Raw genomic sequence first — 201,881 nt, 5'->3', positions numbered from 1 at the left:
AGAAAGAGCGCGTGGAACAGCAACAATTAGCGTTGGACTAAACAAAGGCCCCCTTTTAGGGGGCTCACACAAAGCCACCTTCTTTAGAAGGTGGTAATTTACTTAATAGACCTTTATTTATTAAGTTCATTGCAGCGTAAGATATATAAAAATATCCTCTTGATGCACAATTAAAATGATCATCGTAAAAGATCAAAAATGATCATCTAAATCGCCGAGATGTAAAGAAAATTTTTAACGAAAAAATGATAATTCAGTTCAATTTTTCTGTTTAGTGATTGCACACTGTGTATATTTTGTTATCATTTTCATAATTAGATGAATAAATAGTTGTTTTGGATAAAAGCTAGGCTCTTAGGGAAAAGCGGTTATGTTAAATATATCTCAACTCAAGACGGATTTTTATGCGCAGATTAATGCGATTCAAGCTTATGCTCTCCCTCAAACAAAGCCTACGCTTTCACTGCTAACAGAAGAGGAGCTTCAGGAGTTAGAAACACTCTGGGTTGAACATTCTGTATGGAAGCAACAGCAAGGCTAAGCCTCAAAACCGATACATGATAAACCTCACGACTTGGTCGCTGAGGTTTTTTATTGTCTTGTGCTTGAAATGTTATAATATAACAAAAGTAAACCAATCATTGAAATATGGCGTAACAGTCCCCATAGTTAAAACCAGACCGAGGCATCTAAATGAATGCAGCGAAAGAAATAGAAAAATCAGAGATTCGAGTGAGTAAAGATATGGCGGAAGTAAGAGCCAGAGTTGAATTCAAAGTAGGTGCTAAAAGCAACATTGATGCTGAACTTCTATCCTTCCACGGATTGAAAACGGACAAAGAGCATGTCGCTGTTATCTTTAAGCAGGCAGACAAAACCCAAGAAGCACCGCTTGTTCGCATGCATTCCGAATGTTTAACCGGCGATGTATTCCACTCTTCTCGTTGCGATTGTGGTGAGCAGCTTGAAGAGACGATTAATCGCATGGCTGAAGTTGGCGGCATCATTTTATACCTGCGCCAAGAGGGCCGAGGTATTGGTTTGTACAACAAGATTGATGCGTACAAACTCCAAAGCGAAGGCATGAACACTTACGAAGCAAACAATCATCTAGGTTTTGGTGATGATTTGAGAGACTTCACTGAAGCTGCTCAGATGCTTGAAGCATTAGGAACAAAGAGTGTTCGCCTAGTGACAAACAACCCTAAAAAGATAAATGATCTTAAAGGGTATGGAATACAGATTGATGAAGTTGTCAATACTTCCGCACACATCAAAGATGGCAACGAGTCATACCTTCAAGCGAAAGCCTCTCACGGTAAACACAATCTAGACGTTTAAGTCCTTGATACATCTATGTTGATAAAAGCCTCACTTTTGTGAGGCTTTTTCGTTTTCGGCTTGCAAAAAAATTGTAAGTTTGTATTATTCGCACCTACCTATGCAAATGATAATAATTTGCATCAGCAAAGAAGAATAATTATTAAGCTCAACAAGGATGCTTTTCAAATGAATGTAAAATCTCTATTAGCTCAATCAATCGCAGCTTCAATGCTTATCGCAAGTGGTTCTGCTTTCGCAGCAACTGTGACTAAAGATCAAGTCGTTGAGCATTATGCTGACGTTGCTCATGCTGTGTTCGCTGACTCTCTGAAAACAGCAAAAACGCTTAATGCTTCGATCGATACTTTCCTTGCTAACCCAACAGCGGCTAAGTTTGAGCAAGTAAAACAGGTTTGGCTTGATTCGCGTGTACCGTACCAGCAGTCTGAAGTTTTTCGTTTTGGTAACGCGATCGTTGATGATTGGGAAGGCCAACTTAACGCATGGCCGCTAGATGAAGGTCTAATCGATTACGTTTCTGCAGATTACCAGTATGAACTAGGTAACGAAGGCGCAAGCGCAAACATCGTAGCAAACTCTAAATTGGCGATTGGTGCATCAACACTAGATGTGTCAAAAATTACTCCTGAGCTTATTGCTGATCTAAATGAAGTAGGCGGCTCAGAAGCTAACGTAGCATCAGGCTACCACGCGATTGAATTCCTACTTTGGGGCCAAGATCTGAACGGCACTAACGCAGGTGCTGGTCAACGAGCTTACACTGATTTCGTTGTTGGCGCAGAGTGTACAAATGGCAACTGTGACCGCCGTGGTGAGTTCCTTAAAGCCGCAGCTGAGCTTCTAGTTCAAGACCTTGAGTGGATGGAAAACCAATGGTCTGCAGACGCAAAAGGTAATTACCGTGAAGAGCTACTAAACGACTCAGCTGACAATGGTCTTCGTAAGATGCTATTTGGTATGGGTTCACTATCATTAGGTGAACTGGCTGGTGAGCGTATGAAGGTTGCTCTAGAAGCGAACTCTACTGAAGATGAGCACGATTGTTTCTCTGATAACACTCACAACTCACACTACTACAACGAGCAGGGTATCTACAACGTATACACTGGCCTTTACAAGCGTGAAGACGGCACACTTCTATCTGGCCCAAGCATCCATGATCTTGTTGCTCAAGAAGACAAAGCGGCAGCACAAGAGATTCAGAAGCAGTTTGACGTGACTCGTTCTCAAGTAGGGCAATTGGTGACTTCTGCTGAGAAAAACGGCCAGTTCTTCGACCAACTAATTGCATCAGGCAATGCTCAAGGTAACGCTTTGGTGAATGACACTATTATGTCACTTGTTGCTCAAACTGCTCAAATCGAGCGTGCAGCTAAGATTGTTGGTATCACAAGCCTAAACCCAGACACAGCTGACCACGAATTTTAATTCTAAGCTGAATAGAAAATAAAGGGCTCATCTGAGCCCTTTTGCTGTTTTATATCGACTCGCTTTTTGAGAATTATTCCCATTTATAAAGTGTGGTCATTATTTGTTTGAGAGCCCCTAATGAAGTTGTACACCAAATCTGTTCTCGCCAGTCTACTTTTACTGAGCACGACCTCCCAGGTCTTTGCTTATGATGTTAAATCAGGCGGTGACACGTCTGTGAAGAAAGATGGCGCAAATGCTTTCTCTTTGCCTGCTGGTAACCTACCAATGTCTAAGCGCCTTGACTTCAGCGTTGGTAATAGTTTTTTCCGTAATCCTTGGGTCCAAGCACCAGCATCAACGGATGCACGTGATGGTTTAGGTCCACTGTTTAACACCAATGGCTGCCAAAATTGTCATATTAAAGATGGCCGCGGACATCCGCCGGAAGAGAACGATCTGCATGCAGTATCGATGTTGGTTCGTTTAAGTATTCCAGCAATGACAGCGGAGCAGAAGAAAGCGTATATCAAAGATGGAGTAATTCCTGAGCCAACGTATGGTGGGCAGCTTCAAGACTTTGCGCAGCAAGATCAAAAACCAGAAGGTACGATCAATATTCGTTACGAAGATGTGCCAGTTAGATTTTCTGATGGCACGACGGTGACACTACGAAAACCCATTCTAACTATTACAGACCTTGGTTACGGCGACATGCACCCTGATACACAAATGTCGGCTCGAGTTGCACCGCCAATGATTGGGTTGGGGCTACTAGAGAGTATCCCTGATGAAACGTTACTGAAATGGTCAGACGAACATGACAAAGATGGCGACGGCATATCAGGCAAAACCAACTTAGTTTGGGATGTACAAGCGAATGACTTTGCTATTGGTCGATTTGGTTGGAAAGCAGGCCAACCGAACCTAATGCAGCAGAATGCGGCTGCTTTCAACGGAGACGTGGGTTTAACCAGTAACTTGTTCCCTAACGAGAATTGTACAGCCAACCAAACTATCTGTGATGACTTGCCAAATGGTGGCTCACCAGAAGTGAGTGATAACATCCTAGACTTTGTAGAGTTCTATTCACAACATTTGGCCGTTCCGATTCGTCGAAATGTAAAAGACCCACAAGTGAAACTTGGACAAGAGCTTTTTGCCAAAACGGGCTGTGATAGTTGCCATAAAACAGATGTGAAAACAGGTGTACGTGAAGGTTTGCCAGCACTGTCTAACCAAACCATTCACCCATACACTGATATGTTATTGCATGATATGGGGCCAGGCCTAGCTGACAACCGACCTGAATATCTAGCAAACGGACAAGAATGGCGTACAGCTCCGCTGTGGGGTATCGGCTACACCAAAGAAGTGAACGACCACACCTATTTCTTACATGATGGCCGAGCAAGAAACCTTATGGAAGCCGTTCTTTGGCATGGTGGAGAAGCAGAAATGGCGAAGCAAAACGTGCTGAAGTTAAGTAAACAAGAAAGAGATGCGTTGATCGCATTCCTTAACTCTTTATAGGATTAAGTGATGACATTTAAACTGACAACGCTGAGTGTTGCAGCTGCACTAGCTTTGGTAGGTTGCCAGTCAACCACATCGGGTGATTCTGCTCAACCAGAGAAAACAAATCATCTAAGCCAAAGTGTGTATGAAGTTGAGTTTTCATCTGCACAGACGTTCAAATCGCAATCTCAGCTACTCGCAGAGAGCATGCGAAACTACTGTGAATCGTCTGAAAGCATCGAAGCTCTGAAAGGTCAGTGGCATCAAACTATGGTGTCATGGATGGCTTTGCAAGGGCAGGAACGAGGCCCAGAGGCGGCACTTGCCGAGAGCTGGAATATTCAGTTTTGGCCGGACAAGAAGAACACGACTGGTAGAAAAATGAGCCAGTTAACTCAGCAGGCGAATGTTTGGACTGAACAAAATATCGCTTCTCAGAGCGTGACGGTCCAAGGTTTAGGTTCGATTGAGTGGTTACTGTATGACACAGCATCAGACCTAACGACAAACAGCAATACCTGCGTAACAGCGCAAGCCATCACTCAAAATATTGAGTCAAATGCTGGCAAAATTGCTCAAGCTTGGTCAAACAACCCATGGGTTGAACTCGATGAAAAGCAGTGGAATTCAGAATACATTGCACTGCTATCGAATCAACTAGAATACAGCATGAAGAAGATGAGCCGCCCTCTGGCAAACTTCGGTAAGCCTCGCCCTTATTTTGCAGAGTCATGGCGTTCTGAAACTTCGATGCTGAATTTAAAAGCAAATGTAGAGGCTCTTCAAGAGCTGTATTTCGCAAAGGGTCAAGGCTTAGATGCCACACTTCGTGAAAGAGGAAAAGCGTCACTCGCAGACAGTATTTCGAATCAATTCGCGATGACAATCGAGACATGGCCAACAGAGCAAAGTTTATTTGATTTGTTGCAAACGAAATCAGGCTACCAGAACGCTTATTCTCAGTTTAATAAACTTGAACAGCTGCGATACCTGATTCATGAGGAAGTCGCTATCGAGCTAGGTGTAATTATAGGGTTTAATGCAACTGATGGTGACTGATACAACTCGACGCTCACTGTTAAAAGCCGCTCTTTTCGGAGCGGTTTCTCCATTGGTTGGTTGTGCTGCAACGTCGAAGCACTTAAATGCAGAGCCAAGGTTAATTGGGTGTTCTATTTCTGGGCGTGATCAGTTCAATGCTGTGGTTACCGATGTACAGGGTAATCCCATTCGACAGATTCCATTGCCAGAACGTGGACATGGTGTTGCCTCGAATGCGGCGTTAAAACACGCCGTTGCTTTTGCACGTCGTCCGGGAGTCTACTTCCAAGTGTTTGACTTCACGACAGGAGAGCAAATAAAGCTGCGAGTCGCGGACAAAAACCGACACTATTATGGTCACGGTGTCTATTCGAACGACGGACAGTGGTTATACGCTACTGAAGGAGAACGCGGGACTAGCCGAGGCATCATTGGCGTATATGACGTGTTAGCAGGTTACGAAAAAGTGGCTGAGTTCACGGGGTTTGGTATAGGCCCTCACGAAGTTATCGTCATGCCTGATGACTCACTCGCCATTGGTGTCGGAGGCGTGCATACCGATGGCCGTAACCCTCTTAATCTCGATACAATGACGCCGAGTTTAAGCTATTTGAACCGAAATGGTGAAGTCATCGAACAAGTTGGTCTGAGTGATAACAAGCTTAGCATTCGACATTTGGCACATGATGGATCTAAGACCGTACTGTGTGGTCAACAATATCGTGGAGAGCCAGATGAATATCCATCGCTTCTGGCTATGCATACTTCAGGAGGGGAACTGCAACCATTGAAGGCCGAGCCTGAGCAGTGGGCACGTTTCAACCACTATATCGCCAGCATCGCTGCGACCCATGATTGGATTTTGGCGACATCACCTCGTGGCAATTGTTATGGGATCTGGTCTAAACATACACAAGAACTGGTTGAGCTTTCTCCGTTACCTGATGCATCAGGAGTAGTTGCAGAAGGGGGAGTGTTTAAAGTTAGCTCTGGAACAGGAGCGGTAGTGAGCCAGTCAGAACCCGGTGATAAATCCGTATTTAATTCGGAAATTCAATGGGATAACCACTGGTCTTTCATAAAGTAGATGCCTGATAAATAAACTTGATCTGGTTATGATTCTCATAAACTAGTCACTCTGTCTTCATTTATCTCTGCCATACTTTAAGTTCGGTAGTAAGGGAGACGAAGATGAGAAAATGGACTATTTGGCTGCTGTTGGTATTTTTGTTTCCATCGGCAGGCTACGCTTCTCAGTATTTTACCAAAATAGGTTGGCTAGAATCTGATAGCCAGCTTCATAGACTGCTGCAGTTCCCTCAAGAAGTGACAACGATTTATCAAGACAATGATGATCAAATGCTCTGGTTCGATCTTCAACAAAGCAGCAAACTAGAATTCCAGCTCGAAATTATTCATCGTGCTGGTTTTAGCTCTTTGTTTTCTCGACAACTCAACTACCTTCAGTTCTATCGCAAGAGCAATCGCTGGCAAGAGTATGACTTGCTTGCCACGGACACATTGCTGCTCTACCTAAGTTATGCTCAAACCGCCAAACGTGAGGGCCAATTCTGGTTTTTTGATCAGCCTTTGTCAGGCACTTTACCAACACCGCCGAAAAGCACGTTGATAGCGGTCAAGCGTGGTGTCAGTCAACAGCAGTTGGGTGAACTTATTGAAGCGTACACGCCTGACTCTCCAAGTTATCAGTATCTGGTCGATACCTACCTACACTTAATGCGATTCCAAAAACTTGATATTCCGCTTTACCGACAGTCGGGGCTCACCAAAATAGGGGCTAATATCGAGAATAGGGACGTTTTGTTACAGCGTCTGGCCATCGTTGACATTGATTTGATTGACGTTAGAAAAGATATTGAATGGTTTGATCAGTCTCTGCAAACAGCGGTGAAGCAGTTTCAATCTTTACACGGCCTAAAACCTGATGGCGTGATAGGACCAGATACGCTGAAATGGATTAATATGCCGATCAACAGCCGACTCGCGACATTGGCCATAAATGCGGAACGTGTTCGCTATTGGCCTGAGCAGCGAAATACCATCATTGTCGTTAACGTACCAAGTTTTGAAATGACCTATTGGTCTTCGGGAGAGGAGATATTTGAGTCAAAAGTGGTCGTAGGAAAAACGGAAAGGCCAACACCATTGATGATTACCAAGTTAGATTCGCTGATCTTGAACCCATCATGGAACGTACCATGGAAAATCATGGTCGAGGATATTATTCCTAAGATTCAAGAGGATAGAGAGTATCTAACGAGGCAGAATATTAAGATATTGCCTAAATGGGGATCGAAGGAAGAGATCGACCCAGAAAGTATCGATTGGGACAACCTCACGCCAAGTGCTTTTCCATATCGAATGACCCAACTTTCAGGTGATAGAAATGCGCTGGGTTTGTACAAATTTAACACACCAAATAGACGGGCTATCTATTTACACGACACACCAAGTAAAGGGCTTTTCTCTAAGCAGGCGAGGGCTTTCAGTTCGGGTTGTATTCGAGTTGAACATGCGGATATATTTGCCGATCGCCTTATTGAGTCGCAAGGTCTCACGTTTGATGACTCAAAAAATGAAGAACTCACATCAAATCAATCGATTCCGTTAAAAAGTCGCATTCCTGTACACATCATTTATCAAACGGCATGGTATGAGGAAGGCAATGTCCATTACAGGGAAGATATTTACCGGTTAGACCGGCATAGTCTTTCGAAAGGATGAAATTGACATATAATTTACAATTTTATCAGATCCTAAATTTTATTAGTCTGTTCAATAATTAAGCGATAAAGCGTGTTCAAAAGTCTATTTTGAGCACGCTTTATGCATTTGCACTTCATGAAAGAGTTATGTAGTGTCGCCTCTCGACACAGTTCTACAACTAATTTATGAAGGTAAATCATAGTGGCAGTATCCCGACGAGATTTTCTTAAACTGGCCGGAAGTGGCTTGGTAGTGGCGACATGTACACCGAGCATCGCATTTGCATCCTACCCTGATCAACCGCGTACTTTAGCGTTGTCTAATCTCCATACTAGAGAAGCATTAGAAACCTGCTATTTTGATGGTAGTAACTATGTTGAGCGTGAACTCAATCGTTTGAACCATTTATGTCGTGATTTTAGACGTAACGAAGTTCATCCAATGGACAAACGCTTGTTTGACCATATTACTAAAATCCAGAGAACGCTTGGCGTAGACGCTGAGGTGCAAATCATCTCTGGTTATCGCTCTCCTGCGACCAATGAAGCTTTACGTGGCAAATCGAGTGGTGTGGCGAAAAAGAGTTATCACATGCTTGGACAAGCCATCGATTTTCGTCTTGATGGGGTCGACTTAAAGCTTGTCCGTGATGCAGCTAGAGAGCTACAAGCAGGTGGAGTTGGTTACTATCCGGGTAGCAACTTCATCCATATCGATACCGGTCCGGTTCGCTACTGGGCGTAAACACCCTTACTTTCGGTGTTGTCAAAGTGCTTGGCAAGTGTCATAGTTCTGCCAGTTTAGATTGTTACCAAGGTTTAGATATGTCACTTAAATATCAAGTTGTTCCAGTTACTTCGTTTTCTCAAAACTGCTCTATTGTTTGGTGTGATGAAACAATGGAAGGTATCGTGGTTGATCCAGGCGGTGACGTGAAGCAACTTGCTATGTTGATCAAAGAGCTTGGCGTAAAGGTGGTTAATCTTGTATTAACTCATGGCCATTTGGATCATGTGGGTGGAACAGAGCCGCTAGCGCGTGAGCTTGATAGCGTGAAAATCATAGGCCCACATAAAGACGATAACTTTTGGCTTCAAGGTCTTGAAGGACAAAGCCAAATGTTTGGTTTTCCATTAACGGAAGCATTCGAGCCTGATCAGTGGTTAAACGAAGGCGATAAAATTAAGTTTGGTCATCAAGAGATGGATGTGATCCATACTCCGGGACATACGCCGGGTCACGTGGTGTTATTTAGTGATGAAGCGAAACTCGCGTTCGTAGGTGATGTTCTTTTTAATGGCTCTGTTGGTCGAACAGATTTTCCGAAAGGCGACTTTGATACACTGATCAACTCTATTAAGAGCAAACTTTGGCCTCTTGGTAACGAAGTGCGTTTTGTACCAGGCCATGGACCAGAGTCTACGTTTGGCCGTGAACGTGCGTCTAACCCGTTTGTCGCGGACGAAATGCCGCTTTACTAGTCAAATACAGATTCCGAACAAGGCTACTATTCAAAGTGGCCTTTTTTATGGGCTCTTCCCCCAACTGGAGTGATTATCATGGCGTTTCACTCAATTACTTTCCGTCTCTTTTTCTGCTGCCGCAAGATATTTACGAATCAAACCAACAAATTCATCTGCTGGACGATCAAGGTCATGCGCTGAAATGAAAATATCATAATCAAAATAGTCTCTTTGATAGATCATCCGATTGGCCAGCATCGCTTGAAGACCGTAGTAGACTTCGCCCACTGAACTACGGTACATCTTAGAATCAAGCACCTGATCTTCGAACTTTTCTCCTTGTTTATTTTGTCTCGCTCCTAAGTAGAGTAGGGCGCGTTGGCTTAACAGTATTTCTGTGGCAATTCTCGGACAGATGCTATCAAGGTATGGTGAGTAGTGATGCAGTTTGATTCCAATCCAAGGTAAAGGTTGGTGCCAACCGTCATTTTCATAAGTACAAATCCCGATGCGCTGTACATTATTCCATTTTATTACCCATCCACCTTTGAATAGATGCTGTTGGAAGTGACTCGCTGTAATCGTGTAGCGAACGGTCCCTTTCAACACCATGAGATAACCAAACCCAATAAGAGCACTGATGGCCACAATTGTGAGAAATCCCTGTTCTATGCCGGGTGCGTAGAGCAACAGAATTAGGCAGCCGATGGCAAAGATTCCTCCTAACCATTTAATCGTTATTGAAGAGAACACAAAAGGTTGATTGGTAAGGTGTACGGTTTCCATACAAGGTTACTCTAAACAACAAAACACATCTGTTTATATAATCAGTGGTTCTGGATTCGATCACTAATACTATTGATTAAATTGTAGTCTCATGTCCGAATATCGCGTATTTTTGTGCCATAAAGCCACCCTTGCCCTGTAAATAGCAGCAAATTTTTGGTATAAATCGCGCTTCAAATTTTCACCACTGCTCCGTATGCAGTGAACTGGAGAAATACTCGATGAGACTTGCTCATAAGCGTAAAGTGCAGCTTAAACTGCAAAAGCGCATTAAGGCGACAGTTGCGAATGTTGAAGCGACACAGACAGTGAAGCCTGTAGTTGAGAAGAAAGTAGCTGCAAAACCAGCAGCGGAGAAAGTTGTAGCTGCGGCTAAAACAACTGATGTTGCGCTTACTCCAAAGCAGCAACAAGTTCTAGATATCGTTGCGAAAAACGCAGAAGGTATCAACCCTAAAGGTATTGGCCTAGTTGCTGGTCAAGAAGATGCTAAAGCGGCTTCTTGGGCAACAGGCGCTCTGAAAAAACTGCTAGAAGAGAACCTAGTCGTGAAAGAGCAACTAGCTGGCAACAAAGTTATCTACAAAGCAGTTTAATTGCCGCTAGTAAATCCAACGTTATGGATTTCACACCTTGAAAGCCTCGATTATTTCGAGGCTTTTTCATTTTCCTAGCTTATATTTAATAACTTCGTCACAGTTCAGACCAATTTATCGAAAATCCCTCGGGAACTAATTACTACGTAGTTTTTCGTTGAATCCATTCCTCTTGCTTCATCTAAATATCTGAAAATAAATAAACAATAGATACCTGCCTTATTTGGACTACGTAGATATACGTACTTCTTTGGTCTAAATACGCATTGGGTTGTTAAATTTAGTCCGTGTTCACGCTTATTTCTAAATCGTTATTGATGAACGAATCTGTAAGGGAAATAGAACATGCCTCAAAAGGTATGACCCGTAAACAAAGGACGTGAACATGAGTCTTATCAAACAATCGCTAAAACGAGTATTTAAAGGCACTGTAATGGTGGCAGCATTAGCAATGGCTGCGACTTCTGTCAGTGCTGCTGAAAAGGTTTATCGCTTAAAGCTGGCTGAAACGTGGGGACCTAACTTCCCAATATTCGGTGATGCGACTAAGAATATGGCTAAGATGGCGGAAGAAATGTCGAATGGACGTTTACAGATCCGTATCGACTCTGCCAATAAACACAAAGCGCCTCTGGGTGTCTTTGATATGGTTAAATCTGGTCAGTACGACATGGGGCACTCTGCGTCATACTACTGGAAGGGTAAAGTACCAAACACGCTCTACTTCACTTCTATGCCTTTCGGTATGCTGCCAACTGAGCAATATGCTTGGTTCTACTATGGTGGTGGTATGGAGTTGATGGAGAAAGTTTACTCTCCTCATAACCTTCTTTCTTTCCCTGGTGGTAACACAGATACTCAGATGGGTGGTTGGTTCCAAAAAGAGATTAACTCTGTTGATGACCTTCAAGGCCTGAAAATGCGTATCCCTGGCTTCGCTGGAGAAATCCTAGCAGAGCTTGGTGCGAAGCCAACGAACATCGCACCGGGTGAGCTATACACGTCTCTAGAACGCCGCACTATCGATGCTCTAGAGTGGGTTGGCCCTTCTCTTGACCTTCGTATGGGTTTCCACAAAATCGCACCTTACTACTACACAGGTTGGCATGAGCCAGGTACAGAGCTTCAGTTCCTAGTGAACAAACGCACGTGGGAACGTCTACCTGATGACTTGAAAGCGATTCTTCAAGTAGCGATGAAGACAGCTGCTTACGATATGTACACTCAGTCTAAGCATGAAAGTGGTAAAAACTGGGCGTCAATCAAGTCTGAGTACCCTAACGTAGAAGTAAAAGACTTCCCAGAGTCAGTAATGAGCGCATTGCGTGAAGCAAACGACCGTCTACTGAAAGAACACGCAGACAAAGACGCAACGGCGAAAGAGATTCAGCAATCACAGGCTGATTACATCAATCAGGTTCGTCCATGGTCTAACATTTCACACCGTGCTTACCTAAACAGCCAAGCGCAATAACTCATAAATAAAAACACAGATTAAGTGACGTTGTCACTTAATCTGTGAAGCCCAAGAAAATTTATCTATACAAAGCGCCACCTAAACGAGTGGCGCCTTTTCAAAATTCCATGGAGTAGGGAATGAGAAGCCTAATCTATATCGAGCGAGCATTTAATCGTTTTGGTGACTTCTTAGGATGGTTATCAAGCATATTGTTTATTTTGCTTCTCGCTAACGTTGTGTATGACGTAGTAATGCGTTACGTGTTTAACGATGTGTCAATTGCATTTCAAGAGATGGAGTGGCACCTTTTCTCTGCTGTATTTCTGCTAGGCGTTCCTTACGCAATCAAATCAGGCGGCCATGTGCGAGTTGACCTGTTTTATGAACGCCTTTCAAACAAAGCTCAAGCAATTATCGACTTACTTGGTACGCTCTTTTTTTTATTTCCTTTTTGTTTGTTGGTGGCCTATTACGGTATCGACTTTGCGAAAGAAAGTTACGCGCTCGGAGAAACGTCAGGCGACCCAGGCGGCTTGCCTTATCGCTGGATCATCAAAGCCATGATTCCTCTTTCATTCCTGTTTATGGCGATCAGCGGTGTCGGACTGCTTCTTCATTCATTAAACAAAATCGTCAACCCGCATCTAATGTACGCGCAAGATAAGAAATAAGGAGACAGGAAAATGGTCGGTATTGTAATGTTTTTTGTTGCCTTGTTTGCTCTGCTACTTGGCTTCCCGGTTGCGTTTACCTTTGGCGGTATTGCACTTATCTTTGGCGTATGGGCAGAAGGCATGGATATGTTCGCCTTTATGCCATATCGAATTCAGTCGATTATGGAAAACACCGTACTTATGGCGGTTCCATTATTCGTATTCATGGGGTTAGTTCTACAAAAAACTCGCCTTGCAGAGCAGTTACTTGAGTCTATGGGTAAGCTGTTCGGTGGCGTGCGCGGCGGTATTGCGATTTCCACCGTATTGGTTGGTGCGCTACTTGCGGCGTCTACGGGTGTGGTTGGTGCGTCCGTGGTTGCGATGGGGCTTATCTCTCTTCCAGTTATGCTCAAGTACAACTACGACAAAGGATTAGCGTGTGGCACCATTTGTGCGTCAGGTACTTTAGGACAAATTATCCCACCTTCAATCGTGCTTATTCTTTTAGGTGACGTGCTTGGTGTACCAGTAGGCGACTTGTTCCAAGCGGCGGTTTGGCCTGGTTTGGTTTTAGTTGGTGCTTATGTCATCTATATTCTGATTTACGCCAAACTCAACCCTGAAGCGGCACAACCTATCCCAAGTGACGGCACAATGGATCGTCGCCAAGAGGTGATTGCAGCGCTTAAAGCGGTTATTCCGCCACTCGCTCTGATTGTGGTCGTGCTTGGTTCCATCTTTGCCGGTGTTGCAACGCCAACAGAATCAGCTGCTCTGGGTGGAGCTGGGGCAATTGTGCTTGCTGTGTTGTACCGTCAATTCAGTTGGTCCATGGTATACGAAGCATCAAAAGAGACCGTAAAAGTCACTGCAATGGTCTTTGCGATTTTGCTTGGTGCAACCGCATTCTCGATGGCGTTTACCTACACTGGTGGTGATTACTTAGTTGAAGAGTGGATGCTGCAAATTCCAGGTGAGAAATGGGGCTTCTTGATCATCACTATGTTGGTCATATTGATCCTTGGTTTCTTCATCGACTTCGTAGAGATCTGTTTTATTATCGTACCAATCATTGCGCCAGTCGCTGAGCTCATGGGCATCAACATGACATGGTTTGCGATTTTGATTGCAATGAACCTTCAGACCTCGTTCTTAACACCACCGTTCGGCTTTAGCTTGTTCTACCTCAAAGGCGTAGCACCGAATGGGGTGACGACACGCGATATATACCGAGGTGTTATGCCATTTATCGCGATTCAGATTTTGGTTCTCGCTTCGCTGCTGGTGTTCCCTGAATTCTACGGAATGTGATCACTTAGTTACGATTCGTTTAAAACTCCTGATAAAGTTAGGCTGCTTACATCGATGTGAGCAGCCTTTGTAGTTCTTTGGGGGAAGGGAATGCCTCTACAAGCAAAATTAATCTTATTGAGCCTATTACCGTTACTTCTTGTTACGGCACTCACCAGTTGGATTTCGATTCATCAAGCGAAAACATTGGGTGAAAAAGAGATCCAAATCTTTGAAGACGGCTTAATTCGTTCTAAAGAGACGGCACTCAAAGATCATGTTGATCTTGCGTTCGATGCTATCTCTCATATCTACAATGATGACTCTTTGCCAGAAGCCGTCGCGAAAAAGCAAGTCAAAGAGGTGCTGTCAAAGTTACGCTATGGCAAAGACAAAGATGGTTACTTCTTTGCTTACTCTCAGGATGGCACAAATCTGGTTCACCCGATCATGCCGGAATTGGTGGGAGAGAATCTACTGCATATTCAAGATGAGAACGGGGACCATCTTATCGAAGCCTTGCTATCTCAAGCTCAGCAGGGGGGCGGTTTTCATCGCTATCTTTGGCAAAAGCCATCGACCGGAGAAAATGTGCCCAAGCTTAGTTACGCTGCTTGGTTAAGTAAGTGGGACTGGATGGTCGGCACGGGCCTGTATATCGAAGACATCACTTACGAGGTCGCCAATCTCAAGTCTGAGGTAAACAAGAATATCGAAACGACGTTTTTTTCGATGATTGTGATTGTAGTCGTGACCGTCGGTGTGATTGTTGTAATTACGCTAGCGGTGAATTTGCATGAACATCGTTTAGCTGACAGAAGCCTCAAAGAGCTGGCACATAAAACCGTTATGTTCCAAGAAGATGAGAAAAAACACCTCGCTAGAGAGTTACATGATGGGATAAATCAGTTGCTTGTTTCTAGTAAGTGCCACCTTGAATTACTCGCCAGTAAGATTGATGATGCGCCACTTAAATCGCACTTGGACAAATCTCAACAGTCCATTACCACAGCGATCAATGAGGTGAGGCATATATCCCATAATCTTCGACCAAGTGCATTAGATGATATCGGGCTAGAAGCCGCATTGAATACTTTGCTGCTAGACTTTAAATCACATTCGGGTATTGATGCCGAAGCTTCTCTGACGCAAACCTCACGTAAGTTGAAGTCGGAAGTGGCGACGACACTCTATCGAGTTGCACAAGAGTCGTTGACCAACATTGAGAAGCACTCTGGTGCTAAAAAGGTGACGGTTATTCTTCAGCAGATGGGTAATATGCTGCAACTCATCGTAAGAGATAATGGGGTGGGTTTTGATGTAAATAGCACGCTGAGGAAAAGTGGTATTGGCTTACGTAACATGCGAGAACGTGTTGAGTTTATCGGTGGTGACTTTGAGATTGAAAGTGAGCCAGGTTTTGGCACAGAGATAACCGTATTACTGGAATTGGATGGATTAGTTTATGGATAAACCTATTAGAGTGGTGATCGTTGATGATCATCAAGTGGTTTTGGATGGATTTATCGCTCGTCTTCAAACCGAAAAGGACATCCAGGTTGTTGGCTCGGCCAGTAATGGTTTGGAAGCGATTGATGTTATTAAAGAGTTGGTTCCAGACGTAGTACTGATGGATGTGAGTATGCCTCTTATGAATGGGATTGATGCCACACACATGATCAAACAATCTATGCCAGAGGTTAAGGTGCTGATGTTAACCATGCATGACAACCGAGAATACATTATGAAAGTGATGCAGGCTGGTGCGGTTGGATACATGCTTAAAGAGATTTGTGCGACGAGAATGGTTCAAGCCATCAAAACGGTCTATCAAGGCTCAACTTATTTCTGTGAGTCAGTGACTCAAACACTGTTTTCACAAGAGGTAGTGCCTGTCGCTCTGAAGCCAAATCCACTCAGTCGCAGAGAAGAGTCGATTCTTAAGCTGGTGGCTGAAGGAAATAGCAGTAAGAAAATCGCCTCTTTGCTAAGTATTAGCTATCGCACGGTTGAAACTCATCGTCAGAACATAAAGCATAAGCTGGATTTGCACAGTACCGCTGAACTGGCGAAATACGCTGTGGAGCAGGGCATTGCGTAGTTTTTAGAATACTTCTATCGCGCTGGGTTCAACCAGCCAATACTGATCGGTTACGCTCTGGGGCTAGAGTGAACTCTCGGGCTCTTTTTGTAATGAATGTAAGTCACAGCGAGTCGCCAAAAAAGAAATGGTATGATAGGCGCATAAAATCATAACAATGAAGTCACTATGTCCTTCCCTAAGAATATTCACCAAGATTACCACGCTCATATCTACTTCAATCAAAACACAAGTGCATCGGCAAAAGCGTTACGTGAAAACGTACAAGAGACCTTTTCTCTACCAGTTGGCAACTTTAATGAGAAGCCTGTTGGGCCACATACAATGTGGAGTTTCTCTATCACGTTTACGGCAAATGATTTTGATGCTCTGATTGCCTGGCTTGAAGAAAATCGCGGATCTTTTTCCGTATTGGTTCATGCGTTAACGGGCGATGACCATAAAGATCACACCGATTACGCATACTGGTTGGGTGAATCTGTCGAACTGGACCTATCTCGCTTTTAACCTCAAAAGGAAAGTTGTCGAGACGATAAACAACTCGATTTGTTAACTCGTTGGTGAGTTCTGTATAAGGCGTCCTCTGATTTAATCACTGGACAACAACGACGAATGAACCAACTTATTGATGCGTTAACCACTCAAGGCTACTACGTTTGGGATGACTTTCTAACTGAGAACGAAGTTGCTCAATTAAGAGATAGTATCCCTGAAGATTGGAAAAAAGCACGTATTGGAAGAAACGATGAAGTGGTGCGTGAAAGTGCAATTCGAAGCGATAAGATTCAGTGGTTATCACCAGCTATGGGGCAACCAGTTGAAGCTTTTCTTACGAAAATGGAGCAGATTCGCCTTGAGGCCAACCGCCATTTTTTCCTAGGCTTATTCGAGTACGAAGCGCACTTTGCCAAGTATGAGAAAGGTGATTTTTACCAGAAACATTTAGACTGTTTTAAGGGCAATGAAAACCGTCGTTTAACAACGGTTTTTTACATGAATGAATCTTGGTCTGAAGAGGATGCGGGTGAGTTGGTGGTGTATGACCTCAATGACAAGAAGATCGCGACGATTCCACCAAAAGCAGGGCGTCTATTCGTCTTCTTCTCTGAACAGTTTCCTCATGAAGTGCTACCAACCAATAGTGAACGTTTTAGTATTGCTGGTTGGTTCCGAGTGAATGGTGTTAAAGATAACCAACTCGATATTGCACATTAAAGACAAAAGTGACAGTTTTCCTCTGTTAATCCATAAACACCTTGTCGGCTGGCAAGGTGTTTTTCCCCTTCGCTAACGCCCATTTCATACCCTTCTTTAAGAGTCTTCAAATCCATTGTCAAACGCTTAACGTTGAAGTGCTCTGGTGGGGCGATTACGCGAATCGTCACATCTTTTGGTGGATTACGGATGAACTCTAACGATTGGTTGTACCGATCTGTTCTTTCTTTCATCGCTTTCCCTATCATCGGGTATCGTTTTAGCAATCTTTGGATTAACCAAGAGCTTCTGCTTTTTGGCATTTCATAGCTTAACGGATGTGACAGAACGACGGTGATCTCTTTTGCACCTTGTCGATAAGCCTCAATTACAGGAATTGAGTCAGCGACACCACCGTCTGTATAACATCCCCCTGAGAAGCAAGGCGTCTGCTTATAAGCAATAGGCAGGGCGCTGGTGGCTTCAAGAATATTAAACAGGTTATGAGGTAGCACTTGGTAATAGTCAGCTAGGCCCGTCTCAATATTGGTGGCTGTTGCAAGCATAGGGATATTATCGAACAAGGCCTTTTGGTCGAGAGGGTAACGTTTGTCGGACTCTGAAACGAGCCATTTCACGTCGACCAGATGTCCACCTTGAATAAACCTTTTAGGATTAAAAAAGCGTTTATCAGTCGCTAACTCGGTGATCACCTTGTAGCTTCGTCCTTTTTGCTTTGAGAGGTAACCGACAAGGTTTGATGCACCTGCCGACACACCGAGAGCAAGATCATAGGGAAAAAACTGCTCTTCAATAAACGTATCGAGTACCCCTGATGCGAAAACCCCTCGCATCGCACCGCCTTCAACAACAATTGCCTTCATTATTCATACTTTCAACTTCTGATGGATGGGAGAAGTTTATAAAGAGTGGTTGTGGGATGAAAATGGGAACTCTAGATTCCTGCGATAGGGTAAATCTATTAATAGGAATTACCGATTGAATTCATGGATAGCAAAGTTTATGTCGATGATATCTTGTGTAATATGCTAATAACCTCAGATGTTTATCTTTTTTCATGTTTTTATATACAGTATTTTTCTTGACGTTACAGGGATAACTTCTATACTGGATATAGATACAGGTAATTGGGAGGTGTATTATGTTGCTAGATACAATTGAACGTGTGAACCGCCTACGCCAGAAAGCAATGGCTGATCCTCAGTTTGTTCAATCAGCAAAAGCGCATGAGAAAGCGCTTAACGATCAAGATTATCACTACGTCGCTAAGAACAAACGATCCAAAGCTCGTAAAGATAGAAGCTTGGCGGATATTTACGAACAGGCAGAATTCGGGCAAAGGCTCGAAAGCTCGAAACATTAATGAATCCAAGAGAAAGCAGCCAGTAGGCTGCTTTTTTGATCTTTGAAGCAAAAAAATGGCCGCATAAGCGACCGTACAAACAGGAAGTAATGGATACCATGGTAGCGCGAGGTTCACTCTCAAACCTTCGCCTTATTAGATTGTAGTCTAAGCCGAGCAATGTGCGAGCGGTTAGGAATAAAAGTTATCCACGAGCGCATAAATAGTCATAATTTGTGTGGTTGTTTGGTGTCTTATATATCTTATTTATTTATTATTTTGGGTTTAGATACCAATTAAATTTAAAATTCTGGTTTAAGTATCTATTTATTTAATTCTTAATGGAGTTTTGTCGCTATAATGCAAGGCGTTAATTGATCAGTGACAATGAAAGTTTCGATTTGAACCAGATGTGTGCGATTTCGATCACAGTCACTCTGCCTATTTGGGCTAATTCGGCGTAAAATTGCGCCCTCTAAAAGAACGGTAACACCGGAAATAATAATGGATAATAAACTCGGCTTGAGTTCGCTGACGGCGATCGTGATTGGCTCCATGATCGGCGCAGGTGTATTTAGTTTGCCACAGAATATGGCTTCAGTAGCAAGCCCTGCAGCGGTGATGATCGGCTGGACCATTACTGGCATCGGCATGATTTTTCTTGCGCTCTCTTTCCAGAAGCTAGCAGCCAAAAGACCGCACGTTGACAGTGGCGTGTTCGGCTACGCGAAAGACGGCTTTGGCGATTTTGTTGGCTTTTGCTCGGCATGGGGGTACTGGTTAAGTGCGATGCTCGCCAATGTCTCTTATCTGGTCATCGTCTTCAGTACACTAGGAATGCTGTTCGACACGCCTGATAATGTGATTTTCGGGCAGGGGAACACCATAGTTTCGATTGTTGGTGCTTCATGTCTCTTGTGGATGGTGCACGCCCTAGTTCTGAGGGGAGTAGAGACTGCTGCGTTAATTAATATGGTGACGACATACGCCAAATTAGTACCGTTGATTATCTTTATTCTGTGCGCATTTGCCGCTTTTAGTTGGAATACGTTCACACTCGACTTTTCAGGCCTACATTTCGGCGAAGAACACGATCTGATGGCCCAAGTTAAAAGCACCATGTTGGTTACTGTTTGGGTGTTCATTGGTATTGAAGGCGCTGTAGTGGTGTCGAGTCGCGCACGTGATCGAAAAGATATTGGCCGAGCAACTATTCTTGGTCTTTTAACGGCGCTGGCGATCTATGTATTTGTTACGCTACTTTCGATGGGTGTTGTGAAGCCAGTTGAGTTGGCTACGTACCAAAACCCATCGATGGCTAAAGTGCTCACTACAATCATCGGTCCTTGGGGGCAGTACATTATCAGTATTGGCCTCTTGATCTCGGTATGTGGTGCTTTTTTGAGTTGGACTGTTCTCGCCTCTGAAGCGCCTTACTTGTGTGCTAAAGAGAAAATGTTCCCTAGCAAATATGCTCAGGTTAACAAGACAGGAAGTCCCGTCCGCCCTCTAACACTTACCAACGTATGGATCCAAATTTCACTCGTTTTTGTTATGTTTGCAGGCAGCACTTATGACACATTGTTGATCATCGCTTCAGAGATGATCCTCGTTCCGTATTTCTTAATTGGTGCCTTTGTTCTTAAAATTGCCATCCAAGAGAGAAATAAAGGGAGCTTACTGTTTATTGGGCTAGGCGCGACAGTTTATGGACTTTGGCTGCTTTATGCGTCTGGTCTTAACTACTTATTGTTGTCTGCACTGTTATACATCCCAGGTCTTTATTTTTACGTTCAAGCGAAAAAAGAACAGGGGATCAACCCTTTTAAAGGACGAGAAAAATTAGGCGCTAGCCTGCTCGGTACTGTTGCAATTATTGCAGTAGGTATGATGTGGAACGGTAGCTTAAGTATTGCATTCTAAAATAAAACCCCAGCTTGAGAGAGCTGGGTTTTTTATTATTGATATTTGGCGCTATATTTCCCACGAAGGCTTTCGAAAATAGTGAAAAGCAGCCCTGCCCAGATAAAACTAAAGCTGACTAGTTTGACTTCGTCGAACACTTCTCCAAACAGGTATATCGCCAAAAAGAACTGGATCGTTGGTTCGATATACTGCATCAAACCGATTGTTGACATGGTAGTTAATCGAATCGCGATAGAGTAAAACACCAGAGGCAAAAGCGTCGCAGGTGCAGCGCCAACGTACAGCATAAATGTTGATAAACCAGAGTTAAGAGACTCTGCGCCGACGGTAACCTCTTTATACCCCATATACGCCAATGCGATGGGTAACAGCACTAGCGCTTCGACAAACAGCCCTGTACTCCAGTTGTAATTGATCTTCTTTTTGCACCACCCATAGAACGCGAAGAAGAGCGCCATTGTTAAAGCGACGTAGGGAATTTCACCATAGTGAATGACCTGATAACTTAAACCGATACAAGCCAATAGCAGGGCGACTTTCTTACCTAAAGATAGGCTCTCTTTTAACAAGAAAACACCAAGTCCGATCATCGCGATAGGGCTAATGAAAAAACCAAGACTGGCATCAATCACTCGATCATTGGTCAGTGCCCAGGTGAAGGCTGACCACGAAATCGACATCATAATAGTCGCGATTGCTGAATAGAGCAGCGAGCGTTTATCTGCCCAAATTTCAGAAAAACTAGGTAGCTTTTTCGTAATAAAAAGAACGATCAAGGCGCCAAACGGTACAGATGCGATCAATCTTACAGCCAGTAATTCATCAGTGGCTGCGTTAGGTAAGAACTGGTAATAGAGAGGAAGTAGGCCCCAAAGCAAAAAGGAAAAGGCGGCCATCCCATTGCCTAAACGTTGCTCAGACATAGCGGTTTCTCATCGATAATGTTGCGCGAAATTTATGCCCAATCTTGGTAAAAGTAAAGTGAATAATTCAGCTTTGTCTCAGGTATTTATTCGCTATATAACATATTGTTTTAATATGAATTTCTCTGATGGTTGAGTTCAAGCAGAGTGGGCTTTGGAACATCGAGCAATCTACATTCCTTCTGAGCAATAATTTGCCAGTATTGGTAGTTATCAGCTTAAAAGTTACGTTTGGTTAAACTAAAGCTAATAGATTCAGTGCCTTAATCTTGGCTTGAAGTTTGCATTAAATCTGCTTTCAAACGTATCTCAAGAAGGAATGAGCATGGCAACCCTAAGGTTCAATATTCACGTTGATGGACTGGAAGAGGATACTTTTCGTGTTGTTGAATTCTCAGGAGATGAATCATTGTCGCAGTCGAGCCTGGATGAAAGTCGATCTTGTAATGGCTTTCGTTATCAATTCAGGCTTGCCAGTCGGCGTTCAGACATAGATCCAAATGAATTGCTCGATCAACCGGCTAACTTTGAATTGGTGCAAGATGGGGAGATCGTTCAACGTTTAAACGGTGTAATAAGCCGTTTCGGCAAAGGTGACATAGGCTACAACCACACATTTTATCATTTGACTCTCGTTCCGGCACTTGAGCGTTTAGCTCTTCGTAGAAACTCGCGCATTTTTCAGTTTAAAACGGTACCTGAAATTATTTCGATTTTACTTCAAGAGATGGGAGTCAACGATTACGCGTTCGTTTTGAAGTCTGAGCATTTACAGCGAGAGTTTTGCACTCAGTATCGTGAATCTGATTTAGATTTTGTTCACCGCTTATCCGCAGAAGAAGGAATAGTGTATTGCGTTGTGCAAGATAAGGGTAAACATACTTTACTGTTTACAGATGATAGTGGCGCGTTTTTGAAACTCGAACAGCCAATTCCGTATAACAATCTAAGTGGAGGAGTTGTCGAAGCGCCTTACATTCGTGCGTTTTCTATGCGTAACAAAACTCAAGTAAGCCATACCCAACTACAAGACTATAGCTTTAAGAAGCCAGCTTACACGTTTCAGCAGAGTGCGAATGCCCTAGTTGCTGACTATCAAAGAACAGACGCCTACGAGCACTTTGAACACCCCGGTAGGTTTAAAGATGATGCGTCGGGTAAGTTGTTCAATCAGACTCGGTTAGGCTATTTGCGTAGAGACGCCAAAACTGCATCGGGAGAAAGTAATCACCCCAGTCTTGTGGCTGGCACAAAGTTTTTATTACAAGACCACACGGACTCGTCTGCAAGTAGAGAATGGCTTGTTGTTTCTGCTCAACATAACGGATCGCAGCCCCAGTCACTTGAAGAAGACGGCGGGGAAGGTGAGACTACATACAACAATCACTTCAAAGTGATTCCTAACAATCAAGAATGGCAAGCCAAGCCAACGGTAAAACCTCTAGTCGATGGGCCAATGATGGCTACCGTCGTGGGACCAGAGGGCGAAGATATTTACTGTGATGAGTATGGCCGAGTAAAAATTCATTTTCATTGGGACCGTTATTCTAACACCGACCAACACAGCTCCTGTTGGGTGAGAGTATCGCAAGGATGGGCTGGAAGTCAGTATGGGATGGTTGCGATTCCGCGAGTCGGTCATGAGGTTATCGTGTCTTTTCTTAATGGCGACCCAGATCAGCCCATAATTACAGGTCGAACTTACCACGCCATAAACAATCCGCCTTATTCTTTGCCTGAACACAAAACGAAAACGGTGTTCAGAACAGAAACCTATCAAGGTCAGGGTTTTAACGAGCTTAGCTTTGAAGACCAAGCGGACAAAGAACGCATCTATTTCCATGCTCAGAAAGACTTAGATGTTGAAGTTAAAAACGACCAATTGTCAGAGGTTAAGCATGATAAACATTTAACCGTCGAAAATGATCAATTTGAATTGACCCAAAACAATTGGCATTCGACCGTCCAAGGTGAGCGCAGAGAACGAGTCATGGCTGACAAAACGGTGAATATTGACGGTGCGCTACAACACAAAGTCAAAACTAAAACAGCCATAGATGCAGGTGACGAAGTACACCTAAAAGCGGGCAACAAAATCGTTTTAGATGCGGGCAGTGCGATCACTATTAAAGCTGGCGGAAGCTTTGTTAAGGTAGATTCTGGCGGTGTACATGTTGTGGGCTCTGCTATCAACCTGAACTCTGGCGGCAGCGCAGGAAGCGGCAGTGGCTACAGTGGGTTAGCACCTGTTTTACCTTTGGGGCTAGAGGCGCCGGTTGCGCCGGAAGAGATTTTGTTATCACAGTTAACGTCAACACAAAAATCGATGAGCCCACTGTTAAAAAGTAGGCAAATAGAAGCACTAAAAGGATCAGAACCTGTATGTGAAGTGTGTGAAGAGCTCAATAATGATGGATAGTCTTAACAAAGCATTTTTGGAGGCGGGGCTAACTTTTAATTTAGCACGAGGTGAAAAGTTGTATCTCGTCGTTGATGGAAGCCAAATTGAAGATCTAGCTTTAAAACTCTATTCGCTAGAAGTGGAGCTTAATTTAGAGCCCATCTACATGAAAGCACCTCACGATCAGCTTATCGAAGTAGCACCGTATGTTGTACATGCATCAAAGAACGTTAGAGATTGGTTCTTTGCGCAGAATAATCCTATGGCTGGCTATTTTATTGCTTCTAGTCATTCTCTGGAGCGTATCGGCGAAAACTATAGAAAACTGATCATCGCAGAGTCACCATATGGTAGTAGGGTGTACGTAAAAATGGCGCATTCGGAGTGCGCTTGGGTCTTCTACTCAACTCGAACCCCTCAATTCTGGAACGATATATCCAAGGTATGGATACCGACTCGTAAAGAGTGGAAAGCTGAGCGAACTCCAAATATCGATTTTAATGATAGGAGTCTGAAGATTACTGACGAGCAATGGGCTCTACTTGGAAAAATATCTTGGAACACCACAATTGAGAAGCTCAGCCAGCATGTTTTTAAGTGGTTTCCAACATTACTTGAGAATTGTACTGATAGCTTATTATGGGTAGAACGCCATGCAGCAACTGCCTATGGCAAAGGTTTTACATCTGAATGTGACCTTCTAATGTACATGAATGTAATCGGTTTCTTGGGCGAGGATAAGTTCCTTGACCAAAAAGTTTATCCAGATATTTACCAACTCATTGAAATACCATCTCATAAAACGCCTTCTCAAAGAATAGAAGCTGCATCCGAACTAGCCCAAGCATACTCACATCAGAATATTACTCAGGAGAAACAAGTATGAGCACCCCAAACGACGACGCTAAATTGGGTCAGACGAAAGATGCTCAAGACCCAGCGGGTGCTTGTCCTCTTAAGAAAAACAAAATTCAGCTAGTTCCTCTTAGATATGGATTGGTCGAAACGTTATCAGCTAAAGAACACACAAAAATACCTTTCGAGACCCAATCTAAGCCTTTAGGTATAAGGTTGCTGCGTGATGGGTGGATTTATGTGGTAGCGAAAACTGACAGTAACTGGGTACTTCACGAATATAGAGCCGAAGCAGGGAAAATCACGAAACTACTTTGGCAAGATTCTGAAGTAAATAGTGATGAACGTACAACGTCAATCGGAGAAGCAAACTTAATTTTTGAAAGGTGTGATGTTATTTACTGTTCCTATTCTGAACTGCAATGGACTGCCAAGAAGTGTTCTCAAGTAATAGGGTCAGATAAAGACAGATTACGTTTTATGCAAAAGGTAAACCTATCTGGCTTTGATGCGATTAATGGTGGAACAGATCTGTTAACACCAAAACAAGCATCAGTGCTCATTGCTGAATGTTCAGAGCAGCCGGAAACTAATACGAGTGACCTAGATTACCAGCCATATGAATGGGAGCATAAGTCGCTATTTAGGCAAATAGATTTCACAACTATCAGCAGTTCGGTTCTCGCTGAGTATCGAGAAGATCATCTTTATTTAGTGTTCAATGATGATATAGGAGTGTTAAGAGACTTAGCAAGCTATCAGGGATTGGTCGCAAAATCGTTGGAGGATTGGCAGTCTGACGAAAAACAATATCAAAAATATCTCGAAGGTTCGTATATCGAAACTCAGTTGCAGGTATCACCAGAGAAAGTTGACGCTCTTGCTGCATTGCTGGGGAATAAAGAGTTTACGGATGAACTTTCAGAATACCAGAAGGAGAGCGTTGTAAATTGGATACAAGAGTACGACGATAAACGTAGTGATTATATGCGTCCTTCTGTTGGTGAAAAGTATCGCGCAATGGAGAAAGTCCTCGGCGATGAAGTTATGGATAAATATCGCGATATAATCTACGACATCCAAGAGCAATTTGACAATGACCTCAATGGAGTTAGCTCATGGAAAATCTGGAACGCGTCACATGGTAAGAAAGGAATTCGAGAACTAATACATCAAGATGAAATGGAGAAATTTTTAGAAAAAGAAAGAAAGAAACTAGCATTTTGGGATGAAAGGCTGAGTTCAATATCCAAAGATCGCATAGATTTGTTTGAGCGCTTTTACTTTGCAGCTTGGTACTTTGACTCAAGTACTAACAAACAGTTAGAAGAGTTACTAGCTGCCGAATATAGTTGTATTCAGGATCTGTGTTGGAATGATGCCGCTAGCCAGTTGGTTTCTGAAAAACTAGAAGAAATGCCTTGGGTCGCTAGCTATCGAGCATTATTTACGCTTTCCGTTGATGAATACGACAAACTGACAGAAGCCATTAGTAAAAAAATAACGGAAGCGAAGCTCATCGCTACTTTTAAGAAAGATCTCACTGAACTTAACCATATCGGTACAGAACTGAATACCATCTTCAATGAGCAGTTCAGACCTCATGAAGTTATTCAAACGAACGACGGTTTAAATAGTTTTTCGCAACTTATTGATTCAACATACGTTCCGGCTAATACGATTGGCTTAACAAACACTATTGAAACTTTTTTTCAAAAAGTAAGTAGTGTTCAGGACTTCAATCCCTCAGAAGTCTTGCGTAGTCACACGGGTGCTGCATGGCTTGGCGTATTGCAAGCCTATAGAAATACGGACATAACTCTTGGTTTTGCAAGTGAGAAGGAAATGAGTAAATTCAATACTCTTACTGAACAAGCAACCAAGATCCGAAAAGACAATACCTCCTTGAAAAATACAATACGTCAAGTGTGGGCAGAACATAGAAAAAAAGGTCGTTCGGGTAAGCCTGATGTAGATGCCCTTAACGAAAGTCACAAGGCTAATCAAGTCAAACTTTCCGAGCTTGAAACAAAAATCTATGAATCAATTTCTCCATTTGGAGAAGGATCTGAAAAGGCGGGATTTTATATAAAAGGCCTAAGCGAAGCTCAAAAACTTGATGTTAAACTGATGGCTTCAGATTATCGTTCGATTAGTAAAGTCAGATCTTGGAATTATCTTAGTGGTTGGGATGGGTTATCAGCAGTTATCACCTTTTTTGCAGTATATAATGCCATTAATAGTTACTCCAATTTAACAAGCTCTAACAAGAACGTTAGTATAGTATCTTTAATAAGGGACACAACTTCAGCATTGAGTGCCACTTTCGGCTTTGCGCAAGGTTTGAGATCTAATTATGATAAAGCAGCGCTCAATAGTGTTAACCATATCAATTCAAAGCTAGCTTACAGTGCTAATTTAGGTCGCTGGACTGCCGCTCTTGGTGGAAGTGCATATCTGTTTGGTATGGTTTCATCAACAATGAAAGCATATGAATCAGGTAGTCAATTGGTGGAAGCACTATCAAAAGGAAAAACAACGTCAGTAGTTAAACATAGTACAGATCTTTTTGCCGAATCTAGTATGACGGTGGTAAATGGCTTGGGACTATATCGAAGTGCTCAAGTAGGATGGGCTGTAATGCAAACAGAAAGTGCTGCAAGGGCCGCTCTCTGGGCAAGCAGTAGTAGCCGACTTCTCTCGATTGGCATAAGAGTTAATATGATTGGCTTGGTTGTGTCTGCAATTCAACTTGGGGTTACGGCAGGGTATAACTACTTTAGTTTGTCGGACTATATGCAATGGTTTAGAGATAGTTTATGGGGTAATGCGCCAAAAAATAATTCACTTCAATTAAGCAACGAGCAACTGGCTAGAATCAGTTCTAAACCAAGCATGTCAATTCAACAACTTCCTGCAGGAAATGCTTTATCATTGTTAATGCCTGGCATTACTGTCAATGAACTTGATAACGCTGGAATCGAAATAGCGGTCTATTGGCTTTTAGATCAGCAAAGAAACAAATGGCAGCCTTGGACTGAAGCAGCAGGACAGCAATGGGTCTGTTTGAGTTCATCAAATGAGCCACTTGAGATCGGACTTCCAGTTTTCCCTCGCGAAGCGAATGCACATCATGGTATCGGCGTAGAATTACATTATTTTCCAACACTGGATTCGTCAGAAAAAACAGTTGTGCGTTACCAAACTACAAGTTTAAACCGACTCGGACTTTTAAGTGAAGTAAGTATGCTAAAGGCAAAAAACATTGTACGTGATAACTTATTACCGCTTACGACAAGTCAACTGAAATTACAAGGCGTATAACGTGACTAAAGACCAAAGCGTAGAACAGGATTTTAACTTAAACGATCAACGCCCGCTTGCTGGAGAAGTTCGCACCTATCCTTTAGGTGAGGCTCTTTTCTTTTCACCGAAGCCATTACCTTCGGCGAGAGTTTCACCCAATAGTTTAGGTGAATCAAACCAAATATTAGAAATCAACGATTCGTATATGGATATCGGTCAGTCAAACCAAGGAAAAGCATTTCAAGCGCAATTAGTAATATTTTGGGTCATGCTTGCAACGTTCGTAGTGTTGTCCGTGTTTATGTTTAGTGCAAATATAATGAAAGATACACATGAAGGATTTTTTCAAGCACTATTCGTAACAATTCAAGAGGACTGGGGCGCTTTGATTTTAGCTATCATGCTACCTTCAACTTTTGGTTGGAGTGCGGTGATCAATTCTTCTCTAAAAAAAGCACGTCAGAAGCCAATTCGATTTAATCGACAGCGTAGAGAAGTCTGTTATTTCGAAGAGGGAAGTAAAACGCCTACAATTGTCCCTTGGGAGGAAGCTGTCTCATGGGTATCCATGTACAAAGGCTTTACAGGTAGTGCAATTGTCTCAAATGTCACATTCGGAATCGCATTGCCGGATTCGTCGCGTAAAGATTATTGGATGTTTAAAAGACCAGTAGGGATCATGGAAGAAGGGCAACGCTCGTGGGAAATTATTCGTTGCTACATGGAAGAAGAACCTGAATATTGGGCTACAAAAGCCCAAAATGAAGACAGAAAGTCCTTTGATGCGAGTCGAAATAAGCTAAGAAAAAAATTTAGAGAAAGCCATCGTCCTTTATTTGCTCTGAGTATGTCAGATCCTACCGCCTCATACTTTAATATGTTCGGTTATTATGCTTTTAATATCTTATGTTTCTGGAAGCTGCCTTATATTGTTTCGGAGTGGGATAATCGAATCTCTATGGCAAATTTCCCTCCAGAAGTAAATGAGTGGTCAAAGCCGCTACCGAGAGAAGAGTGGGCAAAACCAAGTGAGGATTTAAAGAAGCAGAAAGATGCTGCGATTAAGCACTATAATTCTGGTGGCACTCTAGCTAATCTGAAGTTACTTAAAGCCTAGACGAAACAAATATTAAACCGCTCAAATGATCGGTTTAGCCATCAGTGAATTGAGCAAACCATTTTCCACATGCCTTTTGACATCCCTAAACCTCCACAGCGTACCAATCTATAAAATAAACTGTGATGTTGATCGTTCTGCTCTTAACCTTTTGTTTCGTTAAAAGCTTATACTTAAAGATTATATCAAGTTATCAAAGGTACGGAGCAGGATAATGAGTGGCTTTGAACAGAAACGGAAATTCTACCGACTTAAGTACCCTAAGCGAGCTCGCCCGTTCGTTAATCTGGGTGATGAGACCTTCCAAGTTACGGAGGTTTCGGAAGGTGGTATTCGTATGGTTGCCAACAATTTTACCTCTATGTACCGAGGCTTATCTGTGAAAGGTGTTCTCAATTTACTTGATGAAGACTCTGTCAGTATCGAAGGTGCGGTCTTGAGATTTGAAGGTGATGAGGTAATTATTCAACTCAAGAAGGGCCCGACATTCAAAATTATGGTTGATCAACAACGCCATATAAAAAATAAATACCCCGTGTTTTTTGCTCGCCTGCGCGAAGAGGCAGCATAGTTTCTCTCAAACATATCTATCTCAATCGACATTAAATGCACCTCGGTAGTATCCATATGCCAAGGTGTATTTTTTAATAAGGAATCGAACATTGGATAAAGCTCTAGTTCTTCATCAGCTGTTCTTAAGAGAAAACGACGAGCCTCAGCTAGTAGATGTAAATCAAACAAGCTTGGAAGTTTCTGACAATCAGAAATACCAAAGCTGGTTACAAGGCAAGCGAGCTCTTGAGCTTCAAGATGTTGCTGACTCACGTTGGATAAAAACGTGTACTGGTGGCTATATAACGGAAGTGATTTTTAACGCAAACGGAACACTCGAAGAGTATCGTTTGTTTGATCGTTTTAGAACGTCAGGCTCTTGGATTTTAAGGGATGGGATCTTATCTGTTGAGATCCGAAAAGGAGAAAACCGTTATACGCTCAATGTAGTAGGCAATAAGATTGTCAATATTCACTCGGCAGTTGAATATAAGAATGATCAGTTACATTCATACCTCAAGCTTGCACCAATAAAACCTTAAGAATAGAAGTAATAGGATCATTTTGTTGCATATTTCTGTGGATTTTCAGTATTCTGAACTGAGATCAATCTATTTAGCCTAGGTTGCTAAATCCATTCATTTAAATATTTATTACCACGTGATGCTTGCCGCATAACTGTATGACTTGTTTTTATTTTCCAGATAAAAATATAAAGAGTTGCTAACTTAATTTTTAACGATTATTTATTCGACGAAGAAACGGCGGGTAAAGAATTGGTGTGTAAATTAAACAAAAGGAACTGTTATGTTTAGGATAAGCAAGGTGGCGGCTTCACTAGCTTGTATTGTGTTGAGTGGTAATTTGTACGCTGCTGAACCTTACGATGCATCGAAAGCATACTCTGGTGGAACTCAAGTCACGGTTGATGGCAATACCTATGAGGCTAAGTGGTGGGTCAACGCAGGCCAAAGCCCGACAGACAGCTACGCGAATGAATGGGATTCACCATGGAAATTGGTATCAGGCACGACGCCAACACCAGATCCCGATCCTACTCCCGACCCTGATCCAACGCCAGATCCGGACCCTACACCAAACCCAACTCCGGACCCAGATCCTACACCGACTCCTGATCCTACACCAGGCGTGGGAGTATGTGCTGAATTCAATGTTTATCCAAACTGGACCCAAGGTGACCATGCAAATGGTGGCGACATAATGGTCAATGAAAATGTAGCTTACAAAGCTAATTGGTGGACATCTTCAGCACCAGGCAGCGACAGCAGTTGGGGTCACCATCTAGATTGTGATAATGCCTCTTCTGGTGGTGGTGGTACAACAGCACTTTCATTGCCTAATCCGCTAGATCCAGTACGCTTGGAAGTTGCTGGTTGGCCGAGTCATTTTGTCGCCGCTAGTCCTGCAACGTTGGATGCTCCTTCTACTCAAACCGTTAATGTTGCAAACAGTCAGGATCTTGCTGATGTTGCGAAACTAACGGATGCATTTGTTGCCTTGATTCAAACGGCTGACTTGGCGGGTTCAACATCAATCATCTTAAGCAGTGATGTACTTGATGTTGCAACGACTGATAAAGGTGCAGCTTTAGGTGTGGTTTCTGTCAAACAAGCGCTTACAGCAGCAGTAGATGCAACGGGAACACATAGTCAGCTTGACGCGAATGCGATAAATGCGCTGACTGATGATGTAAAAGGTTGGGCGCAAGCACACAACCTAGTGATTTCGACTCTAGCTCCGCAAGCAACGTTCGGTTGGACGTTAAGTATCGGGGACTTTGCGTACAATACTCATTCAGGTAAACGCGCAGTATGGAACGCAGCATCGGGCGCATCTGCAGACCTGTTGTCATCGTTTGAACTGTACAAAGCTGATTCACTCAACAAAGGTGATTTTGTAGCCTTTACTAAGTCAGCTTCGACAGCCGTGCTGACTGAAGAGCAGTGGCATTATGCGTTAGAGTACGTTAAACAGGTTTCTGACCATGTTAAAACACCTGCACTACTTGATTCGATTCCAACGTCTCAGGCAGCGACGTACTTCTTAGGTAGTACATCGGGTGAACGTCATATACGTAAAGCGGCTCACAGCAACGTCTTTGCGATTTTGTTTGACACAGGTAGCGCTGATCTCGATGCTAAAATCGCACGTTATCAAGCTGAGACTGTTCCGTTGTATTACGTTGGTGAAAGTGTTCAAAATGGCCCTCTCACTCGTATTGCTTCATTGAATGCCGAGTTAGCTTCAGCAGAAAACGCAATGAATAATCAAGCGTTCTTGTATGAGGTTTCTCAAGCGAATTGGGCTCCTTCAACAGTTTACAAGTGGGCTGACTTCCTTGCAGGGCTTAACTCAATGCATAACGTGGGTGTTGCTGGTAACACATTCTGGCTACTCGACGAAACAGCAGATGATGCGACCAATGCGATGTATGCAAAAGTTGCCATTGCTGCATTCCTATCACAAAGTATGCAAGAGACCATTCGTTACAACGCCTGTGATGAGAACAACTGGTCAGAAGTAAGATACGGTGCTCCTGTTAACTACCCAATGACAGCAAGTTGTGGTCAGTTAGGTCAGAAGTACGCTGATTACGGTATGGATCCTAACACTGGTATTGACCACCCATACTCTTGTCCGCGCGATCCTAAAATGGAAGTGACGGCACTAACTAATGCGAAATGGTATGGTGCACCAGCTCCTGTTTTCGCAGCTCCTGACTCTGTTCTTGCAGAAAAAGGCTTGTTAGTAAATGGCAACGTTGGTCGCTGGACGAACGATGGTCACTGTATGGAAGTGCCAACCAGTGTTGATACTTCTAAGCAAGTTTGGGAACGTGGCGAATGTAAAGTATACGAAGGCCAGAAAGCCGGTAAGTTCATTTGGGATGGTAGCGATACTAACGGTACTGTCGAAGGTTGTGGCTGGTGGGGACGTGGTGTTATCCAAACAACAGGTCGTCAGAACTTTGGTACTTTAAACCACTTTATGGGACGCTCTCATGTTAACCCTGAAACTGTTGGTACAACGGTTAACGGTGTTGTCGTCGAAGCCGCTCCTGCAAATCCGCTTTATGCTGACCTCGATTTCTGTTCAAACCCAGGGTTAATTTGTAGCTCTGAAGAGAACCGCGAGATCAAATGGATCGCTGGTCTGTTCTATTGGGTATCTTCAGTGCAGACTTATAACGATGTTGGTGGCCCTTACGCAAGCTGGAACTACCACAATGAGCTAAAAGCCTATGTAGACGGTGGTCTAAAAGGAACTGCATTTATCGATGCTGTATCAGGTATCGTGAACCGTGGCTGTCCTGATTCGACTTGTCCTATCAGTGGTGAAGTGCACGCAGTTAAAGAGCGCCAAGACAACTTTAAGTTGGTGCTACAAACTCTTGGACTCAATCCACAGTAATAGAGCTCTGTTTACTTGCAGAAAGACAAAAGGCTTCCGAATATCGGAAGCCTTTTTTAGTACGATTTGACGCTATGAGCGTTATTCTGAAAGTTCTTTGCGAATGATTTCAGCACCAGCACTTAATGCGTTGAGCTTAGCGTTGGCAACCGAACGGGGAAGGGGAGCCATACCACAGTTGGTGCAAGGGTAGAGCTTGTCTGCATCGACATACTTAAGCGCTTTACGTAGCGTCTCTGCAACTTCCTCTGGCGTCTCAATCGTGTTTGTCGCCACATCGATTGCACCGACCATGACTTTTTTGCCACGAACAAGCTCTAGGAGTTCGATAGGAACGCGAGAGTTGTGACACTCAAGCGAAATGATGTCGATGTTTGATTGTTGAAGTTTAGGAAACACTTCTTCATATTGACGCCATTCAGAACCCAACGTCTTCTTCCAATCTGTATTGGCCTTGATGCCGTAGCCATAGCAGATATGCACTGCAGTTTCGCATTTTAGCCCTTCAATGGCGCGCTCTAAACAAGCGATACCCCATTCATTGACGTCGTCAAAAAAGACATTAAACGCAGGTTCATCAAACTGGATGATATCGACACCTGCGGCTTCAAGCTCTTTTGCCTCTTGGTTCAAGATTTTTGCAAATTCCCAAGCCAGTTTTTCACGACTTCCATAATGGTCATCATATAGAGTATCTATCATCGTCATAGGGCCCGGTAGCGCCCACTTAATCGGTTGATCTGTTTGCTTGCGTAAGAACTTCGCGTCTTCAACAAAAACAGGCTTTTGACGAGAAACAGGGCCGACAACCGTTGGTACACTCGCTTCGTATCGGTTTCGAATGGTTACTGTTTTACGATTTTCGAAATCGACACCACTCAAATGCTCGATAAAAGTGGTGACAAAGTGTTGGCGCGTTTGTTCACCATCACTAACAATATCAACACCAGCCAGTTCTTGCTCTTGTAGCGACACTCGAAGTGCATCTTGCTTACCATCGATGAGTTCTTCACCTTCTAGCTTCCAAGGTGACCAAAGTGTCTCAGGTTGAGCGAGCCAAGAAGGCTTAGGTAAGCTGCCAGCTGTTGAAGTAGGTAATAATGTTTTCATAATAAAGTACCGTACCTTTGAGTGAGTTAAAGAGCGAAGTTCGCCGACCACTGCTCAAGAACAGTTTGGTATGGCTTGATGAAGTTTTCTTCGGCAAATTTACCTTGTTTAACCGCTAACTTACTGCGTTCTTCACGGTCGTAAACAATTTGAGTCAAAGAGTGATCTTGGTTCTTTAAATTTGGTTGATAGCAGTTACCCGCCACAGCGTTGGCATTGTAAATTTCAGGACGATAGATCTTCTGGAAAGTTTCCATCGTGCTAATTGTGCTAATGAGTTCAAGGTTGGTGTAGTCATTGAGCAAATCACCAAAGAAGTAGAATGCTAATGGCGCAACACTATTTGGTGGCATGAAATAGCGAACATCTAGTCCCATCTTCTTAAAGTATTGTTCAGTTAAAGAAGACTCATTAGGCTGGTACTCAAAGCCTAGAACAGGGTGTTGGTTATCCGTGCGGTGATACACTTTGTTGTCCGAAACACTCAGGCAGATAACAGGAAGTTTTTTGAAATTCGCTTTGTAGGCTTGAGAGTTGACGAAATATTTAAACAGCTTACCGTGCAAATCACCAAAGTCTTGAGGAATTGTGAATTTCGGTTGGTCCTTATTATGATCAAGCAACAATACGCTGAAATCATAATCGCGGACGTAAGATGAGAAATTGTTTCCAACAATACCCTCGATGCGTTCATTGGTTTTGCGGTCGATAATGTTAGTCTTTAAAACTTCAATGGAAGGGAAGCTTTCACCGCCCTCGACAATATCCATATCGACAGAAATGATCTCAAGTTCTACAGAATAGCGATCGCCTTTAGGGTTATCCCAATGCGCTAATGCATTGAAACTATTATCAATCATCTTCAGAGCATTGCGAAGGTTCTGTTGGCGACTTTCTCCACGAGCCAAGTTTGCAAAGTTCGTTGTAATACGTGTGCTATCGGCTGGATGATAATTCTCATCGAGACTTAGACTCTTAATAGTAAAATTAAATTCTGTACTCATGGTGCTCTGATATCCTATTTCCTGAGATGAACGCTGAAGTTATTCTTCACTCTTTCTAGGCTTTCTGATTATTTTCTATTTTCAGTCAGTAATTTTCACAACTCTAAACGCATACCTAGAGTGGGTGCTTTAAGCTGATGACTGTAAATTTGTCTAGATTCAAGGAAGAGCTGTATTTATAACGTGGTTTGATGCACCGGAGACAATGGTATTCTCTCACATTGAACATGAGAGAAATTCATGAACAACTTATCGTGGTTGTGGTGAATTATTGAAAATCGGGTAGAAACAGTGTGCAAAAGGAGCGAGTTCGAGAGGGGAGCAGTGCCCTATAGACTGGGTGCCTATAGGGCGTAAGACGGTATTAGCGTGACGCCATTGCGCCTTTACCAACACCTTCATAGGCAATAATTTGTAGTGATTGGTTTGGCTCAAGTGTTGCGTTTACTTCATCAGCGATGTAATTCGCCAACAATTCAACAGTCGTGTCGGTCGGTAGAGTCTCAGTTTCACTTTTGCTAATAGCGAGCTGAAAGTCACCTTGAGGCGCTGTATAGCGAAATCCATAGTGAGTTGAATTTGAAATATGGTCAGCATGTTCACTCAACTCAAGCGCCTCGACATTGCATTGATCTTCTACAGACCCTAAATAAATGTCTTCCCAACGTTTTGCAAATGCGATTTCTTTTTCTGTGTCACGTTGTCCATCGACTAAGATTTCGATCGGAGAACGGTGTCCGTGAGCAATTCGCTGGCAGTTTCCGTCGTGCTTTTTAAGGCCGTGAGTGTAGTGATAGAAAGCGCCACTAATGGCTTCGTTACGTAGCGTAATATCAATGCCCGTAACGTTGCTTGGTAAGTTATCACGCAGAATGGAGTAAACGTGCTCAGTAATGCTCTCGATGGTAACGGCTTCACTATCGATTAAGCAGTAGGCTTCATTAGGGCAGTTGAGGTGCAAGCTATTATCACCACGCATCACATCGAGCGTAGAGTAACCTGGCTTGCTCTCTGCGAAGAAAACAGCAGTGCTTCGAGTGGGGATAAGCAAACGATGATCGACATGTTCATCGACGAGGTGTTTGATCTGTTTCTTTACGCGACCGAAATCGAGCACCATGCTCATTTCATTTAGCTCGCCAGACATGGTGACATCTAAAATCCAACTATCTCCCACGACCCCTCTGTGTTCACAAATATACGAAGAATCGATAACGGTAAGATCTCTTACAAATAGGTTCAAGTTGAACTCCTTACTACTAATGAGATACGGGAGGCTGAGCAAGTTTTCAGCAGGCACTTCGTCTCATTGATTAAGTTAAATTAGTGGACGGGCAGAATGGTACAATGACTTTGTAAAGTCCACCTTTTTAGGCGCTTTCTCATAAGAAATTAGCAGATTCTTTGTTACTTTGACCAAAATCTTATCTAAGTACGCAAATTAATCTATTTACCATACATAGTGCCCATTGCTAAGTAAGGTTATTGATAGCATTTCGCTAAAATTGAACACGGTTGAACTGCAGCATAGTTGCTGAGACCAATTAGAAAAAGCCAAGAAGAGTTTCTTAATGATAAAGCTCAGCTGGTGGAGATTTTGAAGCAAGGCAGTCAAAAATCACAAGAAAGAACGCAGAAGGTTCTCTATGACGTGAAAGAGATCTTTGGCCTGATTATCTTCTGAAAGTTAGCGCTCAAAAACGGTGAAACCCCGATGTTGGTAGCATCGGGGTTTCGAATTTTTAGATTTCTCGGATGGTAAGGCCGATTATCTTATATGCAAAAGGCTGGATTTAATCCTATTTAATTCCTTGGTAGGGAATTAGATACGGATGAAGTCCATGTGCTCAACTTTTGGCTTGTAAGCGTGACGTTGAACGTCTTGCGGCTTAACCTTAACTTCTGCGCCGTCGATCACTAGAGTGATTGCTTCGTAGAACTCAGGCTTGTCCATTTGGTTCATAACGTCGTCGTGGTTAAGAACGATAGATACTGCTGCTTCTTCACCGCCGTATACAACTGCAGGGAATTTACCAGCGTGACGTAGGCGGCGGCTCGCACCTTTACCTAGTTCAGTACGTACTACTGCTTCAAATTTCATAGTATTACTCTCAAAAATTTAAGATATTCATATTCACACTAACAATGCGACCTTGTCATGTGTGGTAAACGCTCAAGAGAAATTGGTAGTAACTCTTCAAGCGAGCGCGGATACTATCACTCTATAGGTTCTGTAGCAATAGATAATAGCGTCAACTGACCAAGTTTTGAGTAAATCAATTCAATTAGTTAGCGCGCTACGATTTTATCACTGTCTCCCTGTATACATTAGTGCAGTTATGGTGATTTCTTATATGAACCGAAACTGAACATTCCCCTCACGATTGATTAAGCAAGCCACCCGTATTCTGAACCCCAAGATAACGAATTAAACAAGAGGAAGACGTTATGGGACCAGTTAGCATTGTAGTAATCACACTTAATGAAGAAAAACGAATCGGCCGTTTGATGGAAGATCTTAGCAAGCAGACTCACAAAGAGTTCGAAGTGATCCTAGTCGACTCAAACAGTGAAGACGCAACGCGTGAAGTTGCAGCTGCTTATGACGCCTCTTTGCCTGAACTTACGATTCATAAAATGGAGACACGTGGAGTTAGCTTGGGGCGTAATACGGGCGCAGCACTAGCAAAACATGAGCGACTGCTGTTTCTAGATGCGGATGTCAGGTTGGATCCAACATTCTTAGCGAATGCAATCAGTCAGCTTGAGCAGAAACAGCTAGAAGTGGCTGGCGTTTATATGGGAGCCAAAGAGCTACCTATCGTACATAAGCTTGGTTATGGCTTGTTTAATCTCGGGTTGTTCATTACTCAGTTTACATTCCCAACGGCAGTAGGTGCATGTATTTTCTCGACCAAACGCGTCCATGAACAATTGAACGGTTTTGATGAAGAGATCGTGTTGTGTGAAGACTGCGATTACGTAAAGCGTGCGAGTAAAACGTGGCGTTTTAGATTCTTAAACCTTACTTTTGGTTTTGATCCTCGTCGCCTTGACCAAGACGGTGTATTCAAAATGGGCGCTACCTATTTAAAAGCCAATGTTCGTCGCTTCTTCTTTGGTGAAATGCGCAACAACGAAATGGAATATAAATTCGGCCACTATAAAGAGCAATAAGGCGCGGGTAAGCGGCAATGTTTGAAGGATTTGGATTGTTTATTGGGGCCTTGTTGGATGCGTTAATCGGCCCCAATCTTTTTGTTCCGGGTGAGCCATTTTTGATCGCGGCGGGTTACCAGTTGCAACAAGGTGTGATTACGGGAGTCACCGCGGTGCTTCTCGGTGGGTTTATCGGTGATCAAATTAGCTTTTTTATCGGTCGTAAAGCGGGATTACCAGCACAGAAAAGGCTTATTCGTTGGCAGATTAAAACGCGCCGCCCGATCGCGAGATGCCGTCACCTAATGTACAAAAAGGGCAACTATGTACTGGCTTTTTCTCGATTGCTTGGGCCTATCGCTTGGGTTGTGCCATTTATTGCGGGTACTCAAAAGATAGGTTGGCGACGCTTCACCTTGTACTCGTCAATTGGTTTGCTGCTTGGTGTTGGCCAATTTGTGGCGTGGGGATATCTGCTTGCGTATGGGGTGGACCAGTTTCCGCTCATTGATGAGGTAAAAGCGTTTGTTGTTGAGCATCAGCCTAGTCTCATCGCACTTGCCGTGAGTGTTGCATTTTATCTCCTGGGTAGGAAGATGCGTTGGCGATTGTTGTTCACTAAATTTACCGCTGTGTTTGTCTTGTCGATGCTATACGCGAACTACATGCACTTTTTCTTCTACGCTGATGATCATCAAGAACTACATGTCGCGACAACGAATAAAGTGGCGCAGAAAGAGGTGGGCTTGCAAGACCTGTATTTCAAAGTGTATCCAGGGAAGTCCTCTATATTCGATGCTCAGGCTGTAAATGTTCTGTACTTAGGTCACTCGCCGAAAGCGCTAATGGAGCAGCTAGGTTGGATACAAAACAAGACGTTCTCAAGAGACGACTTGGAGTTTTCCGACTACGTAAAACTGCTAAGAAATGACACGCCTCCGGTATCGGATCTTTACTGGAATAACATTCCTCAAGAGCTGGCGTTTCAGCTACCAGGTAATTTAATGAAGCGCAGCCATATACGTTGGTGGCAGGCGGGTATTGACGCTGAAACAAAGCAAAAAATTTGGATTGGTGCGATAAGTTATGATGATGGCCTTCAGCTAACCCCTTACTCGGGAATTTTAACGGTGTTGCACAGCGTAGATCCAAATGTTGACCAAGAGCGAGATAAGTTGGCAGCGCAAGTCATGACACATTTGCCTGAAACTACGGTTCAGTTAACACCATTAAAATCGCCAGTCACGCTCGATGAAGAACACGACTACTTCACTGATGGACGAGTTTTAGTTATCTCCAACGTGACCAAGCTGAACATCTAATTCCTGCCTGTGGGCGAAGTATTGTCCAGAGGTAGGCAATAAACTACTCGTAATGTTATGGATCCCTCTGAAACTAGGGGGCTGCGCTTCTGGCACTAACTTTGCGCTATCTATCGGTTTCATCTAATGAAGAAATTAACGATGGATGCAAAGGGAATAGTATGGCGAGGCTAAGGTTTAGCATTACGAACAATGGTATGGATGAGGAGCATTTTGTTGTTCGTCAGTTTCAAGGCATTGAGTCAATCTCTACAGAAACCACTCATTGGGGAACGAATGTAGTTGGATACCGATACGAAATCGACTTAGCGAGCCGACAGCACGATCTCTCTGCCGAACACTTTGTGGATCAGAATGTTTGCTTGGAGCTTCATCGTAATGGCCAGCTAGAAAGAGTCATTCATGGGGTTGTTCGAGCATTTACTAAAGGCGATACTGGGCATCATCATACCTTTTACTCGCTTGTTCTCGTTCCATCTATCGAGCGCCTATCTCTGCGACACAATAGCCGCATATTCCAAAAGCAAACAGTACCTGAAATCATCTCAATTCTCCTCCAAGAAATGGAGATTAATGATTATGCGTTCTCTCTACAGAACGAAAGTAAACCAAGAGATTACTGTGTCCAATACCGAGAAACGGATTTAGATTTCATTCATCGTTTGATGGCGGAAGAGGGAATTGTTTATAGCTTTCTCCATGACGTTAACACGCATCAGACGATTTTTAGTGACTCTGTCTTAGGGCTTAGCAAGCTTGAATCGAGTATTCCATATAACCCGCAATCAGGCGGTCATGCTAGCTACTCCTCTATCTCTAGTTTGATTGAAACGAAGTGTGCAGCAACAGATTATGTGGAGCTTAGCGACCATCATTTTACCAAGCCTGAGTTACGTCATTCTAATAACGCCCTAGCAATAGAGACCCATTTAAAACCGGTTGAAGCCTATGAGCATTTTGACTTTCCCGGGCGGTACGATTGTGAAGGACGGGGTAAAGTACTAAGTGAAACGAGGCTCGGTTCATTACGGCGTTATGCGCATACCGCAATAGCTCAGAGTGATCACATGGAGTTTCATGCGGGACTACGCTTCTCCATTGAACAGGATCTGAATACCAGAACAACACTAGATTGGCAGGTTGTGGGGATCAAAGTTAATGGTAGCCAACCGCAAGCTCTGGAAGAAGAGGGGAGCAATGGTGCTACAACGTTCCATTCAGAACTCTTTTTAATTCCGGAAGCCAGTTCATGGAAGTTGCCACAACACAAGAAACCAATAGTTGATGGCAAATCCATTGCTACGGTTGTTGGGCCACAAAACGAGGAGATTTACTGCGATGAATTTGGTCGCGTAAAGCTGCATTTTCCATGGGATCGATATTCGAATGCCGATGAGCATAGTTCTTGTTGGGTTCGCATTTCCCATGACTGGGCGGGATCGCAATACGGAACCATGACGCTTCCGAGAGTTGGGCAAGAAGTTATTGTCTCTTTCATAAATGGCGACCCTGATTCTCCAATCGTTACAGGGCGTACCTACAATGCGCTAAATACTCACCCATACGAATTGCCTCAAAATAAAACCAAAACCGTGATACGAACATCAAGCTACCAAAGCTCTGGTTTTAATGAATTAAGTTTTGAGGACCAATCTGGCCACGAACAAATCTATCTTCATGCGCAGAATAATCTAAAAGCTGAAGTGAAAAACGATTTAACCGAGCATGTTAGGCACGACCGACATAGATTGGTCGAAAACAACAAGTTCTCTAAAGTTATGAGCAACTCCCACCAGACTGTAGAGGGAGAAAGCCGTGCCCATATCCACGGTGAGTTGACCGAAGTAAGTGATTCGAGCGTTCACCAGAAAATAAGTGCGTTCTACGGTGCAGAGGCTGGCAGGGAAATATCATTAAAAAGTGGTGCGAAAATAGTCGTCGAAGCAGGTGCCGAAATTACGCTAAAAGCTGGTGGAAGTTTTGTGAAAGTCGATGGCAGCGGTGTTCACTTAGTTGGTCCAGCAATTAACCTAAACGGAGGAGGTTCTGCTGGTGTTGGGTCTTTATATTCGGGACAACTGGCTTTGTTACCTAATTCGGTTGAACCACCAATAGCGCCCGTTGTCTCGACGTTCATTCGCTATCCGGCTCTTGAATACGCTGAAACGGCCAATGTTCCATTCGTTAAACCTTGTCCCATAGAGGGAGAAGTATGATGTTGAAAAGTTGGCTTGCAACAAACAGTGAAACTAAGTATTGGCTTGCTGATAACAATGCACACAGATTAGCGGTTGCCCAGTATGGCTTTGGGTTTGAAGGCGAGGTCCCGTTGTTTACCGGGCCTGAATTTCAATCCGTTCAAGCATTGTCCCCTTGGTTTATCCCTGTCTCTGAGGGCGTACTCCAAATACCGGAGGAAGTATTAGCCCAAGGCATTGCAATATCTAGTCAGGCTTTGGCTACAGACATTCTTGAGCATCTACGAAGTCTTTTATTTGCATCATTTGAAGGTGAAGAGGTCATGTTTCGCTATTACGATCTCAAAGTGCTCTCTCCGATGCTTCACCAGTTCGAAGAGAGCGAGCGAAGCCGTTTTATGGGAAACATTGATGAGATTGCTTATTTAGATGGCGGACTCAAGATGTACTCTAATCATTTAAAGGCCCCATTTGAACTTAACAGATCCACTTGGTGGGACATTCTTCCTAACCATTTAGCCTCTTTATATCAACGAGAAACTCACGCGAAGTCATTGAACCGCAGGTGGTGGCAGCTCTCATCAAACATGATGGAAAGAGTGGAAAACTCCGAACTCGTGATCTTATCTGCGCTTAAAAGAGCGCAAACGAATGGATTTGAATCGTCTCAATGGGAATCTTGCGCATTGGTTGAAATCGCAGGTCATGCAAATGTGCACTTGTCTGAATTATCAATACCGTTTCATCTGACCTTTGATGAAATAAAACTCTTAGACAAAATTAAGGAGAAGTGGGGATGAGTATCGATACGGGAGCCAGCCCGTACTTTATGCCTTGCGAGCAATGTAACCGTTGGATCGAAATCTTTGTGCGGGACGAGTTTAATCAGCCGTTTGCTGGCGTCTCAGGAACGCTTACAGATTCCGCTGGCAATGAGTTTGGTGTGACATTAGGTGAGGCGCCTATTTATCTAGAAGGATTGGCTTCTGGCCCGGTATTACTTCATTTAGTTAGTGAGCAGTGGCTGTTAGAATCACAAAAAGATGAACACAAACCAAATGTCGACTCGAAACCTACGGCTGACTTCGCCAATGAGTACGTGAATCAAGAAGGCGCTAAGCCGAAGTTCGTAGAAATCACTGCCGGAGACTTAACCGAACTCACCGAAGGGCAATCACTACCGAGCCGCCATGAACAAGGCAAAGCGGATCCACTGAAACTAATTACCGATAATAGTTACGTGTTACAGGTAAGAGGCTTTAACTTTATCACTCTACGTGTCGGGATGTTCTTTGATGGTACAGGTAACAATACTTACAGTGCTGAGTGGGGTAAGAAACAGCTCGATAAGTATTATTTTAAGTGGCGCCCTAAGTATGAGGTAAATAAAAACAAACCTGTGACCGAGTGGCCCGAGGATATGTTCAAATATCCAGAGGATGAAAAGTTTCATTTCTTTTGGGAAGAGGATTTTGCTGTAGATGGTAGTGCATCGAATGAGCTGACGAACATTCAAAAGTTACATGATCTGTATCCGGATGACGTGTTTGATGAGGAGAAGAGTGTATTTTTACATCCAGAGTATATTACAGGGATTGGGACGGGTAACGAGAAAGATAACACTAAGCCAGCTGATGAGTCCGTAGTGCCAGGACTGGCATTTGGCACAGGTGACTACGGTGTCATAGCGAAAGTTGAGACAGGTATAGAGCAGTTGTGTAAAGCTTTGGGGCAGATCTCCGAATCAGACCAATTTATTAAGGCTAATGCTGACGGGCTTGTGTGTATTGAATTAGACGTTTTTGGTTTTAGTCGAGGTGCAGCAGCGGCAAGGCACTTTACAAATGTCATAGTAGATGGTGAAAAAGGCCTATTTGCAACTAAGTTTACCGATGCATGTCAATCCAATTCAATTAGTCTCAAATCGAGTTTTGATTGGTCGAATAACGAGTCGATTTGTATAAAATTCGTAGGGTTATTCGACACTGTCGCTGCTATTTTCGACCCATTTAGCGGGGACTTTACTCCGCACAACGATGATAATGGAGATGTAAGACTTTGGCTTGAGCCAGATCGTATTGAAAAAGTTGTTCATCTTACCGCGCATAAGAAAACGGAATATCGTTATAATTTTTGCCTAAACAAGGTAAATACAAATTGTAAGTTCAAAGAATACATCGTCCCGGGAGCGCACTCTGACCTTGGTGGTGGCTACCAATCTACTTTAGCGTATGAAACTATCGGTGGTCAGGCACAAGGTAGATATTTGTTACCTCTTTTAGAAGTAAAGCCGATTAAACGGCTAAGGCGAGATGTAGGGCGTTGGAACTACGATAAGGTGAAGGCATCACTAGACGCAAAATTCAAAAAAGTCGTCGACCACGAAACGTCTTTGGGGTGGAATGAAGATGATTATTTTACTACATACAAGACAGTTAGCCATGGAGGCAATGATAGAGCTTATTTAGAAGGTACTCTCCAGAAGAAGCGAATAGTCGAGGGCGATCTGTCGCGCTTGTATCTTCGGGTTATGTTTGGTCTTGCTGAACACGCTCAAGTTCCCCTAGATGATGAACAAGGTGGTGTCTGGAGTGAAGAAAGCGACAGTTATTATTCAGTGCCGAAAGTCGTTGGTAATTATGGCTTTGGAGAGTTTTGCAACAAAGCGTTATCTGCAGCCAAAAGTGGGGAGCTTTTAGGTGCGCTTGATGTTAGTCATATTGAAGATATAAAAGATAGCTCTATCATGGTTAGCCTTATGAAATCGAACTTAATTCACCACTCTTCTGATTGTTCTATCGCGAACAAACCACACGAGCACGGTGATACGTTTGCTCGAGAAATATTTGAATGCAAAAAGGAAAATTAAGATGAAACTATTAACTGTGCTATTACTACTGGTGGTTCCGATTGTTTCCAATGCATTTTCAAAAATCCCTAGCGTTCCTGAAGATATGCCCAAATGGCGAATTGGTTATGCTATGTCTTCATTATATCCTGCGAAAATAACCCAAGCTTATGGAGTGAATGAAGAGCAGGATTGGACTTCATTTGTTCATAACGATATGCACTTTATGACACGAAGTGAGCCGACAAAAATATTGAAAGACTTACCTGATTACGACGGATTTGGTCTCGTTTTAGGAACTCCAGTAACTAACAAAAGACAAGTTGGTGGTACGCAAACACTGCCAGATAGTGTTTATATCTATTGGGCATCAATTTCAAACCAAAGATTTTTCACTACAAAATGGGATTTATCAGCTGATATAAAAAAAATGATGAGTACCAAAGAAACTTATACTCGATATGACGGTGTGGTTCGCGATTGTTATCGGACTGATATGATTTTTGGTTTTTTGCCAAATGGAAACACCAAGCTGTGGTTGCGTGGATGTGGTGAATACAAATACATTGTGGAAATAACGCCAGATGCTGAGCTCGAAGCCGATACTTTTGGTAATGACGCTGCAATCTACAGAGCGAATTATAGTAAGAGAATTGCTGATCGAGCTGAAAGTGTAGGAGCAGCTTTGGATCCAATTCCTTGGGATAGGGTCGATAAAGTCTATTCTGATATAAACTAGTTAAGATAAATCTATTTGTTAAGCCCAGCCACCCGCTGGGCTTTTTCATTTTTATCAATTTTAAGATAAGGTTAAGGCAATAAAACAAACATAATCAGATTATTACCATGTTGTTGATTGAAGATAGATTCATACTCAACACCCTCACGGGCATATTAGAAGAGCTTGAAACCGGAACCAAAACCTCTTTAGGTGGAAATGAAGTTGCACTGCTGCAGTTTATGATCGAAAACCCAAGCCAACCTTTGAGCAAAGCTCAGCTTCTGGATGAGGTGTGGTTCAAAAAAGGTGTGGTGGTCGAAGAGAGCAGTTTACTACATGCGGTTTCTACCTGCCGAAAAGCGCTGGATGATCGCAGTGGGGAAATCATCACGACTGTGCGAGGAACAGGGTATCAGTTTAATGGGAAGGTCTCCGAGTACGTTAAGGAAGAGCACCCAACGCCAAACTCAGTTATTAGTGATGAACCCACGCGTTTAAAGCGCAACAACACTTTCTATCTTATTGTGTTTACCCTTAGCGCAATGTTGAGCTATGGCGTTATCTCTTTAGTTAGCACGCCTTGGGTTGAAGCGGATTATCAAGAGCAGCGTTATGTCGGGTGTGTTATCGAGCTTGAAGGAAGTGACGAAAAAACGGTTTTGAACAATGTGCGTGCGTTTAAGACGGGGGACCAAGTCATACTCGTCTCACAAAATGGTGAATCTGTAAGTTATGTACCTAGCGAGTTAGAGGTGGCCTGTGAATAAGAAAATAATGCTCGCGAGTGTTGCATCAGGTTTGCTGATTGGCTCAATGGCTACATTTGTTAACTCACCGACGATTTCACAATCGATGGTGAGTCAAACACAATTGCTGGTCGATACTCATAAATCGACTCATGTTTTAGATTTGAACGCAGTCATAACCTTGAAGCGTTCTGGTCAATATGAAATGTATTTTTTGACCGATAATAAGGTAGGCTTTAATACTTCTGGTCGTTACCAATTCGATCATCATGGGCTGTCTTTAATGCCGGAACAATCAGAGCAAGTACTCTCATCTCAACAGAATAATTCAGTTGTCGAAACGATGTTTTCACAGCGAGGCATGCACTCTATGGAAGATTTGAAAGTTATCCCATTATCCGAGCAACAATTGATCTTAGTGGCCCCTAAGTACTCCTATTTGTTTACCAAACAAGAACTCTAGTCGCTCGAAAAACCTAAAAAGCCCGTAACTTTTAAACATTAAGTTACGGGCTTTTTGTTGTTTTAAATTTAATAAAATCAATGGTTTGATATTTTTTAAGGTACGTTAAGGATAAATCATTATGTCGCTGACAAAGCCCTAACTTTGGCCGAAAAATCTTGGGTATAACAACGGCAACTTTTATTAATTAGAGTCGCCAACATGAAGAAAATCCAGACTTTATCTCTGTCTATTTTATCTCTTAGCCTGCTAGCAGCCACGATGCAGGTTTCAGCTGAATCGATACCTGTGACTGTCGAAGTCACTCAACAACGAGTCTCTAGTTCAAGTATCGAAGAAGTCGGTAAGCTTAAAGCAACAGACTCGGCAGCTCTTACGTTCAGCACGGGAGAAAAGTTAAAGCTACTCAATTTCAAAGACGGTGATGCAGTTAAGAAGGGAGACCTCATTGCTCAGCTCGACGATTCAAAAGCGAACGCTGAATTTGATAAAGCGAAAAGCTCATTAGCACTAGCCGAATCTAAGCTTGCGCGAGTAATGGCGCTATTAAAGAAACAGCCAGATTCTATGTCGGCACAAGATGTGGAAGAGCTTAAACAGCAAGTTAGTTTAGCGGAAGCGGATTTCAAGCAGAAAGAAACCGATCTTCAAAGTTACAAACTCATCGCTCCATTCGATGGCCAGTTAACCAATTTTACCCACTCCGTTGGAAGTCGAGTTGAAGCGGCTACAGCGCTAGTGAGCTTGATAAAACTAGACCCAGTGGAGGTTCATTACTCCATTTCTCAATCGGAAGTAGGACAAGCAAAGTTAGGCCAACCTGTCTCAGTAAAAGTAGACGCTTACGGTGAAACGGCTTTTACTGGCCACGTAGATTATATCGCTCCTTTAGTCGATGAGAACTCAGGTCGTGTAGAGGTTCATGCACATTTAAACAATGCAGATAATCGTTTGGTGCCAGGTATGTTTGCCAAAGTATCCCAAAGTATTGGTGACGAGTCTGATGATGTGATTGTGTCGCAAACCGCGATCGCAACGGATGGAGAGCAGCGCTTCGTATGGGTGATTGACGGTGACAAAGCAACGAAACGTGATGTCGAGTTGGGAGCAAATACCAACGACGGTTACGTTGCTATCGAGTCGGGTTTAAATACCGGCGAAACCGTTGTAGTGACAGGGCGTCAGAACCTGAATGAGGATTCGGTGGTTTCAATCAAGAAAAACAAGTCACAACAGGTTCAATCACCAGTGACTCTGCCTGCTCAAAACCTACCTGAGAAACCTATTGAAGAAGTGGAACAATCAGCGCCGAAAAGTGCGGAATCTGACGTCAAGGAAAGCTATGTCGCTGAACCTAAACCAGAAACTGCTGCGGAGGTAACGAATGAAGCTGCCTGAAATCTGTATTAAACATCCGGTGCTTGCCTCAGTGCTAAGCATTGCGATTGTTCTTCTTGGATTGGTTTCGTATCAGAAGCTATCAATTCAATATTTTCCTGAAAGACAAACGGCTTCAGCGACCGTCAGTGCCTCTATTACGGGAGCAAGTGCGGAGTTTATGTCGCAAAATGTCGCTGATGAGTTGATCACAGCTGTAACCGGGTTGGATAAAGTCAAAGCCATGACGACAGACTGCCAAGAGGGCAGCTGTTCAATGAAAATCCAGTTCGAAGATGGCGTCAGTGAAGTTGAGTACGCTAATCTGATGAACAACCTGCGCAGCAAAGTTGATGCTATTTCTGGTTTCCCTCCAGCAATGACGGATAAACCAACGGTGACAGATGACTCTTCTGAGACCTCGATGCCGAGTAACATCATTACCTTTGTGAACAAAGGTGAGATGGATAAGCAGGAGATGTTCGACTTTATCAACCAGCAACTTTCGCCACAATTTAAAAACGTATCTGGTGTTGGTGGTGTTTGGGGCCCATATGGTGGATCGAGCCGAGCGATTCGAGTTTGGTTATTACCTGAACGTATGGCGGCACTTAACGTGAGTGCGTCGGATGTTGTCGGTACGCTAAGCACTTACAACGCAACGTTTACTGCGGGTACCATTAAAGGCGAAGTGCGTGATTTCTCTATTAACCCAGTTAATCAAGTCACTACCATCGAGGATGTTCGAGATCTTGTCCTTCGAGTTGATAATGGAAAAATTATTCGTGTCAGCGACATTGCTGATATTCAGATGGGGGAAGAGAGTCTAGAGCCAAGCATGTTGCATGTTGATGGTGACATGGCAATGTCTCTTCAGGTTCTGCCTCTGAAAACTGAAAACCCAGTGACGGTTGCGAATCGAGTCAAAGCTGCGATGGAGTCAATGGAGATCCCTGGAGGGATCGAAATGAAGATGGTATACAACCAAGCTGATTTCATTGAAGAGGCTATTGATCAGGGCTTTATGACGCTAGTTGAAGCCATCGTTCTGGTCGCAGCCATTGTCGTGTTGTTTCTTGGTTCCTTGCGTGTTGCAGCGATTCCATTGGTTACTATCCCAGTCTGTGTGATTAGCGTATTTGGTGTCATGGCTCTACTAGGTTTCAGTATCAATGTACTTACAATTCTGGCGATTATTCTTGCTATCGGATTAGTCGTAGACGACGCAATTGTGGTAGTCGAAAACTGCTATCGCCATATCGAAGAGGGGCTATCGCCTTTTGAAGCAGCGCTAAAAAGCTGTAAGGAGATTGTGTTCCCAGTTATCGCAATGACCTTGACCCTTGCTGTGGTTTATTTGCCAATCGGATTGATGTCTGGTCTGACAGCGGATCTATTTAGGCAGTTTGCATTCACGTTGGCGGCTTCGGTCATCATCTCAGGCTTTGTTGCACTGACTCTTTCACCAATGATGAGCGCTTACATGTTGAAATCGACGAGTCGCTCACCTAAGTGGTTTGAATGGGTAGAAACGAAACTAGACGCAATGACTGAGCGCTATATGGGGTATTTGAATGCTTGGTTTGCTCGTTCTCGTATTGTGTTTGGTGGCACAGTTGCGCTTATTGCTTTGTCTTTGGTAGCCGTGTGGTTTATGCCTAAGGTGCTTTTACCGACAGAAGATACTGGTTTCATTGAAGTAACATCGCACGGCCCTGCGGGAGCTGGACGTCTTTATGATTTGGACAATGTGGATCAGGTCAATGAAGTGTTAGATGGTAATGAAGCGATTGAAGCGAACTTGTCATACATCGAGTCAGCTCCGACCAACCATGTGTTACTTAAGTCATGGGAAGAGCGAGATAAAAGTGCTGATGAGGTCATTAACGAGATGATCGCGAAAGCAAGTGAGACGATCTCAGCTTACACCACCTCTTTTTCAGTGCGTTCTGCGGATAATTTGGATGTGGCAACAAACCTAGTGCTCGAAGTCACTACGGTCAATCGTGACCTTGATGCACTGTCTGATACCGCAAGTAAGGTAGTTAAACTGCTAGAAGAGTATGAAGGTGTCTCTAACGTAGACAATTCAACTCATAGAGATCAGCTTCGCTTCGACCTTTCAATTGACCGAAATGCGATTGTTCTATCGGGAGTGAGTTACGGCAATGTGACTAGCGCTATTTCGACGTTCTTAGGTTCGGTAAAAGCGGCTGATTTACAAGCAAAAGATGGATTTACCTATCCAATTCAAGTACAGGTTAACCGTAAAGCATTAGGTGACTTTAAGGTCTTAGACAAGCTGTATGTGAGCTCAGACTCTGGTCAAAGACTGCCATTGTCTCAGTTTGTCACTATCAAGCCAGTTACGGCTGAGTCGAACATCAAAACGTTTGATGGCAAAGACGCTGCTGAGATCACCGCCAACCTAATGCCAGGGTTCAGTGCAAGCGATGTTCAAACGTATCTTGATACAGAGCTTCCTGCACTGCTCAAGAGCGGTCAGAGCTATGAATACAACGGCGTGATAAAAGAGCTCAACGAGTCAGAAGCAGGTATGCAGTTGGTGTTTGGCTTAGCCTTAGTATTTATTTTCCTGATTCTAGCTGCGCAGTTTGAAAGCTTTGTTGATCCACTGATTATCTTGGTGACGGTGCCACTTTGCTTGGTTGGTGCATTACTGACGCTGAGTGTATTTGGTCACAGCTTGAATTTGTACTCAAAGATCGGCCTGTTGACGCTAGTGGGGCTAGTGACCAAGCATGGTATCTTGATCGTTGAATTTGCGAACCTCAAGCGTAAAGAAGGGCACAGTGCGATGGAAGCGGCATTAATCAGTGCAAAATCACGCTTACGACCAATTCTCATGACGTCACTGACGATGATAATTGGTTCACTTCCGCTCGCATTAGCTGAAGGGCCGGGTTCACTTGGTCGAATCAATATTGGTCTAGTGCTGGTGGGCGGTCTAACTATAGGCACATTCTTTTCACTCTTTATCGTGCCAATGGCATACGTGGGATTTGCCTCGTTGAAACGTCGTTCCAAAGCATTTCAATTGGTTCAAGAGGGTTAAGCCATGTTATTGATTAATCGAACTCATGTGCTGGATGAATCGAGCGGTTTCATTCAAAGCTTAGAAAGTCAGGTCCGTCATCCGATCGGCATCAATGAAATCTCTTTGCTTAACTATATGTTCTCTAACAAAGGGAAAGTTCTAAGTAAGCAAGAGCTTATGAACGAGGTTTGGCATAAACGTGGCATAGTAGTAGAGAGTAGCAGTCTACTGCACTCTATCTCTAGTTGCCGCCGAGGGTTAGAAGACAGAACAGGGACGGTTATTCGAACTGAACGTGGGATAGGGTATGAATTCACTGGAAGCGTAAAAGCCATTGATTCTCTCACAGAAGTGTTGAGAGAAGCCGCACCTGCACAACCAATAGAGCCACCGAAACCAGCCTCTATTGAGTCACAAGTCAAAGCGAGCTCAATTTCAAGACTACAAATGTTAAAGCTGGGAGCGGTGTTTTTCGCCGCCCTAGCTGGCAGTTACTTGTTTGTTAAGCAAAGCCACGGACATATCGGAGTCAGTGGTGCGAAAACGGCGGAGTATCAGGAATGTGCGTATCAGCCTACCACGCAAGGGGAAACGCTCTACTTTAACAATGCGCGTATATATCAGTTCGAAGAATTGAGCTTGATGGTCGATGAGCAAGGGCGCTCGATAAGCTTTAGCAATAACAGTGGAGTGCTCAATTGTGAATAAATACTATATTGGCGTAGCCGCAATATTGGGCATAGTGATCGGTGGTGGAATTGCATTGGCAAAAGACACTCAAGTTAACCGTCACTTTAACAGTAATACGATTCTGCATATAGGAGGGGAAGATAGTGAGGTTACGGCGTCACTCCCGGTGCGTTTCGAATTAACTCTTAAAGAGAATGGCACTTACGATGTTTTCTCTATGTTACCACGCAGCCAAGTGGGTTTTTCCGGAAAGGGCAGTTACGCTTTTGACGCAGATGGAGTCATGTTTATTCATGATATGCACACTCCACTTGATCTCGACAACGCCAAAGACGGCCTTATCGAGCAACTATTTGTTCGCCCGGGTTCGTTTGATGGCATGATGCAACTCGTTCAGGTCAGTGACCATGAATCCATTTTAATTGGTCAAAAAGCCGCATTGTTGCTTAAAGAGTAATGGGCTCCATTTAGTAATAGGGCCTTAACGTTTCAATAAGCGTTAAGGCCTTTTTGCAACTAAAAGTCATAGGTTAAACTCATAGTGCTGTAAATCTCATCGCGCGATTGGTCTTCGGCAACCGTTGTATTGTAGATATATTCAACATCAAACACTAAAGACAAATTGGCCATCAAGGTATTCTTAATGAACGCTTTAGAGTTGTATTGGGTATTCTCTTCACCGTGTGCGACGTCGAGCACGGCGCCCATAGAAAGGCGTTCAGAAACCACGACGGAAGTATCGAGAGAAGAGGTCGCTATTAGCTCGTAGTTTTTCTGCATAGGGTAATCTGCGTCAAAGGGTTGTCTTTGCGTGATTCTATAACCAGGACCCAGTGATACTGACGTTTTCACATAGTCGTTGTTCACTAGATAGATACCAAAGCCACTCATAAGTACCCACTGTTTACGATAAGTGCCATACAAATCATTCTCGAATCGTGTTGCTCCTCTAACAAAGCTGGTTTCATCAAAGTCATAGGTTGACCCTAGATTCAACGTGTAGCGGTTGGCTCCATCTTCTGCATTTTCGGCATCGGTATAATAGCTTTCGAATGACCCTTTGTGATGCCAACTCTGCTGCTGAAAACCGAGATAGAGCGCCGAGTTTACCGACAAGGAAGAACTGGTATTTTGTGTGTAGATAAAACCTAGCTTGGTCTGCGCGGTAAAAGGAGACGGTTCGCTTTCATCAAGGTTGCTTTGATCGGCAAGTACTTGGCCCGAAAGAAGAAGTGAATAGTAGCGGACGAGCATAAAACAACAGCGGTTAAAGTAATAAGTAGCGCTATTATCAAAGTAAAAAGGATGATTCCGTAATGATTAAGTCTAAAATGAACCAAATTGAGGTAATTGATCGCTTGAAAGGGCCATCTTTGAAAGAAAAGAGCGACGTCACTGTGTCGCTCTTTAAAGGATGTTAGTTAAATACTTTAAATGAGAGCACGGCTTTCAAACCACCCATAGAACTGCGAGAAAGTGTGAGCTTGCCTCGATAACTGTGTGCCATTTCACTGACGATATTGAGCCCTAAACCTGTACCCGGAGTCGTTTCATCGAGTCTGACGCCACGTTTAACCGCTTGCTCAATTTTATCATCCGGGATCCCGGGGCCATCATCTTCGATAATGATATCAATCTGGTCGTTAACACTGCTAATAGCGTGCACTCGAATGATGCTTGAAGACCATTTGTAAGCGTTTTCGAGTAAGTTACCCATCATTTCGTCGAGGTCGGTCTTATCAACGGCCACTTCAACGTCAGAATCCAGTTCATTGATCAGAGCGATTTCCCGTGATGCATAGACTTTATCAAATGCCATCGATATGGCATCGACACGTTCAGAAGGGTTCGCATGAACAGACAGAATATTTTTAGAACCTGCCATACGGGCACGACCTAAGTGGTAGTCAATCTGGTCTTGGATCTGGTCAACGGGTGGTTGCAAGTATTGCTGAGTATCTTTATTGAGTGACCCAATCTCATTTTTCAAAACAGAGAGGGGAGTTTTGAGCGCATGAGATAGGTTACCAGCATGATGCCTAGCTCGCTCTAGAAGTTCTTGGTAATGAAATACCAACGCATTCAAGTCAGAAACAACAGGAGCCACTTCTTTAGGGTAGTCTTGGTCTAGCTGAGTCTTTTCACCTGATCTGAGTTGTGAGAGCTCTTTGTGCATTTTGTTTAGCGGGCTAAGAGACCACTGAACCTGAAGCATAATGACCGCGAGTACACCAAAATAGAGTAATGCAAGAATGATCCAAAGTTGGCTCATCAATGCGCCTACAGTATCTTCAATCGGTTGTTCATCAATACCAATGACAACTTCGATAGGGCCGTCGTAGTCAGGGTAATAAAGCTTTGTTTTAATGAAGATCAATCTTTCATCACGAGCGCCAAGAACAGTGCGGCCTTTATCTTTTATTTTGATCTCGCGGTCCCATAAAGAACGTGACCTAAGCAGGTCAGACTCTGTTTTAGCCGACCAATATAGACCACTGTATGGTCGGTTAAAGCGAGGATCTGACAAACTACTGCCTAAAGAGATCGCCCCAGATTCATCGGCTTCGAGAGAGGCAGAGACTTCATCCATATAAATGGAGAGCTGCGACTTGGTATCGTCCACCATATAGTTGAATACTTGGGTAGGAACACTGACCCCCGCCGCGAATACCATCGCCGTCAACCACACAACAGCCGCCAATACTAGGCGGCTTTTTAAACTGAGGCGTTTAAGTAACGGGCGCTTGCTACTCGGCATAGAGTTGGTACCCTAAACCGCGCACAGTTTTGATGACTTTTGGTGCGATCTTCTTACGGATACGTCCAATGAACACTTCGATGGTGTTGGAGTCGCGGTCGAAGTCTTGTTTATAAATATGTTCGACCAATTCTGTACGAGAGATAACTTTTTCTGGGTTATGCATAAAGTACGCAACGACTTTGTACTCAAGTGCCGTTAAGCTAATTGCTTGACCTTGCCACATTACCTTAGAAGTACGGGTATCAAGGCTTAAGTTGCCAATTTGCATAACAGGAGATGCATTTCCTGAAGCGCGGCGAAGTTGAGCACGAATACGGGCAGTCAGTTCGACCATTTCAAACGGTTTAGTTAGGTAGTCATCTGCACCGGCATTAAGACCTTCTACTCGTTGAGTGAGGGTGTCACGCGCGCTTAGGATAATGACAGGCGTGTTGATGTTTTCGTCTCGAATGCCTTTTAATACGGTTAAGCCATCCAGTTTAGGTAGGCCAAGATCGAGTACAATGGCATCCCATTCTTCAGACGTAGCGCGGTAGAGAGCGTCAATACCATCTTGGGCAAGTTCGGGAACCCAACCAGTTTGTTCTAGCATTTCTAGGATTTGTTCACCTAAACGTGGTTCATCTTCCACTACAAGAATTTTCATAAGCGTTGTTCTTCTTAGTCTTTTAATGCTTGTTTAAAATTGCGCCCTTTAATGAGCAGCATCTCTAGGGTTTCTGCGTTGTATTCGACTTTAATGATGTTGTTGTCAAAATTTAATTTAAGCTCATAAACCCAAACGTCGTCATCTTCTTCGAGTTCGACATGAATAATTCGTCCGTGCAGATCGCGCTCAACCGCCGCATACATTTCAGAGAAAGGACGGATGTATCCTTTTTTAACGGCTTCATAAACTTCGTCTTGGTCTTCTTCAAACTCGATTTTTGTTCCCGGTTTATGAACGTCCTGCACTAAAGCGTGACCATCTTCATCATCATGGTGGTCGTGTCCTTTTTTTGCCAAGCTTGGAAACGCAACCAGCAGGCAAACTAACAAGGCAGTGTTAGTAAAAAGTTGACGATTAAGCATAATCTTACCTTTTTCGAATTTCGGAAGCCTAGGGTTTGTTAACCTTTTGCGATTAACAGACACTACTATAACTAATCAAAAATGAACACCAAGTGAATGACTAACCAGATAACTCATCTTCGAAAATTTTATCGCGCATTTTCCAAAAACGACCTGACTTTCGTGCGATGACAAACTGTGGCGGACGGAAACGGTGTTGGTTGTTGACGACTTTAGTTGGGGATGCATCGTCAAATGGACGGTGTTTATCCGCGAGGTGAGGTCTAACAAACTGATCCTTAAAGCGTTGCTTTTGACCTTTAGTCGTTAATGACCAGAACTCGCTCACTTGCGCTTGGTTATCACCAATATAAGCCACTTTGAGGCTGCTTTTACCTTTATCGTCTTTGTGCACGCTCAATGCCATTTCCCGACATTCAAATACCAGTGCATCTTTTAGGTTTAATGCCTCTTTAAGCTTCTTGTCAGGGTCAACCAAAGTGGCATCACACTCGTGACAGATTCGAGCTGCAATATCATTGTCGGCACCACAATCGCCACAATACTTCGCTCGGAAGCGATAGTTACAATGCTCGCGTTCGCCAGTCTCTTCATCTTCAAAAAAGCCTTGGCATTTACGCCCAAAGTGCTCAATTAAGAAACCGTTGTTATCAAGCTTGCCCCAAAAGTTATTGTTGAAGCCACAAGCAGGGCAAGGAATTGTGATGATTTCGCTGTCTGAGTCGGGTTTTGCATCACCGACTTCAGGTTGGTAGAGGTCGTAGCTATTGCCAGCATAGTCGAGCACCAAACACTCCTCTTTCCCTGGAGAGAGACGAAGACCACGACCGACGATTTGTTGATAGAGGCTGATGGATTCAGTCGGGCGCAGTATGGCAATAAGATCCACGTGCGGCGCATCGAACCCCGTTGTTAATACTGATACGTTGACGAGGTATTTAATCTTTCGATCTTTGAAATCTTGAATAATGGCGTCACGTTCAGGCGTTGGTGTATCGCCAATCACAATCGCCACTTGCTCTTGTGGGAGAAGGCCATAAATCTCTTGTGCATGACGAACCGTGGCGGCAAAGATCATGATGCCTTGTTTCTGTTCAGACATTTGAATAATTTGCTCGACGATCTGCGGTGTTGCACGCTTGGCTTTATCGATCACCATATCCATTTCAGCTTCTTTATAGCGGCCAGTGTTGGCGGGTTTCAGCTGCGAGAAGTCGTAGCTTAACACCGGTGCATCCATCATAAGGGCAGGGGTAAGAAACTTTTCATCGAGAAGATAGCGAATCGGCAGTTCAAAGATACAATCGCGGAAGAATCTTGGCTCTTCGGTGCGTACCAGTCCACGAGTATGATATTGGTAGATCCAACCCATCCCTAATCGATAGGGAGTGGCAGTTAAGCCGAGAACTTTTATACCAGGGTTTTGTTCACGAAGATGAGAGATAACTTTCTGATAACTTGTATCTTTATTGTCTGGTACGCGGTGACATTCATCAATGACTAGCAAAGAAAATTGGTTCTTAAATTGATCTAAGTTTCTCACGACGGATTGAACAGAGGCGAACACCACCTGTTGGTCTGTCTCTTTTCGGCCAAGACCTGCTGAGAATATCGACCCTTTAAGTCCATATCCTTCATATTTTTCATGGTTTTGCTCAACCAACTCTTTGACGTGCGCCATAACGAGCACGCGTCCTTTTGCTAAGCGAGCAAGTTCCGCTATGACAAGGCTTTTCCCCGCACCAGTGGGCAGTACAAGAACCGCTGGAGTGGAGTGTTTGCGAAAATAATGAATAACCGCTTTAACGGAGTCTGCCTGATAGGGACGGAGTGTATACATAAAATGTGTGAAATAGCTCAACTATTTGGTCTAGTCGCACTATAATACCTCACCTGACAAAGATGAGGTATTCATGCGTTTAGATAAATATTTGTGTGATGCACTAGGTGCAACACGTAAAGAAGCAACCAAGATCATTAAAAGTGGTGATGTAACCATCAATGACGTTGTGCAGAAAAGTGGTGCTGTAAAGGTGACAGACGAGTGCACAGTTGAGTGGCAAGGGCGTGAGATTCATAAGCCAGGGCCTCGTTATATCATGCTGTTTAAGCCAGATGGTTTTGTTTGTTCGCATGAAGATGGTTTCAATCAGACCGCTTTCATGTTGCTAGACGAAGTAAAAATGGAAGAGCTTCATTTTGCTGGTCGTCTTGACGTCGATACCACAGGTCTTGTTTTAATTACTGATGACGGTCAGTGGTCACACCGTATTACGTCGCCAAAACATAAATGCGAAAAGACATACCGAGTATGGTTAGCGGATCCTATTCAAGCAGACTACAAAGAGAAGTTCGCTGAAGGTATTCAGCTTCGTAACGAAAAAGACCTCACACTTCCAGCCGTTCTGGAAATAGTGGACGAAGAAGAGAATGAAGTACTTCTTACCATCACCGAAGGTAAGTATCACCAAGTTAAGCGTATGTTTGCCGCTCTTGGTAATAAAGTAGAGCACTTGCACCGTGAAAGGATTGGTGCCATTGAGCTATGTGACTCGCTTGAACCGGGTGAATATCGTTACCTAACTGACGAAGAAATTGATTCAGTTTGGAAATAATAACTGATTTAGGAATTAGTTTATTTCCAACTAGGAACTAGTCTTTTCGGTTGATTTGATTGAGGATAGATCGGATCCCCAAACACCTATGAAAGGTGTTGTTATTTTCTGTTTGGTTGCAGCACGGAAGCTGCATCTGATACGCAACCGAGTAGGAGAGATATGTCTGAGAAAACCTTAGAACAATCGAACGCCCCACAAATCAGTTTCCTTCTATTTTTAGTTCTGGGTGCGATAGGTGCTTTAACGCCATTAGCTATCGATATGTATCTACCAGCGATGCCAACGATTGCTCGTGATCTTGGTGTCACTGAAGGTGCTGTGCAAATCACTTTGACGGCTTATACCGCAGGTTTTGCGATTGGTCAGCTTATTCACGGACCGTTAGCAGATAGCTATGGTCGTCGACCTGTACTCATATTGGGCGTCCTGTTTTTTGGTATTGCATCCATTGTGAGTGCAACCACGACGGGTATTGAGGCGCTTACTTGGGTTCGTACCGCACAAGGCTTTGCGGGTGCAGCGGCGGCTGTAATTATCCAAGCCGTTGTGCGCGATATGTTCGACCGTGAAGACTTTGCCCGTGCGATGTCTTTCGTGACGCTGGTTATCACCATTGCCCCGTTGATTGCGCCTATGATTGGCGGCTATGTCGCAGTTTGGTTTGGTTGGCGAGCGATTTTCTGGATTCTTGCGGGCTTCTCAGTTGTCGTAATTGCACTCGTTTTATGGAAAATTCCTGAAACTTTAAGCGAAGAAAACAAACAGCCACTGCGCTTAAGAAATACGTTAAGAAACTATCTTCGTTTGTTTAAGAACCCTGTTGCTATGGGGCTGATTTTCTCCGGCGCGTTTTCATTCTCGGGTATGTTTGCGTTCCTGACTGCGGGTTCATTTGTCTACATTGATATCTATGGCGTAAGACCTGACCAGTTTGGTTACTTGTTCGGGTTAAACATTATCGCCATGATCATCATGACAAGTATAAACGGCCGCATGGTGAAAAAAGTCGGCTCTCACACTATGCTTCGTCTTGGGTTAGCCATCCAACTTATTGCTGGTGTCGGTCTTTTTGTCACTTGGCTGTTTGACATGGGCTTGTGGGGCACAGTAATTTTTGTCGTTATGTTTATCGGCACACTCTCTACGATTGGTAGTAATACGATGGGCCTGCTGCTTAGCGGTTATCCTTCAATGGCAGGTACGGCGTCGTCGCTTGCTGGAACGCTTCGTTTTGGAACGGGGTCGATTATTGGTGCTGTCGTGGCATTTTTGCCAGGCGGTGTAACGTGGCCGATGATAATGGTAATGAGCGCTTGCTCAGTTGCCTCGGCGGCGTGTTATTGGATATTTGGAAGAAAGGCGTAATGTCTCAATACACAGTAGAAATACAAAAACTGGTTAATAAGGCGTTAAACGATATAGCAGCAGAACATGCAGCAGGTCGTTTAACCAATGGACCAACAGCTAATAACCTATTTATGGTTCGTTGGATCACGAAAGCAATTAAATCTCAGCAGTTTCCTCGTATTGTCGCGGACGATCTTATTCGTTGGCAAAAAACGGGACGTTCTAAAGGTAACAACGCTGGCTTGATGCAGATCTTTCAGCGTATCTCTAAGTTTTATAGTGAGTTCTTCCCTGAAGGACAAGACGATCGCATTATTAAAGATCATGAGATCAATGTGTTCATCGATATGATGGAAGAGCAGGGTTGGGAAGTGACCACATCGGAAGAGTTGGTCGGCTGTGGCAAAGTGCAAATCTTTACCGAAGGCCCAAACTCTCTAGCTATGTGTACCGAGCAGTGTGAAAGCAGCTTTGATGGTGAAGATATGGTCAAACCGATGAGCTGGTTTGTTCGTGGTCACCATGTTGATTTTGTCGAGAAAGCATCCGCTGCTGGCTTTATGGTTCATAAGGTGACGGATTACAAATCGAACGTGAAATACCACGGCGAGTACATTGTATTCCCAGCCAACCGAGGCGACCAACTGGCAGAAATTCCTCTTAGCCTAACGGTATAAATGAAACAAAGAGCTGCTTAATTAAGGCAGCTCTTTTGCTTTGCGGACTATGGCTTTCACCATTCCTTTAAAAATAAACAGGTGCGCTGGCATCATTGCGAACCAATAGAGTAACCCTCTGAAGCCTTGTGGATGCCACCAAGCGGTAACCGTTAAACGTCTTTTGTCACCTAAGTCTTCGATATTGAATTCTAAGCGGCCTAAACCGGGACCTTTCATGCCGAACAACAGAGAAATGAATTTTTCTTGTTCGCAGCGTATCACTTTCCATGAATCGATGTAGTCACCGACTTTAAGTTCTGGTCCTTCAGGTGAACGGCGAATGGGTTTACCTCCTCCAAAGAAGATGTCGAGCCACTCTCGTGTTCGCCACAAAATATTAGCAAAAAAGTATCCCTCTTTGCGGCTTCCGACTTTCCGAACCACTTGCCAAATCTCACTGGAAGATAAATGAGTGTCGATGGATGCGCCTGTCTGTTTAGGATAATAGCCGTAACCCGGTTGCCAGCGAGCAAGAGCGCCCGGGTCAAAACCCCATACATTGCTTCGTACAAACGTTCCTTCACTTTGAATACTTTCGGTGACCATCTGGACAAAGGGGATCATGGCTTGAGGGTATTTATGACGAATGCGCTCTGAATCGGCAATGAAGTCATGCTCGAGACCAGAAAGTAGGGCACTACCAATACTTGAAGGCACAGAGGTAACAATGCCTAACCAACGAGAAGCCATTTTAGGTGTAAGTAACTGAGTTGGGATAATCTTGACTGGTTTGTCGACGGCTCGACCGATCACCTCGAACTGTTCACGGTACGTTAGGGTATCAGGGCCGCCAACCTCAAAAATATCGTGGCTTGTTGGGCTCTCTTTCGCCAATGAAATCAAATAGTGATTCAAGTTAGAGAGCGCAATTGGATTTGCTTTTGAGTCGACCCACTTAGGCGTAATCAAGATTGGCAGGTTATAAACGAAATCACGCATTATCTCAAAAGCCGCTGAACCAGGGCCGATGATCACACCTGCTCTAAGCTCAGTGACGGGTACACCAGCTTTGCGAATAATATCCCCAGTCATACGGCGAGCTTTCAAGTGATTAGAGTCACCCGTTTGAGGTTGGATCGCGCTGAGGTAAATAACGTGTTTGACACTGCTTTGAGCGAGAGCATCTTTAAAGTTTTCAGCAAGCGAGACTTCATAGTCGAGGAAGTCATGACCGTGGGCCATACCGTGTACAAGAAAGTAGACAAGATCGAATTGAGAAACAAGCTCTATTGTTGCCGCTTTGTCCGCCAAGTCGAGATAAGACATGGTTAGATTGGACTGGGGCAGGACTCGCGCCTTAAGATACTCTAATTGGCGCGAAGCTGCGGTTACTTCAAAACCTTGCTGACACAATAAATTGAGGAGCTGGGAGCCAACGTAACCTGATGCGCCTAGAACCAACACTTTTTTCATCATGAGTCCCTATCATTTTAATGGTTTCACAGCAAAAGCGTGCGTATAATAACCGACCGTTAATTGTCTTTATTTCATACTAACCAAGATAAGTCACGACTTAGGTTTCTTAATCAGAACAATCGTTTAATTGGCGTAGTATCAAATCCTTGTATCTAGAGGTGCGTTGTCACAATGCTTGCTAATGTTTTACACCATACTCGTGGTGATTTTCTACGTCGTTTGATTGCGATCGCTATGCCGATCACGCTACAAAGCATTATGTTTTCAAGCCGCAGCTTGGTTGATGTGCTGATGCTCGGTCAGCTTGGTGAAGCTGAGATTGCCGCTGTGGGTGTGGCTGCGAGGGCAACGTTCGTTACGACAATTATGTTAGTCGGAGTCACCACAGGTGGAGCGCTACTGACAGCCCAGTATTGGGGAGCTAGCAATCGACAAGGTGTCCGTGAAAGTACCGCCTTAACATGGCTTGTGTGTACGGTGTTTGCTGCGTTGACTGCACTTCTCTTTATTCTATTCCCTAGTCAAATCATGGGGCTTGCCACCAATGACCCTGAAGTGAATCAACTTGGTAGCGACTACCTAGTGATTACCTCGGTGACTATGTTTGCTGTTGCGTGTGTAGCAAGTATGTCGGTAGGCTTACGAGCAATGCACAAACCAGGTATCAGCACTTTCTTTAGTGGCATCGGTATCGTGTCGAACATTTTTTTGAACTGGGTATTTATCTTCGGCAAGTTTGGTTTGCCACCGATGGGCATTAAAGGTGCGGCAATTGCGACGGTATTGAGTGGTGCTATCGAGGTTGCAACGCTATTTGGCTATCTCTATGCGAAAAAACACCTGCTTGCTTTTGGTATGACAGATATTCGCAACGTTCTAGAGTGGGAGAGGGTAGCCAAGTTCTTACGTTTGTCTTTACCTACGACATTCAACTTCTTAGCGTGGGCTGGTGGTCTGTTTGCTTATCACGCCATTATGGGGCAATCGGGCGTACAAGGTTTAGCTGCACTTTCGGTTATGTCACCGGTTGAATCGATCGCGTTAGCCCTATTGATTGGCTTGTCTAACGCGGCAGCGGTTTTGGTCGGAAATCAAATCGGCGCCAAGAACTACGATGCGGTTTACTACCAAGCAATAGGCGTAACAATTCTAAGTGTGTTTATTGGTATCGTCGTTGCAGGTCTGTTGTTCGTTGTTCAAGGTTTAGTACTTGATGCATTTAGTGCGTTGACGGCGGAAACTCGTTTATTGTCAGAGAAATTCATGATCGTCATGAGTATTGGTATCGTGCTACGTTCAGTTCCGATTATGACGATTGTTGGTGTGCTTCGTGCTGGGGGCGACGTTAAATTCTGTCTATACCAAGATCTGGTTGCTCAATGGTTGATTGGGATTCCGTTGGCTGCGTTTGCTGCGATTGGTTTAGGTTGGCCGCCAGAGTGGATTTACGTTCTGTTTTTGGCCGAGGAATTGATTAAATGGTTTGGTTCGCTTTATCGTATGAATACACGTAAATGGATTCGTAATTTGATCGAAAGTTAGACATTGAACGAGTGTAGGGTGTGTTTTGATGCATATCTTGTGATCTGGAATCCAAATTGCTTCCTTGAAAGCGTGATTTAGTGTAGATTCACACTCCTATTTTGAAGTAAACGAGAGAATCGATGTTACAACTAACAGACCTGTGTAAAGGCTATGTGGATGGCGGTGAATTTCACCCCGTTTTACAAGGTGCTGAGTTAACATTAAAACAAGGTGAGCAAATCGCTTTAATGGGAGAAAGTGGCTCTGGAAAAAGTACGCTTCTCAACCTCATTGCTGGCCTTGATACCGTCGATTCTGGCGAGGTACTCTTTCCTAACTTCTCTATGCACGATGTGGCTGAAACCAAACGTACAGCCTACCGCCGCAATAACATCGGTCTTATCTTCCAGCAATTCAACCTCTTACCAACGCTGAATGTCGCAGATAATATTCGTTTTTGTCGTCAGCTAAAAGGACTACCAGAGGACCAAGGTTTGTGGCGCCAGATTTTGTCTGCGCTTGATCTTATGCCTTTACTTGGCCGTTATCCTGAAGAAGTGTCTGGTGGCCAACAACAGCGTGCCGCGATTGCTCGTGCTCTGTATATGGAGCCAAAAATCCTTCTGGCGGATGAGCCAACGGGTAGCCTTGATGAGCGAAATGCTGAAGCGGTGATGCGTCTTTTAACTACGCTGACTAAACAGCTAGAGTGTACGTTGCTGTTAGTGACTCACAGTGAACGTGTTGCGGAACACATGGAAGGCAAGATTAGGCTTCAAGGAGGGTTACTTCATGTTATGGCCCGTAGTTAAAGCGCTACTTGGTCACTACAGACGTTACCCGTTTCAAATCCTTCTTGTCTGGCTTGGCCTTACTCTAGGCGTTTCGCTACTGGTTGGCGTAAGTTCTATAAACAATCATGCTCGCCAAAGCTATGAGCATGGTGAGAAGCTTTTCTCAAACCCTCTCCCATATCGAATCCGTCCTAAGCATGCGACCAACAAGATCCCTCAAGGCTTTTATATTCAGCTTCGTCGAGATGGTTTTCACCAGTGCGCGCCTTTCGAAACTTTAAGAGTTGAGACCGTCTCTGGCGGAGAGTTCATGCTGGTCGGGATTGACCCTGCTGCACTCACTCGATTCCAGCCTGGTGTTTTACTAAAAGACATCGCCACATTTGCTCTCATGCAACCGCCATATCCAGTGCTTATCAGTAGTGATCTCGCTCATCATATGAACTGGAAAGATGGTGACTCCATTTCTTTGGTTGATGGCACTAAATTAGGGCCAGTCGCTGTTGATAAAAATGGTTTGATTAACGGCACGCGTATTTTAGCCGATATGGCGCTGCTAAGAATGTTGGAGCGAAGTGCTGGTATCTCAACAATCGCATGTGGCGATATGCCTGCAGAAAAGGTGGCAAAGCTCAAATCTATGCTGCCAAATGGTATGGAGCTAAAACGCAGCTCTCGTGCCGAACTAGAGTCGTTAACTCAAGCTTTTCACATGAATTTAAGTGCGATGGGGATGCTAGCTTTCCTCGTTGGGCTTTTCATTTTCTATCAAGCGATGTCGCTTTCTTTAACTCAGCGTCAGCGATTGGTTGGTATTCTTCGCCAAACGGGTGTGTCTGGTTGGCAATTAGCGCAAGCGCTTTTACTTGAGTTGGTTTTCCTTGTACTCATCAGTTGGATCTGTGGTAACGCTCTTGGGATGTTACTTGCAGGCCAGCTTATTCCAGCGGTCTCTGCTAGCTTGGGTGATCTTTATGATGCCAATGTCGGCCTCTCGATCGAGTGGAGCTTAGAAACAAGTTTATATAGCCTTTATTTGTCAACAATTGGTGCGATTGTGGCCTGTGCTTGGCCACTAGTTCGCCTACTGCGCTCTCAACCATCACGATTAACAACAAGACTATCTTTGATTCGATTTACGGGCGCAGAATTTACCATTCAAGCGTTAATTGCGTGTGCGCTCTGCGTTGCGGCCGTGGCTATTTACCAAGCACCTCAGACTCAAGAGTCGGGCTTTGCAATCATTGCTCTAATGCTACTTAGTGTTGCACTGTTTACGCCATTTATCGTTTGGAAAGTCTTTGAAAGTTTCTCTTATACGCTGCGTTGGGTAAAAGTCCGTTGGTTCTTTGCAGATGCTGCTGCGAGCATGAGCTACCGTGGTGTTGCAACAATGGCTTTCATGCTCGCGATGGCTGCAAATATTGGTGTTGAAACCATGGTGGGCAGTTTCCGTGACACTACAGATAAGTGGTTAAGCCAGCGTCTTGCGGCTGATCTTTACATCTATCCAAACAATAGTGCAGCTGCGCGAATGAGCTCATGGCTATCAAAACAACCAGAGGTAGAGTCAGTTTGGTGGCGCTGGGAGAAAGAGCTCTCTACAGAAAAAGGCGCACTTCAAGTCGTTAGTACTGGGGCTTCAGAAGGTGAACTAGAGGCGTTAACTGTCAAGTTAGGTGTACCTAACTATTGGTATCACCTTCATCATTCAAAAGGTGTCATGATCAGCGAATCTATGGCCCTGAAGCTAGATATTAGGCCAGGTGATTACATCGATCTATCAGGTAAGTTAGGTCATGGCTGGCAAGTGGTAGGGGTGTATTACGATTATGGCAATCCATACAACCAAGTACTTTTATCACACAGAAACTGGCTTTACGCATTCGCCGGAAGCGGCAGCGTTGCTCTAGGTACAGTACTTAACGACGGCGTGAGCCCGATAGGATTGAAACGTCGACTGGAAGCTGTGTTTAGAATTGACTCTGAACGTGTATTTGATAATAGCCATATTCATAACCAAGCGATGAAGGTCTTCGATCGAACCTTCTCGATCGCAGATACCTTGGGGAATATAACGCTTGTGATAGCAGTGTTTGGTATCTTCTTCGCGACTGTCGGTGGGGAAGTCTCGAGGCAAAAACATATCGCCTTGTTACGCTGTGTGGGTATGTCTGGGCGCGAGCTAATACTGGTCGGGAGCCTGCAGTTGTTTGTATTTGGCGCCATTGCTTTGCTAATTGCTATGCCACTGGGTTTAGCACTCGCGCGGCTGGTTGTAGACATTATTATCAAGCAATCATTTGGGTGGACGATGGAAATTCAGTTCATTCCAGGTGAATATCTTCAAACGGCCATGATAGCCATGTTGTCGTTAATGGTGGCAGGAGCCATCCCTGTGATAAGGATGATTCGCAGTACACCGATGAAAGCATTAAGGGATTCGCTATAAATGAGAAAGTTGGTAAAGAAGTTAGGTGTTGTTACATACGGAATTGTTGCAGTATCGATAGCCATATTAGCAGCGCTTTACCACTCAATTCTCTCTGCTCCAGAACCTGTTACTGACAATGAAGTCAGCAGTGTGCTGCGTGTATCTAGTAATAAGGTCTTTGAACCTGTTTTACCAGATAATCCGGTCATCCTACCTCGTGACTTTGGCTTTCACAGTAACTTCCAGCATGGATGGCTGCACTTTTTCGCCAACGTCTCGGATAAGCAAGGTGAGAAATACGGTGTTCAATGGAGCTACTTTCGAATTGCTAATGATGACCGCGACCTTCCTGGCTGGCTTAACTCCCAGCTTTATATTGCTCATGTTGCGATAACACATAAAGACCAGGTGTGGAGCGAGCAGCGCATCTCTCGTGGTGGTATTGGGCAAGCGGGTATCACTACTCAGCCTTTCAGACTTTGGATTGACAACTGGTACTGGCGTTCTCTAGGTAAAACACCATTTCCTGGCCTCCTTGTTGCTGAAACGGATACTTTTGGCATTCAACTCAAATCAACAGCCAAAGGGCCTTTAGTTATTCCCGGAGAGCGCGGCTACGTTAAAAAGCATGATCTATTGCCGGTAGCTTCCCATAATATTCTCTCTCCTTTTATTAGTGTTCGTGGTGAGCTAAATCTAGGCCCGAATAACATTGTGCCAGTCTCGGGACAAGGATGGCTAAGTAAAGAGTGGGGGAGTGGGTTACTTGCTCAAGGTCAGCAAGGTTGGGATTGGCTTGTCATTCATTTAGATGAAGAGACGACCCTTTCGATCAGCCAGTATCGACAAGATGAGCAATTACCTTTTCGCTTTGGAACATTGGCGACGAATGACGGTAAAGTTGTAAACCTGTCTCACGACCAAATCATCATGGAACCTATCCAGCAAACTGTTTTGGCCAACGGGAAATCAGTTCCCCTTCAATGGTCCGTTGAAGTACCTCAATACGGTGTAAATATAACAACCAGCGTGATGAACCAGAATTTATGGCTACCATTTATCATTCCATACTGGGAAGGGCCAATCGCAACGAAAGGAACGCATGAGGCGAGAGGCTTCATGCAACTGACAGGCTACTAGATTTATCAAGTAGATAGCATCGCGATAAGAACTTAGCCACTTCTCACTATTTGAGAGGTGGCTTTTTCGTTTTTATGTGGAAATTTTTAGTTTTTGCCTATAATTATTTAAGGAAAATTAATGCTATTAGAAAGATTTACATCGGAAAAACCGAAGTTTAAGAACTAAACAAGCGATTATTCTTAGGTTATTGATCTCTATAAACTCATTTGTATTCTTTGTTAATCGCTTATTAACATAATAAATATAAGGGCAATATCATGAATGATATTATTCGCGATTTTTTCAAAATGGAGTCCGCTGGTGGCATCCTACTAGTTATTGCAGCCGCAATCGCTATGACAATCGCAAACACAGATCTTTACGAGGCATATCAGGGCTTCCTATACACCTACGTATTAGGCATGTCGGTCTCACACTGGATCAACGATGGCCTAATGGCAGTGTTCTTCCTACTTATTGGCTTAGAAGTAAAGCGTGAGCTTTTAGAAGGTGCTCTAAAATCAAAAGAGACGGCTATCTTCCCTGCAATTGCTGCCGTGGGTGGTATGTTGGCTCCAGCATTAGTTTATGTCGCATTCAACTACGGTGATGCGCAGGCTATTTCGGGTTGGGCTATTCCTGCTGCAACGGACATTGCGTTTGCATTGGGTATTATGGCGCTATTGGGTAATCGTGTTCCTGTTAGCTTAAAGGTTTTCCTTCTAGCGCTAGCAATTATTGATGACTTAGGTGTCGTTGTAATTATCGCTCTGTTCTACACAGGTGATCTTTCAACAACAGCGCTTGCGGTTGGTTTCGCCATGACAGCGGCACTATTCATACTCAATGCTAAGAAAGTGACCAGCTTGACACCATATATGATCGTTGGTGCGATTCTATGGTTCGCGGTATTGAAGTCTGGTGTACACGCGACTCTTGCTGGTGTTGTGATTGGCTTTGCTATCCCACTACAGGGCAAGAAAGGGGAACACTCGCCGCTTAAACACATGGAGCACGCGCTTCATCCATACGTGGCATTTGGTATTCTTCCTCTGTTTGCATTTGCAAACGCGGGTATCTCACTGGAAGGCGTATCGCTATCTAGCCTAGGCTCAGCGCTTCCTTTGGGCATTGCTCTTGGTCTGTTGGTTGGTAAGCCACTGGGTATCTTCTCATTCAGTTGGGTTGCGGTGAAGTCAGGTGTAGCTAAGCTTCCTGAAGGAGTAAACTTTATGCATATCTTCGCAGTATCAGTGTTGTGTGGTATCGGCTTTACGATGTCTATCTTCATCTCATCGCTAGCGTTTGGTACGGTGAATGCAGAATTTGATACCTATGCGCGTCTTGGTATCTTGATGGGCTCAACGACTGCCGCGTTGCTTGGTTACTTCTTACTGCATGTGTCTTTACCAAAGAAGTCAGTAAGTGTTGAGAGCGGAGCAGAAGTTAACTCTCAGCACTAAGAACAAATCTTCCTAGATATAAAAATGGCCTTGCAAACATGCAAGGCCATTTTCTTTTGAGCGAAAGCTATTTTTCAATGATGGTAAAAATGGTCCATTCGTCGACTACTTTCTCAGTAAGTCCCACAACGGTGGCTGTGACGCGTCTATTGAGAGCGTGAGCGGTTTCATCATCTCCTTGGTCCTCTAAGCGTGATTCACCATATCCAACAATCTCAACGCGTTTAGGGTCGATTTCGTATGAGAGCAGTTCTTGTTCAACGGCATTGGCACGTTGTTTCGATAGCTCAAGGTTGTATTCAGGGTCACCGACTTTACTTGCATACCCTTGGATTTGAATGGAAGCGCTTTTGTACTTCTCTAAGAAGTCAGCCATGCTCTGGATTTGGTTTGAGAATACAGGGTTAATCTCGTAAGAGTCGTTGGCAAATAGAATTCGTAGCTGAAGTTGTTCCTCTTCGGAAATCGTCGCACCACAACCATCGTTATCTACTTGAGCGCTTTCCGGCGTTCCTGGACAAATATCTCGAGCGTTAACCACACCATCTCTGTCATCATCAGTAAGGTCGGATACTTGATTGGCTACCGGAGTTTCCACGTAGTCATATTCATCTTCAGCGAGTGCGTTTAAGTTAACGACACTAAGGCCTAATATTGGGATTAAATATTTAATTTTCATGCTAATACTCCACAGGCTCAGACCACTCTTTTGGTGTGTCAACGAGCAACGCGTCCAATAGATTTCCGGTTGCGTTCATTACTCTGTATTTGGCGTACTGCTCAGCATAATGGGCATCTAAGTAGTCTTTTCGAGCCTCAAACAGTTCATTTTCTGTATTGAGAAGGTCAAGTAGGGTTCGTTGACCAATTCGGTACTGCTTTTCATAAGCGATAACAGTTTCAGAAGCTGAATCAACATGATCCGCTAAGAAGTTTTTTTGCTGTAGTGTCAGGTCAAGGGCACTCCAAGATAGGCGCAAACCTTCTTCTACTTGACGGTAAGCATTGTCACGCAGGTCTTTAGCTTGGTTGAGTTGGTATGCGGCTCTTTCCGATAGATCTCTGTCTGAACCACCATTATAAAGATTGTATCTCATTCTAAGCATGGCTAACGTTTCATCGCTTCTACCCTCATCACCACCTGCATCGTCACGCCATGTTTGGCTTGCTTCGATCGAAAAGGTCGGATAGTAGTTGCCTTTAGATTGTTTGTATTGGAATCGTGCAGCGTCCACATCAACCATAGAAACTTTTATTACCGGATGGACATCAAATGCCTCAACCAAAGCATCAGTTAACGACAAGGGCAATTTAGACTCGTCGGCACGAGGATAAATTAGTCCGAGCGGCTGTTGTCCGACTAAACGATGAAACTGAGTGTGAGTATCAACTAAGTTGTTTTGTGCAGCGAGCAGATTACCATGCGCTTTCGCAATACGCGCTTCAACTTGCGTCACGTCTGCTGTCGAACCAATCCCAGATGTCGCTCGTTTTTTGATATCTCGGTAAATCTTTTTGTGAACGGCAAGATTACTCTCCGAAAGGGCGAGCACTTCTGTTGCTTTGACGGCTTCCAAATAGACATCTGTCACTTGAAGAGCAAGGTCAGAAGCATTGGCGAGAAGTTGCCATCGCAATGATTCAGCGTCTGCGGATGTTCGGTCGATATCATTAAGTGTGGCGTTACCATCCCAAATGAGTTGGGTCAGGCTAATGGTTGCTTCTTTTCGTGTTAAATCCGTTTCTTGATCCCCAACCTGAGCAGGGTCGATACCTTCGTAACCAATACCAGCATCGAGATCAATGCTAGGTAAATAAGCCCCGGAAGCGGCGTCACTTTGTTTAATCGCACTTTGAAGTTCATTAAACGCACTTTTAAGTTCAGGATTAGTGGCCAGAGTGATGGCGACGGCTTGCTCAAGAGTCTGAGAATAAGTTGAAAAGCTGCACACTGTAATGCAGCTAGCTAAAAATGACTTTTTCCAATTCAAGGTAGCCTCCTTAATTCGTATTAAGCCAAAGTTAAAACTAGTGAGTGAATCTGCGTCTGACAGTGATCAGGCGTAAGTTACACCAAGCTTAGTTGACAATGGATAAAAAAGGAGATTAATAGAGACAAAACTTTGCTGATTATGTACCTGTTAGCAACTTTCGTTAGGACTTTCTTGCTATTGACTAGTGCCTTATAGAAGCGGGTTCTAGATTTAAATCATAAGCTTCTTTTGAATTGGACTGCCGAAAAGTTAATTTTCGCGCTGTCTCATTTATGAGATGGAGGGTTTTATGAATTTATTAGCTTGGGTGTTGATTGCTCTTACAAATACTACGGTTGTGATAGACATAAACGGCAATGTCAGGCAGCTATTGCCAGGGGAGACTCCTGGGCCCGGAGAAGTCATTGTTGTTGTCGGACGTGGCGCTACAGCGGTATCAGATTTAGATGTGCAGCTCTATGAAAGTGAGAGCTCTCAGCGTCCCATTCTGCTGGGAGAAGATATCGCTTCAGTACATGAGATGCTAGAAAATGGAGAAGACCCTACCAAAGAGAGTGCGTTCGCAACAGCAGCGGGACTTAATGAGCCAGTGACACCTAAACTTCATATCCAGGGGCTGTCTGAACTTCAAACAGAAAGTTTAATTGATTTCGTAACGGATAACTTCCAAGAGCAGAACGAAATCTTGGGTGAAGAGTAGGCTTGATTTTCTGGACTGAACCTACTTTTTGATAGATTAATAAACAATCTCAAACTGAAAAGTGAAAAATTATTGCCAGCACATTTCAATTTATGATAATTTTCGCCGCAATCTCGGAGATGAGTCTGTAAATGGATATTCTGGGGGATACGCGTAGTGATATTCGGGCTGAGTATTGCTGCGTAGGGTAGGTATCGGCAATCTCTTTTGTCGATAGACGGGATACTAATGTCGCAATGCGGCATGTGAATGGGAAACCCAACATTGAACTCACTTAACAAACACACACTAATCAGCTTAGTTCTTCCTCAATGCCCTGTTTTACAAGACAGTTGCATTACTGAACCTTGATCTAATTTCTTACATGTAATCCATCCTCGCGATGGAGTGTTTTGCTGTACGCGTTATTTATCAGTTACGCGGAATGGCTTGCTATACCTCGAGTTTGTCTGTTCAGCATCGAGGGAATTATTACATTCAAGGGATTAAATCATGAGCACAGCCTTTGAAGTCGAAAACTCAGCAGTAAACGTTGAGATCGCAACTCCTTTTTCTACTCAGATTCCAATGGTGGATAGGTTATACGACCTGACGCCAGAACAAGTACTGCTCGATCAAGAGCAGCACGAGTCTGAAGTTCGTTCTTATCCGCGTAGACTGCCGATTGCAATCAAGCAGGCTTACGGTGCGCTTGTCGAAGATACGCGCGGCCAACTCTTTCTGGATTGTTTAGCGGGCGCGGGAACATTGGCGCTGGGTTATAACCATCCAGAAATCAATCAAGCGCTTAAAGAGCAATTAGACTCAGGTCTACCTTACCAAACACTTGATATTCCTACAGAAGCAAAAACAAACTTTATCAAGTCGGTGAAAAACTTCTTACCACAAGAATTGGCAGACAACAGCGTTCTTCAATTCTGCGGCCCATCTGGTGCTGATGCGGTTGAAGCGGCAATTAAACTTGCCAAGCAAACCACTGGCCGAAACACCATGTTTGCATTCCGCGGGGCTTACCATGGAATGACCAACGGTACGATGGGAATGATGGGCAACCTTGGCACCAAAGCTCGTCGAACCGGCTTGATGTCCGATGTTCACTTTATGCCTTTCCCATACGATTTACGTTGTCCATTTGGACTAGGTGGCGATGCGGGCGCTAAAGCGGGCATTCGCTATATTGAACGCTTATTGAATGACGATGAAGCGGGTATCATGAAGCCTGCTGCGATGATCGTTGAACCTGTTCAAGGTGAAGGTGGAGTCGTTCCAGCTCCAGCCTTTTGGTTACGTGAATTACGACGACTCTGTGATGAACACGGCATCCTACTGATTCTTGATGAAATTCAATGTGGCGTTGGTAAGTCAGGCTACAACTTTGCGTTTGAAGAAGCGGGTATTGTTCCGGATATTTTGTGTCTTTCAAAAGCCATCGGCGGTGGGCTCCCGATGTCTCTGCTGGTGATAAATAAAGATCACGATACTTGGAAGCCAGGCGAGCATACGGGCACTTTCCGCGGTAATCAGTTAGCTATGATCTCAGGTGCCAAAGCGTTAGAGATCATTGAGCGAGATAACCTTGTTGATCACGCCAACATTGCCGGTCAATACCTGAGGTTGGGTCTTGAAGCGATTCAATCACGAGTGAACTGTATCGCGGATGTTCGTGGCAAGGGTTTGATGCTGGGTGTCGAGATACGTAAACCGGGTTCAGAGCTAAATAAATTCGGTGAACCAGTCGCTGATGGTGAGTTGACGCTGAAAATTCAGCGCGCAGCCCTTGAACGTGGTTTGATGGTGGAAAAGGGTGGTCGTGATGGTTCGGTTATTCGTTTCCTACCTCCGCTAATAATCTCTTTTGAACAGATAGATTTTTCTCTAAGAGTACTTGAAGAAGCCATATTGGCTGCTGGTGGAGATAAGACGTCGAAACAAGAAGCTAACGAATCATGGAAGAAGCACTTCGTTCAAACTGGTGAAGCGGGCAGTGACGAGTTCGCTAAAGTGATGAACCATGCAACTGCAGCAATGAAGTCCATCTTCGAGCAGGTTGACGCGCCATATTCTGGCCTTGAGCCAAAGCTTCTCGAACAAGCGATCAATTCGGTCGACCTTGATAACAAAAATGCTCAATTAGTTGATGTGATTGGTGATACTGCCGAACTTGTCGCTAAAAATTCTATCCTTGTTCAACACCCTGATTGTATTGCACATCTACATACACCACCTTTGATGCCTTCAATTATTGCAGAATCGATGATCGCAGCATTAAACCAATCAATGGACTCGTGGGATCAAGCCTCTGCGGCAACCTATGTTGAGCAGAAAGTCGTTGATTGGATGTGTGAAAAGTATGACCTTGGTGCTCAAGCCGATGGCATTTTCACTAGTGGTGGTACGCAAAGTAATTTAATGGGTTTGCTGTTAGCCCGCGATTGGATTGCAGACAAAATTGACACCCATTCTATCCAAAAACTAGGCCTTCCAGAATATGCGAAGAAATTGCGTATTCTATGCTCTAAAAAGTCGCACTTTACTGTGCAAAAGTCCGCATCTTTGTTAGGATTGGGCGAAAATGCAGTATGCTGTGTTGATGCAAATGATAACGGTACTATCAAAGTCGATGCTCTCCAGCTAGAAGTTGAATCCCTAAAGTCACAAGGCTTGATTCCTTTTGCTGTGGTTGGAACGGCAGGTACAACGGATCATGGCGCCATCGATGATTTGGACAGTATTGCTGAACTCGCACAAGCGAACGAACTTTGGTTCCATGTTGATAGTGCTTACGGCGGTGCATTAATCCTAAGTAGTCACAAACAGCGCCTGAAAGGCATTGAGCGAGCGGACTCTGTGAGCGTCGATTTTCACAAGCTGTTCTTTCAAACTATCAGCTGTGGGGCAGTGCTGTTAAAGGACAAATCAAACTTTAAATACCTGCTGCATCACGCAGACTACCTAAATCGCGAACATGACGAGCTACCAAATTTGGTGGACAAGTCTATCGCCACGACGAAGCGATTCGACGCGCTAAAAGTCTTTATGACAATGCAGAACGTTGGTCCTTCAACATTAGGCGAAATGTACGATCACCTGCTTGAACAAACGCAGCAGGTCGCTTCTTTAGTGCAAGACCATGAGGGTTTTGAACTTCTTGCGCAGCCATCACTGTCTACAGTGTTGTTCCGCGTAACAAATACAAATGTCACGGATCTAGACGAATTAAATAAAACTCTAAGATTAGAGGCGCTGACGCGTGGTGTCGCTGTGCTTGGAGAAACAGTGGTAGACGGTAAGTCTGCACTGAAATTTACTATTTTGAACCCGTGTTTGAAGATTTCAGACTTCGAATCTTTGTTAAACAAAATCCATGTTCTAGCGGCTGAGCTAGCAAAATAAAGGTAACGAAAACTATGGCAATTCTACAGATTGGTGCAGGTGGCGTTGGTTGGGTTGTTGCACATAAAGCGGCACAAAACAACGACGTACTAGGTGATATCACAATCGCATCACGTACCGTGGCTAAATGTGAAAAAATCATCGAATCTATTCAGAATAAAAACAACCTGAAAGATGCATCTAAGAAACTAGAAGCACGCGCTGTAAATGCAGATGACGTTGATGCTCTTGTTGCGCTTATCAAAGAGGTTCAGCCGGATCTAGTGATCAACGCAGGTCCTCCGTGGGTCAACATGGCAATCATGGAAGCGTGTTACCAAGCGAAAGTCTCTTACTTAGATACATCAGTTGCGGTTGACCTATGTTCGGAAGGCCAGCAAGTACCTCAAGCTTACGATTGGCAATGGGGTTACCGTGAGAAGTTCGCTGAGGCGGGCATTACTGGTATTCTTGGTGCAGGCTTCGATCCAGGCGTGGTATCAGTATTCGCAGCATACGCAGTGAAGCACTTGTTCGATGAGATTGATACGATTGACGTAATGGATGTGAACGCAGGTGATCACGGCAAGAAATTCGCGACGAACTTCGACCCAGAAACCAACATGCTTGAGATCCAAGGTGATTCTTTCTACTGGGAAAACGAAGAGTGGAAGCAGGTTCCGTGTCACTCACGTATGCTTGAGTTTGATTTTCCAAACTGTGGTACACACAAAGTTTACTCAATGGCGCACGACGAAGTTCGCTCAATGAAAGAGTTCATCCCTGCAAAACGTATTGAGTTTTGGATGGGCTTCGGCGACAAGTACCTGAATTACTTTAATTGTATGCGTGACATCGGCCTTCTAAGCCCAGATCCGCTAACACTGCATGACGGTACAGTGGTTCAGCCGCTACACGTACTGAAAGCACTTCTACCAGATCCAACATCTCTAGCACCTGGCTATACTGGCCTAACGTGTATCGGTACTTGGGTTCAAGGTAAGAAAGACGGTAAAGAGCGTAGCGTATTCATCTACAATAACGCTGACCATGAAGTGGCTTACGAAGATGTAGAGCACCAAGCGATCTCTTACACAACAGGTGTACCAGCGATTACGGCTGCACTTCAGTTTTTCCGTGGTGAGTGGGCAGACAAAGGTGTGTTCAACATGGAACAGCTAAACCCAGATCCGTTCCTAGAAACGATGCCTAGCATTGGTCTAGATTGGCATGTTCAAGAGCTTGAAGCGGGTCAAAATCTTCCTTTGATCCACGAGCTTAATAAATAAGAACTGACCTCTAGTCTGATTACTTATCAAAGGGAGCAGTGATTGTTCCCTTTTTGGTGATGACCATCTTAAAGTGTTGGTATCATTTATTTTGATTTTGTAACTCACTGCGTTCGAACAGGACAAAATCAAACTAAATCACACCAACCATATAATTTTCCTTTTCCATCTTTAGATGTAGTTTGAGTGCGTATTGAAATGACATTTAAGAAAGAAGAACTTAAAACCCCATACTTTATGATCAACGAAGATAAGTTGATTGAAAACCTAGAGAAAGCGAAGCAGCTAAAAGAAATTTCTGGCGTGAAGCTAGTGTTAGCACTGAAGTGTTTTTCAACTTGGGGTGTTTTCGACATCATCAAGCCTTATCTAGATGGCACAACAAGCTCGGGGCCGTTCGAGGTAAAACTTGGCCACGAAACCTTTGGTGGTGAAACTCACGCCTACAGTGTGGGCTACAGCGAAGATGATGTACGTGAAGTTGCAGACATCTGTGACAAGATGATCTTCAACTCACAGTCTCAACTAGCCGCTTACCGACACATTGTTGAGGGTAAGGCATCAATCGGTCTTCGTCTGAACCCTGGCGTAAGCTACGCGGGTCAAGACTTGGCAAACCCTGCACGTCAGTTCTCTCGTTTAGGTGTTCAAGCTGATCACATCAAGCCAGAAATTTTTAGTGATATCGATGGCGTGATGTTCCACATGAACTGTGAAAACAAAGATGTCGACGCATTCATTGACTTACTTGACTCTATCTCTGATCAGTTTGGTGAATACCTCGATAAGCTTGACTGGGTAAGCATGGGCGGCGGTGTGTTCTTCACATGGCCGGGCTACGATATCGAAAAATTAGGCCTTGCACTTAAAGCCTTTTCTGAAAAACATGGCGTTCAAATGTATTTGGAGCCAGGTGAAGCAATTATCACTAAGACAACCGATCTTGTTGTAACCGTTGTGGACATCGTCGAGAACGTTAAGAAGACAGCGATCGTTGATTCAGCTACCGAAGCACACCGTCTAGACACGCTTATTTATGATGAACCTGCTTCGATCCTTGAGGCATCAGAGAGCGGTCAACATGATTATGTGATTGGTTCTTGTTCCTGTCTTGCCGGCGATCAGTTCTGTGAAGCAAGCTTTGATGAGCCATTAGAGATTGGTCAACGTCTCCATATTATGGACAGTGCAGGCTATACCATGGTGAAGCTGAACTGGTTTAACGGTTTACGTATGCCTTCTGTCTACTGTGAACGTTCTAGCGGTGATATACAAAAACTGAATGAGTTTGATTATTCAGACTTCAAGCGTTCACTTTCACAGTGGTCGGTCAAATAAATCACTATGAATCTTACAAAACCTCGCCTTTGCGAGGTTTTTTACTTTAAGGGGCGGGTTAAGCGGTGTCTCAAAGGTGAGCATAAAACTGAGCTAAACTCATAAACGGGCCTATTTACATTTTTTAGTTCATGAAAACTGAATGCTGCGGCATAAATTAGACAACTTGATAGGTTAATTTATTTAACATTCTATGTTTAATAATTGTTGATATTAAGAAGTTGCTATGAGATACAGGTAACGTCTAACCGATTGATGTTTTATATATAAGTACATGGAATTGTACATACTTTTTTGATAACAAAAGTGAATAACAGGACTTTAAGGAGCACCGATGACCCCAATTTTGTATATCGAAGTGGGTGGAGTTTTGTGGCAAGTGTTACCAGACGGCACTTGGCAGAGAATTCCTAGCGACTCGGTAAAAGAGCAAGGTGTTGTTGTTGTCACTCAAAATGTAGAAAGTGAAAACATCGAGCTTTCTGAACAAGAAATCGAAGAGATAGAAGCGCAGCTTGAACAAGTCGTTGACCAGTTAGCGGAATACTCAATCAATAACCGTTCTCTCGATGGAAGCTCTGGCGACAATGTGGATAGCCAAGGTGCTTCTTTTGTTCAGTATGTTCAAGCAACCTTAGATGAAACCATCGCTCAAGCCGGTTTTGATACTCGACCTGATGACCCCTTTGCGACTGAAGAAGAAACCGACGCGGAAGAAATACTCGATTTACTTAGTCCTAATGCTGAACTAACCGTTGATATTCTTGACGGTGGAGACGGATACGAAAATCGCTTTGAAGTGCCAGGTGTCACGATCGAAGGAACCGCACCTGAGATCCGAGATGGTCGAACAGTACAAATCACAATTACTGATATAAATGGTAACTCCGTTACGACTACCGCTACAACGCAAGGTGAAACTTATCGCGTCGAAGGGGTAGACCTTTCCAGTTTGTCCGAAGGTGACCTCTCTGTTACCGCCGTCGTTGCCGACAATTTTGGTAACAGCGTTTCAGCACAAGACACAACCATTAAAGACACGCTTGCCGAAATAGAAGTCAACTTTGATGGCTTTGGTGATGAATACTACAACCAGTTTGAAGTTGCGTCGGGTAAGTTGGTGGGTTCAGTGAGTTTTGTTCAAGATGGCCAGCCGATCACGATTGTTATCACAGATGCTAATGGCCAAACCATTACTCTCGATTCCGTTGTGTCTGGCAACAGCTGGAGTATTGAAACCGTTAATCTTTCCGGATTAGTTGATGGTGTGTTAAGTGTTGAAGCTTCAACAATTGATATCGCCGGAAACCCTGCCGTCTATACCGATACCATTGTGAAAGATGTCATTGCTTCATTGACAGCCGAAATTGAAGATGGCGGTGACAATGTTCTCAACACCACAGAGAAACAATCAGCGACATTCAGAGGTAACGTCAATGATGTAGAAGATGGGCAAACGGTGACCGTTGTGGTTACTGATAGTGGCGGTGCGAGACTCGAATTCACTACCACTGTCGAAAATGGCGCTTGGAGCGTAGAAGATGTCAATGTCAGTACCTTTGCTGATGGGGTTGTTACCGTTGAGGCCTCTACTGTTGATATTGCGGGTAACCCAGCAACCACTACGGACACTTCGACAACCATCGACACGACAGCACCGACAATCGATATCGATACGTTAACAGGCTTTAGCATTCTCGATTTCCGAACAGGCAATCTAACAACGATGCAGGGCACAACGACCGGAGTATCGTCAGGGCTTCCTGTCTATATTCTAGTGAGTGACGGTGTCACGGATTTGACATTCGAAGGCGTTGTTGACGGGAGTGGTAATTGGTCTGTTGCTGGCATTGATATTTCTTCACTCGATTTGAACCAAACTTGGACTATCGAGGCGAAAGTTCTCAACGATATTGGCAATGAAGCGATTGATGATATGCCAACGATCGTTCTTCCAGACTCGCTTACCTTTGCTGAAGCTATTGTTGGTGTTTTTGGTTCTGAAGCGAAAAACTCGGACATCAACGTCGAGTTTGCCGACTTTAAATTTTACAGTGATCAGTCCCTCTCAGCTGGTATCACCTCTCAAGGTAACTCCGTTAGTGTTACGGTGGCAGGAGACGCGCAGAGTTTAGAGGCGCGTGATTCCGCAAATAATCTCGTATTTACGGCAACGATTGTCGGTGATCAAGTTCGAGTCACTTTCTTTCAAGCCATCGATCAGGGCGTCGACCTCGATTCATTGCAAACAGCGATTCTGCTAGAAGGTACTCAGACAGACAGCGACGGCACAACCGAGACTGTTATTGCTCATCTGCCTATTACGATTAAAGACTCTGAGCCTCTAGTATTTGGTGAAATCTACGAGATGGTCGAAGGGACAACATCGTCAGGAAACTTACTCAACAATGATATTGACCTTGATGGTGATTTATTTGTGCGCCAAGTCGAAGTCGATGGCGTGACGAAAACTGTGACTAATGCTCAGCCAGCAATATTCAATTTGGCAGAAGGGGTGTTAACGGTTTTTCAAAATGGGCACTGGACGCTAGTGGCGAGTCGAAACCTAGACCACACCAGTTTGCAGTCGGTGACCATCAATTATATTGCCGGGGACGCAGGCCAAGACTTCGGTAGTGCGACTGCCGTGATTACAATTACTGACGGCGAGCAAGGAGCTGTAAATGGTGGGAGTATAACGACCACTGAAAATAGCATTACTGACGGTGACTTGACCCAAGATGCAACTTTTACCGTCACTGCTGGTTCGGATAACCCTGATCCAGCTTCACTTCAATTTGATCCTAATACTATTACGTTACTTGAATCTTTAGGGCTTGAGTCGACGTTAACGCTCAATTCAATCGATTATGTACTGAGTGCTGGTAACACCGTTATTACGGCTTCCTCTGGTGGGAATGTCATCTTCACCTTAACGTTAAGTGGAGTTGCGAGCGGTAACGACGTGACAGCCACGATCCAACTGGTTCAGTCCGAACCTATCAGCCACTTACTTGCTAGCGATAATGTGATACTGCCTCTTGATATCACAGGAATCGATCTCGATGGCACAGCCTTAGATAGCGGCCGATTTGAGTGGACCATATCTGACGGACAAGATCCTTTGTTGAGTAATGCAACTTCAGTCTCGATCAACGAAACTGAACTAGCATCAGCCCCAGTGTCTAAAACGGGCCAGTTCAATTTGGACATTGGCAGTGATTATTTGGACTCTGTTTATTTCGATGCCGCTGATCAGCCTAGTTTAACCAGCGGTGGAGCTGATTTAATTTATGTTGTGAATGGCGACGGCTCTTTATCAGCGTATACAGAAGATTCTGACACACCGAATCAAATCGATCTTCTTGTATTCACGGTTAGTTTCACTAAACCTGCCAATGACTCAGATGCATCAATTGACTACACGTTTACGTTAGAGCGAGCCATTGACCAAGTTAACGGCTCTGATCCTATCCCTGTTGTTGTCACCGCGACAGATAACGATGGTGATGTCACTAAGCTTGAACTTGATATAACGATTACCGACGGCGGGGACTCGACGGTTGGGTCAGGAACCGTAGAGCTTTCAGAGGTTCCTATTGTAGACAGCGTCAGTGCAGGCACGACGGCCAATGTGAGCTTTAACGTCAGCTCTTCATTTGACCCGTTAGTTTTCCTTGGTCTTGACGTGTCTACGGGCGATCCTGTTCTTGATTCGAATGGTAACCAGATTACTCAGAATGGTGTTGCGATCACTTGGCGCGACAATGGTGATGGCAGTTATGACGCAATTTTACCTAACGGACAGTCGGTCTTTTTAATCTCATTACCGAGTGATTTTTCTCTTGACCCGGGTTCAACGACGACTATTGACGTTTTCTTGGAGCTTTATCAATCGATTGACCATGTTGGTAGCGGCAATGATCTCTCTCTTGATATTCCAGTACCTGTTTACACCGTAGACTCTGATGGCAGTGAAAACTCAGTCACCTCTACCATCAAAATTTATGATGGGGTTAACCCTGAGCTTACCGTTGTATCTTCAATAACTGTCGATGAAGACGGCCTTAATGGTGATGGTCAAGATACGGGAACAGAGGCAGTATCACCATCAATTGAATTCATTGAAGGATCGGATGATATCGTCTCCATCGAAATCGATACAGCTGCGTTTGATGCACTTGGCTATACCAGTGGCGGCAGGTCAATAACGTTAAACGACGTCGATATTGATGGTTGGTATGTTGGTGTAGATTCTTCAAATAACGAAGTTTTCCAAATACGTTTGAATCTAGACGGAACGGTTGAATTCGTTTTGCTCGCTCCGCTTGACCATGCCACTGCTTCGGGTATGAATAACCTTGAGCTTGATTTCAGCATCACTGCAACTGATGCTGATGGAGATAGCTCTGCAGCAGTGAATTACACCGTCAACGTGACAGATGATGTGCCTGTTGCAGGGGACTCAACGCTGGACCTTATTGAAGGTGATAATCAAAGCGGTAATCTTGTTACGATTAATAATCGCGTTGGCGCCGATGGCGGTAAGTTACTCAACGTTGAGTATGACACAAATGGCGATGGTAATTTCACTACCTATACGTTCTCAGACAGTGACACTCAATTTGTTATTCCGCTTTATAACGATAATGATTCCACCAGCTACGGTACATTGACGATCAACCGCGATGGTACCTATACCATAGTGACGGATAGTGACGTCAATGCGGATCCGCAGTTAAGTGATGTACTTAAGTTCACCATTGAAGACTTTGACGGTGATGTAGATAGTGGTCAAGTCACGCTGCAGCTAGGAGATAACAATGGTTTCATCCGTGTCGAAAATGTTCAGGTAAGGGAAGACAATCCAGCCACTCTCACTATTACTGTTTCAACGGGTGATATTGACCAAAATGAAGCGGTTTCTGAAATCACGATTACTGAGGCCTCTCTTCAGGGCGGCACACTCTATCTTAATGGAGTCGCACTCGTCGCTGTTGGGGGTAAAATTGTACTGTCGGGTTCTGACTTGGATGCAACTAATCCAGAATTGGTCGTACCCAATGGGACGCTCACTTACCAGCCACCCCTTCATCAATCCGATACCACGATTTCAATTTCGCTTGCGGTTGGTGCGACTATTACCAGTGATACTGGCCCGCGAGACTTAACTGAATCACTAGACGTATCTGTACTTCCTGTTGCCGATACGCCGGAATGGGGGACATCTGTATTCACTTATGAAGTTGTAGAAGATGCCGATACGTCACTCAATTTAGATATTACCGCAAATCTAGTCGATAAAACCGATGGTTCAGAAACGTTAAAATACATCATTACTAATGTACCAACAGGAATCACTGTCTACATCAATGGCACCGCGATTACTGAAGGCAAACAGTATTCGCAAAATCAGCTAGATAAGATGGAAATTGTCGCTGATGCAAACGTAGCCGGACAATTTACGTTTGATATTACTGCGGTCGCGATTGAAGATGGTAACAACTTTGCTTCCAGTGATGACAAAAAAGCGGAGACGTCTCAGCAAGTCGTAGTGAATGTTCGCCCAGATGCGGATACACCGACGCTGTCTGTCAAAGACATTAAAGATCTTGAAGACAACGTTATCAACCTTCAAGACTATATCTTTGCGGACTTAACGGATACGGACGGATCTGAGACCCTTTCGATTCTCATTGAGGTTCAGGATGGGTGGGAAATTGTTGGTGGAGTGAAAGTCGGTGCAAATTCTTACACAGTGACGGCCGTAGATCTCGCTAACGGCAGCGTGACTCTCATACCGAAAGAAGACATCAGTTCGTTTACCGAAGATTTAGAGATCTACGTGACGGCTATCTCGACGGAATCAACGCAGGATGGTTTGATTCCTTCGAACCCTCAAGCTTCCAGCCCAAGAGAGAAAATCACCGTTTTCTTGAAAGGTGTGGTTGATGAACCAACGGTGATTGATGGTGGAGAAGGACACTGGCAATTTGATGAAGGCACCCAAGTCATCAGTAATCTTGCAGATTTGTATGAAGATGAACTGATTGCGCTGGATTTCCTTGTCCAAACAACCGACGACGATGTCTCAGAAGAACTGAATATACTGCTCACCAGTATTCCTGATGGTACCGTACTGGTTGATTCCTCGGGCGATCCTGTAGCATTGACCATCGCGTACGTCGATCCCACAACAGGGCCTGTCTATCAGGTTAGTAATGCGGACTTAGCTGCGCTGTATTTAAAACCGGTACAAGATTTCAGCGGTGAGTTAACGTTTGATGTGATCGTTATCTCTACAGAGCCTGATGGGGACTCTGGTGAATTCCCAATGACCGTTGAGATTGAACTGCTACCGAAAGTGGATCAAACCGATGGGCAGGTGATTGCAACTGAAGGTATAGAAGACAGAAGTATTAGTCTTAACCTCGCACCATCAATAAACCAAGATATTGATGGAAGCGAGAGCCTAACAGGGTACACGATTGTGTCACTTGATTCGGACTTGACGCTCTATTTTGATGGCTCGCCAATTGTCGTGAGTGCTTCTGGGTTGGATCTATCCACCCTGACCGATGCCACCTCTCCAACTTTGGATGACTTACTCAATAGTGGACGCCTCAGTGTTGTGGCAACCGAAGACCTTAGCGGTGTATTCAACATCAATGTTAAATACGAAGTGACGGATACATCCCCAACAGGCGCTACAGACGTTAAAGAGATTACGGGTAGCCTGAGTGTTACGGTAAACGCAAAAGTTGAACTGGATACGCGCTTAGAAGGCTCTGGCGCAATCTATTCAAGTGATGATGGTTCGGCAGTGGACATATCCGATGCAGTTGCATTTGTGGATGCGGATATCGATGGCTCAGAATACCTCGATTACATTCTGATTATTGTACCAGATGGTTACAACCTAATTGTTGACCACCCTAATGGCGCTAGCCAAGATGCCGATGGAAATTGGATCATTCCAGCGGATGGATTAACCAGTGACACCTTCCAAGAAACGTTCGCCCAGATATTAAATGGTGCGACTATTTCTAGTCCTCAAGATACCCCTTTACTTGATATAGTAGTTCGTGCTCTAGCCCTAGATGGAGAAGATGCACGCTTTATTGACACGACATTCCAGCTGCAAATCACCGGGCATAGTGGTGGCGGCGGTAGCTGTGACCCAGTGGGGACCCCAGGTGATATTCAATCCGGTGACATCAAACAACCAGAGGGGGGTGAAATTGATCTCTCAGGCTTGTTAGATTCAGATGTCGCGAGTGATGATGGCAATGAACTTTCGTTCTATATTCCAGCAGATTCTCTCCCTGATGGAGTAGAAATTGAAGGGGATGGTGTCACCGCTGAATATGATCGACTCGGTAATATCGTCGGCTATTCAATTACCGCTGAAGCACTCGATAACCTAAAACTGACTGGCGTCGATGAGGACTTTGCGGGTTGCCTAACCTTTACTATTGAAACGATTGAAACCTCTCCATGTAACGGAGATTCAGTAACCACGGAACAAACCATCACTATTCAAGTGACGCCCGTGGTCGACGAGATTTCAGTAAGTAGTGATACAACCACAATCAAAGAAGATACTGCGACTGACTTGAACTTAGAACTTATTCTCGGTGATAGTGTTGAGTCGGGGCAAGCCATAACAGGTGAAGGTAATAGTGCAACGGGTAAAGAAACCGTGAATTCGCTCACTGTTACGATCAGTGCAGGAGCGGCACTATCAGGGCCTGTCGATGTACTTCAAGACAACAATGACGGCACTTGGACCATTCTTGATCCTACTAGGTTAAATGAAGTGAGTGTAGTACCACCTTTGCACTACAGCGGCGATATCACGCTGACTCTAACGGCCAATATTACCGATGAGGCTGACTGTGTCACAGAGACGGATACTCAAGATAAGACCACCACATTGACAATCAATGTAGAGGCAGTCGCGGATATGGCAGACCTTGTGACCAATGACCAGCTAGGCAATGAAGACGAGTATATCTCTTTAGGGTCAATGACGGCGTCATTGGTTGACCAAGATGGCTCCGAGAGCATGTCGTTAAGCTTAAAAGGTGTTCCTGAAGGGGCGGTAGTTGTTTACAAAGTCGGTAGCAGCTACGAACTTGCCCCAAACAATGGTGCAGACGGCGGTTCATTTAACGGACAAAATACTTACGAATGGCAGCTTGATGCCTCTCGCCTTGCTGACGTCTATATTCTTCCTCCACGAGACTTTAGTGGAGACATCCCACTTTCGCTCGAGGCCATTACCCAAGAGCTCGAAAATGGCGATTTAAACTTTACTCACTCAGACTTTACCGTAGGCGTTTTGCCAGTTGGTGATCGAGTAGAGCTGGTTGACCTGCCTGATTGCGTTTCAGGAGAAGAGAATGATGGGCTTGTTATCACCTTAGATGCCTCAAGCTTTGAAACCAATAGCGATGAGTACATCATCATCTCACTTACGATTAAGTCTACTTCAGATGCTTCGGCGCTTAATGGTCTAGACAAAATTAGAGTAGGGCTTCAGAGCGGTGCTTTTGTCACAAATGGGGATGGAAGTGCAACGGCAACAGTCACGGTCAAATCCAATGAAGTCGATAAGATTACCTTTTTCCCTGGTGATGCTTTTGGTGATATGGATGTGACTATATCGGCCTCAACATTCGATCAAAATACCGTACTTGGAAATCTTGAAAGTGATGTAGGTGATGTGACGAGTGAAGATTTAGTCATCACCATAACGCCAGAGCCTGATGAACCTATTCTTACCGTTGAGTATGAATCGATTGTGGCTGAGGCTAGCGGAACTATTCCTCTAGGACTGGAGTTAAGTTTGATTAATCCGGCCACTGATGAAACTGGCTTTGTGACTATTTCGGGCTTGCCTTCAGGCTTACTACTGAGTTCTGGTACCGAAGAGAATGGCAAATACACGGTCTCAATGGACGATATCGCCGACTTGGCGATCGTTGGTGGTTATTCAGGTGCCGATGAATTCCAATTAGCGATTGAGCCGACTGCGTCACTCAATGGCTCTGATGCAGAAGGCATCGCCCAAGTTATCGATGTGACTCTTTTGGCAATCGCAGACAATCGACTGGAAGGGACGAATGGAACCAACGACCTGTTTATTGTGAGCAGCAATTCTGGCACAGATACCATTGCCTCGTTTGACTACTCTCAAAACAGTGATGCAATTGATGTTAGTGCGATTGTTAGTGGGGTCACGGACGGCAGTTCAGCAGACGCTAAAATCGATCTGGATGACAATAGCGGTAACGTGAAATTGTCTTTGAAACCAGATGGTTCGACTATTCAGCAAGAGATCATTCTCGAAGGCGTGTCATTAAACGATTTGTACGGCAGTGACACATCAAGCGTGAATGAATCTGATATCTTGCAAAAAATGATTGATGATCAAAACCTCATTGTGCAGTAAAGGGATAGAACATAATCGATGGAAAACGAGCAAAAGGATGACCTCTGGCTGAGTACGCTAGAGTGGCTAGGGCACCACTTTGAAACGCAATGCCACCGCACGCATCTTGCAAGCGGTTTGCCATTAGTCGATGGGCGTTTTGACCAATCGCTCTTTTTAAGAGGGATAGAGCGCCTTTCTCTAAAGGTGCACAACCTGCACAAACGAGACTTGGCTCAAGCGAGCTTTCCTGTTGTCGCGGTATACAGTGGTACTCATCAACCAGTGGTCATTAGTGCACTTATCAATGGCAATGTTACTCTTCAATCTGGCACAGAAGAAAAAACGCTACCTTTAGCTGAACTTAGCTCTCAGATAGAGCCTTTAGTCTGGCAAGTGACTAAGCCTGCAAAACTCGACTCAAGGGTGGATATCCCCACCCATCACAAGCCAAAACACTGGTTATGGGCAACACTGCGCGAGGTGAAGCCTTGGTATCGCGATCTTCTCGTTGCCTCTTTACTGATTAACCTTCTCGCTTTGGTCGTCCCGCTCTTTACGATGAATGTGTATGATCGAGTAGTGCCGAACCAAGCGTTTAGCACCCTTTGGGTATTGGCCATTGGCGTCACAGTTGTTCTGGTGTTTGATTGGTTATTGAGAGAAGCACGAAGCTCAGTAACGGATGCAGCCGGGCGATATATCGATAATAAACTATCAGCCAATCTGTTCTCTAAAGTGTTGGGGATGAAACTCGAACAACGTCCTCAATCGGTAGGGGCGTTTAGTCGTCAGATGCAAGAATTTGACAGTGTGCGAGACTTCTTTACGTCAGTAACGCTCACTACGCTGGTGGACTTACCGTTTACGTTATTGTTTTTAGCTTTAATTGGTTGGCTCGGCGGCAGCATGATGTTTGTCCCGATGGGCGTCATGTGTTTTTTGATCGTACTGTCGCTGTTGATGAAAGGAAAAATCGAGCAGACACATTCTGAAACTGCGCGTTTATCGACTCAAAAACAAGCTCATCTTTACGATGGTTTAAGCAATATTGATGAGATTAAGCAGAACAATGCTCAAGGGATCATGCAGCAGCGATGGGAGCAGCTATCGTCGTCGCTATCTGATTGGCAAGTACGTTCACGCCAGTACACCAATGTCATTGCTCACTCTATTCAATCCAGTCAGCAGGTAGTGACTATTTGCCTTATCGTAATAGGCGTTTATCAAATATCAGAAGGTTTGCTGAGTATGGGGGGATTGATCGCGATCGTTATGTTGAGTGGTAGAGCGGCAAGCTCCATTAATCAACTCTCGATGCTAATGCTTCGCTATCAACAAACTAAAACTGCGGTCGAAAGCCTAACAGGCATCATGGAACTTGAACAAGAAGATGAGCAGGGTTCATTGCTATCTCAGGGTGAGTTTAAAGGAGCTGTTCGCTTAGAAAATGTCAGCTATCAGTACCCAGAGACTCCAAATCCATGCTTAACCGATATTAGTATCCGTATAGATTCTGGCGAACGTATTGGGGTGATCGGCGCTGTCGGTGCCGGGAAGTCCACATTGCTTGCGTTGCTCGCTAAACAGTTAAGTCCGACTCAAGGGCGCATTTTTTATGATGCTATTGATAGCCAACTTTGGCCGACGGCTTTGTTACGTGACAAAACAGGGTGGGTAGGACAGAGCACCCAACTCATTTACGGAAGCGTCGTGGAGAACATTACGTTAGGCAGTGGTAGCGTCGATCAAAAACGATTGACGGATGCAGTCAACCTATCAGGCTTGAGTAGTTATTTAGACCGTTTCAATAATGGTTTGGAAACTCAGGTAGGTGAAGGCGGGCGTTTTCTATCGGGTGGCCAACGCCAAACTGTTGCATTAGCGCGGGCACTATATCGTGACTCCAACTTGATTATTCTAGATGAGCCAACCGCTTCATTGGATAAGCCATCCGAAACGCGCTTGTTTAATAGCTTACAAAGCCTTCCGAGAGATAAAACGCTTATTGTCTCGTCGCATAAACCGTCTTTTCTTGCCTTATGTGACCGAATCTTAGTTATCGATAAAGGCGCAATCATCGCGGATGGCTCTCCTTCAGAAGTGTTCAACCAATCCACAGGGAATGCAGGGCGCAGTCGAGTTAGGTCGGTGTCTGTTGTACGAGGAGGCCAAAATGACTAGCACACCTTGGAACAGCGCACACTTAGCCTATCGCTCTCGTCGGCTGATCTGGCTAAGTGCGGCTTGTATTGCGGCAATCGTTGGTTGGGCTACATGGGCAAAACTTGAAGAAGTGGTTATTGGTGAAGGAAAAGTCGTACCAAGCTTATCGGTGCAGACGATCCAGAGCCTTGAAGGAGGATTAGTCAAAGAGTTGCTGGTTCGCCAAGGTGAACGAGTCACTCGAGGTCAACCAATCGCAATTCTTGATGACACTCGGTTTAGGGCCAGTTTCCAAGAATCCAACCAGCAAGCAGAGTCCCTTTACGCACAACAGCAAAGGCTGAAAGCAGAGATCAATTCGATAAAAGTGTTGAGCTCGTCATTGCCTTGGCAAGACCAAATCGTTTTTGTTCCTCAAGGGTTTGATATTAATGAGCAAAGCCACCTTGCGCTTATTAACGCACGAGCAAATTATTTAGAGCGGATGGGGCAGATCAAATCGGAACTTGAAGAATCTACGTTAAGAATTGAACAGCAAGCTCAATCATATAGCGATACGCTTCACAACATTCGAACTTTAAAGAGCAGCCTCAACATCGTTACTAAAGAACGAGATATGCTAAAAGCAGTGGTTGAAAGTGGTGCGGTCGCTGAAGTGGAGTTGCTCAAGCTCAATCGTGACGTGATTAAACTCAATGGTGACATTGCCAGTGCAGAAGCGGTGGCACAAAAACAAAAAGCGGCGTACTCAGAAGCGATCACAGACAGACGCAGTACCGCGCTTGAATTCAGAACTAAGGTACAAGGGCAGCTGAATGAAGTGACGGCCAAGCTTGCTCAACTGAGTGAGAGTCGCCATGCGATTGCCGACCAGTTGAAAAGGACACAATTAGTTTCCCCTGTTGATGGTCGGGTTAAAGAGATTTTTGTTCGCACGATTGGTGGTGTCGTCAAGCCGGGTGAGCCGATTATGGAATTGATTCCGGAAGACAGTAACCTGATTGTTGAAGCGCGCATTGCTCCAAAAGATATTGCGTTTGTGAGGACAGGTTTACCAGCAACGGTGAAATTTTCTGCCTATGACTTTGTGATTTATGGCGGACTCAAAGGACAGGTGACTTACGTCAGTGCGGATGCATTGCAAACTGAAGATGGTAATGCGTATTACCGTGCTCATATTGCGCTCTCTTCGGAGGCTGAGAAGTCTGGCTTTACCATTATTCCGGGTATGCAAGTCGCAGTGGATATCTTAACCGGAGAAAAAACAGTACTCAGTTACTGGCTAAAACCAATTTTAAGGGCGAAAGAAAACGCTCTAAGAGAACGATAGAATAAGGAAATAGAATGCGTTCGAAAACGATGATGTGGATGGGAATTCTGTTCTCGGCGTCTTCACAAGCAATCTCTCTTGAAGAATCGGTTGCTTTTGGTATGGACTACAGTCCTGAAATTATGGCTCAGTACTCTCGCTTTCAATCCGTGATTAGAGATAAAGAAGCGGCAAGTGGGCTATATCTCCCGCAAGCTAATGTATACGGTGCGATTGGCTACGAAGAGACTCGATACAACAGTGGTAACTATATTGATTCTGACGATAGGGGCTTAACTCGAACCGAGCTCGGACTTAAGGTCTCTCAACTTATCTTTGATGGCTTTTCAACGACGTCAAACGTTGACCGACTCGGCTACGAAGCGGAGGCACAGCGTTTGACTTTGATCTCGCGTGCAGAAAATGTATCGCTGGATATTGTTCGTATTTACCTTGACCTGCTTAAAGCCCAAACTTTGTTGGAGCTTTCAGAGCGTAACGTTAAAGAGCATCAAGAGATCTATCAAGACGTCTTAGACAAAAAGCAAAAAGGGTTAAGTAGTAACTCGGATCTTGCGCAAATCTCTGCTCGCGTTGCGACCGCACAATCGTCGTTAATCTCAGCGCAAAATAATCTGTTTGATTTGACCGTTCAATATCGACGTCTTGTTGGGCAAAAACCTGACAACCTTATCGACCCTGTTTTTGATAATGCGTTATTGCCAAGTTCTGTCGATGTGGCCAAATCTCAGGCGATAGAGAATCACCCAGAAATTCGCGCAGCCGTCCTAGACCTTGAAGCCGCCCGTAAAGAAGTGAGACGTGAAAAAGGCGGTTATTACCCTGAAGTCAAACTTGAGCTGCATGCGAATAAGAATGACAACGTCAGCAATGCTGAAGGGCCAGATGAAGACGCGAGAATTATGCTGACGATGGACTATGACATTTTTAATGGTTTCTCTACCGACTCGCGTGTGGAGTCATCAGCGTGGCGTGTTGAAGAGGCAAGAGCGATTCGAATCCGTACCGAGCGTGAAGTAACTGAAGGCACTGAACTTGCGTGGAATGCTTACGATATGTTGGATAAACAAAAAAATCTCCTTCAGCAAAACGTAGATGCGGCAAAAATTGCAGAACTTGGTTATATCCAACAGTTTGCGGTGGGACGCCGAAGTCTACTCGATGTACTTGATGCAAAAGTGGAAGTCTTTTTGGCGCGACGTAACTACGTTAACACTAACTATGACCACACACTTGCAGCATATCGCTTGTTTAATGCGATGGGGGTTTTGACCTATGCATTGAGGGTCGAGCACCCAGAAGAGTGGCAAGAGGAGGCTAAATAATGAAATATCGAATGACGACTTTAGCACTTCTAACGTTACTCGTGGCAGGTTGTGCTCAAGAACCCAATATTCAAACAACGCGTCACCAAATTGATGACCTTTCAGATGACGACGGTGATGGCGTGATCAATCAACGTGACCTGTGCGCAAATACCCCTGCAAATGTCGATGTAGATCGAGTGGGGTGTACCGAGTGGCAAATTAATGAAAAAGCTAACGTGGTGAGCTTCTTCTTCGCAATGGACCAAGATCAGGAAGTCTCTTCTCATCAACAACCGTTAGAGAAGTTGGTGCAACTGTTAACTGATTATCCAGCCAGCGATGTGATCCTTGTGGGTGATACCAGCCCAGAAGCGAGCTTGGAATACAATAAAGCTTTGGCTAAACGCAGAACACACACCATTAGAGAGATGCTAGTTCGTGAAGGCATCAACCCAGAACGGATATCAGAGCAGGAGTTTACGCAAACCACCGCAGTGACTGAACAGTTACATGCTCGTAAACGCCGTGCAATAGCGGTCGTTGTGACTAACGTTTTATCTGTGAAACCAACTTGGAACATTTTTAGCTCGGAAAACAACTTGAACTCAAATTCAGATGTGGAGGAAGCAAATGAGCAGTAATTGGAAACCTCTACCGATATTAGGGTTCGTACTTTTCTCATCTCAAGTGTTTGCAGAAAGTGACGCTCAAAAAGAGCTGGTAGGCGTAGACAGCCATCTAGTTCCTTTATTGAAAGAGCTAGTGGTAGACCTAGAAGAGCCTCCTGAAATACAAGCGTTGAACAACATCCCAAGCGCGATGATCAACCGTGAAATTCGCGTCGGTATCAGCTCAAGAAAGTGGACAGATTTTGAAGTCGCTCAGTTTGAACTTGAAACAGGCTATAGACCAACAGAGCTTTATTTTACAGCTGATGTCGTTGCGTTTCTCGCTAACGTAGACAATCCAAACGACGCACTGCCGATTGATGTTATTCGTAGTGTGTTCGGTTGCCAAGAGACCTTGACTCCAGTTCGCTGGGCAGAGTGGGGAGGTGAAGACTCTCCCGTTCTTCAGCCCTTTGCCGTTGATGGTGGATTGAAGTTTCACAAGAAGTTTACTCGGTGGACAACCTGTAAAGAGGGGACTTATATGTCCACTCAGTTTGTCGCAGATGAAAAGGCGTTGATCTCTAAGCTCGACGGTGAAAAAGCATCGGTTGCGTACGTGACGTATGTAGATCGCTTCGACCAATATAAATTGCTGTCGGTCACTGATGATAGAGGCGTAACCTACGACCTCAATAAGGAAACAATTTTATCGGGTCGTTACCCGCTTTCAAGCGTCTACTACATGTATCTTGATTATCCTCCTCATCGAGATTACCTGACGGATGACGAGAAGAAATTTATCGGTTTGGCCTTGGATGCCTCGATTAAAGAGACACTCAATGACTTTGGTTTCATTAGCTTACCCGAAGAGGCAATTCATCGTAACAAAGTTCGTTTGGGGCTTGAGAAACCAATTGTAGAAGGTGGCTACAAGTAGGTAAACATTACTAGAAACTAAAAAGGCGAGGCATTAAAGTCTCGCCTTTTTAGTTTCTAGACAACAAGCGTAACGGTGACGGCAACAAATGCATGATCGCTAGCCTGTTTGTCATTTTCAAACTGTGGATTGATCAAGTGATGATCAAGCGTGACATAACGAATGACATCAGCGATAGAGTAGTGGGAGTCAGGCTGAAACTCTTGCGACATTAAAACGTAATCGAGTACATTTCCTTTCGCAAAATGATAATGGGTTGGAGGCCTGACTGGGCGGGAATCAACATGAGCATAAAGCTCCCAACTGTCTTTTAGTATTAAACCACGTTCGTCGTTGTTTAAATTCGTGATTAGCGGATTAGTGATATCACTCTCTAGCGTTTGATTCATATCGCCAAGAACAATGGTTGGCGAGGGTGTTTTGGCGTACTGGTCATCCATGAACAGCCTCAACATAACGGCTTCCCATCCTCTTTGCTGGCTCGATAACCACTTACCTAGCAAAGGTTGGCCAAGTTCCTTGTCACTCGATTCGGTTACTCTCTGAGACTTTAAATGACACACATAAACAGAAACTTCGCCGTAATCTGGCACGTCAATGGTTGCTTTAAGAGGTGAGCGACTGAATGCTGGTGGAGCCGTTATATATCCTTTCATTTGCTCTTTAGGCGGTACAACCTTTTCGCAATTAAGGATTGGGTACTTGGAGGTGATGGCGACAACGGGTTGAGAGTAGATATAGTCACTTTCGACATGCGGCGTGCCTACAGTGGCAAAATAAGGGTAGCCAATATCTTGAAAAAGGGCTTTGGCCGCTTCGATACTGAACACTTCTTGCAGCCCAATAATGTCGGCATTGAGCTCATTAACTTTTTCTTGTGTCCAACGGCATTTCTCCTCCCATTGTTCACGATCGTAAATGTTTTCAAAGTCATAATACGCATCAGGTGGCTCTATGAAGTTGAACAGGTTCGCGGTCGCGAAGGTGAGAGTATGGCTATTTAGCAATGGGGTTACCTATATGAGAGATAAGGCGTAACGATAGGTGCTACGCCTTTCTATGCCGATAGTAACAGACCCTAGTGAGTTGAGAAAATTCTTACGCCTCTACCATTACACGAGTATCTTCACTCATGGCTTCTAGCTCTTTTGCGACATCCTCAATAAGCACTTCTGTCGGCAAACGCATCGCAATACTTGCGGTAAAGAGGCTCGAACTCACGCCGCCGCCACCAGCAATAAAAACGCGTTGGCAGTCCATATCAAGAATATTTATGCCCTGTCCATCGAGGACGTGGGTGATTTCATTCACAATGCCTGCGCGATCATTGGAATCTAATCGCAGTTGATAAATCGTATCTGGATTATGGTTTAAGGTGTCAGAATCGGTTATTTGTACTAATAAATCAGGGTGAGCAGTAAAGGCTTCTTTAACAAGCGTCGCATGTTCGGTTGGGAGTTCGACTTTAATAACAGCAGCAACTTGATCTTCAATGAAGTTCACTTTACTTATCAGCCATTTTCCTCCATTTTCATGCGTTATTGCAGCAAATTGCTTGATGGTTGCAGGGGTTGCTTTACCGACGAAATTGACGATGAATGTAGTGTTCATGTGGGGCCTCCTAACGCTGAGTAAGGCATGATTGTCTAATCTCTACAGCGATTAAAGACTGACGAGTGCCTAGATTTAGTTTAGGAAGTGGATGGGAATTAGGTTTGAGCTGTGTCAACTTTCTAGCCTAATCTGTTGTTCAGCTTACGTTTATTTAACAGCGGCCACAAAAAAGCGACGTAAATACGTCGCTTTCTAATTGGAGTTTGAAATCTAGCGATTAAAAGCTGACTTTCATCTCTACGCCATAGAAGACGTTGTCGTAGCTAGCGCCAGCGTCCATTGCGAACTTAGCCGCGTCTTGGTTGCCAAACCAAGGGTTGCTGCTGTATTGGAACTCAGCACTACCGCCCCATGCATCACTCACCCAACCGTGAATATGACCGACTGGGTTAAGAAAGAATAGGGTCACGCCGCCCATTGTTTCTGAGCCCCACACCTCGCCACCAGAAGCAACAAGTTCTTGCTCCGCTTCGAACATCATTTCACCCACTACCGCACCAAAGAAAGGCGTAATGAAGATGTCTTGCCAAGATGGTACTTCAGCAAAGGCTTCTACACCGTATTCCCAGAAGAAGGTAGACATGGTTGCAGAGTACAGGAAAGACTCGAATTCGTTGAAACCAGCGTGACGTGCAGCCGTGTAGTAAACACCACCGAAGTATGGGTGCATAATGTAGTTTAGGAAGTGTTCATCACGGTCCCAAACTGGTCCTGCGGTGACATTATCTTTCCACTTAGAACCTAGACCACTAAGATCACGGTCTTCCTCATTCCATTTTGTGATGGACTCAGGAAGTAGTGTCATTAAGCCAACGGTAGCAACACTTAAGCCTAAGATAGTGTAGGTTTGACCCATTAGGTAATCCCAGTCTTTCTCGCTAGATACTGTTAGGTACTTTGGAAGTCCAGGCTCTTCAAGCTTTAAATTGTCTTCAGTTAGGCTAAGTGAAAACGGGTCTTGAGCTTGATATTGGTAAGAGTTATACACGTACGTGTCTAAATCCGCTTGATCAACGGCGTATGAAAACTCAATATGCTGATTCGAATCATAAATATTGGCGTTGGCACATGCAGACGCTGAGAGCAGTAAAGCGGAAATGCTTTTTTTAAACACGGAAAACTCCACAGAGATAATTTTTAATGATCAGGGTCACAATTATCTACCAAAGATAGAGGAATGGGAACCTGTATTTGTTCTAAATTAGAAACTTAGACGCTTTTGGGCGTATTGCCATAGTATTTATCAGTTAAACTGATCAAATGTGTGACGTTTCCCACTAAGGATTAAATGATGTTGAAAATTGCAATGCTGAGTACAGGTGAAGAAGTACTGCACGGTGACATTGTCGACACGAACGCAGCGTGGCTGTCACAAAAGTTTTTCGAGCATGGTTATAGCGTTACAAAACGTTCGACAGTTGGGGATGAAATGTCGTCATTGGTTGAAGAGTTGATGATGCTCAGTTTTAACTGCGATATCGTCGTTGTAAACGGTGGGTTAGGCCCGACAACGGACGATCTAAGTGCTGAAGCAGTAGCAGTTGCCGCTGAGACCGAACTTGTTCTCTATCCTGAATGGCTTGAGCGTTTAAAGCAGTTCTTTTCTGCTCGTGGGCTGACCATGCCGGAAAGTAATAAGAAACAAGCCATGCTGCCGGAAGGGGCGGTGCTGCTAGACAACCCGGTCGGGACTGCTTGTGGTTTTAAATTCAGCTTCAATAATTGTGATTTCTACTTTACCCCAGGTGTGCCAAGTGAATTTAAGATTATGGTAGAGCAACAAATCTTGCCGAACCTTAAATCTAGCTATCCAAATGTGGTAGGGCAGGAGTGTAGTAAGCTGTATACCTTTGGCACGTCAGAGTCGGCTTTATCGGACAAGTTAGATAAAGTGCAATTACCTGAAGGCTACATGCTAGGGTACCGCTCTTATTTGCCTTACATTGAGGTTAAACTCTTTGGACCTAAAGGTGACTTGGACACTCGAGTGAAGCTGCTTCAAATCGTATTTAGCCTTATCGAAGACAGCGTTGTCAGCATCGATGAGTCCATGCAAAGCCACGTTGGGCACCTTATCCAAGAAAAGAAAATGTCGATATCTACAGCAGAACAGTCGACTTACGGTGCACTGTCACAATGGATTCAAACCAATGAACAAGCGTCAGCGTATTGTGGTCACGGTTGGATTTTAGGTGAACAAGTCGCGTTAGATGGTTCTGATGATGCTCTAGCTTCTGTTTTAGCACTTGTAGGGGCAACCAAGGAGAAGTGTGCGACGGATATTTCCATTGTAACAGGTAGGACCCACGACAAGACTTTCTCCGTTGCTCTAGCAACTCCAGAAGGCGAATGGGGACAAACTCTGACGTTTAACCGAGAATACACTCGTGAAGATCGTACCTTGGTTATCACGACGGTTGCGGCTGATATGCTACGTCGATACCTGAGTACGAAACCAATGTTTGCTCACTATAGTTCTTTAACGCGAGATAAAGAGATGTTTGTTCCTCAAAGCATAATCGACGCATAAATATGCGAAGTATACTATTTCGTCACTTTGTCAAATCACTTCCGAGCGGCGTGCTGTTATAAGCAAATGAATGCATTTGTTATTATATTATGGAACTAAAAATATTTTTTGATAGCGTAACGATCTAAAAGTTAACTCGATGATTTGTATTGGAACTCAAAAGTGTCTCAATTTTGAAACGTATTTTTGATTTGATAAGAGATAAACTGACGGTTCTTTCTTCCATCTAATTGCAGGGGGTTGTTATGTTTAGCCAATCAAAAATTCTTGTGTGGTATCAAATCGCTAGCCAAAAAGTTGTTTTGGGAGAGGCGGTTAATGGTGAACAGCAAGATGTAATCTCTCGTTGGTTGCAGGCCCCTAAAGAAAGGCTAAGTGAAGATTGTTTAGGTTACCACCTCTCTTTGTTTGATGATGATGGACGCGAAATAGCTGACAAGTCAGTTTCGATGCTAACCGCCGATGAGTTCTTATCGAGAGTATAGATAGGGACGAATTGAGGCTGAGTTCCTTTGTTCCTCTAATCCAATGCATATTTATTCTGAATAATAGTACCAGACATTAAAAAAGGCGCTGAGATAGCGCCTTTTCTGTTTTTAGAGCTCGATGTAGCTAAACGGAATATCAGGGTTTAGCGCTTCTAACGTTGATTGAGTCGTTGCTAGGTGGCTAATAGTGCCTTCTTCGACTTCGGCAAGAGCGGCTGAGTCAATATCTTCAAACTTCTGGCGGTCTAATAACAGCTGAATCAGTGCAACCTGAAGTGGCGGTAGGCTTGGATTGAACGCTGCGTTTTCTGCATAAGCGCCTTGATACACTTTACCATTGGCCATTTTAAGTGCTACACCACTGATATTGTGAGTGTAAGGTGCGTGACTGCGGTTGAGCGCCGTAATCGCTGCTTGAACCACTTCATTCTCCTCATCACATTGCTTGCCGTGATCTACCGATGTCATCAGCGCAGATTCCACGCCAAGGTCTGATGGACCAAATGACTCTGGCAAATATTCATGTAGAAGTTTGCTGTCACGTTGAGGCAGTTGGATCTCAAGTTTGTCAGCAGTTGAGAGCTCATTCATAAACTGACGGCAGTGGCCGCAAGGGCTAAAGTTGATAGTGATATCAGAGATACCTTGTTCACCTTTCATCCATGCATGGCTGATTGCCGATTGTTCCGCATGAACGGTTTGGCCTAGTTGAACACCATCAAATTCGACGTTAGCACCGAAGTATAATTTGCCAGATAAGCCACGAACGATTGCACCGACGTAGAAGTTCGACAATGGAGCGTAAGAATATGCTGCAGCAAAAGGAAGCAAAGCAACACGAAGTTCGGAATCTTCAAGACCTGAAATCGTTAATAGTTGTTCAAATTGCTCTGATGATAGCGTTGCGTCGAAATCGTTAGCAAAAAGAATAGGAGATAGAAAATCTGCTACGTTTTGTGGCACTTCCGCTAGCGCCTTTTCAATGCGGCTTCTCATGGTGAATCCTTTAGTAAACTTTGTGTATATCTATGAGTTTATGAACGTTAAGCGAGAAATAAACTCCAATATTGCCAACCTAAATAAGTATTAACTCATTTTCACTACATGTTGCTTTGAACAAATACTTATTCAGGCTGGTATTACATTCTAGGTAAAAACTGGATTCATTCAGAGATCTGGGTCACATTAATTAATGTAATGGAATATTGAATTGCACAATTAGAGTGAGCTCACACATGTTATCGATTGCATTAGAGAATTTTGTGATATGAGTCGAGCTCAATAGTAGAGCTCGACTAAGGTCATGCTGCTAACCAAACCGAAAAGGCGAAGAATGAAGGGGCGAGAATAGACGTGATAACGCCGCATACAACCAAAGCAAGGGAACTAAAGGCTGCATCTTGCGCATCTTTTTCAGCGCAGGTTGCGGTACCTAGAGCGTGAGATACCGTTCCCATCGTTAACCCCTTAGCTATCGGGTGAGTGATGTTTAAAAGGTTATAGATAGGGTAAGCCAAAATCGCGCCAAACAGCCCAACGATTAAAACCAAAATCGCGGCAATAGCAGGCTCTCCGCCAAGGTGACTGGAGACTTCCATCGCGATTGGCGTGGTAACCGACTTACCTAATAGGCTTGCAATCAAAGAGATATCAGCTTTCAAGTAAACGGCAATAACACTCGCTGTTAGCATCGACATTACACTGCCTACGCCGCAAGCCAGCATGATAATACGCCAGTTAGCGCGGATCTGTGGCAACTGCTCATAGAGCGGGAAGGCAAGCGCAACGACGGCAGGCTGCAGTAGGTAATTGATCCATTGATTATCAGAGTAATAAGTTTCAAATGGAACTTTAAAATACGTTAACGTCGGGATCAGTACCGCCAAACTCACCAATAGAGGATTCATAAAGGGGCTATTGAACTTTTTGCAGATCCAACGAGCAGAGAAGAAGACGATGAGAGTAACCAGTAACCACATTACTTTTGTCCTCCTTTCAAAATACGATCAAGCATCAGACCAAGCAGAACCAGCACAATCAATGTGCCACCAACCGCACTTGCAAGGATAGGTAAAGCGTTGGCCAATAACATGTCAAAATGTTCCATTAAGCCAACGCTAATCGGAACAAACAAAAGCACCATATAACGAATGAACATGGTTGCGCCGGGTTTGACCCAATCTGAAGGGACTAAGCCACTGGCAAGAAGACTAAACAAAATCAGCATGCCAATGATGCTGCCGGGAATGGAGGTCTCTAATAGGTGCTGAATGTTAATGCCGGCTAACAGGCAGAGAAATATCAGCCCAATAGACACAACAAATTGAAGCAAGGTTTTCGCCATAACGTCGTGATGTCCAACTGTACGTTTTCAGGATTATCTGAAAGCGCTTTGTGATCTTCAGGCTTCCCCCCGAAATGATTGTTATTGTGGGGTGGTAAGCGTGCTTGTAGGGCAGGACTTAGATCATTCTATAGTATTCGATCGTTTTTCTAGGATACTCGCTTTTGTACGTATTGGTAGACCGATTTTAAAATAGCGATCTTTTTCTCGTCACTCTCATGTTCATGAACTAAGTTTTCTAAATTCAACATGTAATCTTCGATACGGTCTTCGAAATACTCTCGGCAGTGGGTTGCCCAGCGTTGTTGCTCTGATTCATCGAGAGTCCAAGGAAAGTGTCTTGCACGGTATCTAAACAGCAATGGCGCAATGCGATCATCATTGAAAGCGATGTCTAACGCTGCAAGGTTGTTTGGATCCGTTTCACGAATGATATCCATTGCGGCTTTGTCAGCTGGCGAGAAGAAGCCATCGTAGAGCATAGTGTCTACATCGCTACTCTTTTCGTACTCACGCTCAGTGGTGTAAACCCCCAGTAGTTTCTCGCGTATTTCTGGGTGTTTGCGAAGCAGAGCTAAGTTGGCTAAACACTTGTCACGATCGATGCCATTTTTTTCGGCGTTCTCTGCGGTTAGCGTTTTCGCTGGTGCGAGAATAGGGCACTTGTTTAAATGCACAAGTTTCACGGGTACTGGAAGTTCGTCTAGGGCAAGTTCTGAGTGTTTGGTGTAAAGGCGCTTAGTAATTTGTTCAGAGTCTAGATCGAGCAGCGCTTGAGGGTCTTTGGCCAAATCGACACAGATTACGGCATTCTTATTTGTTGGGTGCCAAGCTACAGGAACAATCCAGCTGGTGTAGTTGCACTCTTTTCCTAGCATGCCAGAAACGTGCATTAGCGGAGTCATGTTAACGATATCAATTAATTCATTAAGTTTACGCTTATGGCGCATGCTTAAGAAATAATCGAACAGCTTCGGTTGTGCTGCTTTGATTTTCTTCGCCATTTCTATGGTGGCAATCACATCCGCCATCGCATCGTGGGCATTCTCGTGTTCAATATCGTTCGCTTTAGAGAGGTTTTCGAGCTTAAAGCTGATATAGCCTTCTTCGTTTTCAGGCCAATTAACCCCTTCAGGGCGCAGGGCGTAACACGCACGCATCACATCAAGAAGGTCCCAACGCGAGTTGCCGTTTTGCCAGCTCCAAGCGTACGGATCAATAAAGTTCCGATAGCAGGTATAGCGCGTTACCTCATCATCAAAGCGAATGCTGTTGTAACCTAAGCTGATGGTGTTTGGCGTCGCCAACTGTTCATGGATCTTAGCGATAAACTCGGGCTCTGGAATGCCTTTGGACTCTGCCGTTTGCGGAGTGATACGAGTGATTAGTGCGGCTTCTGGAGCTGGTAAGTAGTCTGCAGGTGGCTGACAAAAGATAACAAGAGGCTCACCAATGATGTTGAAGTCCATATCGGTGCGAACGCCTGCAAATTGACTCGGGCGGTCTTTAGCAGGGCTTGTTCCCCACGTTTCATAGTCAAAAAAGAAAAACGTAGGTTGATGCTCTTGTTGCATTATCTATTACCAAGTGTTTGAAATTCACTTTGATATTAGACCACTGCTATGCCAGCAAGGCAAACGAGATAGAGCGATCTCAGTGCGATTGGTAAAAAAATGGCCGACTAATTTAGCCGGCCATTCAAAGGGAGAGGGAAGTATTACGCTTGTTGCGTTTCTAGTTGCTCTTCTTCAGGTTTTTCTTTCATGATGCGGCTAGTAATCGTACCCGCTGTCATCGCACCTGATACGTTCAGCGCAGTACGTGCCATATCGATTAGTGGCTCGATAGAGATCAGCAGTGCTGCGATAGTCACTGGTAAACCCATTGCAGGAAGTACAATCAGTGCCGCGAAAGTCGCACCGCCACCTACACCAGCGATGCCGAATGAGCTCACAACGATGATTGCAATTAGCGATAGAATGAAGTTGATTTCCATCGGGTTAATACCAACGGTTGGCGCAACCATTACCGCAAGCATTGCAGGGTAGATACCCGCACAACCATTCTGGCCGATTGTTGCGCCAAACGATGCTGATAGGTTTGCAATTGCTGGTGGAACGCCTAGCTTATTGATTTGCGCTTCTACGTTTAGTGGGATCGTTGCTGCTGAGCTACGAGACGTGAAGGCGAACGTCAACACTGGCCAGATTTTCTGGAAGTACTCTTTCGGGTTAACACCAACAAATGACACTAGGATACCGTGCACAACAAACATCAATGCGATAGCGACGTAAGACGCGACGATAAAGCCAAGCAAGTTAAGGATGTCTGATGCACTTGACGTTGCAACCACTTTCGCCATAAGCGCAGCGATGCCGTATGGAGTAAGTGCCATGATCATCTTAACTAGGCGCATAACGATAGATTGAGCCGCTTCTACGAAGGTACGAATCGGTGATTCTAGCTCTTCTTTTTCTGCCATCACTTTACGTGCAGCGATACCTGTTAGTACACCAAAGATCACTACTGCGATGATTGACGTTGAGCGAGAGCCCGTTAAGTCTGCAAATGGGTTCGTTGGAATAAAGCTCACCAACATTTGTGGAATGGTTAGGTCACTTACGCGGTCTGCACGTGTTTCTAGCGCAACTAAGCGAGCGGTTTCACGGGCACCTTCTGTTAGGCCTTCAGCACTTAAGCCGAACGCTTGAGTAACAAAGATACCAATGATTGCAGAGATAGCTGTCGTAACCAGTAGCACTGAAATGGTTAAGCCTGAGATTTTGCCAAGTGCGCCGCCTTTTTCAAGCTTAACAACGGCCGCAATCATAGATACCAAGACTAATGGCATGATGATCATCTTAAGCAGACCGACGTAACCGCGGCCTACAACATTCACCCACTCAAGTGTTTGCGAAATCACTGGGCTGCCTTCGCCAAAAATTAACTGAAGAGCAAGACCAAACGCACTACCGGTCACAAGACCTAAAAGAACGAGGCGAGATAGTGTGTTCTCTTTTTTCTGCTGTCCGTAGAGAAAGAAGAGAATGCCAACAAATACCGCTAGAGATGCGATAGCTACAACTGACATGATTGATTGTCCTTATGATTTATCTATGAGATATCAGCTTGGTGGATATCTTATGGGATTTGATTCGGTATGAGGGTAATGATTTGATATACCCAAATGAAGTGACGTTTGGGTATTAAATATAACGTTCAGTTATTAAAGGAGAGGAGTGATGGTAAGTTGACCGAGATTGGGCTGATTTTGTAAAACTAACGATACTTCTTAATCAATTTTTTCATTGCGACCGTATCTAATACTTCAATTTTTTTTGTGGAGTTGCCAAAAAGTGCGTATTGCATCGCTTGTGCAACGTCGCTTGCTTTGATTGGAACCATCTTAGCTAATGGTCCAAGCATAAGCGGCTTCATAATCCTTAGCATGGTTTGGGCAACGACTTCGTCTTTACGAGGTTGTTCGCGTAGCCCTTTTAGAGGGCCTGGCCTTGCAAAAACGACACGTTCAAAACCCATTCGTTCGATGGCGAGTTCCATCCGACCTTTGCATCTCAGGTAGTGTGAAAGCGAGCGAGCAGAAGCTCCTAAACTGGATACAACAGCGAGGTGAGTGACACCAAGTACTTTCATTTCCTGTGCAACGTCACATACAAGTTCATAGTCGATTTTTTCTAATGCCTCTTTCGAGCCTGCTTGTTTCAGCGTTGTCCCCAAGCAGATAAACCCATACTTAGGCGTCGATTGCTCCGTTCCCCAATCGGTAACACGTAACTCAGGGTCTTGAATTGATACCAGCTTGGGATGAAAGAAAGGAAGTTTACGTCGAGTAAGTGCATAGATTTCTTCGATCGGCTGCGCGTCGAGCATCTGTTTCAATAGCTCGTTTCCGACTAGGCCAGTGCTACCAGCAGTGATAACGATAGGGTTGTCTATACTGTATGACATGTTGTACCATTTCATCTTGGTGTATCTATTGCGTGTTGGGCTTATTTTCAACACTAATTTAGAAAGCATCTACTAATCAGGCTCGAAAGTCTGTGATCAAAAACAAAACTTATTCAACACCCACTGCTTTGCGTTTTCGTTTTTTATGAACCACTTTGTTGATGATTAGAAAAGAGTAAAGCACTTAAAGGCATACAATGTATGAAAATTAAACAGAAGTTATTGCTTGGGCTAATCACGGCCACTTTGCTGCCAGTAACTATTATCTCAAGTGTTGTGATATCGAATTCTCGTGAAGAAGCGGTGAATGACTTTATCGACAGAAGCTCCGGGGAGATGCGCCAGGTCGATAACGCGATAGCTATCTATTTCAACGGCATTGAAGAAAACGTTCGAATGTTAGCCAATCACCCCGCAATGAAAAGTGCGGATACCTCGCTTGAAACTTATATGGATAAGGGGTCAGTTGCTATGACGCCTCAGACAAATAGTAAAGTAGAGCAGGATATCTTTCGTTTGCTAGAACAATTGGGTACGTCGCATTCCGGTTACTCGTATGTCTATATGGGAACAGAAAGTGGAGGTTACGTACAATGGCCTCAAGGAAAGACGACGGCGGGTTTCGACCCAAGACAGCGTCCGTGGTTCACCACCGCGCAAAACAATCCAAATCACATTGCACGCACGCCAGCGTATTATTGGGCTGCTGATGACGCCACGATCATTGGTACGGTAAAAACGTTTGATGCTGATGACAACGGCGGTTCAGGGGTTGTTGCTGTGGATGTGTCATTAAAGAACCTGACCGATATCGTTAAAGAGATCAAAATTGGCGATACCGGTTACCTGATGATGATTGAAGATTCTGGTAACGTGCTTGTGGATGCAAAACATCCAGAGAATAACTTTAAAGATATTCGTTCACTGGGTGAAGGTTATCGTGATATTGGCGAACTAAAAGAGGGCGTGCTTGATATCGAAGTCGATGGCGAACACATGATGGCCAACGTCTTGTATTCAAGCAAACTCGGTTGGAAGTTCGTCGGGCTAATTTCTTATGACGAAGTGATGAGCGATAGCCAAAGCTTAATGGAATTTATTTTGTTGGTCGTATCGATCCTTGGGGTTCTCTTTGTGGCTGGCGCAATCTTTTTGGCAAACTTGATCGCTAAGCCGCTCACGTTAGTGTCGAATGGTTTAAAAGAGATTGCAGAAGGGGAAGGTGATCTGACCAAAGAGCTTACCGTGCGTTCCAGTGATGAAACGGGTGCTTTGGCGAAATACTTTAACGATTTTATTGAAGCGATCCGTAATCTTGTACAACAGATCAGTTTGGCTGGAGACAAAATGGGCGAGTCGGCTGACCGAGCCAGTTCGGTTTCCGAAGAGCTTGCTCAAGTTTCTGAGCGTCAAAATCAGGCGGTAGAAATGGTCTCAACCGCGTTCAACGAGATGGTAGCAACTGCTAATGAAGTTGCGACGCTTTGTACAACAGCGGCATCGGCTGCAGACAGCAGTCAACAGTTGGTGGGGCAAGGTCAAAACGATATTACCAGTGCGGTGGCGAGTGTGAATGAACTAGCAGAGCTTATTTCGGCCTCTTCGCAAACCATCAATGAACTGGAAGACGACAGCCAAAGTATCACGGTGATTCTAGACACGATTCGAGGTATTGCAGAACAAACGAACTTACTTGCGTTGAATGCGGCGATTGAGGCAGCGCGCGCTGGTGAACAAGGCCGAGGTTTTGCAGTGGTTGCAGATGAAGTTCGAGCGCTAGCTAAACGAACGCAAGACTCAACAGAAGAGATCGATGGTTTAGTTCAACGTTTGCAAAATCGAACTAAAGAAGTCTCACAGCAGATGTCAGTGAGCTTAAATGCATCACAATCTACCGTTGAGAAGACGCATTCGGTAAATGAAAGCTTTAGCGGTATCTCTGAATCGGTTATGTCGATCCATGATATGAATACTCAAATTGCGACGGCCGCTGAAGAGCAGCATTTAGTGGCAGAGGAAATTAACCGAAACATTCAACAAGTGCATGAAGACACTCAGCGAGTTGATGATGTTGCAAGTCGAGCAAAACTAAACTCGACAGGGTTGGCGACAGCGGCAACGGATTTGAATGCCTTGGTTGGAAAGTTTAAAACTGAATAATCATATTGGTAGGAAGTCGATTTAAGGAGGACCTCGCACGATTGCGAGGTCTTTTTTTTTGCTGTCATGTCAGAGACATGGGAATGCGCTTTTGGTTGCGTTGTGGTGATTTGTTTGTTTTTTGCTTATTTGATCTTTGGTTGGCAAACATAAAGCCTCCTCGTTAGTACGATGAAGAAAAGCAATGTCACAACGGAAATGAATGCAGAGTTTGTGCCGTAAAAATTCCTTCTTCGTATTAATAAGATGGCTAATAACGGCAATAAATTTCATTTTTTAGAATCATTTTGCAAATTGAACCAAGCGGTTTATTTCCGGTCGAATGGGGGAATAAGGGTGTTAACTCTATGATTTCACGTTACACTCTGCTCAAAGGAATCATGACCAAGGACACAGGATGAATATTGATCTGAGTACTCTCGCACCCACTCAAATCTACCACTTGATGACTCAAACCGTCATTCCCCGCCCAATTGCTTGGGTATTAACCGATTCTGGGCAAGAAAACTATAACCTTGCACCTTTCTCTTACTTTACTCCTGTATCTAGTAATCCACCGCTATTGATGTTTTCTGTCGGCAAAAAGCCGTCTGGCGAGATCAAAGACACCACTCGTAATGTATTAGAAACGGGTCGAATGGTAGTTCATATCGCTCATGAAGGGCTTGCTGACGAAGTGACGCAAACAGCGGCGACTCTCGAACACGGTGACTCTGAGGTGAATGCGAATAACATTGAGCTAGTCGCATTTGACGAGTTCGAGCTCCCTCGAATAAAAGGGTGCCCAATTGCTTTTGCTTGCAAGCTGTATGAGGTGAAAGAGATTGGCGAAACGCCTCAAAGTCTCATCTTTGCAGAAGTTGAAAAGGTATTCATCGACCCTGAAGTGATTGGCGACCGTAGCGACCGACTTGTCGTTGAGGCGTTAAAAGTCAATCCGCTGTCTCGTCTTGGCGGTGGTGAATATGCCACTCTCGACAATGTATTCTCCGTGGCTCGTCCAAAGTAGCTATTTATTTTCTAAAACAGACAAGATTAAAAGAACCCAACAAGCAATGCATAACCAGAATATTTCAGATGCTATTTGGCATCGCATTAATCAGAAGACCAAACCTGTCGGCGCATTAGGCCAACTTGAAACGGTTGCTCATCAAATTGCTATGATTCAAAGTGGCACTAAAGGTGACGCTGTCACTGAGATTGAGATTGACAAGCCAACGGCCATTGTCTTTGCAGGCGATCACGGCATCGCAGATGAAGGCGTTAGCATTGCACCGAGTGCAGTTACACAACAAATGGTTGTCAACTTTTTAGCAGGTGGTGCCGCAATCAACTGCTTCTGTCGCGCTAACAATGTGCCATTGAAGGTTGTCGATACGGGAATACTGATCCCAGTAGAGCACGAATCAGAAGATTTTATTGTCCAACGCTTGGGCGAGCGCACCAATAACCTAGCTAAAGAATCTGCGATGAGTATTGAGCAGGTTAAGCTAGGTATTCGACTTGGTAAACAGTTGGTTTCTAACCTGACTCAAGAAGGGACAAACCTACTAATGTTCGGAGAAATGGGGATTGGAAACACGAGTAGTGCAGCCGCAATACTGAGTGCACTTTCCCATCGTCCTGCGCACGAGTGTGTTGGGCGAGGAACAGGAATCAGCGATGAACAATGGCATCTGAAAGTGGATTTGGTTGAGCGTGGCGTATTCCGTTGTAGTGGGCTTGATGTCATCGAAACGCTTGCTGAAGTCGGCGGCTATGAAATTGTTCAGATGGTCGGGGCATTCTTAGCTGCTGGGAAAGCGAAAACGCCCGTTCTTGTTGATGGATTTATTGTTACCGCCGCCGCTTATGCTGCGACCTTGATTGATCCTACTTGCCGCGACATCATGATATTCGCACACCAATCTCATGAGTCAGGGCATCAATATTTGCTTGAGGAACTCCAAGCTAAGCCTTTGCTCGATTTGTCGCTCCGTTTAGGTGAAGGCACAGGGGCAGTGTTGGCCTATCCTTTGGTTCGTGCTGCTGCTGAATTTTACAACAACATGGCGAGCTTCGAACAAGCTGGAGTAGTCGTAGAGTAATGGCACAACTGAAAAACCAATATCAGTTGTTCTTGTTGGCGTTGGGCTTTTTCTCTCGAATCCCAATGCCTTCTAACGTTCCTTATAGTCCTGAGCGTATGAATCAATCAGGGCGATACTTCGCTTTGGTTGGTCTGCTGCTCGGCGCACTGTGTGCGGGACTGTTTGTTGTATTGCAAACCATTTTCCCTACGTCAGTTTCTGTCATTTTAATGATGGTGTTTAGCCTGCTTTTAACTGGCGCTTTTCATGAAGATGGACTGACGGACATGGCTGATGGCATCGGTGGTGGCATGACGTTAGAGCGTCGTTTAACCATCATGAAAGACAGTCGAATCGGAACTTATGGCGCTAGTGCATTGGTGATGGCGCTGATGGGTAAGTATGTCTTACTGTCTGAGCTTGCTCAGTTTGGCGATGTAGCGCTCATGATCATTTGTGCGTATACCTTGAGCCGAGCCGTTGCTGCAACACTCATCTACGATATGCCTTATGTGAGTGATATTGATACCAGTAAAAGTAAACCGCTGGCGCAGCAGCAATCGCGTTTAGAGTTGACTATTTTGATCGTGAGTGGCGTGCTACCGACCCTTATGTTGGGTTTCCCAATAGCGGTGGTACTTTGTTTAGGCATGTGGGTCTTTCGTGTCGCTTTTAAACGCTGGCTTATCGCTCGAATTGGCGGCTTTACTGGCGACTGTTTGGGAGCTGCGCAACAACTATCAGAGCTCTTAATTTACATAATTCTTATTGGTTGGGTGGTGAATTAGTCGTGACAGTTCATCTTGTTTTAGGCGGAGCGCGATCGGGTAAGTCGAGTTACGCAGAGTCTTTAGTCAATGGCAGTGATAAAAGTGCTTCAAAGCACTATGTCGCGACAGCCATCGCATTTGATCAGGAGATGACTGATCGAATTGCACACCACCAAAGGTCAAGGGGTGACGATTGGCAAGAGCATGAGTGTCCACTTCAGTTAGCCAATCAACTTCAGCAATTTACAGCAAATGATGTGGTGTTGGTTGATTGCTTAACACTGTGGCTAAACAATGTTATTTACAATGATGGAGACACGTTAAGCGAGCCACAAGTTCAGGCTGAAGTCGCCAATCTAGTCGAATCCCTAAATGGCAGTGCGGCAGATATCGTTTTGGTGTCCAATGAAGTGGGTATGGGTGTTGTGCCTATGGGCGAAGTGTCTAGGTTGTTCGTTGATAATGCAGGATGGATGAATCAAGCGATCGCGAAAGTCGCCCAACGCGTAACGTTAGTTGCTGCCGGGTTGCCACTTGTACTTAAAGATGTCGCCGCAGAGGAAACTGGGCGTGGCTGACGTTAAAACCATCAACGTTTACTTATTGCGCCACGGTAAAACAGTGGGTGAGCCTGGCTTATATGGGCATACAGATATTGTTGTCGACGATAAGCAGCAACAAACGATTTGCGACCTTTTATGTGAGCAGGCAATAGAGTTTGAAGCAGTAGAAAGCTCTCCGTTGAAACGTTGCCAAGATTTGGCGCATCTCGTCTCTCATACTCATAGCTTAGAGCCTTTAATAACACCTCGATGGCAAGAAACATTCTTTGGTGATTATGATGGAATTCCATTTGAAAAGATTCGCTCTCATTGGCAAGAACTTGATGCGTTTTGGGCAAGCCCAGCCGAGGCAACGTTACCTAATGCGGAGCCGCTAGAGGACTTTTATCATCGAATTCATGCTGCTTGGCAGGCTTTTAGTCATGAGGCTGAGCAGAACACGTTAATTATCTGTCACGGAGGCACGATTCGAATGATTTTGGCCTCGGTGCTCAATCTTGATTGGCGAAACCCTCAGCTTTACTCAACCCTACATATCGCCCATCAATCAATAACACATATACAAATTATCAAAGCAGACAAAACCTATTTTCGCGTATGCATGATAGGAAAAACGTTAGAAGGATAGAACATAATGACGGCACCAAGTTGGAATTTATCCATTGCTTACCAAGACTTAAATGATTCTAAAATCGAGCAAGATATTGGTTTGATTAAGCAGTGCATTCAAGCGCTAGGCGTTCATGTTGAGAACAGTGCCTCGGTTACTGTAATGCAAAATGCGATTCAAACCAGCGAGGCTGCGGGCAAGTTGTTGGCTACGTTAAACACTTTTGCTCAATGTCACGCATCAACAAATGCTGCCAATGATGCGGCGAAGACGTTAATTGGTCGTGTTGCTAAGCTAAACTCTGAGCTTTCCCAAGCATTTGCCCCTTATGAGATCACACTAACCAATGCCCCAGAAGGTTTTGTTCAAGATGTCTTAAACCATGAGAGTGGTGATGTATATGGACAAGCGTTTTCAATTGAGTGCTCTCGTAAGATTGCAGACACCAAACTGTCTGTCGCAGAAGAGCAGCTATTAACGGCGATGGAAGTTGATGGTCGAGATGCTTGGGGACGACTCTACGATAATATCACTGGATCCCTGCAAGTCTCATTGCAAGGGGAAGACAACGCTCAAGTAGGCTTCTCTCAAGCGGCAAGTTTACTTTATGGCACAGACTTCAACAGCCAAGAGCCCGCTTGGCGTGGTATTCAACAATCGATGCGAGATAACCAAGAATCGTTTGCTGCTATCTTGAATGCCTTAGCTGGTTGGCGATTAACCGAATACCAAAAGCGCTCAAAAACGGTAGAAGTCGGCTTTTTGGATCCAAGCCTTCACGATAGCCGCATTGAAGCATCGACACTCGAAGCTATGATGTCGGTTGCGAAAGCCAATAAGGAAGTTGGCCAAAAGGCCGGTCGATTAATGGCGAAAGTTCATGGTTTGGATCAAATGAAACCTTGGAACCATTTGGCTGGTATGCCGAGTCTGACGGATGTAGAACCTAAAGTGTATGGGTTTGATGAAGCGATTGAGATCATCAACGCGGCGTTCGCGGAAGTGGATACCGAGATGGCAAATTTTGTCACGCTGATGGTCGAAAATGGTTGGCTAGATGCAGCGCCATCTGAGAACCGTCGTTTAGGTGCCTACTGCACAAAGTTCGCCGCAACACGCACGCCATTAGTCTTTATGACTTGGGGCGGCAGTCGTTCTGATCTTCTTACTTTGGCTCATGAAATTGGCCACGCGTTCCACAACTGGGTAATGCGTGATATGCCACTTTGCCAAACACGTTATCCAATGACATTGGCAGAGACGGCCTCGATTTTTGCTGAAAATATTGTTCGAGATTACCTTCTTGAGCAAGTCAGCAGCCGAGAAGAAAAACTCGAAATGCTGTGGGAAGAGCTTTCGAGCTGTTATGCCTTGATGGTGAATATTCCTGTTCGTTTTGAATTTGAAAAACGTTTTTATGAGCAGCGTAGCAGTGGTGAACTCTCAGCACCTCAGTTGTGTGGCTTGATGAGCGACGCATGGTCGGAGTGGTACGGTGATTCGATGTCAGAGCCGGATCCTTACTTCTGGGCAAGTAAGCTCCATTTCTCGATCTCAGAGGTAAGCTTTTACAACTACCCGTATCTGTTTGGTTACTTATTCAGTATCGGCGTTTATGCTCAGCGTGAAAGCAAAGGGGAGCAGTTCTACAGTGATTATGTTCATCTTCTTCGCGATACAGGTTCGATGATGGCGGAAGATGTGGTGAGCAAACACCTCGGAATGGATCTTACTCAAGCAGACTTCTGGCAACAGAGCATTGACCGAGTAAAAGCCAAGGTTGATGAGTTTGAAACGTTGCTAGATCAAAAATAGACATTCAAAAATCATGGTATTATCACTTTAGCCGAGCGATTGCTCGGCTAATTTGTACAGCGAGAGCCTTTTAAACCCACATTCGTTTGTGGCAATTTGATAAATTACGATGAGGCACACGATTTGTGTCGATAAGTGGGATCGCACCTACATAATTTGTCAGAACAATTCATTAACATACCCGCTGTGCAATAAAGGAGTAGCGCATGACGAAAAACCTCTTTCGCCAATCTTTTCTTTTTGACAGCCTAGACTTAGAACAAGAAATGCCGGCCAATGAAGTAACGGTGGCGGGTGGAACTGTCTTTAAACTACACCAGCGTGGTGTATTAGAGGTGATTCCAAGTAATCTTACCGATAACAGCAAACACATTATTATCTCCTGTGGGATTCATGGTGATGAAACCGCACCCATGGAGATCGTAGACAAAATCATCAATGATATTCAAACTGGTTTCCAGCCAGTGACTGAACGTCTACTGTTTATCAACGCTCACCCTGAAGCGACAAATGCCCACACCCGTTTTTTAGAGATGAATCTAAATCGACTTTTTGATGAGAAAGAGTACGAACCATCAAAAGAGTTAGATATTGCTAAAAACTTAAAAGACGTGGTCAGTGATTTCTACCAAGGTACGCCTCAAGATAAACGTTGGCACCTTGATTTACACTGTGCGATTCGCCTATCAAAACACTACTCATTTGCGGTCAGTCCTAAAGTTCGTCACCCCGTTCGTAGCCAAGAGCTGATGGAGTTTGTGTCTAGCGGCCACTTAGACGCCGTGATGTTTTCAAATGCACCATCAAGTACATTTAGTTGGTTCAGTGCTGAAAACTTTGGTGCACAAGCTCTCACAGTTGAACTCGGGCGTGTAGCGCGTATTGGCGAGAATGAGCTAGATAAACTGGTTGGTTTTGATTTAGCGCTGCGTGATTTGGTGTCGAGCAGTGAGGCAGAGCACTTACCTCGTAAACCAGTAATGTATCGCGTTAGCCGCACTATTGTGCGTCTGCACGACGATTTTGACTTCCTGTTTGATGATAGCGTCGAGAACTTTACTGCATTCAAGCATGGCGAAGTATTTGGTCATGATGGTGATAAGCCACTGATGGCAAAGAACGAAGGGGAGGCTATCGTCTTTCCTAACCGACATGTCACAATAGGGCAGCGAGCGGCACTCATGGTTTGTCCTGTGAAGACTCGCTACGAAGAAGGTCAGTTGGTTTACGATTAATAACAATCAATCGTAGTGATTACTCTTTCTATTTTAATGGCTTAACGGTATCGTTAGGCCATTATTTTTAGGGAGCGATGTTTGGCTACTCAATAGGCGCATGGAATTTAATCAGCTACTAAACCGTAGGCAGCAAAGATGGACACGTTTTGCTGGCCTTTTCACACTCTCACTTATCATCAGTAGCGTTGTCTACCTAATGGTGGGTGAAGTGTTCATTTCGCCTTTCGAATCTCTTTCTAAACTTCAAGAACAGTTAGTGCTGCAGCTTCGTTTACCCCGCTTGTTGGCCGCTATAACCGTAGGCGCTTCTTTGGCAGTTTCCGGTGCGGTACTGCAAGTATTATTGGGCAATGTATTGGCAGAGCCCGGCGTTCTGGGAATCTCTGGTGGCGCAAGCGTCTTAATGGTACTTGTCCTATTCTTTATGCCGACTTTAGCAACGCCGATCGGATTTATGCTTGCGGCGGTCATTGGCGCATTAGCGTTTACTTTGCTGTTAGTGTTTGTCGCTAAGGCAATGCGCCTAACAACAACGCGCTTGCTGTTAGTCGGGGTCGCACTGGGTATTTTATCCGGTGCGGTTGTTACTTGGGCGTTCTACTTCAGTGATGACCTTAGTTTACGACAGTTAATGTATTGGTTGATGGGCAGTATTGGCGCAGCGAGTTGGTATCACCACACGTTGACGTTAGTTCTGGTCCCAGTGGTTGTTTGGCTTTGTTTAAAAGGTACGCTTCTAGACAAACTCATGATGGGGGAACAACACGCTAAACAGCTTGGTGTTGATGTTGACCAAGCGCGTTGGAAGCTCATTTTCGCCGTCTCAATTTTAGTCGGTGGTTCAGTCGCATTGGGCGGTGTCATTGGTTTTGTTGGCCTCGTTGTACCGCATTTACTTCGATTGGCCTTGGGTAGCGAGAACCGCTTTCTTGTTCCAATGTCCGCCCTAGCAGGGGCAACCTTAGTTGTATTTGCAGATCTTATTGCACGAACGGCATTGGATTCGGCGGAATTGCCTTTAGGTGTGGTTACCACCTCTATCGGCGCACCTATCTTTATCTGGATGTTGGTACGTAATCATGATTCACGTTAAAAGCCTGTCTGTAGGCTCTCGACTGTTGCCCTTGTCATTCGACGTTAAACCAGGCGAGATTCTCCATGTTATCGGCCCAAACGGTAGCGGTAAGAGTACTTTGTTGACTGCCTTGGCGGGGTTGCTCGACTTTGAAGGCGAAGCCACCGTCGACGAACATAGCGTGAAGGGAAGCAGTATTGAGTCCATGGCGAGCTTTCGTGCTTTTCTAAGCCAAAGTGACCGACCGGCATTTAACCTAGAGGTGGTTCACTATCTTGCACTTTCGTTGCCAAAAAGTGTTAATCAAAGCGATGCTCAGTTAGAGGCCGTCGTAAAAGAGCTGGCAGAGCTACTCGAGATTGACGATAAACTTCATCGTTCAATTCATCACTTATCAGGGGGCGAATGGCAACGTGTTCGCTTATGTGCCATCTGCTTACAGATATGGCCAAGCCTAAACCCTTACGCCAAAGTGTTGATTTTAGATGAACCGGCAGCACCACTCGATATTGGCCAAGAGAGCCTACTTTACAATCTGATTCGTAAAGTCGCCAAGATGGGGATTACGGTTATTATGTCGAACCATGATCTGAATCGTACCTTACAACATGCAGATAAAGCCTTGTTACTTGAAAAGGGCATTTTGCAAAAAGTAGGCAAGGTAGACGAAGTGTTGTCTGTCGAGGAGCTTTCTAGAGTCTTTAACACTCAAGTTCACAAAGCGCAGTTACGGGGCCGCTCAGTTCTCTTGTTTGATTAGAAATAGAATGGTGCAGTGTGCCCCATTTAAGTTCACAGGGAAGCCTTTAGAATACGAGCTGTATTTTAAAGTGTAATAAAATCAATGGATTAATTTTATTTAAAAGCTGGCACGGTGTTGGCAAGAGTAGAATTGATACATTCTCGTTCTTGTTAGGTGGATTCTATTTGAGTGTGGTTTGCACTTGAAGCGCGATTATCGCGTGAGATAAACCTTTTTATACTACAGCAGCTTACGCCACCTAAGGGAAACCTTGAGGTGGCGTCTTTTTATCTGCACTTACTTAGTCAGTGGCGCTAAGTCAGCAGGGCGGTAGTAAACCGATTTCAATACTTTGCCCTGACGAATGGTTTTGCCTTCAGATACAAAATCTTCCGCACATTTAGCGATGATGTAATCACCTTTCTGAACTGCCATTAGCTTGATGCCTTGCTCTGCGTAATGCGCTTCAGTTTCAGCGTACTCTTTTTCATTACGGCACACTTTGCTCATGTTGCTAGAGTGTACTTCATCCCAACATGGTAGGAACTCAATACCGCGGTTTATTGCTACGTTGAGCAATAAGTCGATAAGGTAGTTGATCGCTAAGTTATCTTCGATTTTATCGTGACCAAGGTGCACTAAACGGCCCATCAAAACGTAAACACTGTCGACAATCGCATCTGCTTGTTCAGTCTTATTATCTGCTTCAGCAAGCTCTGTCAGTTCTTCAATCGCAAGTGAAGTGTGCAGAGTGTCAGCTTTGTCGTCTAAACTTTGTGGTGAAGCGACTGGCAAATCGAAGGTGCTGCGGAATTCTGAAATATCACGGTAAAGGTGATTGAAAATATCAGTAGTGAGTTTTGAAAGGTGCATATCCATTAACCCGGATGTATTTGAATTGGGGCAATACTATCAAAGAGGGGGGATTGCTTCTATCGATGAAAAGTAATATTTGAGCTGAAAGACAATTTATTGAACGCCAAAATACGAAAGAAGTTGTAATCTTGGGTACGGTAACTCTATCTTATTAAAAACAAAATTGATTGCTAAGGAATTGCATGGTTATTGCAAGTGAAAGTGAAAAAGTCATAAGGCGGCTTTACCAAATCACGAATGACTATCAAAAGGGATTTGATATCCAAATTAGCGAGCTCATCATGATGGGCTTAGAGCGATTCGACCTTGATATCGGTATTTTGTCACGTATTGAAGATGGGACGTATACAGTACTCCACTGTGTGACCCCAGAAGGTGTAGAGCTCAACGCTGGTGACAAGTTTGACTATGACACGACTTACTGTGAGATAACGTGCCGCTCTTGTGGCCCAGTGATGATCGAAAACATGGGCCTGCATGACAAATATGCCACTCATCCTGCTTACCAAGCATTTGGTCTAGAATCCTACATCGGCGTCCCTATTTTTGTTGATGACGAGGTGTTTGGTACGCTTAACTTTTCTTCGGCCATTCCATACCCACGCAAATTTAAAGAGATCGATATTGATGCGCTTAAATTGATGGCATCTTGGATTGAAGTTGAACTGATTCGACGCAAACAAGAAGATCGTCTTCAGCAACTAAACGCGCGATTAGAGTACCAAGCTTACCACGATGCTTTAACGGATGTGGCCAACCGTCGATGTATGTTTAAGACCTTGCATGTTGATATTGAACGTATGAAACGTGCAAATGGGAAAGGGACAATTGCCATCGTCGATATTGATCATTTTAAACAGGTCAATGATAACTACGGGCATCAAATTGGTGATGATGTCCTTAAAAAAGTTGCCCAGAAGATAAAGTCTGTGTTGTCAGAAGGTGACTTTATTGCCCGCTTTGGTGGTGAAGAGTTTGTTGTGTGGCTACCAGAACGAAGCGAAAGTGAGCGACGTCAGATCACTGAAAAAGTGAGAACATCTGTGAGCAGCATTTTGCTAGAAGGCAAACCTGTGACGGTCTCTGTGGGTGCGTGTGAGTTTGATTTCATTGGCATCGATGAGGAAGGCTGTAAGAAAACGACTCTAGATGAACTGCTTCAAGTTGCTGATGATTGCTTGTATGAAGCGAAAGACGCTGGACGAAACTGCATAATGACAACGTACTGGAAAGCGGCTTTAGTTTAATTCGCAGTTCTGACTTGCTATGAAACAAAAACGACTAAAAAAAGCGCCCGACGGCGCTTTTTTTAGCGGAAAAGGTAAGGAAACAACTTTCGGCGCTCTTCGGCTGATAGTGATTCCACACGAGCGATGTTGGTGTCTGGAATCGCTTCTGGATTAGGGTAATGCTTGAGTACCTTCTCCATACTTTCCTCACGGATTAAGTGGAAAACGGGGTAAGGAGAGCGGTTGGTTAGGTTCTCGTCATCTTCTGGTTCTGCACAACCAAAACAGTAGTCAGGGTGGAAGGTAGCTAATTGGAATGTACCTTCCCAATCTTGCTGGCGAATCAGAGCTTCGATCCAATCAATAAACAGATTGTAATCGAAAAAGTCCTGCAACATATTTGGTACAGCGACGAGTGTAGTTTCAAGCTCTTCAGGCTGAGTTGAAGCAAGCTCCATCAATTGCGTAAGAATGTCTTCAAGCAGTGCTTCTTCCACAGTCGCTTCACTGACAAAGATCTTAATTTGCTTGTTGCGTTGTGGTTTAGCGGCGAAAGGGCATAAATTTAACCCGATGACGACGTCATTTAGCCATTGCTGTACAGCTTGTTCGACTTGTTCTGGTGTCGTTGGCGTTGAGCTCATAATTATTGTTTTGCTTCCAAATTAGAATTTGGCGCAAGAATAGCAGAATCTTGAGTAAGCTGCTCCTCTTGTTGATTAGTAAGCTCATGTTTTGACAACGCCTTGCAAAGTATGAAAATCATTAAATAGATGACACTGCCTCCCAAGATCACTTCACCCCAACCACCATGCTGCCAACAATAGATAAGGAAGAAACCACCCAGACTTCCGCCTACATAGTAGTGGACTAAATAAAGGGCCGTTGCTGTCGCTTTTGCGTGAGTGGCTTTACGGCTGACCCAAGAGTAAGCAAGAGTATGAGTGAAGAACGCTCCAAAGCTAATCAGTAGTAACCCGAGCGTCATAAAGGCGATGGAATCTATGTACGCAACGAGCATACCTAACAAGCTGATCACCGTACCCGTGACCATACCTGAAACACTGTTATGATGGCGGGTCCACCGCGCTGTGAGCTTCGAGCTAATGGTTCCCGCGAGATAGCATAAGAAGATTAGTGAGGCGAGCCCTATTGGCAAATTGTGAGGCTCAGAGACTAGACGGAACCCCATGACGGAATAGAGGTTCACAAACAGTGCAAAGTTAAGCCCACCGATGAGCATCGCTATCCAAATTTCGCGGTTCCTTAGGTGTTTAACTAAGGCGCGGTTATGATAGCGTAGCATTCCTCTTTGCGGCGTAAAGTTGGCTTGTTTGGGCAGGCTAAACGTTACAGCAATGGCTCCGACTAGAGTAAATAGAGCCATTGCGAACACGGCATGCTGCCAACCTAGTGCATCCGTTAAGGTGCCCCCGACAATACGACCAACTATCCCGCCCAAAGAGTTGGCAGCGATGTAACCCCCAATCGCTTGACTAAAAGCTTTCTCGGAGAGCTCCTCTACCATGTAGGCCACAGCAACAGACGCAAAAGCAGCAAGGGCAACACCCATCAATGCGCGCAGTATAACTAGCACCAACAACGAATCTGTCGCAAGCATAGCAAGGCCGATAAATGGCATGGAGCCTAACCCAAGCAGCATGACATTTCGTCGACCGATGGCTTCTGAGGTGACGGCCCAAGGTACTAAACAGACGGATAGGCCTAGTGTGCTAGCAGCGAAAATCCAGTTAACTTGGGTTTCAGTGACAGAAAAGTGCTCAGCCATAAAAGGGAGCATCGGCTGAAACAAATACAGGTTACAGAAAACCAAAAATGACCCTAACGCTAGGCTTAAGGTTACTCGGCGATATTGTGGGGTGTTTAGCTCTATCATCGCGAACGTCACAAAGTAAGTTATGTGAGCAAAATATCAGTGGAGTGGTGATAAATAAAATATATTAAAAATATCGTGATGATATATTTTTAATATCGAGTTGAGCATGGAATCAAAACATCTTAGACACTTTGTTGCCGTCGCGGAACATGAGCATTTTACGAAAGCTGCGAAAGCGCTGCACATAGCCCAGCCCGCTCTGAGCATATCAATTAAGAAGCTCGAACAGAGTATTGGCGTTGAGCTATTTCGTCGAGAAGATAGACAGGTCATGTTGACCGATGAGGGAAAGGTGCTTTATGAACACGCCAAAAGAGTACTTCAACAATTAGAGGATGCTCAGCTGGCGATCAATGAACTGAAAGGGCTAGAAAAAGGCGAAGTCAGACTGGGTGCGCCGAGTATGATGGGCTCGTATTTCTTCCCAGAGGTATTAATGGCGTTTAAAAGCCGTTACCCGCACTTAAAGTTAACTCTCGTCGATGCAGGAACTCGCTCTATTCGCCAGATGCTATTGGATGGTGATCTCGACATCGGTGTGATTAACCACGAAAACGTACCAGAAGATCTCGAAACCGACCACTTATTGCAATCCGAAATGGTCGCCGTTGTTTCCCCTGAACATCCATTTGCAAGCAGGTCGTCTATCGGTTTCTCAGAGTTTTTTGATAATGAACTAGTGATGTTTAAAGCGGGCTACTTCCATCGAGACTTTATTGAAAACCAAGCAAGACTCTGTGACAAAGAGATGCTGTTCTCTTTTGAAACGAATCTACTGCCAATGATCTTGAGTATCGTTAAGCACGAGTTCGCGATCACTGCGCTTTTAGAGCTGGTCACCGAGTACGAGAAAGAGGTGGTCGGTGTGCCCTTTGAGCCAAGAGTTAAGTTAGATTTAGCGCTAGCGTGGCGCAAAGATGGATACCTCTCAATTGCTGACAAAACCTTCATCGATTTTGTGAAGCAATACACCTAGTTCTTGATACTCGGTTCAGCAATCACACTTTGTTACTTCTCTATCGCCATCATAGGTAAATTCCAGTAACTTGATGGAAGGGCACGTAGAATGAAAGGGTAAGGACACCGCGCAATGCAGATAGAGATAACCCAGCTTGAACTGGATTCAGGCAACCATCAACTCGAAATAGAACAGTGGCATATCGCGGATAACCAGTCTTGGGGCGTGTTCAGTACCGAAGGGGATATTGGTTCGACCCTAGGGTGTTTACTGTGCGGCGAATTGACCGCGAAGGCTGAATCATTTGTTATCGGAGAAGGGCATGTTGCTCAGGTCTCTTTGGTCGAACAACAAGTGTTGTTGGAACAGGAGATAGCTAATGATGAAACAGACTATCTAGATCGAATTGATACCGGCAGCCGAGTGTTTGACCTTATTTATCAGCAGTGTGAGTCCGACTCATTTACCAACACCTTAATTGAAGATTTGGATCTCAACCATCTACGCGATAGCGGCTTTCGAGTTCTTTCTACTGGAGAGACTCGCCGAGTGATGCTCGCACGGGCGTTGGCGACGAAACCTGCTCTCGTTGTTTTGGATAACCCTTTTACAGGGCTAGACGTTGCACATCGAGCGTCACTTTCTACTTACCTAGAGAAGCTGTCTGAACGTGTGCAAATGATAGTGACGTTCAATCGAGAAGAAGACATCCCACAATGGATTGATCACATTGCGCTGTTTAATCACGGTAAACTCGACAGCACCATGGATAAGCTGATTTGGCAAACTCACCCTGTGATTAATCAGATCAAAGCTCAATCTCAGCAGCGAAGTCAGCAGATGATCGAGTTGATTCAGCGATATCAGCATAGTCATCATTTTGAGAATCCGGTGTTTGAGATCAAACAGGGTCACGTCGCATATTCTGAGAAAACCATATTCACCGATTTAAACTGGCGCATTGATAATGGTCAGCACTGGCAAGTCAAAGGACCTAACGGATGCGGCAAAAGTACCTTGTTAGGACTGATCTTTGGTGACCATCCTCAGTGTTATTCCAATGACATTCATATCTTTGGTAACAAACGCGGCAGTGGCGAATCTATCTGGGAAATCAAGCAACACATCGGGATGGTTTCTTCCGCACTGCACTTACAATATCGAGTGAGTTGTAAAGCGATTGAGGTCATTTTATCGGGTTTCTATGACTCTATTGGGCTTTACAAGCAACCGAGCAAGAAAGAGATCATAGTCGCTAATGAGTGGCTTGATATTCTGCATATGAAAGAACACGCCAACACTTCATTTCGAATGCTCGATTATGGCCAACAACGCTTATTGTTGATCGCGCGAGCCGTCGTAAAACAGCCGTCACTACTGATTTTGGATGAACCTTATCAAGGGCTTGATTATCTTGGGCGTCGTTTGGTGAAAAACACGTTGGAGCTGATAGCCAAAGAGAACCTAAGCCAACTGCTTTATGTCTCTCATTACCAAAAAGATGAGTTAGAGAGCATTCGGAATGAAGTGGAGTTTATCTATGATGACTCGCGAGAGTGTTATAAGGCTCAGGTAAGTGTGGGGCGCTCAAATGATTAGCTGTGGGGATTACGATTACATTGAAATCGTCTGTATGCACCGTTACCCAGTGCGGCTAACGTTAAAGTTGGGTGAGTGTATCGAGGGCACCGCTTTAGACACGGCACGTGATGAGAACAAGCAAGAGTGCATTAAGCTAGAAACCGAAACTGAGCAGCAACTAGTGGTGCTCGATAACCTGACTAAACTCGACGTGCTGGTAGAAAACCCTCACTTTAGGGTCAAACGGTTTGTCTGAGGGTTTATTTTCTCCTTTCTAAATGCCTGTTCGCTGGTGTGAAATTCTTTAACTTATAGCCTGACACTACTGAAGTGTCGGGCTTTTTCTTTTCATGAAGAGAATGTATTGAGTAAAATTGATAAAGAAATCTTATAAAATAGACAGGCTTTCTTGGATAATTTTCTTTGAGTTGGTGTCGAAGCTTTACTCATGCGTACGATCCAAAGAGATCTGCGAACGAATGTTTGTGATTAAAAAAACTAACAAGGAACACAAATGACGACTAAACCGTTACGTTGGTTATTGCCTCTAATTATCTTAGGAGGCTCTTACGCGGGCTATCAAGCTATCGCTTCAAGTGGTCCCGAATCACTAGACAGCAAACCACCGAAAGCTCCACCTGTAGTGAAAGTTGCTACATTGCACTCTAGTGATCATAAAGTCGTGATTACCAGCCATGGAGAACTTCAACCTGTAGAAGTCACTCAACTCTCAGCGCAAGTATCTGGCGAGGTCACCAGTTGGCACCCTAATTTTGTGGTTGGTGGAATCGTGAAACGCGGAGAAGTGCTGTTTAGCGTTGAAAGTGATAACTATCAAGCGGCGGTGTTGCAAGCCGAAGCTCAATTAGCAAGTGCTAGAGCGGCTTTAATCGAAGAAAAAGCGAGAGCAGAAGTCGCTAAGCGTCAGGCAAAAAAACTCCCTGAAAAACAGGTGACGGACCTCTATTTACGCAAGCCGCAGTTGCTCAGTGCCGATGCTCAGGTGAAGTCGGCACTAGCGGCACTTAAACGAGCTAATCGTGATCTTGAAAACTGTAAAGTGATTGCACCATATGATGCCCTTGTAATCTCAAAAGACATTGGTGTTGGCCAGTTTATCTCCGCAGGTGCTCATGTGGCGACCTTGAACAACGTTGAAGCGGGGGAAATTCGCATACCTATTGCAGGGTTTGATAGCGCCTTTTTACCGAAAGATTACGCGGGCCTTCCTGCACAAGTTATTCAAAGAGGAATTTCTAATACTCAGCGTGAAGGTATCATTGACCGTGACCTCGGTGTGATTGATAGCAGCACACGAATGATCAATATGGTGGTTCGAGTTGAAGACCCTTATGCGATTGAAAGCGACCATGATCCGATGCAGTTTGGCTCTTATGTGGAAGTGCAGTTTTCAGGTAAAGAGCTCAAACACATCTATCGTCTGCCTCAGGAGCTCGTCAATAATCGCCAAGTCTGGGTGGTGAACGGCGACAATCAGTTGGAACCAAGAGTCGTCAACGTGTTACGTGCAGAAAAAGAATTCATGCTGATAAACCAAGGTCTTAGTGACGATGATCAGATTGTTTTGACCGTGCCTGAATATCCGCAAACTGGACTGCAAGTTGAAGTGACTGTTCAAGATAGTCAACTCAGCAAGTAGGGAGGCGTTATGGAAGAGTCGAAACAGAAAGGGTTGATCGCCTATTTCGCTAATAACTCCGTTGCCGCTAATTTAATGATGGCGTTCATTTTGATTGTGGGCACCGTTAGTTTCCTGTTTATTCAGCGTCAGATGTTCCCAAACATTGAAGTGAATTACATCAATGTCAGTGCGCAATACCCAGGGGCTTCACCTCAAGAAATTGAAGAGAGCATTCTGATTAAGCTCGAAGAGTCGATTAAAGATGTTACGGGCATCAAAAAAGCGGTATCTACTGCTTATCGAGGAAGCGGCAATATCGAATTGGAGATTGGGGTCGATGAAGACATTGACTCTGTATTGGATAAGGTTAAGCAAAAGGTAGATTCAACCTCCAATTTCCCTGATGCCATGGAGCCGATCCAGGTTTACCAATATGAGTGGCGACAAGATGTAATTGAGATGGCGTTGGTGGGTGACAGAACCTTGCTCGAACTTAAACCCATTGCCAAACAGATCGAAGATGAGTTGCTGCAACTGAACAATGTCGCTCTGGTGGAATTGGGTTCACCTGATTATGAGATAGCGATTGAAGTAGAACCGAGCGTTTTGCAGAAATACAGCTTAACGCTCAATGATGTCAGTAAAGCAATTCAGCGCTACTCGGCTAACTATTCAGCGGGTGAGGTCAGAACGAACGCAGGGATGATCTCGGTACGTATTGAGAACCAATATTATAGCGGTGAAGAATTTCGCGATATTCCAGTAAAGATCGGGCCGAATGGTGGAAAAGTATTACTTCAAGATATCGCTACGATTAAAGACGGCTTTACGGAAGATGACCGTTACTTCCGATACTCCGGTCAAAACGCCATGTATCTGTCGGTGAAGGCGACGAAAGACCAAAATATGGTGACGGTGGCTGAATCGGTCAAAGCCTACATTGAGCAGAAGAATCAGACTCTACCTGCCGATCTCAAGATCAAAACTCTCGTCGATATGACCTACTACTTGAACGCTCGACTCGACATGATGTTGAAAAACTTGCTTCAAGGTGCGGTGCTTGTCGCATTAATGTTGAGTCTGTTTTTGCGCGTAAAGCTTGCGATGTGGGTAATGGTGGGTCTTCCTGTCTGCTTCTTAGGCGCAGTTATGCTGATGCCAGCGATTGGCGTTAGCATCAACATCATCTCACTGTTTGCCTTTATTATGGTGCTGGGTATTGTCGTTGATGACGCCATCGTTATTGGGGAGAGTGCGTACAGCGAAATAGAAAAGCATGGCGGTGGTATTGAAAATGTCGTTCGCGGAGCTAAGCGAGTCGCGACGCCTGCGACGTTCGGTGTACTTACAACGATGGCTGTGTTCGCGCCTTTCCTAATGTCAAAAGGGATAGAGCGAGCCTTCTTCTTTGGTATTGCCTCTATCGTGATCTTGTGTCTGTTTTTCAGTCTGATTGAGTCCAAGCTGATTTTACCGTCGCATTTGGCTCACACGACATTTAAGCCAATCAAGAAAGGCAGTTGGCGAGACAGATTTAACACGCGTTTCTTTGGCTTTATCAATGGTCCATACAAGCGTTTTATTCAATGGTGTACCCATTGGCGGTGGAGCGTATTTGCTGGCTTTGTTGGCGTGCTTGCAGTGAGTATCGCATTGGTGATGGCTAGCTATGTTCGTGTTGTGCCATCACCTAAAGTTCCTCATGACTTCCCGAGTATCAAATTGGTGATGAATGACAATGTGTCGAGTGAGCAAACCATTGAAGCCTTAAAGCTGATCGAATCGACAGTACTGACTGTTGATGAGGAGATTGAACAAGAAACTGGCCAGAAAATGGTGCGTGATATTCTCACGTTCAGCCAAGGCAGAAAAGAAGGGCGTTTGGTGATTCCTTTGGTCGATGAAGAGCTAAGGCCGTTCAACACGTTTGAATTGGCAAGGCGATGGCGTGAACGCATTCCGACGATTCCGGGGTTAAAGATGCTGAATGTGTCGGATAACGTTAACGATGATGAAAAGGGCGATGAATTCGGCTTTTTATTATACGGCTCAGACATTGAGAGCTTAAACGCCGCTGGTCGCGATCTCATCATTGGTCTTCAACAGCAACAAGGCCTGTTCGACATTTCTTCTTCTATCGATTCTGGTAGTCAGGAGGTGTTGTTGTCTCTTGCTCCCGTTGCTTACGATCTGGGCTTGGATCTGTTTGATATTGCCACGCAAGTTGGCGGAAGTTTCTATGGCGGAGAAGCACAACGCGTACTACGTGATGGTGAAGAGATCAAAGTCATGGTGCGTTACCCGAAACTGACCCGCGAAGCTTTTTCGTCACTGCGTTACGCCATTATCACCACCCCAGAAGGTAAAAAGGTGATGCTTGGCGACGTGGTTGAGATCAATCAGAAGCCGGGTGTGAGTAGTATTCGCCGAGAGGGTGGATATCGCAGTGTTTACGTTTACGGCTCCATTGATGAAGAATTGGTTGAACCTAATGAGATCGTTGAGCAGATCAATAGCGACGTTATACCAGAGATACTGAGTCGCTACCCAGGCGTGAAAAGTGAACTTGGTGGCACTATTGAAGAGCAGCAAGCTCAGCAAAATGAGCAAATCATCTTCTTTATTGCCGGTATGATCATTGTGTACATCTTGCTTGCCGTTCCACTAAAAAGCTACGCGCAACCACTGATTATTATGTCCGTTATTCCGTTCAGCTTAACTGGCGCAATATGGGGCCACTATTGGTTTGGGCTCGACCTTAGCATGATGTCGACCTTTGGCCTTATTGCGGCTGCGGGCGTAGTGGTGAATGATTCTTTGGTGATGACTGACTACGTTAACCAAGTGAGAGCTAGGGGAGTTAGCATCAAAGAAGCGGTGATAGAAGCGGGCTGCGCGAGATTCCGAGCGATTACCTTGACCTCAATTACCACCTTTGTTGGTGTCTTGCCGATCATGTTCGAGACGAGCTTGCAGGCGAGATTTGTGATTCCAATGGCGGTCGCACTTGGCTTTGCTGTGTTGTTTGCAACCTTACTTACTTTGGTACTTGTCCCTTGTTTATACCTGATGCTTGAGGATATAAAAGGGTTGTTTACCAAGTTGAAAAACCTCGTGACTGGTAAACGAGGAAAACCACAAGCCACAGCGTAAGTATTGCACTTGTACGAATAACATTTAGAAATAAGGCCTGAGAATCAAATTGACTCTCAGGCCTTACTAATTGTGAAGTTTATTGGCGATGTTCGCGTTTACTTAGCGTTATACATCTTCTCAAAGTTACCTGGATTCCAACCAATCATAATGCGGTCACCAATTTTAAGAACAGGCAGAGAGCGTGCACCGATCGCATCTAGCTCTTTACGGCCGCGCTGCATTTTCGCGTTGGTCAGTCTGTACTTATAACCCTTAGAATCTAAGTAACGCTGCGCGTCTTTACAGTGTGGGCATTTGTCTTTTACGTATAGTACCAAACGTTTCATGGTGGTTTCCTGCGGTTATCTATGGCGCAGAGTTTAACGAAAAGGCCGTGAATGGCAAGTGTGAATAGGTTAGACTTACCGCCCTTAATTTTTGCCGCTGATTCAATGGCTCTTAACGGTGACTATGAACCCTCTACTTCGCTACATTCAAGGCTATCCTGAACATATCCTCACTCCTGTGACTCAAATGATTGAGTCGGGTCGTTTTACCTCTTGGTTTGAAAAACGCTACCCAAGCAATCACGATATTAAAAGCGAGAAAGCTCTGTTTGAATATACGATGGCGATTAAGAATCGTTATATGAAGAAGACGGCGCCGCTTAGCAAAGTGATTTACGACAGCAAGATCCACCTGATCAATAATGCGTTGGGTTTGCATACTTACGTCGCGAAAGTACATGGTGGCAAGATTAAGTCGAAAAACGAAATTCGAATTGCCAGTATCTTTAAGAATGCCCCTGAGCCACTGTTAAGAATGCTGGTGGTTCATGAGTTAGCGCATATTAAAGAGAAAGAACACGATAAAGCGTTCTACCAACTTTGTTGTCACATGGAACCGGACTACCATCAACTAGAGCTTGATGCTCGTCTGTACATGATTTACCAAGAAATTAATAAGAAAAAGTAGTGCTATGACTCGTCCAAACAAACCTCATCGTCAAAGTAAGCCAACGAAAGATGCCAGTACCCCAACTATGAAAGTGGTGACGGTTAAAGGTAAGACTGGTTTACATAAGCGCAATGTCCATCAAGGCCGTTATGACTTCGCTAAGTTGGTTGAGGCGTTACCTGAGTTACAAACGCACGTCATCAAGAATCCAAAAGGCGATGCGAGCATTAATTTTTCCGACCCTCTAGCGGTGAAGCTACTCAACAAAGCCTTGCTTGCCTATCACTACAACGTCACTGTTTGGGATATTCCCGAGGGCTACTTATGTCCGCCTATTCCGGGGCGAGCAGACTATATTCATCGATTAGCGGAGTTGCTAGGCAGTGAGAACGGATCGCTCAAACACAATCAGGTGAGAGCGTTAGATGTTGGCGTTGGTGCAAACTGTATCTACCCGATTGTCGGTGCTACTGAATATGGTTGGCACTATGTTGGTTCAGATGTTGACGCGGTGTCTGTCGAGAACTCGAATAAGATTGCTCAAGATAACCCTGTGCTGAAGGGGCGTGTCGAGAGTCGCCTACAAAAAGAGAGTCGTCATTTTTTCAAAGGTATTATTCAACCCAACGAATTCTATGACGTAACGACGTGTAATCCGCCGTTTCACAAGTCTTTGCAAGAAGCGCAGCAGGGTACCGAGCGCAAGATAAGAAACTTATCCGCGAATAAAGATAAGCGCGGTCAGGCTAACATAAAATCGCAAGCGAAGGGTTCACCTATACTTAACTTTGGTGGACAAAAAGCAGAACTTTGGTGCCCGGGCGGTGAAGCTGAGTTCGTGAAAAACATGGCGTTTGAAAGCCGAGAGTTTGCCAAGCAAGTGTTGTGGTTTAGTACACTTATCTCGAAAAAAGACAACGTTAGATGGTTACGTAAAAACCTAGAGAAAGCGGGCGCTCAGGAAGTCCGCATTGTCGAAATGAGCCAAGGACAAAAGGTGAGCCGTTTTATGGCATGGACCTTTAAGAGTGAGTCTGAACGCCAGAAGTGGTTAAAGCTTAAGAGCTAACGACCTAGCAATAGAGGAGTAGGGTATATGGAGTTTGAGATTTATATGCCCTGCGAACCTGACTGGGTGTGTGATAGCTTGCTTTGGTTATTCGCGCTTCTGCTTATTGCTGGTATTTTGGGTTTTATCGTCATTGTCTATAGAGAGCACCACACAATAAACGCCAAACTCGCCCACTACAAACGGCGAAAGAACCAAGCTAAACAGAGACGCAAATAGTGATTAGCCTGTAGACTGCTCCAACTTTTCCAATTCACTGCGATATTTATTCTCTAGCGCTTTATTTCCTGCCTTTTGTTCCAAATCGACCATTAATCGTAGTGATGGCTTACGTAGACCATAACGCTTATGAAACTGCATCAAACGGAGACGAGCTTCGGTGTAGGCTCCACTATCAATTTCTAACTTAGCAAGATTGAGCATTGAGCTCGGGCGATTCGGTTGATGATCCAACGAGCGATTGAAATATTGCGTGGCTTGTTCGTTGTTACCTGCCTTTAACGCGCAGAACGCCGCATTTTCGTAGCTGGCTGAAATTAAGTAGTAGTAGGGTTGGTCAATGGCTTTATTGAAGTATTTGTCGGCCAGTGTGTACTCTTCTTGTTTACACAAAAATGTACCGTAGTTGTTCAACACATTGCCGTTTCTAGGGTGCTGTCTTAATGCCGTCTTATACAGCTTTTCAGCAGAATCATCTTCACCGACTTGCTCAAAATAGTGCGCCATAGAAAGCTGTGCACGGTAGAAGTTTGGATCATGGTCTAAGGCTTTTTCTAGGTTTTCTCGTGCTTTTATCATGTTACCTTGTTCTAAATATCCCATTCCTAAAGCAATGCGTGCTTCAGAGCGTTGTTTATCACTTGCCTGTGGGGTATCAGAATTGGTTGCGTCTACGGTGACACAGCCCGAGATGAGCAAAGGGAAGAGAAGTAACAGTGTACAGCGCATAAGCCTAAAACAATTTTGTGAGCGTTGTGAATATATTACGCAATTTGTTCGGTCTGATTAGTAGGTCCATGTAACTATGCGACAAGTATTGCATTTAGTTGTTGTTATGTAAGGAGATAGAGTGAAGCGCAGTTCGGTAATAGCCAAAACAGTAATCAGTTTTCTTGCTGGGTTTGTAATTAAACCTTCTTATGCAGTTGAACATGACTTACCACTCAATAAAACCGATGAGGGGCTCGCCTATGTTGCCGCTCACAATCCTAATGCCTCCACACGGGTGATCTTTATCCATGGTTCACCGGGAAGTCACTCAGCCTATTCGAGCTACTTGACGGATCCGAGATTGCTTAAAGGTAACGAGCTGTTTGCAGTTGATCGTCTTGGCTACGGCGCCTCCGAATCAAGGTTGGTCACTAGCATAGAGAGTCAAGCTAAGGCGATACTTCCGCTTCTTTCTCATGATAAGGCTAACGTAATAGTGGGGCATTCTCTTGGCGGGCCGATTGCGCTCTCTCTTGCCTTGCAAAGCCCTGATTTAGTGTCTGGACTTGTACTGGTTGCTCCTGCGTTTGAGCCAAGTCTCGAAGAGCCCAAATGGTACAACATCATTGCAGACAGTTGGTTGGTGAGTTGGGCGTTAAGTAAGGATTGGGCGACGTCTAATGGCGAGATGATGCCACTATCACAAGAGTTGGAAAGGCTTAGTAAACAAGACTGGAACGAGCTTGATTCTATGCCTGTCACTCTGATTCACGGTGTCGAAGATACGATTGCTGATCCAAGGAACTCAACATACGCTCGGCAGAAACTGATGGGACGAGAGAAAAGGCTGATTGAAGTTGAAGAGCAGGGGCACTTTATTTTGTGGCAAGATGCCCCTTTTGTATCGGAAGAGATATTGAAACTAATCAATAAGTTGAATTAGATACTATCTTTTAGTCTTTTGTGAAGTTGGCTTCGCTGAACTTATCCAAATCGTAAGGCGTTTGTTGGTACACGCAGTAGTTTAGCCAGTTCGAAAATAGCAGGTGTCCATGGCTACGCCAGCTCGCAACAGGTTTATTATCTGGGTTGTTGTTCGGGTAGTAGTTGACTGGAAGAGCAGGCTCCATCCCTTCACCTAAATCACGGACATATTCGTTATGCAGAGTATGTGAGTCGTATTCTGGGTGACCCGTTACAAACACATTTCGTTTATCTTTAGTAGCGGCTAAGTAAACGCCTGCCACGTCAGACGTCGCTAAAATATCTAAGTCCGTGTGCTCGCCTAAATATTCCGCTGAAAAGTCAGCGTAACGGCTATGAGGCGCCAAGAAGGTGTCATCAAAGCCACGTAGCACTGGGTGGTAAGGCTGGTGGATCCTGTGGTGATAAACTCCAGACAACTTGTCTTTGCGAGTACGTTTTGGCAAATCATAGAGCAGTTTTAAACCCGCTTGAGCAGCCCAGCAAACATACAGCGTCGAGGTGACGTGCGCTTTTGCCCAGTTCATGATGGTTTGAAGGTGTTCCCAGTAAATTACATCTTCGAACTGCACAAGACCAAGAGGTGCACCAGTGATGATCAACCCGTCAAAGTTACGATCTTTGACCATTTCAAACTGGCGATAGAAGTTATCTAAGTGCTCTGTTGGTGTATTTTTGCTTGGTCTATCGTCGATACGCAGAAGTTCGATATCAACTTGAAGTGGACTATTCGACAGTAGACGCAGAAATTGAGTTTCCGTCTCTATTTTCTTAGGCATAAGATTGAGGATCAATACCTTAAGCGGACGAATTTCCTGTGTTGAAGCACGAGATTCTGGCATCACGAAGATGTTCTCGGTACGTAACACGTCAGATGCAGGTAGTTGATCGGGGATCTTAATTGGCACAGCTTACTCCCTAAGCGGTATTATGGACGTCTATACTTCTAAACTTAACTCAATCAGAATGAGATGTCGATAGCAATTTCAGACCAATCTATATTAAGATTTGGCTCAAGCAGTTCACTCAACTCTACTATGACATTAAAACTCACACTAATCCGAGGACTTCCAGGCTCTGGAAAAAGTACCTTGGCCCAAGCGCTACCAGTGCGACACTTTGAAGCCGATATGTATTTTGTTAACGAGCAAGGTGAGTATCTATACCAAGCTGATAAAATCGGTGATGCGCATCAATGGTGTAAAACAATGACACGACAATCCCTCGAAGCCGGAGAGAGTGTGGTCGTCTCCAACACCTTCGTGCAGCGTTGGGAGATCGCCCCATACTTTAAGATGGCCAAGCAGTTAGGTGCGAAATTTGAAGTAATTGAGTGTCACAACAACTACGGCAACATCCATGGGGTAGCGCCGGAAACGATTAAAAATATGAAAAAGCGGTGGCAAGAATGGCAAAACGAAGCCCAGTCGTAGAAATGACCTCTTACGGTATTTATCAAGAGTGGGATTCGAAATCCAAACACTTACCAAAAATTAAAGAGTTCACGACCAAAGTGCCGGCCGACGAAGAGATCGAGTTTGGTTTCATCGTCAACATTAAGAAAGCCAAAGGTGAAGTGATTGAGTTCTGCATTGATCACCCGGGAGTCAAAGGAAAGAAAGGACAAACATTAGAACCCTTTACCGGCGATCTGCATGTGGGAAGCAACGATTGGGACTTTTACCTCGGAGACACCATTCAGTTGTTAGATCCTATTGATGGCTTTGAATCAAACATTGGTAAATGGCGTATGAGCATTACGCTTAATGGCCGTGTTATCGCGGACAAAACTTTTGATGTATTTGCCCGCGACGAAGGTGAGTTCTGGAAGAGCCGAGGTTTTTAGATTTCGTACAAACCTAAAGCTACAACGTGAGTCGTATGATGACATTCAACATTTCATCAAAACATGGCCCAAGCGCGTCCTCATCGACAGCATGGCAGTAAACCCCCTCTAATTGGTCTGAACGATAGTCACCAGCTAGGTCTGTATCTTCGAGCATTCGAGGGTCGTTCGCCATTCTAAGTAATAAATCTTCGCCTATCTCGCTATCAGGACCTGCTGCGGATGTTAAAGACGAACCTAGCCCAAGCGTAAATACATAGATTCCTTCTGCGCGAGCTGCTGTCGCCATATCTTCGACTAGATTTCGTGCAACTCTATTTACTCGAGTGTAGAGGTCGCTAGCTGAGTGAGAGAAGCGATTATATTGGTTGACCGGACGATAAGGATGATCAGGGTAGAGCACTTTAAATTCTGTCGCATCTGAGTCGTGAGCTGTGTAGTAGTCAGGCATTGAGACTAAATAATCATCAATATTGCTGCCTAAATAGCCATAGCCTGACAATTGCGTAGAGATTGAATCATGTCGCCAGAGTCCTCTTGGTGTACCGCTAGAACCATCACTAGATCGAATAGCACCTGTGTAGTCTGTGCTGGTGAATGAGTAATCAAACTCTGAAGCGAAAGTGTTCGGGGCGCCATCTGTGAAGAAGACAATGACTTTCAAGTTTGCAGGGTCTGTTACATTTCTCAATGCATCAAGCGCGCGGTATAAGCCTTCAGAAGCGTTGGTATATTGTGGGTTAGATGTAGAACCAAAATTAAACGCGTCGATGGCTGAAGTGATAGAACTGCGGCTGTGGCCTCGAGTTGATTGAAAGGTAACAGGTACTTCAGCACCAAATGCGTATTTAACCAGCGCGACTCGGTCAAAGTTTTCGTTAAAATTGCTGATAAAGTCTTTTGAGCGCTCTACAACATCGTCAGTCACATCACCTATCGAACCCAGTCTAAGCGACGTTGTGTTATCAACGACTAACACTAGGTCAACTGGGCGTCGCACGGTTTGTGCTGTCGCCGCGATGTTTAGGCTAGAGTGCCCAAACACGCCAAGGAAAGTAGTATCGACCTCAGAAGTCGCAGCGAGGTCGATCGTTACGTTGCCAAACGTATCATAGCCAAATGTTACGGATGGGGAGACTGAAGTGCTGCTGTGATAACCGTTTGGTAAGTTTGCTGTGAACATTTTTGTGGCAGCAGCACGGGCGGCGTCTTCGCCTTCAGAGACAGAACGCGCAGCGGCTATGCCAGCGGCATCAATCGCAGCAAAGAGCTTCGCTTTTACTAAATAAGCGCGTCCACTATCAATCGCTAAACCTGTCGCCAAAATAATAAACGGAGCGGCAATCACACTGATTAACGCGACCAATCCTTTGTTTTTACGAGTTTGAAATATACGTTTTTTTTGAGACATAAATCACCTCTACAAATAGGTTAAGTCACTCATCACAAAACCACTATTAATGAAGTAGCTTGTAAGAGGTGAGTATTGGTAGTGAACTTCGACGACATAAACAGATTCATTAGCTTCAAGTGCTATAGGAAAGTTGCTGAGAGTGGGAGGAGGGCTAGCAATGTCGCATTGATTATCAGTCCAGCTACCGCATTGATCCCAAATAGCGCTGCTATGAGATAGCCCGCCGTTACTCCAGATATGCTGCTCATTGATATAAGGGTCTTCGTCCTCTTGCCCGGTTACAAGAGTGATGTACATGACACCATCTTGAGACAAATCCAATCCGCCTGACGTTTTAGCGACTAAGGTCATGATGTCATCGGGGGAGTGACTACTGGTACGAGAGACGAGGTTAGCGCCCTCACGGGTAATACCGATTAGTATGCTATTGGCTTGCAAGTATTGCGTCAGCTCGATCGTTCCACCAATAAGAAGAAGTAAAAATGGAGTGACCAAGGTCATTTCAACTGCCGCAAATCCTTTAGCTTTTGATTTTAGTTTCATCATATGACCTCACTAGAAAGACTCATTCCGCATGGCGGTGCTCACGGTGAACTTGTATTTCCCGCTTTCAACAAACGGATAAATGAGGGGGCTGAATGTTGGCCAAGCGCAATCAAGATGAATAGCAATGATGTCGCCAGCACCGCCAAATCCAGCTACGGCATTTCCGTCGATGTCTTCTACTCTGATGTCTTCATCCACATTGAGTACTTGTTCTAGGTAGCCATCTGCTGCGTCAGACATTTTTTGCAGTATCGCTGCTTCTCTACTGCCTAGGCCATCTGGGTCAAGATCTGAGCGACCAGTAACAGCATACCGAGCACCTTCGCGAACAGAGTTTTGCATCGTCAACTTAACAAAGTTGTAGACGGAGAGGTCAACGACAGTAAAAAACAGAACAAAGAAAAGAGCAGCAACAAGACTAAATTCAATGAGTGTTGATCCGCATTGCTTACTCTTTGTCGAAAACCGCCCAATGAGACTATCTTGGCGATTCTTAATCTTAGTCTGACACTTACTTGTGTCCATATCTGTCTCCTTCACGGCAAGGGGTATTCACAAGTAATAAATCTCAAAGCTCGATTTGTGCTGTATCCCTTGTTGTGTTCGCCTCCGAACGATTGCCATTGTTAAGATTTGACGCTCGTTCGGATGAACACACTTCATTGTTGCTACTTAATCTTCTCGGACGATAAATATGTCGTTTAGATTGGTCATCACTTCGGTAGCGGTTATACCTGTAAACTCAATCGTGACACTGTCACCTGACCCATTTGCAACCTCTACCGTTGAACCAGAGTTATCTAAGTTGTTTTGCGCGGTGCTAGAAATGGCAGCCAAGATATCATCCGCTTCGGCTTCTGACGGATTATCAAACAAGTCAGTAAGGTCGACTTTATCTTGTTCAGTCACACTGAAATCCGTAATGACATCTTTAGAGCCGTCGAGATGAAGGTCGAGCCAAGTAAAGATATCTGGGCCAGTACCACCAGATAGGGTGTCATTACCTTCACCGCCGATTAACTTATCCATACCTCCCTGGCCATAAAGGACATCATCGCCTTTACCACCATCCAATGTATCGTTACCCCCTTGTTGATTGTCTGATTCACCGGAGAGGTTGAAAGTGACGTGATTCTCTTGGATAAAACTATACAGTTCGTCATCGGTTGGTGGCACACCGTTTATCTCTGTAATCAGGCTGACTAAACCTGCAAGCCCTGCATCTTCATCAGGCAAGTCGTCAGGTTTGTCTGGATTAGAACCGCCCCAAGGTAGATCATCAGTATTGATAGCATCACCAAATATGATGTCGTTGCCACTAAAGCCTTCAAGGATGTCGGAGCCTAGGTTACCAAGCTGCTGGTGGCTTGACTCACCGATGAGTGCGGTTTCTAGCTGATCTTGTGTCGTAACAATTTCGACCTGCCCAGAAGGTTGAAGCGTATTATCAAACTTCTCTAGCGTGGTCGTTGGTATGTCATTACCAATACCAATGGCACGTACACTACTAATCGCGGCAACCAAGTTGTAATCATCGAGCGCATTGTTGACATCGGCATCTTGCTCTGACCCCGTTGAGCCAGAATCATCTCCATCGTAGGTAGTAGGGATACCGTCTGTGAGGAACAAAGTCACATTCTCAAAATCTGGATCTGTTTGACTCGCAAACCATGAATTTGCCTGCTTGAATGCTGCTTCATAGTTGGTTGCTTCGCCGACGTCTTCTTCTCCGTCTCCATCGGCATCACCAATAGAGAGATTACCTATAGCCGTAACTAATGAGTCGATCCCCCCAGCTTGATTCAAGTCCTCAATATCAAATGCAAGTGTCGCGGTACTACCAAATGCGATAAGTGCAATATTGAGTGTGCCACCGTGATTCGATAGCTGATTAACGTAAGTTGTGAGTGCCGAACGCATAACACTTAAACGAGTGCCGCCGCTCATTGTGGCATCCATACTGCCAGAAAGATCGGTCATGATAGCGATGTTGTAGTTATTGGCTGGGACGATGATGGTTTCATAGCCACCGGGATCGCCCATGATAATATCATCACCACCATGTCCAGACTCATTGTCATTCTCTGGCGTACCAGTCACCAGAATACCCTCTGGCGCGATGCCAGATTCGAAGGTAATAAAGGCGTTATCTGTTGCTCCATCACTGTCCGTAGCGGTATAACCTACAGTTTCAGTTACTTCAGCGGTGATCACTTCTACGCCTTGGAAAGTGACATTCGAGTTTCGGGTCGGGGAGTCACTACCCGCTTGAGTAGTGAACACTCTGATCTGATCAAATCCGTCCGTGAAGTCGATATGAGCGCTAAATTCACCAGAACGGTCATAAACGCTGCCTGGATCGTCGTCATCATCGTAAATCAGTTCTTCAACCACATTACCATCACGCATCAGCAATACGTGGATTTGCGCATCAGCTTGGTGACCATCATTGTAGTGCCCCCAAACACTACCAAAATCAACCTTAGCTTCGGTGATAAGTACCTCGGCATTCCCACCTGATAGGCTGGTAAAGTCGACATCTATATAGTCTTTTGCAGTGACATCAAGTTCACGGTTACCTACTCCTAAACCGGTATGCTTTGCGGCACCATCATAGTAAAGAAGGGCAGAGGACAACGCTTGCGGATTATCAGGTTTAAAGCCCGTGTAGGTGCCACCTGAGATAGTGACCCCGCTTGCTAGAGTGAAGGAGCTTACTGTTCCGTTGGCGTAATTACCTCGAAAATCATCGGCGGCATCAAAACTGAGCATTTCACCAAGATTTGAAACTTGTTCGAACTCTAAAGTCGATTGATCAGTCAGACTGGTAGACGTGGTGATTGGGTTACGTCCGTTTTGATCGATCAGATACACAGTACCAAACGTAGGGAGTTCATTGATGTTAATCGTTGTGACTCGACCGTCACTGGAGGAAGCATCATCTTCCACATCCGTGACCACATCAATTTGGTTACCTTGGCCGTCGTCTTCCATATCAAAGTCGAAGTTCTGTACATTGCTGTCACCAGACACAGTCACGACAAAATCGTATGCTTCTACTGGCTCATTTGCCCCTTGGATTGTCACGGTGATCGTCGTCGTCGAACCATCGATGGTCTGCACATCAAAGGTTTCGGTTAACGTATCGGTTGTGGTTAGCACCTGAGCAGCAGCGTTGTTTAGGGTAAATGTCCAATCTCCCGTTGTTTCATCGAAGCTGAACGTACCATATGTCACCACTTGGTCGTTCATCGCTACAAAACCTGACAGACCAGCCTCAGCATTGGTTATCGCTAATGTGCCACCGACTTGTTGGGTTGTCGCATTATTACCGTCAGTGTCCCCATCCTCCGTGACTGTGCCTGAGACTGGCCCAGAAACGATCGGGGAGTCATTGTCTAAAATGGACGCTGTATCACTACCTGACAAATTGATAGGTTCTGGTGTGTCTCCAATAAGGCCTGTGGCAGTGACATCAAGTGAAAACGTCTCATTCCATTCAAATAGAGCATCATCGAAGGTTCCAACACTGACAGAAATATTGGTAACGCTACCGTCAATCACCAGTTGTCCGCCATTGGTGACAGGAATAACCTGTGCTTGGCCAAATTCGTCTGTGAACGAGACCGTTAAAAGACCATTTTGCAAGAAGTCGGCAATTTCGGCATTGTAATCCGCTACGTTTAAATCAAACGTGTAGGTCAGGTTGCCATCGACTGTTTTGTCTAGAGCGACGTTAAAGTTGCTAGGGCTTCCTTCGGTGACAGCGCCTAAACTTGTCACGGTGAGGTCTGGAGTATCGGCATTGTCTTCACCATCACGCTCATCTGTGATGGTGGTGGTATCACTGGCTGATAGCGATAAAGGCTCGTCGTTGTCACCAATCAAGCCATCGGCAAGAACTTCCAATTCAAAAGTTTCAGTGCCTTCAAAGATGTTGTCATCAGCGGTGAGCACTTTGACGTCTAAATCAAGCACACTACCGTCGATATCTAGCGTGTCGCCATTACTGATGGTTTTCTCTTGATCGACACCGTTTTCATCGGTGTAAGAGACCACGATTTGGTTAGTGAGTGGGAAGTCGGCTAATTCAGCACTGTAGTTGCCAACATTGATGTTGAAGGTGTAGGTGATAAGACCATCGACTTCATTTCCGAGTTTGACGTCAAATAGGGCTTCACCGCCTTCAGAGACCGTATTTGTACTGTCTACAACCAGTGTTGGTGTATCAGAGTTTGGCCCTTCATCGTCGTCACGCTCATCCGTGATGGTGGTGGTATCGCTGGCTGATAGCGATAACGGTTCATCGTTGTCACCAATCAAACCATCGGCCAACACTTCCAGCTCAAAGGTTTCTGTTCCTTCGAAGATATTGTCATCTTCAGTGAGTACTTTGACGTCTAATTCGCGCACGGTGCCGTCTATGTCTAGCGTGTCGCCATTGCTGATTGTTTTCTCTTGATCGACACCGTTTTCATCGGTGTAAGAGACCACAATTTGGTTGGCGAGTGGGAAGTCGGCCAGTTCAGCACTGTAGTTGCCAACATTGATGTTAAAGGTATAGGTAATAAGACCATCGACTTCATTTCCAAGTGTGACGTCAAATAGGCCTTCACCGCCTTCTGTGACGGTATTGGTACTGTCTACAACTAGTGTTGGGGTGTCAGAGTTCGGCCCTTCATCGTCGTCACGTTCATCCGTGATGGTAGTGGTGTCACTGGCTGACAGCGATAACGGTTCGTCGTTGTCACCAATCAAGCCATCGGCCAGCACTTCCAGCTCAAAGGTCTCAGTGCCTTCGAAGATATTGTCATCAGCGGTGAGCACTTTGACGTCTAAATCACGCACACTTCCGTCGATATCGAGTGTGTCGCCATTGCTGATGGTTTTCTCTTGATCGACACCGTTCTCATCGGTGTAAGAGACTACGATTTGGTTGGTGAGTGGGAAGTCGGCCAGTTCAGCACTATAGTTGCCCACATTGATGTTAAAGGTGTAGGTGATAAGACCATCGACTTCATTTCCGAGTGTGACATCAAATAGGGCTTCACCGCCTTCTGTGACGGTATTTGTGCTGTCGACAACGAGTGTTGGGGTGTCAGCGTTTGTGCTTTCTTCCTCTTGCTCAGGCTCTTCTATGCGGTCGTCAGTAATTGATGCAGAGCCCGAACCTGAAAGTGAAAGCTCTTCATCGTTATCCCCAACGGTGCCTGTAACAGTGACATCGAGTTCGAAACTTTCGGTGCCCTCAAAAATGTTGTCGTTGAACGTATCTACACTGACTGTAAGATTCGTAATGCTGCCATCGAGAACTAGCTGCCCGTTATTCGCGACCGTTTGAGTCTGTGGATTGTCATTTTCATCAGTGTATGAAACCGTTAATTGACCATTCGCGAGAAAGTCTTCTAGCTCTGCACTGAATTCACTGACGTTTAGACTAAATGTATACGTGAGATCGGCCTCTACCGGATTGCTGAGTGAGACATCAAACTCTGATGGATTGCCCTCAACGACTAATTCCGCATCTTCGACGGTTAAAAACGGACGGTCGTTATCGGTTTCTTCTCCGTCACCATTGTCGACAATGCTACTTGTTACACTGCCGCTGCCGATAAGTCGTGATACTGAATCAACACTGATAGTAAAAGACTCACTGCTTTCAAAAACGTCGTCTTGAATCGTTGGTAAAGTGACCGAAATAGATGTGACCCCTGCAGGGACATCGACGGTTCCATCCGGGTTCAGTGTTAAGGTTTCTCCTGTATTCGCGACGAGCTGCAAGCTGCCAATATCGTTCTCTTCTGCAGATAGGAGGTTAACTTCAAGACTAAGAGTGGTGGTTTCATTCGATGCTTTGTCAAAGCTAATCAAATAACCTGCATCGTCCCCTTCATTGATCTGAGTGTCACCCGTGATAGATATTTCAGGGATAGGGTTGACGATGATGTTAACTGTAAGGGTATCGGTACCCCCAAAGCCGTCTGAAACGAGGACGGTAAAGCTGTCATCACCATCAAAATTAACATTAGGAGTATATTCCCAGCTGCCATCAGCCCCAACATCAACAGAGCCATTAGCAGGAGCGGAATCAAGTGAAAAAGTGAGGTCATCTTCATTCGGGTCTGATGCGGTTAGTATGCCATCAACCGAATTATCTTCATCAGTGGTGACACTGATGCTTTCCCCTAACGGATCATCATTCGCACCATCGGTAAAAAATGGGGGTTGTTGAAACTCTCTGAATTGATCGAGAAGGGTAAGGCTTTGGGTTTCGGAAAGGCCTAGAGAGGTCAATCCATCGGTATCAAAATTGGTTGATGCAATGGTTTCGGCACCATCACGGTCGATACTACCCGTCGTAGTTAGACTCGAACCGTCTCCACCCCCTGCGGCGGTTGCGAAGTCTTCACCGAGCTGAGTTGGGTCCTGTCCGCCTTCTAAAGCGGCAAAAATATCTTCTATCTCGTTAGTGATATCCTGAGCAGCGCCGTCTTGATTGATGAAATCCACTTGAATATCACCAGTGTTACCGTCGGCGGTTCCTTCTGCTGTGACTAAAACCTCTCCCGGTAAAGGGGATTCTCCATCGGATAAAACTCGAACGTTACCGTTTTGATCAACGGCGATGATTTGACCACCAGCAATATTTGCTGCTGCGAAATACTTATATAGACCCATAACACCACTCCAAGTGCAGATGTTCTCTAAATGACGGTCATCGTATGTGCACGGCTGCTTACGATAACTAAGAGAACTTGAGTGAAAAGGCGTTTAGACTTCGCACTCAATTTCGCTGCTAAGTTTAGTGTTCGATATTAGGTATGTTATTTCGAATAATAATTAGTCACAATTATTATTGCTGATAATTTTATAAATTAAACTAATGGCTTATATTCGTATTTTGGGTTGTGTCGCTAGTTTACGTTGAGATGTCTTGCGAATTATTTTTGATAATTTCTCATTTATGAAACACGTCATCCTGCAGAACAACCTGTTTTAGGTGTGAATTCCTCACTTGCCACAGGGCGATCGCAAACCACCCGAAGCTTTGCAGCCAAAGTAGAGTATAGTTGCTGGAAATGCTTCTCCATTCACCACCCATCTGGTTGAGCGTTAGAAAACTCTGTATCGCTGGCGTACTTGGAAACAGTTTGGACAGCCAAACTATCACTGGCGGAATTGACTCAATTGGCCAAATAAAGCCGGCGCTGAATACTAATGGCATTGAGCTTATCAAAACGACTAACGTGACTAACTCTCTTCTGGGTGTAATTGCTCCTAACCAAACTCCGATAGAGGCTGATGCGATCAAAAATGGCAGCAACAGTGTAAGCAATTGTGATGCTTTCGCGAGTTGACTAACCCCATGCATCGTAAAGCTCGCCCCAAAGTAATACATGGATAGTAGATAATAAATCACGATTAAAACTAGAATTCGGACGATTAACAGAGAGGCTGGGTTTACACGATTCCAATACCCAGACCCTTGTTTTTGCGTGCCACCAATAAGCCCTGCCGCCATCGCGAGTGTTTGTTGAAGGATCAACACAAACACAGCAGGCACCACATAATCGACATAGCCCATACGAGGATTAAATGTTGGTTTTAGATTGAGCGTTGTCGCCGAGTAGTGATGGGATGCACTGATAATCGGTTCACCCTCGATGACAAGCTTTGCCACTTTTGTTTGCGCAGCCAATGTCCCACCCGCTTGAGCTAGCCCTTCGACGATAGTCCCGTAGACAAGAAAATAGGAAGCATCACCAGCGTACGAAAGAGTAGGGCTTTTACCAAGCAACATATCTTTATAAAAGTGCTCAGGAATGACCAAAATGCCACTTACGTCCCCTGATAGGAATGCTTGGTGTGCATCTTCTAACGTGTAGTCCCTTCGGGTGACAGTCACTTGGGGTGTGGCATCGACCATACGTTCAAGCTGAAAACTGGTTTGGCTTTTATCCAAGTTTACAATGCTAATGTGTTGCTCTCTTGGTGTCTGATGGCTGTAAGGGAGCGGATAGAGAAATGAGTAAAATAGTACGCCACCAAACATGGTCAGCATGACCACTGGATTAGTCAGTAGGGCTTTAATTTCTGCCTTGAGCAGTTCTCGCAAAGTCATTGTATTTTCTCCTCTGCGTTTACCAAGGTAGTCGTTTTTAAATGCTTATTGATTAGCAAAACAGTTAAAGCCGCGGGTACTAAATATCCCAACGTAGGTAATAAATGCTCGATTGAAACAAGCCAAGGTTGACCATAACTAACTTGGCTGACCTGAACTTCTATGTAGTGGCTAACTGGCAGTAAGCTACGCCAGATTTGGGCAAGGCTGTTCATGTCGGTGACAGGAAAGGTGATGCCCATAAAAGCAAAGCTTGGCGCTGTAAATGCTCCGGCGAAGCTCATCGCTCTTGCTGCATCCAGTGTGAGAAAGAAAAACAGACAGCCCATTATCATACACGCGAGGATCGTCACCAACTGCGCAAATACGAGAGTGATAAAGCTACCATTCATTGGCCACTCAAAACCGATGTAAAACCAACACAAAAATCCAAATCCCTGTAGTGCGAAAATCAAGCTATAAGGAGTAAGTGTAGATATGAGACTTTTAAGTGGTTTATGCCCTAGCCAAGACTGTAACCCTCGGTCTCGCAGATTGGCGGTAAGCACTAAGATGGTTGAAACCACGATAGATATTTGCCACAGAGCAGGGATGATCGCCGATACAAGAAACTGTGCGTAGTTAGAGTTCTTGTTAAACAGTGGGGTAATCTGAGTTTGAACAGTAACGGCATTGCCTGTTGCCGACAACAGAGTAGTGCCGCCTTGAGCTAAGTTGGAGACAGTCATTAACTCTGCGTTGAAGGTACCTTGGGCCTGCAAGAATGCCGAATTGAGCAACTTGCCAATCAAGATCATTTGGCTGTTATAGAACACGCTCACTTGCGGCGCATTTTGTTTGTAGATATCAGAGTCAAATTTAGTCGGAATGACGGCGTATGCGTACACTTTCCCTTCGACCAATGCTTGTTTAGCTTCAAGCGAGCTGGCAAAGTGCTCAGTTACCTTCATTGCAGGCGTCGCATCATAGTAGCGCACAAGGTGTTGAGACAATGTGCTATTAGAGTGATCGACAACGCCGATAGGCAAGTCTCTAGCAATGCCTTGCGAAAAAATAGCCCATATCATCCACGCCAGTAAAAGCGGTAGCCAAGTCAAGCAGGCGAGCAGCCACTTGTCTCTACGTATAATGGAGAATTGTGAGTAGCGCATAACTTGCATATCTGCACCCACCAATTTAGTTGAGCTCTACCACTAAGCTCATCCCCATACGAAGGTCATTTTGAGGCTGAGTAGGGCGGGCTTCTACTTCAAAAGTACGTAGGTCAAAGCCTTGAGACGCATCTGTTGAACGCCAAGTCGCAAAGTCACCCATAACCGCAACGTGAGTCACTTTAAACTCAATTTGTTTGTCTAAAGCAGGTAGGTAAGCAACAAAGGTATCCCCTTTATTGAAATACTTCAGCCAATCTTCACGCACGTTCAGCATTGCCCAAGAATCTTGCGAGTCTATGACAGTCACAACGGGAAAGCCTTGGGGCGCGAGTTCGCCACTTTGAAGCAAAACCTGAGACACTTCTCCTGAGAACCAACTCTCAATGGTGGTGTCGTTTGCGTAAGCCTCTACTTCAGCCACGGCACCTGCGGCCATTCGAGCGTTCTCTGCTGCCGCTAACTTGGTTTCACTACGAGCGCCTTCCTCTGCCATTTGATACATCTGGAATGCGGCACTTTCTGTGTACTTAGCCGCTTCCCACTGTGTTTTGGCTTCGTCACGTTTTTGTTCAGCGATCACGCCATCTTTGTAGAGATTGTTCACGCGTAGGTAAGTCTTTTCCATCAAGCTTGCGGCTGCTTTGGCTTTTTGCCATTGATCTTTGGCCGCTTGGATTTGCTGGCTACGTGCGCCTTTGTTCGCCTCCATCGCAAGAGCTCCTGCCGCTTTTTGCCCCGCTTTTGCTTGCTCCAGTTTGGCTTCGATCTCCGGGCTATGCAGAGTAAAGACAAGCTCGCCTTTGTCGATCATATCGCCTTTGCGCACCAATACTTGATCAATACGGCCCGGCACCTTTGAGGAGATACTGTATTGCTGCGACTTAATTTGGCCTTGAAGTCGAACTGGCTTTGGTTGGTATGCTTGGTAAAAGCTGTATCCGACCCAAGATACGATAGCAACTGAAACGGCAGCGAGAACGAAGGGTTTTGTTTTTTTCATCTTTGGGCCCTATGAGCGTGAAGGTTTAACGGCGTTATGTTGGTACTGAGAGAAGGTATCCATCTCTCCTGATAGAGCTAACAATTTCGCGAGTGATATTAGGTAGTTAAAACGCGCTGCAGCCTGCTGAGTTTGAACGCTAGCTACGTAAAGCTGAGCATCAACAACGTCAGTGGAAGTTGATAATCCTTGTGAGAACGCTTTTTGGCGCAGCTTTAGGTTTTCATCAGCTAGCGCAATACTTGATTCCAACCCGCTAACTTCTTCTTTTGCCTGCTCGGCTTCTAAATAGGTTTTTTGAACCAGCACTGACAGGTCTTGCTTGGCTTGTGCTTTTAAGTGTTTTACTTGGGTAACAGCACTGTGAGCCGCCTTAATTTGGTCGCTACGGCCGCTAGTTTCAATGAGTGGTATGTTGACCCCAACGCCAACTAGCCAATCAGGTTTCATTTGGCTAGCGAGGGAGTCATCTTCATGCAAGCTGTAGTCCCCATAAAGATAGACTTCAGGGTAGTACTTTCCTTTCTCCGCTTTAATAAGGCTGGTGGCCTGTTTCTCTTTTGCATCTAGGAGAGCAAGCCCAGGGTAGGTTGCCAGTGTTTGTTCTATGAACGCATGCTGCTGGGGAAGTGAGTCATTGGTAAACAGTGTGTCTGAAGGCTCAACAGCGGAGGTTTGATTGAGGATCTGAGTGAGTGCGGACTGGGCGATTTCAAGGCTCTTTTGCGCCTTTTTCCGTTCGATAATCGCTTTGTCTAATGCTGACTCTGCTTGTAGGCGTTCTACACGAGCAATTTGGCCTTGCTGTTCAAGCTTCAAAGCATTATCGCGGTGCTTTTTAAGACCTTGTTCAACTAAAGTGCGTGTTTCTACGACATCTTGAGCCAACAGTACAGAGAAGTAGTACTTGGTTAAGTCCTCGAACCTTGCTTGAGTTTCCATCGCCAGCTCGCTTTGAGCCTGTTCTTTCTTGCCTTCCGCAGCCGATTGGGCAGCGTTGATTCGACCCCCTGTAAAGATTGGCCAGATAGCACGGATTGAAGATGTAAAAATGTCTCGTTCAGTAATGGTAGAGGTGACATCGTTGAACAGTGGCAAAATGGCTTGCCCAATAGGCGATACGTTACTGAGTGAGTCGCTGAGCTGTTCGCCAGATAAGGTCACATCATTATCTAATCGAGTGTAATTGGCACCAATAGAGACGGAAGGGAGGTTAAGGTTGCCTGTTGCATTTTGTAAGTGCTGATAGCGTTCGACATTAGAACGTTGAGCCGCGATGGAGTTATTTTCTTGCTGCAGTACTTGCCATGCTTGTTCAAAGCTTATTGCGGCCGAATGAGCAAGCGGAGAAGTAAGACTAATGCAGCCGACTAAAAACGCGAGTGGACGCAAAGACATAGCAACATACCTTGATTACCTTTTTAAAATTAGAGTTTATACTCTAATTTAATTTTTAACAATCAAGATACACAAAAAAGGGGCCAAATGACCCCAAAACATAGGAATGTAAATCTTATTGTTGTTCGACGTTAGCTGGAGTTGGTTTTAGCTTTTGGAATAGCTTTACAAACATAGGACTAAACAGAACGAGAACAGCCAGTACAGTGAACGTCATGGTAATTGGGCGTTCCCAAAGGAAGCTCAGCTCACCATCGCTGATCATCAAGGCTCGGCGCAAGTTCTCTTCCATCAATCCGCCTAAGATAAATCCAAGTAGGAGTGGGGCGAGAGGGAAGTTTGCGAGTCTCAACGCTATAGCTGCCATGGCGATCATTAACATGATGAAGACGTCCATGGTATTAAACGAAACTAAGTAAACTCCTGTGATAGAGAAGAACAGAATCATAGGTAGAAGAACCGTTCTTGGCACCGCTAGCAACTTAGAAATGTAAGGGATTAGTGGCAAGTTCAAAATAACCAATACAATGTTACCAAAGTACATGGAAATGATGACTGACCAGAATACATCTGGGTGCTCAACGAACAGACGTGGACCAGGCTGAATACCATAAGCAATGAGAGCGCCAAGCATAATAGCGGTAGTACCTGAGCCCGGAATACCTAAAGTTAATAGTGGTACAAATGAGCCACTTGATGCGGCGTTGTTTGCGGACTCTGGTGCAACAAGACCACGAATGCTGCCTTTACCAAATTGCTCTTTTTTCTCTTTAGGCGCTAGGTTACGCTCCATACCGTAACTTAAAAACGCTGCAATTGTAGCGCCGGCACCAGGTAGAACGCCGGTGAAAAAGCCAAGAATAGATGAACGGATAGAAACAGGAGCAACCTCTTTAATCTCTTCTTTGGTCACTTTCATGCTGCCAATGTTGCTCATTTTGTCTTGTTCATCGGAGCGAGTATCTTGATCTGGTTTTAAAATACCCATAAGGGTCTCACCAAGAGCAAAAGTAGCCATTGCGAGAAGCAGGAAGCTAAAGCCATCCATAAGATCCGTTAAACCAAAGGTGAAACGCTCAACGCCAACGCCTTTGTCGATACCCACTGTTGATAGCATTAGACCTAAAATGGTCATCATCCACGCTTTTACCACTTGTCCTTTACCAGCAAATGCAGCAACTGCGGACAGCCCAAGCAACATCAATGCAAAGTAGTCTGAAGATTGGAAGCTTAATGAAACGTTTGCTAGCGCAGGCGCGGCAACCAAAAGCATGATCGCTGATAGAGTACCACCAGTAAATGATGAGTAAGCAGCGAGCGCTAAGGCTTTACCAGCTTGACCTTTTTGCGCCATCGGGTAGCCGTCAAACGCAGTGACAACCGTTGAAGAACAGCCCGGGGCGTTAATCAATATTGAAGAAGTCGAGCCACCAAATACGGCACCATAATACACACCCGCCATTAGGATCAGACCTGAAGAAGGGTCTAAACCGTAAGTAATCGGGATCATAAGAGCGATCGCTGAAATAGGCCCCAAACCTGGCAGCATACCAATGAAGGTACCCACGAAACAGCCGACGATCACCATCATGATGTTCATTGGCATAACGGCGGTCGAAAGGCCTTGTAGAATTCCATCTAACATAGTGTTAATTCCTTTAATTAAGACCACATGGTGAAGACAACACCAGGCTCTAAGTAAATATCTAAGCCCTTAGTGAGCAGAAGGTAGAAGGCGATAACAAATGGGAATGAAGCACCTAATAAGACCTTCTTTCGTCTTTCGCCCAAAAGATAGAAACCCGCGAGCAAGAAAAAGCTTGTTGCGATAACAAAGCCGACATAGGTCAGACCTAAGCCATACAAAGCCATTAGTGCTAAAAAGCCAATGAGCAGTTTCCAGTTAAACTTGACTACTGCGCCACTTTTGACGTCGGGCTGGCCTGTCACCAGAAGAATCAGCGAAAGAAATACTCCGATGTAAGTGAGTAGTGTGGGCAGAGTTCGGGCGGTGAAAGGTTCATATTCATCGCCAGGAAATAGGGGGATTTGAGATGTTTGATATCCGTAACATAGACAGACAATCAAGAAAATCATTGCCCCAACACGATCACGGCACAAAAGGTTTTCCTTAGTGAAGAATCGTCCATTGGTGAATGAGTTCGTTGGCAAGTCCGACATATCCAACTCCATATGAGTGACAGCTATTTGGAAGAAAAAAGCCGCGTAAGAGGGTTAATGAGCATGTTTCACTAACAAATAGGCGATTGCTGCTAGTCAAAGGCCTAACTGTCTATAAATAAACAGAGGAGATTGTGTGTTAACTCGTACGCGGCGAAAGGGAGAAAAGAGAGCGGTGCAAGTCGCTCTCTGACCACTTAAAAGGTTATTTCAGGAAACCAAGCTCACGCATCAGGTCGCCCATTTGCTTCTCTTGATCTTCGAGGAAAGCGTAAAAGTCCTTATCCGCTTTGTAGTTGTCAATCCAACCATTGCGGTCACGAACGACTTGCCACTCGTCAGTGTTGTACATCTTGGTTAATGCAGTGTTCCACTCATCGATTTTTTCTTGGCTAGTGCCAGGAGCTGCAAAGAAACCACGCCAGTTAGCAAAGACAGTTTCGTTTCCGTATTCAGTTAGCGTTGGAATATCAGGCGCAGCATCAAGACGCTTTGGTGCAGTCACGGCAAGAATTTTTACCTGACCAGACTTAGACATTTCTAATACTTCACCAAGGCCTGTCGATAGAAGCTGTGTTTCCCCAGAAAGTAGGGCTGCCATTGCTTTACCGCCGGCATCATATGCAATGTAGCGAACCTTCTTCGCGTCGAAACCTTCGCCTTTAAATGCAGCAGCCACGACTAGGTGATCCATGCTGCCTCGAGCTGAACCGCCCGCGATTTTTACCTTGCGAGGGTTAGATTCAAACTCTTTCACGACGTCTTCCCAAGTGTTGTACTCAGAATCGACAGACGCCACGATAGCGCCGTAATCAGCAATGGTCGCTGCAACAGGAGTTAAATCACGGAAGGATTGAGGGAAGATACCTGTTAGTGAACGCACAACGATTGGTGTTGAATTCACCATCAAGGTGTCTTCTTGACGTTTAGCTGTTTCAATCAGATGTGCAATAGCTTTACCGCCACCGCCACCAGACAGGTTTTGGAAAGAGACGTTTTCAACGATGTCTGATTTCACTAGTACGTCACCCGTACCGCGAGCTGTCATGTCCCAGCCACCACCAGCGCCACCAGGGATCAAAAAGTGGATTTTTTCGACATCCGCCGCAAAAGCGCTGAATGAAAACGATGCTGCAATGATCGAAGCAGCTAGAGTAGGTTTGAGTACCTTAAACATGATTCACGTTCCTTATGTATGTGCAGGCTCTTCGTTGAGAGCACGCTTATCATTATGAAATCTCTGTTATCAGGGGAGGGAGCCTGTCAACAGATGTGTCTAAGGTTAATGAGCTGTTAATAAATTGTCTTTAATGCGGCGATAAAAACAATACTGAGCATAATGTTAGTTTTGTTCATAAAGTTCACGGTGGAAGAATTGAAAAATATTTTCCTGAAAAACATAGGATTGCGAAGTTTAAATATCTGGTTGATTAAGTTGAAAGCGCGATGTTCCTCTATTTATAGAATTTCGTATTGATATATAAATGGACTCGCTTGATAATAATTTGTTAATTACGACTATAAGTCAGATTCGACTTATTCATCGCCATGGAGGCATCAGATGAAGTCATCTTCTGTGAGTGGCAAAAAGTACTCAATCCAATTTACCGTGGGTGGGATGTTCCTTTTTGCAACTGCTGTCACAGCGCTTTTTGCTATCAGCTTACAATACTATTTTGGCAAGCAGATGTCGCAAGAGCATGTTCTATCTAAGCTGACGATGGCATCTTCAGATGTCAGTGAGTATCTTCAACAAGTCGAAGTCAGTGCCACCAGTAATGTCCGTCTGCTAAGAGGCTTTGCCGCCAGCATCGATCATGATTTTACTGAAAAAGAAACGAGGGATATTTTTACTAATATCTTATATGACAATCCACTTTTTTATAGTCTTTACTTTGGTCGTAAAGATGAAAACTTTTTTCAAGTCATCAACCTCGATTCTTCTCCTATTGTCCGTCAGCGTATCAATGCCGACAAACATGACCGCTGGGTCATCATCCATATCACCGGCCCTGAATCTAATCGAGTTCGTACCACTGAATACTTTACCGAAGATTTCACTTTAACCAACAGTATTACGGAAGAGAGCAACTATTTTCCAACTCGACGCCCTTGGTTTATTGGTGCTGAAGAGGAAGAGGTATACAAAACGGATCCGTACCTATTTAAACATCTTAAAATTACCGGGCAGACGTACGCTATTGCGGGCGAAAAAGGCGTGATTGGTATTGATGTCGTGTTGTCTGCGGTGAATGAAAAAATTACTGCAACTCAGTTAGGTTTGATCGAAGGTAATGGCGTTGAATCCTTTATTTTTAACGAAAAGGGTGAAGTGATTGCCTCAAACATTAACCTAAACAACGATGTAGAGATCCCCGCTTCTGAGCCTCTTTCATTGACTGAAGAGCACCAAGGCGTCATTGATCAAATATCTTCTCTTTTAGTCTCTAACCAAAATGACTGGGGGCCATACGATTATGCTCAAGCAGGTATGCCTAAAGGTTACGCGATTGACGTTCTGTCACTGATCTCTCAGCAAACAGGACTTAAGTTTGAGTTTATTAATGGCTTCGATTCAGTTGAACTGGCTGAAAAATACCGTGTTGGCGATTTAGATATTATTCACTCCGTGCCTAAAAATAACCGGACAGAGGGAACAGAAAGCTCCCAAATGTTTGAAGGGCAGTTGGCACTGGCGTCAGCAATTTCTAAGACGATCCCCACTTCGCTTCAACAGTTACGTGAACCTGTTGGTGTGGTGGGCGGCTATCAGTTAGAAGCATGGTTAGGTGAACGCTACCCAAGTCTCGATATTGTTGCGCTTCCAAGTTTAGACAGCGCTAAGAGTCAAATCTTAGATGGTAAGGTTAATTATGTTGTTGATACGTACCATACTCTTAGTGAACTCAATGAGCTTGTTGTTGAGCCTGCAGTGAATGTGACCAAAATGATGGACGCAGAACCAATCTCCTTTCATCTGTATATGAAAGAAGAGAATCAAGCGATAGTTTCCATTATTAACCAAGCGATTGCTGCAATCTCAACGGAGCAGCGAGAAGCACTCAATGAGAAATGGTTGAACACTAATCAATGGCGAGGAAGCTTCGTACCTTACCCTGAGTTGTTTAAAGCTTCTCAAACTTCTGAGTTGCATGATTCAATTTCAACTATTCAGGTCGACGGCAAAGATAAATTCGTCTTTGTCACGCAAATGGGTGGTTCACAGGTTAATCAAGAGTATTTTGCTGTTGTTGTGCCAGAGTCTGTGGTTATTGCAAAAGTGATTCCTAGACTGATGACATCCACATTCGCGACTGTCTTGGTTATGCTGTGTTTGATGCCACTTGCGTGGCGATTTAGCGCGCCAATTGTGAAACCTATTCGAGCGCTAAGGGTAGAGACGAAAAAGATCAAAGCCCGCCAATATGACCAAGTGAAGATGGTCAATACCCGAATAAAAGAAGTTCATGAGTTATCAGAGTCTATTTCTAGAATGGGATCTGAGCTTCAACGCCATGAGAAACAGCAAGAAGAGTTTATGGAGTCTTTAATTCGATTGATTGCACAGGCGATCGATGACAAGTCTCCTTATACCGCCGGACACTGTAATCGCGTTCCTGAGTTGGGCTTGCTGTTAGCTAAGGCAGCGGAAGAAAGCACTACGGGTAAGTTTAAAGATTTTGCTTTCGCCAATGATGATGAGCGTAGGGAATTCAGAATTGCTGCCTGGCTACATGACTGCGGTAAAATAACCACGCCAGAGCATATTGTTGATAAAGGTACCAAGTTAGAGGCCAACTACAATCGAATCCACGAGATACGTATGCGATTTGAGGTACTTTGGCGCGATGCAGAGATTGAATGTTTGACAAGTCAACTCAATCAGTCCGTAGATAAAGAGGCTGCGCTTGAGGCCCTAGAAGTCGCTAAAGCAGAGCTAACAGAAGAGTTCGAATTTATTGCTAACTCGAATGTTGGTGGCGAGTTTATGGGTGAAGAGCAAGTGAAACGAATCAAACAGATTGCAGCAAAGACATGGCAGCGTAATTTTGATGACTCTCTAGGCTTATCACCACTTGAAGATCTGGTTAGGCAGAAACAAGAGAAGCACGTTCCGGCGATAGAGCCGCTGCTTTCTGATAAGCCAGAGCACATCATTAAACGAGAAAGGCCGATGGATTTAGATCCAAAGTATGGTTTTAACGTCGATGTACCAGAACACCAGTACAATCTGGGTGAAGTGTATAACTTGTCTATTTCTCGAGGGACATTAACAGCGGAAGATCGTTTCAAGATTAATGAGCACATGATCAGTGGCGTCAAGATGCTAGAAGCGCTTCCATTCCCGCCAGAACTGAGCCGTGTGCCTAGATACGCTTCGACGCACCATGAAACATTAAAAGGCACGGGTTACCCTCGTAAGTTATCTGCTGAGGATTTGTCACTGCCTGAACGGATCTTGGTGATTGCGGATATCTTTGAAGCGTTAACTGCAGCGGACAGACCATACAAAAAAGCCAAACCAGTAAGTGTCGCGATTGATATCCTGTACAAGATGGCACTAGATAATCATATCGACATGGATCTGTTTGTATTGTTCGTCGAGAGTGGCGCGTATTTAGAATATGCCGAGAAGTTCTTAGCGAAAAGTCAGATTGATAACGTGGATATTAGCAAATTCCAGCCGTCGTCAGTTGCTTAGCGAGGCGAATCTGACGATGAACAAACACTTGATAGCGTGATGGTAAGGCTCCGAAGTTCGGAGCCTTTTTTTGTTGGTGGAGTGTTCTCAACTCTCCAGAGCCGAAAGGGTAGGAACCGTATAAACCTTGGGCAGAAACCGCTAATGAGAAATAGTCATCAGCTTTGCAAGTTCGACCATAGCGAAAAAGCGCATTTGGGCTACAAAATCGTGGGGACACGCTTAGGGCTTGCTGTGCTTGATACTCAGTACCGATCGGTAAAACACTTCCCATATCAATCAGAGCAAGTTCACCAGTCGCCTGAAGCACGATATTAGAAGGCTTTATATCACCGTGGATAAATCCTGTTTGATGGACGTTTCTGAGAATAGACTCTAGCTTAGCAAGAAGTGATTCAATCGGAGGCAAGTCTTGATAAACCGAGATAGGGGTCCCATCAATGAGGCTCATCATTAACCAGTGGATATTGTTATGAGCCCCTTTGGCTATGAATCGTGGCCAGTGCTGGTTGGAATAATTTGATAGAAACTCAGCATCCCTTTGAAGAAGGGTCTTTTCTCTTTGCCCTAAAGCAAACTTAATCGCTACCCACCCGTTTGTCGCGCAGTAGGCTTTATATACTTTCTGACCAAGCAACGAGCACTGGGTTAGTCCCAGTGCTCGTATACAAGCATCAATATGTCTTGGTACAGAAGGTAGCGACTCAAAGCGCATATAAGTTTAGATACTCGATGGAAGAGTAAACGCTGAGAAGAAGTTAGGCACAAATGGGTTGTTTTGGCCTTGCGTCTTAATGTTCAGCTCCACTTGGCTATCGTTGTGACTAAATTTCACGCGAGTACTTTGTGAAGTCGTCGATACGACTCGTGGCTGTACCAACTTGAACCATGCCCAACTGCCAGAATACTGTTCATTTGCGACTTGAGAAGCCTGAGACAGCAATCGGAAACTAATCGAGTCCTTATCTAGGTCTTGAGCTGACCAAGATTGCTTACTCCATAGCATTGGACCGTGGCGATACGTAAACAGCGATTTTTCTGCATCAATTGAGAACTGCGTCAGATCAGAGCTCATTTCAGTCGCCTTCACTTGGAAGACTAAAGACATATTCTGTGGATCGTTCAAGAACAGGGCATTTCGGATATCTGCGGCTTTGCTGATCATTTGCCAAACCATTGGGTCTAAAGCTAGGCCAGTGTTAGGTAGCAGACCACGCAAGTAAGGTGAACGTTCATCAGAATTAAATCCTTTTAGCTTGGCTTGATAAAAGTTGTCCAACACGCCATTTGCCTTGAAAAACGTAGCCACGTCACTTGTTGTTGCATCAAGCGATGAGGAGCGGTTAAACGGAAAATAAGCCGCGATGGTATCTTGGTAAGTCTGAAATACTTCATTGTGCCAAGCGGTATTCAAATATCCGTGAGCCAGTCCCATGACCATTTGGTTGGCTTGTTGAGTCACATTGTTTATCACTGTAACGGAGGTTGCCGGTTGGCTTGCCGTCATTGATGCAACGGACGACACCGGATTACTTAGCTTAAGTTCTGCTGTCAGAGTTTGAAATGCCACTTCTTGTGGATTTTCAGCAGTAAAGAACTGTTCCAGCCAAATCTCCATTTCAGTGAACTGACTTAATAGTTGATCGATTGGTTTACCATCGTTCTCGCTTGCTTCAACCTGTTTGTGGTATGGCATAAACGCGATATAAATCTGACGAGCGGCCTCTTTCTTATCTTGGTCCTGCTGCGGAGGAGGCGTTGCTTCTTCACCTTTCTTTGCCGGTGGTATTTCGATCTCTACCGAGGTGTACTTGCTGATAGTTCCATAAAGCTGCGCCAATGGGTTATTTGAAGCCGTTGTGAGCACAGACAAAGTGGTATTGAGCTGATCTGGGGTTGTCACAGCGTTTACATCAATACTCGCAACAAAATCACGCCAATAGTTAATGTAGTCGGCTTGATACATTTGCTTTAAGTCTCGGCTTATGCGGTACATTTCCAGTGCGCTTGGTGAGCTACCAGCTACGCCCTCATAAGCTTTGAGTGCTTCCAACAATACTGGAGAGTCGATAGAAAGATCTAATTCGTTAAACCCAGAAGGAGTGAATAGGTAAGGGACCAAGTATCCAACATAATTTGGTGAGAAGCTTAGTAATCGGTCAAAGTTTTCTCCGAGCTCTTGGCGAATATCAATACGCTTTGAGAAAGTAGGTGAGTTCAAAATGTGTTCATACAGTAATGACTCAACACCTGTTTGATTGATAACTTTTTTCGCCAAACTTTCCAAATCGTAGTTTGCTTTAACGGGCACCAGATCTTGGGTAAATACATCATCTAATAGCAGACGAAGTTGAGCCAAATTGACGCTGTCCGCTTCCCCTTGATCAGTCATGGTGGAAATAAAGTAGTTCTTTAACTCTTCGATATTGGTGCGGTTTGAGTCAAACAGTAAGCGATAGTTGTTTAGCAGCGACAGAGTCTTTGCTTGGTCTTCTAGGTTCACATAGACAAACAGATCTTTTTCTAACGTATTTTCCATCGATGGGATAAGTACACGTGAAAGCTCAGCAAAGTAGGCGGCTTCGACCTCTTCTTTGATACTTGAACTTGGCATGAAGGGAAGGGTATACCAAGGGTCTGGTCGCAAATAGAGTGCATAGATCTGATGTAGCGAATAAAGATTAGGAATGTTGTCAGCCATGTTTTCGATGTCATATGGCGTCGCTGCAATCGCTTCTTTATAGCGCTCTAACATATTGTCTGCACGCGCTTCGCGGGCGTTTTGGTAGTCGAAATCGAGCTTAATAATCGTCAAGGTCGCCACCAAAACGAATGCGCAGAATACTGTGTATGCACCTTGCCAAAAGAGCAACATGTTCTCTTTACGGCGGTTGACGCCCACGAGTGCATTCTCATTGAGAATCACATGGCTCATGATATGGCTAGCAAACAGTGTTTGATTAACTGGAATCTGCTGCTGTTGCTGAAAGCGCTCGTTACCAAGGGATTCGTTCACCACGTTAGCAAGCAAGTCGTACTGTTCATCGCTTGCGCCGCTGTGAGTGAAATAGAAACCACGGAACTTTAGGCCGTTGTTTAATTGATCACCTCGGTATAAGCGGTGGAAAAAATGCCATAAGCTCTGTTTCAACAATCCGAATTGATAAGGCGCTGCACAAATTGAGTTTTTAAACTCTTGATTTAATTGAGAAGAAAGTGCCGTGTTGGTGCTGGCGATAAGTTGTCCGATAAGATGGTCAAACTCCTCGTTAAACCAATCGGCATCGATCCCGCCATTTTTGGTAATTGGCGATGTAGCTCCAAACACATCATTTCGTTTGGCTTCATCAAAGGCAGAAAAGAACTGGCAGAAGTCGTTGATCTGTCCCATGTTCGTAATGATGTTGTAGATAGGAAGATCTAAACCGAAAGTGTCGTTAAACGTTTTGATGGTTGATTTAATCTCATCTGCTCGCTGGGTTAACCCCTCTTGATTACCAAGTAACTGAGACACTTCAGTTGTCAAAATTAAGCCATTCGCTGCTTGACGAGGTCGCCATTTATTAAGGCATTCTGAGAGTGTTTTGAGGTATTGTGGTTGTTGGTCGTCGCCCATACTGACCGAAATCAGAATGGAGTGCTCACTGAGCCAAAACAGTACTGGGAACTCGATATCATTGCCAAAGTCATCGACTTTGTAGGCTTCGTAGCCCATTTGGGTAATGATACTTTTGTCTTTAGTTGGATCGTCACTTAACAGCACATAAATGGGTTGGTCGTAACGGCTGTTTAAGCGTTTTTTACGCTTTTGGACGCCCAACATACGCTTAAAGTGTATCGCAAGAAGCTTACTGCGTTTTTGAATGAGTAAACGTTGTTCATCAGGCGTTTTGTTTGGATTGGCTTTACGTTGCAACAACCAGTAGGTGAAAAGGCCAGCTAGAAGGCTAACGACCATCGTTGACACAATACCGGCAACAAGGTGTTGTGGATAGCCTAACCACCATGTTAATCCGGCCCCAATCGCCAGTGCGATTAGAGTGATGATCGTAGCCCAGCCGATACTGCGCTTTTTAGAACGTGGAGGAGTTTCTTCTTTACTCATCGCTACTGGGCCTCATTATTATTGTTAGAATCGCTGGCTAAGTTGCTTACGATGATTGGGTTGAGTCGGTCTTTCTCGGAGTACCAGTTTTTGATTTCTTGTGCCTGTTCTGAAGATTCGCTGTGAACGATGACACGTGAATAGGATTTGTATTCATCGACAACGGGTTGGTACTTTGACGGAGACAGTTGAGAAATAAACTTGTTTGCGTTCTTCGCTTGATCAAATGTAGCTAACTGAACTAGCCAATTGGATTGACTTGTGGCTAGGTTGCTCGGCGGTGCAGCGGAAACAAGCTCCACTTTGCTCGCTCGTTTAGGCGTATTTTCTAAATCAGAGTCTTCACTGATGAAGATGATATCATTCACCTCACCGGAGAGAATATAACGTTCGCTAAAGTCAGGCAGGTTAAAAAAGTCACGCGCACGCTGAGTATGGGTTTTGTCATACCAAAAATGTGTCAACGCAACGCTGGTTACAATAAGGCACAGAAAAAACACCGTCGTGACAAAATAGCGTTTACGTCTGGTCGGTTTACGAATTTTTGGCAACTTGGTTCGTGTATGGCAGTGGATATTAGCAGACTGTCTGTACTGACTCACGACCTGTTCAAGCTGATGGCCGAAGGTTTTGAGGTGGTCATTTCCTGCATCACGATACTGACCTTTGAAACCAATGTTAATAAAGATGTAGATGATCTCTAATAGGTCGATGAGCTTTTGTGGCTGACGCAACGCCTTATCGGCAACCGTAAAGAAAAGTTCACCTCCGTTTCTCATACCGAATAACTCACTCAGTAGAGTTTTGTTTTCCCAACCACGAGACTCACCCCATTCACTGTAGATGATCAGTTCATCAAGCACGACGGCGTAAAGAAAACAGAGTTTATCAATGACGGCGACAGGGTAGTTAAGCCCTGCGCCTTTCGATTTAATCTCGTTAATACTATCGACCAATTGCTGGCGTAACGCTGCGACATCGTCTGGTTCTGGCAATGTTGGGATTTTTAACGTCATTGCTAACAGTTCACTACTGATATTGAATAGTTGGTTTTCCGCTTTATCAAAGTAGTGAAGGAACTCGCCACGACCTCTTGATGGGTCAACAGGGTTCCAGAGCGTTTCATTGCCTAAATCGTCTTTGCTGACAAATTCAGATTGGTTGTTGTCCCAAACAAGGGTTTCTTCGTCCAAATAGTTCATAAGGTTATCTCAACGCATACAACATTACGTTTAGGTCTGAGATACGAGTATCAACATGCAAAGCAACAGCGTCTCTGTTCTCAAGCATCTCTAGCCACATACGATCAGCGGTGTCTACTTCGAAGTAAGCCATTCCTTGCATTGGCTTTAGTTCACTAGGTGCGACTGGCAGTGGGGTTAATGAGATGCCAGACAGACCATTACGAACGATTTCAACGATGCGAGCGTTGTTACTCAACTTAGCTGAAATAGGGAACAGTTCATTCAATTCAGCGCTGCTTATCGATGACTTAACTGCCAACACAAAACGTCGGTTGGCAACGCTTGCTGTATCCTTTATCAGAGCTCGTAGAAGCCTACGTTTTTCGAACAGCGAGCTATCCCACGGGAACTCAAGGACTGAATCTTGTTGTACCAAAGTAAGCATATTTCGCAGTGAAGAGAACAACGGGTTAAAGCTCTCATAAAGTTTGTGGTACTGCAGCGGCTGACAGCTTTCCGGAATAGCAGGGGTTAATGCCATGACCTGGGCCTCAAAGCGACGGAGATCACCATACAAGTCATGTGTCTGTAATTTTGGATTCGCAATGGTTAAATCAAACCACGGTAGCCAAGTGTTCAACGTTTGTAGCCACAGGTAATCCTGCATCATAGATTGAGGGCTTTTTTGACCTTGGCCAGCTTGGATACGCTGCAGAAGGCTCGTTGCGCGATTCGAGGTGAGTGCATGTAGCTCTTTAATTCGCTCAACAAGAAGTTGCGATGCGCCGTAATGTAGACATGCTGGTATGAATGCACGATCGAGCATGATCTCGCCAGACTCTGTGCATTCAAGTACTTTAGCAATTGGGAGTAGGGTAAATCCAGATGTGTCTTCACCCTGTAATTTGAGAGAAATATTGAGATGAGCGATATCGATTTCGACACTCGCATTCTCTGACGTCGAAGTATCGAAGACATTGACCGTTGAAGTTAAGTAGCGGCCTTGATCGGACTGCTCTTGTCCATAGTCGTTGTTGCCTTGCAATGAGATTGGAAGTGCAAGGTAAACAACGGTTTCAATACTGCCTTGTGGGATGTCTCTGGCTACTTCGTGGTTCATTTCGAAGTGTGTACCGTCAGGGAATACTCCCGCAGCACTTGTCACAGAGAGCTTACCAATTTTGAGTAGTTCGTGGTTCAAAGTCAGTTCAGTCACACCATAAAATGGGGAATACCCAGCCAACGTCTCGATATTTTGGCGAACATAGTTTTGCACATATCGATCTTGCTGCTGAAAATGCTGTGGGGCGATAAACATGCCTTCTTGCCATACTACTTTTTTAAATGCGTCCACATTATGTCCCTATCTACTGACTAAAATAATTCCCACCAGGCTGAATCTGGCGTAACAATGCTTAGTGAGGCGTTCGCCCCTTGTATATTGAGTTGCAAAAACTGGTTTTCTTCGATGGGTAGGGTCGAAAACGCTTTTGACTCACTGTTTTGATAATCGACAAACTCAACGAGCACAGCGACATATTGGGTCGTGGCGTTGATGTCTAGAACTTGATCTATCTCTGTGTTTGGCAACACAACCGGTAAGATCTGTTTTGATACTAAATTGGCACTGAGTAACTGCACGTCATCGGTGTATAGATCGATGAATGGTAGTTGTTTGAACATCTGTGCATCCGTTAATTGATACAATCTGACAACTACGGGGTTTGCCTCGTTAGCGTCAGAAGGATTCATTAACGGGTCGGTCTTAATATGTAAATTGTATTGAGAAACAACAGGAGTTGGATCTGAAGAACACCCAGCCAAAAAGAGCGCTGCTGCTAAACACCACGTTCTCATCAACTGCTTTCCTCACGTTGCTTTTGCATATTTTCCATAAACAGAGCTTTGAATTGGCGACGAAAATCGCCATTTTTCTGTCTGTGTTGGAAATGTTTGCGATAAATTCTCCAATAGCGCTTCTCTTTACTGCTAAAGACTCCACCTGTGAGGTACTCGTTGAACTGACTTTCTAGCTCTTGCGGTGCAAACTCGTTCAAGAACTGATCAACTGTCTGTTCTAACGCATCGAATAGCGCGTCATGATGAAGCATTGGGTTTTGGAGCAGTTGCTGGTTCTTCTCTGATTGGACCAATAGCTTTTGAATTGATGCTTCTAGCTGTGAGTTATTGTTTGGGTCAACGGGTAAAAACTCTAAGTCAGACTGATGTGCATAGATGGTTTTCTCTGGCACTTCATCCACCTCAATGTGTGGCTCAATCTTGTCGCTATCTATATCTTCAAATGGATCTGACGCAAATGGGTCATCCTTGAGTACATTTTCATGTGAAAACGAACTCTCTTTATTGACCTTTTTTGGAGCGACATCTTGATCTAGAAACTCTGTCTCATCGTCATTTAGGTTTAACTCAAAAGGCTGAGAAAAGAGATCATCTTCAACGGTAGAGGGAGCCTGTGAGCTTGTCGCAACCAACGTTGAAGCAAGCATGGTGTAATTCTCTACTTTGATAATATCCCCATCATTAAGTGGGTACTCTTTATCGCGAACAAGAGGTTTATCGTTTAGGAGCGCACTGTTTTGACCACGATTGATCAACATATACCCGCGCTCGGTTAAACGTATTTCGCCATGAGTGCGCGAAATACGTTTACTTTGGTCTGGTAAGCAAATATCACAGGCAGGTGCACGACCAAGAGTGCCGCCTGTTTCAGGAAGATACACAACTCTAGAGGTTACGACCTCTTCAGTGGGTACAGAAATCAAGTGAATACTGATAGCCACTAGTTACCTCTCACATTTTGAAACAGCTACATTGAATGCAGCTAAGAAACCGGAATACTTGTTTAGGAAACGATTCGAGAAATAGACTCCCATAGGTTGAGAATCTAGGGTCTGAAATTGGAAAAAGTCGTCGGGTAACTCAGCTTCCTTTAGCTCACCCTCAAACACAAGTTTATCTTCCAAGGCGATGTCAATTTCCCTTTGTTTTAAAAGCCTTAGTAATACTTTAGCATCTCGTGGCTGTTTGACTACATTGTACCCGTTGCGTTTTAACCAAAACCACTTATTCGACCCAAATTTGGCAGAGAACTTGAGGTTTAATTTTGACAACTCGTCTATCTTAGGCTCTACACCAGGTCCGAAATACCATACTAACTCTTGTTGTGCGATAGGGGCGGATAGGGTGGCGTAATCGTCTCGCTCTGCGGTTTGAGTCGCGACAAAAAAACCATGCTGGGTGCCACTGTGCACTCTCAACTGTGCGTCTGACCAAGTCGTCATGGTTAATTGATATGGCTGTCCCATTTTTCCTAGGGCGCATTTAACGCGATCGAGAGCAAGTCCTTGCATCTGGCCGTGTTTGTATTCTTGATAGGGTGCCCAGTCTTGCGTGGTTAGCAATAAACGAGAAGGGCCGATTGCAGCTTGTGCGAATGCGTAGGTGCTGTGTAGAACACCTAGTGTAACAAAAAGGCAGAAAGTAAAAACTGGAATCATTCTGACCATTAATTTCCCCCAATAAGCTCGGAAATTTTTAAAACGGAAACGGGCGGGTAGTAATCTAATTCTTGAGCTGCACCAACATTCACTATGTACGAATATTGGCTTAAAGGCTCAATGGGTAACTCTTGAGGCGTACTCTTTTTATTTAGAATTTGCTCTGCTTTGTGCGCTGCAAACTCCCCGACGTTGTAATAACGACTCACGATGCCAAACAAAGCGTTGTGTTTGCGAATCGGTGATTCTGTCGCTGAAAACGTTGCAATGCCTTTGTCATGTAAGCTATCAACAATGCCCTTACCTTGACTAATAATGTACGAATCTGGTGGCAAGTATGCGAGCTGAACCCCATCTTCAACCATTGTTTCGATGACTTTTGGAAGTGAGTCTGGATCTGGCTTGCTGTCTTTGGTTCTTAGAGGGTAAAGATAAACGTCCATCCCAAACTTAGCGGAAAGCATCTGTATCTTTCTCGCGGTGATAACGGCGTTGTTCTCTAACGGGTTAAAGACGATGCCCATAGTCTCAACATTAGGTAGCTTTTGAATCGCGTTGAACTGCACTTGGTGAGGAACGATGTGACTGACGCCAGTGAAGTTACGTTTTGATTCCGTTTCACTTGTGACGATCTTCGAACCAACGGGATCGGTCACAATACTGAATACCACCGGAATGTCGCTCGTTTGTCTAAAGTGACTTGGTTCGTTTTCCGTGCCTAATAGGCTTAGGGTCGTTGTTGTGCCAAATGTGTAGATTAAATCGGCGTTGTAATCTTCTATTTGATTGACATATTTCGCCAAAACAGCACGATCTCGCCCTGCGTCTAATAGGGTGTAATCGACATTCATTTGGCTAGACATATAATCCATAAAGCCTTGCTCGGCATCTGTCACGCCGCGCCACAACAGCATTACGATTCTTTTCGTTGCTGGTTCGCTGGCATAGCTAGGCAACGAGAAGGGAGCAATCAGTACAAGTAAAATCAGTAGTTTAATTTTCACTTTGCTACCTCCAGGTGTTGTCGATCACGTTTCGTGAACAGTGCATAAAATCCGATTAAAACCGCTGAGCTAATGAAGAGGGTGATACCAAATAGGACAATGGTTTCCTGGTATCCTAAGAAGCTCAAGCACAGGCCCGCTAGAATAGGGCCCGTGATGTTACCGATACGTTCTGTGAGGCGGAAAATGCCAATGGTTTTTCCTTTGTCTATGCCTTCGTTGGCAAGTAAATCCATCACTAGTGGTATTTGAGGTGACACGCTAATACCGTGAGCAATACCGATCATAATTACGATAAGCAATAGCCCCACTGTGCCTGGGAATGCCATGATGTTGACAAGCGCGAGTGCCGACAGCAAGCCACCACATACAATGAACTTAATCTTGTTATCCCAACGGTCAACCAGCAGTGCACTTAGTGGTGAGATTATGATGACAGCGAGCCCGTAGCTCATCAATACGCGACCTGACACAGCGCTACTTTCCCCAAGAGACTGCAAATAGACTGGACACAAGTAGTAAAGGAAACCAGTCAGGACAACCTTGGAAGGGATCGCGCTTAAGAATGTGATGATCGCGAAATATTTGTTACTCAGTAGAACCTTAAAGTCATTGAAGCTAACGGGTTTGCTTTGAGCATTTGAACCGCCGTGACTAAAGAAGGTGATGACGAACAGTACACTGACGACAGCAAGCACAGCGGCCAGTAAGAAGGTTACACTGTAGCCAAGTTTATCCGCTAAAATTCCACCAATCGCAGCTCCGCAAAGTGAGCCGGCAAAGAACGAAGACAAGAACGTTGACATGCCTTTAGTGCGGTTTTTGGTTGTCGTTGTGTCGGTAATGTACCCTTGGGCTGAAATAAAGACGATACCATAGCCGACGGCGGTGTAAGCTCGAACAATAAGAAGTAATTCAAGTGTCTGACATAAAGCAGTTAATGCTAGGCCCGAAGCGGTAATTAGCCCACCAACAACTAAAGACTTACGGCGCCCAACTTTATCTGACCAGTATCCAGCGAAAGGCAAAGAAATCGCCCAACAGAACATGAATAGGGAGATAGGCAAGCTCATGATCAGATCGTCAGGGATCCACGTTTGTGAGTGCTCAAGGCTTGCGACAAAATTTGGAAAGAAAGCGAGTGAAGCTGCTTCCGCAAACACAAGCATGAATAGGGGCAGTCGAATGAAACGGTAGTCTTGCGCACTTTTCACTTCAAGTTTTTCATCTGGGTGCATTCGCTGAGTAATGGCATTGAGACGACTAATGACTCGGCCAAACTCATCGCGCGATGAAACCTCAGAAACCCATTTAGCGCCGCCTTGCTGCGCACTTCTGAGTAACTGTTTGATTTGATGCCAAGGCTTGATAATCATGAAGTTACATGCAAACAAGATGATTTCAATCACGATGAGTGCCGACGCAATAAGCACCGTTACCATGTCCATCAAACTGTCTTCAATCAGCTGCGGAATAATGTTTGTGTCGGTAGACATAGCAAGCTTGATATGAGCCGACGCATCGATGGTGTGGAAAGCGGAAGTCGCATGATCAGACGCATGCAGTACCTGAGGGTAGTGATACAAGTCTTCACTTTGTTGCTGCAACTGAATAGACAACAATTCAGGATGCTGCTCGATGTAGGCAGAAAACTCTTGTTCGAGCCCGTTTAGTCGGTCAAGCGGCACCCCTTGCTCCAACAAACGTTGGATCATGCTAGTTAGGGTATCACCAATAACGTGTGACTTTTGCTCTAGTTGAGTCTGATACGTTTGAGAAAACTTATCGAGAGCTTGATACGAACTACCGATGTTGGAGGCGACAGTCAACCCAATTGCTAGGGAGATAATTAGGAATGGGAAATAGTGATCTCTAAATTGCTCCCAACGGTTTTTTGCATGAGATGTGAAAAAGGCGGTATTCGCGGCCTCAATCAATGCATGTTCAGATTCGTGTTCTTTTTCTAGAACCGCTTTGGTTGCGTTGATCTTCTTAAGTAAGAAGTCCAATCCAAGGTTCAGTGCAAAGTAGCCAATACAAGAGCCTACTAATACCCATAAAATGGTATCGAGCAGTTGCTGCGTTAAAAGGGCTGATTTGATTTCATCAAGATAAACGGTTGAGTAGTAGAGCTCTACCACACCCTCATTCTGGCCGAATGTATTACTGATGTTTGCGCTGATCATACGCTCAGACTGCGCTGCTTCGCCTGCAAGATAAAGAACTTCGCCGTTTTTATCCAAAACTTGCATGCGACTGATGCCGTTAACCAAGGCAAGGCGCCTTTCCAATAAAGCCTGTATGTTGGTAATGGAGGAAAGAGGTAAACCCAAACTCATCGCTTGTTTAATATCACTGTCTGTTTCACTTAAAACGACGTGATACGTTGAATCGCTGGTTTGGGTGAGCCTTTTATCAAAATTTAAGTAATTGAGCGTGCTATTCAGGCCATTAGAAAACAGTAGTACAGCAAAAATTGCTAATACTAGTTTTACTCGTAACGAGAAAAATGAACTAGAATTTTCTAGCTTGTGTGCGTCCATAACTACTACTTCCTTCTGGCCTAACACGTTACTTAATTGTTAGCTCAAATCCAGCGCGGCTATCGGCTGCGATAACAGACACTTGGGTTATTGGCTGTTGTTGGCTGAGTCGGCTGATACACTCCTCGGCCAGTTTTGGCATAAGTGAACGGTTGATGATTTGTTCTACCGCTCGACCACCTGTCGTTGGGTCAGTGTTTTTGCCCACGACAAAGTCAACAAAGCCTTTATCCCAAGTAAAGCTAGCTTGATACTGTTCAGCCAGTTTTTTCTTAATACGATTGAGCGAAATTTCCGTGATTTTCGAAAGCTCTTCGTCATTAAGTGGGTAATAAGGCACGATCGTTGTACGGCCTAAAAATGCTGGCTTAAAGTAGTGCTGAAGATCCGGACGAATGGTTTCAAGCAGGTCTTCGTTTGTCATACGTTCATCAGTATTTTCACACGCATCACAAATAGCCTGGTCAGCTGCGTTGGAGGTCATGATGATGATGGTATTTTTAAAATCGACAGTTCGACCTTCACTGTCTTTGATATGACCTTTATCGAAGATTTGGTAGAACAGATCATGTACGCCAGGGTGAGCCTTCTCCATTTCGTCAAGAAGCAATACAGAATAAGGGTTGCGACGAATCGCCTCTGTCAGTACGCCACCTTCACCAAAACCAACGTAACCAGCAGGAGAGCCTAGCAACATAGAGATCTTGTGCTCTTCTTTAAATTCGGTCATGTTGATGATGGTCATGTCATTACTACCACCGTAAAGTTGCTCAGCGAGCGCCATCGCGGTTTCGGTTTTACCCACACCACTTGGGCCACACATCAAGAACACACCAATAGGTTTTCGACTGTCAGTAAGTCCGGCTCTTGAGATACGAATCGCTTTAGCCAGCTCTTGCTTAGCTACGTCTTGACCAATAACGCGTTTATCTAACTCTTCTTCCAGTGAAAGAAGTTTAGCGATTTCGTCACTCATCATGTTGCCGACAGGAATACCCGTCCAGTTAGCAATGACTTGAGCAATGGTATTGTCATCGACCATGGCATTGACTAGCGGCAGCTCACCTTGAAGCTCGGATAGTTGATCGAGTTTTTCATTGAGTGCTTTTTGTTTGTCGAGGGATGCGTTCTCCTCGCTAGTGCTTTCACTAATCTCTTGTTGAAGTGCCTTAATTTGATCGACAAACTCGACTTCTTTATCCCAACGCTCATTCAAGCTTGTTAATTCGGTTTCATTGTCTGCAATCTCGGTTTCTAACGCAGCGATTTCTTCTTCAGCAATACCAAACAGCGCATTTTCTTTCTCTAGAGCGGCTTTCTCGTTCTTTTGGTAACGAATGGTCTGCTCGAGCGATTCAATAACTTCAGGTTTAGCTCCTTGAGTCAACGCGATACGAGCACTTGCAGTATCTAGTAAACTGATCGCTTTGTCGGGTAACTGACGGCTTGGAAGATAACGAATTGATAAATGAACGGCCGCATCTATTGCTGACTCTGCGATGAAGGCACCATGGTGTTTCTGTAGCGAAGCTGCAACGCCGCGTAGCATTTGTTTAGCGTCTTCGGCGTTAGGTTCTTCAATCGAAACAACTTGGAATCGGCGAGTAAGGGCAGGGTCTTTCTCGAAGTATTTCTTATATTCAGCCCACGTTGTTGCAGCAATGGTTTTGAACTCACCACGAGCAAGTGCTGGTTTCAGCAAGTTCGCTGCGTCATTTTGACCCGCAGCGCCGCCAGCGCCGATTAACGTGTGTGCTTCATCGATGAAGACAATAATCGGCACTTCGCTGTTTTTAACTTCGTTAATGACATCTTTTAAGCGGTTTTCGAATTCGCCTTTTACGCTTGCTCCTGCTTGAAGTAGGCCCAAATCTAGCGAATGGATTTGTACGCCTTTTAGAGCCCCAGGAACTTCATCTGCCGCGATACGGAGCGCTAACCCTTCGACGACTGCGGTTTTACCTACACCAGGTTCACCAACCATAATAGGGTTGTTTTGGCGCTTACGGCAGAGAATATCGATGGCTTTTCTAACCTCAGTGTTTCGGCCAGAAATAGGGTCAATATTGCCATCAATTGCTTGTTGAGTAAGGTTGATGGTGTATTTGCTTAGAGCATCGTTACCCGTCGGTTGACCTAACGCTGCAGTTTCACCTGATGCAGAGGTTTTAGCACGAGCAACGGCCGTCTTATTGATTAAGCCTTGTAGAGACTCCAGTGAAACGGATTGTAGGCTATCTAGCTGGAGCGTATTTACACCTAAGACGTTTTGCTGAAGTAATGCCTGTACTAGATGGAGGCTGATGATCTCACCATGCCCGTAGTTTACAGAAGCCAGCATCCATGCGTCTTTCACTAGCTCAGTGAGTCCATGGCTAAGAGTCGGTTGCCCCTCACTACCTTTTGGTAGGCGAGCAATCTTGCTTGATAACTCGTTAACGATCGCTTCTTGGGAAAGGTTTTGCGATTGAATTAGGTTTCCAATATGCGCATCTTGTTGTGAAATCAACTGAAGTAGCCAATGTTCTACCTCAATAGATGCAACACCTTGGTTCATTGCAGCACCAGCGGATACTTCTAAAGCTTGCTTGAGCTCAGGAGAGAGCTTAGCGACTAAATTGGTTAAGGTTACTTGTGTCATACTGTTGTCCTTGTAATTCGAAGCGTCACGCCATTGAAGCGACGAGCCAGGGTCCCTTTATTTGAGCAAAATACTGATCATTTGAGTGGGTTTCCTTTCCGGTGCGAGGCAATCTACTTCGCCAAGCTTTGCAGCACTTTGCATGTTTGAGGAAAGAGTGGGGCGTGATAGATAAGCACGCTTAACTTTTAAATAAATAGAAACAGGTGTGTTATCTCTTAAAAAATGTTCGATAAGCCCTCGCATGGTTTTCGCAAGCTGCGCATCATTTTGAATGTCGATCAAATCTTGTTCGCTACTTGGCATAATAGAAACTACGAGGTGGCTGTAATGGGTTAAGCACGTTTTGCCGATAAGAAACCCTTGCCCGATACGACTGTTGTACGTGCTATGAGTCCCTAAACGAGTCAAAGAATCAACGGGCAGTTGACGCCTCTCTTGAGGCTTAGTTGCGACTTCAATATCGTACGGAAAATAGTCGTTTAGTATTTGTTCAAGTGCGCTTAAATTGCGGCTGCCTTGATTGAGTAGAAAGGTGTACTGAAACAAGTGACCATGCGTATCTTTGAGTGCCGAAAGTTGATTGAGCAACTTTGACTTTTCAGGCTCAAGTTCGTTCTGAATCGCCAACCAAGGACGTACTTCTAGCTGTGATACAAGCTCAAAGTAGCGTTGATTAAAGACGTCGAGAAAGTCTTTAAGTGCATGATCGTCATCATGAAGAGCGGCGAGCAACTCTTCATAGATGTAATAGGGGATAACGCCTTTAACACCAGAAAGCGCCTGTTTGGCCAGTCTTAGCTTCGCCTTATTATTTTTTAAAGAGAAGTACTGAATCTCGCTTGCATCACCTGTTGGCATCGCCTCTGCTTTGAGGATAAGCTTGATTTTCTCAGGAGACTGTTTAGCAAAATGATTAAGCAAACGAACAGCTTGCGCGAAGTCGTATTTGTTTGTGTTTTGTGTTAGGTCGTTGATTACGTTCATATACTCTCCTCCACTTTACAGTGCTAACTGACTGCCGTGGATTTTAGGGTATCGTTTTACGAAACCATCTCGTCCGTAAACTCGGATCGAGAGTTGGATATAACGGTCAAAACTACAGAATTGCTGAAAGAAACGATTCAGTACATCGCTAAAGGCTAAAAATCCAGATTGTGTATCAAGGGTAATTTCAATCTCAGTGCCTGGAGAAAATACATTCTTACCTAACACTCGTAATGCCGATACTTGAGAACGAATATTTACGTTACGGATCGTCTGAATCTCATCAGCGGATACCTGACTGCGAGAACATAAACTGAGCATGCTCTTTAATGCTTCTTCTGGCTGTTGGGTATGTAAAAGAGATGAGAAGTTAGCATTGAGTAACGCAATGAACTGCCAATGCAATTGTTGGTCTTGTTCTCTTTGAATTGGAGCCGAAGGCGGGTAGATCGCTCTAAAAGCACCAGGTAAGTCGATGCTTTCTTGGCACTCGAACTCACCTTGTACGGCGCAGGCTTGCTTGCCGTTTGTACACATCAGGCGCGTTCCATAAAGCTTATTAAACTCCAATTCCTGTTGGTTGCGTAAGCTAATTGCCAAACGAAATTCGTTGTTGCTATTGCGAACACACTGCCAATGATCTGCGTTAGGGTTAGAACGGTAGCTGTCCTTAAACAGAGGGATGAGAGGCTTTTCTCCCACGGACGTAATTTCAAAGACTTCTTTAACTTCTACGATTTCCACATCACTGTCATTGTGTGCGTCAGCGTTAACTGGAATGCTTAAACTGCGTTGATCGTATGTTGTAGGCTCGCCAGTTTGCTCAAATAGATTCAGCGCAGGAACAATATTAAGTTTGAAAACCTGATCGTCAAACAGACGAATAAATTCCGTCGGTAAACTGTGCATAAAGAGGTTTAACGTGATACGAGAGGTATCAAACTGTCGTATTGCTTGGCCAAATCCCTTGAGTCGGAAGAACTGACGTTTCTCCTTGAAGAAGAAGAATTCACTTATCAGTTGATAGCCAGAAAACTGGTTACCTTTCTGTGGCAAAAAGTGAAAATGGTTGTCGCTGATTCGGCTTTTTAGCTTTTCCGCTTCTAGAACGACGTGCTTTTCGCAATGCTCATCTGAGATAGAAATCGCTTGAGTCTCTGCAAGCAATAGCTCAACCAGAGAATCAGCGTTGTTCTCAAAGCCTTGTACGAAGAGATCTAAGTCATCCCATTCTAAGGCGCTAAACCATGTGTCAGGATCCTCTGTCGATAAAGAGATCTGAATAACCCCAGTAGTAAGTTCCGTTCCTTTTGGGCGATTAAACTTAAATGGGGCGCTCGATGCTGACGTATCGACGAGGTAAAAGGGTGTTGTTTTTAAATCATCAACAGTTGTAAACGTACATGATTGTCCTTGAGCATCAGCAGTAAATTGCGAGCCTTTCGGTAGTAACGCAGACTCTGCAAGTTCAGCTTCTTCATCAAGCTGGAGGTAAGCGACGCTTGGGATAGTTTGGATATAGCTCGGATATAAGACACTCAGTAAACCTTCAACTACCTCTGGAAGTTGATCTGAAAGCTGCTTTTCAACTGAGGCGTTGAGTAGTGCAACCCCATCTAAAAGTCGCGCGAGGCTAGGGTCTTCAATTTGACCTTGATGAATGTTTAACTTTTCAGCGTGCTCAGAGTGCTGGTGGCCGAATTGACCCAGAGCACGTCGCACCAATGTAAGTTCTTGCTCGAAGTAGCGTAATAACGGATCACTCATAGCTGTCCTCCGTCATTTCAGTATTAAGATCGTTAAGAGAAATTTTTGAGTCGAAGATTAACTCTTCAGTACCGTGAGAGGTATTGGCCTTCGCAACTATGCTAAATGCAATAGCGTTTTCGCTCTGTTTTCTTTCCGCGAGTTCAACCATCACCTCTGTAAGCCTTGGTTCGAAATGCTTGATATAGCTTTCCAATCGCAATGCGAGCTGAGTTTGGTCAAGGCTTGCACTTAGAAGTTGGACGTCTTCGATGCCAAATCGGAAGTTAGAACGTTGCAGCTCGGTGTAACGATCATCTATGTCCACGAGTGAAGCTTCAGACTCTAAAAGCTTGGTGAGATGAAACTTGATGTCTTCAATTTCATTGTCACGGTTTTGAGAACGACCTGAGTCGATAAAAGTACGCCAAAAACTCATTATGCGACCTCATCTAATTCTGTGGTCAATACAACTTCACCTGAGAAATGATCGTATTGATATTGAGGAACCATTCTGAGCGTACAAGCAAAGCTGCCCGTTTGATTTGGCACTTCTGATATGGTGATTTTCGCGAAACTAAGAGGGTACTTAGATAAGGTTTCTTCGTTGGCGAACGAGACGTTACTAGAGAACTTTTCAATCCAATGAGTCAAGAATAACTCACACTCAGCTGCAGTATTGAAGCTACCGATCATCTCCCTTACTTGAACTTTCAAGTAGTGCGCGACTCGGCATGACATCAGGCTTGTTTGGATTTGAGTCAAAACCCTCTCATTGTCGCTGTCTCCACCAGACCAGATAGAATTGTTTCCATTGAAGTAGAACTTTTCGCTCAAGACACTTTTAGTCAGAGGGATAAAACCACTTTGTGCGTAAAATGTTGAAATCTGGCCAAACAAAACCACATCGGTTTCTGGTTTAGACAAAAATTGAGACGAATGACGTTCGATGTTGGCAAGGGCGCCCTGTGACTTGTCATTCCAACGTGATTTTAAGAAGCCAAACCAGTTAACTCTGTGGTGCTCTCGCATTATTGTTGCCGCAAAAGCGAACGCGGCATTACCCCACAGCCCTTTACCAGTCTCGTTGTAGATAAAACCGACCTTGGCGTTTTGGTAGCGAGAACGCATACGAATTGACGGCATCACTAAGCCAATAAACTTAGAAGATGTTTTGTTGCGTAGGCTCTGCCAAGCCTGGTAGTCGTCACCCGTTAATATTTTACTGATGCGGTTGGTATCAGAAAGCCAATCCGCAGAAGAGTGCACAAAAAAGTCATCATCAGGAGAAAACAGCATCGGGCATAGGGTCACTTCGCCCAATTTGCTCAGCAGTTCTAGAGTAAATAGGTCGTCGTAATCGGCGTCAAAATCCATGTCCAAGGAAATTTTATGTGTAAACAGAATCGTGCCAAAAGGCTGACCACCTAGCGTGTTCAACTCTTTCTTACCAATCTTGTTGAAGAGTTGAGTGGCTTTGATCGAGTACGCCTGATTCACATCCGTTGCGATTTCTGACCATGACATATTAAGGAGTTTTAGCTTCGTTCTCTGTTTATTTACCGGAAGCGTAGCTAACCCCTCAAGTCCGAGCCAACTGGAATGAAGCTTCTGAAAATCAGAGTGATGTATCACTTCGTCAAGTTGGGCTGAAATTTGTGTGTCTAACTCGGTAATTAATCGAGCAAGGCTGCTGGTTAGTTGTCCTTTGCTCTGCAAAGCATCAGGCATAACCTCAGACAGCAGAGACAGCGACTCTTTGAGAAAGTCGCTGTCTCTGCTGTCTAAAGCTGCAAAGTCTTGCTGCCACTGTGAGTTCAAGTGTGAAGTCATAGCATCCCTGTTGTAATAAAAATAAGGAAATAGGCCGGACAAATCCGGCCTGGAAGGAGTTAGCCTGGGATTTTGGCAACCATACGAACTGAAGTAGTCAGCTCTTCAAGTTGTAGCCAAGGGCGTAAGTGCGCCACTGCAGAGTAAGCACCCGGCTTACCAGGTTGCTCAACCACTTCGATACGTGATTCTGCTAACGGTGTTTTTGCACGCTGCTCATTACCAATAGCACCCGCGTTGGTGTATTGGTCAATCCAAAGTTGAAGTTCACGCTGAATGTCTGGCGCTTCAAGGTTTGAACCCAACTTGTCACGACCCATCACTTTCAGGTAGTGAGCGATTCGGCCACTTGCCATGATGTATGGAAGACGGGCTGAGATTGCCGCATTCGCAGTTGCATCTGGGTCAGTGTACGTTTTTGGCTCTTGAGTCGTTTGACCACCGATGAATACACCGTAGTTAGTGTTTTTGTAGTGAACCAGAGGAAGGAAACCAAGGTCGCTTAGCTCTTTTTCACGTTCATCCGTTAGGTTAACTTCAGTAGGGCATTGTTGAACAAGGTCACCCGCTTCAGTTTTGTACGTTAGGTTTGGTAGATTCTCTACTTTACCGCCGTTGTCTAAACCACGAATAGATGTACACCAACCAGAAGCAGTGTACGCCTGAGTCATTTTAAGACCTAGGTCATACGCAGCGTTAGACCAAACAAGCTCATCGTTACTTGATGGGTTTGGATTGCCATCCATATCCGTATCAAGTTCTTCGTAGTCGAACAGATTAGTGCCAAGACCCTTAGCTCCGTATGGCAGACGCGCCATTGTACGAGGAAGAGTCAGAGTAACGTAACGAGCATCATCGCTTTGACGGAAAGAGTTCCATGCCGCGTATGCTGGTGAATCAAAACCAGCGGCTACCGGTTTACCTTCATCAAAAGTCGTGAAATCGTTGAACTCGAACATCTGCGCATTTGCAGCAGCAATGAACGGTGCGTGACATGCCGCAGCAACTTCACCCATGTAGCGAAGTAGGGCAACGTCTTCGTCTTTTGCACTGAACTCATAGTCACCAATAAATGTACCGTATGGTTGACCACCAGCCGTACCGAACTCGCCTTGGTAAACAGCGTTGAACAATGGGCTACGGTCAATTGCAGGCGCATCTTCGAACTGCTCTAGTAGCTCTTCTTGGCTGTAGTCGACCATTTTAATTTTAAGGTCGCGGCCAAGTTCACTCTCTTTAACTAGCTTTTGAAGACCACGCCAAGAGCCTTCCAATTTTTGGAAGTCTTTTTGTTGCATGACTTGAGAAAGTTGTTTCGAAAGCTTTTTATCAATTTCAGAGATCGCATTTTCGATGGTTTTCGTTAGGTTTTTGTCCCACGTAACCGTGCCTGATAATGCTTGCTCAGCGAGAACAGAGAATAGTTCTTTCGTTGTATCAGCCGGAGTTTGCGTTGTTGCTTCAATTGCTCTGTCTAAAAAGCTAAGAGCACCTTCTGCAGCTTCCGGTTGGGCTTGATTTTCAGCTTCTGTGCTCATTATTCAGCTCCTTCTTTATTAAGACCAAGTTCATCAGAAAGTGCATTAATTGTGTCTGCACTTTGAAGAACCTCTTTTAATAGCTTCTCTAAATCGCGAGAGCGGTCAGCCTTAGAAAGCAAAACTTTTAATTGATTGCGTGTTTCAACTAGCTTTTTAAGTGGCTCAACTTGCTCAACAATAGCTTCAGGTTCGAAGTCTTTCATTGAGTTGAACTGAAGGTTTGCCTCGAATTGGCTGTCGTCATCAGCAAGCACGTTATCAACTTTCATACTCAGCTCTGGGCCGACACGCTTCATGACATTATCAAAGTTGTCTTTATCAACGTTGTAGAAGGTGCGCTCTTCTACATCTTCCTTGTCTTGCTTATGGCCAGAGTAGTCACCAATAACCCCAACAACAAATGGGAGTTCTTTGGTTTCTACAGCGCCATTAGTTTCCACATCGTAAGTGATACTTACGCGGTTCTTACTTACGCGTTTGTGTTGGGAATTAAGTGCCACAATGAATCTCCTTATTCAATTATGCTGCGGTAGAAGTCACTTTCGCAGTGGTTGCATCGAAGCCAACTTCAGGACCTTTCTCGATCTTACCGCCTTCGCCTTCGATGTAGTAAGCTTTTGAAATTTCAGTATAAGTTAAGCTGAATGACTCGTTCGGAAGAGTGCCGTCAGACGCTGCCATGTTGTAGCTAGACATACGCGCTGCTTTTAACGTTAGAATTAGGTATGGATCAGCGCCAGAACCTTCACGGTTTGGTTTAGTCATCACAATTTCAACTGTTTTACCTTCGCCGCCTGGCGCGTAAAGGAAAGTTGTCAGGTGAGGTGTTGCGCCATCACAGCCACGAGTGACGTTAACTTCACCTAGTGCAACCATACCTTGGTCAGCATTGTTTGCGTTACCTACATCAATGCCTACACCACGTACTGCATTCCAAGTAATAGTGTCGATAGCAAAAAAACCATCTTTGCCACCGATTTTTTCTACCGTTGCAGCACCTTTTGGTTTAGTACCGTCAATTCTCATGAAAATAGAAGCCATTTTATTCTCCTTTGCTATCTAGCATTGTTACCACTCGAAGTCGTTAAGGCTACTCGCCGACTCTGTGGAGTTATTTTCCGTTGGTAATGGTTGTTGAGGCGCACTCTCTTCGTTTGGTAATTCGACAGAAGAGGATGGCGTAGTCGACGTTTCGATTACTGGGGTAGGCGAAACGTTTGAACTTTGTATTGGTTGAGGAACATGTGTTTCTTTGCCGGCAAGATCAACTTTGTCTAAGTTGTCCATACCCGTTAGTTGATTGATATGCTGCAGGACGCCGCTATTGCCCGCGGTCATTTCTTGCAAAAGCTCAGGTAAGCTCATGTAACCCCAACGTATCGCTCTCTCTAGTAAGAACGAAATTGGGCTATGAGGCTCGGTTGCCTTGAAGAATTCGGACAACTTTCTTAACTCTTGGAATGCTTGGTCTCTAGATGCGATTTGACTCGAAGCAGATAAGTTTATTGAGTTAACCGTAGCCGAAGGTGCAGCAACTTGAGACGCAGCGATCGGGGCAGGCTCAACAGGTAATGTTTGTTGGCTGGTTTCCTCTGTTGCTTGAGGTTCCGAAGCGGTTATCTCAGGCTCAGTGCTCTTTGGCTCCTCCTGGCGAAGTTTGAACTCATCATCAAGTGGCCAAACAGAGAACTTATCTTCAACGAGGAAGCGTATAGCCTTAATCGAATCGGCGATATTAGCTTTAACGAAACGGAAACTGATCGGCGAGATTCCAAGCTTTTTACAGTGCTGGGCGATGATGGTTTCTGCGTCACTGAAGTGTTGATAGCTTTCAGCAAGTAAAAGTACCGTTTGTTCAACGTCCGAGCTAAACAGGCCTTGTGCTTTATCTTTTAAAGACGGCAAATCGCCAGAACGTTCAGCTCGTAAGTAGTCACCAAAGGTTATTTCATCGATCAAACCGATGAGTTGGAGCGGCATGAAGAGGGCAGTAGAGTCGTTTGACTCACCAACTAATTGTAATAACGGTTTAATTCTAAATTCCGCGAGCTCTTTTTCTTTACCTGCATCATCACTTTTGATTTTATTGTCAGGAAGTGTTGGGTGCAGCTCTTGCCAAAAAGTGTCTACCAAACCACTTAGTACTTTCGTTGAGTCTGCCAGTGCTTGATATGGCTGCGCTGTGAAAAGTTGACTTGCGATAAACCAACCAAGCAGCTCTAAGTCTTTGGTTGATTGCGTCAATGCATCATAGGTCGTCTGGCGTAATTGAGACCAATTAGCATCATTTGCTTCTAGCAGAGCCTCATCACTAGAAGCGTCTGGTGTCTCAATGAGCTGCCGGAATGATGACTGGGCAGTGTTGTAGCTGTTTCTCAGCGTGCGGTAAATAGAACGGTCTAGCTTCAAATAGCTACCAGTTGGTGCTTCTTCAGAAATTGGTGCTAATAAACTTTCGATATCTACCATACGACTTCCGCTATCCAAATGTTGCAACTAAGTTGCTAAATACACTTATTAAATCAGGTTGTGATTGGTTAACTATTTAAAACATAGTCTAGGGTTATTCTCGAAAAAGGCTCGTTCAAATTTATTATTTGGTTAAAAAAGTGACCTGTGTCTATAAAATTGGACGGAGCTCGGTTAAATTTTGTTAAATCCTTGTTTGGGCAGTGGTTTTATCCACCCACAAGTACTGTGGGCATACCGAGCACAATTGAACCACCATGAGCGGTAGTATCGCCCATGCGTGCGGCAGGTTTGTTCATAATTAGAACCGTTGCGCTACCTTTTATGATGGAATCTGGTGGGCCAACACAGACACACATATCACCCATAGTCGCTGCTGGCATGTTTCCGATTAAGACAGTAGGAACACCAGGTCCAGAGATGGGACCCCCAACGTGAGGAATCGGGGGTACGGCAGGGGTTTGCATTGGGCAAACATGCATGTCTGTAAGTCTTGCAGCTAAAGTCATCCTAACCTCATACGCAAATAGTGTTTTCGTTCGTTTTTATTTGAAATATTAATCATAGGTTTCGCTAATGAATCTAGTGAGAATCATCCGTTGAACCAGATGCGATGTTGATTGCGTAACCTATTGATTTAGTATAGTACTGATCGGTGTTATTCCAAGTTGGTAATGCAGCTGAATGGTTGATTGCGCCAGCAACTGCTTTCGCATAGAGAAACGGATCGGGAAGAACCACAGGTAGGTCAGGCGCAACGATGCTACCAGACCCATTCCAAAATACGGCTTGAGCCAGCCAAGAGGGGCCGCAATTTAGGTCTAAACGATTGGCGAGTAGCTCAGATTTTCTTCTGAGTTCTTCTGATGGTGACTGAGCCCACTGTTGTGCCGTCTGGATACATTGGACTTGGCTCGTTGACCAAACATCTTGACGTTGAACTAGAGTCATCGCCGCCCACCAAATAGCTTCTCTAACAGGCAATGCGTGAGCAAGAAACTGTATAAGGTCGTTGTTGAGCTCCTTTTCTTGTAGCGTCTGAATAGCGAGTGCGACTGGCATCTCTTCATTAAGAACTTCAAGTGCCTCTTCTGACGCGCTAAAGCGGGGTAAAATTTGCCCGCAGGACTGATACGGTATTTTCTTGAATGTCATTAGTTTACCTTAACGATAGCGCCTTTCACTTCGCCCATCACTCCACCATTGAATGTGGCTTTTAAGCCTGATTTAAACTCTGCACTGAGAGAACCTTCTGCCGTAAGGGTGGTGTCAGCCTTGATTGCAACACTAAGACCCTTGATAGAATTAGAGCTGGTTGCTTCAAGAGCTGTTGTGGTGCCACTTACCTTGTTAGCTGATGTGGCTTTACTGGTGACATTAGTCCCCTGAAGGTTGAGAGAGCTGCTGGCTTTTATGTCAATGTTGCTCGCCTCAATGGAAATGGAGGAAGAGGAGATCGAAATCTTACTAGATCCCACTTTTAAATCGATTGCACTGTCCGCTTCTAGAGTAATTGTTTTCGCTTTCTTAGAAAGATCCTTTGTGACTGTTAAGGTGTAATTATCTTCCGTCGAGACGGACATCTTCTTCGTCACTTTTTGGGCAAACTCACCTTTTACTGTCTCTGTCTGATTGTTTTCAATTTCTTGAGTTAGGTCTTTCGCCGCATGCAAGTAGACTAACTCATTGTCTTTTTTGTCATCAAAGTAGAGCTCATTTGACTGGCCAGTTAGTTTGGTTTTAATACCACTTTTCGTCGAGTTCGCTTCTTTGTAAGGTGGAGCGTTCTTACTGTTGTAAACGCTACCTGTAATAATGGGTTGATCTGGGTCGCCATCAATGAATGACACTAACACCTCTTGTCCAGTTCTAGGGACAAACTGAGCCCCATAGCCACTACCAGCTAGCATTTGTGCGACACGAACGTAGCAACTGGTCTTGTCACCGCTTGCGTCTGTGTCCCAGTGAAATTGAATGCGAACTCGTCCTTGATCATCCTGATTAATTTCACCCGCTTTGGTTCCTGCGACGGTTGCACTTTGCAGGCCGTGAACGGTCGGTTTCGGTGAGACTGATGGATAATAGGCTGCCGCTTTAGGAACAACGGTCACTTGAGTGTTGCAGGTAACGTCTTCTGAATAACGTGTTGTGAGTGCGATCACTGAGTAATCACCCAGCTGAGACTTATCTAAATGGCTAGAGAGTGAGAACCATGACGCGATATCAAACAGGTCGTGTTTAGCGTCTATAGTGACTTTTTCATAGTCTTGTTCAATTTGGCCAATGCGACGTTTGGCAAGATTGCTAGCGAGATCGGTTTTATCACCAGTGACACCCAAAGGAGGGTACTGAAGTGAAGTCAGCTTGGTGTTATTTGCAATTGAGTGACTGCTCTTCTGCGCCTTGCTCGTGACCAATTTACTTTGGCTGTAATCGTATGCGGTCAGTTCGACACTGGCACCATGAAAAGCTAAAGCCGGGATCCAACTGTCAAGAAGTGGGAGGGAGCCTGACGGAGTCTCGACCATATCAAATTTTGCAGTGCTTGCCCTATCAAAGGGTGACTGAGCATCTTGTAGCACTAACGTATGATCTTTGTCTGAATGGGTGAAATAGTAAGAGACGCCTTCTTCTGCTAATAATCGAGTTACAAAATCGAAATCAGACTCGTTGTACTGAACACAATACTCGCGTTTCGTTGTTGGCATTTTTGCGACTTTGTAGCAGCCTTTAAACCCTGCTGTATCGAAGATGTCACTGATAATGTCTTTGGTCGATTGATTCTGGTAAACCCTAAAACCATGTGTGTGTTTCAGGAGTTCAAGCCATGGCTTTAAGGTTACCTCATAAAGGGTAAACTTTAGGTTGCTATCTAATCCTAAACTTCGGATACCAGTTATGACTCCATTAAAAGAGCGTGTAAGCGTGGCACTTCCTGAAATGTTGGAAGATCGATTAACCGTGAGTAGCTGCCCTAATTGCGATTGGATATCAAAACCGTTGGATACGAGTTTGATGTTAATAGAAAATGGTTGTGACAAACTCTGAGATACTGAAAATTGGCTTACAGCATGCTCTTGGCCTTTGTAATCTTTTGCAGAGAGTGGACCAGCGGTCGCTGAAAAGCTTTCAGCCATAGTACTTCCTTAAAATCTGACTGCCGATAAAAGAAATAATCAAAATGATGGTTGGTAAACTGTTGCTGTTAAGTTATTAAAAAGTAGCAGTTATTTGCCAGTAAATAAATTATTTTCGCTATCCTATATGATATATAAATCAATAAGGAATAGAGATATGGCCAGTTCAGATGCAAAAAACATGGCGAAAGAATTTCTTAATCATGTAGAGAAAGAGAGTGCTTCTTACCACAAAAGTTGGGCTAGAAAATTCGGGAATAAGTACCAATCAGCAAAGAACTGGGTAAAACGTGACAAGAAAATGGTTGCGATGGACGTCGTCCAAAAAGGCGTAAAAACGGGGATTGGAATGATTCCATTTCCGGGAAGTAAAGAAGGAGCAGCGTTGCTCGAAGCCGCCGGAGGCGCTGCACTAAAAGCAGCATCACGGAAAGCATGGGAAGAAGGCTCTAAAAAAGGTGTTAAGTCATTGCTTTCTAAGAAAATTGAAGAAGCAAGAAAACAACTTAAGGTTAACCCAGTAGGTAAAGTAGACCACCAAGTTTTTGTGAACTCTGCCCAGAAACGAGATCAAAAAATTCATGCAATTCGAAAGTTGGTTAAGTACGAAATCAAGCTGCTGCCCAAGAAAGCTGATGAATTAAGTCTACGTCTGTTTAAATTAAAAGAAGCGATCAACTCTTCGCGTACGAAATTATCTCAAACGATCGTGAGCATGGACTCTAGCGAAGATGCGACATTGGATAGAATGGAAGCTTGGGCTGCGTACTTTACCGCTATACAAGAAGTAAACCACTACCAAGATAAACTCAGGGATACCCTAGTACACATTCAAGAGATTACTAAAGATGTCGAGTGGTTTTTGGCGTCGAGTGAGGCAGCTACTGAACAGATGACTGCGGAGAACTTACCTAAGTTAGAGCAGGCATTTGATCAGATTCGCCGAGGCTATGGCAATATCAACTCGTTGAAACAGCTCCAAGAGATGATGATAGAGAGAAACCTTATTAATGCGGGAATGTTGGATCCAAGTGCAGCAAAATATAAATATGCTCAGTAAACTTTTGAGTAATGATGTGAAAAAGGAACTCTGCGGAGTTCCTTTATTGTCTCTTCACGATCAGCGACTGTCGACAGCGAGCAGTTTCGCGTTCTGGTAAGCGAATTTCATACTACTGACTTCATTCTCTTGAGCGAGCAAAGCCTCTACTGGGGGTAAGGTGACGAAAAAGACCAAAGGCTCTTGATGGATTGATCGCCAACGTTGTATTTGAGGGTCTTTTTTATGCGCTTTCATATTAACTGTCAGCACGATAGTATCTGCTGAGAGTTCGCTTCCTTTAAAAGAACCGAGTTCATGAACCGCTCCCCATAATGAGTCAAGCGGGCGCTCAAGTGTACTTTTCAAAAACAGTTCCATCTCAAAGCTCTGCTTGTCATCTATTACTGCGGTTCTAAGGCGTTGGTACTCTCTTATCCCAGCATTAAATGGCAAGTGATCTAGATTATTGTCGACAATCTGATTATCAGGTGGACAGATTTGAATGGAATCACTGGGCTGTTGACTGGTGTAAAGTTCACAAGAAAACTGCTTGATGAGGCGTGATAAAGCCGAATGGAAAATCGGGGTTCGGAGATCGTCCGCCGATAGTCCTTCTATGCCATTTGCCTCTGCAAACACTTTATCAAAGCTCTGTTCGACAGCTTGGTGGTTACTGAGTGGAATGAACTGGTTTTGTTTGATTGCTGATTTGAGTACGTTGTCTGACTCAATGACAGAAATCCCATCTTCAGAGTAGACTGCATCTCGTAGTTGTGGGTAATAGACTGTTTTATCAGGTGTTGAAAACATAGAACAACCGCCTACGGTGATCGCAAGTAGGCCTACAAATATAGTGTGTCGGTTACGAGAGTGCATTGGTCTTCTATATATAAAGTATGACGGGCAGTAATATAGATAGTAATCCGTTCCAGCTTGTTAGTCATAAACCTCTCTCTATTATGTCGTCCTATGTCACATTGCTATGCTCACAGCTCTTCTTACCTCTTTGACCCTTATACATATCATGATTACTACCTTAGTCTAAATTGTCGACAATTATCTTGATTGTCGACAGTTTTCTGGTCTATTTTAAAATTAGTTGAACAGATTGTAGACAGTGTAAGTAAGTCTAGCGAGTGTATTGAAGATGAATATTGAACTTAAAACTCGAACAAAAGAAAGCGTTGACAAGGAGAACACCAAGTCAGAAAGCTTAACTGAACTGTTAATCGAAGCCATTGTGAGTGGAGAGATTCTTCCGGGGAGTAAGATCTCTGAACCTGAATTGGCGAAACAGTATCAAGTGAGTCGTGGGCCACTTAGAGAAGCAATAATGCGTGTAGAGGGGCTAGGTCTGATCGAGCGAATCCCTCATGTTGGAGCAAGGGTGATTACTCTTTCTCCAGAAAATCTAGTTGAGCTTTATTCTGTGCGTGAAGCGTTAGAGGGCATGGCTGCACGCTTGGCCGCTCGTCACATTACAGCAGATGAACTTGTTGGGTTAGAAGCGGTGTTGTCGACACATTCGAAACATATTGATGAGGTAGAGGGAGCTTCTTACTTTCATCAACATGGGGATTTTGATTTTCACTACCGCATCATTCTGGCAAGCCGTAACAGAAAACTGATCTCACTGTTATGCGATGAACTTTATCACTTACTTCGTATGTATCGCTATCAATCACCGCGTGCCCATTCTCGACCTGTGGAGGCGTTGGATGAGCACAAATATATTCTTCAAGCAATCCGAAATCGAGATGAAGAGTTAGCCGAAATGCTAATGCGACGTCATATCTCGGGTAGCCGAATTTTGATCGAACAGCAAATTCAAAAAGACTAGAGGGAACTGTCATGAGTTTATCTCAAGGAGCCAAATTTAGGCTCGCCGTTGAACAAAATAACCCGCTGCAAATCGTAGGGACCATCAACCCTTATTGCGCAATGATGGCAAAAAACATCGGTCACCAAGCGATTTATCTATCGGGAGGCGGTATTGCGAATGCATCGTATGGCCTGCCTGATTTAGGTATTACAACCTTGAACGATGTATTAGTTGATGTAGAACGCATCACCAATGCTTGTGATTTGCCGTTGCTCGTTGATATTGATACGGGATTTGGTGGCGCATTCAATATTGCTCGAACCATAAAATCTATCGAAAAAGCCGGAGCCGGGGCTATCCACATGGAAGACCAGGTAGCGCAAAAGCGATGTGGTCATAGACCGAATAAAGCCATTGTTAGCCAGCAGGAGATGGTTGATCGAGTTAAGGCGGCTGTTGATGCTCGTAATGATGACAGTTTCGTTGTTATGGCAAGAACGGATGCACTGGCTGTAGAGGGGATTGATCGCGCTATTGAGCGAGCAATTGCGTGTGTTGAAGCGGGGGCAGACATGATCTTCCCTGAGGCAATGAATCAACTCGAACAGTATGTTCAGTTTTCTGAAGCGTTAGAGCAAGCAACAGGTAAACATGTGCCAATCTTGGCCAACATTACCGAGTTCGGTCAGACACCTCTTTATGGCTGCGAAGAGTTAGCTGCATCTAAAGTCGATATGGTGTTGTATCCGTTAAGCGCGTTTAGGGCGATGAACCGAGCGGCAGAGAATGTCTACAAACACCTGCTTGAGGTCGGAAACCAAGAAGCTCTCACCGAATCAATGCAGACCAGAAAAGAGCTCTACGCACATCTAAAATATCATGATTATGAGGACAAACTCGACCAGCTATTCTCTGAAGGTAAATAACGCTGGCTGACAGGAAAAAGGTAAGTCCAAGAAAACCAATATAAACATCCAATTACGTGAAATCGTTTGATTTAAAGCTCCAATTAGAGAGTGACGTCAAACAGAAAAGGAGTTCTACAATGCCTCTATCATCTAAAAAGAATGAAGAGTTAGGTGGCGCAGGTCTACGAGGCCAAAGCGCTGGAAGCACAGCTTTATGTACTGTCGGTAAAACGGGGACGGGTCTAACTTATCGTGGTTATGACATAACAGATCTTGCCAATAATGCGCAGTTTGAAGAGGTTGCACATTTACTACTGCGCGGTCACTTGCCGAACCAACAAGAGCTGGATGCCTACAAAACTCGACTGATTAGTTTACGTGGTTTACCACAAGAGTTAAAACAAGCCCTAGAACTGATCCCTGCAACGGCCCATCCAATGGATGTCATGCGCACAGGCTGCTCCGTGCTCGGTAATTTAGAGCAAGAGACCAACTTCGATCAGCAACTTGACTCAACAGAGAGAATGTTGGCGCTGTTTCCAGCGATTATCTGTTATTGGTACCGATACAGCCATGATGGGGTGCGCATTGATACCGACGATCAATCAGAAAACTGTATTGGCGGCTATTTCTTAAAGCTGCTTACCGATAAAGCGCCATCCGAAATGCATAAGAAAGTGATGCACTGCTCACTGATTCTTTATGCTGAGCATGAGTTTAATGCCTCTACCTTCGCTGCACGTGTTTGTGCTTCCACATTGTCTGATCTTCATTCTTGTATCACTGCTGCAATCGGCACCTTGAGAGGTCCTTTGCATGGTGGAGCAAACGAAGCCGCGATGGAGATGATAGAAAACTGGCAAACGCCTGATGAAGCCGAAAGTAACATAATGCAAATGTTAGCCAACAAAGACAAAATCATGGGCTTTGGTCATGCAATTTACCGTGAAAGCGACCCGCGAAATTCTCTGATCAAACGTTGGTCAAAGGAGTTGTCTGAGGCGGTGGGCGACACTCATTTGTATGCCGTTTCAGAACGTGTTGAGTCTGTCATGAAGCGCGAAAAAGGGTTGTTCTGTAATGCGGACTTTTTCCATGCTTCTGCTTACCACTTCATGGACATTCCAACTAAGTTGTTTACGCCAATCTTCGTTATGAGCCGTTTAACAGGCTGGGCAGCCCATGTTTACGAGCAACGCGCAAATAACCGAATTATTCGACCAAGTGCCGATTATACCGGACCAGATCATCAAGATTGGTTGCCAATCGAAGAGCGATAACGACAACTCTTGATAACTATGATGCTCCTGAGTGGGAGCATCGATCAACATTTGGAATGGAAGCACAATGAGTATAAATACAAAATACAGAAAACCGCTGCCAGGGACGAATTTAGAGTACTTTGATACCAGAGAAGCGGTGAACTCCCTCCAAGAAGGCGCTTATGAGAAACTGCCTTATACGTCAAAAGTGTTGGCGGAGCAGTTAGTTCGACGTTGTGACCCGGACAGCTTAGAAGACAGCTTGCTGCAGATTATTGGTCGCAAGCGAGACTTAGATTTTCCATGGTACCCTGCACGAGTTGTCTGCCATGACATCCTCGGCCAAACCGCGCTGGTTGACCTTGCAGGCCTTAGAGATGCCATTGCTGATCAAGGCGGTGATCCGGCGAAAGTAAATCCTGTCGTTGAGACACAGTTGATCGTTGATCACTCGTTAGCCGTTGAACACGCAGGTTTCGAGGCTGACGCTTTTGACAAAAATCGAGCGATTGAAGAGCGACGAAACGGAGACCGATTCCACTTTATTGAATGGTGTAAAACAGCTTTTGAAAATGTCAGTGTGATCCCCGCGGGTAATGGCATTATGCACCAAATAAACTTAGAGAAAATGTCCCCTGTGGTGCAATCCAAATACGGTATTGCTTATCCAGATACTTGTGTCGGTACAGATAGCCATACACCGCATGTTGATGCGCTTGGTGTCATTGCCATAGGTGTCGGTGGCCTTGAAGCTGAAACCGTTATGCTCGGTCGCCCCTCAATGATGAGACTACCTGATATTGTCGGAGTTAAGTTAACAGGATCACGTCAGTCCGGAATTACTGCGACAGATATCGTTTTGGCCATCACCGAGTTTTTACGTGCTGAACGAGTGGTTTCTTGTTACCTCGAATTCTTCGGGGAGGGTGCTAGCGAGCTGACTATTGGCGATCGTGCCACTATCTCAAACATGACTCCAGAATATGGGGCAACCGCAGGGATGTTCTATATTGATCAGCAGACAATCAATTACCTGAAACTGACGGGCCGAGATGAAGAGCAAGTCGCCTTGGTTGAAAACTACGCTAAGCAAACGGGATTGTGGGCTGATGATCTAAAAGAGGCAGAATATGAACGAGTCTTAGAGTGTGATCTGTCTAAAGTCAGTCGCAATATGGCAGGCCCTTCGAATCCACATCGTCGCCTTCCTACGTCGGAATTAGCCGAGCGAGGCATTGCTCAGCAAATCTCATCGCAAGAGGGTCTATTACCTGATGGTGCGGTCATTATTGCCGCCATTACGTCCTGTACAAACACGAGTAATCCGCGCAATGTCGTCGCTGCTGGTTTGTTGGCCAAGAAAGCGAATCAACTTGGCTTGGTACGTAAACCTTGGGTTAAGTCCTCCTTTGCTCCAGGCTCTAAGGTAGCAAAACTCTACCTTGAAGACGCTGGTTTGCTTGAAGAGTTGGAGACACTCGGCTTTGGCATCGTCGCCTATGCTTGTACAACTTGTAATGGAATGAGCGGGGCGCTCGACCCTGAAATTCAGCAAGAAATTATCGACCGAGATGTGTACTCGACAGCCGTATTGTCAGGCAACCGCAACTTTGACGGAAGGATTCACCCATACGCCAAACAGGCCTTCTTAGCTTCTCCACCTTTGGTCGTTGCCTATGCACTGGCGGGAACTATCCGCTTTGATATCGAGAAAGACTCTCTAGGCCTAGACGCACAGGGCAAGCCAATCTACCTCAATGATTTGTGGCCGAGTGACGAAGAAATTGATGCGGTTGTGGGTAAGCATGTTAAGCCTGAACAGTTTAACCAAATCTATGTTGAGATGTTCAAACCTCAACCAGAAAACTCAAGTAGTAATCCGCTCTATGATTGGAGACCTAAGAGTACTTACATTCGCCGTCCTCCATATTGGGAAGGTGCGCTAGCAGGCAAACGGACTCTATCTTCAATGAGACCTTTAGCGGTGCTTGGCGACAACATCACCACTGACCATTTATCGCCTTCAAATGCAATTTTGGCATCCAGTGCTGCTGGTGAATACCTCGCTTCAATGGATGTACCAGAGGAAGATTTCAATTCGTACGCGACTCACCGAGGCGATCATTTAACCGCGCAGAGAGCAACCTTTGCCAACCCAAAACTGTTCAATGAAATGGTCAAAGAAAATGGCGAGGTTGTACAAGGATCTATAGCGAGAATTGAGCCAGAAGGAAAAGTTACGCGAATGTGGGAAGCAATCGAAACCTACATGTCTCGTAAACAACCACTTATCATTATTGCAGGTGCGGATTACGGCCAAGGGTCCTCAAGAGATTGGGCCGCTAAAGGTGTTAGGCTTGCCGGTGTTGAAGCGATTGTGGCTGAAGGCTTTGAGCGCATCCACAGAACGAATCTAGTGGGCATGGGCGTATTACCGTTGCAGTTTAAAGATGGCACAGACCGTAACACCTTAGCACTCGATGGGAGTGAATTGTACGACGTAGTCGGCGACATTACTCCAGGTGCAGAATTGGCCCTAATTGTCACACGTCGAAACGGCGAGAAAGTGGATGTACCGGTAATCTGCCGATTAGATACGGCGGATGAGGTTAGTGTGTATAGCGCTGGTGGCGTACTGCAACGATTTGCTAACGATTTTTTGGCTCAGTAGGCAGGAGAAGATGATGCAAAGTCAGATGAAAATTCCAGCGACCTACATGCGCGGTGGCACTAGTAAAGGCGTCTTTTTCCGACTAGATGAATTACCAGTGGAAGCCCAGCAGCCGGGTGAACTGAGAGACAAACTGTTACTTCGAGTCATTGGCAGCCCTGATCCTTACGAAAAGCAAATTGATGGAATGGGGGGCGCAACATCGAGTACCAGTAAAACGGTAATCGTCTCTAAAAGTACTCGGCCAGGCCATGATGTGGATTACTTGTTTGGTCAGGTGTCGATTGATAAACCATTTGTTGATTGGAGCGGTAACTGTGGGAACTTATCAGCAGCGGTGGGCCCGTTTGCGATTCATGCAGGTTTGATCGATAAAAGTAAGCTCCCAATTAATGGTATGGCGACAGTCCGCGTATGGCAGGTCAATATTGAAAAGACGATCGTGATACAGGTGCCAATCGTCGATGGATTGGTTCAAGAAACTGGCTCATTTGAATTAGATGGCGTGACGTTTCCCGCTGCGGAACTTGAAGTCAGCTTTATGAACCCAGCAGATGCCAACGGGAGTATGTTTCCCACAGGGAACTTGATTGAGCAACTAAACGTTCCGGGTGTAGGAACATTTGAAGCAACGATGATCAACGCAGGTATCCCAACGATTTTCATTGATGCAGAAGCGCTGGGCTATACAGGGACGGAACTTCAATCTGATATCAATAGTGATAGCGAAATGCTTGCCAGATTTGAGACGATTCGCGCTTACGGTGCGTTAAAGATGGGACTAATAGAGAGTCTTGAAGAGGCTAGCGAACGTCAGCATACGCCCAAAGTTGCCTTTGTTGCGCCACCAAAAAGCTACACCTCGTCAAGTGGTAAGCCGATCAATGATGAAGACGTCGAACTGCTAGTTCGAGCACTTTCTATGGGTAAGCTTCACCATGCGATGATGGGAACCGCCGCGGTGGCGATTGCCTCTGCTGCATGTGTGCCTGGGACTGTGCTTAACAGAGCCTCAGGGGGAGGAGAAAGGGAGTTCGTTACGTTTGGACACCCATCGGGAACGCTAAGAGTTGGTGCATCTGCAGTCAAGAACAATGAAGACTGGGTGGTCGAGAAAGCGATTATGAGCCGCAGCGCTCGAATCTTAATGGAGGGATATGTGCGTGTTCCTTCCGATATTTTTAAGTAATTAAAACAATATTAATTATCTAAAAGTCATGTCAGTACATACTGGAGGAAGCACTATGTCTGCATATCAGAAAGAGTATCAATGGGCGCTGGATGAACCGGAGTCTTTTTGGGCAACACAAGCAAAACAGATTGATTGGTTTAAAGAGCCACAAACCATGTTGGCCAATGATGAAAATGGCATCGAACGTTGGTTCCCAGATGGTCTATTAAACACATCTTGGCTTGCATTGGACTACCATTGCGAGCAAGGGAGAGGTAACCAAACGGCGTTAATTTACGACTCTCCAGTGACGGGTAAAAAGTGTCAGTACAGCTATAACGAATTAAGAGACAATGTCGCTAAAGTCGCGGGAATGCTCGCTGAAAAGGGCGTAACAAAGGGAGATAGGGTTGTCATCTATATGCCGATGATCCCGGAAGCTGCTATGGCCATGCTTGCATGTGCGCGCTTAGGAGCTATCCACTCCGTTGTGTTTGGTGGGTTTGCTGCCAATGAACTTGCAGTGAGGCTAGAAGATGCAGAGCCCAAGCTTGTTTTGACCGCGTCTTGTGGCATCGAAATTAACAAGGTAATTCCATACAAGCCATTGGTTGACCGTGCCATCATGGAAAGTCGCTGGAAACCGGAAAATGTGATTGTTTTGCAGCGTCCTGAGTGTGAAGCAGAGTTGAACGAAAGCAGAGATTTAGACTGGTTGAGCCTTTATGAGCAAGCACTGCCGCACGCATGTGTGCCTGTCTTAGCCACAGACCCGCTATATATCCTTTACACTTCAGGAACCACCGGCAAACCTAAAGGCGTGGTGCGAGACAATGGCGGCCACGCGGTCGCGATGAAGTACTCAATGAGTGCCATCTATAACATTCCGCAAGATGGTGTTTATTGGGCGGCTTCTGATGTCGGTTGGGTTGTCGGTCACTCTTATATCGTTTATGCACCGCTGATCCATGGATGTACAACGGTTCTATTCGAAGGAAAACCAGTGCGTACTCCAGACCCTGGCGCGTTCTGGCGAGTGTGTGAGGAGTACAAAGTCGATGTGCTTTTCTCTGCTCCAACGGCTTTTCGTGCAATCAAGAAAGAAGATCCAGACGGAGAGTGCCTCAAGCAATATGACCTATCAAACCTTAAAACGATATTTATGGCTGGCGAACGTTTAGACCCGCCAACATTAGAGTGGGTTGAAAGCAAAACAGACAAACCAGTGGTCGATCACTGGTGGCAGACTGAAACAGGCTGGGCAATCGCGGGTAACCCAACGGGCATTGAACCAATGCCGGTGAAAGCTGGATCATCGACCAAGCCGATTCCGGGTTACCAAGTTGAAATACTCAATGAATTAGGAGAAACCTCGCAACCGAATCAGCAAGGGTTTGTTGCGCTAAAGAGACCTCTACCACCAAGTTGTTTACCAACGGTTTGGCGTAATCATGACCGCTTTGAATCGGGCTATTTGAGTCAATTCCCTGGTTACTATGTTTCGGGTGATGGCGGTTACCTTGACGAGGATGGATATCTGTTCATCATGGGGCGTATCGATGATGTGATAAACGTTGCTGGTCACCGCCTTTCAACGGGTGAGATGGAAGAGATCGTCGGCGGCCACCCGGCCATTGCTGAATGTGCAGTTGTTGGCGTTCATGATGATTTGAAAGGGCAATTGCCATTGGGTCTGGTTGTGCTAAAAGATGGCGTAAAAGTCGATGATGTTCAGCTAGAAGGAGAGTTAGTCGGTAAGGTACGTGATGAAATTGGAGCAGTCGCTTGTTTTAAGCATGCGCTAGTTGTAGAGCGTTTACCAAAAACGCGCTCGGGCAAGATTCTGCGACGTACAATCCGTCAGATAGCGGATGGTGAACAATATACAGTACCATCAACGATTGACGATCCAACGAGTTTGGCGGAAATCGAACGTGTTCTGAAGATCTAAATATGCTCATATATTTACAAAGCCCCTAGAAATAGGGGCTTTTTTATTGACCATTTTTGCATAAAACGCCACACTATTGCTTTATTTGCAACGCAAAAATACAGATGCAAACCATGAAGATACGTTCAGCTCGCACTGAGGATCTCGAAGCACTTAACACATTGATGTTCGAACTTCACAAAGAGCATCATGAGCAATGCCCTGAATATTTTAAAACGGCTGAGGATATCGAGCAGGAAAAGAGTATCGCTCGTTACTTAGATGATCCAGAGTGTGTCGTGTTTGTTGCCTGCGATGAAGAGGACATTGTTGGTTTTATCTCAGGACATTTTTGTGAACTGGTGTCTACTGTCAGTAAACCAATTCAAATGGGCAGTATCGATGAGCTTTATGTTATTAAGTCGCATCGTGGTCATCGCATTGCAACGTTGTTGTGCCAAAAGATTGAACAGGTATTCGAAGAATACGGGGTGAAAGAGATTTTTGTTGAAGTGTGGGATTTTAATGCCCCAGCGCAAGAGCTTTATCATCAATTTGGGTTTCAACATCATATTCATTGGCTAAGAAAGTCCGTCAAATCAAATTAGAAAAATCATGTATTTACATCGTCAGTTTACTCTCTCAATCATTTTGTTTCTTTCATTTTTCTTTTCGGTGGCTAACACGGCGTTTGCATCTGAGTCATCGGTGAAGGGCGCGGTATGTGTTGTTCGTTCAGGAGATAAAGTTGTTCTTGTTAATGAAATTATTACTAAAAAACTCTCTCTCCCTGCTGGCACAGTAGTCGCGGGTGAAGATCCTAGAGCAACAGCACAACGTGAGACTTGGGAAGAGACAGGCCTAGTGGTCACTGTGGGTGAAGTATTGGCGAAAAATGAAAATGCGATTTTCTATGATTGTGTTAGCGATTCAGAAATTGTCGCGTTTCAGTTCAATAACAATTTCGATGGTAACGAATTACCTGTTTGGTTTGCACCACACTATGGTATTGAAATCGCATCTGCAATGCTAATCGATCCATCCGTCGTCAATAAGAGTGACTATCGCTTCCCAGAGCAGTTAGATTGGCTGGTGGAGACTCTTCCTAAAACCACAGATCAAAGTGTGTTATACATCGGAAATCTAATTGAAGCTGCTCCGGTTTTAAACCAAGTTGAACTTGAATGGATGCTCAATCTGCAACACTCACTTACGCAGTTAAATCCTGAGGTTAAGTGGGTAGTCGATAGCCTTATTTTAGCTGTGAGCGAACTATCTTCTTCTTCACTATTGTTGATTCTGTTTCCGTTGATTTGCTGGCGTTTTGGAAAAGAGTTTAGCTATAAAGTGTTCTTTGCTTTGACGATGACCTCATTACTCGCGTTGGTCGCTCAGCAAGGTTTCGCCTACCCAAGGCCGCACGTCTATCTTCCCGCGGTTGAACTGACACAAAGTTATGGCTTCAGTTTGCCGAGCTTGCCGATGGCTGTTTTAGTGTGCGTAGGGGTTATGTTGCTGCATGCGCTCAAAAAATTGTCCATTAACCGCTACTCGATAGCGCTATTAGCGATTGTGATTTGGATGGGGTTAGGTAAGTTTTACAGTGGCGCTGCGTTTATTGTTGATAGTTTCAGTGGGATTCTACTTGGGGCACTTTGCGCTTGGCATCTGATTCGTTTAGAAACAAAGCCAGAGATCAACGTTATCACACTGCTTTCTTCTAAGGTGGTGTGGATGGGTTTAGTCGTTGTATGTGCGGTCTTAACTCTGGTGTGGCCGATACCTGCGTTTACGTATTGGTTAGCCGTGACAATTACGGTTGCAAGTTTAGTCTTCACCTTAAATCGAGATAAAACCGTGGTAACAGGTCGAGCGGCGATGATCGCAACTCTTTCGCTCTTACTCGTAAACTTTTTAATTTCTTTTGGTGTTGAACAAGTGTCTCATAGCGGATTATGGTCTTTGGTGACAGAAGCTCTGCGTTACCCAGTGTTGATTATCCTCTTCGCGACTATTATTCGTACGAGCGCCAAAGCCAAGTGAATAGGCATTGGCGCCTAGAAAACCGGATTAACGATTGAGAATGTAATCTTCAATAACTTTCGCAACACCGTCATTGTCATTGCTGTCTGTAATTAGGTCAGCGATGGCTTTGGTTTGCGGCATTGCATTTTCCATCGCAACACCTAACCCTGCGTATTCCATCATGTGGTGATCATTCTCTGCATCACCCATACAAATCACTTCCTTTTCGGTGATTCCTAAGTGATCGGCAATAGCTTTCACACCGACACCTTTATTACTCTCCTTGTTTAAGAACTCTAAGAAGATTGGTGCACTTTGAACCACGGTGAATTGTTGTCGATACTCTTCAGGAATAGCACTGCTAACTGCGGTAATCGTTTCAGGAGAACCAACGATCATTGCTTTAATGATTGGATGGTCATCTTCTAGGGTATCGAAGTCCAAAACGGTAACAGGAATTTGGTTGATGCTAGACTCAACATCCGTGTACTCATTCAATTTTGGCGTAATGAGGCCATGTTTAGTGCTAAATGCATGGCAATCAGCCCCTAGCTTAGTAGCAAGTGCAGCAACTTGCTTTGCTTGTTTACCATTAATGACTGCCGAGTGAATGACTTTATTTGTACCAATTTCTTTAACCATTGAACCGTTGAAGTAAACGACAAACTCGTTATCACCATCAATGTTAAGTTCGTCTAACTTACTTTGCATCCCGTCAATAGGGCGACCAGAAGCCAGTACGACCTTTACACCAGCTTCACGAGCCTGCGCAATTGCAGATTTGGTACGTTCTGAAATAGTTTTATCACTCGTTAGGAGCGTGCCATCCATATCCAACGCAATCAATTTATACATATCTTACCTAAACTTATAGACATCAAAATTCTCAAAGAAGGCAGCATAATCGCTAAGATTAAGGAGATCAATTTATCTATTGGTTGACCTTGGTGAGCCAACCCTTTAAGGTCTCGAACCTGCGTAATTTAGATCATGAGTTAGGTTAAATTAAATTGTATAAAATTAACGAAATGTTCGAAACCATCCAAGGGGAAGGGGTATTCACTGGTGTTCCTTCTGTATTTGTTCGCTTGCAAGAGTGCCCGGTCGGTTGTGCTTGGTGTGATACCAAACAGACATGGGACGCTACTCCTCAAGATGAAGTCGCTTTGGATGAGATCCTCAAAAAGACTCAAGATTCTCCGACTTGGTGCAGCGTAACGGCGGAAGACATTGTCAATGAGTATGAAAATCAAGGATATTCGGCAAAACATATCGTTATTACTGGTGGAGAACCATGTATCTATGATTTGCGTCCGCTAACAGAAGCATTTGAAGCGATAGGGTGTCGTTGCCAAATTGAAACCAGTGGTACTTCAGAAGTGGCCACAACAGAAGATACTTGGGTGACAGTGTCACCTAAAGTGGCAATGAAAGGTAAGTTGCCAGTGTTAGACAGCGCGCTCTTGAGAGCAAACGAGATCAAGCATCCGGTTGCTACGCAAAAAGATATCGACCAACTAGATGTTCTTCTTGAGCGTGCGCAAGTTCCAGAGCGAACAACGATTGCCCTCCAGCCTATTAGCCAGAAGCCGCGCGCAACTCAGCTTTGTATTGATGTGTGCGTAAAGCGTAACTGGCGTCTTTCAATTCAAACTCATAAATATCTCAGCATTGCATAAGGAATACTCGAATGAAAAAAGCCGTTGTTGTATTTAGTGGCGGGCAAGACTCGACAACATGTTTAGTGCAAGCGTTGAAAGAGTTTGATGAAGTTCACGCGATTACGTTTGACTATGGTCAGCGTCATAAGCTTGAGATTGAGGTGGCGGAAAGCTTAGCCAAAGAGCTAGGTGTCGCGGCTCACAAAGTGATGGATGTCGGCTTATTGAACCAACTGGCAATTAGCTCACTGACTCGTGATGACATCCCGGTTTCTCATGAGCTTCAAGAGAACGGCCTTCCTAATTCCTTTGTACCTGGCCGAAACATCTTGTTCTTAACTCTAGCGGGTATTTATGCGTACCAAATCGGCGCTCAAACGGTCATTACTGGGGTTTGCGAAACAGATTTTTCTGGCTATCCAGATTGCCGTAATGACTTTGTAAAAGCGATGAATAACGCGCTTGTACAGGGTATGGACAGAGAATTAGAAATCTCTACACCTTTGATGTGGTTAAACAAAGCAGAAACATGGGCGCTTGCCGACCAATATGATGCGTTGCAACTCGTTAGAGAAAAAACCTTAACGTGTTACAACGGCATCATCGGTGATGGTTGTGGCGATTGTCCCTCTTGTGAGCTTCGTAAAGTCGGGCTTACAGATTACTTAGACAACCGTGAATCTATTATGGCTGAACTGGTACGTAAGCAGTCGGCGGCAAATAAATAGGGTCATTGAACGCATCAATGATGCAGTTCTTCCCATTTTGCTTCGCCTGATATAGTGCTTGGTCCAAGATAGAATACAGCTCATCAAAATCAGCCAGGCTTTTTGATGTAGACAAATAGGAGAGGCTAGCGGTGACGTTGAGCCTCTCTCTACTTTCGGATTCGAACGAAGTTTGAGATATCGCATTGTGGATTCTGCTTAGTTTGTCAGTCACGTCCAATTCATCGATTTCTCGAATTAGAATAACAAACTCTTCTCCCCCTAATCGGCCAAAAATGTCTTCTGCCTGTAGGTGTTCACTAATCGCGACGGCGACATGTGAAAGAGCGCGGTCACCCGTTGGATGACCATACGCATCGTTGACCTTTTTAAAGTCATCAAGATCAAGCAAAATGAGTAGATGCTTATGCTCACTATTTGTGAGTTTTGGTATGGCTCGGATATCGCGTATCGCTGCAGCGCGGTTTCTTGCTCCAGTGAGTTGGTCAAGTTCGGCTCTGCGCTCTTTACGTTTTGATATCAAGGTTAGAGCAATGATTGCCAAGCAGAGCAAAGAGATGAGCAGTAAATAGAACCCGTTCAGAGAATCTAAAAGCGAAATCGTTTTTGCTTGATTACGGTTTTGCTCAAGCGCATCATTATTTGCAGTTTGGCGTTTAAATTCCTTTTGTGTAGAACTCAGTGCTAAGTATGCGGATTTCTGTTGCTTTGACAGTGTTGAAAGCTTCTCGTTGGTATATCTTTGGTAGAAATTTAACGCAGTGCGATAATCTTTTTGGGACTCAGCAAGGTCCGCGAGCATTTTCAGAGAAGCTGTTTCGAGTGGGTGGCTTTGAATTTGTTCAGCTAGGTGATGGGCTTTTACTGCAAAATCTTCCGCGTGTGTATAGTTTCCATCGAAGAGATGAGAGGAGGCGAGGGCTAGGTAGATTTCGCCTCGTAACTGATCGTTTCCTTGAACCGATGCATACTCTAAAGACTTGAGTAAATACTGTATCCCAATATCAGCCTTTCCCATACGAACGTGAGCTTCCCCTAATCCAAGATACGCGTAGGTTAATCCATAGACATGCTTGTAATCGGCGAGAATCTTTTCTGACTGAGTAAAGTGGTGGATTGATTGATCATATTGCGCATCAGTGAGATAAACCTTTCCGATGCTGTGATGAGATTGAGCAAGTTCAAGCGGAGAGTTGTTTTCACTTCGAATCTTTAATGCAGTGTTGAGGTAGTCGAGTGCTTGCTCAGTTTGGCCTAGGTGGCTAAAGAGTAACCCCGCATCATTGTAGACGCCTGAGGGATCTACGTTACTAGGGATGATAGCGAGATATTGCTGATAAGACTCGAGCGCAGACCGATAGTCGCCAGTGTATTCAAGATTGTTCGCAATGACACGAATTGCTTGGTGTTTAGGTAATATGGTGTAAGCGGTATCTTCAATATGTGTTCTGAGGGCTGAACAAAAAAATGACGCACTGAAAAATTGCCCTTGTTTGTTGAGTGCGCGACAAAGATGATACTCAAACAGAATCTTTCCCTGAATGTCTTCGGTTTGGCTCGCTCTTTTCAGTAGTTGAATATAGCTTGTTTTAGCAGCTTCAAAATCGAGGTTAATTTCAGCGTTTAGTGCGGAAACAAAAAGCTGTTCTCTCATGGAATAGCCATCGTCATACTCAAGGCTATTGCCGTGGAATGGTTGACCATGTAAAGACATGAAACTATGCAACTTTGAGCTTACGTATAGTTTACCTACACCAGGTGGAAGTGACGCGTAACGATCTTGAAGCATTGCTAATGCGCGCGTGTCATTTTGATTAGATATTTCGTGGTAGGCGATTTCCCACTCTTCCCATTGTTCAACAGCATAAGCTGGAACTTGAGAAATCACGAGAGCACATCCTAATAGAACGTGTTTAGCGAATTGACGTATCATTGAACTGTAATTTTATGTTTTTTCTATTTTAGTTTTAAAATTACATAGAGTACAGTGTGTTGTTATAAGATGCATTGAAAAATGCGAGATAGATATTATTGTGCGCTGAAATGAAAAAGCGCCTGGTTAGGCGCTTTGAGAAATAGTCAGTTTTAATCGATGTACAGTTTCGCTAGATCAGAAGGCTCCATCTCTTTACCTTCTAATTGGCCATTCCAGTTTGTACCAACTAAAACACCGTCTTCTGCTAGAGTTAATAGCCAATCTTCAACAAAGATGTCTAAAGGGATCTCTAGAACTTCGAAGTCTGCCCATTCTTCTACGTTATGCGCTTTTGCATCTTCTTTAGATGACCAAAACGGCATTACTTCACTGTTTTCAAACTCAGTTGAATCACAGGCTAGCCAACCTTCTTCATTGCGCATACCCCAAACAAGTTTAGACTGCTTGGTTTCTGTAACGAATAGCTCAAGGTTTGCTTGAATATCAGACGTTAATTTGCTCATTGGGTTTATCTCTTAAATTAGTTCGCTGCTAGGGTAACACTCGTATCGAAAAAGCCAAATAAAAAAGGGAGCGATTGCCCCCTTTAAGTTCATTTTTATCTACTTTTCAATTTTTGTGAAGATTGTCCATTCCTCTTTGACATTGCCTTTGTGTCCAACGACGGTGGCAACGACCTTTCTATTTCGAGCATGGCTAACTTCATCATCCCCAGTTGTTTCTAAAGCCGAGTCACCAAAGCCGACAATTCGGATGCGTTTAGGTGTCACACCATTTTGCAGTAACGCACGTTCTACCGAAGTCGCTCTTCGCTTTGACAAAGCCATGTTGTACTCGGGGTTACCCACTTTACTTGCATAACCTTGAAGTTCGATCGATGTAGATGGGTAAGTCTCCAAAAACTCAGACATCTCACGCACTTGAGCGAGGAATACAGGTTGAATAGTGTCAGAGTCGTTAGCAAATAGGATGTGTAGGCTCATCTCTTGCTCGGTTTTGATGTATGTACCGCACCCGTCATTATCGATATCCGCTTGACGTGGAGTTTGGGGACAAAGATCGCGAGCATTGATAACACCGTCTTTATCGTCATCGAGTAAATCATCGACTTGAACAGGGTTTGGTGTTTCACGGTAATCATACTCATCTTCTGCGTGGGTAGGCAGAGTAAACAGAGCAGATAGGACTAGGGCTGTGATTAGGGATTGTTTCATTTTAATACTCTACCTTTTCATTCCACTCTTCAGGAGTATCTACACGCAGCGCAGATAAAAGATTACCGGTTGCATTCATGACACGATACTTTGCATATTGTTCGTCGTATTTTGCGTCTAGGTAACCTTTACGCGCCTCGAACAGTTCGTTTTCAGTGTTAAGAAGGTCAAGTAGAGTGCGCTTACCCAATTTATATTGCTTTTCGTAGGCAATGACGGTGTCTGATGCCGAGTCTACATGGTCAGCAAGAAAGTCTTTCTGTTGCACAGTAAGATCAAGCGCACTCCAAGACAGTCTCAATCCTTCTTCCACTGAGCGGAAGGTACGATCGCGGAAATCTTTTGCTTTATTTAGTTGATATGCAGCACTTTCAGAGCGGTCTGCGTCAGAGCCACCATTATACAAGTTGTAACGCATACGAAGCATAGCAGAGAATTCGTCACTCTCTCCTGGGATTCCACCTGCATCATCACGCCATGTTTGATTCGCTTCAAATGAAAGTGTCGGGTAGTTTACGCCTTTGGTTTGGTCGTATTGGAAACGTGCTGAATCAACGTCTGCCTGTGCGACTTTAACGACAGGGTGAGATTCAAATGCAGACATTAACGCTTCATCAACAGTATAAGGAATCGCTGTTTGATCAGCTCGCGGGAACGTCAAACCTTGCGGAGCTTGCCCTACAATACGTTTAAATTGTGTATGTACATCAAACAGATTGTTCTGAGCCGCTAATAAGTTTCCGTGTGCTTTTGCAAGGCGCGCTTCAACCTGTGATAAATCAGCGGTAGAGCCAATGCCTGATTCAACACGTTTACGGATATCACTGTAAATATTTTTGTGAACCGCAAGGTTGCTTTCGGAGAGAGCTAAAACTTCATATGCTTTAGTCGCGTCTAAATAGATTTTAGTCACTTCTAGAGCGATATCTTGGGCGTCTGAAAGTAATTGGAAACGAACAGATTCGGCATCTGCAGATGTCCTATCCATATCGTTTAAAGTTGCTGAACCGTCCCAAATAAGCTGTGTAAGAGTGAGTGTTGCCTCTTTTCTGGTGAGTTCGTCCTCAGTGCCAGAAGCAAGGTCTACTGCTTCATAGCCAATACCAGCATCAAGGTCAATCTTAGGCAGGTAAGCTCCTGATGATGCTTCAGAATCAAAAAATTTGCTTCTGAATTCATTATAGGAAGCTTTTATTTCTGGGTTGGTAGCAATGGTATTCGCAACGGCTTGTTCTAATGTCTGACTATGTGCAGGAAAGCTAAGTGCAACCGCGCAACTTAGTACTTTCAACTTATTCCAATTCACTTTTGTTCTCCTCAAGTGCTCTCAGGCGAGGATATTACTCAAATTTATGTCTCAAATATGAGATGAATCCATCAATAGCGCCAATAAAATAACACTCTAAGCAAGAGAAGACTAATGTAAAAGAGCATTTCTGTGTTTCTAATCTGTTAAAAAACTGGCGTGGATGCAGTTTTATCGTTTTGTTGCTCAAATGTATGCCATCCTCTTAAAAGTCGATGAAAAACGAGATCTTGATCCATTATCTCAATGTTGAGAAATGCAACCTGTGTCGTGTTTGATGTTAAGAAATTGGGAAAAACTTCTTTGGGTCGAAGAGTTAAAAGTGGTAATTTATAAAGATCGTGAATTTATAGTCTGTCAGATATTTGTCGTCTGGCGGGCTGAAGTAAAATAGTCAAGGATTAAGGGCTTTCATTATGGGTTTTGGTACTTTTGTAGCAATGGGAAATCTTGCAGCTAACCAAGTTATAGTTATCGACCTCAATGGTAACGTCAGAGTTTTAGCCGACGGAGAGTTGCCAAAGCCCGGTGAGGTTGTCGTTCAAACCAATGAATCAACTGAACAAGATCTTCAAGTCGCAGTTGTCGATGACGGTGGAGAGAGTCAAGACATCACAGGTGAAATTGAAGACATCTTCGCTGCATTAGAAGAGGGACAAGACCCGACTCAGCTAGACGACGAGTTTGCGACTGCCGCTGGTGGACAAACTGGATCAAGTCTAACGGCGACTGGAAGTGTAGCGCGTGATGGGTCTGAGACTATTGCTTCTACAGAGTTTGTAACATCTGGTTTTAATTCTTTAGGTCTTTCAGAGACTCAAAGCTTAACGCTTTTAGAGCAATTTAGATTGTTCGATCCTGTCTTCGTTGATGAAAACAGCTCACCGATTGAGGGTGCTCTTGCTCTTACCACTAATGAAGATGAAGCCCTTACTGGACAATTGATTGCGACAGACGCTAGCCAAAATGACAACCTGACTTATAGTCAGTCATCCTCTCCTTCTAATGGCGTAGTAATAGTAAATTCGGATGGTTCTTGGACTTACACGCCAAATGAAAACTATAACGGTCCAGACAGTTTTGAAGTCACTGTGAGTGATGGTAATGGCGGAAGCGATACGCTTATCGTTAGTATTGAGGTGACGCCCGTCAATGACCCAGCGTCAGTGGGTAGCGACGATGGTTCCGTCGTTGAAGATGACGACAGCGCATCTGTTGCTTCAGGCCAACTGTCTATCTCTGACGTTGATGCTGGTGAAGCATTTGTTGAGCCGTTAACTATTACGAACGAGTACGGTTCGTTCACTGTAGATCGTGATGGTAACTGGACGTTCACCATTAACAATGAGAGCGATGCTGTTCAAGCGTTAGCTGAGGGGGCATCTGTTCCTCTGTCGTTTGATGTGACTTCGTTAGACGGCACGGCTACAGGCACTGTAGATATTACGGTCGTAGGCACAAATGACATCGCAACTATTGATGTTTCGGATCCTCAAAGCGCCGACATCATTGAAGCGGGTGTCGACAAAGACGGCAATACGATTGGTAATGATTTCGCAGAAGGTCAGTTGTCGGTTTCAGATGCCGACGTAAATCAGAGCACCTTTGGCGTGGTGACACCAGAAGCACTGCAAGGTGAATACGGTACCTTTACATTCAACAGTGATACTGGTGCGTGGACATATCAACTGGATGACCAAAAAGCGGACGCTTTAAAGCAGGGTGATACATTTACAGAAACGCTTACAGTTGCTTCATTAGATGGTTCAGATTCTCATACTATTAGCGTTGATATTCAAGGCAGCAACGATGCGCCAACTGTCGAAGGCACGCTGACTAAGACCACTCATGAAAACGCATCACAGAAGACTCTGAATCTGCTTAAAGGTGCTGACGATGTTGATGCGGAAGCGACTCTATCTGTCGATAATGTTCAAGGTTTGGTAGAAGGTCTAACACTAGATGGTAACAAGTTAGTTATCAC

161 protein-coding genes and 1 pseudogene are annotated in these 201,881 nt (G+C 44.6%); 94 read left to right on the top strand and 68 right to left on the bottom strand.

Features of this window, described 5'->3' with window-relative positions; translation table 11 throughout:
* Positions 1-370 precede the first annotated feature (370 nt).
* From F0231_RS10330 to F0231_RS10290, 9 genes are all read left to right on the top strand, one after another.
* Positions 371-541, top strand: a complete 171-nt coding sequence (locus F0231_RS10330; protein ID WP_171759649.1) for a hypothetical protein — start codon at positions 371-373, stop codon at positions 539-541.
* Positions 542-693: 152 nt separating this feature from the next.
* Positions 694-1,341, top strand: a complete 648-nt coding sequence (ribA, locus tag F0231_RS10325) for a GTP cyclohydrolase II (RefSeq protein WP_171759648.1) — start codon at positions 694-696, stop codon at positions 1,339-1,341.
* Positions 1,342-1,509: 168 nt separating this feature from the next.
* Positions 1,510-2,772: an imelysin family protein gene (locus tag F0231_RS10320; protein WP_171759647.1), complete on the top strand. Its 1,263-nt coding sequence runs from the start codon at positions 1,510-1,512 to the stop codon at positions 2,770-2,772.
* Between the two features lie 120 nt (positions 2,773-2,892).
* On the top strand, positions 2,893-4,287 hold the full coding sequence (locus F0231_RS10315) for a di-heme oxidoredictase family protein (RefSeq protein WP_171759646.1): 1,395 nt from the start codon (positions 2,893-2,895) through the stop codon (positions 4,285-4,287).
* Positions 4,288-4,296: 9 nt separating this feature from the next.
* Positions 4,297-5,331, top strand: coding sequence for an imelysin family protein (locus F0231_RS10310; protein WP_171759645.1), 1,035 nt, complete (start codon positions 4,297-4,299; stop codon positions 5,329-5,331).
* Positions 5,312-6,400 carry a DUF1513 domain-containing protein gene (locus F0231_RS10305; protein ID WP_253825770.1) on the top strand — a complete coding sequence of 363 codons (1,089 nt, stop codon included), beginning with the start codon at positions 5,312-5,314 and terminating at the stop codon, positions 6,398-6,400. The genes F0231_RS10310 and F0231_RS10305 overlap by 20 nt, the downstream gene beginning before the upstream one ends.
* A 104-nt stretch (positions 6,401-6,504) precedes the next feature.
* Positions 6,505-8,058: a murein L,D-transpeptidase gene (locus tag F0231_RS10300; RefSeq protein ID WP_171759644.1), complete on the top strand. Its 1,554-nt coding sequence runs from the start codon at positions 6,505-6,507 to the stop codon at positions 8,056-8,058.
* Positions 8,059-8,241: 183 nt separating this feature from the next.
* On the top strand, positions 8,242-8,784 hold the full coding sequence (locus tag F0231_RS10295) for a DUF882 domain-containing protein (protein ID WP_171759643.1): 543 nt from the start codon (positions 8,242-8,244) through the stop codon (positions 8,782-8,784).
* A gap of 80 nt (positions 8,785-8,864) precedes the next feature.
* A complete protein-coding gene (locus tag F0231_RS10290; protein WP_171759642.1) occupies positions 8,865-9,521 on the top strand; it encodes an MBL fold metallo-hydrolase in 657 nt (218 codons plus the stop codon).
* Positions 9,522-9,611: 90 nt separating this feature from the next.
* Here the strand turns inward: F0231_RS10290 and F0231_RS10285 are convergent, their stop codons facing one another.
* Positions 9,612-10,289 carry a DUF2982 domain-containing protein gene (locus F0231_RS10285; RefSeq protein WP_171759641.1) on the bottom strand — a complete coding sequence of 226 codons (678 nt, stop codon included), beginning with the start codon at positions 10,287-10,289 and terminating at the stop codon, positions 9,612-9,614.
* A gap of 221 nt (positions 10,290-10,510) precedes the next feature.
* Between F0231_RS10285 and F0231_RS10280 the strand changes: the two genes are divergently transcribed.
* From F0231_RS10280 to F0231_RS10245, 8 genes are all read left to right on the top strand, one after another.
* The gene (locus F0231_RS10280) at positions 10,511-10,885 is read left to right on the top strand and encodes a MarR family transcriptional regulator (RefSeq protein WP_171759640.1); all 375 of its coding nucleotides are present in this window, start codon (positions 10,511-10,513) and stop codon (positions 10,883-10,885) included.
* Between the two features lie 385 nt (positions 10,886-11,270).
* Positions 11,271-12,359: a TRAP transporter substrate-binding protein gene (locus F0231_RS10275; protein ID WP_171759639.1), complete on the top strand. Its 1,089-nt coding sequence runs from the start codon at positions 11,271-11,273 to the stop codon at positions 12,357-12,359.
* Between the two features lie 122 nt (positions 12,360-12,481).
* Positions 12,482-13,015, top strand: coding sequence for a TRAP transporter small permease subunit (locus tag F0231_RS10270; protein WP_171759638.1), 534 nt, complete (start codon positions 12,482-12,484; stop codon positions 13,013-13,015).
* A gap of 12 nt (positions 13,016-13,027) precedes the next feature.
* Positions 13,028-14,311 carry a TRAP transporter large permease subunit gene (locus tag F0231_RS10265; RefSeq protein WP_171759637.1) on the top strand — a complete coding sequence of 428 codons (1,284 nt, stop codon included), beginning with the start codon at positions 13,028-13,030 and terminating at the stop codon, positions 14,309-14,311.
* A 90-nt stretch (positions 14,312-14,401) separates the two neighbouring features.
* On the top strand, positions 14,402-15,763 hold the full coding sequence (locus F0231_RS10260) for a cache domain-containing protein (RefSeq protein ID WP_171759636.1): 1,362 nt from the start codon (positions 14,402-14,404) through the stop codon (positions 15,761-15,763).
* On the top strand, positions 15,756-16,391 hold the full coding sequence (locus tag F0231_RS10255) for a response regulator transcription factor (RefSeq protein WP_171759635.1): 636 nt from the start codon (positions 15,756-15,758) through the stop codon (positions 16,389-16,391). The genes F0231_RS10260 and F0231_RS10255 overlap by 8 nt, the downstream gene beginning before the upstream one ends.
* 168 nt (positions 16,392-16,559) lie before the next feature.
* Positions 16,560-16,898, top strand: coding sequence for a DOPA 4,5-dioxygenase family protein (locus tag F0231_RS10250; RefSeq protein WP_171759634.1), 339 nt, complete (start codon positions 16,560-16,562; stop codon positions 16,896-16,898).
* A gap of 105 nt (positions 16,899-17,003) precedes the next feature.
* Positions 17,004-17,606: a 2OG-Fe(II) oxygenase gene (locus tag F0231_RS10245; RefSeq protein WP_171759633.1), complete on the top strand. Its 603-nt coding sequence runs from the start codon at positions 17,004-17,006 to the stop codon at positions 17,604-17,606.
* Here F0231_RS10245 and F0231_RS10240 read toward each other — a convergent pair.
* Positions 17,603-18,472, bottom strand: coding sequence for a patatin family protein (locus tag F0231_RS10240; RefSeq protein ID WP_367613472.1), 870 nt, complete (start codon positions 18,470-18,472; stop codon positions 17,603-17,605). The genes F0231_RS10245 and F0231_RS10240 overlap by 4 nt on opposite strands.
* Positions 18,473-18,747: 275 nt before the next feature.
* On the opposite strand from F0231_RS10240, the gene F0231_RS10235 reads away from it, so the two are divergent.
* Together F0231_RS10235 and F0231_RS10230 are read left to right on the top strand one after the other, a co-directional pair.
* On the top strand, positions 18,748-18,969 hold the full coding sequence (locus F0231_RS10235; RefSeq protein WP_171759631.1) for a hypothetical protein: 222 nt from the start codon (positions 18,748-18,750) through the stop codon (positions 18,967-18,969).
* A gap of 483 nt (positions 18,970-19,452) precedes the next feature.
* Complete coding sequence (locus F0231_RS10230; protein WP_171759630.1) at positions 19,453-20,871, top strand: basic amino acid/polyamine antiporter; 1,419 nt, start codon at positions 19,453-19,455, stop codon at positions 20,869-20,871.
* A gap of 35 nt (positions 20,872-20,906) precedes the next feature.
* Here the strand turns inward: F0231_RS10230 and rarD are convergent, their stop codons facing one another.
* Positions 20,907-21,797 (bottom strand): EamA family transporter RarD, encoded by an 891-nt coding sequence (rarD, locus tag F0231_RS10225; protein ID WP_171759629.1) that lies wholly within the window; start codon positions 21,795-21,797, stop codon positions 20,907-20,909.
* A gap of 325 nt (positions 21,798-22,122) precedes the next feature.
* Here rarD and F0231_RS10220 point away from each other — a divergent pair, with 325 nt between their 5' ends.
* From F0231_RS10220 to F0231_RS10190, 7 genes are all read left to right on the top strand, one after another.
* Positions 22,123-24,216 carry a type VI secretion system tip protein VgrG gene (locus tag F0231_RS10220; RefSeq protein WP_171759628.1) on the top strand — a complete coding sequence of 698 codons (2,094 nt, stop codon included), beginning with the start codon at positions 22,123-22,125 and terminating at the stop codon, positions 24,214-24,216.
* Positions 24,206-25,084, top strand: a complete 879-nt coding sequence (locus tag F0231_RS10215) for a DUF4123 domain-containing protein (protein ID WP_171759627.1) — start codon at positions 24,206-24,208, stop codon at positions 25,082-25,084. Before F0231_RS10220 ends, F0231_RS10215 begins: the two co-directional genes overlap by 11 nt.
* Positions 25,081-28,377 (top strand): toxin VasX, encoded by a 3,297-nt coding sequence (locus tag F0231_RS10210; protein WP_171759626.1) that lies wholly within the window; start codon positions 25,081-25,083, stop codon positions 28,375-28,377. Before F0231_RS10215 ends, F0231_RS10210 begins: the two co-directional genes overlap by 4 nt.
* A 1-nt stretch (position 28,378) precedes the next feature.
* Positions 28,379-29,476 carry a DUF6708 domain-containing protein gene (locus F0231_RS10205; protein WP_171759625.1) on the top strand — a complete coding sequence of 366 codons (1,098 nt, stop codon included), beginning with the start codon at positions 28,379-28,381 and terminating at the stop codon, positions 29,474-29,476.
* Positions 29,477-29,690: 214 nt separating this feature from the next.
* Positions 29,691-30,047 carry a PilZ domain-containing protein gene (locus F0231_RS10200; RefSeq protein ID WP_171759624.1) on the top strand — a complete coding sequence of 119 codons (357 nt, stop codon included), beginning with the start codon at positions 29,691-29,693 and terminating at the stop codon, positions 30,045-30,047.
* A 91-nt stretch (positions 30,048-30,138) separates the two neighbouring features.
* Complete coding sequence (locus tag F0231_RS10195; protein WP_171759623.1) at positions 30,139-30,570, top strand: hypothetical protein; 432 nt, start codon at positions 30,139-30,141, stop codon at positions 30,568-30,570.
* Between the two features lie 265 nt (positions 30,571-30,835).
* Positions 30,836-33,460, top strand: coding sequence for a cellulose-binding domain-containing protein (locus tag F0231_RS10190; protein ID WP_171759622.1), 2,625 nt, complete (start codon positions 30,836-30,838; stop codon positions 33,458-33,460).
* Between the two features lie 81 nt (positions 33,461-33,541).
* Here F0231_RS10190 and F0231_RS10185 read toward each other — a convergent pair whose 3' ends face one another.
* The 3 genes from F0231_RS10185 to F0231_RS10175 all read right to left on the bottom strand — a co-directional run bounded on the left by F0231_RS10185 (position 33,542) and on the right by F0231_RS10175 (position 36,817).
* The gene (locus tag F0231_RS10185) at positions 33,542-34,570 is read right to left on the bottom strand and encodes a methionine synthase (RefSeq protein WP_171759621.1); all 1,029 of its coding nucleotides are present in this window, start codon (positions 34,568-34,570) and stop codon (positions 33,542-33,544) included.
* A 26-nt stretch (positions 34,571-34,596) separates the two neighbouring features.
* A complete protein-coding gene (locus F0231_RS10180; protein WP_171759620.1) occupies positions 34,597-35,574 on the bottom strand; it encodes a DUF1852 domain-containing protein in 978 nt (325 codons plus the stop codon).
* Positions 35,575-35,938: 364 nt separating this feature from the next.
* A complete protein-coding gene (locus F0231_RS10175; protein ID WP_171759619.1) occupies positions 35,939-36,817 on the bottom strand; it encodes a 6-carboxytetrahydropterin synthase in 879 nt (292 codons plus the stop codon).
* A gap of 288 nt (positions 36,818-37,105) precedes the next feature.
* Here F0231_RS10175 and F0231_RS20950 point away from each other — a divergent pair.
* Positions 37,106-37,258: pseudogene (locus F0231_RS20950) on the top strand (tryptophan--tRNA ligase); the annotation flags it as partial.
* A 138-nt stretch (positions 37,259-37,396) separates the two neighbouring features.
* On the opposite strand, the gene rplY reads toward F0231_RS20950, so the two are convergent.
* A complete protein-coding gene (rplY, locus tag F0231_RS10170; RefSeq protein ID WP_171759618.1) occupies positions 37,397-37,675 on the bottom strand; it encodes a 50S ribosomal protein L25 in 279 nt (92 codons plus the stop codon).
* 347 nt (positions 37,676-38,022) lie between these two features.
* On the opposite strand from rplY, the gene F0231_RS10165 reads away from it, so the two are divergent.
* The 12 genes from F0231_RS10165 to F0231_RS10110 all read left to right on the top strand — a co-directional run bounded on the left by F0231_RS10165 (position 38,023) and on the right by F0231_RS10110 (position 52,613).
* The gene (locus F0231_RS10165) at positions 38,023-38,751 is read left to right on the top strand and encodes a glycosyltransferase (RefSeq protein WP_171759617.1); all 729 of its coding nucleotides are present in this window, start codon (positions 38,023-38,025) and stop codon (positions 38,749-38,751) included.
* 17 nt (positions 38,752-38,768) lie between these two features.
* On the top strand, positions 38,769-40,055 hold the full coding sequence (locus tag F0231_RS10160) for an LssY C-terminal domain-containing protein (protein ID WP_171759616.1): 1,287 nt from the start codon (positions 38,769-38,771) through the stop codon (positions 40,053-40,055).
* A 161-nt stretch (positions 40,056-40,216) separates the two neighbouring features.
* Positions 40,217-42,271 (top strand): type VI secretion system Vgr family protein, encoded by a 2,055-nt coding sequence (locus tag F0231_RS10155; RefSeq protein ID WP_171759615.1) that lies wholly within the window; start codon positions 40,217-40,219, stop codon positions 42,269-42,271.
* Positions 42,268-43,053, top strand: coding sequence for a DUF4123 domain-containing protein (locus F0231_RS10150; RefSeq protein WP_253825769.1), 786 nt, complete (start codon positions 42,268-42,270; stop codon positions 43,051-43,053). The genes F0231_RS10155 and F0231_RS10150 overlap by 4 nt, the downstream gene beginning before the upstream one ends.
* Entirely contained in the window at positions 43,050-45,122 is a 2,073-nt protein-coding gene (locus tag F0231_RS10145; protein ID WP_171759614.1) for a DUF2235 domain-containing protein, read from the top strand. The genes F0231_RS10150 and F0231_RS10145 overlap by 4 nt, the downstream gene beginning before the upstream one ends.
* 1 nt (position 45,123) lies before the next feature.
* A complete protein-coding gene (locus F0231_RS10140) occupies positions 45,124-45,840 on the top strand; it encodes a DUF2931 family protein (RefSeq protein ID WP_171759613.1) in 717 nt (238 codons plus the stop codon).
* A gap of 107 nt (positions 45,841-45,947) precedes the next feature.
* Positions 45,948-46,589, top strand: coding sequence for a winged helix-turn-helix domain-containing protein (locus F0231_RS10135; protein ID WP_171759612.1), 642 nt, complete (start codon positions 45,948-45,950; stop codon positions 46,587-46,589).
* A complete protein-coding gene (locus F0231_RS10130) occupies positions 46,582-47,031 on the top strand; it encodes a hypothetical protein (protein WP_171759611.1) in 450 nt (149 codons plus the stop codon). Before F0231_RS10135 ends, F0231_RS10130 begins: the two co-directional genes overlap by 8 nt.
* A 201-nt stretch (positions 47,032-47,232) precedes the next feature.
* Positions 47,233-48,429 (top strand): efflux RND transporter periplasmic adaptor subunit, encoded by a 1,197-nt coding sequence (locus F0231_RS10125; RefSeq protein ID WP_171759610.1) that lies wholly within the window; start codon positions 47,233-47,235, stop codon positions 48,427-48,429.
* The gene (locus F0231_RS10120; protein ID WP_171759609.1) at positions 48,416-51,484 is read left to right on the top strand and encodes an efflux RND transporter permease subunit; all 3,069 of its coding nucleotides are present in this window, start codon (positions 48,416-48,418) and stop codon (positions 51,482-51,484) included. Before F0231_RS10125 ends, F0231_RS10120 begins: the two co-directional genes overlap by 14 nt.
* A gap of 3 nt (positions 51,485-51,487) precedes the next feature.
* Positions 51,488-52,174 (top strand): winged helix-turn-helix domain-containing protein, encoded by a 687-nt coding sequence (locus F0231_RS10115; RefSeq protein ID WP_171759608.1) that lies wholly within the window; start codon positions 51,488-51,490, stop codon positions 52,172-52,174.
* Positions 52,167-52,613, top strand: a complete 447-nt coding sequence (locus tag F0231_RS10110) for a hypothetical protein (RefSeq protein WP_171759607.1) — start codon at positions 52,167-52,169, stop codon at positions 52,611-52,613. The genes F0231_RS10115 and F0231_RS10110 overlap by 8 nt, the downstream gene beginning before the upstream one ends.
* Positions 52,614-52,672: 59 nt before the next feature.
* Here F0231_RS10110 and F0231_RS10105 read toward each other — a convergent pair whose 3' ends face one another.
* From F0231_RS10105 to F0231_RS10085, 5 genes are all read right to left on the bottom strand, one after another.
* The gene (locus F0231_RS10105; RefSeq protein ID WP_171759606.1) at positions 52,673-53,410 is read right to left on the bottom strand and encodes a DUF481 domain-containing protein; all 738 of its coding nucleotides are present in this window, start codon (positions 53,408-53,410) and stop codon (positions 52,673-52,675) included.
* Positions 53,411-53,573: 163 nt separating this feature from the next.
* Positions 53,574-54,914 carry an ATP-binding protein gene (locus tag F0231_RS10100; RefSeq protein ID WP_171759605.1) on the bottom strand — a complete coding sequence of 447 codons (1,341 nt, stop codon included), beginning with the start codon at positions 54,912-54,914 and terminating at the stop codon, positions 53,574-53,576.
* Entirely contained in the window at positions 54,904-55,563 is a 660-nt protein-coding gene (locus tag F0231_RS10095; RefSeq protein ID WP_171759604.1) for a response regulator transcription factor, read from the bottom strand. The genes F0231_RS10100 and F0231_RS10095 overlap by 11 nt, the downstream gene beginning before the upstream one ends.
* A gap of 14 nt (positions 55,564-55,577) precedes the next feature.
* Positions 55,578-55,988 carry a PepSY domain-containing protein gene (locus tag F0231_RS10090; protein ID WP_171759603.1) on the bottom strand — a complete coding sequence of 137 codons (411 nt, stop codon included), beginning with the start codon at positions 55,986-55,988 and terminating at the stop codon, positions 55,578-55,580.
* A 100-nt stretch (positions 55,989-56,088) separates the two neighbouring features.
* Positions 56,089-57,828 (bottom strand): DEAD/DEAH box helicase, encoded by a 1,740-nt coding sequence (locus F0231_RS10085; RefSeq protein ID WP_171759602.1) that lies wholly within the window; start codon positions 57,826-57,828, stop codon positions 56,089-56,091.
* Positions 57,829-57,901: 73 nt separating this feature from the next.
* Here F0231_RS10085 and rsuA point away from each other — a divergent pair, with 73 nt between their 5' ends.
* From rsuA to F0231_RS10070, 3 genes are all read left to right on the top strand, one after another.
* The gene (rsuA, locus tag F0231_RS10080; protein WP_171759601.1) at positions 57,902-58,603 is read left to right on the top strand and encodes a 16S rRNA pseudouridine(516) synthase RsuA; all 702 of its coding nucleotides are present in this window, start codon (positions 57,902-57,904) and stop codon (positions 58,601-58,603) included.
* Positions 58,604-58,765: 162 nt separating this feature from the next.
* On the top strand, positions 58,766-59,971 hold the full coding sequence (locus F0231_RS10075) for a Bcr/CflA family multidrug efflux MFS transporter (protein ID WP_171759600.1): 1,206 nt from the start codon (positions 58,766-58,768) through the stop codon (positions 59,969-59,971).
* Positions 59,971-60,630: a DUF2913 family protein gene (locus F0231_RS10070; protein WP_171759599.1), complete on the top strand. Its 660-nt coding sequence runs from the start codon at positions 59,971-59,973 to the stop codon at positions 60,628-60,630. Before F0231_RS10075 ends, F0231_RS10070 begins: the two co-directional genes overlap by 1 nt.
* A 21-nt stretch (positions 60,631-60,651) precedes the next feature.
* On the opposite strand, the gene F0231_RS10065 is transcribed toward F0231_RS10070, so the two are convergent.
* Entirely contained in the window at positions 60,652-62,085 is a 1,434-nt protein-coding gene (locus F0231_RS10065) for a DUF2867 domain-containing protein (RefSeq protein WP_171759652.1), read from the bottom strand.
* Positions 62,086-62,259: 174 nt separating this feature from the next.
* On the opposite strand from F0231_RS10065, the gene F0231_RS10060 reads away from it, so the two are divergent.
* The 5 genes from F0231_RS10060 (at position 62,260) to nhaA (ending at position 69,425) form a co-directional block, all read left to right on the top strand.
* On the top strand, positions 62,260-63,630 hold the full coding sequence (locus F0231_RS10060; protein WP_171759598.1) for an MATE family efflux transporter: 1,371 nt from the start codon (positions 62,260-62,262) through the stop codon (positions 63,628-63,630).
* Between the two features lie 122 nt (positions 63,631-63,752).
* Positions 63,753-64,424 carry an ABC transporter ATP-binding protein gene (locus F0231_RS10055; protein WP_171759597.1) on the top strand — a complete coding sequence of 224 codons (672 nt, stop codon included), beginning with the start codon at positions 63,753-63,755 and terminating at the stop codon, positions 64,422-64,424.
* Entirely contained in the window at positions 64,405-66,858 is a 2,454-nt protein-coding gene (locus tag F0231_RS10050; protein ID WP_171759596.1) for an ABC transporter permease, read from the top strand. Before F0231_RS10055 ends, F0231_RS10050 begins: the two co-directional genes overlap by 20 nt.
* Positions 66,859-67,980, top strand: a complete 1,122-nt coding sequence (locus F0231_RS10045; protein ID WP_171759595.1) for a lipocalin-like domain-containing protein — start codon at positions 66,859-66,861, stop codon at positions 67,978-67,980.
* A 260-nt stretch (positions 67,981-68,240) separates the two neighbouring features.
* Entirely contained in the window at positions 68,241-69,425 is a 1,185-nt protein-coding gene (nhaA, locus tag F0231_RS10040; protein WP_171759594.1) for a Na+/H+ antiporter NhaA, read from the top strand.
* A gap of 67 nt (positions 69,426-69,492) precedes the next feature.
* Here the strand turns inward: nhaA and F0231_RS10035 are convergent, their stop codons facing one another.
* Together F0231_RS10035 and F0231_RS10030 are read right to left on the bottom strand one after the other, a co-directional pair.
* Complete coding sequence (locus tag F0231_RS10035; protein WP_171759593.1) at positions 69,493-70,104, bottom strand: OmpA family protein; 612 nt, start codon at positions 70,102-70,104, stop codon at positions 69,493-69,495.
* A 1-nt stretch (position 70,105) separates the two neighbouring features.
* Complete coding sequence (locus F0231_RS10030; protein WP_171759592.1) at positions 70,106-71,416, bottom strand: TolC family outer membrane protein; 1,311 nt, start codon at positions 71,414-71,416, stop codon at positions 70,106-70,108.
* 292 nt (positions 71,417-71,708) lie between these two features.
* Between F0231_RS10030 and F0231_RS10025 the strand changes: the two genes are divergently transcribed.
* The 10 genes from F0231_RS10025 (at position 71,709) to F0231_RS09980 (ending at position 93,905) form a co-directional block, all read left to right on the top strand.
* Complete coding sequence (locus tag F0231_RS10025; protein WP_171759591.1) at positions 71,709-72,119, top strand: hypothetical protein; 411 nt, start codon at positions 71,709-71,711, stop codon at positions 72,117-72,119.
* Positions 72,120-72,611: 492 nt separating this feature from the next.
* Positions 72,612-75,512 carry a pyridoxal phosphate-dependent class III aminotransferase gene (locus tag F0231_RS10020; protein WP_171759590.1) on the top strand — a complete coding sequence of 967 codons (2,901 nt, stop codon included), beginning with the start codon at positions 72,612-72,614 and terminating at the stop codon, positions 75,510-75,512.
* 14 nt (positions 75,513-75,526) lie between these two features.
* The gene (locus tag F0231_RS10015; protein ID WP_171759589.1) at positions 75,527-76,780 is read left to right on the top strand and encodes a carboxynorspermidine synthase; all 1,254 of its coding nucleotides are present in this window, start codon (positions 75,527-75,529) and stop codon (positions 76,778-76,780) included.
* A 198-nt stretch (positions 76,781-76,978) separates the two neighbouring features.
* Entirely contained in the window at positions 76,979-78,118 is a 1,140-nt protein-coding gene (gene nspC, locus F0231_RS10010; RefSeq protein ID WP_171759588.1) for a carboxynorspermidine decarboxylase, read from the top strand.
* A gap of 334 nt (positions 78,119-78,452) precedes the next feature.
* Positions 78,453-87,575: a type I secretion C-terminal target domain-containing protein gene (locus F0231_RS10005; RefSeq protein ID WP_171759587.1), complete on the top strand. Its 9,123-nt coding sequence runs from the start codon at positions 78,453-78,455 to the stop codon at positions 87,573-87,575.
* An 18-nt stretch (positions 87,576-87,593) separates the two neighbouring features.
* A complete protein-coding gene (locus F0231_RS10000) occupies positions 87,594-89,738 on the top strand; it encodes a type I secretion system permease/ATPase (protein WP_171759586.1) in 2,145 nt (714 codons plus the stop codon).
* Complete coding sequence (locus F0231_RS09995; RefSeq protein WP_171759585.1) at positions 89,731-91,050, top strand: HlyD family type I secretion periplasmic adaptor subunit; 1,320 nt, start codon at positions 89,731-89,733, stop codon at positions 91,048-91,050. Before F0231_RS10000 ends, F0231_RS09995 begins: the two co-directional genes overlap by 8 nt.
* Positions 91,051-91,064: 14 nt before the next feature.
* Positions 91,065-92,375, top strand: coding sequence for a TolC family outer membrane protein (locus F0231_RS09990; protein ID WP_171759584.1), 1,311 nt, complete (start codon positions 91,065-91,067; stop codon positions 92,373-92,375).
* Positions 92,375-92,998, top strand: coding sequence for an OmpA family protein (locus tag F0231_RS09985; RefSeq protein ID WP_171759583.1), 624 nt, complete (start codon positions 92,375-92,377; stop codon positions 92,996-92,998). Before F0231_RS09990 ends, F0231_RS09985 begins: the two co-directional genes overlap by 1 nt.
* Positions 92,988-93,905: a PstS family phosphate ABC transporter substrate-binding protein gene (locus F0231_RS09980; RefSeq protein WP_171759582.1), complete on the top strand. Its 918-nt coding sequence runs from the start codon at positions 92,988-92,990 to the stop codon at positions 93,903-93,905. The genes F0231_RS09985 and F0231_RS09980 overlap by 11 nt, the downstream gene beginning before the upstream one ends.
* A gap of 56 nt (positions 93,906-93,961) precedes the next feature.
* On the opposite strand, the gene F0231_RS09975 is transcribed toward F0231_RS09980, so the two are convergent.
* From F0231_RS09975 to F0231_RS09965, 3 genes are all read right to left on the bottom strand, one after another.
* Positions 93,962-94,912, bottom strand: coding sequence for an endonuclease/exonuclease/phosphatase family protein (locus F0231_RS09975; protein WP_171759581.1), 951 nt, complete (start codon positions 94,910-94,912; stop codon positions 93,962-93,964).
* 91 nt (positions 94,913-95,003) lie between these two features.
* The gene (locus tag F0231_RS09970; protein ID WP_171759580.1) at positions 95,004-95,516 is read right to left on the bottom strand and encodes a glycine cleavage system protein R; all 513 of its coding nucleotides are present in this window, start codon (positions 95,514-95,516) and stop codon (positions 95,004-95,006) included.
* A gap of 220 nt (positions 95,517-95,736) precedes the next feature.
* Complete coding sequence (locus F0231_RS09965; RefSeq protein ID WP_171759579.1) at positions 95,737-96,633, bottom strand: DUF3943 domain-containing protein; 897 nt, start codon at positions 96,631-96,633, stop codon at positions 95,737-95,739.
* Positions 96,634-96,810: 177 nt separating this feature from the next.
* Between F0231_RS09965 and F0231_RS09960 the strand changes: the two genes are divergently transcribed.
* Positions 96,811-98,049 carry a CinA family nicotinamide mononucleotide deamidase-related protein gene (locus F0231_RS09960; protein ID WP_171759651.1) on the top strand — a complete coding sequence of 413 codons (1,239 nt, stop codon included), beginning with the start codon at positions 96,811-96,813 and terminating at the stop codon, positions 98,047-98,049.
* 245 nt (positions 98,050-98,294) lie between these two features.
* Positions 98,295-98,534 carry a 30S ribosomal protein S6 modification protein gene (locus F0231_RS09955; protein WP_171759578.1) on the top strand — a complete coding sequence of 80 codons (240 nt, stop codon included), beginning with the start codon at positions 98,295-98,297 and terminating at the stop codon, positions 98,532-98,534.
* 111 nt (positions 98,535-98,645) lie between these two features.
* Here the strand turns inward: F0231_RS09955 and cdd are convergent, their stop codons facing one another.
* The 6 genes from cdd to F0231_RS09925 form a co-directional block, all read right to left on the bottom strand.
* Positions 98,646-99,533, bottom strand: coding sequence for a cytidine deaminase (cdd, locus tag F0231_RS09950; protein WP_171759577.1), 888 nt, complete (start codon positions 99,531-99,533; stop codon positions 98,646-98,648).
* A 305-nt stretch (positions 99,534-99,838) separates the two neighbouring features.
* On the bottom strand, positions 99,839-100,516 hold the full coding sequence (locus F0231_RS09945) for a CidB/LrgB family autolysis modulator (RefSeq protein WP_171759576.1): 678 nt from the start codon (positions 100,514-100,516) through the stop codon (positions 99,839-99,841).
* Entirely contained in the window at positions 100,516-100,881 is a 366-nt protein-coding gene (locus tag F0231_RS09940) for a CidA/LrgA family protein (RefSeq protein ID WP_171759575.1), read from the bottom strand. Before F0231_RS09940 ends, F0231_RS09945 begins: the two co-directional genes overlap by 1 nt.
* Before the next feature lie 149 nt (positions 100,882-101,030).
* Positions 101,031-102,455: an exodeoxyribonuclease I gene (gene sbcB, locus F0231_RS09935; protein ID WP_171759574.1), complete on the bottom strand. Its 1,425-nt coding sequence runs from the start codon at positions 102,453-102,455 to the stop codon at positions 101,031-101,033.
* A 143-nt stretch (positions 102,456-102,598) separates the two neighbouring features.
* On the bottom strand, positions 102,599-103,972 hold the full coding sequence (locus F0231_RS09930; protein ID WP_171759573.1) for an L-cystine transporter: 1,374 nt from the start codon (positions 103,970-103,972) through the stop codon (positions 102,599-102,601).
* 188 nt (positions 103,973-104,160) lie between these two features.
* Positions 104,161-104,850 carry an oxidoreductase gene (locus F0231_RS09925; RefSeq protein ID WP_171759572.1) on the bottom strand — a complete coding sequence of 230 codons (690 nt, stop codon included), beginning with the start codon at positions 104,848-104,850 and terminating at the stop codon, positions 104,161-104,163.
* A 201-nt stretch (positions 104,851-105,051) separates the two neighbouring features.
* Between F0231_RS09925 and F0231_RS09920 the strand changes: the two genes are divergently transcribed.
* The 10 genes from F0231_RS09920 (at position 105,052) to btuD (ending at position 115,910) form a co-directional block, all read left to right on the top strand.
* Complete coding sequence (locus tag F0231_RS09920; protein ID WP_171759571.1) at positions 105,052-107,010, top strand: methyl-accepting chemotaxis protein; 1,959 nt, start codon at positions 105,052-105,054, stop codon at positions 107,008-107,010.
* Between the two features lie 397 nt (positions 107,011-107,407).
* Entirely contained in the window at positions 107,408-108,019 is a 612-nt protein-coding gene (locus F0231_RS09915; protein ID WP_171759570.1) for a flavin reductase family protein, read from the top strand.
* Positions 108,020-108,065: 46 nt separating this feature from the next.
* Positions 108,066-109,097 (top strand): nicotinate-nucleotide--dimethylbenzimidazole phosphoribosyltransferase, encoded by a 1,032-nt coding sequence (gene cobT, locus F0231_RS09910; RefSeq protein ID WP_171759569.1) that lies wholly within the window; start codon positions 108,066-108,068, stop codon positions 109,095-109,097.
* A complete protein-coding gene (locus F0231_RS09905) occupies positions 109,097-109,867 on the top strand; it encodes an adenosylcobinamide-GDP ribazoletransferase (RefSeq protein WP_171759568.1) in 771 nt (256 codons plus the stop codon). The genes cobT and F0231_RS09905 overlap by 1 nt, the downstream gene beginning before the upstream one ends.
* 2 nt (positions 109,868-109,869) lie before the next feature.
* Positions 109,870-110,427, top strand: a complete 558-nt coding sequence (gene cobU / locus F0231_RS09900; protein ID WP_171759567.1) for a bifunctional adenosylcobinamide kinase/adenosylcobinamide-phosphate guanylyltransferase — start codon at positions 109,870-109,872, stop codon at positions 110,425-110,427.
* Complete coding sequence (locus F0231_RS09895; RefSeq protein WP_367613471.1) at positions 110,420-111,040, top strand: histidine phosphatase family protein; 621 nt, start codon at positions 110,420-110,422, stop codon at positions 111,038-111,040. Before cobU ends, F0231_RS09895 begins: the two co-directional genes overlap by 8 nt.
* A gap of 6 nt (positions 111,041-111,046) precedes the next feature.
* Positions 111,047-112,837 (top strand): M3 family oligoendopeptidase, encoded by a 1,791-nt coding sequence (locus F0231_RS09890; RefSeq protein WP_171759565.1) that lies wholly within the window; start codon positions 111,047-111,049, stop codon positions 112,835-112,837.
* 206 nt (positions 112,838-113,043) lie between these two features.
* The gene (locus F0231_RS09885; RefSeq protein ID WP_171759564.1) at positions 113,044-114,072 is read left to right on the top strand and encodes a succinylglutamate desuccinylase; all 1,029 of its coding nucleotides are present in this window, start codon (positions 113,044-113,046) and stop codon (positions 114,070-114,072) included.
* 100 nt (positions 114,073-114,172) lie between these two features.
* On the top strand, positions 114,173-115,168 hold the full coding sequence (btuC, locus tag F0231_RS09880; protein WP_171759563.1) for a vitamin B12 ABC transporter permease BtuC: 996 nt from the start codon (positions 114,173-114,175) through the stop codon (positions 115,166-115,168).
* Complete coding sequence (btuD, locus tag F0231_RS09875) at positions 115,155-115,910, top strand: vitamin B12 ABC transporter ATP-binding protein BtuD (RefSeq protein WP_171759562.1); 756 nt, start codon at positions 115,155-115,157, stop codon at positions 115,908-115,910. Before btuC ends, btuD begins: the two co-directional genes overlap by 14 nt.
* 279 nt (positions 115,911-116,189) lie before the next feature.
* On the opposite strand, the gene F0231_RS09870 is transcribed toward btuD, so the two are convergent.
* The gene (locus F0231_RS09870; RefSeq protein ID WP_171759561.1) at positions 116,190-116,765 is read right to left on the bottom strand and encodes a nucleoside triphosphate pyrophosphohydrolase family protein; all 576 of its coding nucleotides are present in this window, start codon (positions 116,763-116,765) and stop codon (positions 116,190-116,192) included.
* 185 nt (positions 116,766-116,950) lie between these two features.
* Here F0231_RS09870 and F0231_RS09865 point away from each other — a divergent pair, with 185 nt between their 5' ends.
* Positions 116,951-118,015, top strand: a complete 1,065-nt coding sequence (locus tag F0231_RS09865) for a sensor domain-containing diguanylate cyclase (protein ID WP_171759560.1) — start codon at positions 116,951-116,953, stop codon at positions 118,013-118,015.
* A 62-nt stretch (positions 118,016-118,077) separates the two neighbouring features.
* Here the strand turns inward: F0231_RS09865 and F0231_RS09860 are convergent, their stop codons facing one another.
* Together F0231_RS09860 and F0231_RS09855 are read right to left on the bottom strand one after the other, a co-directional pair.
* A complete protein-coding gene (locus tag F0231_RS09860; RefSeq protein ID WP_171759559.1) occupies positions 118,078-118,641 on the bottom strand; it encodes a DUF1415 domain-containing protein in 564 nt (187 codons plus the stop codon).
* Between the two features lie 2 nt (positions 118,642-118,643).
* Positions 118,644-119,894: an MFS transporter gene (locus F0231_RS09855; RefSeq protein WP_171759558.1), complete on the bottom strand. Its 1,251-nt coding sequence runs from the start codon at positions 119,892-119,894 to the stop codon at positions 118,644-118,646.
* Between the two features lie 106 nt (positions 119,895-120,000).
* On the opposite strand from F0231_RS09855, the gene F0231_RS09850 reads away from it, so the two are divergent.
* From F0231_RS09850 to F0231_RS09830, 5 genes are all read left to right on the top strand, one after another.
* On the top strand, positions 120,001-120,870 hold the full coding sequence (locus F0231_RS09850; RefSeq protein WP_171759557.1) for a LysR family transcriptional regulator: 870 nt from the start codon (positions 120,001-120,003) through the stop codon (positions 120,868-120,870).
* A 114-nt stretch (positions 120,871-120,984) separates the two neighbouring features.
* The gene (locus tag F0231_RS09845; protein WP_171759556.1) at positions 120,985-122,451 is read left to right on the top strand and encodes an ATP-binding cassette domain-containing protein; all 1,467 of its coding nucleotides are present in this window, start codon (positions 120,985-120,987) and stop codon (positions 122,449-122,451) included.
* Positions 122,444-122,689, top strand: a complete 246-nt coding sequence (locus tag F0231_RS09840; RefSeq protein ID WP_171759555.1) for a Rho-binding antiterminator — start codon at positions 122,444-122,446, stop codon at positions 122,687-122,689. The genes F0231_RS09845 and F0231_RS09840 overlap by 8 nt, the downstream gene beginning before the upstream one ends.
* Before the next feature lie 258 nt (positions 122,690-122,947).
* Positions 122,948-124,093 (top strand): efflux RND transporter periplasmic adaptor subunit, encoded by a 1,146-nt coding sequence (locus tag F0231_RS09835; RefSeq protein WP_171759554.1) that lies wholly within the window; start codon positions 122,948-122,950, stop codon positions 124,091-124,093.
* Positions 124,094-124,102: 9 nt separating this feature from the next.
* Complete coding sequence (locus tag F0231_RS09830) at positions 124,103-127,228, top strand: efflux RND transporter permease subunit (RefSeq protein WP_171759553.1); 3,126 nt, start codon at positions 124,103-124,105, stop codon at positions 127,226-127,228.
* 98 nt (positions 127,229-127,326) lie between these two features.
* Here F0231_RS09830 and F0231_RS09825 read toward each other — a convergent pair whose 3' ends face one another.
* A complete protein-coding gene (locus F0231_RS09825; RefSeq protein ID WP_171759552.1) occupies positions 127,327-127,557 on the bottom strand; it encodes a glutaredoxin family protein in 231 nt (76 codons plus the stop codon).
* Between the two features lie 124 nt (positions 127,558-127,681).
* On the opposite strand from F0231_RS09825, the gene F0231_RS09820 reads away from it, so the two are divergent.
* From F0231_RS09820 to F0231_RS09810, 3 genes are read left to right on the top strand one after another with little or no spacing between them, the layout of a single operon-like run.
* Positions 127,682-128,185, top strand: coding sequence for a M48 family metallopeptidase (locus F0231_RS09820; RefSeq protein WP_171759650.1), 504 nt, complete (start codon positions 127,682-127,684; stop codon positions 128,183-128,185).
* 4 nt (positions 128,186-128,189) lie between these two features.
* Complete coding sequence (gene rlmF, locus F0231_RS09815) at positions 128,190-129,236, top strand: 23S rRNA (adenine(1618)-N(6))-methyltransferase RlmF (protein WP_171759551.1); 1,047 nt, start codon at positions 128,190-128,192, stop codon at positions 129,234-129,236.
* Positions 129,237-129,263: 27 nt separating this feature from the next.
* Entirely contained in the window at positions 129,264-129,455 is a 192-nt protein-coding gene (locus tag F0231_RS09810) for a hypothetical protein (protein WP_171759495.1), read from the top strand.
* A 3-nt stretch (positions 129,456-129,458) separates the two neighbouring features.
* Here F0231_RS09810 and pilW read toward each other — a convergent pair whose 3' ends face one another.
* A complete protein-coding gene (gene pilW, locus F0231_RS09805; protein ID WP_171759550.1) occupies positions 129,459-130,184 on the bottom strand; it encodes a type IV pilus biogenesis/stability protein PilW in 726 nt (241 codons plus the stop codon).
* Positions 130,185-130,305: 121 nt separating this feature from the next.
* Here pilW and F0231_RS09800 point away from each other — a divergent pair, with 121 nt between their 5' ends.
* The gene (locus F0231_RS09800; protein WP_171759549.1) at positions 130,306-131,109 is read left to right on the top strand and encodes an alpha/beta fold hydrolase; all 804 of its coding nucleotides are present in this window, start codon (positions 130,306-130,308) and stop codon (positions 131,107-131,109) included.
* 10 nt (positions 131,110-131,119) lie between these two features.
* On the opposite strand, the gene metA is transcribed toward F0231_RS09800, so the two are convergent.
* Complete coding sequence (gene metA, locus F0231_RS09795; protein ID WP_171759548.1) at positions 131,120-132,058, bottom strand: homoserine O-succinyltransferase; 939 nt, start codon at positions 132,056-132,058, stop codon at positions 131,120-131,122.
* A gap of 129 nt (positions 132,059-132,187) precedes the next feature.
* On the opposite strand from metA, the gene F0231_RS09790 reads away from it, so the two are divergent.
* Positions 132,188-132,583, top strand: coding sequence for an ATP-binding protein (locus tag F0231_RS09790; RefSeq protein ID WP_171759547.1), 396 nt, complete (start codon positions 132,188-132,190; stop codon positions 132,581-132,583).
* Positions 132,559-132,996 carry a DUF3859 domain-containing protein gene (locus F0231_RS09785; protein WP_171759546.1) on the top strand — a complete coding sequence of 146 codons (438 nt, stop codon included), beginning with the start codon at positions 132,559-132,561 and terminating at the stop codon, positions 132,994-132,996. Before F0231_RS09790 ends, F0231_RS09785 begins: the two co-directional genes overlap by 25 nt.
* A gap of 19 nt (positions 132,997-133,015) precedes the next feature.
* On the opposite strand, the gene F0231_RS09780 is transcribed toward F0231_RS09785, so the two are convergent.
* From F0231_RS09780 to F0231_RS09730, 11 genes are all read right to left on the bottom strand, one after another.
* Positions 133,016-134,407 (bottom strand): vWA domain-containing protein, encoded by a 1,392-nt coding sequence (locus F0231_RS09780; RefSeq protein WP_171759545.1) that lies wholly within the window; start codon positions 134,405-134,407, stop codon positions 133,016-133,018.
* Between the two features lie 9 nt (positions 134,408-134,416).
* The gene (locus F0231_RS09775; RefSeq protein ID WP_171759544.1) at positions 134,417-134,956 is read right to left on the bottom strand and encodes a TadE/TadG family type IV pilus assembly protein; all 540 of its coding nucleotides are present in this window, start codon (positions 134,954-134,956) and stop codon (positions 134,417-134,419) included.
* Between the two features lie 9 nt (positions 134,957-134,965).
* Complete coding sequence (locus F0231_RS09770; RefSeq protein WP_171759543.1) at positions 134,966-135,481, bottom strand: TadE/TadG family type IV pilus assembly protein; 516 nt, start codon at positions 135,479-135,481, stop codon at positions 134,966-134,968.
* Between the two features lie 147 nt (positions 135,482-135,628).
* A complete protein-coding gene (locus tag F0231_RS09765; protein ID WP_171759542.1) occupies positions 135,629-141,634 on the bottom strand; it encodes a VCBS domain-containing protein in 6,006 nt (2,001 codons plus the stop codon).
* Positions 141,635-141,914: 280 nt separating this feature from the next.
* Entirely contained in the window at positions 141,915-143,078 is a 1,164-nt protein-coding gene (locus tag F0231_RS09760) for an ABC transporter permease (protein ID WP_171759541.1), read from the bottom strand.
* Positions 143,075-144,238 carry an ABC transporter permease gene (locus tag F0231_RS09755; RefSeq protein ID WP_171759540.1) on the bottom strand — a complete coding sequence of 388 codons (1,164 nt, stop codon included), beginning with the start codon at positions 144,236-144,238 and terminating at the stop codon, positions 143,075-143,077. The genes F0231_RS09760 and F0231_RS09755 overlap by 4 nt, the downstream gene beginning before the upstream one ends.
* A gap of 16 nt (positions 144,239-144,254) precedes the next feature.
* The gene (locus F0231_RS09750) at positions 144,255-145,232 is read right to left on the bottom strand and encodes an HlyD family secretion protein (protein WP_171759539.1); all 978 of its coding nucleotides are present in this window, start codon (positions 145,230-145,232) and stop codon (positions 144,255-144,257) included.
* Positions 145,233-145,241: 9 nt separating this feature from the next.
* On the bottom strand, positions 145,242-146,630 hold the full coding sequence (locus F0231_RS09745) for a TolC family protein (RefSeq protein WP_171759538.1): 1,389 nt from the start codon (positions 146,628-146,630) through the stop codon (positions 145,242-145,244).
* A gap of 115 nt (positions 146,631-146,745) precedes the next feature.
* Positions 146,746-148,275: a tripartite tricarboxylate transporter permease gene (locus F0231_RS09740; RefSeq protein ID WP_171759537.1), complete on the bottom strand. Its 1,530-nt coding sequence runs from the start codon at positions 148,273-148,275 to the stop codon at positions 146,746-146,748.
* A gap of 17 nt (positions 148,276-148,292) precedes the next feature.
* Positions 148,293-148,811 (bottom strand): tripartite tricarboxylate transporter TctB family protein, encoded by a 519-nt coding sequence (locus F0231_RS09735; RefSeq protein WP_171759536.1) that lies wholly within the window; start codon positions 148,809-148,811, stop codon positions 148,293-148,295.
* Positions 148,812-149,016: 205 nt separating this feature from the next.
* Complete coding sequence (locus F0231_RS09730) at positions 149,017-149,988, bottom strand: tripartite tricarboxylate transporter substrate binding protein (RefSeq protein WP_171759535.1); 972 nt, start codon at positions 149,986-149,988, stop codon at positions 149,017-149,019.
* A 384-nt stretch (positions 149,989-150,372) separates the two neighbouring features.
* On the opposite strand from F0231_RS09730, the gene F0231_RS09725 reads away from it, so the two are divergent.
* Entirely contained in the window at positions 150,373-153,513 is a 3,141-nt protein-coding gene (locus tag F0231_RS09725) for an HD domain-containing phosphohydrolase (RefSeq protein ID WP_171759534.1), read from the top strand.
* Here F0231_RS09725 and F0231_RS09720 read toward each other — a convergent pair.
* The 21 genes from F0231_RS09720 to F0231_RS09620 all read right to left on the bottom strand — a co-directional run bounded on the left by F0231_RS09720 (position 153,482) and on the right by F0231_RS09620 (position 180,221).
* Positions 153,482-154,228, bottom strand: coding sequence for an AarF/UbiB family protein (locus tag F0231_RS09720; protein ID WP_171759533.1), 747 nt, complete (start codon positions 154,226-154,228; stop codon positions 153,482-153,484). The two genes, F0231_RS09725 and F0231_RS09720, sit on opposite strands and share 32 nt — an antisense overlap.
* Before the next feature lie 6 nt (positions 154,229-154,234).
* The gene (gene tssM, locus F0231_RS09715; RefSeq protein WP_171759532.1) at positions 154,235-157,618 is read right to left on the bottom strand and encodes a type VI secretion system membrane subunit TssM; all 3,384 of its coding nucleotides are present in this window, start codon (positions 157,616-157,618) and stop codon (positions 154,235-154,237) included.
* A 2-nt stretch (positions 157,619-157,620) separates the two neighbouring features.
* The gene (icmH, locus tag F0231_RS09710; RefSeq protein ID WP_171759531.1) at positions 157,621-158,820 is read right to left on the bottom strand and encodes a type IVB secretion system protein IcmH/DotU; all 1,200 of its coding nucleotides are present in this window, start codon (positions 158,818-158,820) and stop codon (positions 157,621-157,623) included.
* A 4-nt stretch (positions 158,821-158,824) separates the two neighbouring features.
* Positions 158,825-160,156 (bottom strand): type VI secretion system baseplate subunit TssK, encoded by a 1,332-nt coding sequence (tssK, locus tag F0231_RS09705; RefSeq protein ID WP_171759530.1) that lies wholly within the window; start codon positions 160,154-160,156, stop codon positions 158,825-158,827.
* A gap of 20 nt (positions 160,157-160,176) precedes the next feature.
* Positions 160,177-160,659, bottom strand: coding sequence for a type VI secretion system lipoprotein TssJ (gene tssJ / locus F0231_RS09700; protein ID WP_171759529.1), 483 nt, complete (start codon positions 160,657-160,659; stop codon positions 160,177-160,179).
* Complete coding sequence (locus F0231_RS09695; protein WP_171759528.1) at positions 160,659-161,603, bottom strand: FHA domain-containing protein; 945 nt, start codon at positions 161,601-161,603, stop codon at positions 160,659-160,661. The genes tssJ and F0231_RS09695 overlap by 1 nt, the downstream gene beginning before the upstream one ends.
* Before the next feature lie 3 nt (positions 161,604-161,606).
* Positions 161,607-162,320 (bottom strand): transporter substrate-binding domain-containing protein, encoded by a 714-nt coding sequence (locus F0231_RS09690; protein ID WP_253825773.1) that lies wholly within the window; start codon positions 162,318-162,320, stop codon positions 161,607-161,609.
* An 8-nt stretch (positions 162,321-162,328) separates the two neighbouring features.
* Entirely contained in the window at positions 162,329-163,324 is a 996-nt protein-coding gene (locus F0231_RS09685; protein WP_171759526.1) for an ABC transporter substrate binding protein, read from the bottom strand.
* Positions 163,321-165,867 (bottom strand): MFS transporter, encoded by a 2,547-nt coding sequence (locus tag F0231_RS09680; protein ID WP_171759525.1) that lies wholly within the window; start codon positions 165,865-165,867, stop codon positions 163,321-163,323. The genes F0231_RS09685 and F0231_RS09680 overlap by 4 nt, the downstream gene beginning before the upstream one ends.
* A gap of 28 nt (positions 165,868-165,895) precedes the next feature.
* The gene (tssH, locus tag F0231_RS09675) at positions 165,896-168,508 is read right to left on the bottom strand and encodes a type VI secretion system ATPase TssH (RefSeq protein ID WP_171759524.1); all 2,613 of its coding nucleotides are present in this window, start codon (positions 168,506-168,508) and stop codon (positions 165,896-165,898) included.
* Positions 168,509-168,565: 57 nt separating this feature from the next.
* Entirely contained in the window at positions 168,566-169,495 is a 930-nt protein-coding gene (locus F0231_RS09670) for a type VI secretion system baseplate subunit TssG (protein ID WP_171759523.1), read from the bottom strand.
* A gap of 15 nt (positions 169,496-169,510) precedes the next feature.
* The gene (gene tssF, locus F0231_RS09665; protein WP_171759522.1) at positions 169,511-171,262 is read right to left on the bottom strand and encodes a type VI secretion system baseplate subunit TssF; all 1,752 of its coding nucleotides are present in this window, start codon (positions 171,260-171,262) and stop codon (positions 169,511-169,513) included.
* Positions 171,255-171,680, bottom strand: a complete 426-nt coding sequence (tssE, locus tag F0231_RS09660; RefSeq protein ID WP_171759521.1) for a type VI secretion system baseplate subunit TssE — start codon at positions 171,678-171,680, stop codon at positions 171,255-171,257. Before tssE ends, tssF begins: the two co-directional genes overlap by 8 nt.
* A complete protein-coding gene (locus F0231_RS09655) occupies positions 171,680-173,074 on the bottom strand; it encodes a type VI secretion system contractile sheath large subunit (RefSeq protein WP_171759520.1) in 1,395 nt (464 codons plus the stop codon). Before F0231_RS09655 ends, tssE begins: the two co-directional genes overlap by 1 nt.
* Before the next feature lie 59 nt (positions 173,075-173,133).
* Positions 173,134-174,612, bottom strand: a complete 1,479-nt coding sequence (gene tssC / locus F0231_RS09650; RefSeq protein ID WP_171759519.1) for a type VI secretion system contractile sheath large subunit — start codon at positions 174,610-174,612, stop codon at positions 173,134-173,136.
* Complete coding sequence (gene tssB, locus F0231_RS09645; protein ID WP_171759518.1) at positions 174,612-175,115, bottom strand: type VI secretion system contractile sheath small subunit; 504 nt, start codon at positions 175,113-175,115, stop codon at positions 174,612-174,614. Before tssB ends, tssC begins: the two co-directional genes overlap by 1 nt.
* 19 nt (positions 175,116-175,134) lie before the next feature.
* On the bottom strand, positions 175,135-175,656 hold the full coding sequence (locus tag F0231_RS09640; protein WP_069666239.1) for a type VI secretion system tube protein Hcp: 522 nt from the start codon (positions 175,654-175,656) through the stop codon (positions 175,135-175,137).
* A 27-nt stretch (positions 175,657-175,683) separates the two neighbouring features.
* The gene (locus F0231_RS09635; RefSeq protein ID WP_171759517.1) at positions 175,684-177,084 is read right to left on the bottom strand and encodes an ImpA family type VI secretion system protein; all 1,401 of its coding nucleotides are present in this window, start codon (positions 177,082-177,084) and stop codon (positions 175,684-175,686) included.
* 209 nt (positions 177,085-177,293) lie between these two features.
* Positions 177,294-177,593 carry a PAAR domain-containing protein gene (locus tag F0231_RS09630; RefSeq protein WP_171759516.1) on the bottom strand — a complete coding sequence of 100 codons (300 nt, stop codon included), beginning with the start codon at positions 177,591-177,593 and terminating at the stop codon, positions 177,294-177,296.
* A gap of 73 nt (positions 177,594-177,666) precedes the next feature.
* Positions 177,667-178,239, bottom strand: a complete 573-nt coding sequence (locus F0231_RS09625; RefSeq protein ID WP_171759515.1) for a hypothetical protein — start codon at positions 178,237-178,239, stop codon at positions 177,667-177,669.
* On the bottom strand, positions 178,239-180,221 hold the full coding sequence (locus F0231_RS09620) for a type VI secretion system Vgr family protein (RefSeq protein WP_171759514.1): 1,983 nt from the start codon (positions 180,219-180,221) through the stop codon (positions 178,239-178,241). The genes F0231_RS09625 and F0231_RS09620 overlap by 1 nt, the downstream gene beginning before the upstream one ends.
* A 157-nt stretch (positions 180,222-180,378) precedes the next feature.
* Here F0231_RS09620 and F0231_RS09615 point away from each other — a divergent pair, with 157 nt between their 5' ends.
* Positions 180,379-181,281 carry a hypothetical protein gene (locus F0231_RS09615; protein WP_171759513.1) on the top strand — a complete coding sequence of 301 codons (903 nt, stop codon included), beginning with the start codon at positions 180,379-180,381 and terminating at the stop codon, positions 181,279-181,281.
* Positions 181,282-181,341: 60 nt separating this feature from the next.
* On the opposite strand, the gene F0231_RS09610 is transcribed toward F0231_RS09615, so the two are convergent.
* Complete coding sequence (locus tag F0231_RS09610; protein WP_253825768.1) at positions 181,342-182,073, bottom strand: hypothetical protein; 732 nt, start codon at positions 182,071-182,073, stop codon at positions 181,342-181,344.
* Positions 182,074-182,410: 337 nt separating this feature from the next.
* Here F0231_RS09610 and F0231_RS09605 point away from each other — a divergent pair, with 337 nt between their 5' ends.
* The 8 genes from F0231_RS09605 (at position 182,411) to F0231_RS09570 (ending at position 193,070) form a co-directional block, all read left to right on the top strand.
* On the top strand, positions 182,411-183,103 hold the full coding sequence (locus tag F0231_RS09605) for a GntR family transcriptional regulator (protein ID WP_171759511.1): 693 nt from the start codon (positions 182,411-182,413) through the stop codon (positions 183,101-183,103).
* Positions 183,104-183,114: 11 nt separating this feature from the next.
* Positions 183,115-184,011 (top strand): methylisocitrate lyase, encoded by an 897-nt coding sequence (gene prpB / locus F0231_RS09600; protein ID WP_171759510.1) that lies wholly within the window; start codon positions 183,115-183,117, stop codon positions 184,009-184,011.
* A gap of 119 nt (positions 184,012-184,130) precedes the next feature.
* The gene (gene prpC, locus F0231_RS09595) at positions 184,131-185,273 is read left to right on the top strand and encodes a 2-methylcitrate synthase (RefSeq protein ID WP_171759509.1); all 1,143 of its coding nucleotides are present in this window, start codon (positions 184,131-184,133) and stop codon (positions 185,271-185,273) included.
* 67 nt (positions 185,274-185,340) lie between these two features.
* Positions 185,341-187,926, top strand: coding sequence for a Fe/S-dependent 2-methylisocitrate dehydratase AcnD (gene acnD / locus F0231_RS09590; RefSeq protein ID WP_171759508.1), 2,586 nt, complete (start codon positions 185,341-185,343; stop codon positions 187,924-187,926).
* Between the two features lie 10 nt (positions 187,927-187,936).
* Positions 187,937-189,115 (top strand): 2-methylaconitate cis-trans isomerase PrpF, encoded by a 1,179-nt coding sequence (gene prpF / locus F0231_RS09585; protein WP_171759507.1) that lies wholly within the window; start codon positions 187,937-187,939, stop codon positions 189,113-189,115.
* A 55-nt stretch (positions 189,116-189,170) separates the two neighbouring features.
* Complete coding sequence (locus F0231_RS09580; RefSeq protein ID WP_171759506.1) at positions 189,171-191,048, top strand: propionyl-CoA synthetase; 1,878 nt, start codon at positions 189,171-189,173, stop codon at positions 191,046-191,048.
* Between the two features lie 104 nt (positions 191,049-191,152).
* Positions 191,153-191,635 carry a GNAT family N-acetyltransferase gene (locus F0231_RS09575; protein ID WP_171759505.1) on the top strand — a complete coding sequence of 161 codons (483 nt, stop codon included), beginning with the start codon at positions 191,153-191,155 and terminating at the stop codon, positions 191,633-191,635.
* Positions 191,636-191,642: 7 nt separating this feature from the next.
* On the top strand, positions 191,643-193,070 hold the full coding sequence (locus F0231_RS09570; protein WP_171759504.1) for an NUDIX domain-containing protein: 1,428 nt from the start codon (positions 191,643-191,645) through the stop codon (positions 193,068-193,070).
* A 27-nt stretch (positions 193,071-193,097) separates the two neighbouring features.
* Here F0231_RS09570 and F0231_RS09565 read toward each other — a convergent pair whose 3' ends face one another.
* On the bottom strand, positions 193,098-193,907 hold the full coding sequence (locus tag F0231_RS09565) for a Cof-type HAD-IIB family hydrolase (protein ID WP_171759503.1): 810 nt from the start codon (positions 193,905-193,907) through the stop codon (positions 193,098-193,100).
* Positions 193,908-194,062: 155 nt separating this feature from the next.
* Here F0231_RS09565 and queE point away from each other — a divergent pair, with 155 nt between their 5' ends.
* Together queE and queC are read left to right on the top strand one after the other, a co-directional pair.
* A complete protein-coding gene (gene queE, locus F0231_RS09560) occupies positions 194,063-194,731 on the top strand; it encodes a 7-carboxy-7-deazaguanine synthase QueE (RefSeq protein WP_171759502.1) in 669 nt (222 codons plus the stop codon).
* An 11-nt stretch (positions 194,732-194,742) separates the two neighbouring features.
* Positions 194,743-195,441, top strand: a complete 699-nt coding sequence (gene queC / locus F0231_RS09555; protein WP_171759501.1) for a 7-cyano-7-deazaguanine synthase QueC — start codon at positions 194,743-194,745, stop codon at positions 195,439-195,441.
* Here queC and F0231_RS09550 read toward each other — a convergent pair.
* The 4 genes from F0231_RS09550 to F0231_RS09535 form a co-directional block, all read right to left on the bottom strand.
* On the bottom strand, positions 195,398-197,329 hold the full coding sequence (locus tag F0231_RS09550; protein WP_367613470.1) for a diguanylate cyclase: 1,932 nt from the start codon (positions 197,327-197,329) through the stop codon (positions 195,398-195,400). The genes queC and F0231_RS09550 overlap by 44 nt on opposite strands.
* A 197-nt stretch (positions 197,330-197,526) precedes the next feature.
* The gene (locus tag F0231_RS09545) at positions 197,527-197,880 is read right to left on the bottom strand and encodes a DUF2750 domain-containing protein (protein WP_171759499.1); all 354 of its coding nucleotides are present in this window, start codon (positions 197,878-197,880) and stop codon (positions 197,527-197,529) included.
* A gap of 99 nt (positions 197,881-197,979) precedes the next feature.
* On the bottom strand, positions 197,980-198,591 hold the full coding sequence (locus F0231_RS09540) for an OmpA family protein (RefSeq protein WP_171759498.1): 612 nt from the start codon (positions 198,589-198,591) through the stop codon (positions 197,980-197,982).
* A gap of 1 nt (position 198,592) precedes the next feature.
* Complete coding sequence (locus F0231_RS09535) at positions 198,593-199,897, bottom strand: TolC family outer membrane protein (RefSeq protein WP_171759497.1); 1,305 nt, start codon at positions 199,895-199,897, stop codon at positions 198,593-198,595.
* A gap of 416 nt (positions 199,898-200,313) precedes the next feature.
* Here F0231_RS09535 and F0231_RS09530 point away from each other — a divergent pair.
* Positions 200,314-201,881: VCBS domain-containing protein (locus tag F0231_RS09530; RefSeq protein WP_171759496.1), on the top strand; the 1,568-nt coding region annotated here is incomplete at its 3' end.

Source organism: Vibrio sp. RE86, assembly GCF_013114545.1.
Lineage (GTDB): Bacteria > Pseudomonadota > Gammaproteobacteria > Enterobacterales > Vibrionaceae > Vibrio.
Note: the sequence above shows the minus strand (reverse complement) of the source record. Positions and strands in the feature narration are given on the sequence as shown.

Coding starts and splice junctions, on each gene's coding strand:
- F0231_RS10330 (WP_171759649.1), top strand. CDS start 371: ATGTTAAATATATCTCAACTCAAGACGGATTTTTATGCGCAGATTAAT.
- ribA (WP_171759648.1), top strand. CDS start 694: ATGAATGCAGCGAAAGAAATAGAAAAATCAGAGATTCGAGTGAGTAAA.
- F0231_RS10320 (WP_171759647.1), top strand. CDS start 1,510: ATGAATGTAAAATCTCTATTAGCTCAATCAATCGCAGCTTCAATGCTT.
- F0231_RS10315 (WP_171759646.1), top strand. CDS start 2,893: ATGAAGTTGTACACCAAATCTGTTCTCGCCAGTCTACTTTTACTGAGC.
- F0231_RS10310 (WP_171759645.1), top strand. CDS start 4,297: ATGACATTTAAACTGACAACGCTGAGTGTTGCAGCTGCACTAGCTTTG.
- F0231_RS10305 (WP_253825770.1), top strand. CDS start 5,312: ATGCAACTGATGGTGACTGATACAACTCGACGCTCACTGTTAAAAGCC.
- F0231_RS10300 (WP_171759644.1), top strand. CDS start 6,505: ATGAGAAAATGGACTATTTGGCTGCTGTTGGTATTTTTGTTTCCATCG.
- F0231_RS10290 (WP_171759642.1), top strand. CDS start 8,865: ATGTCACTTAAATATCAAGTTGTTCCAGTTACTTCGTTTTCTCAAAAC.
- F0231_RS10285 (WP_171759641.1), bottom strand. CDS start 10,289: ATGGAAACCGTACACCTTACCAATCAACCTTTTGTGTTCTCTTCAATA.
- F0231_RS10280 (WP_171759640.1), top strand. CDS start 10,511: ATGAGACTTGCTCATAAGCGTAAAGTGCAGCTTAAACTGCAAAAGCGC.
- F0231_RS10275 (WP_171759639.1), top strand. CDS start 11,271: ATGAGTCTTATCAAACAATCGCTAAAACGAGTATTTAAAGGCACTGTA.
- F0231_RS10270 (WP_171759638.1), top strand. CDS start 12,482: ATGAGAAGCCTAATCTATATCGAGCGAGCATTTAATCGTTTTGGTGAC.
- F0231_RS10265 (WP_171759637.1), top strand. CDS start 13,028: ATGGTCGGTATTGTAATGTTTTTTGTTGCCTTGTTTGCTCTGCTACTT.
- F0231_RS10260 (WP_171759636.1), top strand. CDS start 14,402: ATGCCTCTACAAGCAAAATTAATCTTATTGAGCCTATTACCGTTACTT.
- F0231_RS10255 (WP_171759635.1), top strand. CDS start 15,756: ATGGATAAACCTATTAGAGTGGTGATCGTTGATGATCATCAAGTGGTT.
- F0231_RS10250 (WP_171759634.1), top strand. CDS start 16,560: ATGTCCTTCCCTAAGAATATTCACCAAGATTACCACGCTCATATCTAC.
- F0231_RS10245 (WP_171759633.1), top strand. CDS start 17,004: ATGAACCAACTTATTGATGCGTTAACCACTCAAGGCTACTACGTTTGG.
- F0231_RS10235 (WP_171759631.1), top strand. CDS start 18,748: ATGTTGCTAGATACAATTGAACGTGTGAACCGCCTACGCCAGAAAGCA.
- F0231_RS10230 (WP_171759630.1), top strand. CDS start 19,453: ATGGATAATAAACTCGGCTTGAGTTCGCTGACGGCGATCGTGATTGGC.
- rarD (WP_171759629.1), bottom strand. CDS start 21,797: ATGTCTGAGCAACGTTTAGGCAATGGGATGGCCGCCTTTTCCTTTTTG.
- F0231_RS10220 (WP_171759628.1), top strand. CDS start 22,123: ATGGCAACCCTAAGGTTCAATATTCACGTTGATGGACTGGAAGAGGAT.
- F0231_RS10215 (WP_171759627.1), top strand. CDS start 24,206: ATGATGGATAGTCTTAACAAAGCATTTTTGGAGGCGGGGCTAACTTTT.
- F0231_RS10210 (WP_171759626.1), top strand. CDS start 25,081: ATGAGCACCCCAAACGACGACGCTAAATTGGGTCAGACGAAAGATGCT.
- F0231_RS10200 (WP_171759624.1), top strand. CDS start 29,691: ATGAGTGGCTTTGAACAGAAACGGAAATTCTACCGACTTAAGTACCCT.
- F0231_RS10190 (WP_171759622.1), top strand. CDS start 30,836: ATGTTTAGGATAAGCAAGGTGGCGGCTTCACTAGCTTGTATTGTGTTG.
- F0231_RS10185 (WP_171759621.1), bottom strand. CDS start 34,570: ATGAAAACATTATTACCTACTTCAACAGCTGGCAGCTTACCTAAGCCT.
- F0231_RS10180 (WP_171759620.1), bottom strand. CDS start 35,574: ATGAGTACAGAATTTAATTTTACTATTAAGAGTCTAAGTCTCGATGAG.
- rplY (WP_171759618.1), bottom strand. CDS start 37,675: ATGAAATTTGAAGCAGTAGTACGTACTGAACTAGGTAAAGGTGCGAGC.
- F0231_RS10165 (WP_171759617.1), top strand. CDS start 38,023: ATGGGACCAGTTAGCATTGTAGTAATCACACTTAATGAAGAAAAACGA.
- F0231_RS10160 (WP_171759616.1), top strand. CDS start 38,769: ATGTTTGAAGGATTTGGATTGTTTATTGGGGCCTTGTTGGATGCGTTA.
- F0231_RS10155 (WP_171759615.1), top strand. CDS start 40,217: ATGGCGAGGCTAAGGTTTAGCATTACGAACAATGGTATGGATGAGGAG.
- F0231_RS10150 (WP_253825769.1), top strand. CDS start 42,268: ATGATGTTGAAAAGTTGGCTTGCAACAAACAGTGAAACTAAGTATTGG.
- F0231_RS10145 (WP_171759614.1), top strand. CDS start 43,050: ATGAGTATCGATACGGGAGCCAGCCCGTACTTTATGCCTTGCGAGCAA.
- F0231_RS10140 (WP_171759613.1), top strand. CDS start 45,124: ATGAAACTATTAACTGTGCTATTACTACTGGTGGTTCCGATTGTTTCC.
- F0231_RS10135 (WP_171759612.1), top strand. CDS start 45,948: ATGTTGTTGATTGAAGATAGATTCATACTCAACACCCTCACGGGCATA.
- F0231_RS10125 (WP_171759610.1), top strand. CDS start 47,233: ATGAAGAAAATCCAGACTTTATCTCTGTCTATTTTATCTCTTAGCCTG.
- F0231_RS10120 (WP_171759609.1), top strand. CDS start 48,416: ATGAAGCTGCCTGAAATCTGTATTAAACATCCGGTGCTTGCCTCAGTG.
- F0231_RS10115 (WP_171759608.1), top strand. CDS start 51,488: ATGTTATTGATTAATCGAACTCATGTGCTGGATGAATCGAGCGGTTTC.
- F0231_RS10105 (WP_171759606.1), bottom strand. CDS start 53,410: ATGCTCGTCCGCTACTATTCACTTCTTCTTTCGGGCCAAGTACTTGCC.
- F0231_RS10100 (WP_171759605.1), bottom strand. CDS start 54,914: ATGCCGAGTAGCAAGCGCCCGTTACTTAAACGCCTCAGTTTAAAAAGC.
- F0231_RS10095 (WP_171759604.1), bottom strand. CDS start 55,563: ATGAAAATTCTTGTAGTGGAAGATGAACCACGTTTAGGTGAACAAATC.
- F0231_RS10090 (WP_171759603.1), bottom strand. CDS start 55,988: ATGCTTAATCGTCAACTTTTTACTAACACTGCCTTGTTAGTTTGCCTG.
- F0231_RS10085 (WP_171759602.1), bottom strand. CDS start 57,828: ATGTATACACTCCGTCCCTATCAGGCAGACTCCGTTAAAGCGGTTATT.
- rsuA (WP_171759601.1), top strand. CDS start 57,902: ATGCGTTTAGATAAATATTTGTGTGATGCACTAGGTGCAACACGTAAA.
- F0231_RS10075 (WP_171759600.1), top strand. CDS start 58,766: ATGTCTGAGAAAACCTTAGAACAATCGAACGCCCCACAAATCAGTTTC.
- F0231_RS10070 (WP_171759599.1), top strand. CDS start 59,971: ATGTCTCAATACACAGTAGAAATACAAAAACTGGTTAATAAGGCGTTA.
- F0231_RS10065 (WP_171759652.1), bottom strand. CDS start 62,085: ATGAAAAAAGTGTTGGTTCTAGGCGCATCAGGTTACGTTGGCTCCCAG.
- F0231_RS10060 (WP_171759598.1), top strand. CDS start 62,260: ATGCTTGCTAATGTTTTACACCATACTCGTGGTGATTTTCTACGTCGT.
- F0231_RS10055 (WP_171759597.1), top strand. CDS start 63,753: ATGTTACAACTAACAGACCTGTGTAAAGGCTATGTGGATGGCGGTGAA.
- F0231_RS10050 (WP_171759596.1), top strand. CDS start 64,405: ATGTTATGGCCCGTAGTTAAAGCGCTACTTGGTCACTACAGACGTTAC.
- F0231_RS10045 (WP_171759595.1), top strand. CDS start 66,859: ATGAGAAAGTTGGTAAAGAAGTTAGGTGTTGTTACATACGGAATTGTT.
- nhaA (WP_171759594.1), top strand. CDS start 68,241: ATGAATGATATTATTCGCGATTTTTTCAAAATGGAGTCCGCTGGTGGC.
- F0231_RS10035 (WP_171759593.1), bottom strand. CDS start 70,104: ATGAAAATTAAATATTTAATCCCAATATTAGGCCTTAGTGTCGTTAAC.
- F0231_RS10025 (WP_171759591.1), top strand. CDS start 71,709: ATGAATTTATTAGCTTGGGTGTTGATTGCTCTTACAAATACTACGGTT.
- F0231_RS10020 (WP_171759590.1), top strand. CDS start 72,612: ATGAGCACAGCCTTTGAAGTCGAAAACTCAGCAGTAAACGTTGAGATC.
- F0231_RS10015 (WP_171759589.1), top strand. CDS start 75,527: ATGGCAATTCTACAGATTGGTGCAGGTGGCGTTGGTTGGGTTGTTGCA.
- nspC (WP_171759588.1), top strand. CDS start 76,979: ATGACATTTAAGAAAGAAGAACTTAAAACCCCATACTTTATGATCAAC.
- F0231_RS10005 (WP_171759587.1), top strand. CDS start 78,453: ATGACCCCAATTTTGTATATCGAAGTGGGTGGAGTTTTGTGGCAAGTG.
- F0231_RS10000 (WP_171759586.1), top strand. CDS start 87,594: ATGGAAAACGAGCAAAAGGATGACCTCTGGCTGAGTACGCTAGAGTGG.
- F0231_RS09995 (WP_171759585.1), top strand. CDS start 89,731: ATGACTAGCACACCTTGGAACAGCGCACACTTAGCCTATCGCTCTCGT.
- F0231_RS09990 (WP_171759584.1), top strand. CDS start 91,065: ATGCGTTCGAAAACGATGATGTGGATGGGAATTCTGTTCTCGGCGTCT.
- F0231_RS09985 (WP_171759583.1), top strand. CDS start 92,375: ATGAAATATCGAATGACGACTTTAGCACTTCTAACGTTACTCGTGGCA.
- F0231_RS09980 (WP_171759582.1), top strand. CDS start 92,988: ATGAGCAGTAATTGGAAACCTCTACCGATATTAGGGTTCGTACTTTTC.
- F0231_RS09970 (WP_171759580.1), bottom strand. CDS start 95,516: ATGAACACTACATTCATCGTCAATTTCGTCGGTAAAGCAACCCCTGCA.
- F0231_RS09960 (WP_171759651.1), top strand. CDS start 96,811: ATGTTGAAAATTGCAATGCTGAGTACAGGTGAAGAAGTACTGCACGGT.
- F0231_RS09955 (WP_171759578.1), top strand. CDS start 98,295: ATGTTTAGCCAATCAAAAATTCTTGTGTGGTATCAAATCGCTAGCCAA.
- cdd (WP_171759577.1), bottom strand. CDS start 99,533: ATGAGAAGCCGCATTGAAAAGGCGCTAGCGGAAGTGCCACAAAACGTA.
- F0231_RS09945 (WP_171759576.1), bottom strand. CDS start 100,516: ATGTGGTTACTGGTTACTCTCATCGTCTTCTTCTCTGCTCGTTGGATC.
- F0231_RS09940 (WP_171759575.1), bottom strand. CDS start 100,881: ATGGCGAAAACCTTGCTTCAATTTGTTGTGTCTATTGGGCTGATATTT.
- sbcB (WP_171759574.1), bottom strand. CDS start 102,455: ATGCAACAAGAGCATCAACCTACGTTTTTCTTTTTTGACTATGAAACG.
- F0231_RS09930 (WP_171759573.1), bottom strand. CDS start 103,972: ATGTCAGTTGTAGCTATCGCATCTCTAGCGGTATTTGTTGGCATTCTC.
- F0231_RS09925 (WP_171759572.1), bottom strand. CDS start 104,850: ATGTCATACAGTATAGACAACCCTATCGTTATCACTGCTGGTAGCACT.
- F0231_RS09920 (WP_171759571.1), top strand. CDS start 105,052: ATGAAAATTAAACAGAAGTTATTGCTTGGGCTAATCACGGCCACTTTG.
- F0231_RS09915 (WP_171759570.1), top strand. CDS start 107,408: ATGAATATTGATCTGAGTACTCTCGCACCCACTCAAATCTACCACTTG.
- cobT (WP_171759569.1), top strand. CDS start 108,066: ATGCATAACCAGAATATTTCAGATGCTATTTGGCATCGCATTAATCAG.
- F0231_RS09905 (WP_171759568.1), top strand. CDS start 109,097: ATGGCACAACTGAAAAACCAATATCAGTTGTTCTTGTTGGCGTTGGGC.
- F0231_RS09890 (WP_171759565.1), top strand. CDS start 111,047: ATGACGGCACCAAGTTGGAATTTATCCATTGCTTACCAAGACTTAAAT.
- F0231_RS09885 (WP_171759564.1), top strand. CDS start 113,044: ATGACGAAAAACCTCTTTCGCCAATCTTTTCTTTTTGACAGCCTAGAC.
- btuC (WP_171759563.1), top strand. CDS start 114,173: ATGGAATTTAATCAGCTACTAAACCGTAGGCAGCAAAGATGGACACGT.
- btuD (WP_171759562.1), top strand. CDS start 115,155: ATGATTCACGTTAAAAGCCTGTCTGTAGGCTCTCGACTGTTGCCCTTG.
- F0231_RS09870 (WP_171759561.1), bottom strand. CDS start 116,765: ATGCACCTTTCAAAACTCACTACTGATATTTTCAATCACCTTTACCGT.
- F0231_RS09865 (WP_171759560.1), top strand. CDS start 116,951: ATGGTTATTGCAAGTGAAAGTGAAAAAGTCATAAGGCGGCTTTACCAA.
- F0231_RS09860 (WP_171759559.1), bottom strand. CDS start 118,641: ATGAGCTCAACGCCAACGACACCAGAACAAGTCGAACAAGCTGTACAG.
- F0231_RS09855 (WP_171759558.1), bottom strand. CDS start 119,894: ATGATAGAGCTAAACACCCCACAATATCGCCGAGTAACCTTAAGCCTA.
- F0231_RS09850 (WP_171759557.1), top strand. CDS start 120,001: ATGGAATCAAAACATCTTAGACACTTTGTTGCCGTCGCGGAACATGAG.
- F0231_RS09845 (WP_171759556.1), top strand. CDS start 120,985: ATGCAGATAGAGATAACCCAGCTTGAACTGGATTCAGGCAACCATCAA.
- F0231_RS09840 (WP_171759555.1), top strand. CDS start 122,444: ATGATTAGCTGTGGGGATTACGATTACATTGAAATCGTCTGTATGCAC.
- F0231_RS09835 (WP_171759554.1), top strand. CDS start 122,948: ATGACGACTAAACCGTTACGTTGGTTATTGCCTCTAATTATCTTAGGA.
- F0231_RS09830 (WP_171759553.1), top strand. CDS start 124,103: ATGGAAGAGTCGAAACAGAAAGGGTTGATCGCCTATTTCGCTAATAAC.
- F0231_RS09825 (WP_171759552.1), bottom strand. CDS start 127,557: ATGAAACGTTTGGTACTATACGTAAAAGACAAATGCCCACACTGTAAA.
- F0231_RS09820 (WP_171759650.1), top strand. CDS start 127,682: ATGAACCCTCTACTTCGCTACATTCAAGGCTATCCTGAACATATCCTC.
- rlmF (WP_171759551.1), top strand. CDS start 128,190: ATGACTCGTCCAAACAAACCTCATCGTCAAAGTAAGCCAACGAAAGAT.
- F0231_RS09810 (WP_171759495.1), top strand. CDS start 129,264: ATGGAGTTTGAGATTTATATGCCCTGCGAACCTGACTGGGTGTGTGAT.
- pilW (WP_171759550.1), bottom strand. CDS start 130,184: ATGCGCTGTACACTGTTACTTCTCTTCCCTTTGCTCATCTCGGGCTGT.
- F0231_RS09790 (WP_171759547.1), top strand. CDS start 132,188: ATGACATTAAAACTCACACTAATCCGAGGACTTCCAGGCTCTGGAAAA.
- F0231_RS09785 (WP_171759546.1), top strand. CDS start 132,559: ATGGCAAAACGAAGCCCAGTCGTAGAAATGACCTCTTACGGTATTTAT.
- F0231_RS09780 (WP_171759545.1), bottom strand. CDS start 134,407: ATGTCTCAAAAAAAACGTATATTTCAAACTCGTAAAAACAAAGGATTG.
- F0231_RS09775 (WP_171759544.1), bottom strand. CDS start 134,956: ATGATGAAACTAAAATCAAAAGCTAAAGGATTTGCGGCAGTTGAAATG.
- F0231_RS09770 (WP_171759543.1), bottom strand. CDS start 135,481: ATGGACACAAGTAAGTGTCAGACTAAGATTAAGAATCGCCAAGATAGT.
- F0231_RS09765 (WP_171759542.1), bottom strand. CDS start 141,634: ATGGGTCTATATAAGTATTTCGCAGCAGCAAATATTGCTGGTGGTCAA.
- F0231_RS09760 (WP_171759541.1), bottom strand. CDS start 143,078: ATGACTTTGCGAGAACTGCTCAAGGCAGAAATTAAAGCCCTACTGACT.
- F0231_RS09755 (WP_171759540.1), bottom strand. CDS start 144,238: ATGCAAGTTATGCGCTACTCACAATTCTCCATTATACGTAGAGACAAG.
- F0231_RS09750 (WP_171759539.1), bottom strand. CDS start 145,232: ATGAAAAAAACAAAACCCTTCGTTCTCGCTGCCGTTTCAGTTGCTATC.
- F0231_RS09745 (WP_171759538.1), bottom strand. CDS start 146,630: ATGTCTTTGCGTCCACTCGCGTTTTTAGTCGGCTGCATTAGTCTTACT.
- F0231_RS09740 (WP_171759537.1), bottom strand. CDS start 148,275: ATGTTAGATGGAATTCTACAAGGCCTTTCGACCGCCGTTATGCCAATG.
- F0231_RS09735 (WP_171759536.1), bottom strand. CDS start 148,811: ATGTCGGACTTGCCAACGAACTCATTCACCAATGGACGATTCTTCACT.
- F0231_RS09730 (WP_171759535.1), bottom strand. CDS start 149,988: ATGTTTAAGGTACTCAAACCTACTCTAGCTGCTTCGATCATTGCAGCA.
- F0231_RS09725 (WP_171759534.1), top strand. CDS start 150,373: ATGAAGTCATCTTCTGTGAGTGGCAAAAAGTACTCAATCCAATTTACC.
- F0231_RS09720 (WP_171759533.1), bottom strand. CDS start 154,228: ATGCGCTTTGAGTCGCTACCTTCTGTACCAAGACATATTGATGCTTGT.
- tssM (WP_171759532.1), bottom strand. CDS start 157,618: ATGAGTAAAGAAGAAACTCCTCCACGTTCTAAAAAGCGCAGTATCGGC.
- icmH (WP_171759531.1), bottom strand. CDS start 158,820: ATGAACTATTTGGACGAAGAAACCCTTGTTTGGGACAACAACCAATCT.
- tssJ (WP_171759529.1), bottom strand. CDS start 160,659: ATGAGAACGTGGTGTTTAGCAGCAGCGCTCTTTTTGGCTGGGTGTTCT.
- F0231_RS09690 (WP_253825773.1), bottom strand. CDS start 162,320: ATGATTCCAGTTTTTACTTTCTGCCTTTTTGTTACACTAGGTGTTCTA.
- F0231_RS09680 (WP_171759525.1), bottom strand. CDS start 165,867: ATGGACGCACACAAGCTAGAAAATTCTAGTTCATTTTTCTCGTTACGA.
- tssH (WP_171759524.1), bottom strand. CDS start 168,508: ATGACACAAGTAACCTTAACCAATTTAGTCGCTAAGCTCTCTCCTGAG.
- F0231_RS09670 (WP_171759523.1), bottom strand. CDS start 169,495: ATGAACGTAATCAACGACCTAACACAAAACACAAACAAATACGACTTC.
- tssF (WP_171759522.1), bottom strand. CDS start 171,262: ATGAGTGATCCGTTATTACGCTACTTCGAGCAAGAACTTACATTGGTG.
- tssE (WP_171759521.1), bottom strand. CDS start 171,680: ATGAGTTTTTGGCGTACTTTTATCGACTCAGGTCGTTCTCAAAACCGT.
- F0231_RS09655 (WP_171759520.1), bottom strand. CDS start 173,074: ATGACTTCACACTTGAACTCACAGTGGCAGCAAGACTTTGCAGCTTTA.
- tssC (WP_171759519.1), bottom strand. CDS start 174,612: ATGAGCACAGAAGCTGAAAATCAAGCCCAACCGGAAGCTGCAGAAGGT.
- F0231_RS09640 (WP_069666239.1), bottom strand. CDS start 175,656: ATGGCTTCTATTTTCATGAGAATTGACGGTACTAAACCAAAAGGTGCT.
- F0231_RS09635 (WP_171759517.1), bottom strand. CDS start 177,084: ATGGTAGATATCGAAAGTTTATTAGCACCAATTTCTGAAGAAGCACCA.
- F0231_RS09630 (WP_171759516.1), bottom strand. CDS start 177,593: ATGACTTTAGCTGCAAGACTTACAGACATGCATGTTTGCCCAATGCAA.
- F0231_RS09625 (WP_171759515.1), bottom strand. CDS start 178,239: ATGACATTCAAGAAAATACCGTATCAGTCCTGCGGGCAAATTTTACCC.
- F0231_RS09620 (WP_171759514.1), bottom strand. CDS start 180,221: ATGGCTGAAAGCTTTTCAGCGACCGCTGGTCCACTCTCTGCAAAAGAT.
- F0231_RS09615 (WP_171759513.1), top strand. CDS start 180,379: ATGGCCAGTTCAGATGCAAAAAACATGGCGAAAGAATTTCTTAATCAT.
- F0231_RS09610 (WP_253825768.1), bottom strand. CDS start 182,073: ATGTTTTCAACACCTGATAAAACAGTCTATTACCCACAACTACGAGAT.
- F0231_RS09605 (WP_171759511.1), top strand. CDS start 182,411: ATGAATATTGAACTTAAAACTCGAACAAAAGAAAGCGTTGACAAGGAG.
- prpB (WP_171759510.1), top strand. CDS start 183,115: ATGAGTTTATCTCAAGGAGCCAAATTTAGGCTCGCCGTTGAACAAAAT.
- prpC (WP_171759509.1), top strand. CDS start 184,131: ATGCCTCTATCATCTAAAAAGAATGAAGAGTTAGGTGGCGCAGGTCTA.
- acnD (WP_171759508.1), top strand. CDS start 185,341: ATGAGTATAAATACAAAATACAGAAAACCGCTGCCAGGGACGAATTTA.
- prpF (WP_171759507.1), top strand. CDS start 187,937: ATGATGCAAAGTCAGATGAAAATTCCAGCGACCTACATGCGCGGTGGC.
- F0231_RS09580 (WP_171759506.1), top strand. CDS start 189,171: ATGTCTGCATATCAGAAAGAGTATCAATGGGCGCTGGATGAACCGGAG.
- F0231_RS09575 (WP_171759505.1), top strand. CDS start 191,153: ATGCAAACCATGAAGATACGTTCAGCTCGCACTGAGGATCTCGAAGCA.
- F0231_RS09570 (WP_171759504.1), top strand. CDS start 191,643: ATGTATTTACATCGTCAGTTTACTCTCTCAATCATTTTGTTTCTTTCA.
- F0231_RS09565 (WP_171759503.1), bottom strand. CDS start 193,907: ATGTATAAATTGATTGCGTTGGATATGGATGGCACGCTCCTAACGAGT.
- queC (WP_171759501.1), top strand. CDS start 194,743: ATGAAAAAAGCCGTTGTTGTATTTAGTGGCGGGCAAGACTCGACAACA.
- F0231_RS09545 (WP_171759499.1), bottom strand. CDS start 197,880: ATGAGCAAATTAACGTCTGATATTCAAGCAAACCTTGAGCTATTCGTT.
- F0231_RS09540 (WP_171759498.1), bottom strand. CDS start 198,591: ATGAAACAATCCCTAATCACAGCCCTAGTCCTATCTGCTCTGTTTACT.